At 69.9% G+C, this 220,733-nt stretch carries 214 protein-coding genes, 1 tRNA gene and 1 pseudogene (1 of these 216 running past the window's edge); 118 read left to right on the forward strand and 98 right to left on the reverse strand.

Annotated features, from left to right (window positions below; all coding sequences use genetic code 11):
* Window positions 1-533: 533 nt before the first annotated feature.
* Complete coding sequence (gene hglS, locus EAT51_RS03315; protein ID WP_130520231.1) at window positions 534-1,889, forward strand: 2-oxoadipate dioxygenase/decarboxylase HglS; 1,356 nt, start codon at window positions 534-536, stop codon at window positions 1,887-1,889.
* Between the two features lie 196 nt (window positions 1,890-2,085).
* Window positions 2,086-3,171 carry a PA0069 family radical SAM protein gene (locus tag EAT51_RS03320; protein ID WP_130520233.1) on the forward strand — a complete coding sequence of 362 codons (1,086 nt, stop codon included), beginning with the start codon at window positions 2,086-2,088 and terminating at the stop codon, window positions 3,169-3,171.
* Window positions 3,172-3,267: 96 nt separating this feature from the next.
* Here EAT51_RS03320 and EAT51_RS03325 read toward each other — a convergent pair whose 3' ends face one another.
* On the reverse strand, window positions 3,268-4,185 hold the full coding sequence (locus EAT51_RS03325) for a LysR family transcriptional regulator (RefSeq protein ID WP_130520235.1): 918 nt from the start codon (window positions 4,183-4,185) through the stop codon (window positions 3,268-3,270).
* A 102-nt stretch (window positions 4,186-4,287) separates the two neighbouring features.
* On the opposite strand from EAT51_RS03325, the gene EAT51_RS03330 reads away from it, so the two are divergent.
* The 5 genes from EAT51_RS03330 (at window position 4,288) to acpA (ending at window position 9,727) form a co-directional block, all read left to right on the forward strand.
* Window positions 4,288-5,511: an MFS transporter gene (locus EAT51_RS03330; protein ID WP_130520236.1), complete on the forward strand. Its 1,224-nt coding sequence runs from the start codon at window positions 4,288-4,290 to the stop codon at window positions 5,509-5,511.
* A gap of 49 nt (window positions 5,512-5,560) precedes the next feature.
* Complete coding sequence (locus tag EAT51_RS03335) at window positions 5,561-6,616, forward strand: aldo/keto reductase (RefSeq protein WP_130520584.1); 1,056 nt, start codon at window positions 5,561-5,563, stop codon at window positions 6,614-6,616.
* Between the two features lie 110 nt (window positions 6,617-6,726).
* The gene (locus EAT51_RS03340) at window positions 6,727-7,260 is read left to right on the forward strand and encodes a hypothetical protein (RefSeq protein ID WP_130520238.1); all 534 of its coding nucleotides are present in this window, start codon (window positions 6,727-6,729) and stop codon (window positions 7,258-7,260) included.
* Between the two features lie 332 nt (window positions 7,261-7,592).
* Window positions 7,593-7,904 carry a hypothetical protein gene (locus tag EAT51_RS03345; RefSeq protein WP_130520240.1) on the forward strand — a complete coding sequence of 104 codons (312 nt, stop codon included), beginning with the start codon at window positions 7,593-7,595 and terminating at the stop codon, window positions 7,902-7,904.
* Window positions 7,905-8,020: 116 nt separating this feature from the next.
* A complete protein-coding gene (gene acpA / locus EAT51_RS03350) occupies window positions 8,021-9,727 on the forward strand; it encodes an acid phosphatase (protein WP_130561314.1) in 1,707 nt (568 codons plus the stop codon).
* A gap of 1 nt (window position 9,728) precedes the next feature.
* Here acpA and EAT51_RS03355 read toward each other — a convergent pair whose 3' ends face one another.
* Window positions 9,729-10,130 carry a winged helix-turn-helix transcriptional regulator gene (locus tag EAT51_RS03355; RefSeq protein ID WP_130520245.1) on the reverse strand — a complete coding sequence of 134 codons (402 nt, stop codon included), beginning with the start codon at window positions 10,128-10,130 and terminating at the stop codon, window positions 9,729-9,731.
* Window positions 10,131-10,230: 100 nt separating this feature from the next.
* Between EAT51_RS03355 and EAT51_RS03360 the strand changes: the two genes are divergently transcribed.
* Window positions 10,231-11,349 carry an NADH:flavin oxidoreductase gene (locus EAT51_RS03360; protein WP_130520247.1) on the forward strand — a complete coding sequence of 373 codons (1,119 nt, stop codon included), beginning with the start codon at window positions 10,231-10,233 and terminating at the stop codon, window positions 11,347-11,349.
* 4 nt (window positions 11,350-11,353) lie between these two features.
* On the opposite strand, the gene EAT51_RS03365 is transcribed toward EAT51_RS03360, so the two are convergent.
* Complete coding sequence (locus EAT51_RS03365) at window positions 11,354-12,265, reverse strand: LysR family transcriptional regulator (protein ID WP_130520249.1); 912 nt, start codon at window positions 12,263-12,265, stop codon at window positions 11,354-11,356.
* 104 nt (window positions 12,266-12,369) lie between these two features.
* Between EAT51_RS03365 and EAT51_RS03370 the strand changes: the two genes are divergently transcribed.
* Both EAT51_RS03370 and EAT51_RS03375 read left to right on the forward strand, forming a co-directional pair.
* Window positions 12,370-13,641, forward strand: a complete 1,272-nt coding sequence (locus EAT51_RS03370; protein WP_130520251.1) for an MFS transporter — start codon at window positions 12,370-12,372, stop codon at window positions 13,639-13,641.
* 3 nt (window positions 13,642-13,644) lie between these two features.
* A complete protein-coding gene (locus EAT51_RS03375) occupies window positions 13,645-14,025 on the forward strand; it encodes a VOC family protein (protein ID WP_130520254.1) in 381 nt (126 codons plus the stop codon).
* Between the two features lie 14 nt (window positions 14,026-14,039).
* Here EAT51_RS03375 and EAT51_RS03380 read toward each other — a convergent pair whose 3' ends face one another.
* Together EAT51_RS03380 and EAT51_RS03385 are read right to left on the reverse strand one after the other, a co-directional pair.
* Window positions 14,040-16,007 carry a S8 family peptidase gene (locus EAT51_RS03380; RefSeq protein WP_130520256.1) on the reverse strand — a complete coding sequence of 656 codons (1,968 nt, stop codon included), beginning with the start codon at window positions 16,005-16,007 and terminating at the stop codon, window positions 14,040-14,042.
* A gap of 110 nt (window positions 16,008-16,117) precedes the next feature.
* Window positions 16,118-18,583 carry a YadA-like family protein gene (locus EAT51_RS03385; RefSeq protein WP_130520258.1) on the reverse strand — a complete coding sequence of 822 codons (2,466 nt, stop codon included), beginning with the start codon at window positions 18,581-18,583 and terminating at the stop codon, window positions 16,118-16,120.
* 129 nt (window positions 18,584-18,712) lie between these two features.
* On the opposite strand from EAT51_RS03385, the gene EAT51_RS03390 reads away from it, so the two are divergent.
* Window positions 18,713-20,125 carry a sensor histidine kinase gene (locus tag EAT51_RS03390; protein ID WP_130520260.1) on the forward strand — a complete coding sequence of 471 codons (1,413 nt, stop codon included), beginning with the start codon at window positions 18,713-18,715 and terminating at the stop codon, window positions 20,123-20,125.
* Here the strand turns inward: EAT51_RS03390 and EAT51_RS20530 are convergent.
* Both EAT51_RS20530 and EAT51_RS20535 read right to left on the reverse strand, forming a co-directional pair.
* The gene (locus EAT51_RS20530; protein WP_228257801.1) at window positions 20,106-20,348 is read right to left on the reverse strand and encodes a helix-turn-helix domain-containing protein; all 243 of its coding nucleotides are present in this window, start codon (window positions 20,346-20,348) and stop codon (window positions 20,106-20,108) included. The genes EAT51_RS03390 and EAT51_RS20530 overlap by 20 nt on opposite strands.
* Window positions 20,339-20,806 (reverse strand): response regulator transcription factor, encoded by a 468-nt coding sequence (locus EAT51_RS20535; RefSeq protein ID WP_228257802.1) that lies wholly within the window; start codon window positions 20,804-20,806, stop codon window positions 20,339-20,341. The genes EAT51_RS20530 and EAT51_RS20535 overlap by 10 nt, the downstream gene beginning before the upstream one ends.
* A gap of 363 nt (window positions 20,807-21,169) precedes the next feature.
* Between EAT51_RS20535 and EAT51_RS03400 the strand changes: the two genes are divergently transcribed.
* Complete coding sequence (locus EAT51_RS03400; protein ID WP_130520262.1) at window positions 21,170-21,994, forward strand: NAD-dependent protein deacetylase; 825 nt, start codon at window positions 21,170-21,172, stop codon at window positions 21,992-21,994.
* Between the two features lie 99 nt (window positions 21,995-22,093).
* Window positions 22,094-23,206 carry an NADH:flavin oxidoreductase/NADH oxidase gene (locus tag EAT51_RS03405; RefSeq protein ID WP_130520264.1) on the forward strand — a complete coding sequence of 371 codons (1,113 nt, stop codon included), beginning with the start codon at window positions 22,094-22,096 and terminating at the stop codon, window positions 23,204-23,206.
* Between the two features lie 23 nt (window positions 23,207-23,229).
* On the opposite strand, the gene EAT51_RS03410 is transcribed toward EAT51_RS03405, so the two are convergent.
* The 6 genes from EAT51_RS03410 to EAT51_RS03435 are packed head-to-tail and all read right to left on the reverse strand — an operon-like array spanning window position 23,230 to window position 30,577.
* Window positions 23,230-24,996 carry a GMC family oxidoreductase gene (locus EAT51_RS03410; RefSeq protein ID WP_228257803.1) on the reverse strand — a complete coding sequence of 589 codons (1,767 nt, stop codon included), beginning with the start codon at window positions 24,994-24,996 and terminating at the stop codon, window positions 23,230-23,232.
* Between the two features lie 15 nt (window positions 24,997-25,011).
* On the reverse strand, window positions 25,012-25,758 hold the full coding sequence (locus tag EAT51_RS03415) for a gluconate 2-dehydrogenase subunit 3 family protein (protein ID WP_130520268.1): 747 nt from the start codon (window positions 25,756-25,758) through the stop codon (window positions 25,012-25,014).
* A gap of 28 nt (window positions 25,759-25,786) precedes the next feature.
* Window positions 25,787-27,157, reverse strand: a complete 1,371-nt coding sequence (locus EAT51_RS03420; protein ID WP_130520586.1) for a cytochrome c — start codon at window positions 27,155-27,157, stop codon at window positions 25,787-25,789.
* The gene (locus EAT51_RS03425) at window positions 27,157-28,311 is read right to left on the reverse strand and encodes an aldo/keto reductase (RefSeq protein WP_165421972.1); all 1,155 of its coding nucleotides are present in this window, start codon (window positions 28,309-28,311) and stop codon (window positions 27,157-27,159) included. Before EAT51_RS03425 ends, EAT51_RS03420 begins: the two co-directional genes overlap by 1 nt.
* Window positions 28,312-28,355: 44 nt before the next feature.
* Window positions 28,356-29,522 (reverse strand): L-dopachrome tautomerase-related protein, encoded by a 1,167-nt coding sequence (locus tag EAT51_RS03430; protein ID WP_130520270.1) that lies wholly within the window; start codon window positions 29,520-29,522, stop codon window positions 28,356-28,358.
* Window positions 29,519-30,577 (reverse strand): LacI family DNA-binding transcriptional regulator, encoded by a 1,059-nt coding sequence (locus tag EAT51_RS03435; protein WP_205953594.1) that lies wholly within the window; start codon window positions 30,575-30,577, stop codon window positions 29,519-29,521. The genes EAT51_RS03430 and EAT51_RS03435 overlap by 4 nt, the downstream gene beginning before the upstream one ends.
* Before the next feature lie 241 nt (window positions 30,578-30,818).
* On the opposite strand from EAT51_RS03435, the gene EAT51_RS03440 reads away from it, so the two are divergent.
* The 4 genes from EAT51_RS03440 (at window position 30,819) to EAT51_RS03455 (ending at window position 34,226) form a co-directional block, all read left to right on the forward strand.
* Window positions 30,819-31,691: an NAD(P)-dependent oxidoreductase gene (locus EAT51_RS03440; protein ID WP_130520274.1), complete on the forward strand. Its 873-nt coding sequence runs from the start codon at window positions 30,819-30,821 to the stop codon at window positions 31,689-31,691.
* Between the two features lie 161 nt (window positions 31,692-31,852).
* Window positions 31,853-32,278 carry an XVIPCD domain-containing protein gene (locus tag EAT51_RS03445; RefSeq protein ID WP_130520590.1) on the forward strand — a complete coding sequence of 142 codons (426 nt, stop codon included), beginning with the start codon at window positions 31,853-31,855 and terminating at the stop codon, window positions 32,276-32,278.
* A 44-nt stretch (window positions 32,279-32,322) separates the two neighbouring features.
* On the forward strand, window positions 32,323-33,174 hold the full coding sequence (gene purU, locus EAT51_RS03450; RefSeq protein ID WP_130520276.1) for a formyltetrahydrofolate deformylase: 852 nt from the start codon (window positions 32,323-32,325) through the stop codon (window positions 33,172-33,174).
* Window positions 33,175-33,470: 296 nt separating this feature from the next.
* A complete protein-coding gene (locus EAT51_RS03455) occupies window positions 33,471-34,226 on the forward strand; it encodes a glutathione S-transferase family protein (RefSeq protein ID WP_130520278.1) in 756 nt (251 codons plus the stop codon).
* 27 nt (window positions 34,227-34,253) lie between these two features.
* Here EAT51_RS03455 and EAT51_RS03460 read toward each other — a convergent pair whose 3' ends face one another.
* Entirely contained in the window at window positions 34,254-35,594 is a 1,341-nt protein-coding gene (locus EAT51_RS03460) for a S41 family peptidase (protein WP_130561315.1), read from the reverse strand.
* 38 nt (window positions 35,595-35,632) lie between these two features.
* On the reverse strand, window positions 35,633-36,967 hold the full coding sequence (locus EAT51_RS03465) for an APC family permease (protein WP_130520282.1): 1,335 nt from the start codon (window positions 36,965-36,967) through the stop codon (window positions 35,633-35,635).
* Window positions 36,968-37,131: 164 nt separating this feature from the next.
* Between EAT51_RS03465 and EAT51_RS03470 the strand changes: the two genes are divergently transcribed.
* Entirely contained in the window at window positions 37,132-38,352 is a 1,221-nt protein-coding gene (locus EAT51_RS03470; RefSeq protein WP_165421974.1) for a serine hydrolase domain-containing protein, read from the forward strand.
* A gap of 55 nt (window positions 38,353-38,407) precedes the next feature.
* Here EAT51_RS03470 and EAT51_RS03475 read toward each other — a convergent pair whose 3' ends face one another.
* On the reverse strand, window positions 38,408-39,316 hold the full coding sequence (locus tag EAT51_RS03475) for a LysR family transcriptional regulator (protein WP_130520284.1): 909 nt from the start codon (window positions 39,314-39,316) through the stop codon (window positions 38,408-38,410).
* 96 nt (window positions 39,317-39,412) lie between these two features.
* Between EAT51_RS03475 and EAT51_RS03480 the strand changes: the two genes are divergently transcribed.
* The 5 genes from EAT51_RS03480 to queF all read left to right on the forward strand — a co-directional run bounded on the left by EAT51_RS03480 (window position 39,413) and on the right by queF (window position 44,714).
* On the forward strand, window positions 39,413-40,492 hold the full coding sequence (locus EAT51_RS03480) for an aldo/keto reductase (RefSeq protein ID WP_130520286.1): 1,080 nt from the start codon (window positions 39,413-39,415) through the stop codon (window positions 40,490-40,492).
* Window positions 40,493-40,525: 33 nt separating this feature from the next.
* Window positions 40,526-41,563 (forward strand): aldo/keto reductase, encoded by a 1,038-nt coding sequence (locus EAT51_RS03485; protein ID WP_130520288.1) that lies wholly within the window; start codon window positions 40,526-40,528, stop codon window positions 41,561-41,563.
* A 175-nt stretch (window positions 41,564-41,738) separates the two neighbouring features.
* Complete coding sequence (locus tag EAT51_RS03490) at window positions 41,739-42,731, forward strand: aldo/keto reductase (protein ID WP_130561316.1); 993 nt, start codon at window positions 41,739-41,741, stop codon at window positions 42,729-42,731.
* Window positions 42,732-43,037: 306 nt separating this feature from the next.
* Window positions 43,038-43,805, forward strand: a complete 768-nt coding sequence (locus tag EAT51_RS03495) for a DUF6624 domain-containing protein (protein ID WP_130520292.1) — start codon at window positions 43,038-43,040, stop codon at window positions 43,803-43,805.
* 90 nt (window positions 43,806-43,895) lie between these two features.
* Window positions 43,896-44,714 (forward strand): NADPH-dependent 7-cyano-7-deazaguanine reductase QueF, encoded by an 819-nt coding sequence (queF, locus tag EAT51_RS03500; RefSeq protein WP_130520293.1) that lies wholly within the window; start codon window positions 43,896-43,898, stop codon window positions 44,712-44,714.
* Window positions 44,715-44,920: 206 nt separating this feature from the next.
* Here queF and EAT51_RS03505 read toward each other — a convergent pair whose 3' ends face one another.
* Complete coding sequence (locus tag EAT51_RS03505) at window positions 44,921-45,457, reverse strand: cytochrome b (protein WP_130520295.1); 537 nt, start codon at window positions 45,455-45,457, stop codon at window positions 44,921-44,923.
* Window positions 45,454-46,542, reverse strand: coding sequence for a catalase family peroxidase (locus EAT51_RS03510; RefSeq protein ID WP_130520297.1), 1,089 nt, complete (start codon window positions 46,540-46,542; stop codon window positions 45,454-45,456). Before EAT51_RS03510 ends, EAT51_RS03505 begins: the two co-directional genes overlap by 4 nt.
* 244 nt (window positions 46,543-46,786) lie before the next feature.
* Between EAT51_RS03510 and EAT51_RS03515 the strand changes: the two genes are divergently transcribed.
* Together EAT51_RS03515 and EAT51_RS03520 are read left to right on the forward strand one after the other, a co-directional pair.
* Entirely contained in the window at window positions 46,787-47,314 is a 528-nt protein-coding gene (locus EAT51_RS03515; protein ID WP_130520299.1) for an RNA polymerase sigma factor, read from the forward strand.
* On the forward strand, window positions 47,311-48,057 hold the full coding sequence (locus EAT51_RS03520; protein WP_130520301.1) for an anti-sigma factor family protein: 747 nt from the start codon (window positions 47,311-47,313) through the stop codon (window positions 48,055-48,057). Before EAT51_RS03515 ends, EAT51_RS03520 begins: the two co-directional genes overlap by 4 nt.
* A 233-nt stretch (window positions 48,058-48,290) precedes the next feature.
* Here EAT51_RS03520 and dmeF read toward each other — a convergent pair whose 3' ends face one another.
* Complete coding sequence (gene dmeF, locus EAT51_RS03525) at window positions 48,291-49,274, reverse strand: CDF family Co(II)/Ni(II) efflux transporter DmeF (protein WP_323052882.1); 984 nt, start codon at window positions 49,272-49,274, stop codon at window positions 48,291-48,293.
* 54 nt (window positions 49,275-49,328) lie between these two features.
* Between dmeF and EAT51_RS03530 the strand changes: the two genes are divergently transcribed.
* From EAT51_RS03530 to EAT51_RS03545, 4 genes are all read left to right on the forward strand, one after another.
* Entirely contained in the window at window positions 49,329-49,601 is a 273-nt protein-coding gene (locus tag EAT51_RS03530) for a metal/formaldehyde-sensitive transcriptional repressor (RefSeq protein WP_130520305.1), read from the forward strand.
* A gap of 78 nt (window positions 49,602-49,679) precedes the next feature.
* A complete protein-coding gene (locus EAT51_RS03535) occupies window positions 49,680-50,309 on the forward strand; it encodes a flavin reductase family protein (protein WP_205953612.1) in 630 nt (209 codons plus the stop codon).
* Window positions 50,306-51,001, forward strand: coding sequence for an alpha/beta fold hydrolase (locus tag EAT51_RS03540; protein WP_130520309.1), 696 nt, complete (start codon window positions 50,306-50,308; stop codon window positions 50,999-51,001). The genes EAT51_RS03535 and EAT51_RS03540 overlap by 4 nt, the downstream gene beginning before the upstream one ends.
* A 77-nt stretch (window positions 51,002-51,078) precedes the next feature.
* Window positions 51,079-51,813, forward strand: coding sequence for a DUF4850 domain-containing protein (locus tag EAT51_RS03545; RefSeq protein WP_165421975.1), 735 nt, complete (start codon window positions 51,079-51,081; stop codon window positions 51,811-51,813).
* 103 nt (window positions 51,814-51,916) lie between these two features.
* Here EAT51_RS03545 and EAT51_RS03550 read toward each other — a convergent pair whose 3' ends face one another.
* The 6 genes from EAT51_RS03550 to EAT51_RS03575 form a co-directional block, all read right to left on the reverse strand.
* A complete protein-coding gene (locus EAT51_RS03550; protein WP_165421976.1) occupies window positions 51,917-53,131 on the reverse strand; it encodes an RtcB family protein in 1,215 nt (404 codons plus the stop codon).
* A 66-nt stretch (window positions 53,132-53,197) separates the two neighbouring features.
* Window positions 53,198-54,319, reverse strand: coding sequence for a slipin family protein (locus tag EAT51_RS03555; RefSeq protein WP_130520315.1), 1,122 nt, complete (start codon window positions 54,317-54,319; stop codon window positions 53,198-53,200).
* 438 nt (window positions 54,320-54,757) lie between these two features.
* Window positions 54,758-54,828 (reverse strand) — tRNA-OTHER (locus EAT51_RS03565).
* Between the two features lie 759 nt (window positions 54,829-55,587).
* Window positions 55,588-57,774, reverse strand: coding sequence for a glycoside hydrolase family 3 N-terminal domain-containing protein (locus EAT51_RS03570; protein WP_130520317.1), 2,187 nt, complete (start codon window positions 57,772-57,774; stop codon window positions 55,588-55,590).
* Between the two features lie 328 nt (window positions 57,775-58,102).
* Complete coding sequence (locus EAT51_RS20210) at window positions 58,103-58,261, reverse strand: hypothetical protein (RefSeq protein ID WP_165421977.1); 159 nt, start codon at window positions 58,259-58,261, stop codon at window positions 58,103-58,105.
* A 117-nt stretch (window positions 58,262-58,378) separates the two neighbouring features.
* Window positions 58,379-59,335 carry an aldo/keto reductase gene (locus EAT51_RS03575; protein WP_130561317.1) on the reverse strand — a complete coding sequence of 319 codons (957 nt, stop codon included), beginning with the start codon at window positions 59,333-59,335 and terminating at the stop codon, window positions 58,379-58,381.
* Between the two features lie 139 nt (window positions 59,336-59,474).
* Here EAT51_RS03575 and EAT51_RS03580 point away from each other — a divergent pair, with 139 nt between their 5' ends.
* The 4 genes from EAT51_RS03580 to EAT51_RS03595 all read left to right on the forward strand — a co-directional run bounded on the left by EAT51_RS03580 (window position 59,475) and on the right by EAT51_RS03595 (window position 61,579).
* A complete protein-coding gene (locus EAT51_RS03580; protein WP_130561318.1) occupies window positions 59,475-60,302 on the forward strand; it encodes a class I SAM-dependent methyltransferase in 828 nt (275 codons plus the stop codon).
* Between the two features lie 16 nt (window positions 60,303-60,318).
* Window positions 60,319-60,708, forward strand: coding sequence for a hypothetical protein (locus EAT51_RS03585; protein ID WP_130520323.1), 390 nt, complete (start codon window positions 60,319-60,321; stop codon window positions 60,706-60,708).
* The gene (locus EAT51_RS03590; protein WP_130520325.1) at window positions 60,705-60,953 is read left to right on the forward strand and encodes a DUF2164 domain-containing protein; all 249 of its coding nucleotides are present in this window, start codon (window positions 60,705-60,707) and stop codon (window positions 60,951-60,953) included. The genes EAT51_RS03585 and EAT51_RS03590 overlap by 4 nt, the downstream gene beginning before the upstream one ends.
* A gap of 83 nt (window positions 60,954-61,036) precedes the next feature.
* The gene (locus tag EAT51_RS03595) at window positions 61,037-61,579 is read left to right on the forward strand and encodes a pseudouridine synthase (protein WP_130520594.1); all 543 of its coding nucleotides are present in this window, start codon (window positions 61,037-61,039) and stop codon (window positions 61,577-61,579) included.
* A gap of 114 nt (window positions 61,580-61,693) precedes the next feature.
* On the opposite strand, the gene EAT51_RS03600 is transcribed toward EAT51_RS03595, so the two are convergent.
* Entirely contained in the window at window positions 61,694-62,113 is a 420-nt protein-coding gene (locus EAT51_RS03600; protein ID WP_130520327.1) for a hypothetical protein, read from the reverse strand.
* Window positions 62,114-62,380: 267 nt separating this feature from the next.
* A complete protein-coding gene (gene hrpB, locus EAT51_RS03605) occupies window positions 62,381-64,885 on the reverse strand; it encodes an ATP-dependent helicase HrpB (RefSeq protein WP_165421978.1) in 2,505 nt (834 codons plus the stop codon).
* Window positions 64,886-64,955: 70 nt separating this feature from the next.
* Between hrpB and EAT51_RS03610 the strand changes: the two genes are divergently transcribed.
* Complete coding sequence (locus EAT51_RS03610) at window positions 64,956-65,756, forward strand: TatD family hydrolase (protein WP_130520329.1); 801 nt, start codon at window positions 64,956-64,958, stop codon at window positions 65,754-65,756.
* On the opposite strand, the gene EAT51_RS03615 is transcribed toward EAT51_RS03610, so the two are convergent.
* From EAT51_RS03615 to EAT51_RS03635, 5 genes are all read right to left on the reverse strand, one after another.
* Window positions 65,753-66,271: a hypothetical protein gene (locus EAT51_RS03615; RefSeq protein ID WP_130520331.1), complete on the reverse strand. Its 519-nt coding sequence runs from the start codon at window positions 66,269-66,271 to the stop codon at window positions 65,753-65,755. The genes EAT51_RS03610 and EAT51_RS03615 overlap by 4 nt on opposite strands.
* A gap of 69 nt (window positions 66,272-66,340) precedes the next feature.
* Window positions 66,341-67,276 carry a 2-dehydropantoate 2-reductase gene (panE, locus tag EAT51_RS03620; protein ID WP_130520333.1) on the reverse strand — a complete coding sequence of 312 codons (936 nt, stop codon included), beginning with the start codon at window positions 67,274-67,276 and terminating at the stop codon, window positions 66,341-66,343.
* Window positions 67,277-67,378: 102 nt separating this feature from the next.
* A complete protein-coding gene (locus EAT51_RS03625; protein WP_228257804.1) occupies window positions 67,379-68,383 on the reverse strand; it encodes an OmpA family protein in 1,005 nt (334 codons plus the stop codon).
* Between the two features lie 102 nt (window positions 68,384-68,485).
* Window positions 68,486-69,292: an ABC transporter permease gene (locus tag EAT51_RS03630; RefSeq protein WP_130520335.1), complete on the reverse strand. Its 807-nt coding sequence runs from the start codon at window positions 69,290-69,292 to the stop codon at window positions 68,486-68,488.
* Entirely contained in the window at window positions 69,289-70,257 is a 969-nt protein-coding gene (locus EAT51_RS03635) for an ABC transporter ATP-binding protein (protein ID WP_130520337.1), read from the reverse strand. The genes EAT51_RS03630 and EAT51_RS03635 overlap by 4 nt, the downstream gene beginning before the upstream one ends.
* A 139-nt stretch (window positions 70,258-70,396) precedes the next feature.
* On the opposite strand from EAT51_RS03635, the gene EAT51_RS03640 reads away from it, so the two are divergent.
* From EAT51_RS03640 to EAT51_RS03665, 6 genes are all read left to right on the forward strand, one after another.
* Complete coding sequence (locus tag EAT51_RS03640; RefSeq protein WP_130520339.1) at window positions 70,397-71,095, forward strand: FAD-binding oxidoreductase; 699 nt, start codon at window positions 70,397-70,399, stop codon at window positions 71,093-71,095.
* Window positions 71,096-71,249: 154 nt separating this feature from the next.
* Window positions 71,250-71,891: a hypothetical protein gene (locus tag EAT51_RS03645; protein WP_130520341.1), complete on the forward strand. Its 642-nt coding sequence runs from the start codon at window positions 71,250-71,252 to the stop codon at window positions 71,889-71,891.
* Window positions 71,888-72,082: a helix-turn-helix transcriptional regulator gene (locus EAT51_RS03650; RefSeq protein ID WP_130520344.1), complete on the forward strand. Its 195-nt coding sequence runs from the start codon at window positions 71,888-71,890 to the stop codon at window positions 72,080-72,082. The genes EAT51_RS03645 and EAT51_RS03650 overlap by 4 nt, the downstream gene beginning before the upstream one ends.
* 88 nt (window positions 72,083-72,170) lie before the next feature.
* Window positions 72,171-73,631 (forward strand): alpha/beta hydrolase, encoded by a 1,461-nt coding sequence (locus EAT51_RS03655; RefSeq protein ID WP_130520346.1) that lies wholly within the window; start codon window positions 72,171-72,173, stop codon window positions 73,629-73,631.
* On the forward strand, window positions 73,628-74,374 hold the full coding sequence (locus tag EAT51_RS03660; protein ID WP_130520347.1) for an ABC transporter ATP-binding protein: 747 nt from the start codon (window positions 73,628-73,630) through the stop codon (window positions 74,372-74,374). The genes EAT51_RS03655 and EAT51_RS03660 overlap by 4 nt, the downstream gene beginning before the upstream one ends.
* A complete protein-coding gene (locus EAT51_RS03665) occupies window positions 74,371-75,552 on the forward strand; it encodes an ABC transporter permease (RefSeq protein WP_130561319.1) in 1,182 nt (393 codons plus the stop codon). Before EAT51_RS03660 ends, EAT51_RS03665 begins: the two co-directional genes overlap by 4 nt.
* Window positions 75,553-75,619: 67 nt before the next feature.
* Here EAT51_RS03665 and EAT51_RS03670 read toward each other — a convergent pair whose 3' ends face one another.
* The 5 genes from EAT51_RS03670 to rpmH form a co-directional block, all read right to left on the reverse strand.
* Complete coding sequence (locus tag EAT51_RS03670; RefSeq protein WP_130520351.1) at window positions 75,620-76,657, reverse strand: energy transducer TonB; 1,038 nt, start codon at window positions 76,655-76,657, stop codon at window positions 75,620-75,622.
* An 86-nt stretch (window positions 76,658-76,743) separates the two neighbouring features.
* Entirely contained in the window at window positions 76,744-78,093 is a 1,350-nt protein-coding gene (mnmE, locus tag EAT51_RS03675; protein ID WP_130520353.1) for a tRNA uridine-5-carboxymethylaminomethyl(34) synthesis GTPase MnmE, read from the reverse strand.
* A gap of 622 nt (window positions 78,094-78,715) precedes the next feature.
* A complete protein-coding gene (yidC, locus tag EAT51_RS03680; protein ID WP_130520355.1) occupies window positions 78,716-80,473 on the reverse strand; it encodes a membrane protein insertase YidC in 1,758 nt (585 codons plus the stop codon).
* 14 nt (window positions 80,474-80,487) lie between these two features.
* Window positions 80,488-80,928: a ribonuclease P protein component gene (rnpA, locus tag EAT51_RS03685; protein ID WP_130520356.1), complete on the reverse strand. Its 441-nt coding sequence runs from the start codon at window positions 80,926-80,928 to the stop codon at window positions 80,488-80,490.
* A 93-nt stretch (window positions 80,929-81,021) separates the two neighbouring features.
* Window positions 81,022-81,162, reverse strand: coding sequence for a 50S ribosomal protein L34 (rpmH, locus tag EAT51_RS03690; RefSeq protein ID WP_014162171.1), 141 nt, complete (start codon window positions 81,160-81,162; stop codon window positions 81,022-81,024).
* A gap of 222 nt (window positions 81,163-81,384) precedes the next feature.
* Between rpmH and dnaA the strand changes: the two genes are divergently transcribed.
* The 15 genes from dnaA (at window position 81,385) to EAT51_RS20735 (ending at window position 96,396) form a co-directional block, all read left to right on the forward strand.
* Window positions 81,385-82,725 (forward strand): chromosomal replication initiator protein DnaA, encoded by a 1,341-nt coding sequence (gene dnaA, locus EAT51_RS03695; RefSeq protein ID WP_130520358.1) that lies wholly within the window; start codon window positions 81,385-81,387, stop codon window positions 82,723-82,725.
* A gap of 288 nt (window positions 82,726-83,013) precedes the next feature.
* Window positions 83,014-84,117, forward strand: coding sequence for a DNA polymerase III subunit beta (gene dnaN / locus EAT51_RS03700; RefSeq protein WP_130520359.1), 1,104 nt, complete (start codon window positions 83,014-83,016; stop codon window positions 84,115-84,117).
* A 75-nt stretch (window positions 84,118-84,192) separates the two neighbouring features.
* A complete protein-coding gene (gene recF / locus EAT51_RS03705; protein WP_130561320.1) occupies window positions 84,193-85,275 on the forward strand; it encodes a DNA replication/repair protein RecF in 1,083 nt (360 codons plus the stop codon).
* Between the two features lie 118 nt (window positions 85,276-85,393).
* A complete protein-coding gene (gyrB, locus tag EAT51_RS03710) occupies window positions 85,394-87,862 on the forward strand; it encodes a DNA topoisomerase (ATP-hydrolyzing) subunit B (RefSeq protein WP_130561321.1) in 2,469 nt (822 codons plus the stop codon).
* Between the two features lie 4 nt (window positions 87,863-87,866).
* Complete coding sequence (locus EAT51_RS03715; RefSeq protein ID WP_228257805.1) at window positions 87,867-88,724, forward strand: CPBP family intramembrane glutamic endopeptidase; 858 nt, start codon at window positions 87,867-87,869, stop codon at window positions 88,722-88,724.
* Between the two features lie 73 nt (window positions 88,725-88,797).
* On the forward strand, window positions 88,798-89,589 hold the full coding sequence (locus tag EAT51_RS03720; protein ID WP_205954243.1) for a M48 family metallopeptidase: 792 nt from the start codon (window positions 88,798-88,800) through the stop codon (window positions 89,587-89,589).
* A gap of 148 nt (window positions 89,590-89,737) precedes the next feature.
* Window positions 89,738-90,931 (forward strand): heme biosynthesis protein HemY, encoded by a 1,194-nt coding sequence (locus EAT51_RS03725; RefSeq protein WP_130520367.1) that lies wholly within the window; start codon window positions 89,738-89,740, stop codon window positions 90,929-90,931.
* 161 nt (window positions 90,932-91,092) lie between these two features.
* Window positions 91,093-91,767, forward strand: a complete 675-nt coding sequence (locus EAT51_RS03730; RefSeq protein ID WP_130520369.1) for an energy transducer TonB — start codon at window positions 91,093-91,095, stop codon at window positions 91,765-91,767.
* Between the two features lie 69 nt (window positions 91,768-91,836).
* Complete coding sequence (gene exbB, locus EAT51_RS03735; RefSeq protein WP_130524139.1) at window positions 91,837-92,592, forward strand: TonB-system energizer ExbB; 756 nt, start codon at window positions 91,837-91,839, stop codon at window positions 92,590-92,592.
* 43 nt (window positions 92,593-92,635) lie between these two features.
* Window positions 92,636-93,067, forward strand: a complete 432-nt coding sequence (locus EAT51_RS03740; RefSeq protein WP_130520374.1) for an ExbD/TolR family protein — start codon at window positions 92,636-92,638, stop codon at window positions 93,065-93,067.
* A 3-nt stretch (window positions 93,068-93,070) separates the two neighbouring features.
* Window positions 93,071-93,481 carry an ExbD/TolR family protein gene (locus EAT51_RS03745; RefSeq protein WP_130520376.1) on the forward strand — a complete coding sequence of 137 codons (411 nt, stop codon included), beginning with the start codon at window positions 93,071-93,073 and terminating at the stop codon, window positions 93,479-93,481.
* Between the two features lie 242 nt (window positions 93,482-93,723).
* Window positions 93,724-94,719 carry a methionine ABC transporter ATP-binding protein gene (locus EAT51_RS03750; protein WP_130561322.1) on the forward strand — a complete coding sequence of 332 codons (996 nt, stop codon included), beginning with the start codon at window positions 93,724-93,726 and terminating at the stop codon, window positions 94,717-94,719.
* Window positions 94,719-95,405: a methionine ABC transporter permease gene (locus EAT51_RS03755; RefSeq protein ID WP_425599564.1), complete on the forward strand. Its 687-nt coding sequence runs from the start codon at window positions 94,719-94,721 to the stop codon at window positions 95,403-95,405. The genes EAT51_RS03750 and EAT51_RS03755 overlap by 1 nt, the downstream gene beginning before the upstream one ends.
* Window positions 95,406-95,433: 28 nt before the next feature.
* Window positions 95,434-96,240: a MetQ/NlpA family ABC transporter substrate-binding protein gene (locus tag EAT51_RS03760; RefSeq protein ID WP_130561323.1), complete on the forward strand. Its 807-nt coding sequence runs from the start codon at window positions 95,434-95,436 to the stop codon at window positions 96,238-96,240.
* A 33-nt stretch (window positions 96,241-96,273) separates the two neighbouring features.
* Window positions 96,274-96,396 (forward strand): hypothetical protein, encoded by a 123-nt coding sequence (locus EAT51_RS20735; RefSeq protein WP_265937021.1) that lies wholly within the window; start codon window positions 96,274-96,276, stop codon window positions 96,394-96,396.
* A gap of 563 nt (window positions 96,397-96,959) precedes the next feature.
* Here EAT51_RS20735 and EAT51_RS03765 read toward each other — a convergent pair.
* The 3 genes from EAT51_RS03765 to cls form a co-directional block, all read right to left on the reverse strand.
* Window positions 96,960-97,736, reverse strand: a complete 777-nt coding sequence (locus tag EAT51_RS03765; RefSeq protein WP_130561324.1) for a pyridoxine 5'-phosphate synthase — start codon at window positions 97,734-97,736, stop codon at window positions 96,960-96,962.
* Window positions 97,726-97,995, reverse strand: coding sequence for a hypothetical protein (locus EAT51_RS03770; RefSeq protein ID WP_130561325.1), 270 nt, complete (start codon window positions 97,993-97,995; stop codon window positions 97,726-97,728). The genes EAT51_RS03765 and EAT51_RS03770 overlap by 11 nt, the downstream gene beginning before the upstream one ends.
* A gap of 72 nt (window positions 97,996-98,067) precedes the next feature.
* Window positions 98,068-99,522, reverse strand: a complete 1,455-nt coding sequence (gene cls / locus EAT51_RS03775) for a cardiolipin synthase (protein WP_130561326.1) — start codon at window positions 99,520-99,522, stop codon at window positions 98,068-98,070.
* A 188-nt stretch (window positions 99,523-99,710) separates the two neighbouring features.
* On the opposite strand from cls, the gene EAT51_RS03780 reads away from it, so the two are divergent.
* The 8 genes and pseudogenes from EAT51_RS03780 to EAT51_RS03815 form a co-directional block, all read left to right on the forward strand.
* Window positions 99,711-100,823, forward strand: a complete 1,113-nt coding sequence (locus tag EAT51_RS03780; RefSeq protein WP_130532236.1) for an NAD(P)-dependent alcohol dehydrogenase — start codon at window positions 99,711-99,713, stop codon at window positions 100,821-100,823.
* A 5-nt stretch (window positions 100,824-100,828) separates the two neighbouring features.
* On the forward strand, window positions 100,829-102,328 hold the full coding sequence (locus tag EAT51_RS03785; protein WP_130561327.1) for an AMP-binding protein: 1,500 nt from the start codon (window positions 100,829-100,831) through the stop codon (window positions 102,326-102,328).
* Between the two features lie 48 nt (window positions 102,329-102,376).
* Window positions 102,377-103,831 (forward strand): aldehyde dehydrogenase family protein, encoded by a 1,455-nt coding sequence (locus EAT51_RS03790; RefSeq protein ID WP_205965156.1) that lies wholly within the window; start codon window positions 102,377-102,379, stop codon window positions 103,829-103,831.
* Between the two features lie 125 nt (window positions 103,832-103,956).
* Window positions 103,957-105,552, forward strand: a complete 1,596-nt coding sequence (locus EAT51_RS03795; protein WP_205953600.1) for a carboxyl transferase domain-containing protein — start codon at window positions 103,957-103,959, stop codon at window positions 105,550-105,552.
* A 16-nt stretch (window positions 105,553-105,568) separates the two neighbouring features.
* Window positions 105,569-107,440 carry an acetyl/propionyl/methylcrotonyl-CoA carboxylase subunit alpha gene (locus EAT51_RS03800; protein WP_130561329.1) on the forward strand — a complete coding sequence of 624 codons (1,872 nt, stop codon included), beginning with the start codon at window positions 105,569-105,571 and terminating at the stop codon, window positions 107,438-107,440.
* Entirely contained in the window at window positions 107,437-107,901 is a 465-nt protein-coding gene (locus EAT51_RS03805) for a MaoC family dehydratase (protein ID WP_205953602.1), read from the forward strand. Before EAT51_RS03800 ends, EAT51_RS03805 begins: the two co-directional genes overlap by 4 nt.
* On the forward strand, window positions 107,898-108,740 hold the full coding sequence (locus EAT51_RS03810; protein WP_130520391.1) for an HpcH/HpaI aldolase/citrate lyase family protein: 843 nt from the start codon (window positions 107,898-107,900) through the stop codon (window positions 108,738-108,740). Before EAT51_RS03805 ends, EAT51_RS03810 begins: the two co-directional genes overlap by 4 nt.
* A pseudogene (locus EAT51_RS03815) lies at window positions 108,740-108,928 on the forward strand (CoA-transferase); the annotation flags it as partial. The gene EAT51_RS03810 and the pseudogene EAT51_RS03815, both read left to right, overlap by 1 nt.
* Window positions 108,929-109,002: 74 nt before the next feature.
* Here the strand turns inward: EAT51_RS03815 and EAT51_RS03820 are convergent.
* Complete coding sequence (locus EAT51_RS03820; protein WP_130520395.1) at window positions 109,003-109,929, reverse strand: LysR family transcriptional regulator; 927 nt, start codon at window positions 109,927-109,929, stop codon at window positions 109,003-109,005.
* A gap of 65 nt (window positions 109,930-109,994) precedes the next feature.
* Between EAT51_RS03820 and EAT51_RS03825 the strand changes: the two genes are divergently transcribed.
* Window positions 109,995-110,915 (forward strand): DMT family transporter, encoded by a 921-nt coding sequence (locus EAT51_RS03825; RefSeq protein ID WP_130520398.1) that lies wholly within the window; start codon window positions 109,995-109,997, stop codon window positions 110,913-110,915.
* A 90-nt stretch (window positions 110,916-111,005) separates the two neighbouring features.
* On the opposite strand, the gene EAT51_RS03830 is transcribed toward EAT51_RS03825, so the two are convergent.
* Together EAT51_RS03830 and EAT51_RS03835 are read right to left on the reverse strand one after the other, a co-directional pair.
* Entirely contained in the window at window positions 111,006-111,392 is a 387-nt protein-coding gene (locus EAT51_RS03830; RefSeq protein ID WP_130520400.1) for a BON domain-containing protein, read from the reverse strand.
* Between the two features lie 115 nt (window positions 111,393-111,507).
* Window positions 111,508-112,338 (reverse strand): dimethylarginine dimethylaminohydrolase family protein, encoded by an 831-nt coding sequence (locus tag EAT51_RS03835; RefSeq protein WP_130520402.1) that lies wholly within the window; start codon window positions 112,336-112,338, stop codon window positions 111,508-111,510.
* A gap of 153 nt (window positions 112,339-112,491) precedes the next feature.
* Between EAT51_RS03835 and EAT51_RS03840 the strand changes: the two genes are divergently transcribed.
* A complete protein-coding gene (locus EAT51_RS03840; protein WP_130520404.1) occupies window positions 112,492-112,923 on the forward strand; it encodes an Lrp/AsnC family transcriptional regulator in 432 nt (143 codons plus the stop codon).
* Between the two features lie 3 nt (window positions 112,924-112,926).
* Here EAT51_RS03840 and EAT51_RS03845 read toward each other — a convergent pair whose 3' ends face one another.
* From EAT51_RS03845 to EAT51_RS03870, 6 genes are all read right to left on the reverse strand, one after another.
* Window positions 112,927-113,178, reverse strand: coding sequence for a hypothetical protein (locus EAT51_RS03845; protein ID WP_130554040.1), 252 nt, complete (start codon window positions 113,176-113,178; stop codon window positions 112,927-112,929).
* 185 nt (window positions 113,179-113,363) lie between these two features.
* Window positions 113,364-114,062, reverse strand: coding sequence for a 2OG-Fe(II) oxygenase (locus EAT51_RS03850; protein ID WP_130520408.1), 699 nt, complete (start codon window positions 114,060-114,062; stop codon window positions 113,364-113,366).
* A gap of 20 nt (window positions 114,063-114,082) precedes the next feature.
* Window positions 114,083-115,675 carry an APC family permease gene (locus EAT51_RS03855; protein WP_130520410.1) on the reverse strand — a complete coding sequence of 531 codons (1,593 nt, stop codon included), beginning with the start codon at window positions 115,673-115,675 and terminating at the stop codon, window positions 114,083-114,085.
* Window positions 115,676-115,787: 112 nt separating this feature from the next.
* Window positions 115,788-116,789 carry a class 1 fructose-bisphosphatase gene (locus tag EAT51_RS03860; protein ID WP_130520413.1) on the reverse strand — a complete coding sequence of 334 codons (1,002 nt, stop codon included), beginning with the start codon at window positions 116,787-116,789 and terminating at the stop codon, window positions 115,788-115,790.
* A gap of 359 nt (window positions 116,790-117,148) precedes the next feature.
* Window positions 117,149-117,790: a response regulator transcription factor gene (locus tag EAT51_RS03865; protein ID WP_130520415.1), complete on the reverse strand. Its 642-nt coding sequence runs from the start codon at window positions 117,788-117,790 to the stop codon at window positions 117,149-117,151.
* Window positions 117,787-118,887: a sensor histidine kinase gene (locus EAT51_RS03870; RefSeq protein ID WP_165421979.1), complete on the reverse strand. Its 1,101-nt coding sequence runs from the start codon at window positions 118,885-118,887 to the stop codon at window positions 117,787-117,789. Before EAT51_RS03870 ends, EAT51_RS03865 begins: the two co-directional genes overlap by 4 nt.
* A gap of 160 nt (window positions 118,888-119,047) precedes the next feature.
* Here EAT51_RS03870 and EAT51_RS03875 point away from each other — a divergent pair, with 160 nt between their 5' ends.
* From EAT51_RS03875 to dld, 4 genes are all read left to right on the forward strand, one after another.
* Window positions 119,048-119,623, forward strand: a complete 576-nt coding sequence (locus EAT51_RS03875; protein ID WP_130520416.1) for a methyltransferase family protein — start codon at window positions 119,048-119,050, stop codon at window positions 119,621-119,623.
* A 182-nt stretch (window positions 119,624-119,805) separates the two neighbouring features.
* A complete protein-coding gene (gene lldR, locus EAT51_RS03880; protein WP_130520418.1) occupies window positions 119,806-120,621 on the forward strand; it encodes a transcriptional regulator LldR in 816 nt (271 codons plus the stop codon).
* On the forward strand, window positions 120,618-121,781 hold the full coding sequence (gene lldD, locus EAT51_RS03885; RefSeq protein WP_130520420.1) for an FMN-dependent L-lactate dehydrogenase LldD: 1,164 nt from the start codon (window positions 120,618-120,620) through the stop codon (window positions 121,779-121,781). Before lldR ends, lldD begins: the two co-directional genes overlap by 4 nt.
* On the forward strand, window positions 121,778-123,469 hold the full coding sequence (dld, locus tag EAT51_RS03890; protein ID WP_130520422.1) for a D-lactate dehydrogenase: 1,692 nt from the start codon (window positions 121,778-121,780) through the stop codon (window positions 123,467-123,469). Before lldD ends, dld begins: the two co-directional genes overlap by 4 nt.
* A gap of 510 nt (window positions 123,470-123,979) precedes the next feature.
* On the opposite strand, the gene EAT51_RS03895 is transcribed toward dld, so the two are convergent.
* Window positions 123,980-125,182, reverse strand: coding sequence for an amino acid aminotransferase (locus tag EAT51_RS03895; protein ID WP_130561330.1), 1,203 nt, complete (start codon window positions 125,180-125,182; stop codon window positions 123,980-123,982).
* A gap of 243 nt (window positions 125,183-125,425) precedes the next feature.
* On the opposite strand from EAT51_RS03895, the gene EAT51_RS03900 reads away from it, so the two are divergent.
* Together EAT51_RS03900 and EAT51_RS03905 are read left to right on the forward strand one after the other, a co-directional pair.
* Window positions 125,426-125,728, forward strand: a complete 303-nt coding sequence (locus tag EAT51_RS03900; protein ID WP_130520427.1) for a YciI-like protein — start codon at window positions 125,426-125,428, stop codon at window positions 125,726-125,728.
* A 13-nt stretch (window positions 125,729-125,741) separates the two neighbouring features.
* Window positions 125,742-125,945, forward strand: a complete 204-nt coding sequence (locus EAT51_RS03905; protein WP_130520428.1) for a hypothetical protein — start codon at window positions 125,742-125,744, stop codon at window positions 125,943-125,945.
* A gap of 483 nt (window positions 125,946-126,428) precedes the next feature.
* Here the strand turns inward: EAT51_RS03905 and EAT51_RS03915 are convergent, their stop codons facing one another.
* The 9 genes from EAT51_RS03915 to adh form a co-directional block, all read right to left on the reverse strand.
* Window positions 126,429-126,800 (reverse strand): DUF779 domain-containing protein, encoded by a 372-nt coding sequence (locus tag EAT51_RS03915; protein WP_130520430.1) that lies wholly within the window; start codon window positions 126,798-126,800, stop codon window positions 126,429-126,431.
* A 32-nt stretch (window positions 126,801-126,832) separates the two neighbouring features.
* Entirely contained in the window at window positions 126,833-128,971 is a 2,139-nt protein-coding gene (locus EAT51_RS03920; protein ID WP_130561331.1) for a TonB-dependent receptor family protein, read from the reverse strand.
* 185 nt (window positions 128,972-129,156) lie between these two features.
* Entirely contained in the window at window positions 129,157-130,185 is a 1,029-nt protein-coding gene (adhP, locus tag EAT51_RS03925; RefSeq protein WP_130520434.1) for an alcohol dehydrogenase AdhP, read from the reverse strand.
* A gap of 123 nt (window positions 130,186-130,308) precedes the next feature.
* Complete coding sequence (azu, locus tag EAT51_RS03930) at window positions 130,309-130,761, reverse strand: azurin (protein ID WP_130520436.1); 453 nt, start codon at window positions 130,759-130,761, stop codon at window positions 130,309-130,311.
* A gap of 110 nt (window positions 130,762-130,871) precedes the next feature.
* On the reverse strand, window positions 130,872-132,050 hold the full coding sequence (locus tag EAT51_RS03935; protein ID WP_228257807.1) for a porin family protein: 1,179 nt from the start codon (window positions 132,048-132,050) through the stop codon (window positions 130,872-130,874).
* Between the two features lie 294 nt (window positions 132,051-132,344).
* Window positions 132,345-133,577 (reverse strand): c-type cytochrome, encoded by a 1,233-nt coding sequence (locus tag EAT51_RS03940; RefSeq protein ID WP_130520438.1) that lies wholly within the window; start codon window positions 133,575-133,577, stop codon window positions 132,345-132,347.
* Between the two features lie 24 nt (window positions 133,578-133,601).
* Window positions 133,602-135,314, reverse strand: coding sequence for a methanol/ethanol family PQQ-dependent dehydrogenase (locus tag EAT51_RS03945; RefSeq protein ID WP_130520440.1), 1,713 nt, complete (start codon window positions 135,312-135,314; stop codon window positions 133,602-133,604).
* Between the two features lie 44 nt (window positions 135,315-135,358).
* A complete protein-coding gene (locus EAT51_RS03950) occupies window positions 135,359-137,611 on the reverse strand; it encodes a TonB-dependent receptor family protein (protein WP_205965157.1) in 2,253 nt (750 codons plus the stop codon).
* Between the two features lie 285 nt (window positions 137,612-137,896).
* The gene (gene adh / locus EAT51_RS03955; protein ID WP_130520444.1) at window positions 137,897-139,426 is read right to left on the reverse strand and encodes an aldehyde dehydrogenase; all 1,530 of its coding nucleotides are present in this window, start codon (window positions 139,424-139,426) and stop codon (window positions 137,897-137,899) included.
* Window positions 139,427-139,666: 240 nt separating this feature from the next.
* Here adh and EAT51_RS03960 point away from each other — a divergent pair, with 240 nt between their 5' ends.
* The gene (locus tag EAT51_RS03960) at window positions 139,667-141,571 is read left to right on the forward strand and encodes a sigma-54-dependent Fis family transcriptional regulator (RefSeq protein ID WP_130520446.1); all 1,905 of its coding nucleotides are present in this window, start codon (window positions 139,667-139,669) and stop codon (window positions 141,569-141,571) included.
* Between the two features lie 232 nt (window positions 141,572-141,803).
* Here EAT51_RS03960 and EAT51_RS03965 read toward each other — a convergent pair whose 3' ends face one another.
* From EAT51_RS03965 to phhA, 5 genes are all read right to left on the reverse strand, one after another.
* Window positions 141,804-142,115, reverse strand: a complete 312-nt coding sequence (locus EAT51_RS03965; protein WP_130520448.1) for a hypothetical protein — start codon at window positions 142,113-142,115, stop codon at window positions 141,804-141,806.
* A 108-nt stretch (window positions 142,116-142,223) separates the two neighbouring features.
* Window positions 142,224-142,877: an HAD-IA family hydrolase gene (locus EAT51_RS03970; protein WP_205953606.1), complete on the reverse strand. Its 654-nt coding sequence runs from the start codon at window positions 142,875-142,877 to the stop codon at window positions 142,224-142,226.
* 369 nt (window positions 142,878-143,246) lie between these two features.
* On the reverse strand, window positions 143,247-144,227 hold the full coding sequence (locus EAT51_RS03975) for an alpha/beta hydrolase (RefSeq protein ID WP_425478237.1): 981 nt from the start codon (window positions 144,225-144,227) through the stop codon (window positions 143,247-143,249).
* Window positions 144,228-144,316: 89 nt separating this feature from the next.
* Window positions 144,317-144,748 carry a hypothetical protein gene (locus EAT51_RS03980; RefSeq protein WP_130520450.1) on the reverse strand — a complete coding sequence of 144 codons (432 nt, stop codon included), beginning with the start codon at window positions 144,746-144,748 and terminating at the stop codon, window positions 144,317-144,319.
* 79 nt (window positions 144,749-144,827) lie between these two features.
* Entirely contained in the window at window positions 144,828-145,718 is an 891-nt protein-coding gene (gene phhA, locus EAT51_RS03985; protein WP_130520452.1) for a phenylalanine 4-monooxygenase, read from the reverse strand.
* Between the two features lie 132 nt (window positions 145,719-145,850).
* Between phhA and EAT51_RS03990 the strand changes: the two genes are divergently transcribed.
* The 5 genes from EAT51_RS03990 to EAT51_RS04010 all read left to right on the forward strand — a co-directional run bounded on the left by EAT51_RS03990 (window position 145,851) and on the right by EAT51_RS04010 (window position 148,441).
* The gene (locus EAT51_RS03990) at window positions 145,851-146,330 is read left to right on the forward strand and encodes an Lrp/AsnC family transcriptional regulator (protein WP_130520454.1); all 480 of its coding nucleotides are present in this window, start codon (window positions 145,851-145,853) and stop codon (window positions 146,328-146,330) included.
* A 12-nt stretch (window positions 146,331-146,342) separates the two neighbouring features.
* The gene (locus EAT51_RS03995) at window positions 146,343-146,708 is read left to right on the forward strand and encodes a VOC family protein (protein WP_130520456.1); all 366 of its coding nucleotides are present in this window, start codon (window positions 146,343-146,345) and stop codon (window positions 146,706-146,708) included.
* A 9-nt stretch (window positions 146,709-146,717) separates the two neighbouring features.
* Complete coding sequence (locus EAT51_RS04000; RefSeq protein WP_130520458.1) at window positions 146,718-147,332, forward strand: glutathione S-transferase family protein; 615 nt, start codon at window positions 146,718-146,720, stop codon at window positions 147,330-147,332.
* A gap of 18 nt (window positions 147,333-147,350) precedes the next feature.
* Window positions 147,351-147,734, forward strand: a complete 384-nt coding sequence (locus tag EAT51_RS04005) for a TfoX/Sxy family protein (RefSeq protein ID WP_130520460.1) — start codon at window positions 147,351-147,353, stop codon at window positions 147,732-147,734.
* A gap of 62 nt (window positions 147,735-147,796) precedes the next feature.
* On the forward strand, window positions 147,797-148,441 hold the full coding sequence (locus EAT51_RS04010) for a Vat family streptogramin A O-acetyltransferase (protein ID WP_130520462.1): 645 nt from the start codon (window positions 147,797-147,799) through the stop codon (window positions 148,439-148,441).
* 27 nt (window positions 148,442-148,468) lie between these two features.
* On the opposite strand, the gene EAT51_RS04015 is transcribed toward EAT51_RS04010, so the two are convergent.
* The gene (locus EAT51_RS04015; protein ID WP_130520464.1) at window positions 148,469-149,407 is read right to left on the reverse strand and encodes a LysR substrate-binding domain-containing protein; all 939 of its coding nucleotides are present in this window, start codon (window positions 149,405-149,407) and stop codon (window positions 148,469-148,471) included.
* A 103-nt stretch (window positions 149,408-149,510) separates the two neighbouring features.
* Between EAT51_RS04015 and EAT51_RS04020 the strand changes: the two genes are divergently transcribed.
* Window positions 149,511-149,705 carry a hypothetical protein gene (locus EAT51_RS04020; protein ID WP_130520466.1) on the forward strand — a complete coding sequence of 65 codons (195 nt, stop codon included), beginning with the start codon at window positions 149,511-149,513 and terminating at the stop codon, window positions 149,703-149,705.
* 72 nt (window positions 149,706-149,777) lie between these two features.
* Here EAT51_RS04020 and EAT51_RS04025 read toward each other — a convergent pair whose 3' ends face one another.
* Entirely contained in the window at window positions 149,778-152,009 is a 2,232-nt protein-coding gene (locus tag EAT51_RS04025) for an NADP-dependent isocitrate dehydrogenase (RefSeq protein ID WP_130561332.1), read from the reverse strand.
* A gap of 359 nt (window positions 152,010-152,368) precedes the next feature.
* On the opposite strand from EAT51_RS04025, the gene EAT51_RS04030 reads away from it, so the two are divergent.
* On the forward strand, window positions 152,369-153,535 hold the full coding sequence (locus tag EAT51_RS04030) for a class I SAM-dependent rRNA methyltransferase (RefSeq protein ID WP_130520469.1): 1,167 nt from the start codon (window positions 152,369-152,371) through the stop codon (window positions 153,533-153,535).
* A 19-nt stretch (window positions 153,536-153,554) separates the two neighbouring features.
* On the opposite strand, the gene EAT51_RS04035 is transcribed toward EAT51_RS04030, so the two are convergent.
* Window positions 153,555-153,917: a VOC family protein gene (locus tag EAT51_RS04035; protein WP_130520471.1), complete on the reverse strand. Its 363-nt coding sequence runs from the start codon at window positions 153,915-153,917 to the stop codon at window positions 153,555-153,557.
* Between the two features lie 186 nt (window positions 153,918-154,103).
* Window positions 154,104-154,601 carry a hypothetical protein gene (locus EAT51_RS04040; RefSeq protein ID WP_130520473.1) on the reverse strand — a complete coding sequence of 166 codons (498 nt, stop codon included), beginning with the start codon at window positions 154,599-154,601 and terminating at the stop codon, window positions 154,104-154,106.
* A gap of 296 nt (window positions 154,602-154,897) precedes the next feature.
* On the opposite strand from EAT51_RS04040, the gene EAT51_RS04045 reads away from it, so the two are divergent.
* From EAT51_RS04045 to EAT51_RS04095, 11 genes are all read left to right on the forward strand, one after another.
* Window positions 154,898-156,136, forward strand: coding sequence for a dipeptidase (locus EAT51_RS04045; protein WP_130520475.1), 1,239 nt, complete (start codon window positions 154,898-154,900; stop codon window positions 156,134-156,136).
* Between the two features lie 50 nt (window positions 156,137-156,186).
* Window positions 156,187-156,594, forward strand: coding sequence for an MAPEG family protein (locus EAT51_RS04050; RefSeq protein ID WP_130520477.1), 408 nt, complete (start codon window positions 156,187-156,189; stop codon window positions 156,592-156,594).
* Window positions 156,595-156,610: 16 nt separating this feature from the next.
* On the forward strand, window positions 156,611-156,862 hold the full coding sequence (locus EAT51_RS04055) for a hypothetical protein (protein WP_130520479.1): 252 nt from the start codon (window positions 156,611-156,613) through the stop codon (window positions 156,860-156,862).
* A 23-nt stretch (window positions 156,863-156,885) separates the two neighbouring features.
* Window positions 156,886-157,719 carry a S1 family peptidase gene (locus tag EAT51_RS04060; protein ID WP_130561333.1) on the forward strand — a complete coding sequence of 278 codons (834 nt, stop codon included), beginning with the start codon at window positions 156,886-156,888 and terminating at the stop codon, window positions 157,717-157,719.
* 252 nt (window positions 157,720-157,971) lie between these two features.
* A complete protein-coding gene (locus tag EAT51_RS04065) occupies window positions 157,972-158,307 on the forward strand; it encodes a hypothetical protein (protein ID WP_130520483.1) in 336 nt (111 codons plus the stop codon).
* A gap of 177 nt (window positions 158,308-158,484) precedes the next feature.
* On the forward strand, window positions 158,485-158,976 hold the full coding sequence (locus EAT51_RS20540) for a P-loop NTPase family protein (RefSeq protein WP_228257808.1): 492 nt from the start codon (window positions 158,485-158,487) through the stop codon (window positions 158,974-158,976).
* A gap of 235 nt (window positions 158,977-159,211) precedes the next feature.
* The gene (locus EAT51_RS04075; RefSeq protein ID WP_130520487.1) at window positions 159,212-159,727 is read left to right on the forward strand and encodes a DUF2199 domain-containing protein; all 516 of its coding nucleotides are present in this window, start codon (window positions 159,212-159,214) and stop codon (window positions 159,725-159,727) included.
* 218 nt (window positions 159,728-159,945) lie between these two features.
* On the forward strand, window positions 159,946-160,389 hold the full coding sequence (locus EAT51_RS04080; RefSeq protein WP_130520489.1) for a hypothetical protein: 444 nt from the start codon (window positions 159,946-159,948) through the stop codon (window positions 160,387-160,389).
* 199 nt (window positions 160,390-160,588) lie between these two features.
* Window positions 160,589-161,200, forward strand: coding sequence for a nucleoside deaminase (locus tag EAT51_RS04085; protein ID WP_130520491.1), 612 nt, complete (start codon window positions 160,589-160,591; stop codon window positions 161,198-161,200).
* 69 nt (window positions 161,201-161,269) lie between these two features.
* Window positions 161,270-161,695, forward strand: coding sequence for a VOC family protein (locus tag EAT51_RS04090; RefSeq protein WP_130520493.1), 426 nt, complete (start codon window positions 161,270-161,272; stop codon window positions 161,693-161,695).
* A gap of 80 nt (window positions 161,696-161,775) precedes the next feature.
* On the forward strand, window positions 161,776-161,985 hold the full coding sequence (locus tag EAT51_RS04095) for a hypothetical protein (protein ID WP_130520495.1): 210 nt from the start codon (window positions 161,776-161,778) through the stop codon (window positions 161,983-161,985).
* A 10-nt stretch (window positions 161,986-161,995) separates the two neighbouring features.
* Here EAT51_RS04095 and EAT51_RS04100 read toward each other — a convergent pair whose 3' ends face one another.
* On the reverse strand, window positions 161,996-162,484 hold the full coding sequence (locus tag EAT51_RS04100; protein WP_130520497.1) for an Lrp/AsnC family transcriptional regulator: 489 nt from the start codon (window positions 162,482-162,484) through the stop codon (window positions 161,996-161,998).
* A 317-nt stretch (window positions 162,485-162,801) separates the two neighbouring features.
* Here EAT51_RS04100 and EAT51_RS04105 point away from each other — a divergent pair, with 317 nt between their 5' ends.
* From EAT51_RS04105 to EAT51_RS04130, 6 genes are all read left to right on the forward strand, one after another.
* On the forward strand, window positions 162,802-165,051 hold the full coding sequence (locus tag EAT51_RS04105; protein ID WP_130520499.1) for a TonB-dependent receptor: 2,250 nt from the start codon (window positions 162,802-162,804) through the stop codon (window positions 165,049-165,051).
* Between the two features lie 150 nt (window positions 165,052-165,201).
* Window positions 165,202-166,755, forward strand: a complete 1,554-nt coding sequence (locus EAT51_RS04110) for an APC family permease (protein WP_130520501.1) — start codon at window positions 165,202-165,204, stop codon at window positions 166,753-166,755.
* Window positions 166,755-168,206, forward strand: coding sequence for an amidase family protein (locus tag EAT51_RS04115; protein WP_130520503.1), 1,452 nt, complete (start codon window positions 166,755-166,757; stop codon window positions 168,204-168,206). Before EAT51_RS04110 ends, EAT51_RS04115 begins: the two co-directional genes overlap by 1 nt.
* The gene (locus EAT51_RS04120; RefSeq protein ID WP_130520505.1) at window positions 168,206-168,847 is read left to right on the forward strand and encodes an FMN-binding negative transcriptional regulator; all 642 of its coding nucleotides are present in this window, start codon (window positions 168,206-168,208) and stop codon (window positions 168,845-168,847) included. The genes EAT51_RS04115 and EAT51_RS04120 overlap by 1 nt, the downstream gene beginning before the upstream one ends.
* Window positions 168,844-169,827 (forward strand): alpha/beta hydrolase, encoded by a 984-nt coding sequence (locus EAT51_RS04125; RefSeq protein WP_130520507.1) that lies wholly within the window; start codon window positions 168,844-168,846, stop codon window positions 169,825-169,827. The genes EAT51_RS04120 and EAT51_RS04125 overlap by 4 nt, the downstream gene beginning before the upstream one ends.
* Entirely contained in the window at window positions 169,824-171,812 is a 1,989-nt protein-coding gene (locus tag EAT51_RS04130) for an alpha/beta hydrolase family protein (RefSeq protein WP_228257809.1), read from the forward strand. Before EAT51_RS04125 ends, EAT51_RS04130 begins: the two co-directional genes overlap by 4 nt.
* Window positions 171,813-171,827: 15 nt before the next feature.
* Here the strand turns inward: EAT51_RS04130 and EAT51_RS04135 are convergent, their stop codons facing one another.
* Window positions 171,828-173,261: a glycoside hydrolase family 30 protein gene (locus EAT51_RS04135; protein ID WP_130520509.1), complete on the reverse strand. Its 1,434-nt coding sequence runs from the start codon at window positions 173,259-173,261 to the stop codon at window positions 171,828-171,830.
* Between the two features lie 257 nt (window positions 173,262-173,518).
* Here EAT51_RS04135 and EAT51_RS04140 point away from each other — a divergent pair, with 257 nt between their 5' ends.
* The 4 genes from EAT51_RS04140 to EAT51_RS04155 all read left to right on the forward strand — a co-directional run bounded on the left by EAT51_RS04140 (window position 173,519) and on the right by EAT51_RS04155 (window position 179,237).
* Window positions 173,519-176,266: a TonB-dependent receptor gene (locus EAT51_RS04140; protein WP_165421980.1), complete on the forward strand. Its 2,748-nt coding sequence runs from the start codon at window positions 173,519-173,521 to the stop codon at window positions 176,264-176,266.
* Window positions 176,267-176,538: 272 nt separating this feature from the next.
* Window positions 176,539-177,222, forward strand: a complete 684-nt coding sequence (locus tag EAT51_RS04145) for a heavy metal response regulator transcription factor (protein WP_130520616.1) — start codon at window positions 176,539-176,541, stop codon at window positions 177,220-177,222.
* Entirely contained in the window at window positions 177,219-178,664 is a 1,446-nt protein-coding gene (locus tag EAT51_RS04150; protein ID WP_130520513.1) for a heavy metal sensor histidine kinase, read from the forward strand. Before EAT51_RS04145 ends, EAT51_RS04150 begins: the two co-directional genes overlap by 4 nt.
* Before the next feature lie 66 nt (window positions 178,665-178,730).
* On the forward strand, window positions 178,731-179,237 hold the full coding sequence (locus tag EAT51_RS04155) for a hypothetical protein (protein ID WP_130520515.1): 507 nt from the start codon (window positions 178,731-178,733) through the stop codon (window positions 179,235-179,237).
* Between the two features lie 230 nt (window positions 179,238-179,467).
* Here EAT51_RS04155 and EAT51_RS04160 read toward each other — a convergent pair whose 3' ends face one another.
* Window positions 179,468-180,382, reverse strand: coding sequence for a LysR family transcriptional regulator (locus EAT51_RS04160; RefSeq protein ID WP_130520517.1), 915 nt, complete (start codon window positions 180,380-180,382; stop codon window positions 179,468-179,470).
* Window positions 180,383-180,482: 100 nt separating this feature from the next.
* Between EAT51_RS04160 and EAT51_RS04165 the strand changes: the two genes are divergently transcribed.
* The 6 genes from EAT51_RS04165 (at window position 180,483) to EAT51_RS04190 (ending at window position 185,417) form a co-directional block, all read left to right on the forward strand.
* Window positions 180,483-181,493 carry a zinc-binding alcohol dehydrogenase family protein gene (locus EAT51_RS04165; RefSeq protein WP_130520519.1) on the forward strand — a complete coding sequence of 337 codons (1,011 nt, stop codon included), beginning with the start codon at window positions 180,483-180,485 and terminating at the stop codon, window positions 181,491-181,493.
* Between the two features lie 100 nt (window positions 181,494-181,593).
* A complete protein-coding gene (locus EAT51_RS04170) occupies window positions 181,594-182,091 on the forward strand; it encodes a hypothetical protein (protein WP_130520521.1) in 498 nt (165 codons plus the stop codon).
* 52 nt (window positions 182,092-182,143) lie between these two features.
* Window positions 182,144-183,730, forward strand: coding sequence for a DNA recombination protein RmuC (locus tag EAT51_RS04175; protein ID WP_130520523.1), 1,587 nt, complete (start codon window positions 182,144-182,146; stop codon window positions 183,728-183,730).
* A 435-nt stretch (window positions 183,731-184,165) separates the two neighbouring features.
* Window positions 184,166-184,447: a hypothetical protein gene (locus EAT51_RS04180; RefSeq protein ID WP_130520525.1), complete on the forward strand. Its 282-nt coding sequence runs from the start codon at window positions 184,166-184,168 to the stop codon at window positions 184,445-184,447.
* A 61-nt stretch (window positions 184,448-184,508) separates the two neighbouring features.
* Window positions 184,509-184,772, forward strand: a complete 264-nt coding sequence (locus tag EAT51_RS04185) for a hypothetical protein (RefSeq protein ID WP_130520527.1) — start codon at window positions 184,509-184,511, stop codon at window positions 184,770-184,772.
* A 102-nt stretch (window positions 184,773-184,874) separates the two neighbouring features.
* Window positions 184,875-185,417, forward strand: coding sequence for a glutathione peroxidase (locus EAT51_RS04190; RefSeq protein WP_130520528.1), 543 nt, complete (start codon window positions 184,875-184,877; stop codon window positions 185,415-185,417).
* A gap of 72 nt (window positions 185,418-185,489) precedes the next feature.
* Here the strand turns inward: EAT51_RS04190 and EAT51_RS04195 are convergent, their stop codons facing one another.
* The 22 genes from EAT51_RS04195 to EAT51_RS04300 all read right to left on the reverse strand — a co-directional run bounded on the left by EAT51_RS04195 (window position 185,490) and on the right by EAT51_RS04300 (window position 197,991).
* On the reverse strand, window positions 185,490-186,512 hold the full coding sequence (locus tag EAT51_RS04195; RefSeq protein WP_130520530.1) for an MlaA family lipoprotein: 1,023 nt from the start codon (window positions 186,510-186,512) through the stop codon (window positions 185,490-185,492).
* 51 nt (window positions 186,513-186,563) lie between these two features.
* Window positions 186,564-186,863 (reverse strand): STAS domain-containing protein, encoded by a 300-nt coding sequence (locus tag EAT51_RS04200; protein WP_130520532.1) that lies wholly within the window; start codon window positions 186,861-186,863, stop codon window positions 186,564-186,566.
* Window positions 186,864-186,870: 7 nt separating this feature from the next.
* Window positions 186,871-187,536: an MlaC/ttg2D family ABC transporter substrate-binding protein gene (locus EAT51_RS04205; RefSeq protein WP_130520533.1), complete on the reverse strand. Its 666-nt coding sequence runs from the start codon at window positions 187,534-187,536 to the stop codon at window positions 186,871-186,873.
* Window positions 187,533-188,069 carry an outer membrane lipid asymmetry maintenance protein MlaD gene (gene mlaD / locus EAT51_RS04210; RefSeq protein ID WP_130520535.1) on the reverse strand — a complete coding sequence of 179 codons (537 nt, stop codon included), beginning with the start codon at window positions 188,067-188,069 and terminating at the stop codon, window positions 187,533-187,535. The genes EAT51_RS04205 and mlaD overlap by 4 nt, the downstream gene beginning before the upstream one ends.
* A 10-nt stretch (window positions 188,070-188,079) precedes the next feature.
* Window positions 188,080-188,829: an MlaE family lipid ABC transporter permease subunit gene (locus tag EAT51_RS04215; protein ID WP_130520537.1), complete on the reverse strand. Its 750-nt coding sequence runs from the start codon at window positions 188,827-188,829 to the stop codon at window positions 188,080-188,082.
* A gap of 11 nt (window positions 188,830-188,840) precedes the next feature.
* Window positions 188,841-189,629, reverse strand: a complete 789-nt coding sequence (locus EAT51_RS04220) for an ABC transporter ATP-binding protein (protein WP_130520539.1) — start codon at window positions 189,627-189,629, stop codon at window positions 188,841-188,843.
* Window positions 189,630-190,150: 521 nt separating this feature from the next.
* The gene (locus EAT51_RS04225) at window positions 190,151-190,498 is read right to left on the reverse strand and encodes a Mor transcription activator family protein (protein ID WP_165422685.1); all 348 of its coding nucleotides are present in this window, start codon (window positions 190,496-190,498) and stop codon (window positions 190,151-190,153) included.
* Between the two features lie 5 nt (window positions 190,499-190,503).
* The gene (locus EAT51_RS04230) at window positions 190,504-190,986 is read right to left on the reverse strand and encodes a phage protein GemA/Gp16 family protein (RefSeq protein ID WP_130561335.1); all 483 of its coding nucleotides are present in this window, start codon (window positions 190,984-190,986) and stop codon (window positions 190,504-190,506) included.
* Window positions 190,986-191,336: a hypothetical protein gene (locus tag EAT51_RS20385; protein ID WP_205965158.1), complete on the reverse strand. Its 351-nt coding sequence runs from the start codon at window positions 191,334-191,336 to the stop codon at window positions 190,986-190,988. Before EAT51_RS20385 ends, EAT51_RS04230 begins: the two co-directional genes overlap by 1 nt.
* Window positions 191,329-192,042, reverse strand: coding sequence for an HNH endonuclease family protein (locus tag EAT51_RS04240; protein ID WP_130561336.1), 714 nt, complete (start codon window positions 192,040-192,042; stop codon window positions 191,329-191,331). Before EAT51_RS04240 ends, EAT51_RS20385 begins: the two co-directional genes overlap by 8 nt.
* Entirely contained in the window at window positions 192,039-192,311 is a 273-nt protein-coding gene (locus tag EAT51_RS04245; RefSeq protein WP_130561337.1) for a hypothetical protein, read from the reverse strand. The genes EAT51_RS04240 and EAT51_RS04245 overlap by 4 nt, the downstream gene beginning before the upstream one ends.
* Window positions 192,308-193,210 (reverse strand): recombination-associated protein RdgC, encoded by a 903-nt coding sequence (locus EAT51_RS04250; RefSeq protein WP_130561338.1) that lies wholly within the window; start codon window positions 193,208-193,210, stop codon window positions 192,308-192,310. Before EAT51_RS04250 ends, EAT51_RS04245 begins: the two co-directional genes overlap by 4 nt.
* A 2-nt stretch (window positions 193,211-193,212) precedes the next feature.
* Window positions 193,213-193,521, reverse strand: a complete 309-nt coding sequence (locus tag EAT51_RS04255; RefSeq protein ID WP_130561339.1) for a hypothetical protein — start codon at window positions 193,519-193,521, stop codon at window positions 193,213-193,215.
* Window positions 193,514-194,203, reverse strand: coding sequence for a DUF2786 domain-containing protein (locus EAT51_RS04260; RefSeq protein ID WP_130561340.1), 690 nt, complete (start codon window positions 194,201-194,203; stop codon window positions 193,514-193,516). The genes EAT51_RS04255 and EAT51_RS04260 overlap by 8 nt, the downstream gene beginning before the upstream one ends.
* 245 nt (window positions 194,204-194,448) lie before the next feature.
* Entirely contained in the window at window positions 194,449-195,063 is a 615-nt protein-coding gene (locus EAT51_RS04265) for a DUF3164 family protein (RefSeq protein WP_130561341.1), read from the reverse strand.
* Entirely contained in the window at window positions 195,060-195,284 is a 225-nt protein-coding gene (locus EAT51_RS04270; RefSeq protein WP_130561342.1) for a hypothetical protein, read from the reverse strand. Before EAT51_RS04270 ends, EAT51_RS04265 begins: the two co-directional genes overlap by 4 nt.
* 112 nt (window positions 195,285-195,396) lie before the next feature.
* Complete coding sequence (locus EAT51_RS04275) at window positions 195,397-195,909, reverse strand: hypothetical protein (protein WP_130561343.1); 513 nt, start codon at window positions 195,907-195,909, stop codon at window positions 195,397-195,399.
* A complete protein-coding gene (locus EAT51_RS04280) occupies window positions 195,902-196,249 on the reverse strand; it encodes a hypothetical protein (protein WP_130561344.1) in 348 nt (115 codons plus the stop codon). The genes EAT51_RS04275 and EAT51_RS04280 overlap by 8 nt, the downstream gene beginning before the upstream one ends.
* Window positions 196,242-196,625 (reverse strand): hypothetical protein, encoded by a 384-nt coding sequence (locus EAT51_RS04285; protein WP_130561345.1) that lies wholly within the window; start codon window positions 196,623-196,625, stop codon window positions 196,242-196,244. The genes EAT51_RS04280 and EAT51_RS04285 overlap by 8 nt, the downstream gene beginning before the upstream one ends.
* Window positions 196,625-196,864 (reverse strand): hypothetical protein, encoded by a 240-nt coding sequence (locus tag EAT51_RS04290; protein ID WP_130561346.1) that lies wholly within the window; start codon window positions 196,862-196,864, stop codon window positions 196,625-196,627. The genes EAT51_RS04285 and EAT51_RS04290 overlap by 1 nt, the downstream gene beginning before the upstream one ends.
* Before the next feature lies 1 nt (window position 196,865).
* A complete protein-coding gene (locus tag EAT51_RS04295; protein ID WP_130561347.1) occupies window positions 196,866-197,111 on the reverse strand; it encodes a hypothetical protein in 246 nt (81 codons plus the stop codon).
* Between the two features lies 1 nt (window position 197,112).
* On the reverse strand, window positions 197,113-197,991 hold the full coding sequence (locus tag EAT51_RS04300; protein ID WP_228257810.1) for an ExeA family protein: 879 nt from the start codon (window positions 197,989-197,991) through the stop codon (window positions 197,113-197,115).
* On the opposite strand from EAT51_RS04300, the gene EAT51_RS04305 reads away from it, so the two are divergent.
* From EAT51_RS04305 to recD, 12 genes are all read left to right on the forward strand, one after another.
* The gene (locus tag EAT51_RS04305) at window positions 197,990-198,433 is read left to right on the forward strand and encodes a hypothetical protein (RefSeq protein ID WP_130561348.1); all 444 of its coding nucleotides are present in this window, start codon (window positions 197,990-197,992) and stop codon (window positions 198,431-198,433) included. The two genes, EAT51_RS04300 and EAT51_RS04305, sit on opposite strands and share 2 nt — an antisense overlap.
* Window positions 198,433-200,136: a hypothetical protein gene (locus EAT51_RS04310; RefSeq protein WP_130561349.1), complete on the forward strand. Its 1,704-nt coding sequence runs from the start codon at window positions 198,433-198,435 to the stop codon at window positions 200,134-200,136. Before EAT51_RS04305 ends, EAT51_RS04310 begins: the two co-directional genes overlap by 1 nt.
* Complete coding sequence (locus EAT51_RS04315; protein WP_130561350.1) at window positions 200,133-200,960, forward strand: phage BR0599 family protein; 828 nt, start codon at window positions 200,133-200,135, stop codon at window positions 200,958-200,960. The genes EAT51_RS04310 and EAT51_RS04315 overlap by 4 nt, the downstream gene beginning before the upstream one ends.
* A gap of 2 nt (window positions 200,961-200,962) precedes the next feature.
* Complete coding sequence (locus EAT51_RS04320; protein ID WP_130561351.1) at window positions 200,963-203,452, forward strand: hypothetical protein; 2,490 nt, start codon at window positions 200,963-200,965, stop codon at window positions 203,450-203,452.
* Window positions 203,449-204,282, forward strand: a complete 834-nt coding sequence (locus EAT51_RS20390; RefSeq protein ID WP_130561352.1) for a hyaluronate lyase N-terminal domain-containing protein — start codon at window positions 203,449-203,451, stop codon at window positions 204,280-204,282. The genes EAT51_RS04320 and EAT51_RS20390 overlap by 4 nt, the downstream gene beginning before the upstream one ends.
* Before the next feature lies 1 nt (window position 204,283).
* Entirely contained in the window at window positions 204,284-205,219 is a 936-nt protein-coding gene (locus EAT51_RS04330; RefSeq protein WP_130561353.1) for a hypothetical protein, read from the forward strand.
* 336 nt (window positions 205,220-205,555) lie between these two features.
* Complete coding sequence (locus EAT51_RS04335) at window positions 205,556-206,332, forward strand: DNA adenine methylase (protein WP_130561354.1); 777 nt, start codon at window positions 205,556-205,558, stop codon at window positions 206,330-206,332.
* A 71-nt stretch (window positions 206,333-206,403) separates the two neighbouring features.
* Window positions 206,404-206,742: a hypothetical protein gene (locus EAT51_RS04340; RefSeq protein ID WP_130561355.1), complete on the forward strand. Its 339-nt coding sequence runs from the start codon at window positions 206,404-206,406 to the stop codon at window positions 206,740-206,742.
* A gap of 401 nt (window positions 206,743-207,143) precedes the next feature.
* A complete protein-coding gene (locus EAT51_RS04345; protein WP_130520618.1) occupies window positions 207,144-207,566 on the forward strand; it encodes a DUF4440 domain-containing protein in 423 nt (140 codons plus the stop codon).
* A 274-nt stretch (window positions 207,567-207,840) separates the two neighbouring features.
* Window positions 207,841-211,245, forward strand: a complete 3,405-nt coding sequence (recC, locus tag EAT51_RS04350) for an exodeoxyribonuclease V subunit gamma (RefSeq protein WP_130520541.1) — start codon at window positions 207,841-207,843, stop codon at window positions 211,243-211,245.
* Between the two features lie 292 nt (window positions 211,246-211,537).
* Window positions 211,538-215,296: a UvrD-helicase domain-containing protein gene (locus tag EAT51_RS04355; RefSeq protein ID WP_130520543.1), complete on the forward strand. Its 3,759-nt coding sequence runs from the start codon at window positions 211,538-211,540 to the stop codon at window positions 215,294-215,296.
* Between the two features lie 250 nt (window positions 215,297-215,546).
* On the forward strand, window positions 215,547-217,598 hold the full coding sequence (recD, locus tag EAT51_RS04360; protein WP_130520545.1) for an exodeoxyribonuclease V subunit alpha: 2,052 nt from the start codon (window positions 215,547-215,549) through the stop codon (window positions 217,596-217,598).
* Window positions 217,599-217,603: 5 nt separating this feature from the next.
* On the opposite strand, the gene EAT51_RS04365 is transcribed toward recD, so the two are convergent.
* The 5 genes from EAT51_RS04365 to EAT51_RS04385 all read right to left on the reverse strand — a co-directional run.
* The gene (locus tag EAT51_RS04365) at window positions 217,604-218,530 is read right to left on the reverse strand and encodes an XVIPCD domain-containing protein (RefSeq protein ID WP_130520547.1); all 927 of its coding nucleotides are present in this window, start codon (window positions 218,528-218,530) and stop codon (window positions 217,604-217,606) included.
* 17 nt (window positions 218,531-218,547) lie between these two features.
* Window positions 218,548-218,985 carry a DUF6393 family protein gene (locus tag EAT51_RS04370; protein WP_228257811.1) on the reverse strand — a complete coding sequence of 146 codons (438 nt, stop codon included), beginning with the start codon at window positions 218,983-218,985 and terminating at the stop codon, window positions 218,548-218,550.
* A 161-nt stretch (window positions 218,986-219,146) separates the two neighbouring features.
* Window positions 219,147-219,479 carry a hypothetical protein gene (locus tag EAT51_RS04375; RefSeq protein WP_130520549.1) on the reverse strand — a complete coding sequence of 111 codons (333 nt, stop codon included), beginning with the start codon at window positions 219,477-219,479 and terminating at the stop codon, window positions 219,147-219,149.
* Window positions 219,480-219,662: 183 nt separating this feature from the next.
* On the reverse strand, window positions 219,663-219,947 hold the full coding sequence (locus EAT51_RS04380) for a hypothetical protein (protein WP_205953608.1): 285 nt from the start codon (window positions 219,945-219,947) through the stop codon (window positions 219,663-219,665).
* Window positions 219,948-220,069: 122 nt separating this feature from the next.
* Window positions 220,070-220,733, reverse strand: partial view of a hypothetical protein gene (locus EAT51_RS04385; RefSeq protein WP_130561356.1) — the 3' portion only. It continues 635 nt past the right edge of the window; the window shows 664 of its 1,299 coding nt (coding positions 636-1,299); its start codon lies beyond the right edge, outside the window — the gene reads right to left on this strand; it ends in the stop codon at window positions 220,070-220,072.

Raw genomic sequence — 220,733 nt, forward strand, 5'->3', positions numbered from 1 at the left:
CGCATACTGTCAAAGAGCTCGAAGTCGGCCTCAGCGCCTTCCTTCGTATCCTTCAGCGTTTCGCCGAAGTGAGCCGCCCATTATAGGGCGCTTTCGAAGTTCGTCAACACCTCGTGAGGAGGTCTTTTCGAACTTCGCTCCACCAGATCCGAAACCCTACCGCTGTTTCGTTTCCGCCGAAGCGAGCCGCCCATTATGAGGCAGTTCCCGCATCCGTCAAGTGCTTCGTGTGAGGCCCTTGGTGGACCCCGTCTCGTCGTGTGCCGGCTGGGCCGGAACCGTCGAAGCGGGCCGCGAATCATAGGCGCTTCCAGGAATTGGTCAAGCGCTTTTTTCATGCCGGTGTCATCGGCGTTGCATTGCTGTTGCAGCGCGGGATCGGCAAGCCCAGGCGGGCGTTGCCCATGTCGCTCAGGCGCGCAATGGAAGCGGCACGTTGTGGCGCTGCAGATGGCGCGCAGCCGGGCGGCCATCGACAATGCGCGTCCCAGCCGGGCGTGCGGCCCAGGCCTTTCCCGCAGGAGCGCTCCACGATGTCGCAAGGGTTCGTGTCGTCCGACCACATCCGCAGTCTGTTCGCGCAGGCGATGTCGGACATGTATCGCACCGAGGTGCCGCTGTACGGCACGCTGATGGAGCTGGTGGCGCAGGTCAACGCGCAGACGCTCCGCGCCGATCCCGCCCTGGAGGACCGGCTGACGCGCAACGACGAGCGGGCGCGACTGGATCAGGAGCGTCATGGCGCGATCCGGGTCGGCACGGCCGAGGAGCTGTTGATGCTGCGCCGGCTGTTCGCGGTGATGGGCATGGCGCCGGTGGGTTACTACGATCTGTCCGTCGCCGGGGTCCCGGTGCATTCGACCGCCTTCCGCCCGACCACGGCGCAGGCGCTGGCGGCCAATCCCTTCCGCGTGTTCACCTCGCTGCTGCGGCTGGAGCTGATCGACGACGCCGCGCTGCGCGCGCAGGCCGCGGACATCCTGGCCAGGCGCGACATCTTCACCGCTGGCGTGCGGGCGCTGATCGCCCAGTACGAACGCGACGGCGGGCTGGGCGAGGAGGATGGCAGGCGCTTTGTCGCCGAAGCGCTGGAGACCTTCCGCTGGCATGGCGATGCGACGGTCTCGCGCGCCACCTATCAGGCCTTGAGCGAGGCGCATCGGCTGATCGCCGACGTGGTGTGCTTCCACGGCCCGCATATCAACCATCTCACGCCGCGCACGCTGGACATCGACGCTGCCCAGGCGCAGATGCTGGCGCGCGGGATCGAGGCCAAGGCGGTGATCGAGGGCCCGCCGCCGCGCGCGGTGCCGATCCTGCTGCGCCAGACCAGCTTCAAGGCGCTGGAGGAGGCGGTGTCCTTCCCGAACGGCGAGGCGGCCGAGGCCGGCACGCATACCGCGCGCTTCGGCGAGATCGAGCAGCGCGGCCTGGCGCTGACGCCGAAGGGCCGGGCGCTGTACGACGCGCTGCTGGACCAGGCGCGCGATGCGGGTGCAGGCAGCACCGGTGCGGACTATCCGGCGCGGCTGGCGGCGGCGTTTGCGCAGTTCCCCGATGATCTGGACACGCTGCGGCGCGAGGGCCTGGGCTACTTCCGCTACGCGCTGACCGGGCGCGGACGCGCGGCGCCGGTGGCCGAGCGCGATGCGCCGGCCGAGGTGCTGATCGCGCGCGGCCTGGCCACGGCCGACCCGATCGTCTACGAGGATTTCCTGCCGGTCAGCGCGGCCGGCATCTTCCAGTCGAACCTGGGCGGCGCCGAGCAGCATGCCTATGCGGCCAATGCGCGTCGGGCCGAGTTCGAGGCAGCGCTGGGGGCGCCGGTGGCCGATGAGTTCGCGATCTACGCAGGGCTGCAGGAGGCCTCGCTGCAAAGCCTGCGCTGAAGGGGCTGACCGCCCTTCCACGGCGACGATCGAGATTCGTCAGGTCTCGCGTCGCCGCGATCACCGCAATCTCCACCGCGATGCTCTGGTCTGCGGCGTTCAGGACTTGGCTCCGGAACACCGCCACGATGGGGCTCGCCTGTCGCCGCCGGGCCGCGTCGCATCCGTCGAGATGGCGGGCGCGTAGCCTGCGCACATGAGCAACTTCATCAAGGGCCGCGGCGCCGGCAGTCACCTGCCCGGCCGCTTCGAACGGACCGTCAACCAGGCCGAGGATGACGGCTGGCATGCCGAGGACAGCGAGGAATTCGCCGCGCCGCGCTTGCGCACGCAGGTCAGCGAGGAGACCGCGCGCAGCATCATCAGTCGTAACCAGTCGCCGGACGTGGGCTTCACCCAGTCGGTCAACCCTTACCGCGGCTGCGAGCACGGCTGCAGCTACTGCTTCGCCCGCCCCAGCCACGCCTATCTGAACCTGTCGCCGGGGTTGGATTTCGAGACGCGGCTGTTCGCCAAGACCAATGCGCCGGAGTTGCTGCGTCGCGAACTGGCCAGGCCCGGCTACGTGCCCAGCCCCATCGCGCTGGGGATCAACACCGACGCCTATCAGCCGATCGAGCGCAGGCTGCGGCTGACCCGGCGGCTGATCGAGGTGTTCGCCGAGACCCGCCACCCGTTCTCGCTGATCACCAAGAACGCGCTGGTCGAGCGCGACCTGGATCTGCTGGTGCCGCTGGCGCGCGACAATCTGGTCAGCGTGCACTTCTCGGTGACTTCGCTGGACCCGCGTCTGTCGGCGAGGCTGGAGCCACGCGCATCGGCGCCGCATGCGCGGCTGCGCGCGATGCGCACCCTGCACGAGGCCGGAGTGCCCGTCGGGGTGATGGTGGCGCCGGTGATCCCGTGGATCAACGACCAGGCGCTGGAAGCGGTGATGGAGGCAGCACGCGACGCCGGCGCCGAGTCCGCCGGCTACGTGCTGCTCCGCCTGCCGCACGAAGTGGCGCCGCTGTTCCGCGACTGGCTGCAGGCGCACCATCCCGACCGCGCCGCGCACGTGATGAGCACGGTGCGTCAGGCGCGCGGTGGCAAGGACTTCGACAGCGCCTTCGGCAAGCGCATGCGGGGCCAAGGGGTGTATGCCGACCTGCTGGCGCGACGCTTCGCGGTGGCGCACAGGCGCTTGGGTTATGCCGATACTCCCCGCCGAAGTCTGGACTGCAGCCGCTTCGTCAGGCCGTTGCCGCCGCGGCCGGCATCGCCGCAGGGCGTGTTGTTCTGAGCGCTTGCGTTCGCGAACCGCAGCGCTGTCGAGCTCGCCTCGCCATAGCCTTGCCGCGGCGCGGGAAGCCTCACTGCAGAGCCTGCGCTGAGGGCCTCACGGCGCTTCCAGCCGCTCCCACGGCGGCGGGTCGCCCAGCCGGGCGGTCAGGAATTCGACGAACCGCCGCACCCGCGGCGGCTGCAGCCGCGTCGGGGTGACGGCGCTGATGGACGTGACCGGCGGGCGCCAGTCGGGCAGCACCGCAACCAGCCGCCCGGCGCGCAGGTCGGCGGCGACATGCCAGAGCGAGTGCACGGCGATGCCCTGCCCGGCAAGCACGGCCTCGCGCAGGACCTCGCCGAAATTGCTCTCGAAGCGACTGGCCATGCGCACCCGCACGCTCTGCCGGTCCGGGCCGACCAGGGTCCAGACATCCTGGCGGCCGTCGCGCCCCATCAGCAGCACGCCATCGTGGGTGGCCAGGTCGGCCGGCGTCCCGGGCGTGCCCATCCGGCGCAGGTAATCGGGTGAGGCACACAAGACACGCGCATTGGAGGCCAGACTGCGCGCGTAAAGGCCCGAGTCGGCCAGCGGGCCGATGCGGATGGCCAGGTCGAAGCCTTCCTTCACCAGGTCCACCAGGTGATCGCTCAGATGCGCGCTGACGCGCAGCCGGGGATGCAGACGCTGGAATTCCGGCAGCAGCGGCGCGACGTAGAGCATGCCGAACGACGCCGACAGGGTGACGCGCAAGGTCCCCGAGACCTGCTGGGCGCTTTCGCGCAGGTCCTCGCCCAGGGCCTCCAGATCGCGGACCAGCACGCGGCCGCGCTCGGCCAGGGCCTGGCCCTCCGGCGTGGGATGCAGGCGGCGCGTGGTCCGGTGCAGCAGGCGCACGCCCAGCTCGCGCTCCAGGCGCTTGAGCCGCTGGCTGGCCACGGCGGCCGACAGGTCCAGCTGGCGGGCGGCGGCGCTGATCGAGCCCAGGTCCAGCACCCGCAGGAACAAGGCGATGTCGCCGACGCGGTCCATGGCCATTCTCAATGAAATATTGAAAGCGATTCAGCATAGCAGCGGTTTTTCTTGCGCGGTCTCAGGCGCAGGCTGTGGAGCTCCCCTCCCCAAGGCGCCCCCATGCCTGCCTCCTCGACTCCTTCGCGCATGCCGCTGGCGGTGTATGCGCTGACCGCCGGCGCCTTCGGCATCGGGACGACCGAATTCGTGATCATGGGCCTGCTGATGCAGGTCGCGACCGATCTGCACGTCGACCTCGCCAGCGCCGGGCTGCTGATCTCCGGCTACGCCCTGGGCGTGTTCGTCGGCGCGCCGGTGCTGACCGCCGCGACCGCACGCATGCCGCGCAAGGCGGTGCTGGTGGCGCTGATGGTGGTGTTCACCGTGGGCAACCTGGCCTGTGCGCTCGCTCCGAACTACGCCTTGCTGATGGCCGCGCGCGTGGTCACCTCGCTGGCGCACGGCACGTTCTTCGGCGTGGGCGCGGTGGTGGCGACCTCGCTGGTGCCGGAGGCGCGCAAGGCCTCGGCGATCTCGATCATGTTCACTGGCCTGACGGTGGCCACGCTACTGGGCGTGCCGGCCGGCGCATGGCTGGGGCTGCACCACGGCTGGCGGGCGACGTTCTGGGCGGTGACGGCGATCGGCGTGGTGGCCACGCTGGTGATCGCGACCCTGGTGCCCCACGACCGCAATGCGCCGGCGCCGGGTTCGCTGCGCGAGGAAGCGGCGGCCGTGCTGCGCGCGCCCGTGCTGCTGGGCCTGCTGATGACCGTGCTGGGATTCGGCGGGATGTTCACGGTCTACACCTACATCCAGCCCTTGCTGACCCAGGTGACCGGCTTCGCCGAGGCGGCGGTGTCGCCGATCCTGCTGGTGTTCGGGGTCGGCATGATCCTGGGCAACCTGCTGGGCGGTCGGCTGGCCGACCGCAGCCTGCGTCCGGCGCTGCTAGGGACGCTGCTGGCGCTGGCCGTGGCGATGGGGCTGATCGGCCTGGCGCTGCACAGCCGCTGGGCGATGGTGGTGTTGACCGGACTGCTGGGCGCGGCGGCGTTCGCCACGGTCTCGCCCTTGCAGCTGTGGGTGCTGCAGAAGGCGCGCGGCGCGCAGAGCCTGGCCTCGAGCCTGAACATCGGCGCGTTCAACCTGGGCAACGCCCTGGGCGCTTGGCTCGGCGGCGTGGTGCTGGCGCGTGGCGCCGGCCTGACCGCGCTGCCGTGGATCGGCGCGCTGGTGCCGCTGTCCGCGCTGGTCGTGGCGGCCTGGGCGCTGCGCCTGGAGGCGCGCTCGGCCGCTGGCACTGCCTGCCCTCAACGCCTCGAAAGCGAACAGGCTCGCTGAGCCTGGTCACCACACTCCCTCTTCTCGATACAGGATCACGCGCATGTCGATGGAAACCCGACTGCTTGGCCGCTCCGGCCTCAAGGTGCCCGTGCTGGGCTTCGGTGCCGGCACCTTCGGCGGCAAGGGGCCGCTGTTCTCGGCCTGGGGCGACACCGGCGTCGAACAGGCCAGGCGGCTGGTCGATCTGTGCCTGGAAGCCGGCGCCAATCTGTTCGATACGGCCGACGTGTACTCGGACGGTGCGTCGGAGGAGATCCTGGGCGCGGCGCTGGCCGGGCGCCGCGAGCGGGCGCTGATCTCGACCAAGACCGGGCTGCGCCTGGGCGAGGGGCCCAACGACGCCGGCGCCTCGCGCCTGCGCCTGCTGCGCGCGGTCGACGACTCGCTTCGACGCCTGCGCACCGACTACATCGATCTGCTGCAGCTGCACGCCTTCGACGCGATGACGCCGGTGGAAGAGACCCTGTCCACACTCGACGGCCTGGTCAGGGCCGGCAAGGTGCGTTACCTGGGCGCGTCGAACTACGCCGGCTGGCAGCTGATGAAGTCGCTGGCGGTGGCCGACGCGCATGGCTGGAGCCGCTTCGTCGCCAATCAGACCTACTACTCGCTGGCCGGGCGCGACTACGAGTGGGAGCTGATGCCGCTGGGCCTGGACCAGGGCCTGGGTGCGGTGGTGTGGAGCCCGCTGGGCTGGGGCCGCCTGACCGGCCGGCTGCGCCGCGGTCAGCCGTTGCCCGCGCAGAGCCGGCTGCACGACACGGCCGCCTTCGCTCCGGCGATCGGCGATGAACGCCTGTTCGCGATCGTCGATGTGCTCGACGCGATCGCCGCCGAGACCGGCCGCACAGTGCCGCAGGTGGCGATCAACTGGCTGCTGCAGCGTCCGACCGTGAGCACCGTGCTGATCGGGGCGCGCACCGAGGCCCAGCTGCGCGACAACCTCGGCGCGGTCGGCTGGTCGCTGAAGGCCGAGCAGCTCGCCCGCCTGGACGCCGCCAGCGCGGTGGAGCCGCCCTATCCGTACTACCCGTACTGGCGTGGACAGTTCGCCGAGCGCAGTCCGGTGGCGGTTCCTGCTCCTGTGCCGACCCTGATTTGACAAACGAAGCGCTTGGCGTAGATTCGGAAAAACGCGACGCTTCGCGCGATCGAAGCCTGGCGGCTGATGGATCCAACGCTCGTTTCCTCGTTTAGAGAAGGAGTTCGAAGATGGAACGCTGTCTAGTAGGGTTGTGTGCGGGCGCGCTGGCGCTCGCCAGCTTCGGTTGCGCGGCCACAGAGCTCACCGTGGCCAGGTATGAACAGGGCGTCGTGCCGGTGCTTGTGTCGGTCAACCGCCATGGCAAGGTGACGCTGGTCCGGGCGTCGCAAGCCCTGCGGCCCTCGATGGATAGGCTGCTTCGCAAGAATCTTAACGAAGCCATCGCCGGGCCGGCGCTGCGTGGCGACAAGCCGATCAACAGCCAGATCGTGATCCGCATGAAGCTGGATGTCACGCCGACACAGGACGGTCGTTACGCCGCCCAGTTCGTGCCAGTGGACAGCAAAGTGGTGCCGTACGGCGCATGGTCCTGGCGACTCGATGGCGACCGCTATGCCTTGGTGGACGAGTTCCTCGGATCTCCGCTGCCGAACCAGGCCATGCCCCCGCAATTCAGGCAGGCACCATCGAGCCCGACGCCACCGCCTTCGCAACCCCCGACTCCGCCGCCGTCGAATTCATCCGGTTCGAAACGCGTCTGACCTGACACGGCCGCGGGTGACCTCGGCAAAGGCCTGGGGGACAGCACGGGCAGCAGTCCCGGCTCAGGCCTTTGTCGGACCGCGTCGTCTCCTTCACTGAAGTCCACTGAAGCAGTTTGCATGTGATCTCGCAGGTATGCGCTGACCGCTGGTCTTCTGCTGACGGCGGCAGTTCCCGTCCCCGGCCAAGGAATTGGCCATTGCGACTTATAAGAAGGCGTCATCCCCGTGCTGATCACCCTCAACAAGGAGGGCGAGGTCACCAGCATGGTGCCCCCCAGCGCCTGAAGCCCTCGGTCAACCGCCTGCTTCGCGAGACCATCGACCAGCTGGTGATCGATCCTGCCCAGCGCAACGGGGAAGCCTCCAGCTCCCAGGCGGTCATCCGCATGAAGCTGGAATCGGTCGCACGCGATGACGGGCAGTACGATGCGCGCTTCGTCCCGATCGAGATCAAGTCCGTGCCCACGAGCGCCTGGGGCTGGAAGATCAACGGTCAGAGCTACGCGCTGGTCAACGGGAGCGACAATGCCCGCAACTACAACGATGGCGTGCGGGAGAAGCCGTCTGCAAGGCAGTCCGAAGTCGGCGCGCCGCCCTCCAGCGGCACCCCCAACACGCCGCCGTCGGGCAAGAGCATCTGAAACGTGACTGGCCGCCCACGGCATGACCTTCGTGCCTGACGGCGGTCATCAAGACTCTGCACACTAGGGGGCGCTCCGAGAGGGGCGCCTTCTTCGTTTTCAGCACAGAGTCCACGATGAGCCAGCACGACGACGATTTGCCCGAGTCCTCTCCCTCCGATCCGCAGCGCCGCCGGTTGCTGGGCGGGCTTGCCGCCGCGGGCGCCGCGCTGGGGCTGGGCGGCGAGGCCGCCGCCAAGACCGCCGGCGTCGGAGCCGCGGCTTCGGCCAAGGCCGGCAACCGCGCGGCCACGCCGGTCACCGATGCCCAGCTGCGCGAGCAGGTGCAGACCATCGTGGTGCTCTATGCGGAGAACCGCAGCTTCAACAACCTGTTCGCCGACTTCCCGGGACTGCAGCAGCCGTTGAATGCGCTCGACCCGGCCAAGGCGGTGCAGAAGGACCGCGACGGCACGCCGCTCAAGACCCTGCCGCCGATCTGGGACGGCATGGTGCCCGATGCCCAGGTGGTCAATCACCGCAGCTATCAGATCAAGCAGGAGGACATCACCGGCCTGCCCAACGCGCCGTTCGCGCTGCGCACGCCGGCCGGCGAGCCGCTGCCGCATGGCGTGGTCACGCGCGACCTAGTGCACGAGTTCTACCGCAACCAGATGCAGATCAACGGCGGCAAGAACGATGGCTTCGTCGCCTGGGGCGACACCGGCGCGCTGCTGATGGGGCACTACGCCGACACGGCGGTTAACCTGCGCCTGTGGCGGCTGGCCCAGCAGTACACGCTGTGCGACAACTTCTTCATGGGCGCCTTCGGCGGCTCGTTCCTCAACCACCAGTACCTAGTCGCCGCGCAGCCGCCGTTCTATCCGAACGCCGACAAGAGTCCGGCCAAGCTGCACATCGCCAAGACCGCCGACGGCAAGCCCGACGGCAAGGCGCTGATCCCGGCCGAGAACAGCCCGGCCAGCGCGATGGACGGCGTGGCCAAGTTCACCTCGCGCCCGACGCTGACGCCGGACTACTGGGCAGTCAACACGATCGGGCCGCCGTACTCGCCGGGCTTCAACGTGGACAAGGCCAACCCCGCGCTGGCCGATGCCAGCAGCGCCAACACCTGCCCGCCGCAGTCGCACAAGCACATCGGCGACATGCTGAGCGCCAAGGGCGTGGACTGGGCCTGGTACGCCGGTGCGTTTCAGGCGGCGCTGGACGGCATGGGCGACAGCAACGACGGCAGCTTCCCCAGCCATCCCAACTTCCAGGCGCATCACCAGCCGCTGAACTACTTCGCCTCGCTGGCGCCGGGCAGCGCGGCGCGCAAGCAGCACCTGCGCGATGGCGGCCTGGGCGAGACCGCGGCGACCAACAAGTTCATCGCCGACGCGCAGGCCGGCAAGCTGCCGCCAGTGGCGTTCTACAAGCCGCAGGGCAATCTCAACATGCATGCCGGCTACTCGGACATCGAGGCCGGCGACCGGCACCTGGCGGCGATCGTGCACGCCCTGCAGAACAGCCCGCAGTGGAAGCAGATGGTCGTGGTGATCACCTTCGACGAGAACGGCGGCTGGTGGGACCACGTGGCGCCGCCCAAGGGCGATCGCTGGGGGCCGGGCACGCGCATCCCGGCGCTGGTGATCTCGCCCTTCGCCAAGCGCGGGCATGTGGACCACACGATCTACGACACCGGCTCGATCGCGCGCCTGATCACGCGCCGCTTCGGCCTGGAGAAGCTGCCGGGCCTGAAGCTGCGCGAGGACGCGATGGTCGCCGCCGGCGGCCCGCCGCCGGGCGATCTGACCGGCGCGCTGGATTTCAACCAGGCTTGAATCAGTCGTTGGCGGCCGCGGGCAGCGTTTGCGCCTGCTCGCGGGCGTCGAAGGCCTCGCGCGCCCGCTCGACATCGGGCAGGTGCTCGCGGGTCCAGGCGTGCAGCGCCTCGAACGGCGCCTTGAGCGTGCGGCCCAGCGCGGTGATGCGGTACTCCACCGCGATCGGCGAGGCGGTGACCACGCGACGCTCGATGATGCCGTTGCGCTCCAGCCGGCGCAGGGTCTGGGTGAGCGCCTTCTGGGTGATGCCTTCCAGCGTGCGCTTGAGCATGTTGAAGCGCAGCGGCTGGCGGCAGAGGGCGGCCAGCACCAGCACCGACCACTTGTCGGCGATCTGGTCCAGCAGCAGGCGGCTGGGGCAATCGGCGGCGGAGAGCACCTGGGGCTGCGGTGCGTGCATGGTGGTTTCCTCGGGGATACCTGGTCGCTTGAGGGTGCCTGATTGACACCTGGTATACGAAATATACCCTCTTGCGCCTTCCTTCCCCACGGAGTCGTCCATGTCCTCTGCTGCTGCGCAGGTGCTGTTCCGCCCTTTCCAGGTCAAGTCGCTGGCGCTGAAGAACCGCATCGTGATGGCGCCGATGACGCGCGCGTTCTCGCCTGAGGGCGTACCTGGCCCCGACGTGGCGGCCTATTACCGGCGTCGCGCCGAACACGAGGTCGGCCTGATCCTGTCCGAGGGCACGGTCGTGGACCGGCCGGGCGCGCGCAACGACCCGGGCATCCCGGTCTTCCACGGGCAGGCGGCGCTGGCCGGCTGGCGTGCGGTGATCGACGGGGTGCACCAGGCCGGTGGCCGGATGGGCCCGCAGCTGTGGCACGTCGGCGCGGTGCAGAGCTTCCAGACGGCGTGGGAGCAGGACGGCGTCGAGAGCCCGTCGGGCCTTGAGGCGCCGGGCAAGCAGCGCGGCCGGGCGATGACCGAGGAGGACATCGCCGACACCATCGCCGCCTATGCGCGCGCGGCGGCCGACGCCCAGGCCCTGGGCTTCGACACGCTGGAGATCCACGGCGCGCACGGCTATCTGCTCGACCAGTTCTTCTGGGCGCCGACCAATACGCGCGGCGATCGCTACGGCGGCGCGACGCTGGCCGAGCGTTCGCGGTTCGCCGTCGAGGTGGTGCAGGCCATGCGCGCGGCCGTGGGGCCCGACTTCCCGATCATCCTGCGCCTGAGCCAATGGAAGCAGCAGGACTACAGCGCGCGCCTGGCCGACACGCCCGAGGCGATGGCCGCCTGGCTGGTGCCGCTGGTGGAGGCCGGCGTGGACGTGCTGCATTGCTCGCAGCGGCGCTTCTGGGAGGCCGAATTCCCGGAGATCGACGGGGCCGAGGGGCTCAACTTCGCCGGCTGGGCGAAGAAGCTCACCGGCGCGGCGACGATCAGCGTGGGCTCGGTCGGCCTGTCGGGCGACTTCATGGGCGCCTTCGGCGGCGAGGGCTCCAGCGCGGTCGGCCTGGACCGGCTGGTGGCCCGCATGGAGCGCGAGGAGTTCGATCTGATCGCCGTCGGCCGTGCGCTGCTCAGCGATGCGCGCTGGGCGGAGAAGATCCACCGGGGCGCCACCGACGAACTGCGCGACTTCGACGCCGCGGCGCTGGGCCGGCTGGACTGATCGCTCAGGCGGCGCCGGCCTGCATCGGGTCGGCGCCGCGCGCCAGCGCCAGCAGATGGCGCAAGGGCGGCGGGGTATGGGCCTGCGTCGGCATGGCCGCCAGCGCCAGCCGCGCCATCGGCACCGGGCCCTCGATGTCCAGGTAGCGCACGCCGGGCAGCTGCAGCTGGGCGGTGGATTCGGGCACCACCGACACGCCCAGCTCGGCCGCGACCAGGTTGACGATCGAGGACATCTGCGGCGCCTCCTGGGTGATGGCCACGCTGAAGCCGGCCTGGCGGCAGGCGGACAGGATCTCGTCGTACAGGCTGGTGCCGAAGCTGCGCGGGAACAGGATGAAGGGCTCGCCGGCCAGCACCGACAGCGGCGCGCTGCGCCGGGCCGCCAGCGGATGCGCGGCCGGCACGGCGATCTTCATCGGCTCGTCCGGGAAGCGGATCAGCGCCAGCTCCGGCGGGGTGGCCACGCTGTAGCGGATGAAGGCCGCATCCAGCCGGCCCTGGGCCAGGCCGTCGAGCAGGCCGGCGGTGTTGGTCTCCTCCAGCGCCAGTTCGACCGCGGGCCAGGCGCGACGGTAGTCGCGGATCAGCTGCGGCACCACCGGATTGAACGCGGCCGAGGCGGTGAAGCCCAGCCGCAGGCGGCCGCTCTCGCCGCGGGCGGCCCGGCGTGCGCTGTCGGCGGCGCGCTCGACATCGACCAGCACGCGCCGCACCTCCAGCAGGAAGGCCTGCCCGGCATCGGTCAGCTGGGCGCCGTGCGGGGTGCGCACGAACAGCGGCGTGCCCAGCTCCTTCTCCAGCGCCTGGATCTGCTGGCTCAAAGGCGGTTGGCCGATACCGACGCGCGCGGCGGCGCGGGTGAAGTTGGCCTCCTCGGCCACGGCCAGGAAGTAGCGCAGGTGTCGCAGCTCCATGGGACTCCATATGCGAGACGTATGGCGACTGCCTGCATCATATATTGGACGCATGGTCGGGGCGGTCAGATACTGCCCTCCCCCACGCGCCAGCCTCGTTCGCCATGCCCCGCGCTTCCGCCTCCGCTCTGGACGCAGGTCCAGCGCCCGCCGACCTCGACACGCCCCTGCCGCTGGGGCGCATCCGCCTGGCGCTGTTTCTGGCCGGGTTCGCCACCTTCTCGCTGCTCTACAGCGTGCAGCCGCTGCTGCCGGAGTTCGCCAGGAGCTTCGGGGTGAGCGCGGCCGCCAGCTCGCTGCCGCTGTCGCTGGCCACCGGTGGGTTGGCCGTGGCGATCTTCTGCGCCGGCGCGGTGTCGGAGAACCTGGGCCGGCGCGGGCTGATGTTCGCCTCCATCGCGCTGGCCGCGGTGCTCAACGGCGTGGCCGCCTTCCTGCCGCACTGGGAGTCGCTGGTGGTGGTGCGCATGCTCTCGGGCATCGCGCTGGGCGGCGTGCCGGCGGTGGCCATGGTCTACCTGGCCGAGGAGCTGCCGGGCCACAAGCTGGGGGCGGCCACCGGCCTGTACGTGGCCGGCAACGCCTTCGGCGGGATGATGGGCCGGATCGGCATGAGCGTGCTGACCGACCACCTGGGCTGGCGCACGGCGCTGGCCACGCTCAGCGCGGTCGACCTGCTGGTGGCGATCGGCTTCGTGCTGCTGTTGCCGCCCTCGCGCAACTTCGTGCGCAAGACCGGGGTGCGGCTGGGCTACCACGTGCAGGCCTGGGGCGGGCATCTGCGCGACCGCTATCTGCCGTGGCTGTTCGCGATCCCGTTCCTGCTGATGGGCACCTTCGCCAGCGTCTACAACTATGCGGGCTTCCGCCTGGGCGGGCCGGAGTTCGGCCTGAGCCAGAGCCAGATCGGCCTGATCTTCTCGGCCTATGTGTTCGGCATCGTCTCGTCCTCGGTGGCCGGATCGGCCTCGGATCGCTTCGGCCGCGGGCCGGTGGTGCTGGCCGGCACGGTCTGCGCGATCGTCGGGGTGGCGATGACGCTGTCGCATGTCCTGTGGCTGGTGATCTTCGGCATCGTGCTGCTGACTATCGGCTTCTTCATCGCCCACTCGGCCGCCAGCGCCTGGGTCGGCCGGCTGGGCAAGGCCAGCAAGAGCCACGCGGCCTCGCTGTATCTGCTGGCCTACTACATCGGCTCCAGCGTGATCGGCTCGGTCAGCGGCTGGTTCTGGCAGCACGGCGGCTGGAGCGCGCTGGTGATCTTCTGCCTGGCGCTGCAGGCGCTGGCGCTGCTGGCCGCGCAGGTGCTGCGCAAGGGCGCCGACGACAGCAGACCCTACGGACGCTTCGGGCCGCATCCGCCCAGAGGAGAATGAGCGATGAAAGTCGAACGCCTGGACCACCTGGTCCTGACCGTCGCCGACGTCGAGGCCAGCTGCGCCTTCTATGCGCGCGTGCTGGGCATGGAGGTGATCACCTTCGGCCAGAGCCGCAAGGCGCTGGCCTTCGGTCAGCAGAAGATCAACCTGCACCGGCATGGGCATGAGTTCGAACCCAAGGCGCGCAGGCCCACCCCGGGCTCGGGCGACCTGTGCCTGCTGATCGACACGCCGATCGAGCAGGCCCAGGCGCAGCTGCAGGCGCTGGGCGTGGTCATCGAGCAAGGCCCGGTCGCGCGCACGGGCGCCACCGGGCCGATCACCTCGCTGTACTTCCGCGACCCGGACGACAACCTGATCGAGATCAGCCGCCCGGCCTGACGCGCGCCGCCGCTTCAGTACGTCGAGTAGGTCGTGGTCAGGCTGATGTTCCGGTAGCCCCCGGTGCCGCCGACCAGGCGGATGAAGTAGCTGTCGGACACCGGCAGGGCGGTCTGCATGTTCTGCGTGGTGCCGGCGCGCACCGAACTGGCGTCGGCATCGCTGCCATCGGCGCTGGGCGCCCGCGTCGCGCGCACGTACATCTTCACCTGGCCGCTGCCGCCGAGCGTGCGGATCTGCAGGTTGCGCGCATTGACGGGCACGTCGATGCGGAACAGCTGCGTGCCGCCCTGCGCCGCGCTCAGGCCGCCGAGCACCTGTCCCTTGCCCAGCATCACTGCATTGGCTTCATCGCCACCGCCGGCCGCGCCCGAGGCGCGTGCGACGGCCCTGCTGGCGTCCAGGATGCCCGCGCCGATGCGCAGGGTCGGCTTGATCGGGAACACGTTGGAGGTCTGCGTCAGGATTTCCCGGATCTGCTGGGGCGTGGGGATGGGCTTGCCGGCGCTGTAGGCGGCACTGATGACCAGCGCGACGACGCCGGCGGTGTGCGGCGAGGCCATCGACGTGCCGGTGTAGCCCGCGTAGGCCGGCTCGCCCGGCTCATGCGCGCCGCGGTTCAGGGTGGACCAGACGAAGCCGGCGCGGGGCTTGGTGCCGGTGTTCGGGTCGTCGTTGGTGTAACCGCCGCCGCCCGGCGCGGACAGGGTGATGCTGCTGCCGTAGTTGGAGTAGTACGCGCGCTTGCCGGTGATGCCGGTGGCGGCCACGTTGATCACGCCGGGGCAGCTGGCCGGGGTATAGGCGCTGGCATCGCTGTTGTCGTTGCCGGCCGCCACGACCACCGTGGTGCCGCGCGCGATCGCCCCGCTGATCGCCGCGGCGGTGACGCCGTCGCTGGCGCAGCTGCCGTACCCGCCCAGGCTCATGTTGATCACCTCGGCCGGGTGCTGGTTGTCCGGCACGCCCTCGACATGACCGCCCGAGGCCCAGGTGATCGCATCGGCGATATCGGCGGTGGTGCCGCCGCAATGGCCCAGCGCGCGCACCGGCAGCACCTTGGCCTTGGGCGCCACGCCGATCATGCCCACGCCGTTGTTGGTCAGCTCGGCGACGGTGCCGGCCACATGGGTGCCGTGCCAGGAGCTGTCGGACTGCTCGTAGCTCTGCGCGCAGCCGCCGTTCTCGACCAGGTACTTGTCTTCGCTGGTCCAGTCGCCCAGGTCCCAGCCGCCCGGGGCGCGACCGTCGGTGGCGCGGCCGGACATGTAGCCGCTGCTGATGAAGTCGTAGCCGGCGTCGGCAAGTGAGGTGTCCAGGTCGGGATGGGCGGTGATGCCGGTATCGATGACCGCCACCACCACACCCTCGCCGTCGCCGTACTGCCAGGCCGGGATCGCGTTGATGCCGCCCCAGTTGGGGAAGTTGACCGTGCTGCCGTCCGCTTCGGTGTACTCGGCGTGGCCGTCGGCCGCGCGCATGTGCCATTGCACGACCGCGCCGGGGTCGTTCGGCGTCTGTCCCGGCGGCAGGATCGCCTGGGCGGTCGCGCGGATCGGCTTCATCAGCAGGTTGGGCTCGACATGGGCGACCGAAGGATCGGCGCGCAGGGTCTGCATCAGGCTGTTGAGCTGTTCCTGGCTGAGCGCGCGGGCCGGGCGCACCAGATCGGCGCCGGTGGCGATGCGGCGCACGCGGTTCAGCGCCGGCGGTGCCTGGCGGAACTGGGCACTCCACTGGCTGCGCACGGCGGTGGTGGCCATCGCCGATTTCAGCTTGGTGGCCGCGGCCGCGCCGCTGATGCGCTCGCTGCTGCCGCTGCGGTAGGTGATCAGCAGGCCATCGTAGACCGCCAGAGGCTCGCTGGCGACGCCGGTCTGCAGCGAGCCGAAGCGCGAGACCTGCGCCAGGGCGGGACACACCGCCGCGGCCAGCGAAATCGCCAGCACGCTGCGGCGGAAGGGAATGGACGTCGAATTCATCGTGGGACCTCGGGCAAGGAGCGGCCGCTGCGTCGGCGACCGATTCGGGGCGAAAGGAGACAAGCGAAGGACTGCACCGCCCGGCGCGAGGCCAAGCGGAAGCAGGGGCGTTACAGGTCGATGCCGAAGCCGACGCCGGCGGAGGCGTCCTCGCCACTGAAGGCGCCGCCGATGCTGAAGGAGGCGCGCTCGCCGATCTGCCTGGCGTAGCCCACCGACAGCGCGGCCTGGCCGTTCTGCCAGCCGGCGCCGGCGGCGAGGCGGCCATTGGCGGTCCTGGCATTGGCCGCGTTGATGGCCATGTTCATCATCGCCGAGCCCATCGCCCCCATCCGGTCGATGCGCTTGTCCTGCGCGGCCAGCCGGTGGCCGAGATCGTTGGAGAGCTGGCTGAAGCGGTCATCGAGCGCGGTCAGCTTCTGATCGGTATAGGCATTGGCCGAGCTCAGCGTCCTGGTCGCGGTGGTGTCGGTGTAGGCGTGCGCGGTGGCCACGGCCTGCGCATCGCCCGCCTGCACCTGGCCGACATTGGCCGCATCGGTGGCGGCGGTGCCGGCCGCAACGTTGGTCACGCGGCGCTCCTGGCCGGCGCTGCCCACCGAGACGGTGTTGGCCTGGTCGGCGAGCGAACCCTGGCCCAGCGCCACCGCGCCGGTGGCGGTGGCCGAGGCGCCCTGGCCGATCGCCGTGCCGGACGCCGCGCCGACCGTGGCACTCTCGCCGACCGCCACCGCATTGGTGGCGGCGGCCGCGATGACGGTATTGGCACCCACCGCGGTACTGCCATCGGCATTGACCTTGGCATTGCCGCCGATCGCGGTGTCGTTGGGCCCCGCCGCGTAGGCGCCGCCGCCGACGGCGGTGCCGTTCTGGCCGCCGCTGGCCGCACCCGCGCCGATGGCCACGCCGTTGCTGCCGTCGGCCACGCTGGCGCCGTTCGCGCTGCCGCCGCCGACCGCCACCCCGCCGGCGCCGCTGCCGGCCGCCGGTGCGGCCTCCAGCGAGGCCAGGCGCGTGGAGAGGCCGGAGAACGCGCCATCCAGCGCGGTCAACGCGTCGCCGACGTTGGTGAAGCTGGCGCCCTGCAGGCTGTAGCGCGGCAGCACGAAGCCGCCGGCCGCCGAATACCCCGCGCCGCCGCCCAGCGCCGCGGCCATCTGGCCCAGGCCGTCGACGGTCGCGCCGCCGGCCAGGGTCAGCGTGTCGGCCAGCGCGTGCAGCTGCGAGAGGTTCACCGCATCGGTGTCCTCGGTGCCGGCGGCCACGTTGGCGAGCTGGCGCTCCGCGCCGGCCACGCCGATCGAGACGCTGTTGGCGCGATCGGCGAAGCTGCCGGCGCCCAGCGCGACGCTGTTCGCCCCGGTCACCGCGCTGTTGGTGCCCAGCGCCAGCGCGCCGTCGCCCAGTGCACTGGCGCCCGAGCCGAACGCCGCGGCGCCCAGGCCGGACGCGCTGGCGATGTAGCCCACCGCGGTGGCCTCATCGCCGTCGGCGAAGGTCTGCGCGCCGAGCGCGGTGGCGCTGGCGCTGGTGGAGATCGCCTGCGCGCCCAGGGCGGTGGCGTACATCGCATCGGCGTGGCTGTCGAAGCCCAGCGCCACGCCGTAGTCCGACAGCGCCCACGAGCCCGCGCCCACCGTCACCGCACCCAGCCCGTTGGCCTGCGCGGACACGCTGGCGTTGCTGGCGCCGATGGCCACGCTCTGCTGACCCTGCGCCATCGCGCCTTCGCCCAGCGCCGTGCCGCCATCGCCCGCGGCGGTGGTGCCGTAGCCGATGGCCACACCGGCGAACCCTTCGGCCAGGCCGTAGGTGCCGATGGCCACGGCCGCGTCATTGGTGGCCCGGCTCGCATAGCCCAGCGCCATGGACGCCGCCCCGGACGCGGCGCTCGAGCTGCCGAATGCCGTGGCGTACTGCGCCTGCGCGCTGGCCGAACTGCCCACGGCCACCGCCCCCGCTTCGGCCGCCGTCGACGACCAGCCCAGGGCCGTGGCGTTGTCGCCGATCGCCTCCGCATAGGCGCCCAGCGAGACCGCGCCGAAGCCGGTGGCGCGCGCGCCGTCCGAATCGCCAAAGGCGCTGCCGAAGAAGCTGCCGCCGATGGCCACCGCCGACTGCCCGGTGGCCTGCGCCCCGTCGCCCATCGCGATGGCGGTGTTGCCGGCGGTGACGTTGTGGCCGATGGCGATGCCGTAGGCGTCGCTCACCGTGGCCCGGGCCCCGATCGCCACGCCGAAGTTCCCCGCGGCGTCGGCGCCGGCGCCGATGCCTACGGCGCTGGTGCCGCCGGCGGCCGCGTTGTCGCTGCCGTCGCCGGCGCCGCTGGCGGCGAAGTAGCTGGGATCCACCGCCGCCGCCACGACGGCCGTGTCATCGGCCTGCGGCGCGACGGTCTGGCTCGCCTGGGCGGTCGCCCCTGCGGGCGGGTCCACGGCCGCCGCCGGCATGGCGCCGGCCGGCAGCGCCAGCGCGAGCAGCAACGCGACGGTCAACGGACTGCAAGACAGGGCAGGCAGGATGCGATGGGAGGACGTGCGCCCACTGCGCACGGACGACATGGCAAGGCTGGGCATGGCGATAGGTCCGGAAAAGGGAAGTCGCACCGGCTCCCCGCACGGCACGCGTGGAAGGATTTACCGACAGCCGCCGCGCGCGCTCAATGCCCGCAATCTCATGGCCGGCTCACGCTAGACTCACGGCCCATGGGGAGATCTGATCGCAGTCGGTTCTGGCGCCTGCCTTGGCGCCCGCCGCTGTGGCGTCAGGCGGTCGCCTGGCTGCGCAGGGTGCCGGCCTCAGATCCGATCGACCGCCGCAATGCGCCAGCGCTGCAGGTGCTGCTGCTGTTCCTCGGCACCGAGATTCCGCTCAACAAGGCCTACCACCTGCTGACCGCGGCGCGGATCCAGATGGACGCCACGCAGCTGGCCGTGGACATCGGCACCGACGCGGCGATGACGCTGGCCGCGTGGATCGGCGTGTGGCTGATCCGGCGCGGCCAGGTCAAGCCGGCCACGGCGCTGTTCATCGGCGTGACCCTGTGTTCGGGCATCGCGGCCAACATCGCCTTCGGCTACCAGCTGCAGGCCTTCGATCCCTATCCGATGATGCTGCTGACGCTGGCGGCCCTGGTGATCGGGCGCTGGGCGCTGTGGGCGGTGTATGCGTGCATCCCGCTGATGTTCTGGCTGGGCATGGAGAGCCCGGAAGGCCAAGCGCCGAACGCCTCCGGCAACCCCTTCCAGAACCTGCCGTCGCTGGCGATGAGCTATTTCATGATCACCCTGGTGCTGGACCGCACCGTGGAGGCGCTGCGCGAAGGGTTGTTCAGCGCCCGGCGTTCGGCCGAGCGCCTGCGCGTGGAGATGCGCGAGCGCGAGCGCGTGCAGGCACGGCTGCTGCACCTGCAGAAGATCGAGTCGGTCGGCCAGCTGGCCAGCGGCGTGTCGCACGATTTCAACAACATCCTCGGCGCGATCATCGGCTACACCGCCCAGCGCCATCGCCTGCACGAGCTGGACTACGACCCGGTCGTCGACGCGCAGGCGATGGGCGATGCGCTGGAGGGCGTGGAGCTGGCCGCGCAGCGCGGGGTGGCGATCAGCCGCAAGCTGCTGAGCTTCAGCCGGCGCGAGCTGGCCGTGCCGCGCGACTTCGACGTGGCCGATGCGCTGGGCGAGCTGCAGCCGATGCTGCGGCAGCTGTTCGGCGCGTCCGTGCAGGTGCGGCTGCGCACGCCGGACCTGCCCTGCGTGGTGCATCTGGATCGCGCGCAGTTCGACCTGGTGATGCTCAACTTCGCCGCCAATGCGCGCGATGCGATGCCCGAGGGCGGCACGTTCTCGATCGAGGTGAGCCTGGAGGAGGTGCAGGTGGTGCTGCGACTGTCCGATACCGGCATCGGCATGAGCGCCGAGGTGATGCAGCAGGCCTTCGAGCCGTTCTTCACCACCAAGCCGGCGGGCCAGGGCACGGGCCTGGGCCTGGCGGTGGCGCAGGAGCTGACCCAGCAGGGCGGCGGCAGCCTGTGGGTGGACAGCGCGCCCGGCCAGGGCACGCGCTTCACGCTGCGCCTGCCGCAGGTCGCCGCGCCGCTCAGTCCGCCTGCGGATTGAACAGGTAGCCGGCGCCGCGCACGGCGGTCAGCGGCAGCGCCAGGCCGGCGCGGTCCTGCACCTTCTGGCGCAGGCGATGCAGCAGCGCATCGAGACGATGCGGATCGATCTCCAGCCCCAGCTCGCCGCCGAGCGTGGCCAGCAGCGACGCACGCGAGACCAGCTTGCCGCGCGTGCGCCACAGGCACAGCAGCACGCGGCGCTCGGACTGGGTCAGCGCCACGGCCTTGCCCTGCGGCGAGAACAGGCACCAGCCATCGTCCTGCAGCTGCCACGCCGGCGCCTCGTGCGCCGCCGCGCGACGCTGAACAAGGTCGCGGCCAGCATCTCGATCTCCACCGGCTTGGTCAGGTAGGCATCGGCGCCCTGGCTGAGGCCACGCACCATGTCCGGCGAGGTATCGCGCCCGCTGAGGATCACGATGCCCATGCCCGGACGCCCGGCCTGCAGCTGGCGCGTGAGGGTGAAGCCATCGCCATCGGGCAGGCCGATGTCGAGCACGATCAGGTCGAAGCTGGCCTGCGCCAGCGCCGCCTCCAGCTGCGCCACCGTGCGCATCGGCGCCACGTCGAAGCCATGGCGCGCCAGCCCCGGCAGCAGCACGCGCTCGCGCAGCACGTCGTCGTCCTCGAGCAGCGCCAGGCGCAGCGGGGCGGGCACAGGACCGGGGGACGATGGCACGGGCGAACTCACGTGGAAGGCGCGGACTCGATGCAGGGACGGTGATCGGATGGCACAAGGCCCAAGGCGCCGTGCGCCCCGCATCCTGCGGGTCGGCCGAAGTATCCCGGATGGACCGGGCGGCGGCAATTCGCCGCATCGCGGTCGCGACAGGATGCTGCCATGCGCCGGACGTCCTTGCGTTGTCTTCCGGGACACCCAAGATAGGACGCATGTCCTCGCCTGCGCATCCGCCGTCATGAGCGCCCTGCCCGACACCCTGCACCGCCGCGCATGGCGGGCCTGGTCGCGTGCGAAGGCCACGACGGCGCGCCTGCGCGCGCGTGTCGGGAAGTCGATCGCCAACGGGTGCCAGGAACGCGCATGAGCACGCCACAGGACCTGCAGCAGTTCATCGCGCGTCACGAGCGTCTGTTCGTGCTGACCGGCGCGGGCTGCAGCACCGATTCGGGCATTCCCGATTACCGCGACCGCGACGGCGCGTGGAAGCGGCCGCAGCCGGTGACCTATCAGGCCTTCATGGGCGAACTGGCCACGCGCCAGCGCTACTGGGCGCGCAGCCTGGTCGGCTGGCCGCGCTTCGGCGCCGCGCGGCCCAACGGCGTGCACCGTGCGCTGGCGACGCTGGAGGCGCGCGGGCAGCTCTCGCTGCTGCTGACCCAGAACGTGGACCGCCTGCATCAGGCCGCCGGCAGCCGCCAGGTGATCGATCTGCATGGCCGGCTCGATGTGGTGCGCTGCATGGGCTGCGAGCGACGCACGCCGCGCGAGGACTTCCAGGCCGAGCTGGTCGCGCGCAATCCAGGCTGGGACCGGCATCACGCCGGTATCGCGCCCGATGGCGATGCGGATCTGGAGGGCGTGGACTTCGCGGCGTTCGACATCCCGGCCTGCGCGCACTGCGGTGGGGTGCTGAAGCCGGACGTGGTGTTCTTCGGCGAGAACGTGCCGCGCGAGCGCGTGGCCGCCGCGCGCGAGGCGCTGGAACGCAGCGATGCGCTGCTGGTGGTGGGCTCTTCGCTGATGGTGTATTCGGGCCTGCGCTTCGTGCAGTGGGCGCATGCGGCCGGCCTGCCGGTGGCCGCGCTCAACCACGGCCGCACGCGCGCCGACGCGTTGCTCACGCTGAAGGTGCAGCACGACTGCGCGCAGGCGCTGGCCTTTCTCGAGGACGGTGTGACGGCGTGAGCGTCGTGCGCGCGACAGGCTGATCCAGCGGTGCGCTTGCGGGGTGCTAACGCCGCGCGTTGCAATGTGGGCTCTCCCCCCGTTGTAAGGCCACACTTCGTGAGCACGCTGTTTTCGCCCCTGTCCCTGGGGCCGCTGTCGTTGGACAACCGCATCGTCATCGCGCCGATGTGCCAGTACTCCTGTGATGATGACAATGGACAGGCCAATGCCTGGCACGCCATGCATCTGGGTCATCTGGCGCAGTCCGGCGCCGGCCTGCTGATTCTGGAAGCCACCGCGGTCGAGGCGCGCGGGCGCATTTCCTGGGCCGATCTGGGCCTGTGGGACGACGCCACCGAGCAGGCCCTGCGTCCCGTAATCGAAGGCATCCGGCGCTGGTCGCCGATCCGGCTCGGCATCCAGCTGGCCCACGCCGGGCGCAAGGGCTCCACCCACAAGCCGTGGGAGCATGATGGCGCGGCCATCGCGCCGGATGCGCCGCACGGCTGGCAGACCGTCTCCTCCACCGATCGTCCGTACGCGGAAGGCGATCCGGCGCCGCAGCGCCTGGACGGGGCCGGCATCGAGGCGATCGTGCAGGCCTTCGTCGACAGCGCGCAGCGCGCGCACCGGCTGGGCTTCGACCTGATCGAGCTGCACGGCGCGCACGGCTATCTGCTGCACCAGTTCCTCTCGCCGCTGAGCAACGATCGCACCGATGCCTATGGCGGCTCGCTGGAGAACCGCCTGCGCCTGCCGCTGCAGGTGTTCGACGCGGTGCGCGCCGCGGTGCCGGACAGCATGGCGGTCGGCATGCGCATCTCGGCCAGCGACTGGGTCGAAGGCGGCTGGGACGTGGCGCAGAGCATCGCCCTGGCGCAGGCGCTGGAAGCGCGCGGCTGCAGCTATCTTCACGTGTCCAGCGGTGGCTTGGATCCGCGCCAGCAGATCCCGGTGGAACCCGGCTATCAGGTGCCGTTCGCCCGCGACATCAAGGCGGCGCTGTCGACCATGCCGGTGGTCGCGGTCGGCCTGATCACCGAGCCGGCGCACGCCGAGCGCATCGTGGCCGAAGGCAAGGCCGACGCGGTGGCCATCGCCCGCGCCGCGCTGTACGACCCGCGCTGGCCCTGGCACGCGGCGGTGGCGCTGGGCGCGACCCTGCCGATCGCCTCGCAGTACCTGCGCAGCGAACCGCGCGAGGCGCGCGGCGTGTTCAAGCCGCGCTGAGGCAATGCCGAGACGCGCGTTGGTTAGGCCAACGCGCGTGGCGAGGACAGGTACTGATCGCGAATGGCCGTCGCCGACCAATAGGTCAGCGCGGCCACCAGCCCGGTGGGGTTGTAGCCCAGCCCCTGCGGGAAGGCCGACGCGCCGGGGACGAAGACGTTGTGCACGTCCCAGCTCTGCAGATACCGGTTGAGCACGCTGGTGCCCGGGTCGGTGCCCATGATCGCGCCGCCGTTCAGATGCGTGGTCTGGTAGCTGGTGGTATCGAAGTGATCGCCGAAGTCGCGCACCAGCTTGCGGGTGGAGGCCGGGCCCATCGCCTTGGCGATGCCGTCGAGCTTGTCGGCCATGAAGCGCGCCATGCGCGTGTCGTTCTCCTGCCAGTCGAAGGTCATGCGCAGCAGCGGCAGGCCGTGGACGTCGGTATAGGTCGGGTCCAGGCTGAGGTAGTTGCTGCGATAGCTCATGTGCGCGCCGTGCGCGTCCATCGACACGGTGTGGGTGTAGTGCTCGGCCACCGCGCGCTTCCACGCCTGGCCCCAGCCCGGCGTGCCCGCCGGCAGCGCGATGCCGCTGATCGGCTTGACCCCGGCCTGGTTGACCCACATCGGTGAGCCGCCGACGAAGCCGGCCGCCGCATGATCGAAGTGATCGGCGTTGAAGTCGTCGATCGCCACGCCGTTGCCGCCGGCGCCGATGAATTCATTGCTGTGCACGTCCCGGCCGAAGAACGCCTTGACCGTGGCCATGTTCTGGTAGGCGAAGTTGCGGCCGACCACGCCGGTGTTGCTGGCCGGGTCGTAGGGCGTGCCGATGCCCGAGAGCAGCAGCAGGCGCACGTTGTGGAACTGGAAGGCCGAGACGATCACCAGATCGGCGGGCTGGAACACCTCGCGCCCCTGCGCGTCGACGTAGGTCACCCCGGTGGCGCTCTTGCGATCGGGCGCCAGCTCCACCCGGGTCACCTCGCAATGCGTGCGCAGCTCGAACAGCGGCTGCTGGCGCAGCGCCGGCCACACGTTGACGTTGGGCGAGGCCTTGGAATAGTTGTAGCAGGCATAACCGCTGCAATAGCCGCAGAAATTGCACGTGCCCATCTGGCAACCGTAGGGGTTGGTGTAAGGGCCGGAGGCGTTGGCCGAGGGCGTGTCGTAGGGGTGATAGCCCAGCCCGGCGGCGGCCGAGAAGAAGCGCTGCGCCGAGACGGTGCGCTTCTGCGCCGGCAGCGGGAACGGCGCCGAGCGGTCCGGCGCCAGCGGGTTGCCGCCCTTGTCCCGCCCCACCACTTCGCCCTGCACGCTCCAGGCGCTGCCGGAGGTGCCGAACACCTTCTCGGCGAAGTCGAAGTGCGGCTCCAGCTCCTCGTAGCTCACGCCGAAGTCCTGGATGGTCATGCCCTCGGGGATGAAGCGCTTGCCGTAGCGCTGCTCGTAATGACTGCGCAGCTTCAGCTCCACCGGGTCGACGCGGAAGTGCACGCCGGACCAGTGCAGGCCGGCGCCACCGACGCCATCGCCGGGCAGAAAAGCGCCGAGCTGCCGGTACGGCAGCGCGGTATCCGCCTCGGTATGGCGGATCGTGACGGTGCTGCGCGAGAGATCCTGGAACAGCTTCTTGCGCACGCTATAGGTTAGCTCGTCCAGCGTGCCCGGGTAGGCGCCGTCGGGCTGGGTGTCGCGCGCGGCGCCGCGTTCCAGCGCGACCACGCGCAGGCCCGCCTCGGTCAGCTCACGCGCCATGATCGACCCGGCCCAGCCGAAGCCCACCACCACCACATCGGTCTTCTTCATCGTGGTCGCCATGGCTCAGCCCCGCACCCCGTCGATGGACACCGGCGGCAGCGGATAGGCCACGTCGCGCTCGACCCAGTCCATGAAGTCCGCGCGCGCGCCGGGGAAGCCGATCAGCTTCCAGCCCACCAGGTCGCGGTTGCCGCCGTGGCGCGGATCGCAGAAGAAGCCCTCGCGCGCGTTGGCCAGCAGCAGGCCGAACAGCGCCTTGGGCGGCACCTGCGCCAGCGCCAGCGCGCCGGCTTCCAGCTGCTGCAGCACGCCGTCTTGAGCCGCGGCGTCGAGTTCGGCGAAAGCCTTGCCGTGCGCGGCGCGGCAGGCTTGGTCCAGATCTGCCAGGCCCAGCCGGTAGAGCTCGCGCGGCGCCAGCCGGAGCTGATACCCCAGCGTGGCCGGCGCATCGGGCTGAAACGGCCCCTGCATGAACCACAGCCGCCCCGCCGCCCAGGGCGTGCCCATCTGGCGGTCGATGTATTCGGGCACGCCGGCCTCCAGCGCGCCCGGGTCATGGGCGTCGCCGGGGATCAGCCGGGCCACGACGGCCTGCAGGCAGGCCCATTCGGCCGCGCTGAAATACGTGGGCTGATAAGGCGCGGGATCCGCGGCGCTGGCGCCTTCGCGCCGGCCGGCCTCGCCCTGCTGGCCGTCGCACGCGCCAAGGGCGACCGCGGCCGGGGCCACGGCCAGCGACAGGCGCAGGAAGGCGCGGCGGGTCGTCGCGGTCGGCGCATCGGCCTGGGGCGTCTGGGGAGGCTTGCTCATGCGGGTCACCAAGGGGCAGCGGCGCGCATCAATCGCGCGTGGAAGTCGGGTCGTGGGGTTTGGCGCGCTCGGCGCGCTCGCGCTCGAGCTGGGCGCGGACCTTGCGCACCTGGGCGGCGCTGACCGGGTCGGCGCGATTGCCCCAGCCCGCGCGCACGAAGCTGGCCAGCTGCGCGATCTGCGCATCGTCCAGCCGCCAGGCGAAACCGGGCATGCCCAGGTCCGAAGGCGCCGCCGGCGTGGCCGGCATCCTGCTGCCGTCCAGGATCAGGCGCAGCAGCGAGGTCGGCGCGGGCGCCAGCACGGTGGGGTTGCCGGCGATCGATGGGAAGGTGCGCGTATCGCCGGCGCCGTCGCTGCGGTGGCAGCCGGCGCAGTTGTCCAGGTACAGCGCCGCGCCGGGCGTGGCGTCCTGGCCCTGCGCCAGGGCCGCGGCGGTAGACGGGTCGGCACGGAAGCCGGGATGCGCCGGGTCCTGCGCCGGCAGGCTCTTGAGGTAGGCCGCGATGGCGTGCAGATCGTCCGCGCGCAGGTACTGCATGCTGTGGACGGTGACATCGCCCATCGGGCTGCCGACGGTGCCCGCGTGCGGATTGCGGCCGGTGCGCAGCGAATCGACGATGTCCTGCTCGGACCAGCCGCCCAGCCCGCCGCCCACATCGCCGCGCAGGTTGATGGCGGTCCAGCCATCGATCACCTGGCCGCCGCTCAGGTAGGCCTTGTTTGAGGCGTCCAGCGCTTCCTCCTGCATGGTCAGCGCGCGCGGGGTGTGGCAGCTGCCGCAGTGGCCCAGGCCTTCGACCAGGTAGGCGCCCCGGGCGAGCCGGGCGTCGGCCAGCGCAGGCCTGGCCGCCAGCGCGTCGGGCGAGGGCGCGAACATGCGCCGCCACAGCGCCAGCGGCCAGCGCAGACTGAGCGGCCAGGCGATGCCGGTGGGCTGGTTGTGGTGTTCGACCGGCTTTACGCCCTGCATGAAATAGACATACAGCGCGCGCACGTCGTCGTCGCTGATGCGCGCATAGGACGGATACGGCATGGCCGGATAGAGCGTGCCGCCGTCGGCGCGGATGCCGTGCCGCAGCGCGCGGTCGAACTGGTCCAGCGAATAGCGGCCGATGCCGGTGTCCGGGTCCGGTGTGATGTTGGTGCTGTAGATGGTGCCGATCGGCGAGGCGATCGGCAGACCGCCGGCGAACGGTGCGTCGCCCTGTGCCGTATGGCAAGCGGTGCAGTCGCCGGCCGCGGCCAGATAGCGGCCCTGCTCCAGCAGCGCGGCGGCCTGCCCTTGCGCGACCGGGGCGATGGCGCGGGTCCGCGTGGGCAGCAGCGCGATGGCGAACGCCGACAGGAACAGGATCGCCGCCACCAGCGCGGCGATGAACAGACGCTTCTTCCGCATCATGCCGCCGCCGGCACCGGCGCGTCGGCGTCGATCAGGCCCTCGTGCCTGAGCTCATCCCACAGCGCCTGCGGCACCGCGACCGCCATCGAGGCGACGTTGGCCTGCACCTGCGCCGGCGTGCGCGCGCCCGGGATCACCGCCGACACCACCGCCGGCGCGTTGGCGAACTGCAGCGCCACCGTGCGCAGGTCCACGCCGTGGCGATCGCACACCGCCTGCACCCTGGCGCGCTTGGCCGGTGCCCAGTCCGGCACCTTGCCGTCGTAGAGATAGCGCTCGCGCCCGGCCAGATAGCCGGCCAGCAGCGGCGCGCCGACCACCACCGACGCGCCGTGCGCGGCGATCTTCGGAAAGGTCTCGTGCAGGGTCTTGGCGTGATCCAGCAGCGAGTACTGGCAGGCCAGCAGGAAGATGTCCGGGTCGGCCTGCTCGATCGCGCGCAGCGCCGGCTCGGGCCGGTTGACGCCGAAGCCCCAGGCCTTGATCAGGCCTTCCTCGCGCATGCGGGTCAGCTCGGGCATCGCGCCCTTGGCGGCCTCGGCGAAGCGCTGCTCCCAGGGCATGCCCAGATCTTCCTCGTTGTCCGGCGACAGGTCATGGATGAACACCACGTCCAGCTGCGCCACGCCCAGCCGGTTGAGGCTGTCCTCCACCGAGCGCCGCGTACCGGCGGCCGAGTAGTCGTAGCGGTAGCGGAAGGGCGAAGGCGATTGCCACATCGTCTCCTGCAGCGGCCCGGCGGTGGCGGTGAGCAGCCGCCCGACCTTGGTGGAGAGCACGTACTGATCGGCCGGATGGGTGTGCAGATGGTGGCCGAAGCGGCGCTCGCTCAGCCCCAGCCCATACCAGGGCGAGGTGTCGAAGTAACGCACGCCCGCCGCCCAGGCCGCGGCCAGGGTCTGTTCGCTCTGCGCGTCGGTGGCCGGGGCGAAGCCGTTGCCGATCGCCACGCCGCCCAGGCCCAGGCGCGAGCTGGGCCGGAACCGTCCGCTGCGCGGCGCATTGGACGGCAGCGGGGCGCCGGTGCCGCGCCCCTTGGTCGGCAGCACGCTGCCCGGCCCCGGCGCGGTCGACTGGGCCAGCAGCGGGCTGGCCGCCAGGGCGGCGGTCCCGGCAGCGGCGGCGGTCAGGAAACGGCGGCGATGCAGCATGGTGTGCTCCAGTGGCGAAAGGGGAACATCGGCGGCGCAGGCCCTCATGGCGCACCCGCCGCGCTGAGCGGACCGGCCGGATCGGTCGGCAGGCGCACCAGCAGGTACGGCGGCTGACGCAGGTCCTTGCCGCCGTTGAAGCTGGGCAGGCGGTCCCACTGGCCCAGGGTCACATACACGTAGCGATCGGTGGCCGCGATGCCGTCGGGCCAGACGATGCGCGGATCGCGGCCGACCACGTCGAAGTGCCCGTCCGGCCAGCGCCGCACGATCGCGTCGTGCTCGCTGTCGGTGATGTACAGCCGGCCCTGCGCATCGCTGTCCATGCCATCGGCGAAGCCCTTCTCGCCCAGGTCGCGCACCGCGGCGGCGAGCGTGGCCTCGTCGTTGTCGAAGTTGGCCAGCACGTCGGTGGAGATGCTGTAGAGGCGCCGGCTGCTCAGCGGCGCGAAGTAGAGCGTGCCGTTGTCGGGGCTCAGCGCGACGGCATCCACGCCGCCCACCGGGAAGGTCGGTGACCTGGCGCTGTAGCGCATGGGCTTGCCGTCGAGGGTGGCGACGAAGCCCGGGTCGGGCTGCGTGGAGGGGTGATGGGCCAGCACGCGGCGCTGGCGCCCGCTGGCCAGGTCCACCACCACCAGTGCCGGCGAGGTGCCGAAGGAGGAATCGCTGATATAGGCCGTGCCCTTGGCACCGTGGCTGAGGTCCACCCGCAGGTCGTTCATGTGGCTGTCCTGCAGCAGCGTCGGCGCCTTGAGCACCACCGAGGCGAGCACCCGCCCGCTGGCCGGGTCGAACCCCACCACCTTGGCCGCGCCGTCCGGGATGCCCGGCACGCCGGCGCGCTTGCCGTCGTCGATCACCCACAGATTGCCCTTGGCATCGGTGGTCATGCCGTGCACCGAGACCAGCCGCTGCGCGTCCGGCACCTGCGAGGGCAGGCTCATGGCCGCATTGGGAAACGGCACCAGCCGCCCCTGCACCAGCTCGCCCAGCGTCATGCCGGCGTGGTTCTCGGCGTGGCGCGGGAAGCCGACGAACACCCGTCCTGAGGGCGTCACCGCGATGCCCGAGGGGCCGGGCCCATCGAAGCGGGCCACCACCTCCAGCTGGCCGACCGGCAGGGCGGCCGGGTCGTGCGCCTCGCCGGCCCGGGCCAGCAGCGGGGACAGCAGGCAGGCCAGCGCAAGCGCGGCGCGCAAGGGGGTCATGTCAGGTCTCCGGTCGGGCGCGGCGGCGCGTCGGTGCTGGCGCGCGCGACGATGGAAAAGCCGGTGTCGATCACGCGCGCCTGCGGCGTGGCGCCGGCCAGGCGCTCGAGCAGCAGCGTGGCCACGGTGTGGCCCATGCCGCGCCGGTCCACGGCCACCGAGGACAGCGCAGGCACCACGGCCGCGGCGATCGGCGCATCGTTGAAGCCCATCAGCGCCAGGTCCTGCGGCACGCGCAGGCCCCGGCGCTGGGCCTCGAACAGGGCGCCGGCGGCCAGGTCGTCGTTGGCCAGGAACACCGCCTGGACCTGCGGATGGCGCCGCAGCAGCTCGGCCAGCAGCCGGCCGCCGCCGGCGATGGACGAGGGGCCCTGGCCATCGAGGATGTAGTCGTCGCGCAGCCCGCGCGCCGCCAGCGCCTCGGCGAAGGCCTGCGCGCGGCGCGCGGCGCGCAGGTCGTGCTCGGCGCCGGTGCTGACGATGGCGATGTGGCGGAAGCCGCGGTCGGCGAACCAGTCGGCCACCGCCCGGCCCACCGCCCGATGCGAGAAGCCCACCATCAGGTCGATCGGCTCGCCGTCCAGGTCCATGAATTCCACCAGCGGCCGGGTACGCGCCAGCGCCTGCAGCCGCGCGCGCAGGACCGGCGTGTGGTCGACGCCGGCCAGCAGCAGCCCGGCCGGCGCCCAGCCCAGCAGGCCCTCGACCAGGCGCGCCTCGCGGTCCTGACGGTACTCGGTGGTGCCCAGCAGGACCTGGTAGCCCTGCTCGTCCAGGACGGCGTTGACCCCGTCCAGGAACGGCACGTACACCGGATGGGCCAGTGTGGGCACCACCACCGGCACGATCCGGCTGTGGCCGGCGGCCATGCTGCTGGCGGCGTGGTTGGCGACGTAGCCCAGTTCGGCCACGGCCTGTTTGATGCGGGCGCGCAGGGCGGCAGAAACCGCGGCCGGCTCGCGCAGCGCGCGCGAGACCGTGATCGCCCCCACGCCGGCCCGCGCGGCGACGTCCTTGAGCGTGACCGGCCGCTTGCCGACGCGTCCGCCGCTCACGCGGCCCCCCGCGAAGCGAGCGCGCAGCGCGGGCCGAAGCCGGGACAGCCTGGGGTAAACCGGGGGGCGGACATGACGATCAAAGCGCGGATGGTTGCGCAACCATACCAGCCCGGGACGCGATCACCGCATGAAAACGCGCACAAGCCCGACAGGCGGTGCCGCACCCGGGCGCGCTTCGCGCCTCCCATACCCGCGTGGGCCGACACTGGTCCCCCATTCCCCCGAAGCGACCTTCACGATGGACATCGGATTCCTAGGCCTGGGCACGATGGGCGCGCCGATGGCGCGCAATCTGCTCAAGGCCGGCCACAGCCTGCGCGTCTGGAACCGCGGCGCGGCGCCGCGCGAGGCCCTGGCCCGCGAAGGCGCCCACGCCTGCGACACGCCGCGCCAGGCCGCCGCACCGGTGCTGATCTCGATGCTGGCCCACGACCAGGCGGTGCGCGAGAGCGTGCTGGACAGCGGCCTGCTCGACGCCCTGCCCGAGGGCGCGATCCACGTGAACATGGCCACCGTCTCGGTCGCCTTCGCACGCGAACTGGCCGATGCGCACGCCGCGCGCGGAGTGGCCTACGTGGCCGCGCCGGTGCTGGGCCGCGTGGACGTGGCACAGGCCGGCAAGCTCAACATCCTGGCCGGCGGCGAGCCCGCGGACATCGCCCGGGTGCAGCCGCTGCTGGACGTGCTAGGCGCGAAGACCTGGCACTTCGGCGCCCGGCCCGAGCAGGCCAATGCGGTCAAGCTGGCGGCCAACTTCTGCCTGGCCAGCGCCATCGGCACCATGGCCGAGGCCGGCGCGCTGGTGCGCGGGCACGACGTGGCGCCGGCCGATTTCCTGACCATGCTCACCTCCACGGTGTTCGCCGCGCCCGCCTACCAGGGCTATGGCGGGCTGATCGCCCGCGAGGAGTACTCGCCGGCCGGCTTCAAGATGACCCTGGGCCTGAAGGACGTGCGCCTGGCCCTGGCCGCCGGCGAGGCGAAGCATGTGCCCATGCCCATCGCCAGCACCCTGCGCGACGGCCTGCTCGAAGGCATCGCCCAGGGCGACGGCGAATTGGACTGGTCGGCGCTGGCCAAGGTCTCGGCTCGCCGTGCCGGGCAGGCCTAGGCGCGAGCGGCGGACCTGCGTCGCGGATCGCCGCGGCGCGGCTTGAGCCGCGCGGCGCGCTGCGACTAAGGTGCGCAGGCGCTCGGCACGACGGCGCGTTCAACGGAAGGACACATGCACGCATCCAGGGACATCCACCACCGGCACGGCCCATGGCCGCGATGAGGGCCTCGGCACCGGAGCAGGCGCAGTCCTCCGAGGTGATCGGCCCGGAGCATCCCGAGCACCCCGAACACCGCCTCTACACCCAGATCGCGCGCGGTGTGCACCGGCTCGATGCCGAGGCCGGGCGCACGCCGGACGCGGCCAGCGCGCGCATGATCGCCCGGCTGATGCCGCTGGCGCGCGAGCAGGGCTTCAGGCGCGTGGACCACGTGGTGCTGAGCCGCCACATCGGCCTGGTCGAACAGGGCGAGCACGTGTTCCTGGTGCAGGGCCGGCTGGACGATCCCAGCCACAAGCGCGCCTTCATCACCACCGACGAGGCCACCGCCACGCCCGTGGCCGATTCGCTGCGCCGGCTGGACGAGGCCAACGCGCGCCGGCGGCGCCAGCGCCGCGGCCGCGGCGAAGACGGCACCGACTGAAACCGTCGCCGCCGCGGTGGGCCTGTGCGTAAGATGCGCGCCCTATGCCCCGCGACCACATCCTCACCCTCTCCTGCCCGGACCGCACCGGCATCGTCTACCGCGTGAGCGGCCTGCTGTTCGACGCCGGCTGCAACATCCTCGATGCGCAGCAGTTCGGCGATGCCGACAGCGGACGCTTCTTCCTGCGCGTGCACTTCGACCGGCCCGAGGCGCTGGAGCCAGAGGCGCTGCGCGGGCGGCTGGCCGAACTGGGCGCGGCCTTCGACATGGACTGGCAACTGCACGACGCGCAGGCCCGCGCGCGCTTGCTGGTGCTGGTGAGCAAGCACGGCCACTGCCTCAACGACCTGCTGTTCCGCGCGCACAGCCGCCAGCTGAAGGTGGACATCGCCGCGGTGGCCTCCAACCACGAGGACTTCGCCCCGCTGGCGGCGTCCTATGACGTGCCGTTCCACTACCTGCCGGTCGATGCGGCCACGCGCGCGACACAGGAGCGCGCGATCCTGGACCTGGTCGAACGCGAGCGCATCGACCTGGTGGTGCTGGCGCGCTACATGCAGATCCTCTCGCCGGCGCTGTGCGCGGCGCTGGCCGGACGCGCGATCAACATCCACCACAGCTTCCTGCCCAGCTTCAAGGGCGCCCAGCCGTATCACCAGGCGCACGCGCGCGGGGTCAAGATCATCGGCGCCACCGCGCACTACGTCACCCCGGACCTGGACGAGGGCCCGATCATCGAGCAGGACGTGGCACGCGTGGACCATGCCATGACGCCGCGCGAGCTGGTGCGCCTGGGCAGCGATACCGAATCGCTGGTGCTGGCGCGCGCGGTGCGCCGCCATGTCGAGCACCGCATCCTGCTCAACGGCCACCGCACCGTGGTGTTCCGCTGATGGGCGCGTGGCTGCTGCTGATCCTGATCGCGCTGGCGGCGGGCTTCGTGATCGCGCTGGTCGCGGTGGGCATCAAGCTGCTGCTGGAGAAGCGCAAGCGCTGAGGCTTCCAGCTTTCTGGAACAACCTTCTCTCCCGCTCACCTCGCGCCCTCCTTGTAGAGCGGAGCTTGCTCCGCTGCCCTTCGTTCGGTTCGTAGAGAAGGCCCCAGCGGAGCAAGCTCCGCTCTACAGGTGGCAACCACCACCACCACAAGCCGGTAGGCTTGCGCTTCTGCTTCGATCCGGGAGGGTGCGATGAGCGATCCGATCTATCACGTGGTGGGCAGCTATGTGTCGCCCTACGTGCGCAAGGTGCTGGTGGTGATGGCGCTCAAGGGCCTGCGCTACACCATCGACCCGATCGCCCCGTTCGTCGGCGGCGACGCCTTCCAGCGCATCAGCCCGCTGCGCCGCATCCCGGTGCTGATCGACGGCGCGCGCGTGATCAACGACTCCAGCGTGATCTGCCAGTACCTGGAGGATCGCCACCCCAGCCCCTCGGTGTACCCGGCCGACATCGGCGAACGCGCGCAGGCGCGCTGGCTGGAGGAGTACGCCGACGCCCGCCTGGGCGAGGTGATCGTCGCCGACCTGTTCTATCAGCGCGGGCCCAAGCGCTTCCTGTTCAAGGAGCCGGTGGACGAGGCGCGCTTCAACCACGCCCGCGACGTGGCCCTGCCCGCCAGCCTGGACTGGCTGGAGGCGCAGATGCCGCAGGAGGGCTTCCTGCTCGGCGCGCTGTCGATCGCCGACATCGCCATCGCCGCGTTCTTCCGCAACGCGGCGATGGTGCGCGTGGAAGTGGATGCCGCGCGCTGGCCGCTCACCGCGGCCTGGCTGCGGCGCGTGCTGACGCTGCCGGAGTTCGCGCGTCTGGCCGGCATCGAGGACACCATCGCCCGCACGCCGTTGAGCGAACAGCGCGCGCTGCTGCGTTCGCTCGGCGAACCGCTCAGCGAGGCCACGCTGGGCACCGAGGTGGCGCGCAAGGGCGTGATGCGGCTGGACTAGCGCCGCGCTCGTGAATCACGCGCGATGTCAACTGTCCGCATTGCCCTCATGGCCACGCTGCGTTGCGAGCGCCTGCTGGAATGCCTGCACGGCGTTCTGCAGGCAAACGTCGACCGAACCTTGTCGAGGCGGGCAGGAAGGCCCGTCGTGCGAACCGGGTGTATCCACTTTTGCGTCCTTCCTCCGGGCCAGCCCTGGCCAAGGCGAAATCGTCTCCAGGCGACTTGTCTCGCTGGGCTTGGCCTCCACAGGACCGAGCCGGATGTCGGGCTCTACACCAGCGCCATCGATGGGCATGCCATCGAGCCTAAATAATTCCGCGACGACGACCGTTACTTCCACCTGGTCATTTGCGGATTTTTCAGCCGGATCGCTCATCAGGATATTGCTTCTGATCCTCATGTCGCCTGCTGTGCGTCGACCGATGATCAGCGCACGACTTCTATCCTGCAGAACAGCCGCGAATGCCTCGGCGCCGCTCCCGGTATCTTGATCGACCAAAACCGCGACGGGTCGATGCCAGACCTGTTTTCCTGTTGAATTCACACGATCAACCGCGCCGTTCGCTGCTTTGATCTGCATCGCGGGCCCTTCTCCAGCGAATAGTCCCACGAGCGCAAGCAGATCCTTCAGGCCGAATCCCGGATGCGACCGCAGATCGACGATCATGCCATCGGCATCGTGCCGACCGAGTGCCTTGAGCTCGGCGCCCAAATCGGCAGTATTCGGCAAGAGGACGGCTGTCGTAATGCTTTTGTTTCCAGGCCGGACGATGGCGATGTTCCCCATCATGCTGGAAGTCGTGGGTATCGTGTCATTTCGGGCGGCCTTATCGGATACCGAGTAAGTTTTTCCGCCGACCGAGAAAACATTATTCCGGTACTGAAGCCCCGCGATCGCGGATATCAGGATGGAGATGGCCTCATCTTTATCCGCCTCACTGATGACGGCGCCACTCTGCTCTTGATCCGCATAGAGCGTATAAACAGGACTTAGGTCGCTCCTCCACGCTCCACTGGAGAATTCGCCCCGGAATTTCTGTGTATCTCCGGCGATCGCCATCTTTATCTTGCCGCGCTTGGAGAGCTCCCGCAGGTAAATTTCGAAGAGCCGCTCCGAATCCAGGCTTTGCCAAGGATGTGCGCCGTAAACTTGAGGATGACTTACCAGTCCGATCGCCAGATTGACCAGATGTAGTCTCTCCTTTTCGGTCCAACGCTGCGGTTCGACTGCGTTTGCGGCGGAGACATGAATGCATACCGCGCACAGGAGCCAGAGAGTAAGTCGCTTGATAGGCATCATTTTCATTCCTTGGAAGAAAAGTTCATCTTCCAGGCCCCGCCGGAACGCACGAACCTTTTTTATCACCGCCCTACCAGTGCTGGAGAATGCTTGCTTTTACGTGTTTACTCCGGCGCGCGCACCTTGCGCCCCATCGCGCGCAGCACGGCATAGATCAGCACCAGGATCATCAGCGCCACGCCGATGGCCTGCCATTCCTTGCGCGTCAGCGTGGTGACGATGGCCGCCATCGATCCGACCGCCAGCACCGGCACCAGCGGGCCGCCCCACAGCACGAAGGGTTCGCCGCGCTCGCGCAGGTCCAGGCGCTGGGCCTGCCAGGCGGCGATGGAGACCAGCAGGTAGACCAGGCAGTTGGCGCCGCCGGAGACCAGCACCAGCGCATCGAAGCTGCCGCCCAGGGCCAGCGCCAGCGCGATCGCCGCGTGCACCGCCAGCGCCAGCAGCGGCACGCGGTGGCGCGCGCTGACCCGGGCGAAGGCCGACGGCAGGAAGCCGTCGCGCCCCAGCGCGAACAGCGAGCGCGAGGACGCCAGCAGATTGCCCAGCACGAAGCCGGCCATCGACACGCAGGCGGTGATCAGCAGCAGCGCGCGCGCCGGCGCCCACAGCGCGGCTGCGGTGTCGGCCAGCGGCACGCCGCTGTGCGCCAGCGCGGGCCCGAGCAGGCCCTGGCTGACGATCTGCAGCCCCAGGTACAGCACGACCACCAGAAGAATGGCCGCCAGCGTGGCGCGCGGCACGTTGCGCGACGGGTCGCGCACCTCGCCCGAGGGGATCAGCGCGGTCTCCACGCCCGAGTAGGCGAAGATCACCAGCACCATCGACATGCCCAGCGCGCTCCACGACGGCACCTCGCCCGGCAGGAAGCTGACCTGGCTCCAGTCCACGAACCAGATCCCGCACGCCACCAGCGCGAACAAGGGCGTCAGCTTGACCGTGGCCAGCACCGCGATCGCGCGCGCGCCGAGCTTGACGCCGAAGGCGTTGAGCGCGAACAACACCGCATACAGCGCCGCGATCAGCCCCATGCGCGCGCCCGGGCCGGCGAGCGCCGGCACCATGTTGGCGACCTGGGTGGCGAAGGCCGCGGCCACGCCCGCGCTGGAGGCCACGTTGCCGATCCACATCAGCGCGCCGGTGATGAAGCCGGCGAACGGGCCGAACGCAGTGCCCACATAGGTATACGGCCCACCGGTGGCGCTGGCGCGGCTGCCGATGGCGGCGAAGCACAGCGTCACCGGGATCACCGCCAGCGCGCCGACCAGCAGCGCCAGCGGCGCGGTCGGCCCCATCTGCAGCGACAGCGCGGCCGGCATGCGGAAGATGCCGCCGCCGACGATGATGTTGATCACCGCCGCGGTCAGGGCGAAGGCGCCCACGGCGCGGATCAGGGCGGCGTCGCCCTGCAGGGGTTTGGTCGGGGTGGGGGCGGACATGGGCGCGGCGCTGGGAAGACGCGGCAGCGTCGCATGCCCGCCCGTGCCGCGCCATGGTTGGCGTGCTTCGCATGGAATACCGCGTTGCCGCGGCGTCGTTGAGCGGGCCCGAATGCCGCGCGCATGATCGCCCCCGCTTCCGTTGCGAGTCGAGAGGTGCCCCGATGCTTGCGCTGACAGGACTGCTACTGGGCGGGATGCTGGCCATCCCGACGCCCACCTCGCCCGATCCCGCGCTGGCCAAGCGCCTGGACGCCGTGCTCGACACGGCCGTGGCCGAACAGCGCATCGTCGGCGCGGTGGTGCTGGTGGCCCGCGACGGGCAGGTGGTGTATCGACGCGCGGTGGGCCAGGCCGACCGCGAGGCGGGCACGCCGATGACGCCGGACACGCCGTTCCGGCTGGCGTCGATGACCAAGCCGGTGGTGACGCTGGCCGCGCTGCGCCTGGCCGAACAAGGCAAGCTGGAGTTGCAGGCGCCGGTGACGCGCTACCTGCCGTGGTTCCGGCCGCGGCTGGCCGATGGCACCGCGCCGGCCATCACCCTGGCCCAGCTGCTCACCCACTCCGCCGGGCTGGGCTATCGCTTCGAGGAACCGGCCGATGGCGTCTACGCGCGGCTGGGCATATCCGACGGCTTGGACGATGCGGGCCTGGGCCTGGAGGACAACCTCAAGCGCCTGGCGCAGGCGCCGCTGTACTTCCCGCCGGGCCAGGGCTGGCGCTATTCGCTGGGCATCGACGTGATCGGCGCGGTGATCGAACAGGCCACCGGAAAGCCGTTGCCGGAGGCCGTGCACGCCCTGGTGACCGGGCCGCTGCGGCTGGACTACCTCGCCTTCGTCGCCGCGCCCGGCACACCGCTGGCCGTGCCCTATGCCGACGGCCACCCGCCGCTGCGGGTGACCGAGAACATGGACGTGCCCCTGCCCGAAGGCCTGGGCTCGGCGGTGCGCTTCTCGCCCAGGCGCGCCTTCGACGCCAAGGCCTTCCCGTCCGGCGGCGCCGGCATGATCGGCACCGCCGACGACTATCTGCGCCTGCTGGAGTTCGTGCGCACCGGCGGCGGCGGCCTGCTCAAGCCCGCCACGCTGGCCGACGCGCGCCGCGACCAGGTCGGCGCCCAGGCGCAGACGCAGGGCCCCGGCTGGGGCTTCGGCTACGGCTGGGCGGTGCTGGACGATCCGGCCGCCGCGCACAGCCCGCAGGGCGAGGGCACGCTGCAGTGGGGCGGCGCCTACGGGCACAACTGGTTCGTCGACCCGGCCAACAGGCTCAGCGTGATCCTGCTGACCGACACCGCCTTCGAAGGCATGTACGGCCCGCTGGTCGGCCAGGTGCGCGATGCGGTGTACGGCCGCACGGTGCCCTCTTCCCAGCCCTAAGGGCGGCGGCGCGCCCTGCGCGAAGGTCTGCGGCGCGCGAGCGCGGCCGTCGCGGCTACGGGCACGGCGCGCCAGCCAGCCGCTCGCGCAGGAAGTCGATGAACACCCGCAGCTTGGGCGCTAGGTGTTCGCGCTGCGGGTAATAGACGTACCAGCCCGGAAACGGCGCCTGCCAGTCGTCCAGCACGCTGCGCAGGCGGCCGGCGGCGATGTCCTCGCGCACCTGCCAGGCGAACACCTGCCCCAGCCCCAGCCCGCGCCGCAGCGCGTCCAGGCCGAGCACGGTGTCGTTGACCACCAGCGGGCCATCGACCTCCATCTCGAAATCGCGGCCGTCGCGGGTGAACTCCCAGGGCTGCATCCGGCCGTCGCTGCGGCGCCAGCGCAGGCAGGCGTGCCCCGCCAGGTCATCGGGCGTGGCCGGCACGCCATGCCGGTCCAGATAGGCCGGCGTGCCCACGATGGTCTGCCGCTGCAGCGGGCCCAGCGGCAGGGCCACCATGTCGCGCTGCAGGCATTCGCCCAGGCGGATGCCGGCGTCGAAGTGGCCCTCGACGATGTCGGCCAGGCGGCGGTCGACGAACAGCTCCACCGTCACCTCCGGGTAGCGCGCCAGGAACTCGGGCAGATACGGACACACCAGCTGTTCGGCCGCCACCGCGGCCAGGTTGATGCGCAGCGTCCCGGCGGGCCGGTCGCGCAGGAAGTCCAGGTCGGCGAAGGCGGCATCGATCTGCTGCAGGCCGGGCGCGACCCGCTGCAGGAAGCGCTCGCCATGTTCGGTCAGGCCCACCCGGCGCGTGGTGCGGGCCAGCAGGCGCACGCCCAGCTGGCCCTCCAGCGCGCGCACGCTCTGCGACAGCGCCGAGGTGGACACGCCCAGCTCGGCGGCGGCGCGGGTGAAGTTGCCGTGCCGGGCCACGCAGGCGAAGGCGACGACGGCGGGCAGCGGATAGGCGGCCATTGTGAAGCCTTGCTTCAAGGACGATCCGGATCATCCCGGTTTATCCGCAGGTCCGCCAGTTCCAGACTGTCGCCCTCCCCCCAACGAGGCCCTGCCATGTCCCTGGACCACTACCGTCTGCTCGGCCGCTCCGGCCTGCGCGTCAGCCCGCTGTGCCTGGGCACCATGACCTTCGGCGCCGACTGGGGCTGGGGCGCCGACGAAGCCGACGCCCGCCGTCTGTTCGACACCTATGTCGATGCCGGCGGCAACTTCCTCGACACCGCCAACATCTACACCGACGGCAGCTCGGAGACCCTGCTGGGCCGTTTCGCCGCCGGCCGGCGCGACCGGCTGGTGATCGCCAGCAAGTACACGCTCAACCCCTTCCCCGGCGATCCCAACGGCGGCGGCAACCACCGCAAGGCGCTGAGGCAGTCGGTGGAGGCCAGCCTCAAGCGGCTGGGCACCGACTATCTGGACCTGCTCTACCTGCACATCTGGGACGGCACCACGCCGGTGGAAGAAGTGATGCGCGGCTTCGACGATCTGGTGCGCGCCGGCAAGCTGCTCTACGCCGGCATCTCCGACACGCCGGCCTGGCAGGTGGCGCGCATGCAGACCCTGGCCGAGCTGCGCGGCTGGGCGCCGCTGGTGGCCCTGCAGATCGAATACTCGCTGGCCCAGCGCACGGTCGAACGCGAGCTGGTGCCGATGGCCGCCGGCCTGGGCCTGTCGGTGCTGGCCTGGTCGCCGCTGGCCATGGGCATCCTCACCGGCAAGTACACCCACGCCGACCTGGCGCGCGCCCGCGCCCAGGGCAGCGGCAGCACGCCCGGCGGCGAGGGCGGCCGCGGCGCGGTGGCCTATTCCCATGCGATGTTCGACGAGCGCACCCTGGCCATCGCCGAGGTGGTCAAGGCCGTGGCCGGCGAGACCGGGCATTCGGCCGCGCAGGTGGCGCTGGCCTGGCTGCTGCAGCGCCCGGACGCGCCGATCCCGATCATCGGCGCGCGCACACAGCAGCAGCTGCAGGACAACCTGGGCGCGCTCGACGTGCGCCTGGACGCGTCCCAGCTGCAGCGCCTGGACGAGGTCAGCGCGGTGGCGCTGGGCTTCCCGCACGACTTCGCGCGCAGCCCGATCCCGCAGCAGCTGGTGTTCGGCGGTACGCGGGTGCAGCCGCGCGCTGCCTGAGTCCCTTCCCTACAAGACGACAGGAGTTCCCCCATGAAGACCCGCACCCTCGGCCGCAATGGCCCCACCGTCTCCGCCCTCGGCCTGGGCTGCATGGGCATGAGCCACGCCTACGGCACCGGCGACGACGCCGAATCGCTGGCCACGCTCGATCGTGCGCTGGAGCTCGGCATCGACTTCTGGGACACCGCCGACATCTACGGCCCGCACACCAACGAGACCCTGCTCGGCCGCGCGCTCAAGGGCCGACGCGATCGGGTGTTCCTGGCCACCAAGTTCGGCTTCATCGCGGGCAGCGGCCAGTTCGGCGCCGGGCAGGGCCCGCGGGTGGACGGCTCGCCGGCCTATGTGCGCCAGGCGGTCGAGGCCAGCCTGGCGCGCCTGGGCACCGACCACATCGACCTGTACTACCTGCACCGGCTCGACCCGGCCACGCCGATCGAGGACACCGTGGGCGCCATGGCGCGCCTGGTGGAGGAAGGCAAGGTGCGCCATCTGGGGCTGTCGGAAGTCTCCGCGCATACCTTGCGCCGGGCGCAGGCCGTGCATCCGATCACCGCGCTGCAGAGCGAGTACTCGTTGTGGACGCGCGAGCTGGAAGGCAACGGCGTGCTCGGGGCCGTGCGCGAGCTGGGCATCGGCCTGGTGCCGTTCTCGCCGCTGGGGCGCGGCTTCCTCACCGGCGCCATCGCCACGCCGGACCAGCTGCACGAGGACGACTTCCGCCGCAAGAACCCGCGCTTCCAGGCCGAAGCGCTGGCCGCCAACCTGCGCCTGGCCGACACGGTCAAGGCGGTGGCCGCCGACGTCGGCGCCACCCCCGCCCAGGTCGCGCTGGCCTGGGTGCTGGCACAGGGTGAGCCCGCGCGCGCCACGGATGGTCGCAACGAACTCCACATCGTCCCCATCCCCGGCACCAAGCGCCGCAAGTACCTGGAGGACAACGCCGGCGCGGTGGACGTGAAGCTGGACGCCAATGCGCTGGCCAGGCTGGAGGCGGTGTTCGTGCCCGACGTGGCCGGCCCGCGCTACGGCGCGACCGAGGCGGCGATGGTGGACCGGTCCCCTTGATCGCCTTTCGCGGGCCCTGTTCCCAGGCCGCGTCCCGCAGAGCGGGGCATCGGCGCGCAGGAAACAGTGCGGCGCATCCATGTGCACCGTCGCCTACGCATCCGCACCAGACAATGACGACAGATCGCCGCGCGCGCGCGGCCGCTGCACCGATTTCCCTCCACAGGAGCACGCAATGAAAACCCGCACCCTCGGCCGCAATGGCCCCACCGTCTCCGCCCTCGGCCTGGGCTGCATGGGCATGAGCGATTTCTACGGCGCGCGCGACGACGCGACCTCGATCGCCACCATCCACCGCGCCCTGGACCTGGGCGTGACCCTGCTGGACACCGCCGACATGTACGGCCCGCACACCAACGAAGAACTGGTGGGCAAGGCGATCCAGGGGCGCCGCGAGGCCGTGTTCGTCGCCACCAAGTTCGGCATCGTGCGCGACCCGGCCAACCCGCAGGCGCGCGGCATCAACGGCCGTCCCGAGTACGTGCGCGCCTCCATCGAAGGCAGCCTGCGCCGCCTGGGTACCGACCACGTGGATCTGTACTACCAGCACCGCGTGGACCCGACCGTGCCGATCGAGGACACCGTGGGCGCGATGGCGCGCCTGGTGGAGGAAGGCAAGGTGCGCTACCTCGGCCTGTCCGAGGCCGCGCCGGACACCCTGCGCCGCGCGCACGCCGTGCACCCGATCACCGCGCTGCAGACCGAGTACTCGCTGTGGACCCGCGACCCGGAAGAAAACGGCGTGCTGTCCACCGTGCGCGAACTGGGCATCGGCTTCGTACCGTACTCGCCGCTGGGACGCGGCTTCCTGAGCGGCGCGATCAAGCGGCCGGAGGACTTCGACGCCGACGATTTCCGCCGCCACAACCCGCGCTTCCAGGGCGAGAACTTCGCCAGGAACCTGGCGCTGGTGGACAAGGTGCGCGCGCTGGCCGAGGCCAAGGGCGTCACCGCCAGCCAGCTGGCGCTGGCCTGGGTGCTGGCCCAGGGCGAGGACCTGGTGCCGATCCCCGGCACCCGCCGCATCGCCAACCTGGAGGAGAACCTGGGCGCGATCGATCTGGTGCTGGATGCGGCCGACCTGGCCGCGATCGACGCGGTGTTCCCCGTCGGTGCCGCGGCGGGCACGCGCTATCCGGAGCAGAGCATGGCGGCCGTGCATCGCTGAGGGACTCGGGCGGGCGCCTCTGCCTTTGCGCAGGGGCGCCTGGCCGAAGCGAGCGGCGTAGAGACGACCACTCGCGACTCCACTGTCACGCACGAGAGCGGCCCTGTGTGCCGACCATCGCCATGACGCGGCGCCTCAGGCACGACTAGACTCAGGCTTTGACCGGATAAGGAACATCCCATGTCGCATCGCCCGCTCGCTTGGCTGGCGGCCCTCTCGCTCGCCGCGCTGTCGCCCGGCCTGCAGGCCGCTGGCGTTACGGCCCAGTCCGCCTACGACGCCAAGGACTGGAAGACGTGCGCGGCCTTGAACGCGCAGGCGGCGGACCGGCCGGTGCCTGTCTCCGGCGCGGCCTACAACGCCGCTTGCTGCCTGGCTTTATCGGGCGACACGGACGGCGCATTCGCACGTCTGATGAAGACGCCTTCGGACAGGTTGCCGGGCGTGGACAAGCTCAAGGCCGACGCCGATCTTGTCTCCTTACACGGCGATCCGCGCTGGAGCGTCCTGCTGGACAAACTGGCGCACGACCAGACCCAGCGCGAGCTGCACTACGACCAGGCCTTGCGCAAGGAACTCGCGCAGCGTGTCGCCAAGGACCAGGCGCTGCGGGACCGCTGGATCCAGGACGACAAGAACGAAGCGCTGCAGGCGCAGGTCGAGGCCACCGATCGCGAGAACACCGCCTGGCTCAAGCAGATCGTCACAACGCAGGGCTGGCCGCCGATCAGCAAGGTCGGCCGTGATGGCGCGCAGAACGCATGGCTGCTGGTCCAGCACGCCGACCTCGACCCGGCCTTCCAGGAACAGGTGCTCTCGCTGATGCAGGCCGCGGTCGCCAAGGGCGAGGCTTCCGGCATCCAGTTGGCGTATCTGACCGATCGCGTTCGCCGCGCGCAGGGCAAGCCGCAGGTCTATGGCACCCAATTCGGTCCCATCGTCGACGGAAAGCTGGAGCCGGAGCCGATCGAGGATCCCGAGCATGTGGATGCGCGGCGCGCCGCCGTCGGTCTGGGCACGATGGCCGAGTATCGCGAACAGCTGGCTGCCATCTATCTGCACAAGGGGTCATAACGGACCTGCGCGGGCGCCTGAAACGCTGACCGACGCCTCGGAATTTCCGGCTCCGGCGGTCCGGCATCGCACGGGCCGTAAAATGCCCGCATGAACACCCCACAAGAGTCCCTGCTCGGTCGCGAGGTCGCCTATCCCTCGCACTACGACCCGGCCCTGCTGTTCCCGATCCCGCGCGCGGCCGCCCGCGCCGAGATCGGCCTGGACGCGGCCGCCCTGCCCTTCACCGGCCACGACCGCTGGCACGCCTACGAACTGGCGTGGCTGGACACGCGCGGCAAGCCGCAGGTCGCCACCGCCACGCTGACCGTGCCGGCCGATGCGCCGAACCTGATCGAGTCCAAGTCGCTCAAGCTCTACCTCAACTCGCTCAATGCCGAGCGCTTCGAGACCCTCGATGCGGTCTGCGAACGCGTGGCGGCCGACCTGTCCGCGCGCGCCGGCGGCGCGGTGACGGTGCAGGCCGGCCTGCCGCCCTTCGGCGAGCAGCCGGGCACGCTGCTGGATGCGCTGGAGCTGGACATCGACGACTACGGCCCGCCCAACCCCGCGCACCTGGCGGCCGACGCGGACGACCCGGCCAGCGAGACGCTCGTCTCGCACCTGCTCAAGTCCAACTGCCCGGTCACCGGCCAGCCGGACTGGGGCACGGTGGTGCTGCGCTACGACGGCCCGCGCATCGACCACGCCGGCCTGCTGCGCTACCTGGTGAGCTTCCGCGATCACGCCGGCTTCCACGAGCAGTGCGTGGAGCGCATCTTCGCCGACGTGTCCGCGCGCTGCGCCCCGCAGCGCCTGTCGGTGGAGGCGCGCTACACCCGCCGCGGCGGCCTGGACATCAATCCCTGGCGCATCACGCCCGGCTGGGACGCCGGCATCACCGCGCCGATCCGCGAACTGCGGCAGTGACTCGCTGGGTGGGAGCCGCCAAGATCGGCCCCTCCCCTTTCGCGTAGCGAAGGGGGAGGCTGGGAGGGGGTGCTTTTCAGCTTTCCCGCGAAGAGCAACCCCTCCCCAGCCCTCCCCTTGGCCTGCGGCCAAAGGGAGGGGGCCAAGCTCGCATCTCCGACGCATGCGGAGACAGTTGCTCCACCACACCATTCACCGCTTACCGCTTACCGCTTACCGCTGCGCGCCATGCTGGCGAACACGCCATCGCGGCGCACCCAGGCGTGGAACAGCGCGGCGGCCAGGTGGCCCAGCACGGTGGCGAACAGCACATAGGCCAGCACCGTATGGGCCGGGCGCAGCAGCGCGTACAGGTCGGCGCTGTGCGGGGCGATCGGCGGCAGATGCACGCCGCCGAACAGCACGATCGGATAGCCGCCGGCCGACAGCATCCCCCAGCCGATCAGCGGCATGGCGAACATCAGCCCGTACAGCAGCCAGTGCGAGGCGTGCGCGGCCAGCCTCTGGATCGCCGGCAGGTCGGCCGGCAGCGGCGGCGGCGGGCTGCGCAGCCGGTTGATCAGCCGCACGATCACCAGCAGCAGGATCGCGATGCCCAGCGGCCGGTGCAGGTCCAGCAGCGTCGGCCGCCAGGCCAGCGAGACCACCATACCGGCGCCGATGAACAGCATCGCCAGGATCATCGCGGCCATCAGCCAGTGCAGCGCGCGCGCCAGCGCGTCGAAGTGCCCATAGCGGTTCATTTCGCGTCTCCTTTCGTGGCGCCGGTGGCTTCGGGCGCCTGGCCCGTGCCGATTTCGTGCTCGCGGCGGTTGAAGGAGACCGAATACACCGCCGAGCGCGCCGCCAGGATCGGATCCTTCGACGGCGCCATGCCATCGGGCAGCACCGTCGGGTCGTAATTGATGTCGCGGCAGGCGCCGGTGTCCTGCGGCGAGATGGCGGTGAAGGTCACCGTGCCGGCCACGACCTGGGTGCGGTCGTCGGGCCAGGGCTGTGAGGGATCGTCGATCGGATCGCCGTCGCCGGCCTCGGTGACGACCAGATCCCACTTCACCGGGCCCTTGGCCAGACGCGTATCGAACTCCTCGCTGAGGAAGTCCGCGTCGGACTGCGCGCGCTGCGCTTCGCTGAGCGCCTCGAACGGCGCCTGCGGCCGCAACGACCAGCGCACGGCATGGCGCTCGCCTTGCGCATTGGTGAACCAAAAGCTGTTGACGCCGTTGAACTGGGTATTGGCCCAGCTGTTGGACCACGGCGCCGACTTGGCCCAGGCCAGGAACTTCTTGGCTTCCGGATACCGCGCCAGGAACGCGGCCATCTTGGCCGGATCCGGCTTGCCGGTGGCCGGATCGGGCGCCGAGGCGAGGTTCTGCGCCTGGAAGCCTTCCGGCGTGGCGACCACGAAGAACGGAAAGCTGTTCATCGCCGTGCGCCATTCCTGACCGTCATCGGTCTTGAGCAGCAGCGCGACGCTGCGCACGCGCGCTTTGCTGTCGGCGCCATGCGGATCGCCGCCGCCGATCGATAGCCGCCCCAGGATCGGCGTGCTGGGCTGGGTGAACACCCGCGCCTTGGACAGCTGCGGCGCCTGCGCGCTGGGCGTGAACGCGCCGGCCACGCACACGCCCTTGGTGTGGGCACGGCGGAAGCCTGGATGCGGCTTGCCGGCCTCGATGGTGTCGGTCATCTGCTGCGGCGTCAGGCCGCGGCCGAACCAGCCGCCGACCCAGGCGAAGGCCACGGCCAGGACGGCGACGATGGCGGCGATCCCGGCCAGCGCGGGCACGGCGCTGCGCTTGGGCGGGGGAGCAGGGGGCTGGGACATGGGCGGACCTGGCGATGGCTGGGGAGTGCAGGTAGGACGTCGCGGCGGGGGATTTATTCCCGCATCGCGCCGCAGCGCTTTTTTGCCCCCTCCCTTTCGCGCGCAGCGTGAAGGGGAGGGAGCAGTCGGCAGCAGCTTCGATGGTCCATGCGCCTGCAGACCCGCCGCTCACGCAAAGCCTGCCATTCGGGAATACCCTGCGCCCTGGTTCGTCCTACCCAGATCCCCGCGACGCCTGGCCGCCATGCCCACCCCCACCGATCTCGACGACGCCACACTGCGCACGCTGATCCCGCGTCTGCGTCGGTTCGCGCGCTCGCTGGTGCACGAGCCCGCCGCGGCCGACGACCTGGTCCAGGCCACGCTGGAACGCGCACTGCTCCACGCCCGCCACCGGCACACGCCCGATGCGCTGCAGGCCTGGCTGTTCTCGATCCTCTATCGGCAGTTCATCGACGAACACCGCCGCGGCCAGCGCTGGCGGCGGCTGGCGCAGCTGTTCGGCGGTGACGATGCCGAGACCGCGCCCTCGGCCGAACGCGTGGCCGCCTCGCACGCCACGCTGGCGGCATTCGACACCCTGCCGGCCGAACAGCGCGCGCTGTTGCTGCTGGTCAGCGTGGAGGGCTTCAGCTATCGCGATGTCGCCGACACGCTGGGCGTGCCGATCGGCACGGTCATGTCGCGCCTGGCCCGCGCGCGCCAGGCGCTGCGCGCGGCCAGCGATGCCGAACCCAAGCCGGCGCGGCCGGCGCTGAAGGTGCTGCGATGATCCATCTGGCGCCCAGCGAAGCGGACCTGCACGCCTATGTCGACGGCCAGCTCGACGCGAGCGCGCGCGCCGAGATCGAGCGCTGGCTGGCCGCCCACCCCGAGCGTGCGGCGGTGGTGGCCGACTGGAAGCGCGACGCCGAACGCCTGCGCGTGCAGCAGGCGCTGCCCGAGCACTGGCCGGCCAATCCGCTGTTGGACCCGGCCCGCTTGCGCCGCCAGGTCCGCGCGCGGCGCCGCACCCGATTGGGCATGGCCGCGGCGATGGCGCTGTCGCTGTGCGTCGGCGTCGGCCTGGGCTGGCAGGCGAAGCAGGCGCAGAACCCGGTCGCGCGCCTGCCGATGGCCGATGCGGTGGCCGCCTACCGGCTGTTCGCCACCAGCGACACGCTGGCCTCGCTGGACAGCGCCTCGCCCACGCAGCTGCGCGACTGGCTGGCCCTGCACTTCGGCGCGCTCGACCGGGTGCCCGACCTCTCGGCCCAGGGCTTCCACCTGGTCGGCGGCCAGCGCCTGTCCACCGAACAGGGCGCGGCGGCCATGCTGGTCTACGCCGACGCGCAGGGCACGCGGCTGGGCCTGTACGTGCGCCCGGGCGGCTGGTTCCGCCGGCCCGGACAGCGCCGCGACGGCGACCTGCTCGCCCAGTACTGGTCGCGCGGCGATGCCAGCTTCGCGGTGGTCAGCCCGTTCGACGATCCGCGCGCCCGCAGCGTCGCCTCGGCACTGGCCCCGCGCGGCTGAGGCGCTGTTGACCTGGTAGGGCTGTTGGCTTGGTGGGAGCACCTGTCTCCTCAAATCTCGCGGCGACCGGCCTGTAGAGCGGAGCTTGCTCCGCTGGGGCCTTCCCTACGAACCGAACGAAGAGCAGCGGAGCAAGCTCCGCTCTACAGGTAGGAGCCACCATGGTGACGATAGGGCTTTCCTGGTAGAGCCCATCGCCACTGCAGTGTCTCCCACAAAGCAAAGCCCGCGGATCAGGCCGCCTGCAAGGCATTGATCTCCACCGTGACGTGCACCAGCTCCTCATGCACGGCCAGCGCCGCGCGCACCGCCTGCGGCGACAGCCCGGCGGCGCTGACCAGGGAGACGATCGCCGCATACTGGCCGCGGCCGACACGCCACACATGCAGGTCGCTGATCGCCGTCGGCTGCGGCAGCGCGGCGACCACCTCGCGCACTTCCTCCACCACCGGCGCATCCATCTCCGCATCCAGCAGCACCCGGCCGGTGGCGCGCAGCAGGCCCACGGCCCACACCGTGACCAGGACCGCGCCGGCGATGCCCATCACCGGGTCCAGCCAGGCCGCGCCGAAGAAGCGCCCGGCCAGCAGCGCGGCGATCGCCAGCACCGAGGTGGCCGCGTCGGCCAGCACATGCAGGTAGGCGGCGCGCAGGTTGAGGTCGGCGTGATGGTCGTGGTCGCCGTGGGCGTGCGCATGCCCATGGTGATCGTCGTGGTGGTGCGCGTGGCCGTGGTCGTGCCCGTGGTGGTGATGGGTGTGGTCGTCCTTCAGCCACCACGCGCAGACCAGGTTGACCGCCAGGCCCAGCACCGCCAGCACGATGGCCTGGTCGTAGCGGATCGGCAGCGGATCGACCAGGCGCTGCACCGACTGCCAGGCCATCAGCAGCGCCACGCACAGCAGCAGCACCGCGCTGGTGTAGCCGCCCAGGATCTCGATCTTCCAGGTGCCGAAGGCGAAGCGCGCGTCGCGCGCATAGCGCCGCGCCGCCGCGTAGGCCAGCAGCGACAGGCCCAGCGCCAGCGCGTGCGAACTCATGTGCCAGCCATCGGCCAGCAGCGCCATCGAGTTGAAGAGCCAGCCGCCGGCGATCTCGGCCACCATCATCAGCGCGGTCAGCACCACGGCGCGGCGGGTGTTGCGCTCGCCGGCCGCATTGCCGGTGACGAACTGGTGGTCGTGGCGATGCGCATGCAGCGCGTGGTCGAGGGACATGGGCCGGGTCCGGGGTGTAGGATACCCCCCCATGGTATACACGAGCCCGGCCCCATGTCGCATGTGATCCACGACGCCCCGCGCCTGACCCCGCGCGTGAAGCGCCTCAAGGGCCAGGTCGCCGCCCTGGAAAAGGCGCTGGCCGGCGAACCGGAATGCCTGGCCGTGCTGACCCAGATCGCCGCCATCCGCGGCGCGGCGCAGAGCCTGCTGCTGGAGGTGCTGGAAGGCCATATGCAGTCGCACGTGGCCGAGGAGAAGAATCCCGCCGCGCGCCGCGCCGAGGTCGCCGCCGTGAACAAGATCCTGCGCTCGTATCTCAAATAGCGGGACGCCGGGCGCGGGCGTTGCCGGCGTCGGCACGCGCGCGCAGGCATGCTGTGCGCCCCTGGTGTCGCCCTGGACCTGCGCGTGCCCGATCTGCATTTCTATCGCCCCGCCGACGGCCACGGCCTGGCGCACGATCCCTTCAAGGCCATCGTCGCGCCGCGGCCGATCGGCTGGATCGGCTCGGTCTCGCCCGAAGGCGTGCGCAACCTGGCGCCCTACAGCTTCTTCAACGCCTTCGGCGACACGCCGCCGCTCATCGGCTTCAGCAGCTCGGGCTGGAAGGACAGCGTGCGCAACATCCAGGCCACCGGGGTGTTCACCTGGAACCTGACCACCGCCGCGCAGGCTACGCAGATGAACCAGAGCTCGGCGCCGTTCCCGGCCGAGGTCGACGAGTTCGAACGCAGCGGCTTGGAGGCCCTGCCCGGGCGCGTGGTCGATGCGCCGTTCGTGGCCGGCACGCCGGCCGCCTTCGAGTGCCGGCTGACCCAGCTGATCCAGCTCAACGACGCGCAAGGCCGCGCGCTGCCGCAGTGGCTGGTGCTCGGCGAGGTGGTCGGCGTGCACATCGACCGGCGCTTCCTGGTCGATGGCGTGTACGACACCGCCGCGGCCGCGCCGATCCTGCGTGCCGGCGGACCCGGCGCGTATGTGCGCGTGGGCCCGGAGGCGATGTTCGACATGCGCCGTCCGACCAAGGCATGAGCGCACGCGAGTCGCTGCTGCTGTTGCCCGGCCTGCTCAACGACGCCGAGCTGTGGCATGCGCAGCTGGAGGCGCTGGCCGACCTGGCCGACTGCCAGGTCGGCGACCTGACCCAGGGCGAGAGCCTGCACGCGGTGGCGCGGCAGGTGCTGGCGGCCGCGCCGCCGGCGTTCGCGCTGGCCGGCTTCTCGCTGGGCGGTTACGTGGCGCAGGAGATCCTGCGCATCGCCCCGCAGCGGGTCACGCGGCTGGCGCTGCTGGACACCTCCTACCTGCCCGACACGCCGGCCCGCGCCGAACAGCGCCGCGCGCAGCAGGCCGCGGTCCGGCGCGGCGCCTTCCATGGCTTCGGCGAGGCGCTGATGCGGGCCTATACCGATCCCTCGCACCACGGCGATGCCGCGCTGCTGGCGCGCATCCGAAGCATGACCCAGCGCCTGGGCGCCGAGGTCTTCCTGCGCCAGAGCGCGTTCGCGCGCGTCGATGGCAGCGCGGTGCTGCGCGCCTTCTCCGGGCCGGCGCTGGTGCTGGTCGGCGAGCACGACGCGATCACCCCGCCGGCCGTGCACGAACAGATGGCCGCCCTGCTGCCCGACGCCACCCTGGTGCGGGTGGCGCAGTGCGGGCACCTGAGCCCGCTGGAGCAGCCCGACGCGGCCAGCCGCGCCCTGCGCGACTGGCTGTTGCGCTAGCAGCCACCGGGCGCGACACACGCCCGCCAAACCGGCTGCCTATGCTCCGCGCACGCCGCCCCTGTGAGTCGATGCCGATGTCGCTCCCGTCCTTCCTGCGCCCCTGCAGCGGGCTGCTGTTGCTGCTCCTGGCCAGCCTGGCCCAGGCCGAGGTCTATCGCCTCGACGCCCCGCCCGAACGCGCGTCCGCCGACGCCACGCCGCGCAGCCGCGCGTTGGGCGAGCTGACGCTGAACAACGGCGTGCGCCTGCCGGCGATGCAGCTCATCGCGGTCGATCCGATGGAAGACAGCGGCTGGAGCACCGCGGACGCGCCGCCGCTGACCCTGGACGCCACGCTGGCTCCCGCCCTGGCCGCCCGGCTCACCGCCTGGTCCACTCCGCGCGGCTGGCTGCTGGTGCCACGCGGCTGGCAGCCGGTACGCGGCGCGCTGGGCGTGGATGGCTCGGCTTCGATCGCCTTCCTTGCCGAGGACGGCCAGGGCGAGGTCTCGCTGTACGACGCCGGCGCCTGCGTGGGCTGTGCGGTCGGCGCGGCCAGCGCCTTCTTCGCCCAGGCCCGCGAGCAGGGGCGCAAGGAAGACTTCTTCGTCTACGAAGGCGCCGGCCCGGACCTGAAGACCACCGCGCTGGGCCCGCACACATTGGGCTACCACAGCCAGGCCGGCGCTCTGTCGGTGGACGGGCTGGCCTGGTTCGACGGCAAGGCCGACCTGCCCTACCACGACCTGCGCGTGCGCCTGCCGCCGGACCAGCACGCCCTGGCCCGCGCCATCCTCGACTGGCGCCTGCCGGAGAAGGACGCGCGCTGAGCGCGGACCACGGGCCGCACTGGCAGCGGCGAGCGCGGCAACATGAAGGCGCAAAAAAGAACGGCCGCCTCGCGGCAGCCGTCCAGTGGGCCAACGATACGCGTCAGCCCTTGATGCACAACACCTGACGCAGCGTGTGGACCACCTCCACCAGATCCGCCTGGGCCGCCATCACCGCGTCGATGTCCTTGTAGGCGGCGGGTGATTCGTCGATCACGCCCTGGTCCTTGCGGCATTCGACGTGGGCGGTGGCCTGGCGGTGCTCGGCCAGGGTGATGCTGGCGCGTGCCTGGGTGCGGCTCATGACGCGGCCGGCGCCGTGGCTGCAGCTGTGGAAGCTCTCGCCATTGCCGCGGCCACGCACGATGTAGCTGCGCGTGCCCATGCTGCCCGGGATGATGCCCAGCTCGCCCGCCCTGGCGCTGACCGCGCCCTTGCGGGTCACCAGCAGGTCCTGCCCTGCGTGCGTCTCCTTCTGCACGTAGTTGTGGTGACAGTTCACCGCCTGTGCCTGCAGCTGGAACTTCGGCAGACGGTGACGCATCTCGGCCAGCACCCGCGCCATCATCGCCTCGCGGTTCTCGCGGGCGTAGTCCTGCGCCCACGACACCGCCTCCACATAGTCGTCGAACAGCGGCTCGCCTTCCATGAAGAAGGCCAGGTCCTTGTCCGGGACGTGATAGCCCAGCACGCGATGCGCCAGCTGCTCGCGCGCACGTTCGATGAAGTACGTGCCGATGAGGTTGCCGGTGCCGCGCGAACCGCTGTGCAGCATCACCCACACCGCGCCGGTCTCGTCCAGGCACAGCTCGATGAAGTGATTGCCGCCGCCCAGCGTGCCCAGCTGACCGTCCAGCTTGTCGGTGCGGATCTTGCGGTGCCTGGCCTTGATCGCATCCAGGCGCGCGGCCAGGCCCGACTGCGCCACACGCGTGCCGATGCTGTCGGGCAACCTGTGGTGTTCGCCGCCGCGGCCGTTGCCGACCGGCACGCTGCGCTCGATGCTGTTGCGCAGCTGGGCCAGGCTGTCGGGCAGGTGCTCGGCGCGCAGCGTGGTGCGCACGGCCGCCATGCCGCAGCCGATGTCCACGCCGACCGCCGCCGGGATGATCGCGCCCTGCGTGGGAATGACCGAGCCGACCGTGGCGCCCTTGCCCAGGTGCACGTCCGGCATCACCGCCACCCATGGCCCAACGAAGGGCATGGCGGCGATGTTGCGCAGCTGCGCGTGGGCCTGTTCCTCCAGCGGCACACCGCGCACCCAGCCCTTGATCGGCGTGGCGCTGCCCTCGGCGTGCAGCAATTCGAATGTATTCATCTGTTTCACCTCGATCCTTGGTTGAACCGGCACGCGCCGCGTCCTTGCGGCGCGCCCGGGGTGTTGCTACTTCAGCGTGACCAGCTGCTTGAGCACGCCATCCAGGCCGCCGAACACGGTCAGGCGATCGATCTTCTCGGTCACCTTCTCCAATGCCTCCAGCTCCTTCAGGCGCATCAGCACCGGGCTTTCGTCCACCAGCCTGGCGGTGTTGAGCAGCGAACGCGTCGCGTTGGCCTCCTCGCGGCGGCGGATGAGGTTGGCCTGGGCCTGCTTCTCCGCCTGCACGACCCCGTTGAGGATCTGACGCATTTCGCCGGGCAGGATCACGTCCTTGATACCCACGCCCAGCACCTCCACGCCGAACGCGTCGAGCTTGCCGCGCACGGCGGCGAAGATCTCCGCATCCAGCCCGGCCTTGTCGCCCAGCAGTTCGTCCAGGGTCCTGGACGAGACCACCTTGCGCAGCCCGTGCTGCAGCTCGCGGTACAGCTGGTCGACGTACTTGGCCACCTTGGTGCGCGCGGCGACCGGGTCGGTCACGCGCACACTGGCGGCCAGGTTGACGCGCAGCGAGACCTTGTCGCGGGTCAGCAGCTCCTGGCCCTGCACCTCGATCGCCTGCACGCGCAGGTCGATCAGGTCCACGACCACGTTCTTCTGGAAGTTCCAGAAGGCCGTGCTGCCCGGCGCCAGCGTGCGCGCCAGCTTGCCGTCGATGAACACCAGGCCGGCGAACTCGGCCGGCACATCGGCCACCACCGCCTGCCTGGACAGCGCGCCGAGCTGGCGCAGGCGCCGCATGACCTCGGCCGGGACTTCCAGGCCGGCGGTCAGCGGCAGCGCGCGCACTTCGACGTCGACCGGGCCGCGCCAGTACAGCTTGCGCGTGCCGGGCGGCAGCACGTCTTCGAGCTTGCCGTTCTTCATGACCAGGCCGACCTCATCGGCGCCCAGGTCGGCCAGCACGAAGCTCGCGTCCAGGCGCGCACCCAGCGCGGCGCTCAGCACCTCGCTGTCCTTGCCGGCGTACTCGGCCGGCACGGTGGGATGCACGCGCACCTCGATCTTGTTGAAGGCGTCGAACAGGCGGTACACGCCCGGGCCGAGCACCCGCTGGAACTGACGATCCGCAAACACCAGGCCGCGCTCGCCGTCACCGATCACGACCCGCTTGGTCCAGAACATGGCACTTTCTCCTTGTGGTCTGGTGTCGTCGATCGAAAGAGACAAGCCCGCGCGCAGATCGACGAAGACGCGCGGACGGCGCCTGCGGCACCGCGCCGCAGGCAGGAGGAAGAAGGTGGAAACACCCCTGGACGTCGACCGCACGGAGCGTGAGGCGCGCGGGGTGCCGGGGCCGACGGCGCCGCAGCGCGCGCACCGCGATGCATTGCGATGCGCACGTTCCGACCTCCGTCGCCGCGACCCACGCGGGCCTCGGCCCGGTGCGAACGCCGCTGCGCCGCGCCTGTCGCCCGGCGGTCCTTCGCCGGGGCGACCCCGCTTGCGCACGGAGTGTTTCCTGATGGGCTTGCGCCCGGTGCTCTTGCGAGCGTGGAGCGGGATTCGAACCCGCGACTGACGGATTACAAGTCCGTTGCTCTACCCAACTGAGCTATCCAGTGGTGGGCGTCCAGGTGTCGAACCTGACCCTCCGGGTCGCCCCGGCGCTCTCTCCAGGTGAGCTACCGCCCGCATCGTCGTGGCCGCATTTCTGCGTGCTTCCGGCATACGCCACTGCAGCGCCGCGCGCACCGGCCGGAATCAAAATCCGGGCCGCTGGAAACATCAGACAATACGTCCCCGATTACCCGCGCAGATCCGCGCGGATAATGTGGTGCGTCCGATTTTGTTAATCGGACGAGTTAATGATGGGTTCCCGCCCCGCGCCACCCGCGCTGGAGCATCACCACGCGGCGCACATGCGCCGGTTGCAGCCGCGCCCTTGCCTCAGGGCGTGCGCCAGCACGCCTGGATGCTCCAGGGCAGAACCTGTCGGTTCCGGATCGGAAAGCCATATTGGTGGGTTGTGCGTGGTCGCACGCAAAAGCCTTTGCGAATGCCTGGAAAGAAAAAACCCCCGGGTTTTCAAGACCCGAGGGCATTCGCAGTGCCTCGGGAGATCGCCGGTGGCCGATCTCCCATGGAGTCGACCGGCGTCAGCGGTTGTCCGCCTTGTGCGCGCCGTGCGCCGCTTCCAGCGCACGCAGGCCCGCGACGCGCAGCAGCTGCGTCATGCGGATGATCTGATGGCGGGGCTGGAAGTTCATGAGCTTGGATTGGCTGGATTAAAACGCAGGAGCGTCCTGCGATGGGCGCGCACGATACACCGCACATAATCGGTGCGCAAGCACTTTTTCTAAAAATAATCGGCCCGCCGAGATAATCGGCGCGACCCGCACATATCGCCGCATCATCGCCGGGCGCCGCGGTGACGGCGCCCGGCGGATCGATCAGCCTTTCGGCGGCAGCAGTTCGAACTGCACCGCGCTGCCGTTGGCCGACGAGTCGGTGACCCACAGGTCGAACAGGCCGGGCTCGGCGCCGAACACCAGGTCGGTGCCGGTGAAGGCCAGCAGATGGCGGTCCAGCTGGAACTGCACCTGCGCCGATTCGCCGGCCAGCAGCGCGATCTTGTTGAAGCCCTTGAGCTCGCGCACGGGGCGCACGCGGCTGGCGACGCGGTCGTGCACGTACAGCTGCACCACGGTCTCGCCCGCCACCGCACCGGTGTTGGTGACGGTGGTGGTGATCACCAGCGTCTCGTCCCAGCCCAGCTGCGCCGTGGACAGCTGCGGCGTGCCGTAGGCGAAGGACGTGTAGGACAGGCCATGGCCGAAGGGATACAGCGCGTCGGCGGTGAACTCGCGCCAGCGCGACTTGTACTCGTGCACGTCGGGCAGCTCGGGACGGCCGGTGCGCGGGTGGTTGTAGAACAGCGGCTGCTGGCCCGAGTCCTGCGGGAAGCTCACCGGCAGGCAGGCCGAGGGGTTGTAGTCGCCGAACAGCACGTCGGCCACGCCATGCCCGGTCTGGCTGCCCAGGAACCAGGTCACCGCGATGGCCTGCGCGTCGCGCACGGCGCCCTGCAGCGCCAGCGCGCGGCCGTTTCGCAGGAGCACCACCAGCGGCTTGCCGGTCGCCGCCAGCGCTTCGGCCAGGGCCTGCTGCGCGGCCGGTACGACGATCTGCGTGCGCGACTGCGCCTCGCCGCTGTAGCGCTGCGGCTCGCCGATGGCCAGCACCACCACGTCGCTGGCCTGCGCCGCGGCGACGGCGGCCTCGATGCCGCCCTCGATCGCCGCTTCCAGCCCGCAGCCGTCTTCGACGATCAGCTGCGCCTGCTCACCCAGCGCGGCGCGCACGCCGGCCTCGAGGGTGACGTAGCGCGACTTGTCGCCGAACAGCGTCCAGCAACCCTCGATGTTGTCGTGGTCGCGCACGAACGGGCCGATCAGCGCGATCTTCTGGCCCTGCTTGCGCAGCGGCAGCACCGCATCGTCGTTCTTCAGCAGCACGATGGAACGCCGCGCCGCGTCGCGCGCCAGCGCTTCGTGCTCGGCCAGGTGCGTGGTCTCGGCCTCGCGCGCGGCGTCGAGCGAGCGGTAGGGATTGTCGAACAGGCCGATCTGCTCCTTCACCCACAGCACGCGGCGCACGCCCTCGTCCAGCTGCGCCATCGACACCTCGCCGCTCTCCACCAGCGCGCCCAGGTGGCGTTGGTAGAAGCCGCTCTGCATGCTCACGTCCAGGCCGGCGGTGAACGCGCGGCGCGTGGCGTCGCGTTCGTCGGCGGCATAGCCGTGCGCGATCAGTTCCATGTCGGCGGTGTAGTCGGACACCACCAGGCCGGGGAACTGCCAGGCGCCGCGCAGCAGGTCGGTCATCAGCCAGCGGTTGGCGCTGGCCGGCACGCCGTTGATGTCGTTGAAGGCGCTCATCACCGTGATCGCGCCGGCATCGAAGGCGGCCTTGAACGGCGGCAGGTGCACATCGCGCAGGGTCTGCTCGGAGATGTCCACGCTGGCGTATTCCAGGCCGCCTGCCACGGCGCCGTAGGCGGCGAAGTGCTTGGGTGTGGCCAGCAGGCAGTCCTCGGCCTGCAGCCCGGCCTGGCCCTGGAAGCCCTGCACGCGCGCGGCGGCGAAGGCGCAGCCCAGCACCACGTCCTCGCCGGCGCCCTCGGCGCCGCGGCCCCAGCGCTGGTCGCGGGCGATGTCCACGGCCGGGGCGAAGGTCCAATGGATGCCGGCGGCGGTGGCTTCCACGGCGGTGGCGCGCGCGGTGCGCCGGGCCAGGTCGGGCTCGAAGCTGGCCGCCTCGCCCAGCGGGATCGGGAACACCGTGCGCATGCCGTGGATCACGTCCGAGCCGAACAGCAGCGGGATGCCCAGGCGCGACTCCTCCAGCGCGATGCGCTGGGCCTCGCGCCCCTGCGCCGCGCCGACGCCGTTGAACAGCGCGCCGATGCGCCCGGCGCGGATGCCTTCGCGCACCTGCGCGGCGTCCAGCGCGTTGGCCTCCGGGTTCACATCCGGGGCGAACGGCCGCAGCGCGTCGGCAAAGATTCCCAGCTGGCCCACTTTCTCTTCGACCGTCATCTGCGCGATGAGGGCTTCAATCCGTTCGGAATTTGACATCCGGTCTCGCCATGAAAACGTTTACAGCCATTCTAGGCCATGCCCCGGGGATGCCAAGCCCTCGGGGGCTCCAAACAGCCAAGGCTGCACCCGGTCGGTGCCTTCTGTCGAGCCACGAGTGAGCGCGCGGTCACGGGCGGCGGACGGCAGTGGTTCGGGAGAGCGCGCCTGAACCCGGGAAGCGCGCTGCAACCGCCCCCAAAGGCCCCCCTGTAGAGCGGAGCTTGCTCCGCTGAGGCTTTCCCAATGATCCAACCGAAATGCAGCGGAGCAAGCTCCGCTCTACAAAAAGGCGGCGACGCGATCGAAAGCGACGATGGCGCCCACGCTAATGCAGCTGCGGCGAACCTTCGTCTTCGCGGCGCTCGGGCGGATCACCGGCCTGGACCGGACACGGCGGTTCGCCGCTGCCCGGCGGCAGCGGCAGGAAATCCTCGGACTCGTGGGACGGTCCGGGCTGGATGAACCAGCGATGCGCAACGCTCACGACGGCCTCCTCGCGCCGCGATGCTAAGGCGGCGGCGCGCTGCGGAATGTCCATCCGGCCTCGTCATGCGCGGGTGGACGCCGTGCCGGCAATCCTTCACGCCGCGCAACGGTTTCGTCAGGGCGCGCTGGCCTGGTCCAGCGCCTGGATCTGCTCTGGGGTCAACGTCAGCTGCGCCGCGCGCAGGATCTCCTGCAGCTGCTCGACGCTGCTGGCGCTGGCGATCGGCGCGGTGATCGAGTCGCGCGCCATCAGCCAGGCCAGCGCGATCTGCGCGGGCTTGGCGCGCTGCTGGGCGGCCACTTCGTCCAGCGCCGCCAGGATCCGGCGGCCGCGCTCGTTGAGATATTTCCTGACCGCGGCTTCGCCACGCGGGCTCTTGGACGCATCCGCCGGGTCGCGGTACTTGCCGGTCAGGAAGCCCGATGCCAGCGCGTAGTAGTTGATCACGCCCAGCCCATGCGCCTTGGCCAGCGGCTCCAGCGTCTGCTCGTAGTCGGCCCGGTCGTAGAGGTTGTACTCCGGCTGCAGCGTCTCGTAGCGCGGCAGACCCTGGGCCTGCGCCACCTCCAGCGCCTCGGCCAGGCGCTCGCCGCTGTAGTTGGAGGCGCCGATCGCGCGCACCTTGCCCTTCTCGATCAGCCGCGCGAAGGCGCCCAGCGTGGCCTCCAGCGGGATCGAGGGGTCGTCGGCATGCGCCTGGTACAGGTCGATGGTGTCCACGCCCAGGCGCTTGAGCGACTGGTCCACCGCGGTCTTGATATTGTCCGGCGACAGGCCGGGCAGCTCGTCCCACTTGCCGACCTTGGTGGCGATCACCACCTCGTCGCGCTTGCCGCTGGACCTGAGCCACTGGCCGATCAGCGTCTCCGATTCGCCGCCCCGGTTGCCCGGCACCCAGGCCGGATACACATCGGCGGTGTCGATGAGGTTGAAGCCGCCGTCGACGAAGGCATCGAGCAGCTTCGCCGTCCCGGCCGCGTCCTTGACGCTCCAGCCGAACACGTTGCCGCCGAAGGCCAGCGGCGCGACGGTGAGGCCGCTCCTGCCGAGCGGACGTTGCGAAATGGTCATGTGGCACTCCTGTCCTGAACGTGGGGAAACAACAAGGACGTCCCACGGTAGGCCGCGGGCGTTTAACGCCGCGTCCACGCCTGGTGACGTCCACACGACATGCTAGGCTCGCGCGCACCTTCGCTGATGGGATGTGCTCATGCGCAGATCGCTTGCCGTTCTCACCCTGTGCGCCGCGCTGGCGCCGGTGGCCCTCGCACAGCAGGCGAGCCCGCCCTCTCCTGTGGCGCCCGCGCTGAAGGCCAGCGTCGATGGCAGTTGGCGCAAGCCGGACAATGTCGAACGCGACAAGTACCGCCATCCGGGCCAGACGCTGACCTTCTTCGGCGTGCAGCCGCACGATACGGTGATCGAGATCACCCCGGGCAACGGCTGGTACTCGGAAATCCTGGCGCCCTACCTGCAGGCCGAAGGCCAGTACATCGCCGCGGTGGTCGACCCGGCGGCGGTGGCCGAATCCTCGCGCGCCTACCAGCAGAAGGCCGCCGACAGCCTGCAGGCGCTGTTCGACGCCGATCCGGCGCATTACGGCAAGGCCAGGCTGGTGCGCTACTCGCCGGCCGCCCCGGTGTTCGGCCCGCCCGGCTCGGCCGATGTGGTGCTCACCTTCCGCAACGTGCACAACTGGCGCATGGCCGACAACGCCGAGGCGATGTTCAAGGGCTTCTATGCCGTACTCAAGCCCGGCGGCACGCTGGGCGTGGTCGAGCATCGCGCCAAGGGCGACGTGGCCGACGACGACAAGAGCGGCTATGTCGGCCAGGCGCAGGTGATCGCGCTGGCCACCGCGGCCGGCTTCCGGCTGGAGGGGCAGAGCGAGATCAACGCCAACCCGCGCGACACCAAGGACTATCCCGGTGGCGTGTGGACGCTGCCGCCGACCAACAAGCACCCGCCGGCCGACGACGCCAAGTACCGCGCCATCGGCGAAAGCGACCGCATGACGCTGCGCTTCATCAAGCCCTGAGCGAAGAGGACCCGGCATGCGCGGGCGAGCCCTGCTGACCGGCGCGGTCGCGCTGCTGGGCGCGGTTCTGGCCGCGATGGCCGTGCTGATGCTGGCGACTGCGGTCGCAGGCAATGTCGCGCAGGGACAGATCGGATGGGTCATGCAGGCGATCGGCCTGCTGCTGTTTTCCGCCCCGGCGCTCGCATGGCCCTTCTCGTCGCGCGTGGCGCGCGCCCTGCTCTTCCTGGCGCTGTCCGCGCTGGCGTTGCTTTCGCTCTGGCTCGTGTTCTGGCCGCAGGGCGTAACGCAGGTGCCGGTACTGACACGGATCGCAGTGATCGCGTTCGTCGTGCTGTTGGTCTTCCGCATGTGGATCTCGGCAAGGCGGAACAGGGCGGCAACGGGAACGGAGGTGCGGGAATGATCCGGTTCGAGGCCGAGGAGAAGGCGGCGATCGTGCGCCGGATCCAGCTGTATTTCGATCAGGAGCTTCGGCAGGAGATCGGCCGCTTCGATGCGGAGTTCCTGCTGGACTTCTTCGCCGAGGAGATCGGCGATTACTTCTACAACCGCGGCCTGTACGACGCGCAGGCTGTGTTGGCTGCGCGCGTGGACGATCTCAACGAGGCCATCGTGCAGCTCGAGAAGCCGACCGAGTTCCGCAGGTAGCGGCACCCGCGCTGCGATCCTCGTGATGGGGTCGCTGCGCACGGGGGATAATGCGCGGCCCCTGCATCCCGCGCCGCTTCGCCGTGCTGATCGCCTTCAACAAGCCGTTCAACGTGCTGTGCCAGTTCACCGACCGCAGCGTTACGCCGCGGCCGACGCTGGCCGACTTCGGACTGCCCAAAGACGTCTATGCCGCCGGCCGGCTGGACTACGACAGCGAAGGCCTGCTGCTGCTCACCGACGAGGGCGCGCTGGCGCATCGGCTGACCGATCCGCGCCACAAGCAGGACAAGACCTATTGGGTGCAGGTTGAAGGCACGCCGCAGCCTGCGGAGCTGCAGGCGCTGAGCACGGGCGTGGTGTTGAACGATGGCGCCACCCTGCCCGCACGCGCCGCCCTGCTCGATCCGCCGCCGGCGCTGTGGCCGCGCGATCCGCCGGTGCGGGTGCGCAAGACCGTGCCCGATGCCTGGCTGGCGCTGACCCTGCGCGAGGGCCGCAACCGGCAGGTACGGCGCATGACCGCGGCGGTGGGGCTGCCCACCTTGCGGCTGGTGCGCGTGGCGATGGGCGGCATCGCGCTGGATGGCCTGCAGCCGGGGCAATGGCGCGTCGTGCAGGGCTGAAGCAGCCAACGCCCAAAACGCGAACACCCGGCGAAGGGCCGGGTGTCGGTGAAGCTGGCTCGGCCGCCGCTACCGCCGTTGCGGCGCGAAGGCCGAGGACTCAGCGTGAAACCTTTAGTCCTTGGCCGGGGTCGCCTTCGGTGCCACGCGGCTGTAGCGGGTCGAGCGCGAACGCACGCCGGCATTGCCGCGGGTGGTCGCCGGCTCCAGACGCCGGGCGCTGCCGTTGAGCGGCTGGCCCTGCTTTTCCTTGTACTTGCGATAGACGGCATAGCCGATCAGGCCCACGCCCACCGCGGCGGCGGCGCCCACGGCCACCGGATTGCGCTTGACGAAGTTGCCGGCGACCTTGCCGCCGGTGCGCACCGCACCCAGCGCGGCGCTGCTCTTGAACAGCTTGGCGGCCTTGGAGCTGCGCGAGGGCAACAGGTCGCGCGCGCTGCTGCCGGCATGACGCAGGCCGTCGCCTGCCTGGTGGACCAGATCCAGGGCGGTTTCCAGGGCGCGATCGCTGATGTCGGAGAACTTGCTCATGGGGGACCCCCTTGGGTGATGACAGGCGGCCAGTGTCCCGGCCGCAGTGTGGAAGGCTTGTGTGCGCCACGCCGCGAGGCCTGCCGCAGGCTGAATGCCGGGATTCGCTTGGGATTGGCTCTTGGGTAGGAGCAACCGTCTCGACAAATCTCGCAGCGGCCTGCCTGTAGAGCGGAGCTTGCTCCGCTGGGGCTTTCCCACGAACCGGACGAAGAGCAGCGGAGCAAGCTCCGCTCTACAGGTAGGCGCGAAAGCGAGAAAAAGGGCTCAGGTGCCGCGCGGCTTGGCGCGGTGGGTGGCGGTGGCGCTCCAGGGGTCGTCGGGCCAGGGATGGCGGGGATAGCGGCCCTTCATTTCCTTGCGCACCTCGGCATAGGTGTTGGCCCAGAAGCTGCGCAGGTCCTGGGTGACCTGCAGCGGCTTGCCGCCCGGCGAGAGCAGGTGCAGGGTCAGCGGCACGCGCCCGTCGGCGATGCGCGGGGTATCGCCCAGGCCGAACAGCTCCTGCAGCTTGACCGCAAGCACCGGCGCGCGCGGGCTGCCGTCGTGCTCCAGGCCGTAGTCGATGGGCCGCTCCAGGCCGGAGGGCACGGCGATGCGGGTGGGCGCCAGGGCGTCGATGCGCTGGCGCAGGGACCAGTCCAGGCCGGACTTGAGCGCCTCGCCCAGCGTGGCCTCGTCCAGCGCGTCCAGGCGCGTCTTGCCGGCGAAGGCGGGCTTGAGCCAGTGGTCCAGCGTGGCCAGCAGCGCCGCATCGGAGCGGTCGGGCAGCGCCAGCTCGGGCATCCAGGCGCGCAGGCTCTGCACGCGCGCCTGCCATTGGCGCAGGCCCGGCGTCCACGGCAGCGCGTCCAGGCCGAGCTCGCGCACCGCCTCGGTCAGCGCGCCGGCGGCCTGCGCCGGGTCGACGCGGCCGGCCGGGCGCGCGTCCAGCACGATGGCGTCGAAGCGCGTCTCGCGCTGGGCCACCAGCGCGCGCCGGTCCGCGTCCCAGCGCACGTGGTCGCCGGTGGAGAAGCGCCCGGCGAAGGCCTGGCGCAGCGCGGCCTCGTCCACCGGCGCGCCGCGCAGGATCAGGCCGTCGCGCGCCTCGAAGCGCAGCTCGCTGGCCACGATCCACGGCTCGCCGCGCAGGCTGCTGTCGTCGAACAGGCGCGCGGTGCGGCCGTTGCTCAGCGCGTAGCGCAGCGGATCGGTCGCGTGGCGGAAGCCAATACGGTCAGGAAAGGCGTGGATGAGCAGATCGCCGAGCACGTGCGCGTCCAGTTCGGCCGGGGCGCTGGCGTCCTCGCGCACGCGGCGGCGCCACTGGCGCGCGGCGGCGTCGATGGCCGCCAGGCCGCCGCGATGCGCATCGCCCGGCACGCGCCCGTTGCGGAACGCCGCGAGCGCGCGCCAGCGCGCGGCCAAGCCATCGCCGGCGTGGCGCAGCGGATCGCGCGCCTCGATCAGGGCGGCCAGGTCGCAGGCCACGGCGCGCAGCGGTCCGGCCGGCGCGGCCAGCAGCATCGCGGCCAGGCGCGGATGCGTGCCCAGGCGCAGCATCCGCCGCCCGGTCTCGGTGATGGTGCCGGCCTGGCTGAGCGCGCCGAGCTTGCGCAGCAGGTCGCGCGCGGCGGCCAGCGCGCCGGCCGGCGGTGGATCGGGGAAGCGCAGCGCGTCGCTGCCCCAGGCGGCCAGCTCCAGCGCCAGCGCGGCCAGTTCGACCTGGGTCAGCTCGGGGCGGCGCTGCGGTTCGAGCCGCTGCGAGGCCGGCCACAGCCGCCAGGCGACGCCCTCGGCGACGCGCCCGGCGCGGCCGGCGCGCTGATCGGCCGAGGCCTGGGCGATGCTCACCACATCCAGCCGCGAGAAGCCGCTGTTGGGGTCGAAGCGCGGCTCGCGCGCCAGGCCGCTGTCGATCACCACGCGCACGCCAGGCAGGGTCACCGACGACTCGGCCACGTTGGTGGCCAGCACGACGCGGCGGCGGCCGTCGGGATCGGGCTGCAGCACCTCGGACTGGCGCTCGACTGGCAGCTCGCCGTGCAGGGCCAGCACGCGCGCCTGGCCCAGCGCCGGGCTGTGGCCCAGCGCGGCTTCGACCTTGCCGATCTCGCGCTGCCCGGGCAGGAACACCAGCAGGTCGCCGGGCTGCTCGGCCAGCGCCTGCTCGATCGCGCGGCGCACCTGCGATTCCAGCGCCTCGTCGCGGCGCGCGGGGAAATGCGACACCGCCACCGGGAAGCTGCGGCCGGCGCTGGTCAGGCGCGGCGCGTCCAGCCATTGCGACAGGCGCTCGCCATCCAGCGTCGCCGACATCACCACGATGCGCAGGTCTTCACGCAGGCCGGCCTGCACGTCCAGCGCCAGGGCCAGACCGAGGTCGCCGGCCAGGTGGCGTTCGTGGAATTCATCGAACAGCAGCGCGCCGACGCCTTCCAGCAGCGGGTCGTCCTGCAGCATGCGGGTGAGGATGCCTTCGGTCACGACCTCGATCCGCGTGCGCGGGCCGACCTTGTTCTCGAAGCGGATGCGGTAGCCGACGGTCTCGCCCACCGCCTCGCCCAGCTGCCGGGCCATGAAGCCGGCGGCGGCGCGCGCGGCCACGCGGCGCGGTTCGAGCATCACGATCCTGCCGCCTTCCAGCCACGGCGCGTCGAGCAGGGCCAGCGGCACCTGGGTGGTCTTGCCGGCGCCGGGCGGGGCCTCGAGCACCAGGCGCGGATGGTCGGCCAGCGAGGCGGTGATCTGCGGCAGCAGCGAAGCGATGGGGAAGGAAGGTGCGGACATCGCGCACAGGATAAGGCGCGCGTCGGCCACGCCCTACAATGGCTGCCCCCACGTTCGTGCGCCACGCTCCATGCAGCTGATCGACATCGGTGCCAACCTCACCCACGAGTCCTTCGACCGCGACCGCGACGCTGTGCTGCAGCGCGCGCGCGCCGCCGGCGTGGCCCAGCTGGTGATCACCGGCGCCAGCCGCGAGCATTCGCCCAAGGCGCTGGACCTGGCGCGCGCGTATCCGGGCGTGCTGTTCGCCACCGCCGGCGTGCATCCGCACCACGCGGTCGAATACACCGAGGAATGCGATGCCGAGATGCGCGCCCTGCTCGCGCAGCCGGAAGTGGTGGCCGTGGGCGAATGCGGGCTGGACTACAACCGCGACTTCTCGCCGCGCCCGGCGCAGCGGCGTGCCTTCGAGCGGCAGCTGCAGACCGCGGTGGACACCGGCAAGCCGCTGTTCCTGCACCAGCGCGATGCGCATGCGGACTTCATGGCGATCATGAAGCAGTTCGACGGCCGGCTGCCGGCGGCGGTGGTGCACTGCTTCACCGGCACGCGCGAGGAGCTGTTCGACTACCTCGACCAGGACTGGCATATCGGCATCACCGGCTGGCTGTGCGACGAGCGCCGCGGCGCGCACCTGCGCGCGCTGGTCCCCAGCATCCCGGCGCAGCGGCTGATGATCGAGACCGACGCGCCCTACCTGCTGCCGCGCACGCTCAGGCCGCTGCCGAAGGACCGGCGCAACGAGCCGGCCTTCCTGCCGCACATCGCCGAGGAACTGGCGCGCGACCGCGGCGAGGACGCGGACCGCATCGCCCAGGCCACCACCGCGACCGCGCGCGCGTTCTTCGGCCTGCCTGGCCAAGCGGCCTAGGACTCGACCTTGTCGTCTTCGCGCTTGGCATCGGCCATCGCCTCGGGCTCCAGTTCCTCGGCGGCGCGGTTGAAGCGCACGAACACGCCCCAGGACACCAGCAGCAGCGCGGCGGTGGCGCCGATGGACGCCGCATAGGGCAGCTGGCTGGGCGCCTCGTGCGCCATCTCGAACACCGACACCAGCGTCTCGATCGACAGCGCGATCACCACCACCACCAGGAAGCGCGACAGGTAGCGGCGCACGCGCGTGGGCCCGCTGACCTTGACGTCGCGCAGCACCTCTTCCTCGAAGATCGTCTGGCCCAGCTCGATCGACACCAGCGCGATGGTCAGCAGGCCCACGCACTCGAGCACGGTGTTGAAGCGCGCGCGCATGTCCGCCCCGGCCGGCGCCTGGACCAGGCCGTGCCACAGCTCCTGCGCGGCCAGCCACAGCAGGGCCACGCCGCACAGCATGAACATGAAGATCACCAGCACGTGGCCGGCCTTGAACAACCCGGACAAGCCCTTCATCGACACCGCTCCCCTAGAACGCAACGCCGCGCAGCATCGGCAGCGGCGCGTGGCGGCGGCGCGAAGGAGTCAGCCGAGCTGCGCGGCGTAGACCTGCAGGTGGATCCAGGCCGTGTCCAGGCGCGGCACGCGCAGGCCGAAGTGGGCGGCGCGATGGGCCATGTCGCCGACGATGTGCGCGGCTTCCACGCGCTGGCCGGCCTGCAGGTCGCGCAGCATCGAGGCGGTCAGCGACGAGCCGGGCTGGGTGAGCACCTCCAGCATTGAGGCCTGCGCGGTCTCGGGCACCTTGGCGCCCGCCGCGGCGGCCACGTCCAGGCACTCGCGGTACAGGCCGGTCATGAAGTCGCGCCCACCCTCGCAGGCCACGATCGCACCGACGCTGCCGCGCATCAGGCAGGTCGCCCCCGCCAGCGCGGTGAGGAAGCTGTACTTGGTCCACTGCGCCACGGCGATGTCGCTGCGCGCCTCGTACTGCACCCCGGCCTGCGCCAGCACCGCGGCCAGGGCCTGCACGCGCGGTGTGTCGCCGCTGCCGTCGTGCTCGCCGAAGGTGATCGAGGCCGCCTTGCCCAGGTGCACGATCTGGCCCCGCTCGCCCTTCATCGCGCTGATGAAGCACAGCCCGCCCAGCACCCTGTCCGCGCCGAAGCGCGCATCCAGGGCCGCGTAGTGCAGCAGGCCGTTGAGGATCGGCAGCACGGTCGTGTCCGGGCCGACCGCCGGGGCGATGGCATCGAGCGAGCTGTCCAGGTCGTAGGCCTTGCAGCTCAGCAGGACCAAGTCGAAGGGCCGCTGCGCCGCCAGCGCCGGCAGCGCCTCGGCGGTGACGCAGGCCACGGCCAGGTGCGCGTCGCCCAGCGGGCTCTCGATCACCAGCCCGTCGCGGGCCAGCTGCTCGGCGCGCGCCGGGCGCACCAGGAAGGTCACATCGACCCCGGCCTGCGCCAGGCGACCGCCGAAATAGCCGCCGGTGCCGCCGGCCCCCAATACTAGGATGCGCATGCCTTGCCTCTTACTCGGTCAACGGCAGGCATGTAAGCACGCAGGCGCGTGCTGCGCCATCGCGCGCATCTGCGCCGAAGGCGACGCAGGCGGACGTTGCGGTCATTGCTTGACCAGTTCGACCCGGCGGTTGCTGGCCTTGCCGTCCTCGCTGCTGTTGTCGGCCACCGGGTCGGCCTGGCCGAAGCCGGCGGCGGACAGGCGCGCGGCCTCCACGCCCTGCGCGGTCAGCGCCGCCACCACCGCCTTGGCCCGGCCTTCGGACAGCGCCTTGTTGTGCGCCGGATCGCCGGTGTTGTCGGTGTAGCCGTTGACGGCCAGCTTCAGCGCCGGATCGTCCTTGAGCAGCTGCACGACCTGGGCGATCTGCGGCTGCGAGTCGGGCAGGATCTCGGTCTTGTCGGTGGCGAAGTTGACGTGCAGCGCGACCTTGCCGGCCTTGTCGATCTGCGCCTTCAGCGCGCTGGCCGGCAGCAGGCCGGCGGTGATCTGCAGCGGCTTGGTCTCGGCGATCAGCAGCCCGGCGCCGAACTGATAGCTGCACAGGTGGATCCAGATGTCGCGGTCGGCGCGATGGACCACGAACACCTGCACGGGGTTGTTGTAGAAATCGCCCAGGCCATCGACGAAGCGGGTGGTCGGATCGCCGCGCCAGCTCTTGAGCTGGTCGCGCGCCTCGGCGGGGATCTGCCCGTCGAAGATCTTGCGCCCGCCCATGGCCGCCACCGCGGCCTCGATGTTGCGGGTCAGCTCCAGCTGCGAGAACGTCCTGCCCTGCGCCGCGCTGACATTGGTCCACCAGATCCGGCCTTCCACCGGCTCGAGCCGGTCGCCGGTCCACAGCGGCACCTGGTCGAACTCGGCCAGCTCCGCCTTGTTGGTCGGCACGTAGCCATCGGGCAGCTTGAGGTAAGGGAAGTCGCCCAGCGCCACGCTCGACACCGGCAGGCTGGCCGGATCGAAGCCCTTGACCGCGGCCGGCGCGGTGTCCTTGGCCGCCGCGGGCGCGGCGGCGTCCTGCGCCGAGGGCGGCTGCGGCTGCGGCTTGCATGCCACCAGCGCCAACGCGCCGCTCAGCACCGCCACGGTCATGACCACCTGCCTCATGTCGCACTCCTTTGCCTGGGATGGCCGGCAAGTGTAGTGCGCGGCGGTGGACCGCCGCACCGGCCGGGCCGTGCGTCGCTGACGCAGGGCCCGATGCGGCCGTCAGCTGCGCAGCCCCACGCCGCGCTTGAGCAGGTAGAGGCCCAGCGCGGCCAGGGCGACGACGAAGCCCAGCATCAGCGCATAGGCCACCCACAGCGGCACGTCCGAACTGCCCAGCAGGCCGTAGCGGAAGGCGTTGACCATGTAGAAGATCGGGTTGAGGTGCGTGGCGCCTTCCGCCCAGCCCGGCAGCAGCTTGACCGAATAGAACACGCCGCCCAGATAGGTCAGCGGGGTCAGGATGAAGGTCGGCACGATGGCGATGTCGTCGAACTTCTTGGCATAGGCCGCGTTGACGAAGCCGGCCAGCGAGAAGATGGTCGCGCCCAGCAGCACGGTGCTCAGCGTCACCAGCGGGTGCGGCACGCGCACCGGGGTGAAGAACATCGCGATCGCCAGCACGATGGCGCCGACCATCAGACCGCGCAGCACCGCGCCGGCCACGTAGCCCAGCAGGATCACCCAGTTGGGCATCGGGCTGACCAGCAGCTCCTCGACATGGCGCCCGAACTTGGCGCCGAAGAAGCTGGAGGAGATGTTGCCGTAGCTGTTCTGGATCACGCTCATCATCACCAGGCCCGGCACGATGAACTGCATGTAGGAGAAGCCGCCCATGTCGCCGATCTTCGAGCCGATCAGGCCGCCGAAGATCAGGAAGTACAGCGTCATCGTGATCGCCGGCGGCACCAGGGTCTGGCCCCAGATGCGCAGGATGCGGGCGATCTCGCGCCGGGTGATGGTCCACAGCGCGGTCAGGTTGCGGCGGGCGTTGCTGGTGGTCGGCACCAGGGTCGGGGTGCTGCTCATGCGGAGGTCTCCTGCGCGGCGGCGGGCGCAGCGGTCATGCGGACGAACAGCTCTTCGAGCCGGTTGGACTTGGTGCGCATCGAGCGCACGCGGATGCCGGCCTCATCGAGCGCGTCGAACACGCGGTTGAGTTCCATCTGCCGCGGCATGTCCAGGTCCAGCGTATGCGGGTCGGCGGCCAGCAGCGTGGCGCCCTCGATCACCGGCAGCTGCGCGGGCAGCTCGCCGTCGATGTCCAGCAGGAAGCCCTCCACGTCCAGCTGCGCCAGCAGCGCGCGCATCGGGCCCTGCTGGACGATGCGGCCGTGGTTGATGATCGCCAGGTTGCGGCACAGGCTCTCGGCTTCCTCCAGGTAATGGGTGGTGAGGATGATCGTGGTGCCGGCGGCGTTGATCTCGCGCAGCGTCTTCCACATGCCGCGGCGGATCTCGATGTCCACCCCGGCGGTGGGTTCGTCCAGGATCAGCAGGCGCGGGCGGGTCATCATGGCGCGGGCGATCATCAGCCGCCGCTTCATGCCGCCGGAGAGCGTGCGGCTCATCAGGAAGGCCTTGTCCCACAGCTGCGCGCGCTTGAGCTCCTCTTCCGCGCGCGGAACGGCCTCATCGCGTGGGATGCCGTAGAAGCCGGCGTAGTTGACCAGGATGTCGAAGGGCTTCTCGAACAGGTTGAAGTTGATCTCCTGCGGCACCAGGCCGATCAGGCGCATGGCCGCGTCGCGGTGCGCGACCAGGTCGGTGCCGAACACCTGCACCTGCCCGGAGGTCTTGTTGACCAGCGAGGAGATGATGCCGATCAGCGTGGACTTGCCGGCGCCGTTGGGCCCGAGCAGGGCGAAGAAGTCGCCGGGCTCCACGCTCAGCGACACGCCCTTGAGCGCTTCGACGCCGTTGTCGTAGCGCTTTTTCAGATCGACGATGGACAGCGCCGGCACGGGACCGGCGACAGGGGAGAGCGAGGTCATGGAAGGCCTTGGCGCGGGCGTTGAGCCCGCATGACAGACAGAGCCCTATTATAGGTGCCCCGCCCCGGCAGCCCGGGCATCACACCGTTCCAACGCCTTGGCCATCGCGCAGTTTCCGCTGGAATTCATCGCTCGCCGCATGCTGGCCCCGAGCGTGGGCCATTACGTGTTCCGCCGCGCCGACCAGGCCGCGCTGGATTTCATCCCCGGGCAGTTCGTCCAGGTGCACTTCACCATGGCCGACGGCAGCGCGGCGCGGCGCAGCTATTCGCTGGCCAACGTGCGCACGCCCGGCGCGGCGGCCGACGGCACGGTGGAGATGGCGGTGAGCTATGTGCCGGGCGGAGCGGCCACGGCGCTGTTCGAGGCGCTGACGCCGGGCCAGGTGGTGCAGGCCAGCGGGCCGTTCGGCCGCTTCACCCTGCAGCCGGGCGATGCCAATGCGCGCTATGTGCTGATCGCCACCGGCACCGGCGTGACGCCGTACCGGGCCATGCTGCCGGCGCTGGCCGCGGCCATGGCCGGGCGCGGCGTCGAGGTGGTGCTGCTGCAGGGCGCGCGCACCCTGGGCGAGCTGCTCTACCACGACGAGTTCGCCGCCTTCGGCGCCGCACACCCGGGCTTCTCCTACCTGCCCTGCCTCTCGCGCGAGCAGCAGGCCGGCGCGCACCACGGCTACGTGCAGCAGGCCCTGCCGGGCATCGCGCCCGACCCGGCCCGCGACATCGCCTACCTGTGCGGCAACCCGGACATGGTCGACGCCTGCTTCGAGGCGCTGAAGGGCGAAGGCCTGCCGATCCCGCAGATCCGTCGCGAGAAATACGTCAGCTCGAAATAGCGCCTGGCCGCGATGTAAAGCGTGCTTGACACGCCGCCGCTGCCGCGCGCAGGATGGTGTCAACCTTCCTTGACATCGCGCTTCGCATGGACACCGCTTCCGTTGCACGACCGCGCCCAGGCGCGCCGCCTTTCGCCACAGGCGGGGCACGCCGATGAATGACCAGACCACGCCGCCGCCGCGCTCGCTGCGCTGGCGCCTGCCGCTGATCGCGGCCCTGGCCGCCGCGGTGGCGGTGCTGGCGCTGGTGCCGGGCCTGCTGCCCACGCTCAGCGCCGAGGGGCGGCAGACGCTGCTGGGCATGGCGGCGGGCATGGGCACCGCGCTGGCCGTGCTGCTGCTGGTGCTGCTGATCCCCGGTGCCCGCCGCACCTATTTCCTGCTGCTGGAGGCCCGCGAACAGGGCGCCTGCGCCGACCGGCGCGTGCGCTGGTTCAGCGGCATCGCCCTGGCGCTGTACGTGCTGCTGGTGCTGCTGGCGCGCTGGGGCGTGCCGCAGACCGCCTCGCCGCTGCAGGTGCTGGTCCTGGGCGCGCTGCCGCTGCTGGCGATGGGGCTGTTCGTGGCGGCCACCGTGCTGCGCCTGCGCCAGCTGGACGAGCTGATGCGCAAGCTGGAGGTGGAAAGCTGGGCGCTGGCGGCGCTGCTGGTCTCGCAGGGCTATTTCGCCGTCTGGCTGCTGCTGCGCCTGGGGCTGGTGCGGATCGACGCCGGCAACGCCCTGCTGTGGGTGGGCGTGTGGCTGATGGTGGTGCAGCTGGTGGTCTACACCTGGCAGCTGCGCAAGTACCTGTGAACAGCCGCGTGCGCGAACTGCGCGAGGCGCGCGGCTGGTCGCAGGCGGCGCTGGGCCAGCGCCTGGGCGTGTCGCGCCAGACCGTCAACTCGATCGAGACCGGCAAGTACGACCCCAGCCTGCCGCTGGCCTTCCAGATCGCCCGGCTGTTCGGCGAGCCGATCGAGGCGATCTTCCTGTTCGAACCGTAAGCGGCGCCGCACCCGGTCACATCGGCCGGCGCCGCGCGTCATGTCAGCATCCACATCCGGACCACGGATGCCTTCCAAGGAGAGTCCCATGCAACAACGATGGTGGTGGCCAGCCCTGCTGCTGGCGGCCAGTGTCCCGGCGGCGCAGGCGCGCACGCTGGGCACGCTGGAGTTCAAGCCCTGCACGCTCAGCGCGCCGCTGATGCCCGCCTCGGTGGAGGCCCAGTGCGCCACGCTGCAGGTGCCGGAGAACCGCGCCGCCCCGGGCGGACGCAAGATCGCCCTGCGCATCGGCTGGGTGCCGGCGCAGAACGACACCTCCGCCGAGCCCGATCCGGTGTTCATGCTGGCCGGCGGCCCGGGCCAGTCGGCGCTGGATACCTATCCGCAGCTGCAGACCGCCTTCGCCAAGGTCAACGCCAAGCGCCACGTGATCCTGGTCGACCAGCGCGGCACCGGCGGCTCCAATCCGCTGCAATGCCCGCAGCCGGACAAGGCGCAGGACATCGACACGCCCGATGGCGCCGGCGCCTATGCGCGCAGCTGCCTGGCGCAGCTGGAGAAGAAGGCCGACCCACGCTTCTACACCACCGGCGATGCGATCGCCGACCTGGATGCGGTGCGCCAGGCCATCGGCGCGGCCAAGATCGATCTGGTCGGCGTGTCCTACGGCACGCGCGTGGCCCAGCAGTACGCGGCCACCTATCCGCAGCACACGCGCGCCATCGTGCTCGACGGCGTGGCGCCCAATTCGCTGGTGCTGGGCAACGAGTTCGCGCAGAACCTGGAAAGCGCGCTGGACCTGCAGTTCGGCCGCTGCGCCAACGACAAGGCCTGCGCCGACAAGCTGGGCAACCCGCGCCAGCGCCTCAACGCGCTGATGCAGACCCTGCGCACGCAGCCGCCGACGGTGAACTTCCGCGACCCGGTCACCGGCGCGGCGCGCCAGGAAACCCTGCACGCCGGTGATGTGGCCGGGCTGGTGCGCATGTCCGCCTACATGCCGCTGATGACCGCCACCCTGCCCCTGCAGTTCGCCGAAGCCGCGCAGGGCCGCTACGACACGCTGGCCGCCACGGCCAGCCTGATCGGCGGCTCGCTCTCCGATTCGATGGCCATGGGCATGCAGCTGTCGGTGATCTGCGCCGAGGACGGTAGCGAGCTCGCACCCGATCCCAGGCAGGACGGCTCGCTGCTGGGCAACGCCATCGTCGAGGGGCTCAAGGCGCAGTGCGCGGTATGGCCCAAGGGCACGCGCGCGGCGAACTTCCGCAAGCCGTTGTCCACCGATGTGCCGGCGCTGCTGCTGAGCGGTCAGTTCGATCCGGTGACCCCGCCGCGCTACGGCGCGGAGGTGGCCAAGTCGCTGCCCAACGCGCGCCACCTGGTGCTCAAGGGCCAGGGCCACAACGTCATCGCCGTGGGCTGCGCGCCGCAGCTGCTGGGCCAGTTCCTGGACAAGGCCGACGCCAAGTCGCTCGACGCCACGTGCCTGGACCGCCTCACCGACACCCCGCCTTTCACCGGCTTCTACGGATGGGACCCATGATCGCCCTGCAGAATCTCCACAAGACCTTCCAATCGAAGAAGACCGTGGTCAAGGCCGTGAGCGGGGTGGACTTCACCGCCGCCGACGGCCAGATCACCGGCCTGCTCGGTCCCAACGGCGCCGGCAAGACCACCACCCTGCGCATGCTCTACACGCTGATGCAGCCCGACCAGGGGCAGGTGCTGATCGACGGGCTGGACGTGGCCGCAGATCCGCAGGCCGCGCGGCGCGCACTGGGCGTGCTGCCCGACGCGCGCGGCGTGTACAAGCGCCTGACCGCTCGCGAGAACATCGCCTACTTCGGCGCGCTGCACGGCCTGGACAAGGCCACCATCGCCGCGCGCACCGAGCGCCTGGCGCACGCGCTGAACATGACCGACTTCCTGGACCGGCGCACCGAGGGCTTCAGCCAGGGCCAGCGCACCAAGACCGCCATCGCCCGCGCGCTGGTGCACGACCCGCGCAACGTCGTACTGGACGAACCGACCAACGGCCTGGATGTGATGACCACCCGCGGCCTGCGCGAATTTCTCAAGCAGCTGCGCGGCGAAGGCCGCTGCGTGGTGTTCTCCAGCCACATCATGCAGGAGGTGGCCGCACTGTGCGATCGCATCGTGATCATCGCCAAGGGCACGGTGGTGGCCGCCGGCACGCCCGATGAACTGCGCGCGCTGTACGGCCGGGACAACCTGGAGGACGCCTTCGTCGAAGCGATCGGTTCGGAGGAGGGCCTGCTCGCATGAACAGTCTCAAGACCCTGTGGGTGGTGATGCGCAAGGAGTTGCTCGACTTCTTCCGCGATCGCCGCACCGTGGCGCTCTCGCTGCTGCTGAGTCCGGTGCTGGTGCCGGTACTGCTGATCGGCCTGTTCACCCTGACCGAGAACCGCATCCGCGACCTGACCGACAAGCCGCTGGAGTTGCCGGTGATCGGCAAGCAGCACGCGCCCAACCTGATCGCCTGGCTGGAAGGCCAGAACGTCACCATCGTCGATCCCCCGGCCGATGTCGCCGCGGCCATCGCCGAGCAGAAGGCCGACGTGATCCTGCGCATCGGCGATGACTACGGTGAGAAGTGGCGCAAGAGCGAACCGGCGCCGGTGGAGATCCTGAGCGATTCGACCCGGCAGAACGCCGAGGTGCCGGTCAAGCGCGTGCAGGCCTTGCTGCGCGCCTACAACAGCCAGGTCGGCGCGCTGCGCCTGCTCGCGCGCGGTGTCAGCCCTGCCGCAGCCGCGCCGCTGCAGATCAGCGACACCGACATGGCCTCCGAGGAGGCCAAGCGCGGCCGGCTGGTGGGCGTGCTGCTGCCGTACCTGCTGATCCTCAGCGCCTTCATCGGCGGCGCCTACCTGATCATGGACGGCACCGCCGGCGAGCGCGAACGCCAGTCGCTGGAGCCGCTGCTGGCCACGCCCGCCCCGCGCGGCGCGGTGGTCAGCGGCAAGGTCGCCGCGGCCTGCGCGGTGGCACTGCTGTCGCTGGCGCTGACCCTGCTGATGTTCAAGCTCACCGCGGTGATCTCGCCCACGGTCGGGCGGCAGATGGCGGTGAGCTTTTCCACCATCGCGCTGCTGCTGCTGATCCTGATGCCGATGGTGTTCATCGGCACCACGCTGCTGACCTACCTGTCGGCCACGGCCAAGAGCATGAAGGAAGCGCAGAGCCACATGAGCTGGCTGATGCTGCTGCCGATGCTGCCCTCGATCGTGCTGATGGTGAACCCGGTCAAGACCCAGCTGTGGCAGTTCGCCGTGCCGTTCCTGGCGCAGAACCAGCTGATCCTGAAGGTCGTGCGTGGCGAGGTCGTCTCGCCGGCGCAGTGGGGCATCTATCTGGGCGCCAGCTTCGCCCTGGCCGGGCTGATGTGGTTCCTGGCGGTGCGCCGCTACCGCGGCGAGCAGCTGGCGATCTCCGGCTGAGCCTGCATCGCCCGCAACGAACAAGGGCCGGCAATGCCGGCCTTTTTTTTTGCGTTGCCGGGCGCGCTCAGCCCGGGTTGAAGGCGATCGTGCGGCGCGTGGTGCTGGTGGCGCCGGTGGGCTCGAACTTCCAGCGCTTGACCGCGGTCAGCGCGGCGCGATCGAACACGCGCGGCGGCGTGGCCTGGACCACGCGCACGTTGCTGACATCGCCATCGCCGCCGATGGTGATCTCCACCACCACCTGGCCACTGGTGCCGGCGCGCAGCGCATCCATCGGATAACGCGGCGGCGGCGCACTGAGCAGGCGCCGCTCGCCGCTGGAGGCGGCCGGCGCGGACGAGGGCGATCCCGATGACTCGGCGGGCGCTGCCGCAACCGGCGCCGGACGTTCGGCGGCCGCCTGCGGGCGCGGCGCCGGCGCGGACGCCGGTGCTGCCGGCGCATCGCGGGTGTTGTCCTCGCGCGCGGCGCGCGGCTGGGCGGCCGGCGCCTGCGCTGCCTGCTTCTGCTGGGCGGCCTGTTCGGCCAGGCGCTGGGCCTCCCTGGTCTTGGCCTCGGCGGCGGCCTTGGCCTTGGCCACCTCGTCGCTGCTCTGCTGGGCCAGCAGCTTCTCGCCGGCCTCGGTGGCCGCCGCTAGCCGTGGCAGGGACGGCGCGTTCGGATCGGCCTTGCGGATCAGCGCCTGCAGGCGCCGGGCCTCGTCGAAGTCCTTGCGGCCGATGCTCTGCTCGGCGGCGATCACCGTGTAGGGCATGAAGTCGGTCAGCGCACTGGTCACCGCCGGATCGTCGGGCTGCTTGTCGCGCAGGGCCAGGTAGTACTCCACCGCATTGTCGCCAGCCGGTGCGTACAGACGGTTCTGGCCGATCGCACGCGTGGCGGCGGCGCGTAGATCGTCGGTGCTCATGGCCTGCACGCTGGCCGCCACCGCGCCCTTGGGCGCGGCATCGGCGGCGATGGCCTGGGCGGCGCTCTGCGGGTCGGCCGGCGGCGGCGTGCTGGCGGCCGGCGTGGAAGCAGGCTGCTGCGAGCAGGCGGCGAGCAGTCCCAGCAGCGCAAAGGCGGCCACGGGCCGCAGGGCGGTCGGTGTGAGCTTGGACATCGATGGTTCCCCTGAAGGGTCCGCATGGCGCAGACCAAGTGGCGAAACTCGCGTCAAGCGCCGCGGTTGTCAACTGCCCGGGCGGGTCACTTGCCGATGCAGAACGTGGAAAAGATCCGGCCCAGCAAGGCGTCGGGCGAGATCCTGCCGGTGATCTCGCCCAGCGCGTCGTGGGCCAGGCGCAGTTCTTCGGCGGCCAGCGCCAGGGATTCGTGATCGAGCTCGCGTTTTGCCAGTGCCGCGTGCTCGCGTGCGTCTTCCAGCGCCTGTACGTGGCGGGCGCGCGCCGAGAATTCTCCCTCCACCGCGGCGCCGGCCTGGCCCAGCGCCAGGGCCTGCAGGCGCGCCACCAGCGCATCGAGGCCGGCGCCGGTGCGCGTGGACAGCGCCAGCGCGGCCTGGTCCAGGCGCGGCGCGTCGGGCAACAGGTCGAGCTTGTTGTGCAGCCACAGCTTGGGCGTGGCCGGATCCAGCACATCGGCCACCGCGGCGCGGCCGGCCTGCGGGTCGCGCGCGTCGAGCATCACCAGCGCCACATCGGCGCGGCGCAGTTCGTCGCCGGCGCGGCGCATGCCCTCGCGTTCGATCGCATCGCCGCCCTCGCGCAGACCGGCGGTGTCGACCAGGGTCAGTTCGACGCCGTCGATGCGGATCACTTCGTGCAGCGTGTCGCGCGTGGTGCCGGCGGTGTCGGTGACGATGGCGCGTTCGCGCCCGGCCAGGGCGTTGAGCAGCGAGCTCTTGCCGGCGTTGGGCGGCCCGACGATCACCACGTGCAGGCCATCGCGCAGCCGGCGACCGCGCTGGGCTTCGTCCAGCAGCTGTTCGAGATCGGCCAGCAGCGCCTGCACGCCGGCATGCACCGCCGCGCCGCCCAAGGTCTCCAGCGGCTCGTCGGCGAAGTCGATCGCCGCCTCCACGTGGACCCGCAGCCGCAGCAGCTGCTCGGCCAGGGCTTCGACGCGGCGCGAGAACACGCCATCGAGCGAACGCCGCGCCGCACGCGCCGCGCGCGCGTCGCCGGCGGCGATCAGGTCGGCCACCGCCTCGGCCTGGGCCAGGTCGAGCTTGCCGTTGAGGAAGGCGCGTTCGGAGAACTCGCCCGGCCGCGCCTGGCGCGCACCCAGCGCGCAGGCGCGCGCCACCAGCGCACGCAGCACCACCGGGCTGCCGTGCGCCTGCAGTTCGACCACGTCCTCGCCGGTGAAGCTGGCCGGCGCGACGAAGGCCAGCGCGATGCCGTCGTCGATCACCTCGCCCGCGCCATCGACGAAGCGCGCGTAGCGCGCCTGCCGCGGCGCCAACTCGCCCGCGCCCATCGCCTGGGCGATCTGCCTCGCACGCGGGCCCGACAGGCGCACGATGCCCACCCCGCCCGCGCCGGCGGCAGTGGCCACGGCGGCGATGGTGTCGGTGTGCGAGGGCGATGCGTGCATGGCGTGCGGATTCGATAAGGACAGTGCGGCGGACGGCATCGTGCCCGTGCCGCCGCCCAAAAACAAAAGAGGCTTCGCCGGCGTGCGGGGGACACGCCGGCTGATGACATGAGCGCGGTCATGGAGAGCGGACTTCGCCGAGCAGCCTCGACCCGGCCGGGCGCGACTCCTCGGCTCGGTCCGCCATCCCTGGCCCGCTCTCCGCGCGTCCGCCAGGGTCGAGGCTTTCGCGGCGGATAGACCACGGCTCCTTCCGACCCGAAGGCATCGAGCAAGCGCTCTGCCCCTTCTCTTTCGCCGCAGGCGAAGTGGGGGGCCGGGGTGGGGTGCTTTTGCTCTTCGCTTCTGTGGCTTGCCCGGTAAAGCCCCGACCCCTCCCCATCCCTCCCCTGCGCTGCGCGCAAGGGAGGGGGCCTCAAGTCGATGCCTTCCCGTCGCTGATCGCGTTGGTCGGGAGGGAGAGGCTTGAACGACCGCGCAAACCGAAGCGTTGTGACTTGACGCGAGCCGCCCCTGCCCATCCGAAGCCACAACGCCCACACGCCGCGATCCATCAACGTGAAAGAGACAAAAGAAAAGCCCGCCGATGACGGTGGGCTTTTGCGGTGAAGCGTGGAGCGACTTACTTGCGGACCGTCTTGTCCGGCTTGTCGCTTTCCGGCTTGCCCAGCGAGGGCTGGCCGTGGACGCGGCCCATCCACCACTGCTGCAGCAGGCCCAGGCTGCCGTTGGTCACCCAGTACAGCACCAGGCCAGAGGGGAAGAAGGCCATGGTCGCGCCGAAGATCAGCGGCATGAACTGCATCATCTTGGCCTGGGTCGGGTCCATGCCCGTGGTCGGCGAGAGCTTCTGCGTCAGCCACATCACCAGCACGTTGAGCACCGGCAGGATGAAGTAGGGATCGCGCGCGGTGAGGTCGTGGATCCACAGGATCCACGGCGCCTGGCGCAGCTCGACCGACTCGTTGAGCACCCAGTACAGGCACAGGAAGATCGGCATCTGCACCAGGATCGGCAGACAGCCGCCCATCGGGTTGATCTTCTCCTTCTTGTACAGCTCCATCATGGCCTGCTGCAGCTTGGCCCGATCCTCGCCGTAGCGCTCCTTGAGCTGCTGCATGCGCGGCTGGAACTTGCGCATCTTAGCCATCGACTTGTACTGGGCCGAAGACAGCGGGAACAGCACCAGCTTGACCACCACCACCAGGCCGATGATCGACCAGCCCCAGTTGCCGAGCAGATCGTGCAGATGGCTCAGGATCCAGAACAGGCCCGAGCCGATCACCGCCAGCGGCGCGAAGCGGCTGTAGTCCACCGCGCTGTCCAGGCCGGGAATGCCGGAGGCCTTGATTGCCTTAACCAGCTTCGGGCCGACCCACAGCCGAGCATCGGTGGTGCCGGTCTGGCCCGGCGCCACGGTCAGGCTGGGTCCGGTCTCGCTGACCAGGTAGCGGCGCACGCCGCCGACGGTGCGCTCATCCAGCGACACCAGCGCCGGCTGCTGCGGATCGGGCACCCAGGCGCTGAGGAAGTGATGCTCCAGCATCGCGATCCAGCCGCCCTTCATGTCCTGATTGAGCTTGCCGTCTTCCAGGTAGTCGTCGCCGAACTTGCGGCGCTCGTAGGCCCCGCTGGCGGTGCGCCAGGCCGCGCCGACCAGGCTGAAGGCATGCGGATTGGTGATGCCGCCCTTGACCGGCGGCGGCGGCGTGCGCTCGAGCTGGCGATAGATCACCGCCGTCCACGGCGCGCTGCCGGTGTTGGTGACCTGGTCGGAGACGCCGACCAGATAGGCGCCGCGGGTGATGGTGAAGGTGCGCACGATGCGCACGCCATTCCCTTCCCAGACGAAGGGAATGCGCAAGCTGTCCTGGCCGCTGGCCAGCATGTAATCGCGCTGCGGCTGCTCGGGGCGGAACACCGCGCCCGGGCCCGGCGCGGCGCTGCCCTGGCTGGTCCAGGCCAGGCCGGCGGTGTAGAGCTGGGCGGGGTTCTGGTTGAACAGTTCCACCGGCGGCGCGCCGGGATCACGGCTCTGCGGGTATTGCAGCAGCTGCGCGCGCAGCACCTTGCTGCCGTCGATGACCAGCTTGAGCGTGTCGGTGGTGACGGTGACCTGGGTCGAAGCCGCGGCCGGCGCGGCGGCGGCGGAATTGGCCGGCGCGGTCGTGGACGCGGCGGTGCCGGGCGACGGCGTGGTCGCCAGCCCCTCGGTGCTGGGCACGCCGCTGCCGCCGGCATCGGCCGCGGGCGTCGTCGTGGCCGCCGCCACCGGGGTGGCCGGATGGTCCTGGGCGGTCTTCCACTTGCCCCACTCCATCCACAACAGGGTCGCCACCATCAGCCAGGCGAAGATCAGGAAAACACGGGTCTGGTTCATGGAAGCAGGCAGTCTCAGCCGGTTGCAGCGTCCGGCGTGGAAAGGGAAGAGGAGGGGCGCGCTGGCGCGGGGCGCATTGTGCCGCCCGCATCCGGGGCGGGCAACGCGCCGGCGCGCTGCAGCAGCTGATCGAAGGCCGCGCGCAGCTGCGCGGCCGAGGCCTGCGCGGCCGCCGGGCGTGCCACCAGCACGTAGTCGCCGGCCGGCAGCGCCAGGCGCAGCGCACGGAAGTGGTCGCGCAGCACGCGCTTGATGCGGTTGCGTCCGACCGCGCGCTTGTCGACCTTGCGCGAGACCGCCAGGCCCAGGCGCGCCTGTTCGCCACCGGCCGCCAGGTGCAGGGCGATCAGCGGCGTGGCGTGGCGGCGGGCGAGGCCGAAGACCCGGGTGTACTCGGCCGAGGTGCGCACGCGCGCCCGGCGGGGAAAGGTCTTGGACGAAACGTCAGGACTCATGGCACGACAAAGCCCGCGCCGTTGCGCGGCGCGGGCTTGGTGTGCAAACGCATGCTGTGATGACCGGCCGCGCACAAGGCGCGGCGCGAGACATCAGGCGCAGAGCGTCTTGCGGCCCTTCGCGCGGCGACGGGCGAGGATCTTGCGACCGTCAGCGGTCTTCATGCGGGCACGGAAACCGTGGTCGCGCTTGCGCTTGAGGTTGCTGGGCTGGTAGGTGCGCTTGGTGGCCATGGGGCACTCTCAGGCGATAAGGGGTGGAAAGAACCGGAAATTCTACGGGGCGGCCAAAGCGCACGTCAAGCTTGCGTGTGCCCGGCCTGTGGATGGAACTGTGGATGAGCGGTGGTCGGACGGTGGGCAAAGCGGACGACGTGGTACCCTGCCCGACCCTCTTTTCCACGTGCCGTCGGGCTGCGCGAGCTGGCCCGGCGCTGGATGACCGATCTCTCAAAGATGGATGCCTGGCCCCGCTGCCTAGAACGCCTGGAAGCCGAATTACCGGCCGAAGATGTCCACACCTGGCTCAAGCCGCTGCAGGCCGAACAGCGTCCCGACGCGGTCGTGCTCTATGCGCCCAATGCCTTCATCGTCGACCAGGTGCGCGAGCGCTACCTGCCGCGCATCCGTGAGCTGATCGACCATTACGCCGGCTTCGACCAGGTCTCGCTGGCGGTCGGCTCGCGGGCCAAGGCGGCCGAGCCGGCCGCCGCCTCGGGCAACGGCGCGAGCGCCTCGCTGACCACCGCGGCCACCGCGCCGGTCGAGCCCTTCGCCGGCAACCTCGATACCCACTACACCTTCGACAACTTCGTCGAAGGGCGCAGCAACCAGCTCGGCCGCGCCGCCGCCTGGCAGGCCGCGCAGAAGCCTGGCGATCGCGCCCACAACCCGCTGCTGCTGTACGGCGGCACCGGGCTTGGCAAGACGCACCTGATGTTCGCGGCCGGCAACGAGATGCGCCGGCAGAACCCGGCCGCGCGCGTGCTGTACCTGCGCTCGGAGCAGTTCTTCAGCGCCATGACCAAGGCGCTGATCGAGCGGACCATGGATCAGTTCAAGCGCCGTTTCCAGCAGGTCGACGCGCTGCTGATCGACGACATCCAGTTCTTCGCCGGCAAGGACCGCACCCAGGAAGAGTTCTTCCACACCTTCAACGCGCTGTTCGACGGTCGCCAGCAGATCATCCTGACCTGCGACCGCTACCCGCGCGAGGTGGAGGGCCTGGAGCCGCGGCTGAAGTCGCGCCTGGCCTGGGGCCTGTCGGTGGCCATCGACCCGCCTGACTTCGAGACCCGCGCGGCCATCGTGCTGTCCAAGGCGGCCGAGCGCGGCACCCACATCCCCGACGATGTGGCCTTCCTGCTGGCCAAGAAGATGCGCTCCAACGTGCGCGACCTGGAAGGGGCGCTCAACACGCTGGCCGCGCGCGCCAACTTCCTGGGCCGGGCGATCACGCCGGAGTTCGCCCAGGAGACCCTGCGCGACCTGCTGCGCGCCCAGCAGCAGGCCATCGGCATCCCCAACATCCAGAAGACCGTGGCCGACTACTACGGCCTGCAGATCAAGGATCTGCTGTCCAAGCGCCGCACCCGCTCGCTGGCGCGCCCGCGCCAGGTGGCCATGGCCCTGACCAAGGAGCTGACCGAACACAGCCTGCCCGAGATCGGCGACGCCTTCGCCGGGCGCGACCACACCACCGTGCTGCACGCCTGCCGGCAGATCCGCACGCTGATGGAGTCCGACGGCAAGCTCAAGGAAGACTGGGACAAGTTGATCCGCAAGCTCAGCGAGTGAGCGGGCGGGCCCCGCGGTGGCTATGCTGTGCGGGTCGCCGCATTCATGGAACATCCGGTGGGCGGTAGGGGGTCGAAGCTGTGGATAAGGCGTGGATCGATTTGTCGATGAAAGTTGTCCACAGTTTTTCCCGCAGCAAACCGACACGCCATCCACCGGGTTTCAAGCGAATAAAAACGAGGCTGATCAATAGGTTAGATCGGTTTTCCCGGAAATCCGCGGCAACCATCACCATCAGCTTTTAAGATTTATACACTTCTAAAAACCTAGAGCACCGGGACACCCACGATGCGTTTCAGCCTGCAGCGAGAAGCTTTCCTCAAACCCCTGGCGCAAGTGGTCAATGTGGTGGAGCGTCGTCAGACCCTGCCCGTGCTGGCCAATTTCCTGGTGCAGGTGAACAACGGCCAGCTCTCGCTGACCGGCACCGACCTCGAAGTCGAAATGATTGCGCGCAGCGCGGTCGAGGACGCCCAGGACGGTGAGACCACGATTCCGGCACGCAAGCTGTTCGAAATCGTGCGCGCCCTGCCCGATGGCAGCCGCATCACCGTCAGCCAGACCGGCGACAAGGTCAGCGTCGCCGCAGGGCGCAGCCGCTTCACCCTGGCCACGCTGCCGGCCAACGATTTCCCGTCGGTCGACGAGGTCGAGGCCACCGAGCGCGTCACCGTGCCGGAAGCGGCGCTGAAGGAGCTGATCGAGCGCACCGCGTTCGCCATGGCGCAGCAGGATGTGCGCTACTACCTCAATGGCCTGCTGTTCGACCTGCGCGATACCTCGCTGCGCTGCGTGGCCACCGACGGCCACCGCCTGGCGCTGTGCGAATCGGGCCTGGAGACCGGCGGCAGCCTGACCAAGCGTCAGATCATCGTCCCGCGCAAGGGCGTGACCGAGCTGCAGCGCCTGCTGGAAGGCGGCGACCGCGTGCTGGAGCTGGAAGTCGGCCGCAGCCACATCCGCGTCAAGCGCGACGATGTCACCTTCACTTCCAAGCTGATCGACGGCCGCTTCCCCGACTACGAGGCGGTGATCCCGATCGGCGCCGATATCGAGGTCAAGCTGGACCGCGAGGTTCTGCGCGCCGCCTTGCAGCGCGCCGCGATCCTGTCTAACGAGAAGTACCGCGGTGTGCGCGTGGAGCTCTCGCCCGGCCAGCTCAAGGTCAGCGCGCACAACCCCGAGCAGGAAGAGGCGCAGGAAGAGATCGAGGCCGACACCAAGGTCGAATCGCTGGCGATCGGCTTCAACGTCAACTACCTGCTCGATGCCCTGTCCGCCCTGCGCGACGAGCACATCGTGATCCAGCTGCGCGATGCGAATTCCTCGGCGCTGGTGCGCGAGGCCGGCAGCCAGCGTTCGCGCCACGTCGTCATGCCACTGCGCCTCTGACGCGGTGCTGTTCCACGTGAAACACGACGCGACGCCCGGAGTTTTCCGGGCGTCGCCGTTTGGGAGCGTTCGACCTTGGACGTGACGCGGCTGGTCGTGGGCGGGCTGCGCAGGTTCGAACGGGTCGAGCTGGCGCCTGCCCAAGGCCTGAACCTCATCACCGGCGACAACGGCGCCGGCAAGACCAGCCTGCTTGAGGCCTTGCACCTGATGGCCTGGGGGCGCAGCTTTCGTGGCCGCGTCCGCGACGGGCTGATCCGGACCGGCACCGACGCGGTCGAGGTCTTCGTCGAATGGACCGAAGCCGGCCACGAGCGGCTGCGCAAGGCCGGCCTGCGCCACAGCGGTCAGGAGTGGCAGGGGCGCCTGGACGGCAACAACGTGGCCCAGCTCGGTGATCTGTGCGCTGCGCTGGCCGTCGTGAGCTTCGAACCGGGCAGCCATGCCCTGGTGACCGGGAGCGGCGAGCCACGCCGGCGTTTCCTGGATTGGGGCCTGTTCCACGTGGAACAGGACTTCCTGCCGACCTGGCGGCGCTACAACCGCGCCCTCAAGCAGCGCAACGCCCTGCTGAAGGCCGGCGGCAGCCTGGCCCAGTTGGACGCCTGGGATGCGGAGCTGGCCGATGCCGGGGAAGCGGTCACCGCGCACCGCCTGGCCTACCTCGACCGTCTGCAGACGCAGCTCTCGGAGGCCGCGGAGGCGCTGGTGCCCATGCTGGGGCGTGCACAGCTGGCTTTTGCGCCCGGCTGGAAGCGCCAGGAGCTGTCGTTGGCCGACGCGCTGCTGGTGACGCGGGATCGCGACCGGCAGTTCGGCCATACCGGCGTGGGGCCGCATCGCGCGGACTGGCGCGTCGATTACGCCGCCCTGCCCCAGCGCGAAACCCTGTCCCGCGGCCAGGCCAAGCTCACCGCCCTGTCCTGCTTGCTTGCCCAGGCACAGGACTACGCGGTGCAGCGCGGGGAATGGCCGGTGATCGCGCTGGACGACCTCGCCTCGGAGCTGGACCGCCGCCATCAGCAGCGCGTGCTGGACCGCCTGCTCGGCAGCGGCGCCCAGATCTTCCTGACCGGGACCGAGCCGCCTGCCGGGCTCGGAGACCGCACGCCCGGCGCCTGGTTCCACGTGGAACACGGCGCGGTCGCGCCTCGCTAGGACAGGGGCCATCAGGGGGCCAACCCCGGCCAATGCTATAATTCGCGTCCTTTCCCAGTGCCGGTCGCGCCTGCGCATGCTGCGTGGCGGACCGGCCGTGCAGGCAATCGATACGCGAATGACCGAGCAGAACCCGCCGACCACTCCCGGCCAGAACGGCAACTACGACGCCAACAGCATCACGGCCCTGGAAGGCCTGGAGGCGGTGCGCAAGCGCCCCGGCATGTACATCGGCGACGTGCACGACGGCACCGGCCTGCACCACATGGTCTTCGAGGTCGTCGACAACTCCATCGACGAGGCCCTGGCCGGCCATGCTGACCATGTCGCCGTGACCATCCACGCCGACGGTTCGGTGTCGGTGTCCGACAACGGCCGTGGCATCCCGGTCGGCAAGCATGCGCAGATGAGCGCCAAGCTGGGCCGCGAGGTCTCCGCCGCCGAGGTGGTGATGACCGTGCTGCATGCCGGCGGCAAGTTCGACGACAACAGTTACAAGGTCTCCGGCGGCCTGCACGGCGTGGGCGTCAGCGTGGTCAACGCGCTGTCGGAAAAGCTGCTGCTGGACGTGTTCCAGAATGGCGCCCACTACCAGCAGGAATTCAGCAACGGCGCGGCGGTGGCCCCGCTGCAGCAGCTGGGCGAGACCACCAAGCGCGGCACCACCGTGCGCTTCTGGCCCTCGGTCGTGGCCTTCCACAACAACGTGGAATTCCACTACGACATCCTGGCCCGGCGCCTGCGCGAGCTGTCCTTCCTCAATTCCGGCGTCAAGATCGTCCTCGCCGACGAGCGCGGCGAGGGCCGCCGCGACGATTTCCACTACGAGGGCGGCATCCGCAGCTTCGTCGAGCACCTGGCCCAGCTGAAGACCCCGCTGCACCCCAACGTGATCTCGGTGACCGGCGAGCACAACGGCATCACCGTGGAGGTAGCGCTGCAGTGGACCGACTCCTACCAGGAGACGATGTACTGCTTCACCAACAACATCCCGCAGAAGGACGGCGGCACCCACCTGGCCGGCTTCCGCGGCGCGCTGACCCGCGTGCTCAACACCTACATCGAGCAGAACGGCATCGCCAAGCAGGCCAAGATCAACCTGACCGGCGACGACATGCGCGAAGGCATGATCGCGGTGCTGTCGGTGAAGGTGCCCGACCCCAGCTTCTCCAGCCAGACCAAGGAAAAGCTGGTCAGCTCCGACGTGCGCCCGGCGGTCGAGAACGCCTTCGGCGCGCGCCTAGAGGAGTTCCTGCAGGAGAACCCGAACGAGGCCAAGGCCATCGCCGGCAAGATCGTCGATGCCGCCCGCGCCCGCGAGGCCGCGCGCAAGGCGCGCGACCTGACCCGCCGCAAGGGCGCGCTGGACATCGCCGGCCTGCCCGGCAAGCTGGCCGACTGCCAGGAGAAGGATCCGGCGCTGTCCGAGCTGTTTATCGTCGAGGGCGACTCGGCCGGCGGCTCGGCCAAGCAGGGCCGCAATCGCAAGAACCAGGCGGTGCTGCCGCTGCGCGGCAAGATCCTCAACGTCGAGCGCGCGCGCTTCGACCGCATGCTCTCCTCCGATCAGGTCGGCACGCTGATCACCGCGCTGGGCACCGGCATCGGCAAGGACGAGTACAACCCGGACAAGCTGCGCTACCACCGCATCATCATCATGACCGACGCGGACGTGGACGGCGCGCACATCCGCACCCTGCTGCTGACCTTCTTCTACCGGCAGATGCCCGAGCTGATCGAGCGCGGCCACGTCTACATCGGCCTGCCGCCGCTGTACAAGCTCAAGCAGGGCAAGCAGGAGCTGTACCTGAAGGACGACGCGGCGCTCAACGCGTACCTGGCCAACAGCGCGGTCGAAGGCGCCTCGTTGATTCCGGCCACCGGCGAGCCGCCGATCTCCGGCGAAGTGCTGGAGCGGCTGCTGATCCTCTATGCCAACGCGCGTGAGGCGATCGGCCGCAACGCCCATCGCTTCGACACCACGCTGCTTGAGGCGCTGATCGACGCCGCGCCGGTCGATGCGCTGGTCGGCCTGGCCGACGATGCCCTGCGCAGCGAACTGGGCAAGCTGGAAGCGGCCCTCAACAGCAGCAGCATCGGTAGTCCTCGTTACACTCTGGAACTGCAGCCGGCCAACGACCAGCGTCCTGCAGCCCTGCTCTCGCATCGCCGCCACATGGGCGAAGAGCTGACCCAGGTGCTGCCGCTGTCCTCGTTCGAGACCGGTGAACTGCGCGCGGTGCGCGATGTCGCCGCCCAGCTGTACGGCCTGGTGCGCGAAGGCGCGCAGATCCAGCGCGGCACCCGCAGCCAGGAAGTCTCCAGCTTCGCCCAGGCCCAGGCCTGGCTGCTGGAGGAAGCCAAGAAGGGCCGCCAGATCCAGCGCTTCAAGGGCCTGGGCGAAATGAACCCCGAGCAGCTGTGGGATACCACGGTGAACCCGGACACGCGCCGCATGCTGCAGGTGCGGATCGAGGACGCGGTCGCCGCCGACGAGATCTTCAGCACGCTGATGGGCGATGTGGTCGAGCCGCGGCGCGAGTTCATCGACGCCAACGCCCTCAAGGTCACCAACCTCGACATCTGACGCCGTGACGAACGCGCGCACGGAGGCGCCCGCCCTGCCCGGCGCCCCCCCGCCGCTGCCCGCGGCGGCGGTCCCGGCTCCCCTGCCCCTGGCGTCCGCGCTGCGCCGGTTCGGGCTGGAAGTGCTGATCATGGGCGTGCTGTTCGCCCTGCTCTCGCTGGTCGGCGCGGTCGCCTGGGGCTTCTGGCGCGGGCTGATGCTGGCCATCCACGGCACGGCGCCGGCCGATGCGGCGGCGATGATGCAGGCCATCGGCCGGCCTGGCCCGCTGGCGGTGATGGCCATGAGCGTGCTGTCCGTCGGCGGCACGGCGCTGCTGGCGATGGCCTGGCGCGCCCCGGCGCGCAAGGGCGAGCGTCAGGCCGCCGCCGCCGCCCTGCGTCGGGTCCCGACCTGGCTGCTGGTGCTGTTCACCGCCGCGGCCACGATCACCTGCAGCATCGTCGGCGCCCAGCTCGCCGCCGCCTTCCAGGAGACCCTGCAGCCGAGCAATCTGGAGCTGGTGCGCGGCACCGTGGGCCGCCATCCGCTGCTGCTGGTGCTGTTCGCGGTGGTGCTGGCGCCGCTGTACGAGGAAGTGCTGTTCCGGCGGGTGCTGTTCCGGCGCCTGTGGCGCGATGGCTGGCCGCGCCTGGGCATGGTGCTCAGCGGCGTGCTGTTCGCCCTGATGCATGAGCCGCCGATCCTGGGCGGCAAGCCGCTGATCGCCGCCGCGCCGCTGTGGCTGGTCTACACCGGCATGGGCATCGCGTTCGCCTGGGTCTACCGGCGCACCGGCTCGCTCTGGGCGGCGGTGCTGGCGCATGCGCTCAACAACGCCTTCGCCATCGGCATGCTGCTGCTGTTCGGGATCGATGCCTGAGTCTGCCGCGCTTGACAAGGGCGTCACCCGACCCCGGCAAGACTCCCGCCCCATGACCCGCCGTCCCCGCGCCCTGCTCGCCCCGCTCTGTGCCGGCCTGATGGCCGCGCTGCTGGCGGCCTGCGCCACCACGACCTCCTCGACCGGCCGCCGGCAGAACGTCGGCGCCGTCTCCCAGGCCGAGCTGGACCAACTCGGCGCCCAAGCCTTCGCCGAGGCCAAGCAGAAGCAGCCGCTGAGCAAGGACCCCAAGCAGATCGCCTACGTGCGCTGCGTGGTCAATGCCCTGGTCGCCCAGCTTCCGGCCAGCGAGCGCGGCATCGCCTGGGAAACGGCGGTGTTCGAGGACAAGGAGCCCAACGCCTTCGCCCTGCCCGGCGGCAAGGTCGGCGTCAACACCGGCATCTTCACCGTGGCCAAGAACCAGGACCAGCTGGCGGCGGTGATCGGCCACGAGATCGGCCACGTCGTGGAACATCACTTCGACGAGCGCATCACCAATCAGGTCCGCACCTCGCAGGCGCTGGCTATCCTCGGCGCGCTGGCCGGCGACTACGGCCAGCTGGTGACCGAAGGCGGCGGCATGGCGGCCAATGCTGGCTTCCTGCTGCCCAACTCGCGCCGCCAGGAGAGCGAGGCCGACGTGGTCGGCCAGCGGCTGATGGCGCAGGCCGGCTTCGACCCGCGCCAGGCGGTGAACCTGTGGCAGAACATGCTCTCCGCCGGCGGCGCCCGCCCGCCGCAGTGGCTCTCCACCCATCCCGATCCGCAGTCGCGCATCCGCGAACTGTCCACGCGCGCCGACACGCTGGTGCCCGATTACGAGGCCGCGCGCGCCGCCGGCCGCAAGCCCCGCTGCGGTTGAATAGCGAAACCGGCCATTTGTAGGCCCGGGACAACGAAATCCGCACACATTGCGCTGGCGATTCTGCTAGTTTCGCCGACCCGGTCACTTGTTGGCCTGCTGTTCAGCCCCCCGCACTCACGCAAGACCGATCCACACGAGGTGATCCATGTTGTTGCGCACCCCCAAGCGTGCCCTGCTGTCCCTGGCCGTCATCGGCCTGTTGGCCGGCACGGTGTCCGTCGAAGCCTCGGCCCAGCAGACGCGTGAGCGCGCCGGCCGCAACAAGGGCGACGACGCCAAGCAGCAGGTGCTCTATCCGGATGCGACCCGCGTCGCGCCGGAAGGCAAGAATTCGCGCAAGGGCGGCCCGATGGCCGAGAAGATGATCAAGGCCTACAACGATCAGGACTGGGCCAAGGCGCGCGCCGACGCCGATGCGCTGATCGCCAGCCCCGATTCGAACGACTACGACAAGGCCCTGGCCGCGCAGATCGCCTCGCAGGCCGCCTACAGCACCGACGACGAGGCCGCCGCCAAGGCCTATCTCAAGCAGGCCATCGACCTCAACGCGCTGGACAACAACGGCCACTACCAGGCCATGTTCATGCTGGCCCAGCTGCAGCTGCAGGACGAGCAGTACGCCGACGGCCTGGCCACGCTGGACAAGTACCTGGCCGAGACCAAGTCCAAGAAGCCCGAGGACCTGGCGCTCAAGGGCCAGGCCCTGTACCAGGCCGAGCGCTACGCCGAGGCGATCGAGCCGCTCAAGCAGGCCATCGCCACCTCGTCGGATCCCAAGCCGCAGTGGAGCCAGGTGCTGATGGCCAGCTACGAGGCCAGCAACCAGTCCGGCGAGGCGCTCAAGCTCGCCCAGGACATGGCCGCCAAGGCGCCCAACGACAAGACCGCGCAGATGAACCTGGCGGTGGTCTACTCGCAGAACGACCAGCCGGAAAAGGCCGCCGAGATCCTCAACAAGCTGCGCGCCTCCGGCCAGTTGACCACGGACAAGGAATACCGCCAGCTGTACGCGACCTTCTCCAACATGGACAAGCACGAGAAGGACACCATCGAGGTCATCAACGACGGCCTGGCCAAGGGCATCCTCAAGCCGAACCTCGAGGTGTATCAGATCCTGGCCCAGTCGTACTACTATTCGGAACCGCCCCAGATCGCTCAGGCTATCGACGCCTGGCAGAAGGCGGCACCTCTGGACACCACCGGCGAGACGTATCTCAATCTCGCGCGTGTCCTGATGCAGGAGAATCGTCCCGCCGAGGCCAAGAAGGCCGCTCAGTCGGCGCTGGACAAGGGGGTCAAAAAACCGCAGGACGCGAAGGCGATCATCGGCTCCAAGTGATCGCTTGGAAGCGCTTACAAAGCAGTGGATAACTGCTATGAAAGCGGTGAAGGATTGGGTTAAGCTCACGATTCCCCTGCGTTTTCTCGCGGTGGAATCCTACGAACCGACATCGGTGTGCGTCGCGGCGCACACCCCGTTTCCATCGAGTCCACTGGCGCATGGCTGAACAACTTGTCATCAACCGTTACAAGGATCAGGAAGAAGACTCCGGTCTGAACTGGTCGCGCATCATCGGCTATGCCTTCGTCATCGCCCTGCATGTCGCGGTCTTCCTGCTGCTGCTGATTCCCGCCGTCGCACCGCCGGCCCAGAAGGAGGAGGAGCAGAAGATGCTGGTGCAGATCGTCGATCCGCCGCCGCCGCCGCCCCCTCCGCCGCCGCCGCCGCCGAAGCAGGACACCCCGCCGCCGCCGGTCAAGGAGCTGTCCCCGCCCAAGCCGACGCCGGTCCCGCCGCCGCCGGAAGCCCCGCCCGTGGAAGTGCCCGATCCGCGTCCGGTGGATACCTACACCCCGCCTGCCCCGCCCGCTCCGCCGGCCCCGTCGCCTGACATCGGCGCCAGCGTGGACATCTCGTCCAAGAACATGAATCCGCCGCGCTATCCGCCGTCGGCCGCACGTTCGGGCATCGAGGGCACCGTGGTGCTGATCATTGATGTCGATGCCAGTGGCAACGTCACCAACGTCTCGGTCGAGAAGTCCAGTCGCAACCGCGATCTCGACCGCGCCGCGATGGAAGCAGCACGCAAGTGGCGCTTCAACGCCGGCCAGTCCAATGGCCAGAAGGTGGCCGGTCGCGTCCGCGTCCCGGTCGACTTCAGCATGGGCGGCTGAGCCGGACCCGTTTCACCCATTTAGCGTCACCACCACCTCTCCATTCAATTTTCAACAAAGGTAAGCGTCATGCTGCAGGAAACTCTGATCGCCGCCGCTTCGGGGGGCAACAACGCCGCTGCTGCCCTGAACCAGATGGGCTTCTCCCACCTGATCCACGAAATGACCTCCAACCCGGGCGCCTTCGTGGTGTCGTGGGTGGTGCTGCTGACGCTGGTCTTCATGTCGGCCGGTTCCTGGTACTGGACCATCGTCAACATCATCAAGGCCGTGCGTCTGCGTTCGCAGGCCGACCGCGTGACCACCGCGTTCTGGGAAACCCCCAACGCGCAGGACGCGATCCGCGTGATGGAAGAGCAGCCGCGTAACGAGCCGTTCTCCAAGATCGCCCTGGACGCCGCCCAGGCCGCCGCGCACCACCAGCGCGCCGAGTCCACCGGTGCCGGTGAGACGCTGAGCCGTTCGGAATTCGTCGACCGCGCCCTGCGCCAGGCCGTCACCCGCGAGAGCACCAAGATCCAGAGCGGCATGATCTGGCTGGCGACCGTCGGCGCGACCGCCCCGTTCGTGGGTCTGCTGGGTACGGTGTGGGGCATCTACGGCGCCCTGATCCGCATCGGTGCCACCGGCAACGCCGGCATCGACGCGGTGGCCGGCCCGGTGGGTGAGGCGCTGATCATGACCGCCATCGGTCTGTTCGTCGCGATCCCGGCCGTGTTCGCCTACAACTTCTTCAGCAAGCTCAACGCGACCACCATCGCCAAGTTCGACACGTTCGCGCACGACCTGCACGACTTCTTCGCCACCGGCGCCCGCGTGCGCTGATCCGGCCTAGACACGAACTTACCGACAGGTATCCGGAGGCCACATGGCATTCAGTAGCGGGGGCGGCAGTGGCGGCCCCATGGTAGACATCAACGTGACGCCCCTGGTGGACGTCATGCTGGTGCTGCTGATCATCTTCATCATCACCACGCCGCTGATGCAGCAGAAGGTCAAGGTGCAGTTGCCCGAGACCACCTTCCTGCCGAACCCGGACGAACTGGCCAAGCGTGCGCCGCCAGTGAACATCGCGGTCACCGAGGACGGCTCGATCTACTGGAACGACGAGCCGGTCACCAAGGACGTGCTCGAGTCGCGCTTCTCCTCGGCGGCCCAGCAGACGCCGCAGCCGTCGATCAACCTGCGTGGCGACAAGACCACCAAGATGTCCACGATCAACGAGATCACCCGCATCGCGCAGGGTCAGGGCATGTTGGACGTCGGGTTCGTTTCCACGAAGCCGAAGAAGGGGGGCTGATCCATGGCCTTTAGCAGTGGAAGTGGCAAGGGCGCCATGGCCGAGATCAACGTGACGCCGTTGATCGACGTCATGCTGGTGCTGTTGATCATCTTCATCGTGACCGCGCCGATCATGACCTACCCGATCGACGTCGCCCTGCCGCAGCGGTCGCAGACGCCGCCGCCGACGACAGAGCCGCCGCCGCCGATCGATCTGCGGATCGACGCGTCCAACACGATCTACTGGAACAACAATCCGGTGGCCGTGAGCGCGTTGCAGAGCATGATGGAGAACGAGGTCCAGAAGGATCCGACCAACCAGCCGCAGCTGCGCATCGACGCCAATCCGGACTCCCAGTACGAGACGATGGCCCAGGTGCTCGCCGCCGCCAAGAACGCGCAGATGATGAAGATCGGTTTCATGCAGCAGTAATCGATCGGCTTCGTTCGCCAGTTCGCTTCGACGCCGCTCCGCAAGGGGCGGCGTCGTCGTTTGTGCGGCGCGCGGCTGCAAGTTGCGTCCGGTCGGATCTGTTCCCGCCGGGTGTGCTGCAAGAGACGCAACGCGATGCATGGGGCGTCGAGCCCCGCCGGGATATCAGCACATCACCACGGACCATTTGCCAGAATGAAATTTCGCCCTTCTACTTTCCGGCCCTTACGCCTGCGCAGCCCGTGATTTCCTTCCAGCACGTCAGCAAGTCCTACCGCAGCGGCGGCCGCGAGATCCACGCCCTGCGCGGCATCGATCTGGAAGTCCACCGCGGCGAGGTGCTGGGCGTGATCGGCCACTCGGGCGCGGGCAAGTCGTCTCTGCTGCGCCTGATCAACGGCCTGGAAACGCCGACCTCGGGCGCGGTGCTGGTCGAAGGGCAGGCCGTGGACCCGAAGGCCAAGGCCGCGCTGATCGCGCTGCGGCGCCGGATCGGGATGATCTTCCAGCACTTCAACCTGCTCAGCGCGCAGACCGCCGCGGGCAATGTCGCGTTTCCGCTGCGCCTGGCGGGCCTGCCGCAGGCCCAGGTCGAGGCGCGGGTGCGCGAACTGCTGGCGCGGGTCGGGCTGGAGCAGCAGGCCACGGCGTATCCGGCGCAGCTGTCCGGCGGGCAGAAGCAGCGGGTCGGCATCGCGCGTGCGCTGGCGACCGGGCCTTCGATCCTGCTGTGCGACGAGGCGACCAGTGCGCTGGATCCGCAGACCACCGCCTCGGTGCTGGACCTGCTGTCCGACCTCAATCGCGAGCTCGGGCTCACCATCGTGCTGATCACCCACGAGATGGAAGTGGTGCGCCGCATCTGCGACCGCGTCGTCGTGCTGGATGGCGGCCGCGTGGTGGAGCAGGGAGCGGTCAGCGAGGTGTTCCTGCATCCGCGGCATCCGACGACGCGGACTTTCCTGCACGAGGATGCGGCCGGGGTCGAGCGCATCCGCGCTGGCGAGGGGCAGCAGTTGCTGCGGGTGACCCTGGTGGGCGAGCAGGTCCATTCCCCGGTGCTGGGCGCGACCCTGCGCGCGCTGGGCGCCGAGTACTTCATCACCTCCGGCCGCGTCGATACGCTCAAGCACCTGCCGTATGGCCAGGTCACGCTGTCGGTGGACGCGCAGCTGAGCGACGCGGTCGTGCAGCGGCTGGCCGAGCAGGGCGTCCACGCCCAGGCGGTGACGCCGTGATCGGACTGCTGCCGGCCGGCTGGTTCTCGCATTTGGATGCGCAGAAGTGGGGCGAGATCGCCATTGCGCTGAAGGACACGCTGGTGATGCTCGGGCTCGCGTTCCCGCTGACGCTGGCTGTGGGCATCCCGCTGGGGCTGGTGCTGTTCCTGACCGGGCGCCAGCAGCCAGGCGCCCGGCCCGTGCTCAACGCCATCGTCGCCTTCGTGGTCAACGTGCTGCGCTCGGTGCCCTTCATCCTGCTGATGATCTGCCTGATCCCCATCACGCTGTGGGTGGCCGGCACGTCGCTGGGCGTCAAGGGCGCCATCCTGCCGCTGGTGGTGGGCGCCGCGCCGTTCTACGCGCGCCTGGTGGAATCGGCCCTGAGCGAAGTGGACCGCGGCGTGCTGGAGGCCAGCCAGGCCATGGGCGCGACCACGCACCAGCTGATCCTGCGCGTGCTGCTGCCCGAGGCGCTGCCGGGCCTGATCGCCGGCGCCACCGTCACCGCGATCGCGCTGATCGGCTTCACCGCGATGGGCGGTGCGATCGGCTCGGGTGGTCTGGGCGACCTGGCTTATCGCGAGGGCTATCTGCGCTCGCACACCGACGTGGCCGTGGTCACCGTCGTGCTGCTGGTGGCGATGGTGCAGCTGGTCCAGGTCGCCGGTGAGCGCCTGGCCGCGCGTTTCAACCATCGCTGAGATCTTCTCCCTCAACCCTGGAATCTCCATGAACCTCCTGCGACTTCTTGGCGTGCTGACCACCCTGGCGCTGGCCGGCTGCGGCAACGGCACGCCCTCCACCGGTGATGCGCACAGCGCGCCGCTCACTGTCGCCGCCACGGCGGTGCCGCACGCGGAGATCCTGGAGGTCGTCAAGCCGATCCTGGCCAAGGAAGGCGTGGCGCTGGACATCAAGGTCTTCAACGACTATGTCCAGCCCAACGATCAGGTCGTGCAGGGGCACATCGACGTGAACTACTTCCAGACCGAGCCGTATCTGGCGGCCTACAACAAGGATCGGGGCACCGATCTGCAGACCATTGTCGGTGTGCACATCGAGCCGTTCGGCGCCTATTCGCGCCGCTTCAAGTCGCTCGATGCGCTTCCCAACGGCGCCGATGTGGTGATCCCCAACGACCCCAGCAACAACAGCCGGGCGCTGATCCTGCTGGACAAGTTCGGCGTGATCAAACTCAAGGATCCGGGCAATCCGCTGTCCACGCTGCGCGACATCGTGGCCAACCCCAAGCAGCTCAAGTTCCGCGAGCTGGACTCGGCGATGCTGCCGCGCGTGCTGGACCAGGTGGACCTGGCGCTGATCAACACCAACTACGCGCTGGACGCGGGCCTGGATCCCACCCGCGACGCGCTGGCCATCGAAAGCCGCGACTCGCCCTACGTCAATTTCCTGGTCGGCCTGCCCGCCGCCAAGGACGACCCGCGCGTGCAGAAGCTCGCCAAGGCGCTGACCGGGCCCGAGGTGCGCGCCTTCATCGAGTCCAAGTACAAGGGCGCGGTGCTGCCGGCGTTCTGAAGGGCGCCGGCCCATCGAGGTGATGGAATCAGCGTGCAGCAAAACCCGCGGCAGCGGATCGAAAGCGCGGATCTTGCGCCCGATCGCATGAGTCTGGCGCTGGCGGATGTGCTGGACGGGAAGAACTTCGGCAGGCGGATGGTCAGGCTCGACTGAGTCGCGCGGTTTGCCATGAGCTCATGCGTGCTCGGAATTTGTCGCGGCGCATGCCTCAGGGTTTACTGGAGCTGCGATCCACGTGACGCGCCCCTTGGGTTGGGGGAAGGGCTGCACCAGTCGTCGCCTTGTGGGAGGCGGCGGCTGGTGCAGCAGGCTGTCGCGCTGCTGAGCTCCGTGGATTTCTCTTTCGCCTGTTCGACATCGTGCGCCGACTACGCTGCGCTGATTGGTGTGCTTGATCGGTTCGGCTTCGGTTCTTCTCGCGGTTGACGATTGCGGCGTGTGCGCTTGCTGGCTTCGGTGGGGGCAGCGGGCCGGCGGGCGGCGTCCGCTTATCCCTCAATCAGGGCATCCTGCCCTGATTGGGGCGCTCGGCATCCTGCCTCGCTCGTCGCGGCCACCGCCCGCCGGCCCGCTGCGGCGCGTCATGTCAGGGGCTTCGACGCGAAGAAGCCTCGATCCATCCGCCGCGCCACGCTGCCGGCATCAAAGCCGCTTGGTTACCGATTCACGGCTGTGTGCAGGTCGCGCTCGGATCGTGGCGTGCGTGCTTGGCGGTGTCAGGGCTGCGGGGCGGCGCCGGTGATGGCGAGGTAGCGGCGCACGGTGGTGTCCAGGCCGTCGTAGAGGGCTTCGGAGATCAGGGCGTGGCCGATGGAGACTTCCTGCACGTGGGGCACGGTGTCTAGGAACAGGCCCAGGTTGTCCTGGCTCAGGTCGTGGCCGGCATTGACGCCCAGGCCGAGCGCCTGGGCGGCGCGGGCGGTGGCGGCGAAGGCGTCGAGCGCCGGTTGCGGCGTGCCTGCGGCGCAGGCCTCGGCGTAGGGGCCGGTGTAGAGCTCGATGCGGTCGGCGCCCATCGCGGCGGCCTGCGCCAGTTCGCGGCAGCCGGCGTCGACGAACAGGCTGACGCGGCAGCCCAGCGCCTTGAACTGGGCCACCAGCGGTGCCAGGCGCGCGCCGTCCCGGGCGAAATCGAAGCCGTGGTCGGAGGTGAGCTGGCCGTCGGCATCGGGCACCAGGGTGACCTGGGCCGGGCGGACCTGTTCGCACAGCGCGACCAGGCCGGGATAGCCGGGCCTGGGGGGTGCGAAGGGATTGCCCTCGACGTTGAACTCGACCTGGAACTGCGCGGTCAGCGCGGCCAGGGCGATGACGTCCTCGGCGGTGATGTGGCGCCGGTCGGGGCGCGGATGCACGGTGATGCCCTGGGCGCCGGCCGACAGGCAGGTGCGCGCGGCGTGCAGCACGTCGGGCTCCTCGCCGCCGCGCGAGTTGCGCAGCACGGCGATCTTGTTGACGTTGACGCTCAGGGCGGTGCGCGGCTCAGGGGCCATTGCGCGGGTCCACGGTGGGGGCCTGTTCGGCGGCCTTGCGCGCCTTGGCCTGTTCGCGCAGGCGGTGCAGTTCGACCGGGTCGATCATGCCGCGGCCATCGGCGCTGCCGTTGCCGGCGCGGGCGGCGTACCAGCCCAGTGCCCAGGCCACCAGCAGGCCGAGCGCGGCCAGCAGCATCACCACCATCAGCGCCATCGACGTGGTGCGCAGGGCCACGCCCATCGCGCCCAGCGAAAGCAGCAGAAAGAGCCAGTACATGGGATACCGCGCAGGCCGGGAGGACGGCCTGGATTCTACCGTCCCGTGCGCGCGGCGGGCGCTGCCGCCGCGCTAGAGCAGGGGCGAGGCCAGGCGGGCCAGGGCCTCGGGCAGGCGGTTGCGCCACAGCGAGCGGTTGCGGGCGTTGTGTACGGGCGTGGCGCTGGCGAACTCGCCTTCCAGCAGCGTGGCCAGGCGGCGGCCGAAGCCCTCGTCGCGGAACAGCAGGCCGACCTCGAAGTTCAGCCGGAAGCTGCGGTGGTCGAAGTTGGCGCTGCCCAGCACGGCCAGGCGCTCGTCGCACAGCAGGGCCTTGGTATGCAGCATGCGCGGGCCGTATTCGTAGACCTTGACCCCGGCGGCCAGCAGCTCGTCGAAGTAGGAGCGTGCGGCGTAGGTGACGAAGCGCGAGTCGCTGAGCTTGGGCACCAGCAGGCGCACGTCCAGGCCGGCCAGCGCGGCCGAGGTCAGCGCCATCATCGCCGCCTCGCCAGGCACGAAGTAGGGCGTCACCAGCCAGACGCGCTCGTCGGCGTCGTGGATCGCGCCGACCTGCAGGCGGTGGATGGCCTCCCAGTCCGAGTCCGGCCCGGAGGTCAGCACCTGCACGGGAATCTCGCCCGGTGGCGCGTCTTCCTTCGGCGCCCATAGCACGGTGCCGGCGAAGTCGGCGCGGCCCTGGCCGCTGGCGTAGATCCAGTCCTCGACGAACACCTGCTGCAGGCCGCGCACGACTTCGCCCTCCACGCGCAGGTGCAGGTCACGGTAGGCGTCGGCGCGCAGGGCGTCGTTCTCCTCGTCGGTGATGTTGATGCCACCGGCGAAGCCGACCGTGCCGTCGATCACCACGATCTTGCGGTGCGTGCGCAGGTTGACCCAGGGCCGGCTGAAGGGCTTGAACTGGGTCGGGTGGAACCAGCACTGCTCGCCGCCGGCGTCCAGCAGCGGCTTGAGGAAGCGCCGGTTGGCCTTGCCGGCGCCGACCGCGTCGAGCAGCAGGCGCACGCGCACGCCGGCGCGGGCGCGCTCGATCAGCGCATCGCGCACGCGCGTGCCGGTGCGGTCGCGCTCGAAGATGTAGTACTCCAGGTGCACGTGGTTGGTGGCGGCGGCGATGGCCGCCAGCAGCGCCTCGTAGGTGGCCGCGCCATCGACCAGCAGGTCCGCGCGCGTGGCCCAGGAGGGCGGCAGGCCGGTCACCGCCTGGCCGAGCAGGGCCAGCTCGGTGCACAGCTGGTCGGGCGGGCAGATCGCCTCGTGCGCGTCCATGCCGTCGCGCGAGCGGTGGCGGCGCAGGCGCTGGCGCTTGATCTTCTGCGGGCCCAGCGCGAAGTAGATCAGGAAGCCGATGTAGGGCAGGGCGGCCAGCGACAGCAGCCAGCTGAGCGTGGCCGCCGGCTCGCGCTTCTGCAGGATGATCCAGCCGGCCAGCACCAGCAGGTACACCACCCAGGCGGTGGTGAGGTAGGTCTTCAGGTGCGGGATGTCCGCGATGTCGTGCCACAGCGTGGCGAGTGCGTCGAGCATCGGGCGATTGTAGAAGGCGCGTGCGACGCGCAGGCGACCGAGCGCGGATCTTTGTTGCGCCGCGCCAGCACGGCGGATAGGCCGGCCGCGGTTCTTTGTCCCCGCCGGCCGTGTCGGGCCGCAGGCCTTCTTTGTAGCGTGCCTGCCACGGTCGGGCGCTGCCCGGCCATCTCGACGGAGCTTGATCGATGGTCACGATGAAGGCGGCAGTGGTGCGGGAGCAGGGCGGCAGCTTCGCCATCGAGCAGATCCAGCTGGAGGCGCCGCGCGACAACGAGGTGTTGGTGCGGATCCTGGGCGTGGGCATGTGCCACACCGATCTGGTGGTGCGCGACCAGTACTTCCCCACGCCGCTGCCGGCCGTGCTCGGGCACGAGGGTGCGGGCGTGGTCGAACAGGTCGGCGCGGGGGTGACCAAGGTCAAGCCGGGCGACCACGTGGTGCTCAGCTACGCCAGCTGCGGGGTCTGCGCGAACTGCCAGAAGGGCCTGTACGGCTACTGCCCGGACCTGTACGGGCGCAACTTCAGCGGCGGCCGTCCGGACGGCTCCAGCCCGTGCTGCGATGCGCACGGCCAGCGCGTGAGCGCCTACTTCTTCGCCCAGTCCTCCTTCGGCGAATACGCCCTGGCGACAGAACGCAACGTGGTGAAGATCCCCGACGATGTGCCGGTGGAGATCATGGGCCCGCTGGGTTGCGGCATCCAGACCGGCGCTGGCGCGGTGATCAACGCGCTCAAGCCCGGCGCGGGCACTTCGATCGCGATCTTCGGCGCCGGCTCGGTCGGCCTGGCCGCGGTGATGGCGGCCAAGGTGGTGGGTTGCACCACGATCATCGCGGTGGACCTCAACGAAGGCCGCCTGGCCCTGGCCAGGGAACTGGGCGCCACGCATGCGATCAACGGCCGCGAGGACGCGGTCGCCGCGATCCAGGCCATCACCGGCGAGGGCGTGCAGTACTCGCTCGAATGCACCGGCCTGCCCAAGGTGCTGCGCCAGGCGGTGGACAGCCTGCGCCTGACCGGCGTGTGCGGGATCATCGGCGTGGCGCCGCTGGGCACCGAGGTGTCGCTGGACATCAACGGCCTGCTATTCGGCCGCACGGTGCGCGGCATCATCGAGGGCGACAGCGTGCCGGACGTGTTCATCCCGCAGCTGGTGGACCTGTGGAAGCAGGGCCGCTTCCCGTTCGACCGGCTGATCCGCAAGTACCCGCTGTCGCAGATCGACGCGGCCGCGCACGCCTCCGAATCCGGCGAGGTGCTCAAGGCGGTGCTGATCCCCGAGGGGGCGGGAGCCTGAAGGCCATGCTGCGGCCGACCATGACCCATCTGGTGCGCGCGGCGGCCGAACGTTTCGGCCAGCGCGTGGCCCTGACCCTGCCCGGCGAGGGCCAGTACACCTACGGTCAGCTCGACGACCTGGCCGGGCGCTTCGCCGGGGGGCTGGCGGCGCTGGGCGTCGGCGCCGGCGATCGGGTGGTGCTGTATCTGCCCAATGGCTGGCAGTGGATCGCCGCCTACCACGCCATCGCGCGGCTCGGCGCGGTGGTGGTGCCGGCCAACATCCTGCTCAGCGCGCAGGAGGTGTCCTACATGGCCAGCGATGCGCAGGCGGTGGCGGTGATCCTGCCGGCCGAGCGCAACGCGGCGGTGAGCCTGGACGCGGCGGTGCTCCGCATCGCGCTGGGCCGGGCCGAGGGCGCGCATTCCTTCGACGAGGTCCTGGATGGCGTCTACCGGTTGCCGGTGGAACGCGACCCCGAGGATCTGTTCACCATCGGCTACACCTCCGGCACCACCGGCAAGCCCAAGGGCGCGATGTTGACCCATCGCTGCCTGTTCGCCAGCCTGTCCGGCACGGCCACCGTGCATGTGCGCCACGAGCACGATGTGGTGCTGTCCTGCCTGCCGTTCCCGCACGTGTACGGCAACATCGTGATGAACGCGATGTTCCTGGCCGGCACGCGGCTGGTGGCCACGCCGAAGTTCGACCCGGGCACGGCGCTGGCGCTGATCGCCAGCGAGCGGGTGACGCTGTTCGAAGGCGTGCCGACCATGTACTACCAGCTGCTGGCGCACGCCGACATCGGCCGCGCCGACCTGTCCAGCCTGACCCGTTGCACGGTGGGCGGGCAGACCATGCCGGTGGCCAAGCTCGAGGCGGTGGTGCGCAGGTTCGGCTGCCCGCTGCTGGAGCTGTGGGGCATGACCGAGCTGGCCGGGCCGGCCACCAGCCATTCGCCGTACTGGGCGCCGCGGCCCGGCTCGATCGGGCTGCCGTTTCCCGGCATGCAGGCGCGCATCGCCGACCTGGACGAACCCGGCCGCGATGCCGCGCCCGGCACGCCCGGCGAGCTGCTGGTGCGCGGCCCGTTGGTCACCACCGGCTACTACAACAACCCGGCCGCCACCGCGCAGGCGCTGGACGCGCAGGGCTGGCTGGCCACCGGCGACATCGCCTACGCCGACGCGGACGGTTATCTGTTCGTGGTCGACCGCAAGAAGGACATGATCATCACCGCCTGCTACAACGTGTACCCGGCCGAGCTGGAGCAGGTGGTGGCCATGCACCCGGACGTGGTGATGACCGCCGTGGCCGGCTTTCCCGACGAGGAGAAGGGCGAGATCGCCGTGGCCTTCGTCGTGCGCCGTCAGGGCGCGGCCCTGGACGAGGCCACGCTGCTGCGCCACTGCCGCCGCCACCTGGCCGCCTACAAGGTGCCGCGCTCGGTGCGCTTCGTCCAAGACCTGCCCAAGACCAGCACCGGCAAGCTGATGCGCCGTGCGCTGGCCGACATCGCCTGACGGCGCTCCTTCCCGTTCCGCACACATCCCCGCACGAGGTGACCTGACATGCCCATCGACTTCTTCAAGGACTACACCCTGACCATCGACGGCCAGGCCGCGACCTCGGCCGTGACGCTAGAGGTGATCAACCCGGCCAACGAGCAGGTGATCGCACGCGTGCCCGACGCCAGCCGCGACCAGCTCGACGCCGCGGTGGCCGCGGCCAAGCGCGCCTTCCCGGCGTGGAGCGCGCTGCCGCTGGCCGAGCGCCAGCGCTATGTCGCGCGCATCGGCGATGCGATCGAGCGCCAGGCCGAGGACTTCATGAAGCTGCTCACCCTGGAGCAGGGCAAGGCGCGCCAGGGCGCCGAATGGGAGATCGGCGGCGCGGCGATCTGGTGCCACGAGATCGCCAAGCAGGAGCTGCCGCTGCACGTGGTCGAGGACACCGGCACGCGCCGGGTGGAGACACGCCGCGTGCCGCTGGGCGTGGTCGGCGGCATCACCCCGTGGAACTTCCCGGTGCTGCTGGCGATCTGGAAGATCGCCCCGGCGCTGGTGGCCGGCAACACCATGGTGCTCAAGCCCTCGCCCTACACCCCGCTGACCACGCTCAAGCTGGGCGAGCTGCTGCGCGGCGTGCTGCCCGACGGCGTGCTCAACATCGTCTCCGGCGGCAACGAACTGGGCGCCTGGATTACCGCGCACCCGGACATCGCCAAGGTCAGCTTCACCGGCTCGACCGCGACCGGGCGCAAGATCATGGAATCGGCCTCGGGCAACCTCAAGCGCATCACCCTGGAACTGGGCGGCAACAACCCGGCCATCGTGCTGCCGGACGTGGACGTGGAGGAGGTGGCCGAGAAGCTGTTCTGGGCGAGCTTCCAGAACAGCGCGCAGTTCTGCGTGGCGGCCAAGCGCCTGTACGTGCACGAGGACATCTACGACGACCTGGCCAAGGCGCTGGTGGCCTACGCCAAGACCGTGCAGGTTGGCGACGGCGCGCTGCCGCAGACCCAGCTGGGCCCGATCCAGAACCGCATGCAGTTCGAGAAGCTCAAGAACCTGCTGGCCGACGCCAAGGCCAACAAGCTGCGCTTCCTGCTCGGCGGGGAAATCCCCGACCAGCCCGGCTACCTGGTGCCGATCACCCTGATCGACAACCCGCCCGACGACAGCCGCGTGGTGCGCGAGGAGGCCTTCGGCCCGGTGCTGCCGCTGCTGAAGTTCAAGGACGTGGACGAGGTGGTCGCGCGCGCCAACGACACCGAATACGGCCTGGCCGCCTCGGTCTGGTCGCGCGACGTGGAGGCCGCGCGCCAGGTGGCCGAGCGCATCGACGCCGGCACGGTGTGGATCAACGAGATCCACACCTTCTCCCCGCACGTGGCCTTCGGCGGGCGCAAGCAGTCCGGCATCGGCATCGAGAACGCGCTGGAAGGCCTGGCCGAATACACTGCGGTGCAGACCCTGGCCATCAATCGCGCGCAGGCCAGCGGCGCGGGACGCAAGGCCGCCTGAGGGCGGCCACGCCCGGCGCCGCCAGGCCGGGCATCGATGCGTTCGTTGTGCAGTGCGCGATGCGTCTTGCCTCGCGCCGCTGCCACCCTGCGCGTGCCCGCACGTTTCGCAACACGAGACCCGATGTGACTGTCCTCACCAGCCTGATCGACCTGGACGCCGCCTCCAGCCAAGCCAATGCCCAGCACAACCGCGCCCTGGCCCAGCAGCTGCGGGAGCGCGTGGCCAGCGCCGCCCTGGGCGGCTCGGCGCAGGCGCGCGAGCGCCATCTGGCCCGCGGCAAGCTGCTGCCGCGCGAACGGGTCAACCGCCTGCTCGACCCGGGCTCGCCTTTCCTGGAGATCGGCGCGCTGGCGGCCAACGGCATGTACGAGGATAGCGCGCCCGGCGCCGGGGTGATCGGCGGCATCGGCCGGGTCAGCGGGCGCGAGGTGATGATCCTGGCCAACGATTCGACGGTGAAGGGCGGCGCCTACTTCCCGATGACGGTCAAGAAGCACCTGCGCGCGCAGGAGATCGCGCTTGAGAACCACCTGCCGTGCATCTACCTGGTCGATTCGGGCGGCGCCAACCTGCCGCACCAGTCCGAGGTGTTCCCCGACCGCGAGCACTTCGGCCGCATCTTCTACAACCAGGCGCAGATGTCGTCCAAGGGCATCGCCCAGATCGCCTGCGTGATGGGCAGCTGCACCGCCGGCGGCGCCTATGTGCCGGCGATGAGCGACGAGACCATCATCGTGCGCGGCCAGGGCACGATCTTCCTGGCCGGCCCGCCGCTGGTGAAGGCGGCCACCGGCGAGGAGATCTCGGCCGAGGAGCTGGGCGGCGCCGACACCCACGGCCGGCGCTCGGGCGTGGTCGACCACGTCGCCGAGGACGACGAACACGCGCTGCTGCTGGTGCGCCAGATCGTGGCCACGCTCAACCATCCCAAGACGGTGGACATCGACCTGCAGCCGCCGCGGCCGCCGCGCCTGCCGGCCGAGGACCTGTACTCGATCATTCCGCAGGACGTGCGCGCGCCCTACGACGTGCACGAGGTGATCGCACGCCTGGTCGATGGCTCGGAGCTGCACGAGTTCAAGCCGCTGTACGGCACCACGCTGGTGTGCGGCTTCGCGCGCATCTGGGGCATCCCGGTGGCGATCCTGGCCAACAACGGCGTGCTGTTCTCCGAAAGCGCGCTCAAGGGCGCGCACTTCATCGAACTGGCCTGCCAGCGCCGGGTGCCGCTGCTGTTCCTGCAGAACATCTCCGGCTTCATGGTCGGCGGCAAGTACGAGGCCGAGGGCATCGCCAAGCACGGCGCCAAGCTGGTCACCGCGGTGGCCACCGCCAGCGTGCCCAAGATCACCGTGCTGATCGGCGGCAGCTTCGGCGCGGGCAACTACGGCATGTGCGGGCGCGCCTACAGCCCGCGCTTTTTGTTCACCTGGCCCAATGCGCGCATCTCGGTGATGGGCGGCGAGCAGGCCGCCTCGGTGCTGGCCACCGTGCACCGCGACGCGGCCAGCTGGACGCCCGAGCAGCTGGAGGCCTTCAAGACGCCCATCCGCGAGGTCTACGAGCGCGAGGGCAATCCCTACTTCGCCACCGCGCGCCTGTGGGACGACGGCATCATCGACCCGGCGCAGACCCGCGACGTGCTGGGGCTGGCGTTCTCGGCCACCTTGAACGCCCCGATTCCGCAGGCCGCACGCTTCGGCGTGTTCCGCATGTGATCGCCAGGAGAGTCCCATGATCGAGAGCCTGCTGATCGCCAACCGCGGCGAGATCGCCCGCCGCATCCTGCGCACCGCCCAGCGCCTGGGCGTGCGCACCATCGCCGTGTATTCCGAGGCCGATGCCGGCCTGCCGTTCGTGCGCGAGGCCGACCAGGCCGTGTGCATCGGCCCGGCGCCGGCGCGCGAGAGCTATCTGTCCGCCGACAAGCTGCTCGCCGCGGCGCGCCAGACCGGCGCGGCCGCGATCCATCCCGGCTACGGCTTCCTGTCGGAGAACGCCGAATTCGCCGACGCGGTGATCGCCGCCGGGCTGGTCTGGGTGGGCGCGCCGCCGGCGTCGATCCGCGCGATGGGGCGCAAGGACGCGGCCAAGGCGCGCATGCAGGCGGCCGGCGTGCCGGTCACGCCGGGTTATCTGGGCGAGGACCAGTCGACGCCGCGCCTGGAGCGCGAGGCCGATGCCATCGGCTACCCGGTGCTGATCAAGGCCGTGTCCGGCGGCGGCGGCAAGGGCATGCGCAAGGTCGACGCCGCGGCCGACTTCGCCGCCGCGCTGGACAGCTGCCGGCGCGAGGCCGCCGCGGCCTTCGGCGACGACCGCGTGCTGCTGGAGAAGTACGTCAGCAACCCGCGCCACATCGAGGTGCAGGTGTTCGGCGACACGCACGGCAACGTGGTGCACCTGTTCGAACGCGACTGCTCGCTGCAGCGCCGCCACCAGAAGGTGATCGAGGAAGCGCCCGCGCCGGGCATGGACGCGGCCACGCGCCAGGCGCTGTGCGCGGCGGCGGTGAAGGCCGCGCGCGCGGTGGATTACGTGGGCGCCGGCACCATCGAGTTCATCGCCGACGGCTCGCAGGGGCTGCGCGCCGACGCGATCTGGTTCATGGAAATGAACACCCGGCTGCAGGTCGAGCACCCGGTGACCGAGTCGATCACCGGCCAGGACCTGGTGGAATGGCAGCTGCGCGTGGCCTCGGGCGAGGCGCTGCCGCTGGCGCAGGACCAGCTGGCGATCCATGGCTGGGCGATGGAGGCGCGGCTGTACGCGGAGAACCCGTCCAACGGCTTCCTGCCGTCGATCGGTCCGCTCGAGCGCCTGCGTCTGCCGGAGGACATCCGTATGGACAGCGGCGTGGAGGAAGGTGGCGAGGTCAGCCCGTTCTACGACCCGATGATCGCCAAGCTCATCGCCGATGCGCCCACGCGCGCGCAGGCCGCGCGCCGCCTGGCGCAGGCCTGCGCCCAGGTGCAGGTGTGGCCGGTGCGCACCAATGCGGCGTTCCTGGCGCGTACGGCGGCGCATCCGCAGTTCGTGGCGGGGCAGGTCGATACCGGCTTCATCGCGCGGCATCTGGACGCGCTGCTGCCGCCGGCCGTGCCGCCGCCGGCGCTGCTGGACCAGGCCGCCAGTGCGCTGCTGCCGGCGCAGGACGGCAGCCCGTGGACGGCGCTGCGCGGCTTCCGCGCCAATGCGCCGCGCGAGCATCGCGCCGCGGTGCGCGTGGGCGAGGCGATCCACCTGGCGCAGTGGCACGCCGGTCCCGCGCCTGCGCTGGTGACGGTAGAGGGCACGCAGCTGCTGTTCGACGCCGGCCAGGCCTGGCCGGTGGCGGTGCCGACGCTGGGCGAGGCCAGCGCGGCGGGCGAGACCGGCGACGGCGCGCTGCTGGCGCCGATGCCCGGGCGCATCGTCGCGGTGCAGGTGGCGCAGGGCGAGCAGGTGACGCGCGGACAGGCGTTGGTGGTGCTGGAGGCGATGAAGATGGAGCAGACCCTGCAGGCGCCCTTCGCCGGCACGGTGCGCGAGCTGAGCGTGCAGGTCGGCGCGCAGGTGAGCGAAGGCAAGGTGTTGCTGGTGATCGAACAGGAGCAGGCGGCGTGAGCGGCGGACGGCACTTTGAGCAGTGGGCGATCGGCGATCGCATCGACCACGTGATGCGCAGGACGGTCACCGAGACCGACAACCTGCTGTTCTCCACCATGACCCACAACCCGCAGCCGCTGCACCTGGACGCCGAGGCGGCGCGCGCCAGCGAGTTCGGACAGATTCTGGTCAATGGCACCTTCACCTTCGCGCTGATGATCGGGCTGTCGGTGGGCGACACCACGCTCGGCACGCTGGTGGCCAACCTGGGCTACGACAAGGTGGTGATGCCCAAGCCGGTGTTCATCGGCGACACGCTGCGCGCGCAGACCGAAGTGGTGGACCTGCGGCCCAGCCGCTCGCGGCCCGAGGCGGGGCTGGTGACCTTCCGCCACCGCATGCTCAACCAGCGCGACGAGGTGGTGTGCGAATGCCTGCGCACCGCGCTGCTGACGCGCTCGGGCCAGGCGCCGGCATGAGGCTGCGCTCGCTGCTGTTCGTGCCCGGCGACCGGCCGGAGCGCTTCGCCAAGGCGCAGGCCAGCGGCGCCGACGCGATCATCCTGGACCTGGAAGACGCCGTCGCGCCGGAGAGCAAGGACGCCGCGCGCGCGGCGGTGGCCGCGTTCCTGCAGGCGCGCGCGACCGCGCAGGGCGGCACGGTGCTGGTGCGGATCAATCCCATCGACGGTGACGCCCTGGCGCGCGATCTGGCCGCCGCGCACGGCGCCGATGCGCTGGTGCTGCCCAAGGCCGAAGGCGCGGCCACGGTGCACGCGCTGGCCGCGCATCTGGGCGATGCGCCCGTGCCGATCCTGCCCATCGCCACCGAGACGCCGGCCGCCATCTTCCAGCTGGGCAGCTATGCGCAGGTCGCCGAGCGCCTGTTCGGGCTGACCTGGGGCGCCGAGGACCTGCCGGCGGCCATCGGTGCGGCCACCAGCCGCGAGGCCGATGGCCAGTACACGCCGCCCTACCAGACCGTGCGCGCGCTGGCGCTGTTCGCCGCGCATGCCGCCGGCGTGCCGGCCATCGACACGGTGTATCCGGCGCTGCAGGACGAGGCCGGCCTGACCGCCTACGCCGCGCGCGCGGCGCGCGACGGCTTCACCGGCATGCTGGCCCTGCATCCGGCGCAGGTGCCGATCGTCAACCGCGCCTTCACTCCAGATGCCGAGTCGGTGGCACATGCGCGCAGGATCGTCGCCGCGTTCGCCGCCGCGCCCGGCGCCGGCGCATTGCAGGTCGATGGGCGCATGGTCGATGCGCCGCATCTCAAGCAGGCCCGGCGCCTCCTCGCGCAGACAGGAGAGGGTTGATGGGCAAGGTCTACGACAGCGCCGCGGCGGCGCTGCAGGGCCTGGTGTTCGACGGCATGACCGTCGCGGCCGGTGGCTTCGGCCTGTGCGGCATCCCCGAGCGCCTGATCGACGCGCTGCGCGACACCGGCGTGCAGGGCCTGACCTGCGTGTCCAACAATGCCGGCATCGACGGCCAAGGCCTGGGCACGCAGCGCGGCACGTAGAGACCCCGCGCCTGGCAGCAGGCGCAGGCGGTTGTGAAGTCAAGGTGGCGCATGCCTCAGGACGCGGCCAGGCCGGCGGCCAGGTGGTCGATCCAGGCGCGTGCGCGCGCCGGCAGGAAACGGTTGGGCGGGTACAGCAGCCAGGCCGTGCCGGAGTAGGCCGTAATGTGGCGCCAGCCGGTCAGCACCGGCACCAGCGTGCCGGCCTCCAGCGCGGGGCGGGCGGTAAAGCCGGGCAGGGAGGCGATGCCCAGATCCGCCAGGGCCGCCTCGCGCCGCATCTCGCTGTGGTTGGCCTGGTAGCGGCCGCGCACCGCCACGCTGGCGCTGGCCGCCTCGCCGCCGCCGGCGCGCTCGAAGCGCCAGTGCCGGTCGCGCTCGTCCTCGCCCAGCACGATGCAGTCGTGCTGGGCCAACTCGCGCGGGTGCTCCGGCAGGCCGCGCCGCGCCAGGTAGGCCGGGCTGGCGCAGACCAGGTGCTCCACCGTCTCCAGCGGCCGGCCCGCCAACCCCGGCGGCGGGGTGTCGGTGATGCGCACGGCCAGGTCGATGTCCTCGGCGAACAGGTCCACCGTGCGGTCGGTCACCACCAGCTGCAGGTCCACCTGCGGGTGCGCGGCCAGGAAGGCCGGCACCAGCGGATGGATGCGCAGCCGGCCATAGGCCTTGGGCGCGCTCATGCGCACCAGCCCGCGCGGCGCGCCGTCGGCATCGCCGGCCAGCGAGAACACCTCGCGCGCGGCGCTCTCCAGCTGCTGGCAGCGGGCATGGGCTGCGCGCCCGGCCTCGGTCAGGCGCAGCTGGCGCGTGGAGCGCTCCAGCAGGCGCACGCGCAGCGCGCGTTCCAGCCGTGCCACCTGCCGGCTCACGGCCGAGGGCGTCAGCCCCAGCCCACGCGCCGCGGCGGAGAAACTGCCGGCCGCCACCACGCGTGCGAACACCGCCATGTCGGACAGGCTGTCGAGGGCCTCATTCGTGCGCATGGGGAACAGAACCTGTGCTGGAGAGGCGGATTATCGCGGCGGGATCGCGAATATACGCTGCGCCCATGTCCACTTCCGCTCCCACCCTCGCATCCTCGCCCTCGCCAGCCGCGCCCAGGCTGCTGCGTGCCGCCGACGCCGCCCTGCTGCTGGTCGCCATCGTCTGGGGCACCAGCTACGGCGTGGCCAAGGGCGCGCTGGCGTTCTACCCCGTGCTGGGCTTTTTGGCCGTGCGCTTCCTGCTGACCACCGCGCTGCTGGCGCCGGCGTGTCTGCGCGCCACCCGGGCGCAGTGGCGCGGCGCCGTGCGCGCCGGTCTGCCGCTGGGCGGGCTGCTGCTGGCGATCTTCCTGTGCGAGACCTACGGCGTGGCGCACACCCAGGCCAGCCACGCGGCCTTCCTCATCAGCCTGTGCGTGGTGTTCACGCCGTTCGCCGAATGGGCATTGCTGGGCCGGAGGCCGGCCGCGGTGGTGGTGGCCTGTGCGGCGGTCTCCCTGGCCGGGGCGGCCCTGCTCGCCGGCGGCCCGCGGATGCACTGGGGCTGGGGCGATGCGCTGATGCTGGCTGCGGCCGTGCTGCGGGCGATCACGGGCTGTGCCACCAGCGGGCTCGCGCGCCGGCATGCGCAGGCACCGATGCTGCTGCTGACCGCCGTGCAATCCGCCGTGGTCGGCACCGGGTGCCTGGCGCTGGCGTGGGTCCTGCTGCCCGCCGGCCTGCCCGCGCTGCCGCAGGCCGGCGCCTTCTGGTGGGCCTGTCTCTACCTGGTGCTGGGCTGCACGGTGTTCGCCCTGGTGGCGCAGAACTGGGCGCTGCGCCGCGGCACGCCCAGCCGCGTGGGCCTGCTGATGGGCACCGAGCCGGTGTGGGGCGCGCTGTTCGCGGTGGTGTGGCTGGGCGAACGGCTCACCGTGGCCGGCTGGCTGGGCGGCGCGCTGATCGTGGGCGCGGCGCTCTGGACGCTGCGCAGCGGGAAAGTTTGAACCGTTCGAACCACGCGCTTTGCCGTGCAACTGCACAAAAAAGACGGCGCCGAAAGGCGCCGTCCTTTGTCTGAAGCCGATGGACGCGGCTTACTTCTTGGTCGCCGCGACGACCTTCAGCTTGGTCGCATTGACGCTCTTCACGCCTTCGATGGCCTTGGCCTTGGCAACGGTGCGGTCCTTCTCGGCCTTGGTGGCGGTGGTACCGCTCAGCCAGACCACGCCGTCCTTGGTCTCCACCGACACGTCGGTGCCCGAAACGCCCTTGCTGGCCAGCAGATCGGCCTTGACCTTGGTGGTGATCCAGGTGTCGGTGCCCGGCTGGTCGGACTTGTCCGGCGGCATGGCGTCGCTGTGCTGCATGCCGGCGTGGTCCATCGGCTTGTCGGTCTGCGCGCTCTGCGCCCAGACCGGAGCCGACAGGCTCACGGTGAGCAGGGTGGCGATAGCGAGCGAAGTACGGTTGCGGAGTTTCATGGCGCGCTCCTTAGTTGGCGCTTTGGTGTGGCGCCACGGTGCACGCCCCCGCATTCAACGCCAGTGACTGAAAGCGCTTGCGCTTCGTCGCGCCGCCTGAACGCGCCGGGCAGGTCTAGTTCAGCCCCGGCTCGTCCAGTCGCAGCGTCAGGCACTTGGCCGAGCCGCCGGCCTTGAGGAACTCATCCAGCGGTGTCTCCCGCACGCGATAGCCGTGCGCGGCCAGCGCCTGGCGCAGCGCTGCACTGGCGCGGTTGAGGATCACCACGTTGTCCAGGTTGACCGCGTTGCAGGCGAAGGCCAGCGCGTCTTCCTCGGACACCGCGATGCGCTTGTCTTCCGGCACGCGTGCGGCGATGGCCGCCTGCGCGGTCTCGTCGAAGGCCGCGGGGAAGTACAGCAGCTCGCCGCCGGACAGCGGGCACAGGCAGGTGTCCAGGTGATAGAAGCGCGGATCGACCAGCCGCAGCGGCACCACCTCGAGGCCCAGCCGTTCCTGCAGCGCGGCGGCGGCGCGCGCATCGCTGCGGTGGCCATAGCCGAACCACAGCCGCGGCGCGGCGCGATCGAGCAGCGCATCGCCAGCGCCTTCGAACTCGATCCCGTCCAGCAGGTCCACCGCGAAGCGCGCCCCGGCGAACCACTGGGTGAAATGCGGCTCCTCGCCGGCGCGCTCGGCATGGCGGAAGCGGCTGGGCACGGCCAGGTCGCGATAGACCAGCCCGGCGTTGGCGGTGAACACCATGTCCGGCAGGCCCGGCACGTGCGGGATCAGTTCCACGTCGGCCGCATCGGCCACCATGGCGTGCAGGTTCTCCCACTGGCGCTGCGCGCGGCCGCGGTCGGCCTGGTCGCGGTTGCCGGTCATCCAGGGGTTGATGTCGTAGTCCACCGAGAAGTGCGTGGGCGGGCACATCAGCACGCGCGGGCGGGGCGAGGTCGACATGGGCAAGCGTCTCGTGATTGGCGTTGTGGCATCCTAGGCCGCGCGCAAACCAGCAAGAAGCGCGCAGATCGCCAGTGTTTGCCGGATTTCTGTCAAATCGATGACAGGCGCTGGCGAATCGCCAGACTTCCATTCGCCCTCCGGAGGCCCGCCATGGCCGAAGCCCTCGACGTCCTGGATCAGGATCTCATCGCCTTGTTACGGGCCGACAGTCGAACGCCCGCCGCGCTGCTGGCCAAGCAGCTCAAGGTCTCGCGCAGCACCGTGCAGAACCGCATCACCCGCCTGCAGCGCAGCGGCCTGCTGCTGGGCTTCACCATCCGCCTGGCCAACGAGGACGGCCTGCACGGCGTGCGCGCCATCACCCAGATCGAGGTCCGCGGCGGCGCCACCGACAAGGTCGTGGCCGCCCTGCGCCGCCTGCCGGAGGTGGTGAGCGTGTATTCCACCAACGGCCGCTGGGACCTGGTGGCCGAGGTGCGCACCGACGACCTGGCCGGCTTCGACCAGGCCCTGCGCCGCCTGCGCGACATCGAAGGCATCGCCGCCTCCGAGACCAGCCTGCTGCTGGCCGAACAGCGCTGAGGCTCAGCCGGCCTTGCGGCGCCGCAAACGCGCCAGCTGGCGGGCTTTGCGCCCCGCGGCACGCAACAGCGCGCGACGCGCCCGGATCCGGCCCACGAGTTGCCAGACGAGCAGACCGACGAACAGCACGACCAGCGCCGCTTCGCCGCTGTGAGCCAAGGTCTGCAGCAGCACCGTCGCCGACACCACGGCGCCCAGGCCGATCCACGACCAGCGCGCGCCACGCAGCTCCTGCTGCAAGGCCTCAGCGGCCATCTCGCGCACAGCGGCGCCGGCAGCTGCAGGCGCGCGACGAGCTGTGCGATCGGCCCGCGTCGCCAGCGCGGCAGGTCGGTTGCGCGGAGGTGAGGGGTCGGGAAGGGTGAGGCGTCCATGTCCGACTCGTGCGTCAGGCAGGCCCTCAGGATAGCGGCGTGATGCGCCTTTGGCGCCCGCCGGCCCTAGCCGCCGTAGAGCTTGGTCGCGGGCTGGAACAGCACCCAGCTGGTGGCGATGTACTTGTCGCCGCCCTGCGGACGGTTGCCGCGGTGGGTGTGGGTGAAGGCGGCCGGGGCGATCAGCAGGCTGCCGGTGCGCGGGGCGATCTTGCGCTGCTGGTGGAAGAACTCGGTCTCCCCGGCCTGGAAGCCATCGTTGAGGTACAGCGTCCACAGCAGGTGGCGGTGCAGGGTCTCGGCCTGCTTGTCCTTCGGGTACAGCTCGCAGTGCCAGTAGGGGTAGCCGCCCTCGCCGGCGCGGTAGCGCTGCAGGTTGATCCGCCCGGGGCGGAACACCGCCGTCATCAGGTCGGACAGGGTGGCGTCGTCGATCGTCTCCAGGTCTTCGTAGCCGATGCGCCGCGCGCTGCCGCCCTGCGGGGTGTACTGCAGCATCACCGGCGCGATCAGCGCGAAGGGATAGGTACGCAGGTATTCCTTGAGCCCGGCGAACACCGCCTGGTTGAGCGCCTGCTCCACGTCGGCCCAGCCGTGCTGGCCGCTGATGGCGATGTCGCTGGAGCGCTTGAGCTCAGGGAAGTGGCCGCCGCCGATCCGGCCCGGCGCTTCCTGACCGCTGGCTTCGAAGCGGGCGACGATGGCGGCGCAGGTGTCGGCGGGGACGGCCCCGTCGATCACCGCGATGAGATCCTGTTCGTGCATGGCCTGCACGATAGCAGCGCTCAGCGATTCGTGGCCTCGCCCAGCGCCGGCGTGCGCCAGCCGGCGCGCACGCCCCACAGGTAGAACACCACGCCCACCACCGCCACCACGGCCAGGTCCATGCCGTAGCTCAGGTAGCCGTGGCCGCCGAAGGTGGTGCTGCCGCCCCAGGACAGCAGTGCCACCGCCGGCAGGTAGGTCAGCAGCCAGGCCGCGCCGCGCAGCTGGCGGCGCAGGTCCGGCCAGCCGCGGCGGTGCTGCGACCAGGCGTAGACCGGCAGGGCCACGGCCATCAGCAGGATGATCTCCCCGGTCAGCGGCCAGCGCGCCCAGTACAGCAGTTCGGTGGCCATGACGAAGGCCACGCCGGCCAGCAGCGGCAGGCCGGGCAGGCGCAGCGGACGCGGCAGGTCCGGCGCGCTGCGGCGCAGCGCCATCGCGCTGACCGGACCGGTGAGGTAGGAGATGATCGTCGCCACCGAGATCACCGCCGCCAGCGTGCCCCAGCCGCGGAAGAAGAACAGGAACAGGTAGGACACCACCAGGTTCAGCCACATCGCCGGGCGCGGCACGCCCCAGCGCGGATGCAGCCGGCCCAGCAGCGCCGGCAGGGTGCCGTTGCGCTCCATGCCGTAGATCATGCGCGAGGTGGTGGCGGTGTAGGTGATGCCGGTGCCCGAGGGGCTGATGAAGGCATCGGCGTAGAGCAGCATCGCCAGCCAGTGCAGGTTGACGATGATCGCCAGCTCGGCGAACGGCGAGCGGAAGTCGATGCCGTGCCAGCCGGCCTTGGCCAGCAGGTCCGGCGGCACCGCGCCCAGGTAGGCCACCTGCAGGATCAGGTAGATCACCGTGGCCAGCGCGATCGAGCCGAGCACGGCGAAGGGGATGCTGCGGCCCGGGTTGCGCGCCTCGCCGGCCAGGTTCACCGGGCTCTGGAAGCCGTTGAAGCTGAACACGATGCCGGCCGTAGCCACCGCGGTCAGCACCGCGGCCAGGTCCAGCGTGTCGCGCCCGCCGTGCACGCCGACCGAGAAGTTCTCCTGGTGGAAGCCGCTGGCGATCAGCGCCACGCCGGTGGCCGCCGGCACCACCAGCTTGAACACGGTGATGGCCGTGTTGGAGTGGGCGAAGAGCTTGACGCTCCAGAAGTTGAGGAAGAAGTACACCAGCACCAGCGCGGCGGCGATCAGCAGCCCGGGCTCGGCCAGCTCGCCCTGGCCACCCGGCAGATGCATGTACAGCGCCTGCGCCCAGGGATAGGGCCAGGACGCCATGTACTGGACCGAGGCCTCGGCCTCGACCGGGATCACCGAGACGATGGCGATCCAGTTGGCCCAGCCGGCGATGAAGCCCACCAGGGCGCCGTGCGAATAGTGGCTGTAGCGCACCATGCCGCCGGATTCGGGGAACATCGCGCCCAGCTCGGCATAGGTCAGGGCGATGGTGGTGATGATGGCCGCGCCGAACACCCAGGCCCAGATCGCGCCTGGACCGGCCAGGCCCGCCGCGCGCCAGGCGCCGAACAGCCAGCCCGAGCCGATGATCGAGCCCAGGCCGGTGAGCATGAGCGCGAAGGGGCCGACATCGCGGCGCGGGGAAGCTGAAGCCATGGGACCAACACCTGTTCGGACGCCGCCTGGACGCGGCCGGAAGCCCGGGATTGTCTCAGGAAGCTGACGCCGACGTCAGGTGGCGGTCATCCGCGGCCCGCGGCGCAAGGCCTCAATCGGCGTGATAGCGCTCGGCCGCCTCGACTTCCTCGCGCGAGCCGATGAACACCGGCACGCGCTGGTGCAGCTGTTCGGGCTGCAGGTCCAGGATGCGCGCCCGGCCAGTGCTGGCCAGGCCGCCGGCCTGCTCGATCAGCAGGCCCATCGGGTTGGCCTCGTACATCAGGCGCAGCTTGCCGGCCTTGGACGGGTCCTTGAGGTCGCGCGGATAGATGAAGATTCCGCCGCGCGTCAGGATGCGATGCACGTCGGCCACCATCGAGGCGATCCAGCGCATGTTGAAGTCCTTGCCACGCGGGCCGTCCCGGCCGGCCAGCAGGTCGGCCACGTAGGCGTGCATCTGCGGCTCCCAGTGGCGCTGGTTGGACATGTTGACGGCGAACTCGGCGGTCTGCGCCGGCACCTGCATGCGCGGCTGGGTCAGCACGAACAGGCCCTGCTCGCGGTCCAGGGTGAAGCCGTGGGTGCCGTGGCCAGTGGTCAGCACCAGCATGGTCTGCGGCCCGTAGATGCAGTAGCCGGCGGCGACCTGGTCGCGGCCCGGCTGCAGGAAGTCGGCGTCGGTGGGCGATTCGACATGGTCCTTCGGGCAGCGCAGCACCGAGAAGATCGTGCCCACCGAGACGTTGACGTCGATGTTGGAGCTGCCGTCCAGCGGGTCGAACAGCAGCAGGAACTCGCCGTGCGGATACTCGTCCGGCACCGGCATGGCGTGGTCCATCTCCTCCGAGGCGCAGGCGGCCAGGTGGCCGCCCCAGGCGTTGGCTTCCAGCAGGATGTCGTTGCTGATCACGTCCAGCTTCTTCTGCGCCTCGCCCTGCACGTTGCCGGTGCCGGCCTCGCCCAGCACCCCGCCCAGCGCGCCCTTGCTCACCGCCACCGAGATGCTGGTGCAGGCGCGCACGACGACGGAAATCAGCTGGCGCAGTTCGGCGCTGATACGGCCGGCGCGCTGTTCTTCGACCAGGTAGCGGGTCAGGGTGACGGGCTGCATCGTGGTGGGGACCTTCGGGCGACGTGGGGGCCGGCATTGTCGCCGCAATCGTGTGACCGCGGATATGTCGGCGACGGATCTCGTCGTCCGGCGACGCGCCCGCCGTCGCCTTTGCCCCTGCTTCCGCTCCTGCCCCCTCCCTTTCGCGAAGCGAAGGGGAGGGCTGGGGAGGGGTTGGCTTTTGTTCTTGCCTTTGCTTTTGCTGTTACCTGCGGCAAGAAGCAACCGCAACCCCAACAGCAAAAGCCAACCCCTCCCCCTCAGTCGCTAGCCGCGACTTCGAGCTCCCCTGCTTCGCAAGGGAGGGGGCAGAAGCGCGTCGCCGGTTGTGGACGCGCGATGCTCCGCCCGATGCAGCCTCAAATCACCCGCAGCGTGATCGCCTTGAGCACCGCCCGGGTGCGGTCGCGGGTGCCGAGCTTGTCCAGGATCACCGACACGTAGTTCTTCACCGTGCCTTCGGCCAGGAACAGCGTGCGCGCGATCTCCTTGTTGGAATACCCGCCGGCCAGCAGCCGCAGGATCGCCACCTCGCGCTCGTTGAACGGCTCGCGCGGGGCGTCCTGCTCGCGGTAGGCGTAGCGCGCGCGCACCGGCTCGGTGCTGACCGGCTGCAGCAGCGTGTCGCCGCCGGCCACGCGCACAATGGCATCGCGCAGATCCTCCGGCGCGGCGTCCTTGAGCAGGAAGCCCTGCGCACCGGCTTCGGTCGCACGCAGCAGCAGGTCGGCATCGTCGAAGGTGGTCAGCAGCAACAGCGGGGTGGCATCGCCGGCCGCGCGCAGCCGGGTCAGCGCCTCGATGCCGTCCACGCCGGGCATGCGGATGTCGCTGAGCACCACGTCCACCGGCTGGGCGGCCAGGCGCTCGATCAGCTCGGCTCCATCGCTGACCTCGAACGCCACCGCGATGCCCTGCTGCAGCAGCAGCGCGCGCAGGCCGGCGCGCACCAGCGCCTGATCGTCGGCCAAAGCGACGGTGATGGAAGCGGAGGGGCTCATGCGGGGATCCTGGCGGTCAGGCGCAGCGCGCCGTGGGGGGTGAGATCGATGTCCAGGCGGCCGTGAGCGGCGGCGATGCGCTCGCGCATGCCGGACAGGCCGTTGCCTTCGCGCAGGCGCGCGGCGCGCTGGCCGTTGTCCTCGATACGCAGCAGCAGCGCCTCGCCTTCGCGCGCCAGGCGCACGTGCAGCGTGTCGGCATCGGTATGGCGGGCGGTGTTGGTCAGGGCCTCCTGCACCACGCGCAGCAGGGTCTCGGCCAGCGCAGGGTCGGTGACGGTGGCGTCGGCGGCGATGTCCAGCGCCAGCGCCGGGCGCGGCAGCGGCGCGGCCAGCGCGCGCAGCGCGGTGTGCAGGTCCAGCCCGCGCGTGTCGCGCAGGGCCTGGACCACGCTGCGGATGTCGTCGAGCAGCTCGCTGGACAGCTGCTGGGCGATGCGCACCTCGCTGCGTTCGGCCAAGGCGGGGTCGCCGGCCAGCGCACGCAGGTTGAGCTTCATCGCGGTGAGCTTGTGCCCGGCCACGTCGTGCAGCTCGCGCGCCACGCGCAGGCGCTCGGCGTCGCGCGCACTGTCGGCCAGCAGCGCGCGCGTGGCCAGCAGGTCGGCATTGACCAGGGCCAGCGCGTCGCGCGTGCGTTCGGCGTTGCGCGCGTAATAGGCCACCAGCGCCGAGAACGCCTGGAAGCTGGCGTAGATGACCACCATCAGCCACTGCCGCCTGACGCCCACGGCATCCAGCGTCAGGTACAGGCCCACATTGATCGCCACGCCGAAGGCCAGCACCACGGCCGGCCGCCAGCACATGGCCGCATGCGCCACCAGCATCACCAGCAGCACCGGCGCGGTGCCGGCGCGCGGTTCCAGGTACACCAGCCACAGCGCCAGCGCTGCCTGCACGCACAGCGCCGCATCGCGCAGGACCGCGTGGCCCTTGATCCAGTCGTAGGTGATGAACAGCCCGGCGAAGCCGCCCAGCAGCCACCAGCGCAGGACGCCGCCGTCGGCCTCGAAGCCGAACGACAGCGTCACCGCGGCGATGGTGATCAGGCCGGCGATATTGAGGGGCTCGAAGAACTCGCGCAGGGTCGGTCGCATGGACCGATGCTCGCCCGCCCCCGCGCAGCCGGCAATGGGCGGGCGGCAAGTCGTGACTTCCGGCAGGTCGTGTCGATGACGCTCGGCACCGGCCTGTGACGCAGGCCCGGCGCACACTGATCCCACTGCGCGACAACGCGCCCAGCCGGAAGCCATCGCCATGACCGTCGACCTGCCGCAACTGCTGTTCTGGATCGCCTGCGCCGCGTGGTGGGCGGTGGAAGTGTTCATCAGCCACCGGCGCCGCAGTCAGGACGATCCGGCGCGCGACGGCGGCACGCTGCGCATGCTGTGGACGGTGCTGTACGCGGCGATCGTCGTCGGCGTGGTGCTGAGCGTGCTGGGCATCGGCCGCTGGCCGCCGGGATGGCGCCTGCCGCTGCTGTGGACCGGCACGGCGATGGTGGTCGGCGGGCTGGCGTTCCGGCTGTGGGCGATCGCGGTGCTGGGGCGGCAGTTCACGGTGGATGTGGGCATCCAGCCCGGCCATGCGCTGATCACCGCCGGGCCGTATCGCTGGTTGCGCCATCCTTCCTACACCGGCGCGCTGGCGTGCTTCTACGGCCTGGGCGTGGGCCTGGGCAGCTGGGCCTCGCTGGCGGTGATCGCGCTGGCGGCCACGGCGGCCTTCGCCCGCCGCATGCGGGTGGAGGAAGCGGTGCTGGCCCAGGCCTTCGGCGCGGCCTGGGACGCGCACGCTCGCCGGACGTGGAAGGCGTGGCCTGGCGTGTGGTGATTGGTCAGACCTCTTGAGGCGATAATCGTCGCGATTGACATTGCGCGAGTAGGGGGCGCCTAATTTAGGCCAGGCCGGGCGTTATTTGGTATGACCAATTGAGTGGCGATCGCACGCAGGTGCGGCGCGCCCCCGGCCGATGGGACGGGCGAGGGCGCCCGGCCACCGCCGCGAGTCCTGCCATGCCCCGATCCCACCCCGTGTCCGCCGATGCCACGCCCGGTGCCACGCGCCCGGCCGAGCGCGTCCCCGACCGCGTGGCGGCCCAGCTGCGCGCGCTGATCGACCGCCGCGGGCTCAAGCCCGGCGAGCGCCTGCCGGCCGAACGCGCCCTGGCCCTCGAACTGGCGGTCTCGCGTTCGGCCCTGCGCGAGGGCATCGCCCAGCTGGCCAGCCAGGGCCTGCTGGTCAGCCGGATCGGCGGCGGCACCTATGTGCGCGCGCCGGCGCCGCTGGACGCGGCCCTGGATGCGCAGCTGGCGCCGTACCTGCCGCTGTTCCAGGGCGACCCGGAATACCGCTTCGACGTGCTGGAGATCCGCCACGCGCTGGAAGGCGCCACCGCCTGGCACGCGGCCCAGCGCGCGACCGAGGCCGACCGCGCGCGCATCGCCGCCGCCTTCGAGGCGCTGCTGGCCGCGCACGAGCAGGGCGACGCGGCCCGCCAGGCCCAGGCCGATGCGGACTTCCACCTGGCCATCGCCGAGGCCTCGCACAACCTGGTACTGCTGCAGGTCATGCGCGCGCTGTTCCGGCTGCTGCAGTCCAACATCTCGCAGAACCGCGAGAAGCTCTATACCTCGCCGCAGACCTTCGCACCGCTGCTGGCCCAGCACCGCGCGCTTAAGGACGCGGTACTGGCCGGCGATGCCGACCGCGCGCGCCATGCCGCGCACGAGCACCTGGCCTTCGTGCACGGCTCGCTCAAGACCCTCGACGAGGACGAGGCGCGTCGCGCCCGCGCCTCGCGCCTCCCGCCGGACCGCCCGCTGCCATGATCATCGCCTCCTCTACCGATTACCGCGCCGCCGCGCAGCGCCGGCTGCCGCCGTTCCTGTTCCACTACGCCGACGGCGGCGCCTACGCCGAGCGCACGCTGGCGCGCAACGTGACCGACCTGGGCGAGATCGCGCTGCGCCAGCGCGTGCTCAAGGACATGTCGCGGCTGGACCTGTCCACCACGCTGTTCGGCGAGACCCTGGCCATGCCGGTGGTGCTGGGGCCGGTGGGCCTGACCGGCATGTTCGCCCGCCGCGGCGAGGTCCAGGCCGCGCAGGCCGCCGCGCGCAAGGGCATCCCCTTCACCCTGTCCACCGTGTCGGTGTGTCCCATCGAGGAGGTCGCGCCGACGCTGATGCGGCCGATGTGGTTCCAGCTGTACGTGCTCAAGGACCGCGGTTTCATGCGCCACGCGCTGGAGCGCGCGCAGGCCGCCGGCGTCAGGACGCTGGTGTTCACCGTGGACATGCCGGTGCCCGGCGCGCGCTATCGCGACCTGCACTCGGGCATGAGCGGGCCGAACGCGGCACTGCGCCGCTACTGGCAGTCGCTGACCCATCCGCGCTGGGCGTGGGACGTGGGCCTGCACGGCCGCCCGCACGACCTGGGCAATGTCTCGCGCTACCTCGGCAAGCCGACCGGGCTGGAGGACTACATCGGCTGGCTGGCGGCCAACTTCGATCCGTCGATCTCGTGGAAGGACCTGGAGTGGATCCGCGAGTTCTGGAAGGGCCCGATGCTGATCAAGGGCATCCTCGATGCGGACGACGCGCGCGATGCGGTGCGCTTCGGCGCCGACGGCATCGTGGTGTCCAACCATGGCGGGCGCCAGCTCGACGGCGTGCTGTCCAGCGCACGCGCGCTGCCGGCCATCGCCGATGCGGTCAAGGGCGACATCAAGCTGCTGGCCGACTCCGGCATCCGCACCGGCCTGGACGTGGTGCGCATGCTCGCCCTGGGCGCCGATGCGGTGCTGCTGGGCCGGGCCTGGCTGTACGCGCTGGCCGCGGCCGGCGGCGCAGGCGTGGAGCATCTGCTGGGCCTGATCGAGAAGGAGATGCGCGTGGCCATGACGCTCACCAGCACGTGCAGCATCGCCGACATGGGCCCGCACATGCTGGTGCCCGCCGACGCGCTGCCGGCCGACCGCCTGCCGTGAGCGCGCGCGGCGACGCGGCCCTGCTCGACACGCTGCGCGGCATCGTCGGCCGCCGCCACGTGCTGACCGACGACAAGCGCACGCGCCGCTTCCGCAAGGGCCAGCGCTTCGGCGAAGGGCCGGTGCTGGCGGTGGTCCAGCCGGGCACGCTGGTCGAGCAGTGGCGCGTGCTGCAGGCCGCCGTGGCCGCCGATGTGATCGTGATCCTGCAGGCCGCCAATACTGGCCTGACCGGCGGCTCGACGCCCGATGGCCAGGACTACGAGCGACCGGTCCTGCTGCTCAGCACGCTGCGCCTGACCGGGGTGCAGCTGATCAACGACGGCGCCCAGGTGGTGTGCCTGCCCGGGGCCACGCTGGATGCGCTGGAGCGCGCGCTGGCGCCGCTGGGGCGCGAACCGCATTCGGTGATCGGCTCGTCCTGCATCGGTGCCTCGGTGCTGGGCGGGGTATGCAACAACTCCGGCGGTGCGCTGGTGCGGCGCGGCCCGGCCTATACCGAGCTGGCCCTGTACGCGCAGCTGGGCGCCGACGGCGTGCTGCGCCTGGTCAACCACTTAGGCATCGCGCTGGGCGAGGACCCGGAGGACATGCTCATGCGGCTGCAGGCCGGGCGCTACACCGCGGCCGATATCGTCAACGATCCGACCAGGGCCGCCTCGGACCACACCTATGCCGCGCATGTGCGCCAGGTCGATGCCGCCACGCCGGCGCGCTTCAACGCCGACCCGACGCGGCTGCACGAGGCCTCGGGCTCGGCCGGCAAGCTGGCGCTGTTCGCCGTGCGCCTGGATACCTTCCCGATGGAGGACACGGTGGTGTTCTACGTCGGCAGCAACGCGCCGGACGACCTCACCGCCGTGCGCCGCCATCTGCTGACCGCGCTGCCGTCGCTGCCGGTGGCCGGCGAGTACATCCATCGCGACGCCTACGACATCGGCGAGCGCTACGGCAAGGACGCCTTCCTGCTGATCGACCGCCTCGGCACCGCGCGCGTGCCCAGGGCGTTCGCGCTGAAGAGCCGCGTCGATGCGTTCTTCGAGCGGCTGGGGCTGCACGGAGTCAGCGACCGCGCGCTGCAGTGCCTGGCCGGCCTGCTGCCGCCTCACCTGCCGCGGCGCATGAGCGAGTTCCGCGCGCGTTTCGAGCACCACCTGCTGATCCGCGTGGCCCAGGACAGCGCCCAGGCGACCGCCGCCTTCCTGCGCGCCTACTTCGCCGGGCGCGAGGGCGACTGGTTCCAGTGCGATGCGGAGGAGGGGCGCAAGGCCTTCCTGCACCGCTTCGCCATCGCCGGCGCGGCGATCCGCTACCGCCAGGTGCACCGCGACCGCGTCGAGGACATCGTCGCGCTCGATATCGCCCTGCGCCGCGACGACCGCGACTGGGTCGAAACCCTGCCCGCGGACCTGGACGACCAGCTGATCGCCAAGCTCTACTACGGCCACTTCTTCTGCCACGTGTTCCACCAGGACTACATCGCGCGCAAGGGCAGCGACCCGCTGGCGATCGAGCATGCGATGTGGAAGCGCCTGGACGCGCGCGGCGCCGAATACCCGGCCGAGCACAACGTCGGCCACCTCTACCGCGCCAAGCCGGCGCTGGCCGCCTTTTACCGCCAGCTCGACCCGACGAACCGCTTCAACCCCGGCATCGGCCAGACGCCGCGAGGGCGCGGGTGGGTGTAGGGGGCGGAGATGGGGGGATGAAGGGAGGAGTGAGCGGAAAGGAGTGAGGAGTGAGCAGGAGCCGCGTGTGGGCGGATCTGCGTGGCCTTGCGCCTCCCGGCTCTTGCTCCCGACATCCAAGCGCGACACCCAACGCCGTCATTCCCGCGAAAGCGGGAATCCATGGACGTTGACGCTTCGGCGCGAAAGTCGCTGGATTCCCGCTTTCGCGGGAATGACGATGGTGAGCTCCGAGGCGGTACTGAGCAGGTGGCGCTGAGATTGCAAAAAAGAGCGAGCAAGCGCCCCGCGTGCGCGCACCTTCCCACTCGGCGCCCGCTTCCTGACTGAGCTCGCTTCCGACGTCCAAGCGCGATGTTCAACGACGTCATTCCCGCGAACGCGGGAATCCAGTGCCTTTCAAGCGGCAGCTAACGTCCATGGATTCCCGCTGTCGCGGGAATGACGGTGAGTGAGAGGTGATAAGTAAGACATCCGCTCACTCCTCACCCTCGCCTCACCCACGCACGGCTAGCCCTTGACCACCTGGGCGATGGCCTGGGCGACGCGCTCCAGGTTGCCGGCGTTGAGCGCGGCCACGCAGATGCGGCCGGAGCCGATGGCGTAGATGGCGTGTTCCTCGCGCAGGCGGTCCACCTGGTCCCGGGTCAGGCCCGAGTAGCTGAACATGCCGGCCTGCTTGGAGATGAAGCCGAAGTCGCCGGCACCGGCGTCGGCCAGCTTCTGCACCAGGCCCGCGCGCAGCGAGTGGATGCGCTCGCGCATGGCGGTCAGCTCGTCTTCCCACTCCGCGCGCAGCTCGGGGTTGTTCAGCACACCGGCCACCAGGGCGGCGCCGTGCGTGGACGGGCTGGAGTAGATGGTGCGGATGATGCGCTTGACGTGCGACTGCACGGCCTTGGCCTGCTCGGCGGTGGCCGCCACGATCGACAGCGCGCCCACGCGCTCGCCGTACAGCGAGAACGACTTGGAGTACGAGCTGGCGACGATGAAATCGCTGATGCCGGCGTCGACGATCACCTGCAGCGCGGCCGAGTCCTCGCGGATGCCCTTGTCGAAGCCCTGGTAGGCCAGGTCGATGAAGGGGAACAGGTCGCCGTCCTTCAACACCTGCGCCACCTGCTTCCACTGCTCGACGGTGAGGTCGGCGCCGGTGGGGTTGTGGCAGCACGCGTGCAGCAGCACGGTGGTCTTGGGCTTGAGCGCCTTCAGGTCGGCCAGCATGCCGGCGAAGTCCACCCCTTGGGTGGCCGCGTCGAAATAGGTGTACTCGCCGACCTCGAAGCCGGCGGCCTCGAACACGGCGCGGTGGTTCTCCCACGAGGGCTTGCTCAGCGCTAGGGTGGCGTGCGGCAGCAGTTTGCGCAGGGTCTCGGCGCCCACGCGCAGCGCACCGCTGCCGCCGACGGTTTGGGTGGTGGCCACGCGGCCGGCGGCCAGCAGCGGCGAATCCTTGCCGAACAGCAGCTCGCGGGTGGCCTGGGTGTAGGCCGGCAGGCCGTCGATCGGCAGGTAGCCGCGCGGCTTGGCCTCCAGCGCCAGGGCTTCCTCGACCTTGGCCACGGCCTTGAGCAGCGGGATGCGGCCGGTTTCGTCGTAGTAGATGCCCACGCCCAGATTGACCTTGCCCGGGCGGGGATCGTGGTTGTAGGCCTCGGTCAGGCCCAGGATGGGATCGCCCGGGACCTGTTCAACGGATGCAAAAGAAGACACGGCGTGACTCGACATGGCGGGAGGAAGGGGGCGCGACGCGGCGCGTTCCGCGTGCCGGCGGCGATGGCCCCCGGCGCGCGAAAGGGCGCCAATCGTAGCAGGCGCGGGCAAGCGCAGAGCGCGCAACGGCGCGGGTTTGTCCCATCCTGCGGTGGTTGCGGGCGACACCATTCAGCCGTGCGACGCGATTGAAGCCGGCCTGGCCGGGGACCACACTGGGGGCCCGCCCCGCCGGAGCCGCCCATGCACTTCCTGCTGTTCTACCAGACCGCCCCGGACTACCTGCAGCGCCGCCCGCTGCATCGGGCCGCCCATCTGGCCTATGCGCGCCAGGCGGTGGCGCGCGGCGAGCTGGTGCTGGGCGGTGCGGTCGGCGATCCGCCCGAGTCGGCGCTGCTGCTGTTCCAGGGCGAGGACGACAGTGCTGCGCGGCGTTTCGCCGAAGGCGATCCCTACGTGGTCGAGGGCATCGTCGCCAGCTGGACGGTGAGGCCGTGGACCACGGTGGTTGGCGCCGACGCGGCGCATCGTGTGCCGCTCGGCTAGCGGCGCGCGCGCGATGGACACCGCGAATCTGGTGTGGGGGTTGCTGTTCGGCGCGATCGGAAGCGGCTATCTGGTGTATGGGGTGCGGCAGCGGGCGCTGGTGCCGGCGTTGTGTGGCTTGGCGTTGGGGGTGTTCACTTGGTTTGTGGATAGCGCTTGGGTGACGGTAGTGATGGGATTGGGGTTGATGGCCGTGCCGTACTTCGTGCGGTTCTGATGGCGTGCTTCGGTGCACCCGCGTCGGCGCTTTGAGTAAGGCGCGCGCCTGCGGCGCGCAAAGTGCAAAGCTTTCGCGCCTGCGGCGCGACTTCCTTTTGTCTTGTCAAAAGGAAGCAAAACCGCTTCTCGCCGGGACGCACGCCGACGCTGCGCGTCGGTCCCCTGCGCTCCTCGCAAAGCAGGGCATTTATCCCCTTTTGGGGACGGCGCCCAAACTCGCTTCGCTCAGACAGGGCGCCTCTTCGGCCCTGCTTCGCTGCGGTGCTCGGCGTGCTTTACGGCTCAGACAGGTAAAGCAACAGCAAAAGCAGAAGCTCTCGAGCAACAGCAACAGCAACAGCAACAGCAACAGCAACAGCAACAGCAACAGCAGAAGCAGCCCATTCAGATCGTCATTCCCGCGAACGCGGGAATCCAGGGACTTTGCTCTTGCGCACTTGCCTCCGAGCGACGCCAACAGGGCAAGCGGCGAAGGCAGAACCTAAACCTTCCCCTCCGCCTGCAACGCTTCGAACTCCTCATCCGCGAACAGCCGCGAGCGCACCAGGAAGCGCACCCCTTCGCCGTTGTCCAGCGAGAACATGCCGCCGCGCCCGGGCACCACATCGATGATCAGCTGGGTGTGCTTCCAGTATTCGAACTGCGAGGGGCTGATATAGAAATCCGCCCCGCCGATCTCGCCCAGGCGCACATCGCGGTCGCCGACGATGAAGTCGCCGACCGGGTAGCACATGGGCGAGGAGCCGTCGCAGCAGCCGCCGGACTGGTGGAACAGCACCGGGCCGTGGCGGCCCCGCAGCCGCTCGATCAGCTGCAGGGCGGGCAGGGTGGCGATGACCTGGCGGGTGTCCATGACGGGCTCCTGATGGGTTGGGTGGGGGGCGATCAGCCGTCGCCGCCCCAGGTCCAGCGTGCGCCGACCATGACGCCGCGGCCCGGGCCGGGTTCGTAGTAGCGGCCATTGCCTTCGTTGACGATGACCGAGCCGATGTAGCGCTGGTCCAGCGCATTGTCCACGCGCACGAAGCCCTTCAGCGCGCCGCTGGCGTAGCGACAGCGGTAACCGGCCTCAAGCCCGACCAGGAAGTACCCTGGCGCGCGCGCGGTGCCGGCGTCGTTGACGGTGACATCGCCCACGCCTTCGCCGTCCAGCTGTGCGCTCCAGTCGCCGTGGCGCCAGCCCAACGTCGCGTTGAGCTGGTTGCGCGCGGTGCCGGGGATGCGCGTGCCGGCGGCCACCAGGGTGGTGGGGTTGTTGCAGCCGGCGGCGGTGCAGATCGGGAAGCTGTCGCGGAAGGTGGCGTCCAGATAGGTATAGGCCAGGTCAAGCGACCAGTCCTGCGCTAGCGGCAGGCCGGCGCTCAGCTCCACGCCCTGGCGGCGCGCGCTGCCGACGTTGCGATAGCTGCTGCGGCCGCCGACGTTGCGCGCCACGGCCAGCTCGTCGTCGGTGTTGGCGCGGAACAGCGCCAGCTCGGCATGCGCGCCGGACTGGGCATGCCACTTGGCGCCCAGCTCGACATCGCGGCTGATCGAGGGCTGCAAGTCGAAGGCCAGCCCCGCGCCGCCATCGGCGCGGTAGCCGATCTCGTTGAAGGTCGGCGTCTCGAAGCCGCGCCCGGCCGACACGTACAGGCTCAGATCCTCGCGCGCGGCGAAGCTCAGGCCGGCCACCGGCGTGGTCTCCGAATAGGTGCGCCGGCCGCTGTCGTCCGGGTTGCCGGCGGTGATGTAGAAGTCGCGCGAGGAGAAGCGCACCTGGCTATGGCGCAGGCCGGCCAGCAGCGACAGGCGCGGCACGAATTCCCAGTAGGCCTGCGCGTACTGGTCGAAGTTCTCGACCACATCGCGCTCGTTGCGGCGCAGCCGGCCGCGCACGCCCAGCGTGCTGCCGACGAAGTTCTCGTAGCCGCGCCGCTGCTGGCGCTGCTTCTCGAAATTGGTGCCGGCGGTGAACTCGAGCGGCCGCCCGGCCGCCTCGCCCTGCCACGACCAGCGCCCGTCGGCGCCGCCGTAGTCGCTGTCCAGGTCGATCACGCCGCCGGCCTGCAGCGGATTGGCCTGGGTCGCGGCGGGAATGGACTGGTACTGCACCACTTTGCGGTTGCCGCCCCAGGCGGACACGCGCACGGTCTGCTGCGCGCTCAGCGGCAGGGTGTAGAGCGCGCCCAGCTGGTTCTGCTGCACCGACTTGCGGGTGTTGTACTGATCGGCCTGCGGCGTGGCCTGGGTGCGGTCGGCGTCGACCTGCGCCTTGGTCAGGCCCAGCGGATCCTGCGCATCGCTGCGGAAGGCGTTGCCGACCAGGTCCAGCGTGCCGGCGCTCCCCAAGTCGAAGGTGAACTTGGCATTGCCCGAATCGCGGTCGGCCGCGCTGTGCTGGCGATAGCCGTCGGTCATGAAGCGCTGCACCGCCACGTTGTAGCCCACCGCGCCGGCGGTGCCACGCACGCGGGCGCCGGCGGTCCAGCTGTCGTCGCGGCCGTAGGTGGTCTGCACCGTGAGCTCGGGCGCCTGGGTCGGCGCGGCGCTCCACAGCTGGATCACCCCGCCGGAGGAATTGCCGTACAGCGCCGAGAACGGCCCGCGCAGCACGTCCACGCGGCCGCCGCCGAGCAGGTTGAAGTGCGAGACCTGGCCCTGGCCGTCGGGCATCGCCGCCGGGATACCGTCGGCATACAGGCGGATGCCGCGCACGCCGAAGGTGGTGCGCGCGCCGAAGCCGCGCACCGACAGCTGCGTGTCCTGGGCGTAGTTCTGCCGGTCGCGCGCCAGGATGCCGGGCACGCCCTGCAGCTCGTCGGACAGGTTGACGTCGTTGTGGCCGCCTTCGCCCAGGTCGATGCTCGACACCGACGCGGGCACGCGGAAGGCCGGGACGCGCTCCAGGCGCGTGGTCACCACGATGCGATCCAGGGTGAGCGCATCGGTCGGCGCGGCGGGCTCGTCGGCCAGGGCAGGGGCGGAGGCGGACAGCGCGGCCAGGCAGGCCGCGTGCAGCGAAGTCGGGCGAAAACGGGTCATCAACGTCAAGGCATCATGGGGAAGGAAAGAAGGCGCACCGCGCAGCCTCGGGCTGCGCGGGTGGCGCGTGCGTCGGCAGGCCGGGCGCACGCGACAAGGAGAACACGCCGGTCCACCGCAAGGGTGAAGATCCACGTGCGCGACGCGGATCCCGGCAGGCGCGCGCGGTGCGCAAGCATGGCCTGTTATGCCGCCATGTCCAGCACTACGCGGCCTTCGATCTGGCCGGCGTGCATCCTGGCGAACACCGCGTTGATGTTGTCCAGCGTGTCGGTGGTCACCGTCGCGGCGACCTTGCCGGCCTGGGCGAACTCCAGCGACTCCTGCAGGTCCAGGCGCGTGCCGACGATGGAGCCGCGCACGGTCACCCCGTTGAGCACCATGCCGAAGATGTCCAGCGGGAACTGGCCCGGCGGCAGGCCGTTGAGCGAGACCGTGCCGCCGCGGCGGACCATGCCGATGGCCTGCTCGAAGGCCTTGGGCGAGACCGCGGTGACCAGCGCGCCGTGCGCGCCGCCGATCTCTTTCTTGAGAAAGGCCACCGGATCGGTGCTGCGCGCGTTGACCGTCACCGTCGCGCCCAGGCGCGTGGCCAGCGCCAGCTTGGCGTCGTCCACGTCCACCGCGGCCACGTTCAGCCCCATCGCCTTGGCGTACTGCACCGCCATGTGACCCAGGCCGCCGATGCCGGAGATCACCACCCAGTTGCCGGGCCGGGTGTCGGTGACCTTCAGCCCCTTGTACACGGTGACGCCGGCGCACAGGATCGGCGCGACCTCGACGAAGCCGACGTTCTTCGGCAGATGGCCGACATAGCCGGCGTTGGCCAGCGCGTACTCGGCGAAGCCGCCGTTGACCGAGTAGCCGGTGTTCTGCTGCGCCTCGCACAGCGTCTCCCAGCCGCCCAGGCAGTGCTCGCAGTGGCCGCAGGCCGAGTACAGCCACGGGATGCCGACGCGGTCGCCTTCCTTGACGTGGGTGACGCCTTCGCCGACGGCCACGACATGGCCGACGCCCTCGTGGCCGGGGATGAAGGGCGGGTTGGGCTTGACCGGCCAGTCGCCCTCGGCCGCGTGCAGGTCGGTGTGGCATACGCCGCAGGCTTCGATCTTGACCAGCAGATCGCCGGCCCTGGGCCGCGGCACGGCCACCTCCTCGATCGTCAGCGGCTGGCCGAAGGCGCGGACCACGGCGGCTTTCATCGTCTTGTTCATGGGATTCACAGCTCCTGTGGGGGTGTCTCCAGCCGCAGGCTAGGCCGACGCATCGGCCCCCGCCTTGATCCCGGTCAATTCGCCGACCGGACAATTCCCGACCCTGGGTGCATGCAACGCGGCTCAGCCGAAGACGAACTTGCCCTTCATCAGCGTGGAGTGGCCCGGGAAGGAGCAGAAGAAGCTGTAGTCGCCGCCCTTGGTCAGCTTGGACGTGGAGAAGGTCACCATGTCGCGCTGACCGCCGCCGATCACCTTGGTGTGGGCGATCACGCGCTCGTCGCCGGCCTTGAGGAACCCGGCGGCCATGCCGGCCTTCATGCCATCGGCATCGATGCCGGCCATGTCGGCCGTCTTGGCCAGCACCCAGTCGTGGCCCATCACATTGGCGGCCAGCTTGCCGGTATGGGTCAGGGTCACGCTCACCTGGGTGCAGGCCGCGTCGATCCGGATCTCGGTCTTGTCGAACTTCATCGCATCGTCCCCGCTGATGGCGACGTTGCAGGTCTTGGCGAACGCGGCGGGGGCCATCAGGCCCAAGCACAGCAACAGCAGGGTGGGGATCAGCTTGCGCATCGGGTTGGGTCCTCGTGTCGTGCGGGGGAAGCGGGGATGGAGCGGCTTGCGCTCGGTAGGACCCACGCCGCACGCACCCCCCGCGGATGCGCACGGCGTGGGGTGGAACGCTAGAAGAAGATGATGCCGCCGACCGAACCGCCGTTCATGTCCACGGTGGTGCCGTCGAAGGCTTCCGAACGGGTGCGCCCGCCCTCCAGGGCCAGCGTCACCGCCTTGGTGAGCTGCCAGTACACGCCCAGCGTCGCATTGGCGTTGGACTTCAGCCCGCCGGTGCCGGGCGTCTGGTCGCGGTTGCGGCTGATGCCGTAGTTGGCGCCCAGCTTGACCTTGTCGGTCAGGCCGAAGGTGCCCTGCGCCAGCCAGTTGGTGGACTTGGTGTCCTGCTGGTCGCCATCGGCCAGGATGCCCAGGCCGGTGCCGGTCTGGACGTTGACCAGCCCGCCGAAGCGCCCGGCCGTCACCGCGGCGCCGGCCTCGAAGCCGCGCATGGTGAACTGATCGTCCTCGTCGAGGCGGTTGTAGAAGCGCTGGGTCTTGGCGCCGACCCAGGCCCTGAAGTTGTCGTTCTTCCACAGCAGCTGCGCCTGCACCTGCGGCACCGACTTGGCCTCGTAGGCGCCGTTGTTGCCGACCGGGCTCACCACCGCGACGGTGGCGCTGAAGCCGCCGGCCGCCGGCGAGGTCCAGGCGATCTGGCCGTAGTTGCCCAGGTAGGTGTAGCCGGCGCCGATATGGCCCAGCGAGACGCGGCCGCGCTGGGTCGCCTGCACCGGCGCGCCCACGCCCATCAGCGTCATGTCGCTCAGGATCGCGTTGGAGCCGAACACGCCGTAGTCGCGGCCCAGCTTGAAGCTGCCGATCCGGTCGTTGCCGATGGTGAAGAAGGCCTGGCGCACGTCCACGCCGCTGTTGGCGTCGATGGCGCTGTCGGTGGCGGTGTGGGCCATGATCCCGATCGTGCCGCCGAGCTGGTAGCCCTCCTGCTCGGTGGAGAACTTGGTCACCAGCGCGTTGGGCAGCAAGCCGTTGCCGATCGTGGTGCGGCTGGATTCGCCGCCGCAGCCCAGCGCGCGGCCGGCCAGGGCCAGGCCGCCGACGGTCTGGCTGCCGCAGCTGACCGAGGTGTAGTACGCGTTGATGTAACCGCCCACATCGATCTTCCAGTCGCCGGCGGTCATCTCCACCGCTTGGGCGGCCGGCAGCGCGGCCACCAGCAGGCCGGCCGACAGCAGGCGCAGCGGCAGGTGGCGATGGCGGTGTTGGCGGGCGTGTGCTTGCTTGCTCATGTCAGTTCCCTCCCCGGGATGCACGTCGTTGGGCCGGTCGATACCGCGGCCGGCGTCGGTTGGACCTGGCGCACGGCCGCAGGGCGAGCGGGCGTCAGGCAAAGCGGCGGCTGGCGCACGTCGCCGGTGGCGTCGTGCGGGCTGCCTGGGTGCTGCGTGGCGTGCGTCCGTCGGGATCGGACGTTGCCCGGCTCGCCCGGCGCAGGGCCGAGGATCGACGCTGCGCGGGGAGCGCCGTCGACGGGGCGGTGAGGCGAGCGCCGCGACGGGATGGCCGTCGCGGCGGCGTTGCGCTTACGGCTCGTTGCCGCGGTAGACCAGCGGCTCCTTGGAAGCCTTGGCCTCGTCGAAGGTCAGCGGCTTGTCGCCGGCCGGGTAGCCGTTCTCCTGCAGGAGGAAGGCCATGATGTTGGCGTAGGTGTCGTGGTCCAGGCTGGCCGGCTGGGTGGCGGGCATGTTCTGCGAGACGATGGTGAAGATGTCGCCCACGTGGAAGCCCGCCGCCGGGTTGGCGAAGTGCTTGCCCTTCAGTGCCGGGCCGGCGCGGCCGGCCAGCGTGTCGCCGTGGCACAGCGCGCAGTTGTCGGCGTACTCCTGCTTGCCCTTGTCGGCCTGCGCGGCGGTGAACAGCTTGGGCGCATCGCCGGCCGCGGCCGTGGCGGCCGCCGCGGGGCCTGCGCCGGCGCCGTTCCAGGCCAGCTGCGCGCCGCGCCTGAACATCGCCTGCGTGGTCGCGTTGGCCTGCGCCTTGCCGCTGCCTTGCGGCGTGGCCAGCACGGCGTAGGGATCCAGCAGCCTGCCCAGCGTGCCGTCGGCGCCGAGCGTGGCGACGCTGGCCTCGAAGGCCTGCGCGGCCGCGGCGTTGGCCGGGTCGTACAGGGCCACCAGGTTCCAGCGCGCGTGCGGCTCGTCCAGCTCGGCGTAGTCGAACGGCGCGGCGTCCTTGTGCGCGCTCAGCCAGCCGACCACCGCCGGACGCCACAGCATGGCCGCGCCGACCTTGTGCTGCTCCAGCGCCTCGATGGCGTCGTCGTTGGTCAGGTGCACGTCGGCCTGCAGCTTCGGGTAATCGGCGAAGTACAGGTTCGGCGTGGTCTGGTAGGTCACCGCGACCGGGCTGCCCGCCGGCAGCATGGCCAGCGAGCGGGCCTGGCTGCCGTGCGGGGTGACCAGCACGAAGCCGGTGCGCCCGTAGGCGGCGGTGGCCTTGAGGCCCTCGGGCACGCCCGAGGCGCTGGCATCGACCGGGAAGCCGAGCACCAGCTGGCAGTCCTTACTCGCCAGCTTGTTGAACTCCTTCAGGTCGAAGCCTTCGTCGTCATCGCCGGTGCCGTCGAATTCGTGCACCGACAAGGTGGTCTTCTGCTGCTTGGCCACGGCCGCGGCGATGGCCTTGTCCATCGCCGCGGTCGGGCTGGAGCTGTCCACGCAGACCGAGACGGCGGCCTGGGCGGCGCCGATGCCGCCGGCGCACAGCGCCAGCGACAGGACGGAACGGAGGAGGGTGGGGTGCGGGGTGTGTTTCATGGCCTGGCTCCGGGGTGCGAATGCTTACAGCGAGAACACGTACAGGTGGCCGCCGAGCGGGATGTTGCGGACCTTCGGGTCCTTGGCCATCTCGCCGCCCCAGATCGGCACGCCGCCGCCCCAGCCCGCGTACACGCCGACGTACTGCTTGCCGTTGACGGTCCAGGTGGAGGGCACGCCCAGCACGCCGGAGGCCATCTGCGGGCTCTTCCACAGGACCTTGCCGGTCTTGGCGTCGAAGGCGTACAGGTAGCCATCGGCGCTGCCGGAGAACAGCAGGCCGCCAGCGGTGGTCAACATGCCGCCGTTCCACGGCAGCTCGGACGGGAAGTTCCAGACCTGCTTGCCGGTGTTCAGATCGATCGCCTGCACCGCGCCCCAGTGGTTGGGGAAGGCGGGATCACGCTTGACCAGGAAGGTCTCGCCCAGGAACGGCAGGCCGGCCTTGTAGCTGACCGCCGCGCCCTTCATGGTCATGCAGGTGTGCAGGGTCGGCACGTAGGCCATGTGCGTGTCGGGGCTGACCGAGATCGGCCACCAGTTCTTGCCGCCCAGGAAGCTGGGGCAGGTGAACACTTCCTTGTCCACGGTCGGGCGCATCGCCGGATCGGTGACCGGCTTGCCGTCCTTGAAGCCGCTGACCGAGGTGGCCGTGGCGAACTTCTCGGCATAGATCAGCTTGCCGTTGGTGCGGTCGATCGCATAGAACCAGCCGTTGCGGCTGGCGCTGACGATGGCCTTGTACTTCTTGCCCTTGTAGGTGATGTCGGTCAGCACCGTCTCGTTGGTGCCGTCGTAGTCCCAGGTGTCGTTGGGCGTGTACTGGTAGTGCCACTTGATCTTGCCGTCGGCCGGGTTCACCGCGATGACCGAGTCGGTGTACAGGTTGTCGCCCGGGCGCAGCGTGGCCAGCCACGGGCCGGGATTGCCCACGCCCCAGAACAGCGTGTCGGTGTCGGCATCGTAGCTGCCGGTCAGCCAGGCCGCGCCGCCGCCGGTCTCGGCCGCGCCCTTGGGCCAGGTGTCGCCGCCCGGCTCGCCCGGCAGCGGGATGGTGTGCAGCTTCCACACCTGCTTGCCGGTCTTGGCGTCCAGCGCCTCGATGAAGCCGCGCGCGCCGTACTCGCCGCCGGACACGCCGACGATCACCTTGCCCTTGACCACCAGCGGGGCCAGGGTCATCGCATAGCCCACATCGGGCGCGTTGAGCTGCTCGTTCCAGGCCACATCGCCGGTCTGCGCGTTCAGCGCGACCACGTGGTTGTCCAGGGTGGCCATGTAGACCTTGTCCTCGTACAGCGCCACGCCGCGGTTGACCACGTCGCAGCAGATGGTCTTCAGGCCGACGTTGGACAGGTCGTGGGCGTACTCCCACAGCTTCTTGCCGGTGCTGGCCTGGAAGGCGATCAGGTGGTTCTTCGGCGTGGTGATGAACAGATAGTCGCCGTTGACGATCGGCGGGGCCTCATGGCCCATGTCGAACTCGCTCTTCCAGTCCCAGGCCGGCTTGAGGTTGGCCACGTTGCCGGTGTCGATGGTCTTGAACGGCGCATAGCCGCGGCTGGTGTAGTCGCGGCGGTACATCAGCCAGCCGCTGTCGCTGGCGGCGGCCTTCAGGCGCGCGTCGGTCACCGGGGCATACGGGGCATCGGCGGCGCTGGCCGCGCCGCTGCAGGCCAGCACGCTGGCCACGGCCAGCGCCTTGAGCGCCTGGGTGGTGGGACGATGGATGTGCATGTGTCGCTCTCCTGGGTAATGGGTTGCCTTGGGGATGCGGTGGACTAGAAGCGGTAGCGGGCCCCGACCCAGCCACCGCGCGGGGCGCCCGGCCCCAGGAACCGGGGATCGGAATCCCCGGGGAAGACGTCGCCCGGCTCGCCCAACGTGCCGAAGCTGGCGTAGCGCTTGCCGGTGAGGTTCTCGATGCGCGCGCTCAGCTGCAGGCGCGGGGTCACGTCCCAGCGCGCGTGCAGGCCGAACAGCGCATAGCCGCCGAGCGGTGCGAGCTGGTTGGACTCGTCGCCGCGCAGGTACTGGTTGCTGCGGTACTGGCCATCGATGCCGATGCGCAGGGCGTCGCTCAGCGCGAACTCGACCCCGGCCTTGAGCTGGTGCCGCGACAGGCCCGGGATGCGATCGCCGCGCTGCACGGTGATCTGCCCGTCGGCGTCGGCCTGCGGGTTGTGGACCGCGTTCTCGGTGAAGCCGTCCTGGTAGGTCGCATCCAGCCACACATAGCTGGCCGACCACTCCACCCGGTCGCCCGCCAGGCGGCCCTGTGCGGACAGCTCCAGGCCCTGGCGGCGGGTGTCGCCGACATTGGCGAAGAAGCCCTCGTTGGAGGTCGCCCCGCCGACGGCCTGGAACAGGATGTCGTCATGGCTGGTGGTGCGGAACACGCCGGCCTGCCACTGCACGCCAGCGCCGCGGCCGCGCAGGCCGGCCTCCCAGCTCTTGGCCACCACCTGGTCGAGCGGCGGATCGGCGACGAACTGGTTGGGCAGCTTGCACGGCGCGTCCTCGTCCGAGCAGGTCAGTTCCACCGGCGTGGGCGCGCGGGTGGACTCGCTGTAGCTGCCGTAGGCGGTGAGCGAGTTGCTCAACTTCCAGGCCAGCCCCGCGGCCGGATTCAGGCGCGAGAACGTGTGCTCGCCGTTGAGGTCCGGGTTCTCGCCCGAGCGATCGGCGATGCGCGTGCGGGTGTGGTTGTAGCGGGCCGAGACGGTCAGCGCCAGCGCGTCGGTGAGGCTGAAGGTGTCGGTGGCGTACCAGGCGTAGGTGCGCGTGCTGGCGAACACGTCCAGCGCCTGATCGGGAATCTGCAGGCCCGAATCGCGCGAGGTGCTGCGGTCCTCCAGCAGCACCGCCGGCTCGACGATGCTGGAATAGCGTACGTTGCCGCTGAGCCAGTCGCCGCCGAGCACCAGCTGGTTGTCGTGGCCGCCGAGCGGGCGCGAGAACACCAGCTGCACGTTGCCGCCGTGCGCGCGCTGGCGGCGGTGGCCGATGTTGTTCACCGCATCGTAGTCGGAGGAGACCGGATCACCGTTCTGGTCGGTGACGAAGGCCTGCTGGCCCTGGTCGTCCTCGTCCTCGCACAGGAAGGCGGGATCGTCCTCGCAGGCTTCCGCGTCGCTGGTGTCGCCGTTGAACGAGCGCGTCTTGACCGTGCGCTGGTAGGCCATCGCGCTCAGCACCAGGTCGTCGGCGATGTCGTAGCGGCCGTGCAGGCTGGCCTGGGTGAGGTCGTTCTGCGTCTGGTCCGGCGCGGTGAAGATGCTGGCGTAGTCGCGGCGCATGGCCTGGATCGACTGCGCACCGTTGCCGGTGAGGTCGGTCCTGGCCTTGGCCAGGTCCAGATCCAGCGCGGCGCGCTCGCCACGCCAGCCGAAGTTGGCCATGTAATGGCGGGCATGGGTGGGCGAGAGATCGCGCCAGCCCTGTTCGTACAGGTTGTCGGCCAGCACGTAGTAACCCAGCGTGCCGTTGTTGCCGCCGGACTCGACGCTGGCCACCTCGCGGCCGAACGAACCGGCCTCATACGACAGCGCCGTGCCCGGATCGTCGAAGCCGTTCTTGGACCGCAGCACGATCGCCCCGCCCAGCGTGTTCAGGCCGAACACCGGATTGGCGCCGGTGACCACGTCCAGCCGGTCGATGCCCTGCTGCGGCAGCAGGTCCCAGTTGACCGTGTCGCCGAAGACCTCGTTGACGCGCACGCCGTCCTGGTAGACCGCGATGCCCTGGGCGATGCCCAGCAGCGGCGAGCCGGTGAAGCCGCGGAACTGCACATCGGGCTGCAGCGGATTGCCCTGCACGCTGTTGAGGCTGATGCCGGCCACCTGGCGATCCATGGCCTCGGTCAGGTCGACCGAGGTCATGCGGTCCAGCTGGTCCGCATCCAGCCCACGCACCGGATACGGCGACTTGTCCGCCGGCAGCGTGGCATCGCCATTGGGCGTCACGCCGACCACGTCGAGCGTGGGCAGCGTGGTGATGCCGGGTGTTGCGGTGTCGGCGGCCAGCGCGGGCATGAGGGCAGGGCAGGCTCCAAGCAGGGCCAGCGCCAGCGCACGGCTCAGCGCGCGCCGCGACGGCATCCGCTGGGCAGAAGAGGTGGAAGACGGGGTGGGAAGACGGACGGCGGCCGGCACGTGCCGGACACCGCTTCGCCGCTGGTCGTCGTTGTAGACGGCCATAGGGAGCTCCTTGAGCGCGGTTGCAGAGGCTGCGGCGCGCCGGCCTGTGGCCAGGCCGGTGCATCGCGGCGATGGATCGCATCCCGACGCGGGGAGGTGCGATGCGATCCTTCCAACCGGTCAGAAGAAGCCGAGCTTCTTCGGCGAGTAGCTCACCAGCAGGTTCTTGGTCTGCTGGTAGTGGTCGAGCATCATCTTGTGGTTCTCGCGGCCGATCCCCGACTGCTTGTAGCCGCCGAAGGCCGCATGCGCCGGATAGGCGTGATAGCAGTTGGTCCACACGCGGCCGGCCTGGATCGCGCGACCCATGCGGTACAGGCGCGAGGCATCACGGCTCCACACGCCGGCGCCCAGGCCATAGAGCGTGTCGTTGGCGATGGCCAGCGCCTCGGCCTCGTCCTTGAAGGTCGTCACCGACACCACCGGCCCGAAGATCTCCTCCTGGAAGATGCGCATCTTGTTGTGGCCCTTGAACACGGTCGGCTTGACGTAGAAGCCGCCCTCCAGCTCGCCCGGCAGCTTGTTCTGCGCGCCGCCGGTGAGGACCTGCGCGCCTTCCTGCTTGCCGATGTCGATGTAGGACAGGATCTTCTCCAGCTGCTCGCCGGAGGCCTGCGCGCCGACCATGGTGTTGGGATCCAGCGGGTTGCCCTGCTTGATCGCCTCCACGCGGGCGATGACCTTCTCCATGAACTTCTCGTAGATCGATTCCTGGATCAGCGCGCGCGAGGGGCAGGTGCAGACCTCGCCCTGGTTGAAGGCGAACAGCACGAAGCCCTCCACCGCCTTGTCCAGGAAATCGTCGTCCTCGGCCATCACGTCGGCGAAGAAGATGTTGGGCGACTTGCCGCCCAGCTCCAGCGTCACCGGGATCAGGTTCTGCGAGGCGTACTGCATGATCAGCCGGCCGGTGGTGGTCTCGCCGGTGAAGGCGATCTTGGCGATGCGCGGGCTGGAGGCCAGCGGCTTGCCCGCTTCCAGGCCGAAGCCGTTGACCACGTTGAGCACGCCGGCGGGGAGCAGGTCGCCGATGACTTCCAACAGCACCAGGATCGAGGCCGGGGTCTGCTCGGCGGGCTTGAGCACCACGCAGTTGCCGGCGGCCAGCGCCGGGGACAGCTTCCAGCACGCCATCAGCAGCGGGAAGTTCCACGGGATGATCTGGCCGACCACGCCCAGCGGTTCGTGGAAGTGATAGGCGATGGTGTCCTTGTCGATCTCCGAGATGCTGCCTTCCTGCGCGCGCAGCGCGCCGGCGAAGTAGCGGAAGTGATCGGCGCACAGCGGCACGTCGGCGTTGAGCGTCTCGCGGATCGGCTTGCCGTTGTCCCAGGTCTCGGCGTAGGCCAGCAGCTCGAGGTTGGCTTCGATGCGGTCGGCGATCTTGAGCAGGATGTTGGCGCGCTCGGTCGGCGAGGTGGCGCCCCAGGCGTCCTTGGCGGCATGGGCCGCGTCCAGCGCCGCCTCCACGTCCTGCGCGTTGGAGCGCGGAATCTGGGTGAAGGCCTTGCCGGTCACCGGCGTGATGTTGTCGAAGTACTGGCCGCTCTTCGGCTCGACCCACGCGCCGCCGATGAAGTTGGCGTAGCGCTTCTTGAAGATGGACTGCGGGTCGGTGGACATCGGCTTGGTGCTGGTGACGGCGTTCATGCGGGTCTCCTGATGCGGGGTTTGTGTCGCCCAATGGGTGTGCCCAGTAGCGCAAGCCCGATGCCAAAAATCCGGTGCTGCGCCGCGTCACGACCCCGAGCCGCAGCCGGCCAAGGTTCATGACCCGCGGCTGTTGCGGCGCACCACGTCTGCCCGTTGCAAGCGTCGACGCGCTGTGATGTTTATTGGGACATCGCCCCGTTGCGCTGTCGCAAAATGCGACACCTTGAGGAGTTGGGAATGGCACAGCCGCTGACTGCTTCGGATCGCGCCTTGGGCGCCGCACGCCGCGCGTTCTTCGAACACGGCGGCGCGCCGGTGGGCAAGGTGCCCGACACCATCCTGCGCTCCTGGGTGCGCTGCCAGCGCCTGGGCCTGCCGGCGCAGGGCGCGCCGCAGATCGAGCCGGTCAGCGCCGCCCGCCTGAGCGAGATGCGCGAGCGCCACGAGAAGCTCTGGCGCCTGGCGCGCGCCGAGCTGGAGCTGCTGTCCTCCGACGCGGCGGCCACCGGCAGCATCGTCATCCTCACCGACGAGGACGGCTGGATCCTCGATGCCGAGGGCAGCGCCAGCTTCCTCGACCGCGCCGGCCGCGTGGCGCTGATGCCCGGCGCCTGCTGGAACGAGGCCCAGGTCGGCACCAACGCCATCGGCACGGCCATCGTCGAAGGCCGCCCGGTGGTCGTCCACGGCGGCGAGCACTACCTGGCACCGCACGGCATCCTCAGCTGCTCGGCCACGCCGATCTTCGACCCCTACGGCACGCGCATCGGCGTGCTGGACATCTCCGGCGATGCGCGCGTCTCGCACATGCACGCCCTGGGGCTGGCGCGGATGGCGGTGGCCAGCATCGAGCATCGCTACTTCGACGACGGCATTCCCGATGCCGAGCTGCTGCGCCTGCACCGCGACCCGGCGCTGCTGGGCACCGCGCGCGAGGGCCTGCTGGCCTTCCGCAATGGCAAGCTGGTGGCCGCCAACCAGGCCGGCCTGCAGCTGTTCGGCCTGGAGCGCGGCGAACTGGGCCGCGCCTCGTACACCGGCCTGTTCGCCGACGCGCCCGGCCGGCTGCGCGACGACGGCGTGCTGCTCGACCGCCAGGGCCGCGCGCTGCACGGCCGCGTCGAGGACGGCCAGGCCCGTGCCCGGCGCCCGGCCGCGCGGCCGCCGATCACCGTCTCGGCCGCCGTCGACCCGCAGGCCAGCGACGCGCCGCTGTTCGACGCCGAGCAGGACGCCGCACTGGCGCGCGCCCGGCGCGTGCTCGATGCCGGCCTGCCGGTGCTGGTGCAGGGCCAGACCGGCACCGGCAAGGAAGTCTTCGCACGCGAACTGCATCGCCGCTGCGCGCGCGCCGGCCGGCCGTTCGTCGCGGTCAACTGCGCCGCCCTGCCCGAAGGCCTGATCGAGGCCGAACTGTTCGGCTACGAGGACGGCGCCTTCACCGGCGCGCGCAAGCACGGCAACCCCGGCCTGCTGCGCCAGGCCGACGGCGGCGTGCTGTTCCTGGACGAGATCGGCGACATGCCGCTGGCGCTGCAGCCGCGGCTGCTGCGCGTCCTGCAGGAGCGCGAGCTGCTGCCGCTGGGCGGCGGCAAGCCGGTCAAGCTGGACTTCGCCCTGATCTGCGCCACCCACCGCGAGCTGGACCAGGCCATCGCCGAGGGCCGCTTCCGCCCCGACCTGTACTACCGCATCGCCCACCACACCGTGCGCATCCCCGCGCTGGCCGAGCACGGCGATCGCGCCGGGCTGGTGCACGCGCTCTGGCAGCGCCTGGGCCAGGGCCGGCGCCTGACCGACGACGCCCACGCCCTGCTGGCCAGCTACGACTGGCCCGGCAATCTGCGCCAGCTCAGCGCCTGCCTGCGCACCCTGGTGGCGCTCAGCGAGCCGGGCGAGACCATCGGCGCGGACATGCTGCCGTCCTACCTGCACATCCAGCGCCCGGCGCTGCCCGTCGCCCCGGCCGCGCTCGCCGCCCCGGCCAGCGCGCAGGACCTGGACGCCCTGGCCGAAGCCGCGATGCGCCAGGCCCTGGCCGACTGCGACGGCAACGTCACCCGCGCCGCGCGCAAGCTCGGCATCAGCCGCAGCACCCTCTATCGCCGCCTGGGTCAGGACCTGCGCGATACCACGCACTAGCTATCGTGGACGTGGCGCAACGGACTCCTCGAATCTCCCAGCGGCCTGCCTGTAGAGCGGAGCTTGCTCCGCTGGGGCTTTTCCCACGAACCGAATGAAGAGCAGCGGAGCAAGCTCCGCTCTACAGGTGGGAGCCGCCCTTGCGGGCTTTCGGAGAGCGGCCGGCGATGAGGCTTTCCCGATGAGCCAAACGCGTTTATCGCCCGAAAGGCCGTACGGCGGCTGCTACGCGTCAGGCGGCTGTCGCCTGCGCTGCCTGCCGACGCAGCATCGCGTCCATCAGCGCGCGCATGCGGGCGAGATCGCGCTGGGCGGTTTCCAGCACGCGGGGTTCGTTCGCTTCGAGCAGACGCTGGGCGGCCTCGGCAACGTCATGCAGCACCGCCGCCGCGTCCATGTCCAGGAAGATGCGCAGGCTGCGCACGTGGCGCTGGAGCGCCTGCTGCAAGGCCAGGTTGGCGCCGCCGGCGCAGGCCGCGATCGCGTCCAGGGTCAGGTCAAGCTGGGCCAGTTCGTCGAACAGCTCATCGGCATTGGGGCGCATCGGTCGTATCCGGCAGATCCCCTGTTCAGAACAGGAACGGGGTTCGCAGGATCCTCCGGTCAGCACCGTGAACGCCGGGTTAGGGCGGCCGGCTGGCGGTGCTGCGCGTCAGCCGGCGTCCAGCAACTGCAGGCCATCGGGCGTCACGCGCGCCTGGAGCGCCAGGTAGTCGCGCACCTGCCGGTGCGGCGTCTCCAACGGGTGCGCATGCGCGGCCTGGATCACCAGCACGTCCGCGCCGGCGGCCTCGGCCGCGGCGATGCCGGCCGGCGCGTCCTCGAACACCAGGCAGTCCTCGGCGGGCACGCCCAGCCGCGCGGCGGCCAGGCGATAGCCGGCCGGATCGGGCTTGCCGTGGACCACGTCCTCGGCGGTGACCAGCACCGCCGGCAGCGCCAGGCCGGCGGCCTGCATGCGGCGCAGCGCCAACGCCCGCGGCGCCGAAGTCACCACCGCCCAGCGCGTGGCCGGCAGGCCCGCGATGAACGCCGCCGCGCCGGCGATGGGCGCGACGCCCTCGACGTCGGCGATCTCATCGCGGGTGATGCCTTCCGCCTCGGCCTGCGCATCCACGCCCGGCAGGCCGAGGCCGGCGATGGTGTCGATGGCCCGCGCGCCGTGGATGGTCGGCACGAACGTGGCCGGGTCCAGGCCATGCCGCAGCGCCCAGCGCGTCCACACGCGCTCGGCGGCGGCGATCGAAGTCAGCAGCGTGCCATCCATATCGAACAGGAAGGCGGGGTAAAGCGCAGAGGGATTCAAGAAGCACAACCGAAGCGACGCAGGGGCCCACCAGCCTACCGCCTCACCCGCAGGCCACGCGCGAAGGCGCGCGCGACCCGACACGTTGTTCGCACCTCTCCCCACCAGCGCGAGGCGCGCCAGTCCCAGCCCGCGCAGGAAAGGGAGGAGGCAAAAAGCGCGCGCGGTGCGAGAGGTGGACGGCGCCTGCAACATGCGAGGTGCGCCAGCGCCCAAGATCCGCCCCTCCCCTTTGCGCGCAGCGCAAGGGGGAGGCTGGGAGGGGGTGCTCTTCGCGGTGAATCTCCGGCGCCCGAGGCTTCGCGCGAAAAGCACCCCACCCCGTCCCTCCCCTTCGCCTCCGGCGAAAGGGAGGGGGCAAAAGCGCGCTCAGCGCGCTGGTGCCTGCGCCGTCTGCCAGGCCATCCAGTCCACCGCCAGCCGCGGCCAGGCCGCCAGGGTCAGGCCCTGGATGCGGCGCACGCCGAAGCCGTGGCCGCCCTTGGGGAAGATGTGCAGTTCGCTCGACACGCTGGCACCGAGCAGCGCCTGTTCGTACACCAGCGTGTTCTGCACCGGCACCACGTCGTCGTCCTGTGCGGCCAGCAGAAAGGTCGGCGGCGTGCGCGCGCTCACGCGGTTCTGCATGGAGTAGTCGTGCACCAGCTGCGCATCCGGATGCGGCCCCAGCAGGCGCTTGCGCGAGCCGGTATGGCCGATGGCATTGCCCATGTCGATCACCGGATAGATCAGCAGCGAAAAATCCGGCCGCGCGCTGAGGCGGTCGACGGCATCCACCGGCGCGTACACCGCATCGTCGAAGCGCGTGGACAGACTGGCCGCGACATGGCCACCGGCCGAGAAGCCCATCACGCCCACGCGCGCCGGGTCCAGGCCGTCCTCCTTCGCATGCGCCCGGATCAGGCGCAGCGCGCGCTGCGCATCGGCGAGCGGCGCGTCGCGGCCATCGGCATGACCCTCGTCCGGCAGCCGGTAGCGCAGCACGAACAGGGTGATGCCGGCCCGGTCGGCGAAGGCCGGCACCAGCGAGCTGCCCTCGTTGTCGATCACGATGTGCGCATAGCCGCCGCCGGGCACCACCAGCAGCGCGCTGCCGTTCGGATGCGCCGGCCGGTAGACGACCATGTACGGCGCGCGGATGCCGCGGATGGAGCGGTCCGGCACCGCCGGATCCTCGCTGTGGTCGACGATGGTCGGCTGCGCCGGCGCGCCTTCCGAGCCCGGCCCGGTGCCGCCCGGCCACAGCAGGATCCGGTGTCTGAGCTCCTCGGGGGTTTCGGCCGAAGGCCGCTCGGCGGCCTGCGCCGAGACCGCCACGACCAGCAACAGCAGGACCTGCATCCAACGCATCGCCGTTTCCCTTGCCCAATGGAACAGGCCCGAATGCTAACCCCCGCGGATGGCGCGCCGTCGCGCGGACGCGACACGCGCCGCGAAGCTCAAGGCGATGGGCTCAGGTCCTTCCACTCCTGCGAATCCAGCCGATAGCGGAACTGCGCCGCATTGGTCGGATGGAAATCGGCGCCGCTGAGCAGGAACACGAACTGCTTCCCGGTGACCGATGCCTTCATGCCGCCGAGCGTCATGATCCAGCCAGGCCATTCTTGGATCACCAGCACCGCCGGCACGCGCGCCGCATTGGTCTGCATGACGTCCTCGACGTGCACGCGATAGCGGATGAGATTCGTGAATCCCGGCCCCGTGCGCGCCTCCAGATCGATGACCGGCCGTCCCTGCGCATCGACCATGTCCACCTCGACGACGCGGCCGACGAGGACGTGATCGGACTTGGCCAGGATCTCGGACAACGGTGTGGGCACAATCGAGGTCGCATCGGCCGCGCCACCGCAGCACAACGCCAGCAGCAGCATCCATCGCTTCATCGCCACGCCCTCCGGGACCGATGCGGCGAGCTTAAGCGCGGCGACATCTCCTCCGCGTCGCCGCGCCTCACACGTCCCCGCCGTCGGCCCAGCCCTCACCGGCGCCGCGCTGGAACACGCGATCCCGGTCCAGCACGCGCCCGGCGGGCAGCGCCTCGGCATGCTCGAGCTCGGCGTAGAGCGGGGTGAAGTCCGGCGCGGTGGCCTGGATCAGCTGTTCAAAGCTGTCGATGACGAAATAGGTCTTCTGGTAGTCGTCGATGCGGTAGCGCGTGCGCATCACCCGCGTCAGGTCGAAGCCGATCCGGTTGGGCGCGGCCGACTCCAGGCAGTACAGCGACTCGCCCTTCGACGAGACGATGCCGGCGCCGTAGATGCGCAGGCCCTGCGGCGTGTCGATCAGGCCGAACTCCACCGTGTACCAGTACAGCCGGGTCAGGTTGACCAGCGCCTGCGGGCCGATGCCGTGCGCCTTGACCCCGCCGCGCCCGTAGGCCTGCATGTAGTCGGCGAACAGCGCGTTCATCAGCAGCGGCACATGGCCGAACAGGTCGTGGAACAGGTCCGGCTCGGCGATGTAGTCGATCTGCTCGGGCCGCCGGATCCACCAGGTCACCGGGAAGCGCCGGTGCGCCAGGTGTTCGAAGAAGTCCAGCTCCGGCAGCAGGCCTTCCACGCCCACCAGCTGCCAGCCGGTGGCCGCGCCCAGCACCACGTTGAGATCGTCGAAGCGCGGGATCTCGTCCGCGCTCAGGCCCATCGCATCCTGCGCGGCGAGGAACTCGTCGCAGGCCCGGCCCACCAGCAGCGCGCGCTGGCGTTCGAACAGCTGGCCCCAAGTCCGGTGATCGGCGGCGCTGTAGCTGGCCCAGGGCTGCTCGACCACGGCCGTGGTGTAGACCGGCACATAGCCCTTGTCGGTGAGCTGGTTCTCGACGCGGCGCGGCGTGGTGTCCATGGCGGTCTCCTGCGGGCAGCAAAGGCAGGCTCTCACGCTACCGGCAAGCGCGCGCAACGGGCTTGCGAAAGTTGCAGGATCTGGCCCTCATGGCGCAATCTTGTTGCGTCATTGCATGTTGCGACGCGACAAATGGACGTACCAAGCCCGCTCGATCGCACGGATCTTCGTCTGCTTGCCCTGCTGCAGACCGACGGCCGCGCCAGCAATGCCGAGCTGGCCGCGCGCATCAACCTGTCGCCCTCGGCCTGCCTGCGCCGCATCCAGCGCCTGGAGGCGGCCGGCATCATCGCCGGCTACGGCGCCCGGCTGGAGGCGCGCGCGCTGGGCCTGGGCCTGCAGGCCTTCGTGCGCGTCCAGCTGGCCCAGCACGACCAGCCGGCGATCGAGCGCTTCGCCACCGCCGTGACCAGCTGGGACGAGGTCGTCGCCTGCCATGCGCTGACCGGCGACATGGACTATCTGCTGCACATCCTGGTGCGCGACCTGGACCACTTCTCGCGCTTCCTGCTGGACCGGCTGCTGGCCCAGGCCGGCGTGGCCGACGTCAACTCCAGCTTCGTCCTGCGCACCGTCAAGGATGCCGCGGGGATCCCCCTACCCACGACCTGACCGGAGCCGAACATGCAGGCCACCACCTTGACCGCCTTGCAGCCCTTCGTGCCGGGCGGCGCGGATTTCGCCGCCAGCCGGCGCCTGTTCGCCGCGCTGGACTTCGTCGAGGACTGGGAGGCCGGCGATGTGTGCGGATTCCGCAGCGGCCCGGTGTCCTTCATCCTGCAGGACTTCCACGACGACCATGTCGCCCACCACCTGATGCTGCGCGTGGTCGTGCCCGACGTGGACGCGTGGTGGACCGAAATGGCGGGGCGCGGGCTGGAGCAGCGCTTTCCCGGCTTCCGCCTCGGCACGCCGACCGACTTCCCCTGGGGCCGCGAAGTGCACATGATCGACCTGGCCGGCGTGTGCTGGCATATCGCCAGCGACTGAAGCGACGCCATGTTGAAACTGCTCGGCAAGCCCACCTCGATCAACGTGCGCAAGGTGCTGTGGCTGGCGGCCGAGCTGGACCTGCCGCTGGCGCATGACGCGATGGACGGCCCCGGCGATGCGGACGCGCTGCGTGCGCTCAATCCCAACGGCCTGGTGCCGGTGCTGATCGACGGCACCGCGGTGCTGTGGGAATCCAACACCGTCTGCCGCTACCTGGCCGCGCGCCAGCGGCGTCACGACCTGCTGCCCGCCGAACCCCTGGCGCGGGCGCGGGTGGAACAGTGGATGGACTGGCAGGCCACCGAGCTCAACGGCGCGTGGCGTCCGGCCTTCATGGCGCTGGTGCGGCGCGCGCCGCTCAGCCAGGACGCCGGCGCGGTGGAGGCCAGCATCGCGGCCTGGAACCGGCTGATGGGCCTGCTGGACGCGCAGCTGGCCACGACCGGCGCCTTCGTCGCCGGCGCGGACTTCACCCTGGCCGACATCGTGCTGGGGCTGTCGGCCAACCGCTGGCGGATGACGCCGATGGTGCGACCGGTACTGCCGGCCGTCGATGCCTGGATCGCACGCCTGGAGACGCGGGCCGGCTATCGTGCCCACGGCGGCAACGGCATTCCCTGAAGAAGCTTGAGGACACCCATGGCAACCGACGCGGACTTCATCGACTACGTGCACGCCCAGGCCGGGCTGGGCGCGGCGCTGGAATCGAAGAAGATGTTCGGCGAGTACGCGCTGTACCTGGACGGCAAGGTGGTCGCGCTGGTGTGCGACAACCAGGTCTTCCTCAAGCCGACCGCGCCCGGGCGGGGCCTGCTGCACGAGGTGATCGAACAGCCGCCGTACCCGGGCGCCAAGCCGCACTACCTGCTGGCCGATGCGCTGGAGGACACCGACGCGCTGCAGCGCCTGCTGCGCGCCACCGCCGACGCCTTGCCCCTGCCCAAGCCGAAGGCGGCCAAACAGGCGCCGGCAAAGAAGGCCGCAACCAAGAAAGCGCCCGCCAGGAAGCCTCCGCGCGGCTGACCGCCTCGCCTCCCGCCACTGGTTACCATCGGCGCCCATCCTTCGATGACGAGGCATGCCGCATGCACGGCCCCAGTCCCGAGACCCCGCATCCGATGCAGGGCTTTCCCCAGGTGTGCTTCATCCGCAACACCGTGCGCAACCCGCTGATCGAGGTCGGCGAGTACACCTACTACGACGACCCGGAAGACTCCGAAGACTTCGAGCGCAACGTGCTCTACCACTTTCCCTTCATCGGCGACCGGCTGGTGATCGGCAGGTTCTGCGCGATCGCGCGCGGCGCGAAGTTCATCATGAACGGCGCCAACCACAAGCTGTCCGGCATCTCGACCTATCCCTTCCAGATCTTCGGCCACGGCTGGGAGGCGGTGATGCCGCAACCGGGCGAGCTGCCGTACAAGGGCGATACGGTGATCGGCCACGACGTGTGGATCGGCTACGAGGCCCTGATCATGCCGGGCGTGCGCATCGGCAACGGCGCGATCGTCTCGGCGCGCGCGGTGGTCACCGCCGACGTGCCGGCCTACACCATCGTCGGCGGCAACCCCGCGCGGCCGATCAAGGCGCGCTTCGCGCCTGAGCAGGTCGCCCGGCTGGAGGCCATCGCCTGGTGGGACTGGCCGGTCGCGCACATCACCGCGCACCTGGACCGGATCGTCGCCGGCGACATCGACGCGCTGGAACGCGTCGCGCCCGCGCGCGACTGAGCACGCTGCTGCACGCGCATGCCGGCTTCAGCGGCGGCGTCGCTGGCGCGCGGCGCTCGCCGTCGTCGTTCTGCCCGGCATCGTCTGCGTCTGTTGCGCGTGCTCCTGCGCCTGGCCGCGCAGCCAGTCGCGGAAGGCGAGGAAACCGCGGTGGTGGGCGGAACGTTCCGGATAGACGAGATAATGCGACCAGGCGGTCTTCAGCCGCCGCGTCGACAGCGGTACCAGATCGCCCGACTCCAGCAGCAGCCGCGCACGCGTGATCCGGCCCAGGGCCACGCCCACGCCGTCCATGGCGGCGCGATGGTGCGATTCGGAGCTGTTGAGCACGGCCACGTAGCGCGCAGGCGGTGTCAGGCCCTCCCGCGCGAACCAGCGCTCCCACTCGCCGTCCGGGTCGCCGAGCAGCGGCCATTCGACCAGCGGCCGGCGCTTGCCGCCCATGCGCCGGATCAGCGCGGGGCTGGCCATGGGCGTGAGCCATTCCTCGAACAGGGGTTCAGCCATCACTTCGGGCCAGACGCCGTGGCCGATGCGCAGCGCCGCGTCGATCTGCGGCTCGCGGGCGAAGTCCACCAGCGCCTCGCTCGACAGCAGGTTGACCTCGATCTTGGGATGCAGTGCCAGGAACCCGCTCAGCCGCGGCACCAGCCAGGCCGACGCCATGGAGGGCGTGATGCTCAGTGTCAGCACTTCCTCGCGCCGCGCCGCGTAGGGCGTGAAGGCCTGGGCAATGGCGTCCAGGTGCGGGCCGATGCGATCGAGCAGGCGCTGGCCGTCCCCGGTCACGCGCACGCCGCGCGCGTGCCGTTCCAGCAGGCGGTAGCCCAGGCGCTGCTCGAGGCCGCGCATCTGATGACTGAGCGCGCTGACCGTCAGATGCATCGCGTCGGCGGCACGCGAGAGGTTGCCCAGGCGCGCGGCGACGACGAAGCCCTGCAGGGCGTGCAGCGGGGGACGCGACATGGGACTTCCCTTGAGCTGGATTCAAGACTCGCTTGCGAAAGCCTCGCTTCTCGCGGCCTGAGCCTGCGCCTATTGTCGATTTCACTCAAGTGGAGATGCCGATATGAACCTGTTCAAGGCCCTGCTGTTCCACCACGGGCATATCGTCGATGTGGAGCTGGCCCGCTCCCTGGCGGGCGTCGAGCCCGCGCAGGACGCCGCCGCGCAGCGCGCCCGCAGGATCAAGCGCGCGCGGCGCCTGGCGCGCAAGCAGGCCCAGTCGGCGCGCGCGAACGCACCGCTCACCGGGTTCCGCTGAGGACGGCCGCAAACGCAGACGGGCCGCCTGATTTGCGGCAGGCGGCCCGTCGGGGTCACGCGTCGAGGCGGCTTACTTGCCCAGCTTGGCCAGCGCGTCGTTGAAGGTCTTGCTCGGGCGCATGGCGGCGGCGCACTTGGTGAGGTCCGGGTGGTAGTAGCCGCCGATGTCCTGCGGGCGGCCCTGGGCACCGTTGAGCTCGGCCACGATGGTGGCCTCCTGCTCGGCCAGCGCCTTGGCCAGCGGGGCGAACTTGGCCTTCAGCTCGGCGTGCTCGTCCTGCGCGGCCAGGGCCTGGGCCCAGTACAGGGCCAAGTAGAAGTGGCTGCCGCGGTTGTCGATCTCGCCGACCTTGCGCGCCGGCGACTTGTTGCTGTCCAGGAACTGGCCGTTGGCCACGTCCAGCGCCTTGGCCAGGGTCAGCGCCGCGGGGTTGTCGTAGGTCTGGCCCAGGTGCTCCAGCGAGGCGGCCAGCGCCAGGAACTCGCCCAGCGAATCCCAGCGCAGGTAGCCCTCTTCGACGAACTGCTGCACGTGCTTGGGCGCGCTGCCGCCGGCGCCGGTCTCAAAGAGCCCGCCGCCGGCCATCAGCGGCACGATGGAGAGCATCTTGGCGCTGGTGCCCAGCTCCATGATCGGGAACAGGTCGGTGAGGTAGTCGCGCAGCACGTTGCCGGTGACCGAGATGGTGTCCTCGCCCTTGCGGATGCGTTCCAGCGACAGCGCGGTGGCCTCCACCGGCGAGAGGATGCGGATGTCCAGGCCGGTGGTGTCGTGGTCCTTGAGGTACCGCTCGACCTTGGCGATCAGCTGCGCGTCGTGCGCGCGCTGCGGATCCAGCCAGAACACCGCCGGCGTGCCGCTCAGGCGCGCGCGGGTGACGGCCAGCTTGACCCAGTCCTGGATCGGCGCGTCCTTGGTCTGGCACATGCGCCACACATCGCCGGCTTCCACCGCGTGCTCGAACACCGTCGCGCCGGCCTCGTCGGTCACCACCACCTTGCCGTCGCCGGGGATGACGAAGGTCTTGTCGTGGCTACCGTATTCCTCGGCCTTCTGCGCCATCAGGCCGACGTTGGGCACGCTGCCCATGGTGGCCGGGTCGAACGCGCCGTGCGCCTTGCAGTCCTCGATCACCACCTGGTACACGCCGGCATAGCTGCGGTCGGGGATCACGGCCTTGGTGTCCTGCAGCTCGCCCTTGGCGTTCCACATCTTGCCGCTGTCGCGGATCATCGCCGGCATCGAGGCGTCGATGATGACGTCGCTGGGCACGTGCAGGTTGGTGATGCCCTTGTCGGAGTTGACCATCGCCAGCGCCGGGCGCTTGGCGTACTCGGCCTCCACGTCGGCCTTGATCGCCTCGGCCTGCTCGGCCGGCAGCTTGCCGATCACCGCGTACAGGTCGCCGATGCCGTTGTTGGGGTCGAAGCCCACCGACTTGAGCGCCTCGCCGTGCTTGGCCAGCACGTCCTTGTAGAACTCGCCCACCACGATGCCGAACAGCACCGGGTCGGAGACCTTCATCATCGTGGCCTTCAGATGCACCGAGAACAGCACGCCCTTGGCCTTGGCGTCCTCGATCTGCGCATCGATGAAGCTGGCCAGCGCCTTGCGGCTGAGCACCGAGGCATCGACCACCTCGCCTTGCTTCACCGCCACCTTGTCCTTGAGCACGGTGCTGCCGCCATCGGCGCCGACGAAGGTGATCTTCAGCGCGCCGGCCGCGCCCAGCGTGGCCGAACGCTCGCTGCCGTAGAAGTCGCCGGACTCCATGTGCGCCACATGGGTCTTCGAATCGGAAGACCACTTGCCCATGCGGTGCGGGTGCTTGCGGGCGTAGTTCTTCACCGACAGCGGCGCGCGGCGGTCGGAGTTGCCCTCGCGCAGCACCGGGTTGACCGCGCTGCCCTTGACCCGGTCGTAGCGCGCCTTGGCGTCCTTCTCTGCGTCGGTCTTGGGCTCGTCGGGGTAGGCCGGCAGCGGATAGCCCTGGTCCTGCAGCTCCTTGATCGCGGCCTTGAGCTGCGGCACCGAGGCGGAGATGTTGGGCAGCTTGATGATGTTGGCTTCGGGCGTGGTGGCCAGCGCGCCCAGTTCGGTCAGGTCGTCGGAGACCTTCTGCGCATCGCTCAGCAGGTCGGGGAACTGCGCCAGGATCCGCCCGGCCAGCGAGATGTCGCGGGTCTCGACCACGATGCCGGCGGTGTCGGTATAGGCGTCGACGATGGGCAGGAACGACTGCGTGGCCAGGAACGGGGCTTCGTCGGTCAGCGTGTACAGGATCTTGGGCGTGCTGGACATTGCGGGCGTTGTCTCTCTTGCAGTGACAGGGGCAGCAGGCGCGGGGGCGACTGCACGGGTGACGCCGCCGGTGGCGAAGGCGGCCCGGACATCGAGGCGGGGGCAGCGGCTGGCGGCGACCAAGCACACCATTGTGGCCCCCCGGGCAGGGCGGGGCAAAGCGCCACAGCCGGCATGCGGGGACCGCAGTGTTCCGGCAGCCGGGACGAGTGCGCTGCCGTAGGCGCCGCCGCCTCTCCCAATCAGCCCGCGACCCCTTGTAGAGCGGAGCTCGCTCCGCTGCTTTTGAACCGGATCATCGGGAAGGCCCAGCGGAGCAAGCTCTGCTCTACAGGTGCCCGGCCTTCTACAATAGGCCGATGAACATGCCTAATCCTGCCGTCCGCCTGAAGAACGCCTGGCGTTCCAGCCATCCGTGGATCTTCCAGAAACTGGTGGACAAGCCGCCGCAGAAGCCCAAGCCGGGCACCATCGTCGATGTGTTCGGCGTGGACGGCGATTGGGTGGGGCGCGGCTTCTACAACGGCCATTCGCGCATCGCCGTGCGCATCCTGGAGACCGATCCGGACGTGCAGGTCGATGCGGCCTGGTTCCACGACAGGATCGCCCAGGCCGTGTCCCTGCGCCGCGAGGTGCTCAGGCTGGACGAGACCACCGACGCCTGGCGCGTGGTGCATGCCGAGGGCGATGGTCTGTCCGGCCTGGTGGTGGACCGCTATGGCGACCTGATCGTGGTGGAGTTCTTCGCCGCCGGCATGTTCCGCCATCGCGAGTGGATCTTCGACGCGCTGCGCGCGCAGTTCCCGGGCTGCCGCTTCCACAGCTTCGCCGACGAGCACGTGCAGAAGCAGGAGAGCTTCGACTTCCACAGCACCTCGGGCACCGAGAGCGAGGTCATCACCGAGTACGGCGTGAAGTTCCGCGCCGACCCGGCCGGCGCGCACAAGACCGGCTTCTTCGCCGACCAGCGCGAGAACCGCCAGTGGCTGAGCCAGCACGTGGCAGGCAAGACCGTGCTCGACCTGTGCTGCAACACCGGCGGCTTCGCCGTGTACGCCGCCGCGCGTGGGGCCAGCGAGGTGCTGGGCGTGGACATCGACCAGGACGTGATCGCCATCGCCAAGGGCAATGCGCGCCTGAACAACGTCAAGCCCAAGTTCGTGCAGGCCGACATCTTCCCTTACCTGCGTGATGCGGCCGCGCGCGGCGACGCCTATGACGTGGTGATCCTGGACCCGGCCAAGATGACGCGCGACCGCGAGCAGGTCATCGCCGCGCTGAAGAAGTACCTGGACATGAACAAGCTCGCGTTGGGCGTGGTCAAGCCCGGCGGGCTGTTCGCCACGTTCTCGTGCACCGGGCTGGTGAGCGAGGAGCAGTTCCTGGACATGCTGCGCCGCGCTGCCTACTTCTCCGGCCGCACCATCCAGATCCTCAAGGTGGCCGGCGCGGGCCCGGACCATCCCTTCATGGCCCACGTGCAGGAATCGCGCTACCTCAAGGCGGTGTTCTGCCGGGTGTTCTAGCGGCGCGGGCCCAAGCGCTTCAGGCCTTGGGCCACTGACGGAAGACCACGCACACCGTGCTTGGGTCGAGCATCGCGAATTCCCGCGCGCCCCACGGCTGCAGTCGCACCGTGGGCAGGTTGGGGTGCAGCCGCTGCGGCGCGCGCGCGGCCAGCTCGGCGTGCACCGCCTCGATGTCGTCGACCTCGATGCCCAGTTCGGGCCGGTCCTTGGCCGCCCACTCGGCGTTCTCCACCAGGTAGGCCTTGGCCCCGTCGCGCGCGACCACCGCCATGTCCGCGTCCTGGTACAGCACCGCAAAGCCCAGCGCATCGACGAAGAAGGCCAGCCCGTCCTCCAGCCGGTCGTAGAAGATCTTGGGGATCAGGTTGTGGAATCGCATGGCGACGCAGCTCCTAGTTGATGGGGCTCAAAGTGCCGGTCGCGTCGGCTGCACTCGGGTACCTCGGCGAGCCCAATCCCGGCCGAACGCACTGCCGGCCCAACCACAGGCATATCAGGCGACCTGGAGAGTGCGTTGACAGGGTCGGTCTGCCTTTGTCCGAGGCGCGTCGGCACGCTCGGGTCCTTATTGGATGGTCACCGTGCGTACGCAGCGATGCTCGGCGGCGCCGTCCGACTCACCCTGCGGATAGACGCTCACCCGCAGGCCCGGCTTGTCGAACCATTCCTTGACCAGGCGCCCGTGCTCGGCGTTGTACGGCGTGCGGGTGAAGCCCAGCGCCTCGAGCCGCTGGCCGAAGGCGTCGTAGTCCAGCTGGCAGACCGGGGTCATCGCCGCGTCCGCCGAGGCCGGCGTGAAGTTGAACGCGAACTTGGCCGCATCCGGGGCCGTGGCGTCCAGTTCGATCGTGTAGGACCACGGCGGGTCCAGCGCGGCACCGACGCCGTAGCGGGCGCTGCCGTCGCGCGCGCGCTCCAGGCGGATGCCCATCGTCTGCTCGACCCGTGCCGGGGTCAGATCCGCCAGCGCATGGCTGCCCTGGATCAGGTCGAGCACGCGCCGCAGGACGGCACCCGCCTGCGGGGGCTGCGTGGCGGTGGCGGAAGGGGGGGCGGTGGTCACGGCGGGTTCCTCCTTGGAAGGCGCGGACAGCGGGGCCCGCGAACAGGCCGGCAATGCCACGCAGGCCGCCAGCAGGGGAAGGATCGAAGCGGCAAGGCGCATGGGGGCGGGCAATCCTCACACAGCGGTAGGTCGCTGCTGGCCCCAGGGTGGCATCCAGCCAGGCGAGGGGCCGAGTGAACCACCTGGGCCCGTGCCGTGCAACCTGGGGCAGGCGTCGTGCGGCCGCGTTGTGGGCAAGGCATTCCGGATTGACGGCTATGATCGCGGTCATCCATCTGGCTACCCGAGCCTCCATGAAAACGACGGCGCTTTGCTTGTCCCTGGCCTTGGCCCTTCTCGCCGGGCGTGCAGGTGCGGTCGAGTTCACCCAGGCGGAGCTGGCGCGCGCGAAGGCGCTGCAGAGCAGGCTGCTGACGCTGGATTCGCACCTGGACACGCCGGCCAACTTCCCGCGGGCGGACTTCGACCTCCTGGCCGCGCATCCGGGCAACGCGCTGTCGCAGGTGGACTTGCCGCGCATGCAGGCCGGCGCGCTGGATGGCGGCTTCTGGGCCATCTACACCGACCAGGGCGATCGCAGCGCCAAGGCGCACCTGGAGGATCGCGACGCCGGCCTCAAGCGCCTGTCGCAGATCCGCGAGATGCTGGCCGCGCACCCGCAGCAGTTCGCCGAAGCGACCAGCCCGGCCGACGCGGCGCGCATCAAGGCGCAGGGCAAGCGCGTGGTCTACATCAGCATGGAGAACGCCAGCCCGCTGGCGGCCGACCCCACGCTGCTGTCGTTCTATTACGGACAGGGCCTGCGCCTGATGAGCACGGTGCACTTCATCAACAACGAGTTCGCCGACTCGGCCACCGACCCCAAGGGGCCCGAGTGGCATGGCCTGAGCCCGGCGGGCCGACAGCTGGTGCAGGCCGCGCAGAGGCTCGGCATCGTCATCGACCAGTCGCATGCCTCGGACGAGGTGTTCGACCAGCTGATCGCGCTCTCGCCGGTGCCGATCCTGCTCTCGCACAGCGGCGCGCGCGCCGTGCACGACCATCCGCGCAACATCGACGATGCGCGCCTGAAGGTGCTGGCCGCGCACGGTGGCGTGATCCAGATGAACTCCTACCAGGGCTATCTGATCGACGCCGGCGCCACGCCCGAGCGCAAGGCCGCCGAGCAGGCGCTGCAGGACAAGTACGGCGGCGAGGCGGGCATGAAGACGGCCGACGGCGTGCGCCTGGCCGCCGACCTGAAGGCGCTGGATGCCAAGTACCCGGTCAGGCACGCCACGCTGGACGACTTCTTCGCCCATCTGGAGCACGTGCTCAAGCTGATCGGCCCCGAACACGTGGGTATCGGCATGGACTGGGACGGCGGCGGCGGGCTGCCCGGCATGGAGGATGTCGCCGACCTGCCGAAGATCACCGCCTGGCTGCTGCGCAAGGGCTATAGCGAACAGCAGATCGCCGATATCTGGAGTGGTAACGTCCTGCGCGTGATGCAGCAGGCGCAGGATTGGGCGGCGGCGCAGCCGAAGTCCTAGCGCAAACCGGCCGCGCCGCACGACCGCCCCAGGACAAGGACGCATCGCCAATGACATCCACGCTGATCCCGCCGATGGCCGCGCATGTCGCGCTGGCCGCCCTGCTCTACGTCGCCCTGACCGTGGCGCGCGCACCGGCCGTGTGGGGCATCGGCCGCGCGCGCGACGGCGGCAACCCCTTCGCGCAGCTGGAGCCGCGCATCAGCGCCAACCTCTCCAACCAGTTCGAATGGCCGCTGTTCTTCCACGTGGCCTGTGTGCTGCTGCTGATGCAGGGCACGACGGGGCCGTTGGTGGTCGGCCTGGCCTGGCTGTTCGTCGCCGGGCGCGTGCTGCACAGCCTCGTGCAGATCTTCATCCCCAACCTGCGCCTGCGCGGGCTGGTGTTCACCGTGAACTTCCTGGCGGTGTTGGCGCTGTGGGCGGTCCTGGTGGCACCGGTCGTGCGGCTTCACTGAGTCCGCTGCCTTGGTCATGAGGGAGCGCGCGTATCGCTGGCGCTTGCTGCGCCGGGCGCTGTTCTGGACGCTGACCGCAATCGCTGCGTCGGTCGTCGCCCTGTTCCTGTGGGCCGCCGCGCCGCTGGCCCTCACGCTTGCCCGCGGCGGGCGGGGCGAGCTGTGGTTTCTCGGAGAAGGCGCCATGGTGCTGGCAGCGGCCCTCGCGTATCTGGTCGCCGCGGCGCTCGTTGTCGCCCGGCAAAAGGCCAGGGAAAGAAACGGATGAGACCACCAACAAGGACCTGCACCATGCTCCGCACCCTGCTGCTAGCACTGCTTGCCGTGCCCTTCGGCGCCGGCGCGATCGTCATACGAGACGATGTGGACGATGCGAAGTATCGCGTCGCGTCGTCGGAGTTCCCGGCCCTGGTCGACCTGCCTGGCGAAGGACATGGTGTCCTGATCGCGCCGCAATGGGTGGTGACCGCCGCCCATGCGGTCATGTGGCAGACCGAGATCAAGCAGGTGACCTTGAACGGGACGCCCAGGGAGGTCGAACGCCTCGTGGTCCATCCTGGTTACAGGAAGCCGTCGCAGGCGTTGCTCGACCAGGCGCTGGCGACCTGGGACTGGACCCTGTTCCGCGTGGTGCTCTCCTCCTCCGATGACATCGCACTGATCAAGCTGGCGCGCCCCGTTACCGACGTCACGCCCGTCGCGCTCAACGTAGGCGAGGACGAGTTGGGCCAGACCATCAAGATCCTGGGCGCCGGCGCCACGGGCAACGGGATCAAGGGCTACGCATTCAGCAGCCCGCATCGCACCGAACTTCGTCGCGCCTACAACAAGGTCACCAGCGCCGACGGCCGCTGGCTCTGCTACATGTTCGATCCGCCATCGGCAGCGCTGCCGCTCGAGGGCGGCTCGGGAAGCGGGGACAGCGGCGGTCCGGTCCTGATCCAGGCCGGGAACGACTGGCGACTGGCCGGACTGACCTCATGGTCGGACCCGCAGAGCGGCATCAGGACGCCAGGGCGGTATGGCCAGATCACCTGCAACGTGCGCCTGAGCCATTACCAGGATTGGATCAAAAGTGTCACCGCCGGAGCGGCGCAGGCCGGTCCTCGCCCAGGCGCAGCTTGATCCGCACGCCGGTCGTCGGGCCGACCGGCGCGCCTTGACGAGCGATGGCTGTCTTTGTCCCGCGATGCCTGCGCTTTGTTGCATAAGCCATATGCGGACGCGGCAGGCATATTCGCGACGACGCGAATTTTCTAAAGCCGACGAGGCGAGAAAAATCATGCTTGCAGGGCGGAAATGATCTTGACGGCTCGATCTTCCCAGCCGAACAATCGCCACGATGCTCCGGACGGAGTCCACGCGGTGCCGGCCCTCATGAAAGCCCGTCAAGTCTTCATCGCAGGCCTGCTGGCTTGCGCCGCGTTCTCGAGCGCAGCAAGCGGCGCCGATCTCACCCAGGACGACGCGGCCCTCATACGCCACATCAAGGCCACCAACGCAGTGTTCGTCAAAGTGCTCGGGCCTTGCACCGCGGAAACGCTGTCGCGCGGTGAGACGAGCAAGTTCACTTACAGCGGCACCTGCGAGCTCAATCCGCTGCCCGACAACAGCGATTGCGGAAGCTACAAGGTCACGGCGACTGATACCGTGGATACCAAGACCTGGGCCACCGTCAGGGATTTGCGCCTCGCGCTGCAGTGCTCGGCGTAAGGGCTGGCAACGCATTCAACGCGAGACCGTTTCTCGAAACGGGTTGGGTATAAACGAGATGCTGGTCTTTAGGCAGCTTCACGCGCCGAAATCTAACGGGTCTGCCGAGGCGAATGGCTCACTCGCGCTTGTTCCCGCGCCATGATGCTGGATGCGTTGGGGCCACGGATCTGCATCATGGGACCCTCCAACAGCGGCAAGTCCACGCTGGCGGAGGCGATAGGCCGTGCGCGGAGCCTGAAGGTCGTCCACCTCGATCAGCTCCATCACCTTCCCGACACGAACTGGGTGCCCAGGCCCTTCGAGGAGTTCGCCGCACTCCACGATGCGGCGATCTCCGACTCGCGCTGGGTGGTGGACGGCAATTATTCCCGGTTGCTTCCGCAACGGTTGGAGAGGGCTACTGGGCTCATCCTGCTGGACGTTCCCACGGTGACAAGCCTTTACCGCTACTTTCGCCGTTGCTGGTTCGAGCGCGATCGTCGCGGCGCCTTGGCGGGCGGGCAGGACAGCGTGAAGTGGGACATGATTCGTCACATCGTCGGCGCGACAAGAGTTAACCGCAGCCGCTACCGGAGCATGTTCGCCGGCATCGGCCTAGCGAAGGTACTGATCGATTCGCCCAAGGCCCTGGATGATTTCTATCGTTCGAACAGCTTGAAACGTTGAGTCGGTGGCCCTGGCCTTTCTTTCTGGGAAGTGACTGGTTCGCCAGCCATCGAGTCGCATATGCTTCAGACTTATGGGGCGGGGGTAGCGCATAGAAAATCTTCCAAACCATGGAGTAGTGGGCAGGGCCCAAGCACTCTTCGTCGCTATCTTTGGCGGTGTAGTGCCGGAAAATGCATCTGAGCCAAGACCGCTCAGCGGTTAGGCCTAACCTAGGTATTGGCTAACTACAAACATGGTCGCCATCTTCGAATTCACCTGCTCCTGTTGCGGAAAACGGCATGAGGGATCACCGAGTTTCGGGTACAAGGCTCCGATGTACTACGACGTTCTCTCGGAGCAAGACAAGGAGTCGCTCGCCACACTCACCGATGACCTGTGCGAGATAGACAGCCCTGAAGGAACCGACTACTTCGCCCGCGTTGTCCTGGAGTTGCCGATTCATGGCGTGGAAGAACCCTTTCTCTGGGGTGTGTGGGTTTCACTCAGCGAAGAGAGTTTTGAAAGATACACGTCCACGTGGGGAGAACACGACGAGTCTGACAGCTACTTCGGCTGGTTCAGCAACCGCCTTCCCTACTATCCGGACACGATCAACCTCAAGACGAACGTTCGACCTCGGAATGGTGGATTGAGGCCCTACCTTGAGTTGGAGCCAAGCGCTCACCCGCTCGCCACGCACTACTTCGAAGGTCTTTCCATCCAGGAGGCGCAAAGGATCGCGGAAGAGGTCATGCATGGAGGCAGCTAAGACTTCTTGGAACCGAATCCGTTCTTGATAGATCTGAAACCAGCGAGACTCACGCTCGTTTCAGTCTGGATGGATTGTCCATTCCTATCTGGACCTTTTGCTGTTGTTCTGCTAATCGCGGTCAAGGGGATTCGCTGCTCTTTACTCGAAAAATTTGTCCAAATGGCCAAATTCTGTGAGACAGCCAACTTTATTGTTGTCACGCACATGGGGAAATCATGGTAACTATTGCTCTTGGCCTTCTCTGTACGACGTTTGGCCTGATATTTCTAACGGGGTGTTTCCTCAGAGTCGACTCTCCTGCTTTTATCGAGCGAGCAGCGGGCGACCAGAACAAGATCACCAAGCTGAGAACCATGCAGGACGCATGGACGAGGTTGGGCAAACCCAGGCAGTTCATCGCCTCTACTTCTGCATACCTCATTATGGGGGTCGGCTTGCTGCTTTTGAGATACCTCCCAAAATTCGCTGAATTTTGGTGGATCGTGCCGGCACTGCTCGCCGTCAATGCGCTCATCCTCCTGCGTGTGAGGAAATATGCGCACTCCAGCCTTGATGATCAGCTCCCAGGGCACGCAGAGGTACTTAAGGTCATCGATCGTCACGTAAGAATGTGCATAACATTCGGCGTGGTCTTCGGCATCTTGGCGCTGGGCTTCTAGCTGCGTTCAACCAGACGATTTCTCTAGGCGGTTGATTGGCTTGGCCCTCCATGCCCTTAGTGGTCTTCGACTACGCGATTTCTTTGTCGGCCCTTCTTATTGGGGACATTCGCCGGCCAGCGTTTGCGTCAAACGTCCAGGACTTCGGTGGAGCAGCATCCGGTGCGCGAGTCGCCTTATCTGCAAGAGTGGGAGGCACATGAAATCAAGCTGGTCATCGCTGCCCACCGCCTGGCAAGACGCATTCGGCCTTGCCGTGGACTCGTACCTCAGGCGGGACGCTGCGCCGATTGGCGCGGTGGTCACGGATGGGGCAGGCGCGATCGTTTCCAGGGGTGGGAACGCGATCTCGAGCCACCGTTTGGCGCATGCCGAGATGGAGGCTTTCGCCGGTGTCCCGGCGACGCTGGATCGGCGCGCGGCCCGGCTCTTCGTGACGGTGGAGCCGTGTCCGATGTGCGCAGGGGCGCTGCGCATGATGCAGCTCGGCAACGTCCACTTCGCGGCGAGGGATTCGGCGGCTGGCGCCACCCGACTGCTGCAGGACGACGGCTTCATGCGTGAGATCCCCTGCGCGGTGCATGCGCCGCGGATTCCCGCGCTCGAACAGGTTGTCGTTGCGCTGGTGACCGAGCATCGGATGCGGACGGGTCACACGCGCTGGCAGTCCGCGTGGGAGGCCTATCAGCCCGTGGCTTTCGCCGTCGGAAGGCGTCTGGCCGCCGAGGGCGCTCACGCGCAGTGGCGGCATGCGTCGGTCGGCCCTGCGGCGCTCTACGAATCCGTCGTTTCGTTCTGCGTCGGGACCTGACGCGTCGCCAAGCCGACGCGCTATGGTCGGCTGCCCGGCCAATCCGTTCCGGGACCCGTGGAGCTACGTGTGACCAAGACCATCACCATCAGCCTGCCCGTCGCCGATCTGGAGGCGTCCAGGGCGTTCTACACGGCCGTCGGTTTCACGCCCAGCGCGAAGTTCGCCGACCCCACGGCGGCGCTGATGGAGTGGAGCGAGACCATCAGCGTGATGCTGCTGACCCATGCGCGCTGGGCGACGTTCACCACGCGGCCGATCCCGCCGAGCACCTCGAGCGAGGTGGCGTTGAACATCTCCTGCGCCTCGCGCCAGGAGGTGGATGCGATGGCCGAGGCGGCCGGCCGTCATGGCGGCACGACCGACATCAATCCGGTCGAGGACCACGGCACCATGTACGGCCGCGATTTCTGCGACCCGGATGGCCACGTCTGGGGCGCGATGTGGATGGATGCGGGCGATGCGCAGGACGAAGACGCGCCTACCGCTGATTGATTGCCGGCGAGGTGTCGGCGAATCCTGTGGCAGGATGCCGCAGGGGCGATGCCCCATTACGCACAGGGACTCGCGACGCTATGGCCATCCTCTTTTTTGCGCTCTATTCGGTCTTCTGCTTCTGGGTCGTGTTCCTGGACGGCGCGGACACGCTGGAGGGATCGCGAGCTCTGGTGACGCTGGACTGGTTCGCCTGGACGCTCACGGCGAGGGAGCTGCGGTTCTACGTGGGCATCTCATGGCTCGCCTCGCTGGCAGGGCTGCTTTTCAGCCTGTTCGGCGGCACCTGATCGGTGTGAGTCAGCCGCGCGGTGCGTCGCGCGTGAGCGGGTAGCCGGAGAACGGCTTGACCTCGTCCATCAGGAAGTGGGAGACGATCTTCTCCACGCCGTAGTCGCCGCCCAGCAGGCCGCGCGCGATGTCCTTCCAGTGGTGCACGTCGTGCACGATCACGCGCAGCAGGTAGTCGTACGAGCCGGAGACGCGGCTGGCCTCGACCACCTCGGGCATGTCCAGGATGCGGCGGTCGAACTCGGTGAACTCGTCCAGGGCGTGCTGCTTGAAGGTGACCTGCGCCAGCACGATGGTCGCCGAGCGGATCCGGTCCACCGCCACGTGGGCGCGGTAGCTGCGGATCAGGCCGCGCTGCTCCAGCGCCCGCACCCGCGCCAGGCAGGCGCTGGGCGACAGCGCCACCCGGTCGGCCAGGGCCTGGTTGGTGATCCGTGCATCCTGCTGCAGTACGTCGAGGATCTTCAGGTCGGTGCGATCGGGCGCTTTGGCTGACATGGCGGGCTTCTTGAGGCGTTTGGGCTACCCGCCGCGCTGCACGATGTGCGCAATTGGCGGGCCGGGACTGCAGATCCTGCGTTATTGCCGATGGTAACCCGCCGTTCCTGCGGCGTGTGCGGAATAAATTCCTTTTCAGATCAATCGATTGAGGGCGTGAGTCGCCCCGTGGTTTCTGCTGGACGCGGTTCGGGATTTCACCTACTACTGATCCCGAGCAGGAGTTCGCTGCCAGGCGATGGGGAGGTCGCGCTGGCCATCAGGGGGACATCGGAGGTTCCGCCAACCCGCCAACCGTCCAAAGGGGACCGTCCGCCATGAAGTCGTTGCCGATCACCGCTCTCTCCCGCGCCGTGCGCGCCGCCTGTCTGCTCGGCATCGCCGCCTCCGGCGCCGCGCCGGCCTTCGCCCAGGACGGCGACAGCGCCGCCGCGCCGCAGACCAAGGACCTCAACACCGTCGTCGTCACCGCCGGCAAGCGCAACGAGTCGGTGCGCGAGATCGCCGGCTCGGTCAGCGCCGTCACCGCCGCCGAACTGGACGCGCTGGGCGCGCAGAGCCTGTCCGACTACATCCAGCGCACGCCCGGCGTGGTGTTCAACAGCTATCAGCCGGGCGTGTCGCAGGTGGTGATGCGCGGCATCGCCACCAGCGCGGGCAATGTGCAGGGCCAGGCCACCACCGGCTTCTTCCTCAACGAGGTGCCGCTGACCGAGCCGGGCTGGACCATCGTGGTGCCCGACATCGACACCTTCGACCTCAACCGCGTCGAGGTGCTGCGCGGCCCGCAGGGCACGCTGTTCGGCTCGGCCTCGATGGGCGGCGCGATCAACTACATCGCCAACGTGGCCGACACGAGCGGCTTCGACGCGGCGGCCGAGGCCACCGTCAGCCAGACCAGGAACGCCGATGTCGGCTTCGGCGCCAAGGCGATGGTCAACGTGCCGGTCAAGCAGGACCTGCTGGCGTTTCGCGCCGTGGCCCAGTATCGCGACGACCCGGGTTATCTGGACAACATCGGCACGGGCAAGAAGGGCGCCAACACCACCACGCTGGCCGGCGGGCGCTTCTCCGCGGTGCTGACCCCGGCGCAGGGCACCACGCTGTCGTGGCTGAGCCTGCTGCAGAACACCGACTCGGACGACAACGCCTACCAGATCAAGGGCCTGGCCGACCTGACCCGCAAGACCGCGGTGCCCGAATACACCAACACCAGGGTCGCCGTGCACAGCCTGCGCCTGGACCAGGACCTGGACGGCATGACCCTGACCGCGCTGCTGGCCTACCAGAAGAAGAAGCAGGACTGGCGCTTCGACTACACGCCCATCCGCGGCGCCTACAACGCCGATCTGGATCTGGACCTGACCAGCCCGCTGTCGATCTATTCGGGCGGCGAGAGCACCGGCAAGAGCCTCGAGGTGCGCCTGGCCTCGGACAAGGGCAGCCGCTTCGAATGGCTGGTCGGCGGCATGTACTTCGACACCAGCAAGGATCTGTACGAAACCATCGGCGCCGACGGCGCCGCCGCGGCCTTCGACCAGTCCTCGCTGTACGGCCCGGGCGCCGGTGCGGTGATCGCGCCGGACGGCCGCATCTTCAATGCGTACTACACCCACCTGTCGGGCTCGGAGGCGGCGCTGTTCGGCGAAGGGTCGTTCTCCTTCACCCCGGAGTGGAAGCTCACCCTCGGCGGCCGCCTGTTCCGCACCAAGGTCGATTCACGCTCGACCCAGGTCGGCTTCTCCACCTATCCGGGCAATCCGATCGTCACCCCGTCGCAGACCAAGGAGGACGGCTTCAACCCCAAGGTCGCGCTGTCCTACACGCCCAATGAGACGGTCATGTTCTACGGCCTGGTCTCGGAGGGCTTCCGCTTCGGCACGCCCAACACCAGCGGGCTGAGCGCCTATCCGATTCCGTCCGGCTCCAAGTCCGACAGCCTGGTCAACTACGAGCTGGGCACGCGCACCAGCTGGGCCGGCGGCCGCTTCCTGCTCGACGCCACCGCCTTCTACGTGGACTGGAAGGACATCCAGCTGCGCCTGCAGACGCCGGACTTCTACAACTACGCGGCCAACGGCGGCAAGGCGTACAGCCGCGGCATCGAGCTGTCCACCCAGTGGCGCCCGACCGACCAGTTCGAATGGGCCGGCAGCGTGACCTGGCAGCACGCGCGTCTGGACCAGGATCTGTTCATCCTCTACTACGGCACCGCGCCGGCCGGCTCGCAGCTGCCGGGCTCGGCCGACTGGTCGATCAACAACACGCTGCGCTACCACTTCGATGCGGCCTACGACCCGACCCTGTCGCTGTCGCACCAGTACCTGTCCAAGGGCATCAGCGATCTCAACTCGGCCGTGCCGGGGATGACGCCCAACGTGCAGGGCAACTACAACCTGTTCGATCTGCGCTACAGCATGACCTTCGGCAGCACCGAGGTCAGCCTGTGGAGCACCAACCTGACCGACAAGCGCGGCATCACCCGCGAGGTGGCCGAGGTCAACGGCATCGGCCAGGGCATCGTGCGGCCGCGCACCGTCGGCATGACGGTGCACTGGAAGTACTGAGCCGCCGGCGGGTCGATGCGTCGCCGCGTTGCGGCGCTTCGGCCCGGATCGCATCGATGCGCCGCCTGAGCCTCCACGCCATGTCCGCCTCCTTCGCCATCGATTCGCGCGCCGGTGCACGCACGTCCCATGACCCCCAGGATCCCCACCATGGCTGATGCCTCCCGCCCGCTGGACCGCTGGCGCCAAGCCCTGCACCGCAAATCGATCGACGTGGTGGTGGCCGACACCGAACGCGCCGGCCTGCAGCGCAAGCTCGGCGCCGGCAGTCTGCTGATCCTCGGCATCGCCAACATCCTCGGCGCCGGCATCTATGTGATGACCGGCGAGGCCGCGGCCAGCTTCGCCGGGCCGGCGGTGCTGCTGTCCTTCGTGCTGGCCGCGCTGGCCTGCGGCTTCACCGGGCTGTGCTACGCCGAGCTGTCCTCGGTGATCCCGGTGTCCGGCTCGGCCTACAGCTATTGCTACGTGACCCTGGGCGAGGGCTGCGCCTGGGCGCTGGGCTGGATGGTGATCCTGGAATACGTGCTGTCGGCCTCGGCGGTGGCGGCGGGCTTTGCGGGGTATCTCACCAGCCTGCTCGGCGACATCGGCGTGCACGTGCCGGCGTGGCTGGCCACCTCCACCATCACCGCGCTGCAGCAGGACGGCCATACCGTGCTGGCGAACAGCGGCGGCCTCAATCTGGTGGCCGCGCTGGCGGTGCTGGCGGCGGCCTGCGTGCTGATCGCCGGGGTCAGCCAGTCGGCGCTGGTCAATGCGGTGCTGGTGGTCATCAAGGTGGGCGTGCTGGTGTCCTTCATCGCGGTCGGGGCGCGCTATGTGGACAGCGCGCACTGGCAGCCGTTCCTGCCGGCCAACGAAGGCGGCTTCGCCTACGGCTGGCCGGGCGTGCTGCGCGCGGCGGCGATGCTGTTCTTCGCCTATCTGGGCTTCGAGACCGTGTCGATGGCGGCCTCGGAGACGCGCAACCCGCGCCGCGATGTGCCCTTCGGCATCCTCGGCTCGCTGGTGGTGTGCACGCTGCTGTACGTCGCCGCCGGCGCGGTGCTGACCGGGATCGTGCCGTTCCGTGAGCTGGGCGTGCCCGATCCGGTCGCGCTGGCGGTGGATCGCATGGGCTGGCCGTGGTTCGCGGTGCTGATCAAGATCGGCGCGCTCACCGGCCTGGGCTCGGTGCTGCTGGCCAATGGCTATGGCGTGTCGCGCGTGGCGGTGAACATCGGTCGCGACGGGCTGCTGCCGGGGCTGTTCGCGCGCGTGCACCGCACCCGGCGCACGCCGTGGCTGGGCAATCTGACCTTCGGCGTGATCGCCGCGGTGCTGGCGGCGCTGCTGCCGATCGGCGTGCTCGGCGACCTGATCTGCTTAGGCATCGCCTCGGCCTTCATCGTGGTGTGCATCGCGGTGATGTGGCTGCGTTCGGCCCGGCCGGAGCTGCGTGGCGGCTTCCGCGTGCCGCTGGGCGGGGTGTGGATCGGCAAGGCCTGGATCGGCACCGTGCCGGTGCTGGGCATCGTGCTGTGCCTGACCATGATGGCGCCGGTGCTGGGCGACATGGTCCAGCAGGTGCGTCGCGGCGATCCGCTGGCCGCGCTGATCCTGGCCGGCTACGTCCTGGCCGGCGCGCTCGTCTACGTCTTCTATGGCCAGCGCCGCGGGCGGCGCCTGGCGTATGCCGCCGCGCAGCCAACGGAATCCTGATGTCCTTGCCCTCTGTATCGCTGTCCCAGGCCTTGTCGCTGGGACGCCTCGACGCGCACGACCAGGCCGCGCTGCTGGCGCGCGGCGAGCTGTCGCCGGCCGAACTGACCGCCGCCGCGATCGCCCGCGCGCGGCACTTCGAGCCGGCGCTGGGCGCGCTGAGCCACACCGACTTCGCACGCGCGCTGGCGCAGGCCGCCGCGCTATCGCGGCCCGACGCCGACGCGCCGATGCGCGGCGTGCCGTGGCTGCCGAAGGACTCGCTGCGCGTGATCGGCATGCCGACCCGCGGCGGTTCGCGCAGCCGCACCGGCGTGCCGGCCAGCGACCAGCACGCGTTCGCGCAACGCTGCGCCGACGCGGGCCTGGTCGCGCTGGGCAAGAGCGCGATGCCGGAGTTCGGCCTGATGGGCGTGACCGAATCGCTGCTCGGTCCGGTCACGCGCAACCCGTGGTCGCTGGCTTATTCGCCCGGCGGCTCCAGCGGCGGCGCCGGCGCGGCGCTGGCCGCGGGCGTGGTGCCGCTGGCGCACGGCAGCGACGGCGCCGGTTCGATCCGCATCCCCGCCTCGGCCTGCGGGGTGGTGGGCCTCAAGCCCGGCCGCGGCACCACGGTGCGCGTGCGGGCGCGCCATCCGATCGAGGACCTGATCGTCACCGACAGCCTGATGTCGCGCAGCGTGCGCGACAGCGCCTGGGCCTTCGCCGCGCTGCATCCGGATCGCCCGGCGCCGGTCACCGCGCCGCTGACGCGTCCGCTGCGCATCGCGCTGGTGGCCGAGACGCTGCAGGGCGTGGCGCCCGATGCGCAGGTCGCCGCGGCGCTGGCGCAGGCGGCGGCGCTGTGCGAATCGCTGGGACATCGCGTCGAGCTCGCCTCGCTGCCGCTGTGCGGTGCGCAGGTGTTCGAGGCGGCGATGACGCTGTGGTCGCATCTGGGCGCCGATGCGCTGGACCTGGCCGAGATCGCCTTCGGCGCGGCCGGCGCGCGCGCGGCGCTGGAGCCGTTCACCGTCGGTCTGTCGGACTGGAACCGCGCTCACTGCGGCGTGGCCGAGCTGGAGCGCGCCTATGCGGTGCTGGCCGCGCTGCCGGCCGCGTTCAAGGCCTTCCATGCGCGCTATGACGTGCTGCTGACGCCGACCCTGCGCGCGCCGCCGCCGCTGATCGGCACCTTCGCGCCGGACGGCGATTTCGCCGCGGTGTTCGGCGGCATGTTCGACTGGATGGGCTACACGCCGCTGCAGAACCTGGCCGGCACGCCGGCCATCAGCCTGCCGCTGGCCCACGGCGAGGACGGCCTGCCGATCGGCGTGCAGTTCGCCGCCGATCGCGGCCAGGAACCGCTGCTGCTGGCCCTGGCCCTGCAGCTCGAATCGGCCGCGCCCTGGCGCGACCGCTGGCCGCCGGTGTCGGTGGCCGCCTCTGAATCCGGCAAGGACACACACTGATGGGACATGCCCGCGACAGCCGCTTCGCCGCGCGCGACACCGACGACCTGCTGCGCCTGCTCGCCACCCAGCCGCTGGCCTGGCTGGTGTCGGCCGGCGGCGAGGATGCCTGCTTCAGCCCGCTGCCGCTGCGCGCGCAGCTGGACGAGGCGGGCGAACTGATCGGCCTGATGGGCCACCTGGCCAGGCGCAATCCGCACGTGGCGCGCCTGGCGCGCGATCCGCAGGCCACCGCGCTGGTGCTGGGCCCGCAGGCCTATGTCTCGCCGAGCTGGCTGGACGATCGCACCCAGGCGCCGACCTGGAACTACGCCGCGGCGGTGTTCCAGTTGGAGGTCACCTTAAGCGAGGCGCCGCAGGACATCGCGGCCGAACTCGATGCCCTGGTCACGCAGATGGAGGCCGGGCGCGCGCGCGCCTGGGCGCTGGAGGAGATGGGCGAGCGCTATGCGCGCCTGGCGCTCGGGGTGACCGCGCTGCGCGGCCGCATCGTGGCCCGGCATTCGACCTTCAAGCTCGGCCAGGACGAGGCCCGCCACGACTTCGCCCAGATCCTGGCGGGGCTGAGCGCCGGCGGCGAGGACACGCTGGTGGCGTGGATGCGCGACTTCGCCGAGCGCGAACACGGAGGCGCCGCATGAGTGCCTCGCTGGATGCGCTGGACCCGCAGCTGCGCCGTTTCGTCGAGGGTGTATGCGAGGAAGGCACGCGCCTGCGCGCAGGCCGCGCGCTGGACTGGCCACAGCGGCGCGAGATCGCCGCGCAGGTGCGTGCGCCCTGGTGCGCGGGCGGCCCGGCGATGCAGCATGTCGAAGACCATAGGCTGGAAGCCGAAGGCCAGGCCTTCCGCGTGCGCGTGCTGCGCCCGTCCACCGCACCGAAGAACGCACCGGCCCTGTTCTACCTCCACGGCGGCGGCTGGTGCATGTTCAGCATCGACACGCACGACCGGCTGCTGCGCACCTACGCGCACGAGGCAGGCGTGGTGGTGGTGGCGATCGATTACGCGCTCTCGCCCGAGCATCGCTATCCGCTGGCGCTGCAGCAGTGCGAGGCCGCGCTGGCCTGGCTGCGCGCGCAGGCAGGGACGCTGGGTATCGACGCCGGGCAGCTGGCGCTGGGCGGCGACTCGGCCGGCGGCAATCTGGCCGTCGCCACCGCGCTGCGGCTGCGCCAGGCGCAGGCCTTGTCCGGCGTGCGGGCCCTGCTGCTCAATTACGGGGCCTTCGATACGCGGATCTCCGCCGCCGCGGCGCGCCTGGGCACACCGGAGGATCTGCTGACCGTGGCGGAGATGGAAGAATTCTGGACCAGCTACCTCGGCCCCGACGCGATGAGCAACGACGATCCCCTGGCGCAGCCGCTGCGCGCCGACCTGCACGGCCTGCCGCCGGCCCTGCTGCTCTATGGCGATCGCGACGTGCTGGGCGAACAGAGCGTCCTCATGGCCCAGCGCCTGCGCGAGGCCGGTGGTCAGGTCGAGCTGCGCCGCTACCTGGGCGCGCCGCATAGTTTCGTCGAGGCCATGGCCGTGTCCGAGCAGGCACGCGCGGCGGTGGCCACGGGCGCGGCCTGGCTGCGCCGCCATCTGGTTTCTTCCTCGCAGGAGAGCGCCGCATGAAGCGGATCGTGTTGAGCTGCCTGTTCGCCGTGTGCTGCGGCATGGGCGCGATGTCGGCGGGGGCGCAGACGCCCGCGTCCCCGCATCTGCCGACGCCGGCCGACTTCGTCGCGCTGGCGCAGGTGGGCGATCCGCAGATCAGCCCGGACGGCGCGCGCATCGCCTACGGGGTGGCTACGCCGCAGGACGATGGCAAGCCCGCGCGCCGCCAGCTGCAGCTGATCGCCGCGACCGGCACGGCCGCGCCGCGGCCGCTGGACGGCGCCGGCAAGGCCGACGACAGCGCGCCGCAGTGGTCGGCCGACGGGCGCCAGCTCCTGTTCCTGTCCGATCGTGCCTTGCCCGGCGCCGAGGCGGCGCCGAAGCCCGCGGCGACGCAGGTCTGGCGCGTGGACGCCGAAGGCCGCCAGGCCAGGGCGCTGACCCGCGCGGCCAGCGACGTCGCCAGCTTCGCGCTGTCGGCCGATGGCACGCGACTGGCGTATCTGGCGATCGATCCGCCCTCGCCGGCGATGCAGGCGCGCATCGCCGCCAAGGACGATGCGGTCGAGGTCGATCATCCGCGCCTGTTCAAGCGCCTGTGGGTGCAGGACCTGGCCGGCGGTGAGGCCCGCGTGCTGAGCCCGCCCGGCCTGCAGGTGCAGGACGTGGCCTGGGCGCCGGACGGCCGGACGCTGGCGCTGCGCGTGTCCGACGACACCACGCTGAACGGCTACTGGTACCGGTCGCGCGTGGTGCTGCTGTCGCTGGCCGATGGCACGCTCAGCCCGCCGCTGGAGCCGATGGCCTCGGCGTTCCCGCTGCAGTTCTCGCCCGACGGGACCCGGCTGCTGTACGGCCGCATCGCGCCCTACGGCATGGTCGCCACCGTGTACGCGCACGACCTGGCCAGCGGCAAGCGCGTGGCGCTGGCCGAGGACTGGCCCGGCACGCTGTGGCTGGCGCGCTGGCAGGACAGCCGCACGCTGATCGCGCAGGGGCTGCGCGGCGTGCGCGGCGAATTCCTGCGCGTCGATGCCGACACCGGCGCATGGCGCACCCTGGCCACGCCGCAGATCGCCTATCCCAGCTTCAGCACCGCGCGCACCGGCCGCACCGCCTTCATCGGCCTGCGCGATGCCCAGCCGGCCGAGGTGTGGACCCTGGACGGCGGCAAGCTCACCGCGCGCACCGACACCAATCCGCAGGTCGCCGGCTGGGCGCATGGCCAGGTGCGCGAGCTGGCGTGGACGTCCTCGAAGGACGGCCGCCGCATCACCGGCGTGCTGCTCACCCCGCCCGGCTGGAAGGCCGGCACGCCGCTGCCCACGCTGGTCCAGGTGCATGGCGGCCCGGCCGAGGCCTGGTGGTCGGGCTGGATGGGCTCCTGGCACGACTGGGCGCAGTTGCTGTCCACGCGCGGCTATGCCGTGTTCCTGCCCAACCCGCGCGGCTCGGAAGGGCAGGGCCGCGCCTTCACCGAGCTGGCCCGCCACGACTGGGGCGGCGCCGACTTCCAGGACCTGCTCGACGGCGTGTACATGCTCGAACGCGAAGGCGTGATCGACCCGCAGCGCCTAGGCATCGGCGGCTGGAGCTACGGCGGCTACATGTCGGCCTGGGCGGTGACCCAGTCCAGGCGCTTCAAGACCGCGATCGTCGGCGCGGGCGTGATCGATATCGGCGCGGCGGCGCTGACCACCGACGTGCCGACCTACGCGCCGGGCTACTTCGGCGACCCGGTGACCCACCGCGCCGAGTACGACGCGCATTCGCCGATCCGCTACGTGGACCGGGTGAGCGCGCCGGTGCTGATCCTGCACGGCGAGGCCGACGCACGCGTGCCGCTGAGCCAGGGACAGATGTTCTATCGCGCGCTCAAGTTCCATGGCACGCCGGTGGAGATGGTGACCTATCCGCGCGGGCCGCACTGGTTCACCGAGCAGGCCGCCGGCCGCGACGTCCAGCAGCGCGTGCTGGACTGGCTCGACACGCACCTGCGCTGAGGCTCCGGACAGGCCCTAGCGCGCCGGCGCCCAGGTGAAGGTCGCCAGGGTGCGCGCGGGCAGGGTGGCGTGGAAGCCGACCGCGCCCTCGCGCACCGAGAACGTGCGCGGCGCCTGCGCACTGTTGGTGACCACCAGCACGCGCCCACCGTCGGCGTTGACGAAGGCCACATTGTCCACGCCGTCCACCTCGCCGCTGGACTCGACGCGCCGCGCGCCGGGCCGCACGAAGCGGCTGGCATGGGCCAGCGCGTAGTACTCGTCGGTGCGGGTGACCGCGCCGCTGCGGGTGTCGACGTCGACCACGCCGCGGCAGGTGTCGCAGCCGCCCGCGTGCGGGCCGCCGTCCTGGTCCAGCACCAGGTTCCAGAACAGCACGCCGCGCGCGCCGTGGCGCACCGATTCGATGATCAGGCGGCGCGCCTGCAGGGTCAGGCCGCCGCTGCGCAGCGGTTCCCAGTCGCCGCCCGAACACTCGGTCAGGTAGACGTCCTTGTCGGGAAAAGCCTGCTGCACCCTGGACTGCGCGTCCGGCGTGCCACCGTAGCAATGCCAGGCTACCGCGGCAATGTAGCGGTTGGCCTTGGTATCGCGCAGCACGGCCAGCGGTTCCTCGGGCTTGTCCCAGTTGTGGTCCCAGTCGAACAGCAGCGGCGCCGCCCGGCCGCGCGCCGCCAGCAGCGGGCCGAGGTGCTCGCCGATGAAGCGGGCCCGCGCCGGCGCGTTGAGGCGCATGCCGGGATAGTCCTTGGGCTCGAAATCCGGCTCGTTCTGCACGGTCAGCGCCCAGATCGGGATGCCTTGCTGTGCGTAGGCGTCGACATAGCGCAGCAGATAGCGGGCGAACGCGTCGTAGGCCGCCGGGTCGAGCGTGCCGCGCACCAGGCTGCGGTTGGACTTCATCCACGCCGGCGCGCTCCACGGCGAGGCCATGACCTTGAGCTGCGGATTGATCGCCAGCGCCGCGCGCGTCACCGGCACCACGTCGCCCAGGTTGGGCGCGATGGAGAAGTGCGCCAGCTGCGGATCGGGCGCATCGCCCGGCGTGTCGTCCAGCGAATAGTGATGGCGCGAGAAATCCGAGGCGCCGATGGTCAGCCGGGTGAAGCCCAGGCCCAGCCCGCCGTCCTGGCGGCCGAACAGCTCGCGCAGCAGCGCCTCGCGCGCGGGCGCCGGCAGCTGCTGCAGCACCTGCGCGGAGGCATCGGTGATCGAGGCACCGAAGCCGACCATCGTTTGGCGCGGCGCCTCGGCCTGGACCTCGATCGCGATCGGCAGCGCCGCCGGCGCGCCCAGCGCGATGGGCGCCATCGGCGCCAGCGCCTGGCGATGATCGTGCGTGGTCAGCCACGCCTGCACCTGCGGCGGCGCCGGCTCGGACGCAGTGGCGGACAGGGCGAAGGCGAGGAACAGGCCGGGCAGACCTGTGCGAAACGACTGCCGGTTCATGCTGCGCGGCCTCATCGACGGCCCCACAACCTGCCTCAAGCCTGCGCCAATGACATGCTGCGCCGCGCAAGATCCGCATCGCGCGGCGTGTGTCGGCGGCGCTCTGGCGTGGCGCACGTGCAATCGATTGCTTCAAGGCGTGCAATCGATTGACACGCTTTGGCAGATGGCCGTATCACGGCGCCTGTCAGACGCCTGGGAGGGCAATGAAGATGACGTCCACTCCATCACGGGGGCCGTGCGCCTCCGCCCGTCGCATGCCGGTCGTTCGCCGTCTGGCCAGCGCCTGTTGCCTGGCGCTGCTGGCGCTGCAGGCGCAGGCCCAGCAGACCGATCCGGCCTCTGCAAGCCAGACGCAGGATGCCAAGACCTTGGACAGCGTCAAGGTCACCGGCATCCGCGCGGCCATCGCCAACGCGGTGGAGAAGAAGGCCGAGGCGACCTCGATCGTGGAGACCATCTCGGCCGAGGACCTGGGCAAGCTGCCCGATGTGTCCATCGCCGATTCGCTCTCGCGCCTGCCCGGCCTGGCCACCCAGCGCGTGGACGGCCGCGCCCAGGTGATCAACATCCGCGGCATGTCCGAGCAGTTCGCCGGCACCCTGCTCAACGGGCGCGAACAGGTCAGCACCGGCGACAGCCGCGGCGTGGAATTCGACCAGTACCCGTCCGAGCTGATCAACGCGGTCACCGTCTACAAGACCCCGGACGCGGCGCTGATCGGCCAGGGCCTGTCCGGCACGGTCGACCTGCAGACCATCCGCCCGCTGGACCTGTCCGAGCGCCGCATCGTGTTCGGCGGGCAGGGCGAGTACAACTCGCTGGGCAAGCTCAGCGACGATGGCAAGGAGCGCGGCTATCGCGCCAGCGCCTCGTACGTGGACCAGTTTGCGGGCGACACCATCGGCGTGGCCCTGGGCGTGGCGCGGCTCAACTCACCCTTTCAGGAGCAGCACTACAAGTCGTGGTGGTGGGCGGACCTGGACGGCGTGGACTGGGGCGATCCGCCGCAGGCCGGGCGCCCGGCCAACGCGATCACGCTCGAAGGCGCCGAGGGCTGGATCAAGTCGCGCGACCTGCAGCGCGATGGCGTGATGGGCGTGTTCGAGTTCAAACCCAACGACCGCTTCCACTCGATCCTGGACCTGTACTACTCCAAGTTCGACCAGGACGAGGTGATGCACGGGACGATGTGGAACAACGACCCGTGGTTCGTCGGCGAGAACGGGCAGGGCGTGAGCTTCTCCAACGCCGCCACCACCGACAAGGACGGCCGTCCGGTGGTGACCAGCGGCACCTTGAACAACGTGCAGCCGCTGGTGCGTAACGACAGCAACCGGCGCCAGGACAAGCTGTTCTCGGTCGGCTGGAACAACGTCTTCAAGCTCGGCCAGGCCAGCACGCTCACCGCCGACCTGAGCTATTCGCGCGCCAAGCGCGACCAGTCCGCGCTGGAGCTGTACGCCGGGCGCCTGGACGGCCAGTCGATCGACTTCGACCTGAAGACCTCGCCGGGCTATTCGCAGTTCGCCCTGCCGGACATGGCCGATCCCAATGCCGTCTATCTGTGGGATCCCCAGCACTACAACCACGACGGGCGCCTGGAGAACTCGCGGCAGAAAGACACCATCAAGGCCGGCCGCTTCAACTTCAACCATGAGCTGGACAACGCCGTGGTGCGCAGCGTCGATGTCGGCGTCAACCTCAACAAGCGCACCAAGGAGAAGTCGGCCGAGGTGTATTTCGCCTTCCTGCCGGGCGAGGTGCCGCAGCGGGTCGATCCTTCGCTGCTGGACGCGCCGGTGTCGCTGGACTTCACCGGCGTGGGCGATGTCATGGCGTTCAACCCGTGGGCGCTGATGGACCGCTACTACGACGTGGTGCTGAGCGAATCCAACGACGATCAGCGCAAGGACTTCACCGTCGAGGAGAAGGTCAACACCTACTACGTGCGCGCCAACCTCGACATGGACCTGACCGACCGCATCCGCGTGCGCGGCAACGCGGGCATGCAGTACATCACCACCGACCAGTCCTCCACCGGCTTCAACGCCTCCAACACCTCGCAGATCACGCCGCTGACGCTGGGCACGCAGTACAGCGACTTCCTGCCCAGCGTGAACCTGATCTTCGACTTCGGCGAAGGCTGGCTGATCCGCGCCTCGGCGGCCAAGGTGATGATGCGCCCGCCGATCAACTACCTCAGCGCCGATGCCGGCGCCGGCGTGATCGACAGCGGCGCCGAGGCCGGCCGCTGGTCGGGCAGCGGCGGCAACCCGCGGCTGGAGCCGTACCGGGCGATGGCCTTCGACCTGTCCTTCGAGAAGTACTTCGGCGAGGGCAGTTACGTGGGCCTGGCGCTGTTCCGCAAGAACCTGCAGACCTACATCTACCGGCAGAACCTGACCTGGGACTTCAGCGGCTACACGCCCGATCCGGACGGCACCCAGCCGATCTCCAACATCGGCAACTTCAACACCTGGGCCAACGGCAAGGGCGGCTACATGCGCGGCGCCGAGCTGTCCACCGCGCTGTCGGGCGGCCTGATCAGCGATGCGCTGTCCGGCTTCGGCACCCAGCTCAACATCAGCTACACCGCCTCCTCGATCGATCCGGACCCCAACGACAACACGCCCGGCACCGACACCATCCCGGGCCTGTCCAAGATCGTGGCCAACGCCACGGTGTACTACGAGCAGCATGGCTTCTCGGCGCGCCTGAGCCAGCGCTATCGCGACGGCTACCGCGGCGAGTACAGCGCCCTGTTCGGCCAGCGCCAGTACCGCAACACGCTCAGCGAGCGCACGCTGGACTTCCAGCTCAGCTACGCCTTCCCCAAGGGCAGCGCGCTGGAGGGCCTGACCCTGATCGGGCAGGTCAACAACCTCACCGACGAGCCGTTCCGCACCGAGGTCAGCGAGAGCACCGGCACCGGGCTGTTCTTCCCCGAGGAGTACACCAAGTACGGCCGCCAGTACCTGCTCGGCTTCCGCTACGAGCTGTAGAGCGGAGCTTGCTCCGCTGCGGCTTCCCCAATGATCCAGCTGCCATAGAGCGGAGCTTGCTCCGCCGGGCCTTCCCAACGATCCGGCCGAAGTGCAGCGGAGCAAGCTCCGCTCTACCGGGCGGCGGGGCGGTTCATGCAACACTGCTTGAATCGCTGACAGAATCGTCAGCGTGCTGTCAGGAAGGCGTTGGGACCCGGTGGACACACTGGGTCCGTACTTTTCGACAGGACCGCCGCATGAGCATCGCTCCCGCCACCTACCACGACGCCATGAAACTGCTGATCATCGAGGACGAGCCCAAGACCGCCGGCTACCTGACCCGGGGCCTGGGCGAGCAGGGCTACAGCGTCGATCACGCCGCCAACGGCGTGGACGGCCTGCACCTGGCCCTGACCGGCGACTACGACGCCATCGTGCTGGACGTGATGCTGCCGGGCATGGATGGGCTGCAGGTGATGCAGTCCCTGCGCGCCCAGCGCGACACGCCGGTGATCATGCTCACCGCGCGCGATCAGGTCGACGACCGCCTGCGCGGCCTGGGCGCGGGCGCCGACGACTACCTGATCAAGCCGTTCTCCTTCCTCGAACTGCTCGCCCGGGTACAGGCCATCACCCGCCGCGGCCGCGCCCACGAGTCCACCCAGATCCAGGTCGGCGACCTGCACATCGATCTGCTCGCCCGTCGCGCCACCCGCCGCGGCCGCCGCCTGAACCTGTCGGCCAAGGAGTTCGCGCTGCTGGCCGCGCTGGCGCGCCGCCGCTCGCAGATCCTGTCCAAGACCGTGATCACCGAAACGGTGTGGGACATCAACTTCGACACCAACACCAATGTGGTGGAAGTGGCGATCAAGCGCCTGCGCGCCAAGCTGGAGTATCCGGGCGAGACCAAGCTGCTGCACACCGTGCGCGGCATGGGCTACGTGCTGGAGCAGCGCGAGGGCGAAGTGGCATGACCACCCGCTCCATCGCGGCGCGGCTGGCCCTGATGTTCGGGCTGGCGGCCACGGTGGTGCTGGCGGTGCTGGCCGTCTCGCTGTTCCTGTTCCAGTCCTACGAGCTGCAGCGCAACCAGCGCGAGCAGCTCAGCGCGCGGCTGATGCTGGTCGAGCGGCTGGCCCAGCGCGCCAACGACGCCGAGCACTGGTCGTACTTCCGCGAGAAGCTGGCCGATTTCACGCCCGAGGACGGCAGCCTGTACTTCCTGGCCGACAGCGCGGACACGCGCTTCCGCGTAGGCAACGGCTTCCTGGACCGGGCCAGCTTCGATGCGCATGGCGAGGGCTTCGGCAGCGCCTCGCTGCCCAACGGCCAGCGCTACATCACCCTGACCCACGCCCTGCCGGCGATGGGCGAGCGCCCGGCGGTGCAGCTGATGGTCGCCGCCGGCCGGCGCGACGTGGAGGCGGCCGAGTGGCTGCAGGCCGTGGGCATCGTCGTGCTGTGCGTGGTCGCCATCGGCGCGGTGTCCGGGCTGGGCTGGTGGATCGCCCGGCGCGGCCTGGCGCCGGTGGACCGGCTGAGTGAACACGCCCGCCGCCTCGACGTGCGCGACGTCACCCTGCGCCTGCCCGCCAATGATCTGCCGACCGAGCTGGACGGGCTGGTGGTCTCGCTCAACGAGGCCCTGACCCGGCTGCAGCGCGCCTACGAACAGCTCAACGCGTTCAACGCCGACGTGGCCCACGAGCTGCGCACGCCGCTGGGCAACCTGATCGGCGAGACCCAGGTGACGCTCTCGCGCGCCCGTACGACCGAGGAGATGGAGGCCACGCTGCAGTCCAACCTGGAAGAGCTCGAGCGCCTGCGCAACATCGTCAACTCGATGCTGTTCCTGGCCCGCGCCGACCGCGGCGAGACCGCGCGCGACCTGGTCGAGGTCTCGCTCAACGAGGCCACCACGCACGCGGCCGAATTCATGGAAATGCTGATGGAGGACGCCGGCCTGGAGCTGCGCATCCGGGGCGATGCGCGCGCCTGCGTGGAGCAGTCGCTGTACGCGCGCGCCATCACCAACCTGCTGGACAACGCGCTGCGCCATGGCGCGGCCGGCAGCGCGGTGGCCGTGGATATCGCCGAGGGGCCGGACGCGGTGACGGTGACCGTGCGCAACCAGGCCGCGCCGATCCCGCCGGAGAAGCTGGCGCACCTGTTCGACCGCTTCTATCGCGCCGACCCCTCGCGCACCGGCAGCGACCAGAGCCACGGCCTGGGCCTGGCCATCGTCAAGGCGGTGGCCCAGCTGCATGGCGGCAGCGTGTTCGCGCAGTCGCGCGGGGGCGAGGTCGCCATCGGCCTGCGCCTGCCGCGGGTCACCCCGGCCCAGTCGCTGGCCCGCGTCGACAAGCCCGGCCGCGCCGGGCGCGAACCCGCGCAGCTGCCGCAGCCCTCGCACTGACCGACGCGTTTACAGTGCACGGGTCGGCCCCCAGGGCCGCCGTGCCGAAGGACCGCGTCGCCCGCCATGCTCGTCCCCCTGCTGTCCACCCTCCTGGCCGCCGCCGCGGCCACCGCGCCGCCCGCGCGCGCCGTCACCGTGCAGACGCAGGTGCCGGCCCACTGCCTGGCCCTGTACCAGGACGCGCCGCACGGCAGCCATCTGCTGGTCTCGGCCGACACCTTGCAGGCGCTGGCCGAAGAGCGCAGCGACGGCCTGCCGCTGGATGCGCGCATGGTGCGGATCATGGGCAAGCGCGCCAAGGCGGTGCTGGCCGCGGCCAAGGACCAGCCGGCCGATGCGCAGGGCTGCCAGCCGGTGTCGCTGGCGCCGCTGCACGATGCCGGCTACGTGGCGATCCCGCTGATCGAGGCCGGCCGCGTGGCGGTGTGGTCGGCGCAGTCGAATGCGCTGGCGGCCACGCTGCGCATCCGCCAGGACAGCTGCGGCCTGGACGCCCCGGCCGGCGGCTTCAGCGCCACCATCGACGGCGAGGCCACCGCCTTCTTCGCGATGATCACCTGCGTGACCTGACCGCCAGCCGCGGGTGATCTGTGGGAGCAGCTGTCTCTTCCAATCGCCTCGCGCCCACCTTGTAGAGCGGAGCTTGCTCCGCTGCTTTTCGTTCGGTCCGTGGGGAAAGCCCCAGCGGAGCAAGCTCCGCTCTACAGGTGGGGGCGCTTTGGGCCGATGGCGGCGAGGGAATTGAACGGCGAAGCCTCATCGACGGCGTGCCGGCTCCCACGGAGCGCTTCTTCAACCTCCTAAGGTTGCAATCGGTCCGTTCCGGCCAGCGCCTGCAGGCGCTGCGCCAGCAGCGCGTGCAGCTGGCGCACGGCGGGCGAGAACTGGCGCCGGTGCGGGCACACCAGCAGGATCGGGAAGGGTTCGCCGAACTGCGGCAGCAGCCACTCCAGCCGGCCGGCGGCGATGTCGCGATGCACGTCCAGCCACGACTTGTAGGCGATGCCGTGCCCGGCCAGCGCCCACTGCCGGGTCACATCGGCATTGTTGCTGAGCAGCTGGCCGCGCACCTGCACCACCTGGCGCTGGCCGTCCACCTCGAAGTTCCAGCGGTCGTAGGCGCGGCCGCTGAGCATGTACAGCACCGCCTCGTGCTCGCGCAGGTCCTCCAGGCGTTCGGGCCGCCCGCGCTGGGCGAGGTAGCGCGGTGAGGCGACCAGCACGTGGCGGTTGTCGGGCAGCAGCGGCAGGGTCACGTAGCGCGCGTCGTCGAAGCGCCCCTGCCGCACCGCCGCGTCCACCGGCTCGCGGAACACGTCGGTGACCTGGTCGGACAGCAGCAGCTGCACGCTCAGCCTGGGGTGGGCGGCGTGGAAGTCGTCCAGCCACGGCAGCAGGATGTTGCGGCCCAGGTCGGAGGGCGCGGCCAGGCGCAGGGTGCCGGACAGCGGCGCATCGTCGCCGCGCAGGCGTTCGCGGCCCTGGCGCAGGGTGTCGAGCACCTCGCGCGCGGTCTCCAGGTACTGCTCGCCCTCTGCCGTCAGGCGCAGGGCGCGGGTGGTGCGCACGAACAGGCGCAGGTCCAGCTCGCGCTCCAGCCGCTTGATCGCCGCGCTGGCCTGGCCGGGCAGCAGGCCGGCCTCGCGCGCGGCCGCCGAAAAGCTGCCCAGCGCCGCGGTGCGCACGAACAGGGCCAGGTCCTCAAGCCGGATCATTTGCGTTCCTGGAGTGAAAGTGATGCTCGATTCTGCCGGTTAACATGGCAAAACGCGCGGAGGAAGATGGGCGCCTGTCCCCACCTCACGGAGCTTCCCCATGAAAGCCGTCGCCTATCTCCAGGCTGGCCTGCCCATCGACGACCCGGCCGCACTGGTCGATGTCGACCTGCCCCAGCCCGTGCCGGGCCCGCGCGACCTGCTGGTCAAGGTCCACGCCGTGTCGGTCAACCCGGTCGACACCAAGGTGCGCCATCGCGCACAGGTGACCGAGCCGCGCGTGCTCGGCTGGGATGCGGTAGGCACGGTCGAGGCGGTGGGCGAGGCGGTGACCCTGTTCAAGCCGGGCGAGGTCGTCTACTACGCCGGGTCGATCAACCGCCCGGGCAGCAATGCGCAATACCAGCTGGTGGACGAGCGCATCGTCGCGCGCAAGCCGGCCAGCCTGGACGACGCCCAGGCCGCGGCGCTGCCGCTGACCGCCATCACCGCCTGGGAGCTGCTGTTCGACCGCCTGCGCGTCCCCGAGGGCCAGGGCGAGGGCCAGGTGCTGCTGGTCACCGGCGCGGCCGGCGGCGTGGGCTCGATCCTGGTGCAGCTGGCGCGCAAGCTGACCGCGCTGACCGTGGTCGGCACCGCCTCGCGCCCCGAGACCCAGGCCTGGGTACGCGAACTGGGCGCGCATCACGTGATCGACCACAGCCAGCCGCTGGCTCCGCAGCTGCAGGCGCTGGGCATCGAACAGGTCCAGCACGTGGCCAGCCTCACCCACACCGGCAGCTACTACAGCCAGTTCATCGAGCTGCTGGCGCCGCAGGGCCAGCTGGCGCTGATCGACGACCTGCCCTCGCTGGACGCGATGCCGCTCAAGCCCAAGAGCATCTCGCTGCACTGGGAATCGATGTTCACCCGCTCGGTGTTCCAGACCCCGGACATGCAGGCCCAGCACGACCTGCTCACCCGCGTGGCCGCGCTGATCGACGCCGGCACCCTGCGCACCACCTTCGGCGAGCACTACGGGACGATCAACGCCGCCAACCTGCGCCGCGCCCACGCGCTGATCGAGAGCGGCAAGGCCAAGGGCAAGCTGGTGTTGGAAGGCTTCGACTGAGCTCGGCCGCGTCCAAGCCCGGCGCGGCGCTTCGGCCCGCGCCTGCCGTGCGCGGTGCGCGCGCGGCATACTCGCGGCCCACACAGGGAGCGAGTCGCCATTGGACGCGCCAGCGCCACACCCCGCACAGCACTACCGCGCCACGCCGGCCGCACGCATCGGCGCGGGCGTGCTGGCGGCGCTGCTGCTGGCGCTGAGCGCGGCCGGGCTGCGCGGCGGCAGCCTCGGGCTGGCGCTCTTCGCGTTGGTGCCGGCAGCGCTACTGGTCGCCGGGGTGTGGCGGTTGCGGCTCACGCTCGAGGCCGGCTCGCTAGAGGTCCGCACTCTGTTCGGCGTGCGTCGCATCGCGCTGGCGCAGGTCGCGCGCGCCTGGCTGTCGGCGCCGCGCGGTCTGTGGTCCTACGGCCGCGCCGTGCCCATGCTCGGGCTCGCGCCGCGCCAGGGGCCGCCGCTGGTGATCGGCCTGCAGGCCTTGCCGGCGGCGGCGCTGGTCGAGCTGGGCCGCCGCCTGGCGCCCTACGGCGTGCGCATCGAAGTGGCCGACACACCCGCCGCGCGCCGCCTGGCGCGCCGCATCTGGCAGTTGCCCAGGCGCTGAAGCCGGCACCCAGGCGCAATGCCTGAGACCCGCGGCCGATACACTGCGCGCCATGCAAGTCGACACTCTGATCCTGGGCGCGCTGATCGCCCTCGTCCTGCTCCTGCAGCTGGTCCTGCTGCTGCGCCGCGGCCAGCACGCCGCGCTCGAACAGGCCCTGCGCGAGGAACAGCGCAACGGCCGCAGCGAACTGCGCGAACAGCTCGACGGCCTGGCCCGCCAGCAGGACGCGCGGCTGGATCTGTTCGCCCGCAACCTCACCGACCTGTCCACCCGCACCGACACGCGCCTGGACCAGCTGCGCGAGGCGCTGGGCGAGGACGCGCGCAAGGCCCGCGCCGAGGGCAGCGAGGCCCAGCAGCGCACCGCCGAACTGCTCGGCGCGCGCCTGCAGGACATGCGCACCCAGCTGGACGCCTTCGGCCATCAGCAGGAGGCGCGCATCGTCGCCTTCGGCCAGCAGCTGGCCGAACTGATCGCGCGCAGCGACACGCACATGGCGACGCTGCGCGAGCAGCTGGCCGAGGACAGCCGCAAGGCGCGCAGCGAAAGCGGCGAATCGCTGGGTCGCTTCAACGAGCAGCTCGGCCTGCGCCTGACCGAGCTGACCCAGCGCAACGAGACCCGCATCAGCGAGATGCGCGCCACGCTCGACCAACAGCTGCAGCGCCTGCAGGCCGATAACGCCGCCAGGCTCGAGCAGATGCGCGTGACCGTGGACGAGAAGCTGCAGGGCACGCTCAACGAACGCCTGGATGCGTCCTTCAAGCTGGTCTCCGAGCGGCTGGAGCAGGTGCAGCGCGGCCTGGGCGAGATGCAGCAGCTGGCCACCGGCGTGGGCGACCTCAAGCGCGTGCTGACCAACGTCAAGTCGCGCGGCGGCTGGGGCGAGGTGCAGCTGGAGAGCATCCTCGAACAGACCCTCACCGCCGAGCAGTACCAGCGCGGGGTCAAGCTGCGCGAGGACGGCAACGAGATGGTCGACTTCGCCGTGCGCCTGCCTGGGCGCGGCGCGCAGGATGCGCCGGTGTGGCTGCCGCTGGATTCCAAGTTCCCGCACGAGGACTACGAGAAGTTGCTCAACGCGCAGGAGGCCGGCGACGCCGAGGCCGTGCGCGCCACCGGCGTGCAGCTGGAACGCGCCATCCGCGTGCAGGCCCGGTCCATCTGCGAGAAGTACATCGTGCCGCCGCGCACGACCGATTTCGCGGTGATGTTCCTGCCTACCGAAGGCCTGTACGCCGAAGTGATCCGCCGCCCCGGCCTGGTCGATCTGCTGCAGCGCGAGCATCGCGTGGTGATCGCCGGCCCGACCACGGTGACCGCGCTGCTCAACAGCCTGCAGATGGGCTTCCGCACCCTGGCCATCGAGCAGCGCTCCAGCGAGGTGTGGGCGCTGCTGGGCGCGGTGAAGGGCGAGTTCGGCAAGTTCGCCGGCATCCTGGAAAAGGCCGAGAAGCAGATCCACACCGTCGGCAAGAGCCTGGGCGATGCCAGCCGCAAGACCCGCACCATCGAGCGCAAGCTGCGCGGCGTGGAAACGCTGGTCGGCGCGCAATCGCAGGCGCTGCTCGGCGAGGACCTGATCGGCGACGCCGACGAGGGCGCCGCTGCGGGCGGCGAGGACGAGGAAGCTTGATCGCGCGGCTGGGTGTCTGGCGACGCGTTCGCCGACGCCCGCAGCCGTGCGATCCTGCGTCTGCAGCGACAGACGCGCTGGAGTGCTGCCGTGCAGGCTCCCTCGCGTAAGACCTCACTATCGTCGTTCCCGCGAAAGCGGGAATCCAGTGACTTCCTCCGCAAACAGCAAAGACGCTGAATCGTCAGACATGCGTCTGCCGAAAAGCACCTCCCGCGTTCGCGGGAATGACCGACGCTTTGTGAGTGTCCAGTCTTGGAAGCGAAGTTCAAAGTTCATAGCGAGTGCGCGTCCATCGCGCGGAGCGTGGCATCCGCGCCGCCATGAAGCACTGCGTCTGTGCGGCCCCTCACGTTTCCGGAACGGCCGCGCGCGTAGGTTCCAGATCTGCGACTGGGTGCGACCGGCATGTGGCGCATACCAGGAGCTGGATCCATGGCGCAGTCGCAGGTGGCGATGTTCTCGTTCACCCTTGGCGGGAACAACAGCATCGGTCCCGCCGAACTGCGTGAGCTCTGGGCCCGCGCCAGCGGGGTCAACGCGGTCCATGTCGGCCGGCGCCTTCAGCCCTACGGCGATGACCGTCCCACCTACACCTTGTATGGCCCGCAGAACCTGTGCGGCGTGCGCGAAGTCAGTCAGCGCCTGTGCGCCCTGCTCGAGGCCCGGCATCTGAATGCCAGGGTCGTCACGCTCTGCGGCATCGCCGGTGTGTGATCCCGCGCAAGGAGACCGCCACGAAGGTCCGGCCGTCCCACGTGCGTCGCAGGAGTCTTCGATGAACGACCAGGTCCGCCGCTACTACCGCTTCGTCCGCGCCAATACCAGCACGGAGCGGATGATGCGCGAGGTCGTCGGCTCGCTCGAGGAGCTGGGCCTGCTCGGCCATACCGTGTCCATCGGCGCCATCCACGGCCCGCCCTGCGTCGATGCGGCGGGCACCTGCACGCTGGTCGTCAGCGTGCGCGCCTACCCGGACTGGCTGCTGGCCGCCGCGCCGGTGCTCGACCGGCGTGGCCTGGTCGCCCGCGCGCGGGACTGACGATACGGGCGTTCACGTGCCTGCAGGGTTGGCGGAAGCGGGCGTCAACATTTCCAGCCTAGACTAGCGGCCCGTTCTCCCATCCAGCCCGAGTCCGCGCCGATGACCAGCCTGTACGACATTCCCCTCACCACCATCGATGGCCAGCCGGCCAAGCTCGGCGATTACCGCGGCAAGGTGCTGCTGGTGGTCAACGTCGCGTCCAAGTGCGGCCTGACGCCGCAGTACGCCGGCCTGGAAGCGCTATACCGCGACAAGCACGACGCCGGCCTGGAAGTGCTCGGCTTCCCTGCCAACAACTTCAAGGAGCAGGAGCCGGGCAGCGATGCGGAGATCGCCAGCTTCTGCAGCACCGAGTACGACGTGACCTTCCCGCTGTTCTCCAAGATCTCGGTGGCCGGCAACAGCGTGCATCCGCTGTACCAGGCGTTGGTCAACGCCCAGCCGGTGGCCATCGGCGAAGGCCCGCTGCGCGAGAAGCTCAAGGGCCTGGACATCAAGGTCAATCCGGCGCCGGGCGTGCTGTGGAACTTCGAGAAGTTCCTGATCGGTCGCGACGGCCGCGTCGTGGCGCGCTTCTCGCCGGACGTGGCGGCCGACGACGCGCGCCTGCGCGAGGCCGTGGACGCCGTGCTGGCCGCCTGATCGCCGACGCCCTGGCGCAAACGAAGAAGGCCGCCTGCGAGGGCGGCCTTCTTCGTCGAGGCGCACCTGGAATCAGCGCGCGTTGGGCATGATGGTGGGAATGGCGTCCATCGGCACGGTCGGATTGTCGTCGTCGTCGCGCAGATAGGCCGGCAGGTCGTCGTTGGCGTGACCCTTGCGGCGGCTGCGCTCGCCTTCGTCGCTGATCTGGTAGTTGCGGCGCTGCAGCCAACCGTCGCGGAACAGCGCGTACTCGTCCACCGCGCCTTCGCGGATCGAGTCCAGCGACATCAGCTGGGTGCGCACGTCGACCAGCTGCAGGCCCTGCAGGAAGATGCGCGCCTTGTCGTTCTCCACGCGCTGCACCGGCGAGAGCGGCGCATCGCCGATCAGGCCGAAGGTGTCGCGCACGGTGCGCGGCCCGAACAGCGGCAGCTCAAGATAGCGCGACTGGCGCCAGCCCCACACGCCCAGGGTCTGACCGAAGTCCTCGCTGGTGTTGGGCACCTGATCGCGCGTGGCCACATCGACCACGCCGCCGACGCCGGCGGTGGTGTTGATCAGGAACCGACCCAGCGCGTCCCAGGCCTCGCCCGGCTTGCCCTGCAGCAGGCTGTTGACCACCGTCAGCGGCTGACCCAGGTTGTCGAAGAAGTTGTGCACGCCGTTGCGCACCGGGCGCGGCACCACCTTGATGTAGGCGGTGGCCAGCGGCTTGGCGACCGTGCGATCGACCACGTTGTTGAAGGCGTGGACCTTGCGGTTCCACTTCTCCCACGGGTCGTAGCTGGGCGGCGCGCCCTCGGCCGGCGGCGGCAGGGTGGGATCGGCGACCGGGTCGTAGATCGCGCTGTAGTCGTTCTCGGCGCTGGTCGGCGGCGCGCTCGTCGCCGTGCTGGGCGCGGCCGCGGTCGGCGCGGTCGCCTGGGCGGTCGGAGCGGCTGGCGGCGGTTCGACCGCGGGCGCGGCGGCGGCAGGAGGGGGGGGCGGCACGGTGGCGCCGGCCGACGGCGCCGCCGGCTTGGTGGCGTTGGAGGCGCAGCCGACCAGCAGCAGGCCGGTCAGCAGCGGGGACAACAGATGCAAGGTCTTCATTCCTAAGATCCCTCTGGGGGGCGGACCGACGCTAATGTCGGTGCCGGGCAATCAAGCCGGCTGATAATCCAGCGCCGGTGTCAGGCGATACGCAGCGCACAGCTCGGCCAGGCCGGGCGCGGCGCCTTCCACGGTGACCGGGCCGCTGCCCGCGGCGCGCAAGCGCGCGGCCAGCGCGACCAGCAGCGCCAGGCCGGCGCTGTCCAGTGCCGACACGGCCGACACGTCCAGCCGCTGCGCGCCGTCCAGCGCGCGCTGCGCGGACGGCCACAGGGCCTGCGCGGCGGCCCGGTCCAGCGCCCCGCTGAAGACCAGGGCCGTGCCCTCGCGCCGGAGTGTCGCGGTGCTCATCGGCGGCTCAACGCTGGCCGGTGTCGCCGGAGGCCTGCATGCGGCCAGCGCGCAGGTCGGCGGTGACCTGGGCGATGGACTTCTGCCGCAGCGGACCGTCGAACTGGTTCTTGAAGGTCTGCACGTAGGAGATGCCTTCGATCATCACGTCGAAGATCTTCCACTGGCCGCCGACGTTGCGCATCAGGTAGTCCACCGGCACCGGGTCGCCGCTCTCGCGCAGCATCTCGCTGGACACGCGCACGCCCTTGCCGTTGGGCAGCGGGGTCTCGGACTTGATCCGCACGCGCAGGCGCGAGTTGAAGTCCAGCAGCGACTGGCCGTAGCGCGCGGTCAGGTTGTCGGCCAGCGCATCGGCGAAGCCGCTCACCTCGGCATCGGACGCACCGCGGCCGTGCACGCCCAGCACCAGGCGCGCGGCGTAGTTGCCGTCGAAGGCGGTGTTGAACTCGGTCTTGATGAACGCCTTCAGCGCAGCCGGATTGGCCTTGAACTCGGCGCGGCGCTGCTCCAGCGTGGTCAGCACGCGGGTGGACTGGCTCAGCACCACCGCGCTGGCCGAGCCCTGCGCCGGCGCGGCGGCCGAAGCGGCCGAGGCCTGCGCCAGGACGGCGGTCGGTGCGGCGGCGGCCAGGACGGCGGCCAGGGCGAGAGTGATCGTGGAACGCTTCATGGGGTATCTCCCTTGGGGGCGGTCGCCGCCGGCGCAGGCGCCGGGCTGGCGGTGGAATCGTCGCCAGCCGGCTTGCCACCGCCGCTGAACATGTACTTGCCGACCAGCTGCAGCAGGTCCACTGCGGGCTGGGTGTAGGTGATCTCGTCGCCGGCCTTGAGCACGTCCGGGTCGCCGCCGGGCGACAGGCCGACATAGTTCTCGCCCAGCAGGCCGCTGGTGAAGATGCCGGCCGCGGTGTCGGCCGGCAGGCCCTTGTACTGGCCGTCGATGCGCAGGGTCACCACCGAGTCGAAGGACTTGGGATCCAGCGCGATGCTGGCGACCTGGCCGACCACCACCCCGCCGATCTTCACCGGCGCCTGGACGCGCAGCTGGCCCAGGTTGGTGAAGCGGGCCTTGAGGTCGTAGCCGCCTCCGCCGAAGCCGAAGGAACGGTTGGTCGAGGCCAGCGCCAGCACCAGCAGCGAGGCCAGCGCCAGCAGCAGGAAGGCGCCGACGGCAAATTCGAGTCGTGGTCCGCGTGCGGCCATTAGAGGTCTCTCACTGAAACAACAGGGCGGAAAGGATGAAGTTGAGCATCAGCACCAGCAGCGAGCCGTTGACCACCGCGCGGGTGGTGGCCACCGAGGTGCCCTCGATGGTCGGCTCGGCGTTGAAGCCCACGTAGGCCGCGACCAGCGCCGCCACGCCGCCGAACACCGCCGACTTGAGCAGGGCCACGCCGAAGTCGTCCCAGAGATCCACGCTGCCCTGCAGCGCCGACCAGAACGTGCCGTTGTCCAGGCCCAGCACCTTGACCGCCTCGAACCAGCTGGCGCTGATCGCCAGCGAGCAGAAGAAGCCGGTCAGCAGCGGCACGGTCAGCACCGCCGCCCAGAAGCGCGGCGCCACCGCCTTGGCCACCGGATCGATGGCCATCAGCTCCAGCGCCTTGATCTGATCGGTGGCGCGCATCAGGCCCAGCTCGGCGGCGATCGAGCTGCCGGCGCGGCCGATGAACAGCAGCGCGGTCAGCACCGGGCCCAGTTCGCGGTACAGCGACAGGCCCAGCAGCGTGGACAGCGCGTCGGAGGCGCCGAAGGTGGTCAGCGTGCGATAGCCCTGCAGGGTCAGCACGAGGCCCACGAACGCACCCCCCACCGCGATGATCGGCAGCGAACGCGCGCCGATCTTGTAGATCTCTTTGGTCAGCTCGGCCCAGAAGTCGCGCGTCGGCACCGAGGCGCGCAGCACCGAGAGCGAGAACAGCCCGGCGGCGCCCAGCGAGCGGATGGAAGCGGCGAAGGCCATCGGCACGGGTCCTATGCGGCGCGCGCCGAGGCGGCGCTGTCGAAGGGGATGGGGCCATCGGGCGCGCCGCGCAGGAACTGGAGCACCAGCGGGTCCTCGCTGGCCTCCAGCTGCGCCGGCGTGCCGGAGAACACCAGCTCGCCGTTGGCGATCACCAGCGCCTGGTCGCACACCGGCAGGGTCTCGTGCACGTGGTGGCTGACGATGACGCTGGTCAGCCCCAGCGAATGATTGAGCCGGCCGATCAGCGACATGATCACGCCCGAGGCGATCGGGTCCAGCCCGGTCAGCGGCTCGTCGTAGATCATCAGCGGCGGATCCAGCGCCAGCGCGCGAGCCAGCGCCACGCGCCGGGCCATGCCGCCGGACAGCTCGCGCGGATACAGCCCACCGGTGGCGCGCAGGCCGACCGCGTTGAGCTTCAGATCGACCAGCTGGTCGATCAGCTCGCCCGGCAGCGCGGTGTGCGTGCGCAGCGGCAGCGCCACGTTCTCGGCCACGGTCAGGTCGGTCAGCAGGCCATTGCCCTGCAGCAGCACGCCGAGGTTCTTGCGCAGCTCCAGCAAGGCGCGCGCATTGCGCGGGATCGGCTGGCCGAACAGCTCCACCGTGCCGGCCGCCGGTACCAGCTCGCCGGTCAGCGCCGCCAGCAGCGTGGACTTGCCGCTGCCCGACGGTCCCAGCACGGCCGTGATGCTGCCCTGGGGCACCACCAGGTCCAGCCCGGACAGGATCGCGCGCCCGCCGCGATCCAGGCGGACCGCCTCGAACTTCGCAGCAGGGGAATTGGAATGCGGCATGCGTGGGCAGGCGAGGCGGGAGGAGGGCGGAATGCGAAAAATCGGTTAAGCATGGCCTGCATGGACTGAATGCCACCATGACTGGACTGGCCAGTTTAGAAATTGTAGCCCGTCGGCGTCGATGCTTGCACGCCGGTCCGTTCCCGCTGTCGCAACGCTGCGTGACAGGAGCGGTGTGATGGTGGTGCTTTCGCGTGGCGGATCGCGGAGCGTTGAGCGAAGTAAAAGAGGCCGCGGGCCATGCCTGGCCCGCTCTGCGAACGTCAGATCGGGTTGAGGCTCTGCGGCGACTGGATCAGTACTTCTTCCAACTCGAAGACATCGAGCAGCGCTCTGCCCCCTCCCTTTCGCCGCAGGCGAAGGGGAGGGCCGGGGTGGGGTGCTGTTGCTCTTGCTTCTGTGCAGGGGTGAGATAAATCAGGGGGGAGCAGCGCGATAAATGACCGGAAGAGCTCGGAAGAGAGCGGTGAATTCCGGATGACCTGTGCAATCGCGTTGCATCTGGCGCAATAGCCAGGAAGTCAGCCGCCCTGGTCGAACAATCCCATCTGATCGAGGGTCGAGTCGCGCTGGGCGGCGCGGCGCAGGAGCTGGCGGATGCCTTGCTCGGACATTGAGTACTCCTTGGCCAGGCTGGCGACCGAAGTGCCGCTGCGGTGGGCGTCAAGGATAGCCCGGTCCCTGGGCGAGAGGCGGAAACCGGCCCGGTTGGGCACGTAGATGTTCTGGCCGCCCCAATCTTCGGCCAGGGCGTCGGCGACGGACGCGCCCAGCTGCTCGGCCTGATCGGCGGCCATGCCGAAAGACCGCGCCTGCTCGGCGGCGGTCGTCGCCACGCTGGCCAACAGCTCGTTGCGGCGGGCTTCCATCGGCTTCATCGGGGTGCCTGCGCGCTCCGGCTGGCCCGGCGGTCGGCGTCGATCTGCAGGGCGGCGATGACCTTGGCCAGCTGGTCCGGCGAGCACCACTCCAGGCGCACCACGCCCTTGCACAAGCGCCGGGCCAGGGCGTGGGCGTACTCCCACTCGCGCCCCGCATCGGCGAGCAGGGCCTCGATCTTGCCCAGCTGCGGGTTGAGGTCGCCCCTGGGCTTGCCCACGCGCTGGCGGGCCGCCTGGGCCGCCCTGGCGGGCTTGCCGGTCTGCTTGCGCAGCTCGTTGGCGATGGCGTTGAGCTGGCGCTGGTCGCACTTGCCGGCGCTGCGCTGCTCCAGGCCGTGCTCGCGGCTCACACGGGCCACCAGGTCGCGGTACACGTCCTCATCCAGGCCCAAGGCCTTCGCCTGGGCATGGATGGCCGCCAGCGTGCGCCTGCGCAGCTTCGCCGGGTCCTCGGTACGGCGGGTCAGCCTGGCCATTACCAGCTCCCGCCGCGCGGCGCGGAGCCCATCGGATTGCGGACATGGGGCCTGTTGCGGCGGCCCTCGTGGTCCTGGGGCGCAGGCAGCGCCGGGTTGTCGCCAGCACCTTCCTGGCCATCCAGGGCGTCGCCCTCGTGGCTCAGGGCCACGAAGCCGGTGGGCTTCATCCGGCCGCGGCCGACGGTGCGGAGCATGTCCACCTCGACCTTGGCGCTGTTGATCATGGTCTGCGCCAGATCGCCGATGGCCTTGGCCTTCGCTACGTCCATCTTCGGATCGCCCTCTCGCAGGGCCTTGATGGTCGCGGCCAGGTCGCCGCGCAAATCGTTGATCGTGTAGTCAGTCATGGGGGCTGTCCTCGCGGTTACGGCGGTTGATGACACGGCTCAGCACGCTGCGCAGGTGTACGGCGTGCGCCACCTCTTTGGGGTAGTTGTGGAAGCTGTTACGGAGCATGTTCTCGCGCAGGCTCACCAGCTCCAGGCGGTCGAGCGTGATTTCGGCCGACACGAGCGTCTTCATGCCCTCGCGGAAGCGGACGACATGCCCCTCGGGCACCGGGCCGTGTGTGGCTTCCCACACGATCTTCGCGACGGGCTGCCAGCGGTTCGCCGGGAAGATCGACGGGTCGTCGGTGACCTTGCGGACCAGCGCGTTGCGCTTGGGATCGATCTTCTCGGTCCCGATCGGCACGTAGTTGCGGGACTCGCACGCCGGGCGTCCCTTCCGGAACTGTGTCTCCGCCATGCGTCCGGGCGCGAATCCAGGCCGGCGCACGCCCTTGTTTGCCGGAACCCGGCCGGGCTTGAACCGCGCGGCGATCGTCGCCGGGTTGTTGACGCTGTTCCACAGGTGCGCCATCGGATTGCGCCAGTGGTCCGGATGCTTCTCGACGCCCAACCGTGCGGCTCTCTGGTAGACCGAAGTGACGCTGTGCCCCACCAGGTACGCGATCAGGAACGCCGGCCACATCGGGAAATTGATGCGCACGGTCTCGTCCTCATCGGCGCTCCAGCGCCTGCGTGTCCTCGTTGAGATCAGGTCGCGGCTCATCGGATCACCGCCAGCGTGTGGATGGTGAAGTCGCTTCCGTAGTAGGCCCACTCACGACCCGCAGGATGGCGGCTCATCCAGGCCTCGTTGAGCTCCCACCAGCTCTCGGCGACCGCGGTATCCCCGGTGTCAGTGGGGCATTCTGGCCTGCGTGCGACGTGCCGTCGCACGCGCTCCATGAAAGCCTCAGCGCGATCGCGCGACGCGTATGCCCTGATCGGCGTGTTGCACTCGTGGTCCGCGTCTGCGGTGATCACGTAAATCTTCATACGGCCTCCGAGAGCTTGAACGCCTGCTCCAGCACCGCGAACAGCCTGGCCAGCTCGCCGGCCATCAGCGCGAAGCGGGCGTGCAGCTCGGCCAGCGCGTTTTCCGCATCGGCGCTCTCCAACGACTCCAGGGCGCCATCAAGAAACCGCAGCTTGCGCACCACCATCGTCTCGTCGAGGTCGAACGAAACGTGGTCGTCCAGCACCAGGGCCAGGCGCGTGCATTGGCGCCCTGCCTCCAGGTGCTCGGCGACCTCCTCTCCACGCAGTTCGAGGCGGTAGCACTTCACGGTGCCGCCGCCCTCAATGGGATCTTCGAGCGTGCAGTCTTCACCCAAGGCCAAGCCTGCGGGCATCTGGTCGCCGGCGAGCCAGCCGGTCAGCACGGAGCGCGGTGAGATTTCGCAGTTCAGCGGCAGCGCGGGTAAGCTGCCCAGCGCGTTGCGGATCTCGCTCACCATGCCCTCCGCCGCGCGGCGGCTGGTGGTGTCCACCGCGATGTAGGCCTGGCGCCGGTCCAGCAGCGCATCAAGGCGAGAAGGCTTCACGAACGCGCCGGGCAACAGCTCGGCGACGACGTCATCGCGCAGGCGCTTGCGTGCTCGGCCCCCAGGACGTCGCCCCTCGCGGCGATAGATCGCTTCCAGGCGCTCGTTGAGCACCTTGTCGATCACCGCCGGTGGCAGCAGCTTGTCCTCGCCGGACAGGGTCAGCCAGATCGCATCGCCGCACTGATGCGTCGGCGCCTCCTGGTCGCGGCCGAGGGGCGACGTAAACCCGCGCGAGCTGAACTCCAACGCACCCACCGGCTTGAGCCAGTTGGCGCGCACGCCGTCGTCCAGCTGGTCAAGCACCAGGCTGTGCGGATAACGATAGAAGGTCAGGGCGCGGAAGAACATGGTCAGGGGCTCCCGGGCGACTTCTTCTTGGCGGGCTGCACCAAGGGGATGCGCAGGACCCGTTCAATGGCGTCCCAGGACAACCCGAGCAGGCGCAGCACATGCAGGAACGCAAGCCACGTGTTGACGACCGGCACCAGCGGGGCGATCAGCAGCAGCTGCACGGCTCGGCCTAGCGTGGCCGTCGGGAGGTAGAACGTACCCTCGCGCGCGCGCCTGTCGGCCTGGATCAACCCGTGCAGCACACAGGCGCCGCGCCCCAGCGCCAGCGCCGCGCTGACGACGTAGATGATCAGGAGGATGTCACGCATGTCCGCTCTCCAGTTTCTTCTGGCCCTCGCTCAGGCCTTGGTTGAGCTCGGCCCGCTTGCCGGCCCAGTAGCCAGCTGACTTATCACCCGGGTCACGCTGGCCTGACTTGGCGAGCTTGCGTCCCTCCGCGGCTTCCACCGGACCGAGGCGCGTGCTGATAGCCGCATCGAGCGCTTTCGCGCGACCCTCTGGCAGCGCATCAGCCGGGAACAACCGTGCCACCGCATGCACCCACCCCTGCGCAAATTCTTCGCCGCGGACTTGGCGGTTCGCCGCCTTACGTACGCGTGCGATGTGCCTGCGGCGGTCGGTGTCCAACTGGCGCCGCAGCACGGTGAATGCGTAGACCGCAATCTGCGCGTCGGCGCCGGCGCCGAAGAACCGCAGTGCGGTCTTGCCGCCCTGCCAGTGCCGCTCCCGCACCACGACAACACTGCAGCGGTAGCCGGAAGCCACCATATTGGCCAGCCATAGCAGTGACTTCGGGAGATCGCCGCCACGGAAACCCGTCTTCGCATCCAGGTCGTGGATCTCGGCCGCCAGCGCGTCGTCCTCCGTCAGCCCGTACTTGTCCATCAGCGCCCGCGCTTGCCGCAACGCCGTCGCCGCCTCAGTGGGGTTGCTACTGCTGGCCAGCCGCAGACAGGCCAGCACCTTGCGGATCGCCTGCTCACGCGTCATGGCGCACCTCCGGGTCCACGATCTTCCAGCGACTACGGCCGCCGCCCAGATCCTCCAGCCGTACTACGTCAGCGCTGGGCCCATAGCCCAGCTGCGTGGCGAGGCGGCGAACGGCTTCGGCGGCTGACCACGCGCAACTGGCAACGCGGCCAGCCGCTCGGGCTATGTGTTCGGCGCCGGTGGAGCGCACGCGCACTTCGCGCTCGCTCAGGGTTGACGGGATCGGCGCACGCTTTGCGGCCATGTCACACCCCCGCCACGTCGAGGCTGATCGGCTGGTACTGGCCGCGCTCGTCGCGCTCGTAGAAGCGCACGTAGGTCTTGCTGCCGACCACGGTCACCGCATCGCTGATCGCCGCCATCGCCTGCTGCCAGCGCGTGTCCTCGAACTGCAGGCGGCGTAGCGACAGCACCTCGCCGGTCTTGATGTTGCCGTCCTGATCGACCCGGAACGCGTTGTTCACCAGGGTCCGCAGCTCGGCGCGCGCGCCCTCGGTCCAGTCGTTGAGGCACTCGTCGATCAGCGCCTTGGCCGCCTGCAGGCGCTCGTCGAAGGTGATGCTGTCCTGGATCGCGCGCACCACCTTGTACCGCCCGTCGAAGGACAGCAGGGTCACGTTCCCCTTGTCGCCGCCGATGCGTGCGCCGTACTGCTCGGCCGACAGCTGGACGAAAGCGGCGATGTCGTCGAACACGCCGCGCTTGAACGCGCGCAGCTGATCGCGCAGCGCGAGGGCGAGCTGGATCTTCTCCTGCACCAGGGTGTCGCGCGCCAGGTCGATCGCTTTGATCTGCGACTCGGGCACCATGTGGCCGGCGCGGTTCTCGCGGTAGCCGTCGGGGATGGGGTGAGCGTTCATCGGACTGTTCCTTGGTTGACGCCTGGCCGGTTGCCGCCGGTGTTGGCAGGAGGGAGCTCTCGCGGTTCGGGCTTGATGCGCGGATCGGGCGTGATGAAGCTCGGCACGCCGTCGATCTCCACCGGGCTCAGCGCCTGCAGCAGATCGCGGCGCCACTTCGCGGCGGCCGACTTGTTGAGATCCAGCAGGCCGCCGATCTGCTTGACGGTCAGCAGCTGCACGGGCACGTGCTGGGCCCACAGCGCGAAGCGCATCGCCCGGATGCGGTCATGCTTGGGGCGGCCCCGCGGCCGGGGGTTGCGCTGTGCGGAGGTACGGTGGACGCCCATCGCGCTACTCCACGCCGAAAATGTCGTAGAACCGGCGGTGGAGCGAGTCCACGATGCGACCACCCACGCAGGGCGGGAGTTCATCATCGGGTGATTCGCTGCGCTCGCTGCAGACCACGCCCACTGAGGGAGCCAGCGGGCCGAATGTGAAGGCCGGCCCGCGATATGCCAGAGGCTCGCCGGCAGGGGCTGACACGCGGGCCCGTGGGCTGGGGGAGGCAGATGCAGGCTCCGCTGGCCGCTTGGCGAACACGGAGGCGTCGAGATCGCCCTCCCAGCTGGCGGACAGCCGGTAGGTGTAGGGCTTCTCTGCGCTGACGCGCTCGATCATCCCGCTGAGGTGGGCCTTGGCGACGATGCCCGCGACGTACGGCCGGTAGCGGTATCCCAGCGCCATCACACGCTCGATCAGCTCGAATGCGGTGAGGACGGTGCCACCGGCCAGGACCTGCGCGATGGAAGCCTGCGCGCTGCGGTTGAGCTGGGCGACGCTGATGGTCTTGGCGGTGTCAGCCACGGAGCACCCCCGTCGATTTGAACCGATCGGTGGCGATGCTGACCGTTCCAACAACGCCGTCGAGTTTCTGCGAGTCCGCCATCGGCGCCCCGCCCTCGTGTTCGCTCCACTCCAGCTGCAGGCCCTGGTACTCGGCTGCGAGCACGCGCTCGATGCCTCCACGGCCGTTGGGCTGACGGCGGCGCACGTGGCCCCGCATCAGCGGTGGCGGCCGGTCGATGATCAGCACGAGGCGCCGGCCGTTGCTGTAGTGGGCCAGCACCTGGATGCCGCCGTTCTCCAGCTCGCGCGCGGTGTTCGCTGCGGAGAACAGGACGTCTGACTTGCGATCGTTACTCATGGGAATCCTCGTTGTCGTTGGGCTGTGGCAGCCCGAGTTGTCCGTACAGGTCCGGCAGCGCCACGCGCTTCATCGCGCTGATCTGCTGCAGGGAGGTCATGGCGCGGCCGAGCAGGAAGCTGCAGGCCCGATCCAGCTCGGTGGCGTCGGCCGCGAAGTGGTAGCCGAGCGCGGGGTGGGCGCAGATCGGATGCCCATCGCGGCGCAGCTTCTCGATGATCTGGCGCAGGCGGCGCTCGTCGGCGGCGCTGACGCGCTGGCTGATCAGGTAGACCAGGTCGCGCGCCGTGATGCCGTTGACGGCGCCGCGCCGACCCTGCAGCTGCGTGAGCACCGCCTCTGGCGTGAGCTCCTGCGGCAGCAGGGTCAGCTGCATCAGTGCCGGGCCTCCGAGCCGGTGTGGCGATCGAGGTGATCGGCGGCATCTCGCAGTAGCAATGCGACTTGCCCGCGGACGTGGGATGGGACGTTGCAGCTCACCGCGATGATGACGAGCCCACGCATGCAGCCGCTCAGAACGGCCAGCTGCGCGCTCAGGTCTAGACCTAGGTGCATGGTCAATGCCTTACTGATGGCGACCGTTGCGCGATCCGCTGGGGTAAGAGAGTCGTCCATGTCAGCCCTCCTCCTGCTCGTCATCGCGCAGCTGGTCGATGAGCCGGCTCATGCCGGCGCCCGTGAGCGAGCCGAGCAGTTCGCCCATGTGCTGGCCGTCCTTCCACGGGATGCCGGCGCGCTGGAAGATCAGGCGGTGCATGACGGTCACTTCGCGGGTCGGCAGCTCGGCCTCGCGCAGCAGACGCAGCGCATAGGAGATCTGCACGGCAGTGGCGCCGGTCTGCGGTGCGGTTTGGGCGCGCATGTCAGCCCCCCCTCACGACGTCGGCGGTGACCAGCGGCACGCCCAGGTCCGCCGCGCGATTCATTGCCGAGGCCAGGGCGTTGTGCAGCGCCAGCGGGTACAGCAGCGAGCCCTCGCTGCGCGTGGGCGTCAGCTTCTCTCTCAAGGCCGGGATGGCGTCGCGTTCGAGCACCTTGTCCAGCGTCAGCCCGACACGCTTGAAGCGGTGGGTCAGGTACTCATCCAGGTGCGGGCCCAGCGGCGCGAGCGTGACGATCTCGATGCGCTGTACGACCTCGCGCACTTCGGGGTTGTGCTCGGACAGCTTCACCGACAGCTCGGGCTGGCCGATCAGGATCACAGACAGCAGCGGCCGCAGGCCGTCCTTGAGCTCGCGGAACCGCTTGAGGTGCTTGAGCGTGGCCAGCGGCAGGCTGTGCGCCTCCTCGATGATCAGCACGTGGCTGTGGCCGGCGCGCGAGCTGTCGCGCAGCGCCTCATGCAGCTGGCGGAAGCGCGCCTCCGGGCTTGACTTGGTCTTGGCCAGCGGCGCGACCGAGGCCATGATCGACTCGGAAATGTGCTGGCTACGCAGCGTCTTGCCGACCGCGTCGGTGCCTTCCATCGCCAGCACGTAGGGCTCCACCACGACCACCGCCTGTTCCTCGCGGCGGATGCGGTCGATCAGCTCTTCGCGCAGCGTGCTCTTGCCGGCGCCGCTTTCGCCGATCACGGCGATGAAGCCACCGTGGCGCGCCACCTGGTACATGGTCTCGCGCACATAGCGCGTGTCCGGAGAGAGGAACACGTCCTCGGAGCTCGCCGGATCGGCGAACGGGTCGGCCGTCAGGCCGAAGTGGCGCCGCGCCTGCGGCGTCAGGGATTGCTTGCGGAGTAGCATGTTCGGGTACCTGCTCGACGGCGCGCACGAGCCCTTTGGCAACAACTCGGCCTCGCACGTCCGCTTCGACGTCGATGCCGCGAGCGATCGCTGGATGCCGATCTGCCGGACGTGGGACGGCACGCGCGCGACGGGGTCGATGCGCGGAGGGTTGAATCTGCCGCTCGGCCGCATCGGCTACCAGCGCTACAACAAGCTGGTGCCGCTGTTCCCGCTGTACGTCTTCGGTGACCGGCCCAGCAACATGCGTAGTCCGATCGGTTACGCCCCGCACCTGCGCCAGGTCGACCTACGGCTCAACGCGCCTAAGGAGATCATCTCGATCGGCGGCGAAGACTGGCAGGTGTTCCCGGCCATCCAGCGCACCGACACGCACGACGTCTACGGCAGCGTGGTGCCCAGCTCGGGCTACTACGGCTACGCGATTCGGAAGATCGCTTGATGATCGCGCCTGGGCCCATCGCCGCTGTCGGCACCTACATCAATCCCGCGCTCGGCCAGCGCCGGCCGCTGTGGCCGGCGCCGGTCGGCGAGGATCTGAGCGTAGGCGTCGCCGGCATGCGTGGCGCGCGGCCGGCGCTCGAGGAGCCCGACCTGACAGCCACGGGCGCCTATGGCGACAACTTCAGCATGTTGAGCTGGTACCAGCGCGTCCACCTGTCGATCACCACGCTCGCGCTCGGCAACCTGGTCAGCAGCCAGCTTGTGCAGGTGCGCGTCTGGAATGGCTACCTGGATCGCAGCGTCGTCGTCACTGCCGTGGACGTCGCCGCCGGCGAGGGCATGACGCTGAGCGCGCCGGCGCCGCTGCCGCTGACGCTGGCCACGCTTGAGGCGCAGGCGTGGTCGCTCGCGGTGTCGGTCGACGGCCCGCCCGTCATCGATGCCACCCTGACGTGGACCGTCACCGGCGAACCTGCGCTCAAGCTGCACGTGACAGGCAGCCGCGTGACCGCCTGGGGCTGGACGCCGGACTGGGCGGACGGCATCAAGGAGCGCCTGTCCTGGCTCACGGACGTGCTGGCTAGCCCCTCGGGCGCCGAGCAGCGCCGGAAGCTGCGGCATTGGCCCGTGCGCACCTGGTCGGCCACCGTGCTGGTCGACGGCGATGACCGCGTCAGCATGGACCTGGCGCTCTACGGCTGGGGCGCACGCACGTGGGCGCTGCCGATCTGGACCGACGTGACGTGGCTTGCCGGCGGAGTCGAGGCCGGCGCCCAGGCGATCGCCCTGGACACCACCCACCTGGATTACCGCGCCGGCGGCCTGGTCATGATCCGCGGCGAGACCGCCCAGGATCTCGAAGTCGCGGAGATCCAGGCCGTGCGCGCTGGCGGCCTGGATCTGGTCCGGCCGGTCCAGCTCGACTGGGACCCGGGCTGCCGCGTGTATCCGGTCCGCCTGGCCATGCTCACCGAGCAGCCGCAGCTCACGCGCAAGACCGATGACCTGGTCAGCGCGGACGTCAATTTCCGCTCGATGGAGCCGTGCGACTGGCCCGCCGCGCCGCCGCCGGCGACGTACCGCGGTGCGCCCGTCCTCGAGGAGCGTCCGGAATGGTCCGAGGACCTGTCGGCGCAGTACGAACGCCTGCTCTCGACCCTGGACAACGGCATCAACAACCCGGTCAACACCGACCTGGTGGGAACGGGCATCGCCCTGCAGCAGCACACCTGGTTCCTCGCGGGGCGCGCCGAGCGCGGCAGCTGGCGCGGCCTGGCCTACTACCTCGCCGGCCAGCAGAAGACGCTCTGGCTGCCCACGTTCGCCGATGACTTGCGCATCGTGGCCACCACGGCGGCCACTTCCTCTGCGCTGGACGTGGCCACGGTGGGCTATAGCCGCTTCGGTGTCGGCGGCAAGACCGGCCGGCGGCACATCCGCATCGAGCTGCGCGACGGCACGCGGATTTATCGCCGCATCCTGGGCGCGACGGGAATCGATCGCGCGACCGAGCGCCTGTCCCTCGACAGCGCGGTTGGCGTCGAGCTGACCACGGCCAACGTGCTCCGGATCAGCTGGCTGCAGCTGGTGCGCAGTGCCACCGACGACATCGAGGTCGACCACACCACGGACGTGGATGGTGTCGCCCGCGCCAGCCTGATGCTGCGGGCGGTGCGCGACGATCTGGAGCTGCCGGCATGAGCTTCGACGAGCGCGAGCGCAGCGTCGCCAGCGGCGAGCCAGTGCTGCTGCTGGAGTTCTCGCGGGGGCCGATGGTCTGGCGTTACACCGATGCCGGCCGCGATTACGACCTGGGCGGCATCGTCTACACGGACGTGCCCGGCATGGAGGCTGACTCGATCAACCAGACCGGCGAAGCCCAGCGGGATATCTACAAAGTCACCGTCCCGAAGGGACTGGCGATCGTCCAGAACTACGTGGGCAACAAGCCATCGACCCGCACGCGCGCGGTGGTTCGCACGTGTCACTTCGGCGAGACGGAAGCTCCAGTGCAGTGGATCGGCTACGTTCTCGGCATGCGCCGCAGCAAGGTAGGCGTGCGCGAGATCGCGTGCCAGTCCCTGCAAGCGACCTTCGACAATCCCGGTCTGCGCCTATGCTGGTCGCGCGGCTGCCCCTACGTCGTGTACGACGACCAGTGCGGCGTCAATCCCGACAACTTCAAGGTTGCGGGTCCGCTGACCGTGCTGGATGGCCAGCGCATCACGTCTGCGGCGCTCGCCGGCGCGCCCAGAGCCGACTACTACGTGGGCGGAATGGTCCGCTGGATGAGTGCGGATGGCATCCAAGAGAGCCGCGGCCTCGACGCGTTCGACGCCGCGACCGGGATTGTCTCGGTCTACGGCGGCACGCTGGGCATGGCCACTGGCCAGGCCGCGACCTTCCACCCCGGCTGCCGCTACACCGTGGACGGCTGTGACGAGGACTTCGACAACCTGGTCAACTGCGGCGCGCACCGCGGCATGCCGGGCAAATCCCCCTTCGACGGCACGGACGCGTTCTGACTATGGGCTACGTTGAGATCGCTCTCATCATCATCGCGGTCCTGTACGCGGCCTATGCCGCCCGCCAGATCCGCGCCAAACGCCTGGCGTTCGAGGACTCGGACTTCCCGACGTTCGAGGAGGGCACGCCGCAGTACGTGGTTTTCGGCGACTGCTGGTCCGCGGACTGGTGCGTGATCGCATGGGGCAACACCCGGGCCAAGAAGGTCTACAAGGGTGGCTGGCTCAACAAACATGAGGCGGGCTACCGCTACTACGCGACGATCCAGATGGGCCTGGGACGCGGACCGGTCAATGCGATCACCGTGACGACCGTGGGCGACAAGCTCCTGTGGTGTGGCGCGCAGCTCACGCAGATCAACGTCGGTGCATTCAACCTTTTCGGAGGGGATGAGGGACAAGGCGGCATTGTCGGCACCCTGGAGCACTTCGACGGCAACGCATCCCAGGTCGCGCCACCGCCCCTGGTGAAGCTGCTGGGCAGCAAAGCGACGGGCTGCAGGGGCGTGTCGACCGTCATGTTCGACGGGATGCTGTGCGCGATGAGCAAGTCGCCGCAGCCGTGGAAGTTCCGCCATTGGCGCAACACGGCGGGCTGGCATCGCGATACGCCCTGGTACCCGGCCAAGGCCGAGATCCTGCTGCGCAATGAGCTGGCGGACCTGTCCGACTATCCGGCAGGGCAACGCGATGCCCTGCGCAACATTCACGCGATGAATGGCGCGCACATGCTCTTCGAGATTGCTACGAACGGCGCCTGGGGCCGGCGCATGGACATGAGCGAGCTGGACCTGGCCAGCTTCACCGCGCTGGCTGATCTGCTCTACAACGAGCAGCACGGCATCTGTCTCCGCTACACGCGCGAGAGCAACTTGTCCGAGTTCGTCCAGACGGTGCTCGACCACATTTCGGCGGCGCAGTTCATCTCGCGGCAGACCGGGCTGCTCACGGTCCGCGCGATCCGCGGCGACTACAACGTCGATGACCTGCCGGTCTTCACTTACGACTCCGGCCTGCTGTCGATCGAGGAGCTGGATGGCAGCACCGACGACGCGGTCAACGTGGTCGTGGTGAACTACAAGGACCCGGTGCTCAACGAGTCGCGGCAGGTGCGCGCACGCAACGTCGGCGCTGTGCAGGCGACCGGCGCGATGGTATCGACGACGCGCGACTACCAGGGTATCCCGGTTTGGCCCTTGGCCCAGCGCCTGGCCGAGCGCGATCTGCGCGTGCTGACGGGCGGCACGCGGAACTTCAAAGTGACGCTCGATCGACGTGGGTATGCGATCGAGCCAGCGGGCGTGTTCGTGGTGCGCGCGCCCGAGGATGACCTGCCTCAGCTCGTGCTCCGCGCCGCGAAGCTGGAGATCGGCAGCATCAAGGACGGCAAGATCACGATCACGTGCGCGATCGACGTGTTCGGTCTGAGCGCAACCCGACTGACCACCGAACCGGACAGCGCGTACACCCGCCCCGACAACAGCGCGGTGCCGGCGACCGCGCAGGCGGCTTGGGAGCTGTCCCGGCGTGATCTGGCGATGGCGATGTCAGCGGCAGACCTGGCCTCGCTGCCGGCCGAGGCTGGCCTGGTCGGCGCGGTGGGCAAGCGGCCCTCCGTGGCCACCACGGACTTCGCGCTGGCCACGCGCGTCGGCACAGCTGACTTCGCCTCGGTCGCAGATGCCGAATGCGCGCCCCACGGCCGCCTGAGCGCCGCTGTGGGCCTGAGTGACACCGCTGTGGTGCTGACTGGCGCCACGGACCTGGAGGACGTGCTCGTGGGCTCTGCGGCGCTGCTGGGCGACGAGCTGGTGCGGATCGATAGCATCGACGCGACCACCGGCGCGGTGACGCTCGGCCGTGGCTGCGTGGACACGGCCCCGGTCGCGCATGCCGCGGATACTCCGGTCTGGCTGTACGAGCGGCAGATCGGCATCGACCCGGTGTTCCGGTCAGCCGGGCAAACGGTGAACGCGAAGCTGCTCACGCGCACCAGCGGCGCGCAGCTCGACCTGGCCGATGCGCCGACCAGCAGCGTCACGCTGGCCAGCCGCGCCGCCCGGCCCTACCTGCCTGGCCGTGTGCGCGTCGCCGGCGTCGCCGCGCCTTCGGTCGTCAGCGGTGAGATCGGCATCGTCTGGGCCCATCGCAATGCGCTCACGCAGACCGGTGAGCTGGTCGACCACGAAGCCGCATCGATCGCCGCGCCGGCTGACGTGCGCTACGCCCTGCGCTTCCTCGATGCCAGCGGCTCGCTGCTGGTCGAGAAGCTCGACATCGCCGGCGAGAGCGCCAGCGCGGTGTTGGCCGTCGCAGACAACAGCACGGTGACGATGCAGCTCTACGCGATCAACCCCGCCGGGGAGAGCTGGCAGCGGCACGTGCGCCAGTTCGTGTACACCCCGCCGGCCGGCACCACCGCCAGCGCCATCACGGCCGGCAGCTGGACGCCGGTGGTGACCGTCATCGATGGAGGTCTGGTCAAGCCATGAGCCTTGTCGAGCTGCCCTATCGATTCCGCGTGCGCGGCGGCACCGCGGCAGACCTGGTCACCGTCAACGAGATCCCGCTCGAGCGCGAGCTGGTGGTCGAGGTCGACACGGGCAAGATGAAGCTGGGCGATGGCGTCACCGCGTGGATCGACCTGGACTACATCAGCAGCGGCGGTGCTGACGGATTGGAGATGCGCGTTAACGCCGGCTACGTCCAGTACACGACCGACGGCACGCTGTGGCACGACCTGATCGCCACCGCCGACCTTGCCGGCCCTCCGGGTGACCCCGGTGCCCCTGGCGACGACGGCGCGCCAGGCGCACCAGGTGAGCCTGGTGAGCCAGGCGCTGACGGGCGCGAGATCGAGCTGCAGCGCAGCGGCTCGTACATCCAGTGGCGCTACGTGGGCGCGCCGACCTGGGCCAACCTGGTACCGCTGTCCGACATCACGGGTCCGCCGGGCGCCGATGCTGTGGGCGCGGCTTCCCGCACGACCGTGACGATCAACAGCGGCTCGGGATCGGTCACGCTGAGCAAGTTGGCGCTGCTGCTGCGGCTTGTCACGTCCGCCGAGGCGCGATGCCGGTTCTACTGCAGCGCGGCGGCACGCGACGCCGATGCCTCGCGCGCAGCGACCGTTGCCGCGGCCCAGGGCGCCGGCTTGCTGCTGGAGTTCATCAGCACCTCGACGTTCCTTGGGGCACCCCTGACGCCAGGCGTGATTGCATACAACCTCGATTCCCCGGTGACCGGGAGCATCTACTACAACATCCAGCCGGTCGGCGGCGCGATGACTGTTGACCTTACCTACCTGGCGCTGGAGCACTGACATGGCATGGACCAAGATCTCGTCGACCGATAGCGGCGCGCCTCAGGCTCTGTCCGTCAATGGCTCGCTCAACAGCATCCTCCGGTACGCCCTCAACATCCTTGGCTGGGCCACGGAGTACGGCACCACCGGCAATGCTTCAGTCTTCCGCGCCGCGGCCGGCAACAGGCTTCGGCTGCACGTGCGGCACGACTCTTCCGTGTCCGGCGACCCGGCATTGGCCTACGTTCGAGGCGCGCACACGGCAACAAGCGCCACAGCAATCGGCTCCCCGTTCCCGACCGCCACGCAGGTGCCCAATGCCAACTCTAATTGGCGGTGCGGCGTGCCCGGGGACGCTACGACCGCCGTGCCGTGGGTAATCTACGGCAACGACAGGTTCTTCTACTTGATGATGTGGGACCCGAACTACAAGTGGGACATTTTCTACTTCGGAGATCTGCCTAGCGATTACGCCACTGGCTACGAGACGGTGGTTTGCGTTCGAAATAGCAATTCCCCTTACGGATCTCCATCAATGGGGGCTTCGGGTTATGCCTACCCTGCATATGACTATTGCAACTACTGGGCGCGAGGGATCAACGCAACCTCCATCTCGATGATGGGCTCTCGGCAGTTCAGTTCTGCGGGCTCGGCTATGGGACGAATCCCCAGCACCCCCGTGATGCGCGGCGGCTATCAGAACAGGCTCATGCGGGAAAAGGTTGCCATGAGCGACTTTGGCAGCGGCACTACGACATACGGGGTGCTAAGTATCAATCGGCGAGGCTGGTTGCCCAACCTGTGGAACCCGATCCACAACGATATCGGAGGCAGTGTCGTGGACCAGGACACTTTTACGGACACGGTCTATAACGCTTCGGCGATTTTCAGAATCTACGATTCGAGCGTCGGCTTGCTGATCATGGAAGAGACCGATACCTGGGTGAAGCCGTAATGGCTGCGCGCGGTGACATCTCACGAGCAGAGGTGATGGTTAAAACCCTCTACTCTTCGACGGTGCCCGGTGCTCTGGGCATGGGCAACACCGACTTCGGCCGAGAAGCGCCACCTAAGAGCGGCACCGGTGGAGGTGGCACGGGTCCGACGCTGCCGACTTACGGGCAGATCTTCCCGACCGGACGCTAACAAGACAGGGCGACGGGGCGATGCCGGCAAGCATCGACCCGCCGCCGCAACACACGCGATCAGCCGCGTGGCATTGGCCGAGGACCCTGCGCTCCCGCGAGAGCCAGATCAGTCTGCCGGCCGCCATTCCCACAGGCTGAGACCCTTGAAAACGCAGACCCTGATTCCCTGGCCCGGCGGAAAGAGCCGCCTGGCTGCCCAGCTCCTCCCGCTCTTTGACAGCACGCACAAGACCTACTGCGAGCCCTTCGCCGGCGCGGCCGCCATGCTTTTCCTACGCCCTGAGCCAGCGAAGGCCGAGGTGCTCAACGACATCAACGGCGACCTGGTCAACCTGTACCGCGTGGTGAAGCATCACCTCGACGAGCTGGTGCGCCAGTTCCGCTGGCAGCTCACAGCCCGCGAGGAGTTCCAGCGGCTGCTGGCCACGCCGGCGGAGACCCTCACGGACGTACAGCGCGCTGCGAGGTTCCTCTACTTGCAGAAGCTGGCCTTCGGTGGCCGCGTGGCCGGCCAGACCTTCGGCGTCGATCGCCAGGGGCCGGCGAGAATCAACCTACTGCGGCTGGAGGAGGATTTGAGCGCGGCGCATCTGCGGTTGGCCAGGGTCACGATCGAGCGTCTGCCTTGGCGCGATTGCATGGCACGCTACGACGGGCCCGAGGCCTTCTTCTTCGCAGATCCGCCGTATTGGCAGACCGCCGGCTATGGCGTCGAGTTCGGCCTCGAGCAGTACGCCGCCCTGGCCGACACGATGCGCGGAATGCGGGGACGGTGCCTACTGACCGTCAACGATCATCCCGACATGCGCCAGGCGTTCGCCGGCTTCAGGATCAAGCGGCTGGCCACCCGCTACAGCATCGGCCGCTCCGCAGCCTCCAAGGCCCAGCAGCGCGGCGAGATCGCGGTTCTGAACTGGTAGGCGGGCGGGCCGTCACGGGCCGTGAGACCAGGCCGGGGCAGGCTGGGCAGCCCTCGGCACCGGAACCCGGCGTGGCACTCCCCCGGCTCGATGAACGCTTCTACTGGACCGGGTCGCTGCGGTGCGCGGTGCTGACTTGGGACGGGCTGCCCTGCGGCTGGGTCGACCGGGAGGGCAACTGGCGCGCGGACTGGCGCGGCCATCGCCACGCCGGCTGGCTGCCAAGCCACCGGCTGGCCAGGCGGATGATGGAGCGGTGGTTCGCTGCTCGACAGTACAAGCCGCCGCGGGACAAGCGCTCGCGGCGGACATCGATGGAGCATCTGTGGTGGCCGGTCCAGGACTTCCTTGCCGGCGAGAGGGCAGGCTTTCCCGGCGTGGCGGCGGCCGATGACGAGCTGCTTTTCTGAACGAACCGGGCTGCCTCTTCCCCGCCTGCTAGGCTTGCATCCTCGGCAATTTCGTTACGCCTGGTGCAATTCCCTGTCGCGGCCATTTATCTCACCCCAGGCGCCGATTTATCGCGCGCCGCTACATGCTTCTGTGGCTTGCCCGGTAAAGCCCCAACCCCTCCCCCTCAGTCGCTAGCCGCGACTTCGAGCTCCTCTGCGCTGCGCGCAAGGGAGGAGGCCGCAAGTCGACGACTTCCCGCTCCTGGCCCTGATCTGCCCCCTCCCTTTCGCCGCGGGCGAAGGGGAAGGACCCTCGCCTGGAGTCGCCATGGCGCGTCTGCCCCGACACACCTATGCTTCGACGCAATCCCCGCGAGACGCCCCCGATCGTCTCTCCCAAAGAACGCGATTGGCACGACATGACAGGCGCTGACGACGCGCAGGACCACGCGGAGATCGATGCGCTGATCGCCGCCTTCTATGGCGCGTTCGACAATCGCGGCGGACGGGCGATTCCGGTCGAGGCGCTGCGTGACATGTTCGTGCCCGAGGCCATCGTCACGCGGGCAGCAGGAAGCGGAACGGACACGATGACGGTCGACAGCTTCATCGCGCCCCGGGCGCGGATGCTGTCCGACGGCACGCTCACCGACTTCCACGAATGGGAGACGCACGCGCGGACACAGGTGCTGCGCGACATCGCCTGCCGCCATTCGACCTACGAGAAACGCGGCCTCTACCAGGGCGCGCCCTACGACGGCGGGGGCGCCAAACTGTTCCAACTCGTGCGAACGCTCCGCGGCTGGCGGATCGCTTCCATCGCCTGGGAAGACGACCCATGAGCTGCCGGCCGGGCTCAGGACCGACTTGAGGCAACCGATGCGCGCGATCTCCGCCTGGATCCAGCGCTGAAACGCACATGTCGCTCCTCTTGCGACGGCGACGTTCGCCGATCAGCTCGCTCAGCCTTTGAGGGCCAAGGTTCCTGCAGGCATCCAGACACGTTCCGAGCCACCTCAAGCGAGGAAGCATCTTGGAAGAACCGCTGCTGCCAGCAGTTGCAGCCCCTGACCCGATCTCAACCCCGGCGACCTGTCTGCGGCACAATCCCGCACGATGCCCGCGCCGCCGCCCGCCGACTTCCGGCTCTATCCCTCCAATGCCCTGGACCTGCTGGCGCAGCTGCTGGCGGCCGAGCTGCGCACGCCCGTGCCCGGCCAGTCGATCCTCACGCCCGAGGTGATCCTGATCCCGCAGGTGGCGATGCGGCGCTGGCTGCAGGCCACGCTGGCGGCCGAACACGGCGTGGCGGCCAACCTGGAGTTCCTCACCCCGGGCGAATTCGTCGCCCGCGCGCTGGCGGCCAATCCCGCGCCCGGCCAGGCAGCGGACGCGGCCCGCGATGAACTCGACGCGGCCACGCTGCACTGGCGCCTGTATGCGGCGCTGACCGACCAGGCGCTGCTGGCCAACCCGGCGCTGGCGCAGCCGGCCGGCTATCTGCGCGGCGACGACGCGCTCAAGCCGTGGGCGCTGGCCGGCGAACTGGCCGGCGTGTTCGAGAAGTACCAGGCCTGGCGTCGCGACTGGCTGCTGCGCTGGGAAGCCGGCGCCGATCCGCGCGATCCGCAGGCCCTGCTGTGGCGCCATGTCGCCGCCGGCACCACGCACCGTGCGCGGCGCATCCAGGACTACCTGGACCGGTTCGAAACCGGGGCGCTGCCGCAGGGCCTGCCGCGGCGCGTGTTCGCCTTCGCCACGCTCAATGTCTCGCCCGACGTGCTGCGCGTGCTGGCCACGCAGGCGCGCGTGGGCACGCTGCACTTCTACCTGCCCACGCCCGCGCAGGGCTACTGGGGCGATCTGCAGGCGCTGGGTCCGCGCGCGCGCGCGGCGGCTTCGGCCGATGCGGACCTGTTCGAGGGCACCGCCGGCGACAACCGCCTGCTGCAGGCCTGGGGCGCGGCCGGGCGCGACTTCATGGCGATGCTGGGCAGCTACGAAGTGGTGCACCCGAGCGCGGAGATCGAGGTCTATGCCGACCCGCTCGACACCGGCCAGCGCACGCTGGCCGAGGGCGGCCTGGGCGATACCTTGCTGCGCCGGCTGCAGCACGACCTGCTGCGCCGCGCCGCGCCGTCCGAGCCCGCACCGCTCACCAAGCTGGACCCGACCGACCCCAGCCTGCAGGTGCACGCCTGCCATACCCGCCTGCGCGAGCTGCAGGTGCTGCACGACCAGCTGCGTGGCCTGCTGGAAGATCCGCGCTTCGATCCGCCGCTGCAGCCGCGCCAGATCGCGGTGCTGGCGCCGGACATCGATCCCTACCTGCCGTATCTGGAAGCCGTGTTCGGCGGCGACACGGCCGGCGCGCGCATTCCCTATGCGCTGGCCGACACCAGCCCGCTGGCCGGCGAGCCGCTGGCCGAGGTGTTCGTGCGCCTGCTGGACCTGCCGGTCTCGCGCTTCGGCCTGCACGAGATCCTGGACCTGCTCGCCAGCCCGCCGCTGGCGGACGCGGCCGGGCTGGACGCGGCCGCCTTCGAACGCCTGTACGGCTGGCTGGCCGCCGCCGGCGCGCGCTGGGGCGTGGACGCGGCCCACCGCGTGCGCCACGGCGCGCCGTCAGACGACGCCTACACCTGGGCCTTCGCGCTGGACCGGCTGCTGCTGGGCCACGCCAGCGGCAGCAGCGACGAGATCGCCGGCGTCGCGCCCTATCCGGCGCTGGAGGGCAGCGCGCTGGATGCGCTCGACGCGCTGCTGCGCCTGCTGCGGGTGCTGGCCCGCACCCAGCGCAGCCTGGACGAGGCGCTCTCGCCCACCCAGTGGCGCGAGCGCCTGCTGGCCCTGCTCGACGCCCTGCTGCCGCAGCCACCGGCGGCGGCGAACACCCAGCGCGCGCTGGACCGTCTGCGCACGCTGATCGATGCCTTCGCCCAGGACGCGGCGCGCGCCGGCTTCGCCGCCGCCGTGCCGGCCGAGGTGGTGCGCGCGCACTTCGCCGCGGTGCTGGGCCAGGCCGACACGCGCGCGCCGCTGCTGACCGGCGGCGTCAGCATCGGGCGCATGGTGCCGATGCGGCTGTTGCCGTTCCGCGTGATCTGCCTGCTGGGCATGAACGATGGCGAGTTCCCGCGCCGCGACCCGGCCGCCGGCCTCAACCGCCTCACCGCCGAACTGGGCAGCGAGCGGCGCCGCCACGGCGATCGCTCCACGCGCGAGGACGATCGCTTCCTGTTCCTGCAGCTGTTCGCCGCCGCGCAGGACGTGTTCTACGTCAGCTACCTGGGCGCCGATGCGCGCGATGGCAGCGTGCGCGAGCCCTCGGCGCTGGTCAGCGAGCTGATCGCCGAGGCCGCGCGCTACCACGCCGATCCGGTCGCGGCGGCCAAGGGGCTGACGGTGCGCCACGCGCTGCAGCCGTTCGCGCCAGCCGCGTTCGGCGCGAACGGCGATCCGCGCCGCTTCAGCTATCGCACCCAGTGGCAGCCGGCCTCGGCCCGCATCGGCGGCGCACGCACCGCGCTGGCGCCGTGGTACCAGGCGGGGCTGCCCGCGTCGGGCGGCGAGCCGGACAGCGTGCTGCCGCTCGAAGCGCTGCGCCGCTTCCTCACCGCGCCGGCCGAGCAGTTCCTGCGCCAGCGCCTGGGCCTGCGCCTGGCCGAGGACCACGACGTCGGCCAGGACGTCGAGCCGCTGCTCGCGCCCGCCGCCGGGCTGGAGAAGGCGCTGTTGCAGCAGCAGGTGTTCGACGCGCTGCTCGAAGGCAAGGACGAGGGGCTGTACGAGACGCTGCGCGCGCGCGCGCTGCTGCCGTCCGGGCCGCTGGGGCGCCAGCAGCTGACGGCACTGGTCGCGCGGCTGCAGCCGTATGCCGAGGCCTTCATCGCCTGGCGCGGCGCCGCGCCGCGCGGCAGCGTGCGGGTGGAGGTCGAGCTCGATGCGCTGCGCCTGCAGGGCCGCCTCGAGGGCGTCTACGAGCACGGCCTGGCCCATGTGCGCCTGGGCGCGATGAACGGCCCGGCCGCGATCCGCCAGGGACTGGACTGGCTGCTCGCCAGTGCGGCCGGGCTGGCGCTGCCGCTGGTGCGCTTCTTCGATCCGGGCAATCGCGACCTGCCTGGCGTCGGGCCGTTCGTGCGGGCGCCGCTGGCCCCGGACCAGGCCCGCGCCGCCCTGCAGCGCCTGCTCGAGGTGCGCGCCCGCGGCCTGCAGGCGCCGCTGCCCTTCGGCCCCTACAGCGGCTGGGAATACTTCAACGCCGAGGACCCCGACAAGGCGCTGAAGGCGGCCGCTGCCCGCTGGCGCGGCAGCGAGCGCTCCTGGGGCGAAGGCAACGGCGAGGCCTACCAGCTCGCCCTGCGCGGCCGCGACCCCTTCACCGACTCGGCCCTGCTGCGCGACTTCGCGCAGACCAGCTTCGACATCTTCGGCGCGGTCGAACACGGCACCCTGCACGCCGGCTTCGACGACGCGCACGCCTTTGTCGCCGAAGCCGAAAGCGAGGGAGAACCATGACCGGGCAAGGCGGCTCACGCGGGCACTGCACGCAAGGTGCGCACGTCGGACACCGCGAACATGGCGCGCCCGGCGGACGCGCCCGGCGGCCCTTCGGTGTGTTCGCGAGCGGCTCAACGACACAGCCGTCCTCCAGTCGCGATGCACGCGAACCTCGCCCCAAACCTAAATTCCGTCATTCCCGCGAAAGCGGGAACCCATGGACGTCCGGCCCGTCCACGCAAACGCGCGGCACATCACCGCAGCCGCTCCCCGCCCCATGCGCCCGCCGCACAGCGCAGCACGCCCGCGCATGACCCCGCCCACCGACCCCTTCCTCCACCTGCCCCTGACCGGCACGCGCCTGATCGAGGCCAGCGCCGGCACCGGCAAGACCTTCACCCTGGCCACGCTGGTCACGCGGCTGGTGGTGGAGCGACGCCTGCGCATCGGCCAGATCCTGGCGGTGACCTTCACCGACGCGGCCACGCAGGAACTGCGCAAGCGCATCCGCGAACGCCTGGCCCTGGCCGCCTCCCTGGTCCCCGACCCGGTGGGAGCTGCCATGGCAGCGAGTGGACCCACCGACCAAACCGCCGAGTCCTCCGATTTCCAACAAGGGCAGGGCGGCGCAGACGCAGTAACCGGGGAAAGCCCCTCGCCGCCATGGCGGCTCCCACCGGGGCAACAGGACCCAGCACAGGACGCAGCCGAAGCGCCCGACATCGCCCTCAGCCGCGCCATCATCGCCGCGCACCTGCAGACCGGCGACGAGACGCCCGCGCAGCTGCGCTGCCGCCTGCGCCAGGCCGCCGACGAGATCGACCTGGCCGCCATCTTCACCATCCACGGCTTCTGCGCGCGCGTGCTGCGCGAGCATGCGCTGGAAAGCGACCAGACCTTCGCCGCGCCCGACCTGCTGGCCAACGACCGCGCGCTGCGCGACGAGCTGGCCGCCGACCTGTGGCGCACCACCGCCGCCGACGCGACGCAGGCGCCGCTGCTGATGACGCTGTGGCCCGCCGGCCCCGAGGCCCTGGCGCGCGACCTGGACGCCTTGATCCGCCAGCCCGTACTGCTGCCGCCGCTGCCCGCGCAGGCCGACGACCCCGAGCGCAGCGCGGCCGAACTGTACCGCGCCTCGCAGGCGCTGGCCGACGCCTTCGCCACGCATGGCGATGCCTTGCGCGCCGCGCTGCTGGAGGCGGTCGAAGCCAAGATCCTCAACGGCCAGAGCTACAAGGCCGCCTGGATCCACGAACTCTGGGACGACCTGGCCCAGCGCTGCGCGCGCGGCGACTGGGCCATCCCGCCGCACCCCAAGCTGGCGATGCTGGCGCCCGAGGCGCTGGAGACCAGGACGAACAAGGGCAAGGCCGCATCCACGCCGACCTCGCCGCTGTGCGCGCTGATCCCGCCGTACCTGGCCGCGCTCGCCGAGCTCACCGACGCACAGGAACGCGCCAGCGTGCGCCTGCTCCACGCCCTGCGCGACACCGCCCGCACGCGCCTGGCCCAGCGCAAGCGCCAGCTGCGCGTGCAGACCTACGACGACCTGATCGACGGCGTGGCCGGCGCATTGGCTGGGCCGCACGGCGCCGCGCTCGCCCAGCGCCTGCGCGCGCAGTACGCGGTGGCGCTGGTGGACGAATTCCAGGACACCGACGCGCGCCAGTGGGCGATCTTCGACACGGTGTTCGGCGAAGGCGCGGGCGAGGGCGCGGACGGCCGCTTCCTCGCCCTGATCGGCGACCCCAAGCAGGCCATCTACGGCTTCCGCGGCGGCGATGTGCAGACCTATCTGCGCGCCGCGGCCACCGCGCAGGCCGCGCCGCCGCTGGCGCGCAACTTCCGCTCGCGCCCGGCCGTGCTGCGCGCCATCCAGGCGCTGTACGCACAGGCCGGCGCGCAGGCCTTCCTCGACGAGAACATCGCCTTCCACCCGGTGCTGCCCGGCACCCAGCGCCGCGATGCCGACTACCGGCGCGCCGGGCGCGACGCGCCCGCACTGACGCTGTGGCAAGCCCCGCCGCCGCCCAGCGACGAGGCCGGCAAGCAGAAGCCCTACAGCGCGCAACGCTCGCGCGAGCTGGCCACCCAGGCCTGCGTGGCGGCCATCCACGCGGTGCTGAGCGAGGCCCGCGCCGGCAGCGCCACGCTCAACGGCGCGCCCGTGCAGCCCGGCGACATCGCCGTGCTGGTGCGCACGCACCGCGAGGCCACGCGCATCCAGCAGGCGCTGGCCGCGGTGGGCATCCCGGCGGTGGCGGCGGGCAAGCAGAGCCTGTTCGCCACACCTGAAGCACGCGACCTGCTGACCCTGTTGCTGGCGCTGCTGCACACCGCCGACGACGGCCGCCTGCGCGCGGCGCTGGCCACCGTGCTGCTGGGCGTGGACGCGGCCGGCATCGCCGCGCTGGAAGAGGACGGTGCCGCGCTCGGCGTATGGCAGCAGCGCGCCGTGGCCTGGCGCGAGCGCTGGCAGCGCGGCGGCCCGCTGGCCCTGGTCTCGGACCTGTGCGCCGACAACGCCGAACGCCTGCTCGGCCTGTTCGATGGCGAACGCCGCCTCACCAACTACCTGCAGCTGGGCGAACTGCTGCAGCAGGCCGATGCGCGCGCGCTGGGCCTGGCCGGGCTGGTGGACTGGCTGGGCCAGCGCATCGCCCAGGCCGACCCGGACGACGAGACCCAGCTGCTGCGGCTGGAATCGGACGCGCGCCGCGTGCAGATCGTCACCCTGCACAAGTCCAAGGGCCTGGAGTACCCGCTGGTGTTCCTGCCCTTCGCCGGCATCGGCGGCAAGCCGCCCGACCCGGGCCGCGCCTGCGTGGTGGCGGGCGAAGACGGCATGCGCGCGCTGCACTGGAGACTGCAGGTCGAGACCTCCGGCTGGGGCACCGCCAGGCAGCGCTGGATCGACGCCCAGCGCGCCGAGGACGCGCGCCTGCTCTATGTCGGCCTGACCCGCGCCGAGCACGCGCTGTGGATCGCCACCGGCGCCTTCTACGAGCACCGCAGGACCCCGCTGTGGCCGATGCTCTACGGTCTGCCCGAGCTTGCCGACATCGTCCGCGACGACGCCCAGCCCGCCGCGCTGTCGTGGCTGCCGCCGCCGCATGCCGGCGACACGCCGCCCGCACGCCAGGCCACGCGCCACCTGGCGCCGGACTGGTGGGTCTACAGCTTCACCCAGCTGGCCAACGCCGAGGGCGGCAGCGTCGACACCTCCACGCGCGCCACGGTGGCCACCGCCGGCGGCCGCGACGAACCCGAGGCCGACCCCGCGCCGGACGCGACCCAGCCGGCCGAGGCCTTCGACGCGCGCTTCTCCGGCAACCGTTTCGGCGTGGTGCTGCACGCGGCGCTGGAGGAGGCCGACTTCGGCGCCTGGCGCGACTGGCAGGCCGGCGACCCCGCGCCGGCCGACGAGCGCAGCACGATCGAGACCGCGCTCAAGGCCGGCGGCTATCCGCTCGACGCCCTCGACGACGGCGTGGCCGCGCTGACCGAACTGATCGGCCAGACGCTGACCGTCGCCCTGCCCGAAGGCCTGCGCCTGTGCGAACTGCCGCCCGAGGCGCGCCGCGCCGAGATCGAATTCCAGTTCGCCCTGCAGCCCACCCAGGTGGACGCGCTGCTGCAGCTGCTGCACGCCCATGGCGTGATCCGCGAGCGCCACGGCTTCGGCCTGCGCCGCGTGCTGGAAGGCCTGATGACCGGCCTGATCGATCTCACCTACACCCATGACGGGCGCTGGTACGTGCTGGACTACAAGTCCAACCGCCTGCCCCAGTACGACGCCGCGGCCATGGCTCAGGCGATGGCGCACAGCGAGTACGACCTGCAGGCGCTGATCTACACCCTGGCCCTGCACCGCTGGCTGCGCTTCCGCCTGGGCGCGGCCTACGACTACGCCCTCGACTTCGGCGGCCTGCGCTACCTGTTCTGCCGCGGCCTGGACGCCACCCGCGCCGACTCCCCTGGCGTGCATGCCCAACGCTTCGCGCCGGAACTGATTCACGCGCTGGACGCCCTGTTCGCCGGCAACGTCGCCGAGGCCGCAGCATGAGCGCTCACTCGCACGCTTCGGTTCACCCTCACGCGCACCTTACTGCTCCCTCTCCCCCGCTCGCGGGGGAGAGGGCTGGGGTGAGGGGGCGCCTCCGAAGTCACAAACAAAACGCGCGCAGCACCCAACCCGAAGAAGCAACGCTGCCGCTCCGCGGCGCTCAACAGAACACGCCTTTCTTCTCCCCCCCCACCCACAATCCCAAGCACGCTCGCAATCACGGTGCCGAAGCACCAAGCGAGCGCACACCATGAGTTCCACCCCCTCCCTCCTCACCGCCCTCCACACCCAAGGCCACCTGCGCACGCTCGACCACGCGTTCGCACAGAGCCTGCGCCGCCTGCGCCCCGACACACCGGACGCGGTGCTGGCCGCCGCCGCCCTGGCCTCGCTGGCCGTGGCCAACGGCCACGCCGGCTTCGACCCCGCGCGCCCGCGCCTGCTGATCGACGCCGGCCCCGCCGCCAGCGCCGACCCGCCGCTGCCCTGGCCCGATCCAACCGACTGGATCGAACAGCTGCGCGCCTCGCCCTGGATCGCGCAACCCGACGGTCTGCTCGCCACCTCGGCCACCGACGCGCCGCTGGTGTTCGAACACACCGGCGAGGGCACCGGCCTGCTCTACCTGCGCCGCTACCGCGAGTACGAAGCGCGCCTGGCCGCCGGCCTGCGCCGCATCGCCGCGCAGCCACCGCTCACCGACGATCCCGGCCGCGTGCGCGAGGTGTTCGCCGCGCTGTTCCCGCACGCCGCCCAGGGCGAGGACCGCCAGGCCTGCGCCGCCGCGTTGGCGCTGCGCCGCGCCCTGCTGCTGGTCACCGGCGGCCCCGGCACCGGCAAGACCACCACCATCGCCCGCCTGCTGGTACTGCGCATCGCCCTGGCCGCCGCCTCGGGCGCGCCGCCGCCGCGCATCGCTCTGGCCGCGCCCACCGGCCGCGCCGCCGAGCGCATGGCCGAAAGCCTGCGCCGCGCGGTGGCCGCGATGCTGGCCGCCGGCATCGACCCGGCCCTGTGCGCCGCGCTGCCCGACACCGCCAGCACCCTGCACCGCCTGCTCGGCGTCATCCCGGATAGCCCCGACTTCCGCCACACGCCCGACAACCCGCTGCCGCTGGACGTGCTGGTGGTGGACGAGGCCTCCATGGTCGACCTGCCGCTGATGTGCAAGCTGGTCGAAGCCGTGGCCGACGGCACCCAGCTCATCGCGCTGGGCGATGCCGACCAGCTGCCCTCGGTCGAGGCCGGCGACGTGCTGGCCGCCATCCTCGCCGCCGCCGGCCCGGGCGATGCCCTGCGCGAGGACGACGCGCGCGCGCTGCAGCCGCTGCTCGGCCCCGGCACGCCCATCGATGCCGACGCCACCGGCCTGCGCGGCCATCGCGTGCAGCTGCGTCGCGGCTACCGCCAGGACGCGGACTTCGACCTCGCCCCGCTGGCCGAGGCCGCGCGCAGCGGCGAGGCCGACACCGCGCTGGCCCTGCTGCGCGGCGGCGGGCTGCAGGGCGTGCACTTCCACGAAGACGTGCTGGACCCGTTCGACGTGCAGCGCGAGGCCCTGCTGGCGCACTGGCGCAGCCTGGCCGACGCCCCAGACCCGGCCACCGCCCTGGCCCGCGCCCAGCGCCTGCGCCTGCTCACCGCCGTGCGCGAAGGTCCACAGGGCGCGCGCGGCCTCAATGCCCGCATCGAGGAACTGCTCTCCGGCCGCCGCACCGGTCCCACCCCGGCCTGGTTCCACGGCCGCCTGCTGCTGATCACCCAGAACAGCTACCGCCACCGCCTGTTCAATGGCGACATCGGCATCTGCCTGCGAAGCGAAGCGAGTCCCTCTTCGGGACGCAGCGGAGCAAGCCCCTTCTCGGGGCGCAGCGAAGCAAGCGCTCCTGCGGCACAGGACGACAGCGCCACCCTGATGGCCTGGTTCCCCGGCGACGCGCCTGGCGAAGTGCGCGCCTTCCACCCCGCCACGCTGCCCGCCCACGACAGCGCCTTCGCCATGACCGTGCACAAGGCCCAGGGCAGCGAATTCGACGAAGTCTGGCTCCAGCTGCCCCGCAACGACAGCCGCGTCCTCTCGCGCGAACTGATCTACACCGCCATCACCCGCGCCCGCACCCGCCTGCACATCGCCGGCAGCGCCCAGGTCCTGCGCGACGCCCTCGCCCGCCACGCCGAGCGGATGTCGGGATTGGCGTGGCGGTTGGGTGGGGCAGAGGAGCGCGACGTTGCTCCGAAGCCTGCGCAAGCGCAGAAGACCTCATGGTCGGACGCTCCCCCTGAGCAGGGCGCACTCTTCTAAGAAAGTTACCGCGCGAGTGCGCCGTGGTGGGGCTGCTCCATCAAGCGCGAATGGGCTTCTTGAGTGGGCGCCTGCACGGCCTGCTGGTTGGCGATCTCAAGCCTGTGCAGATGGTCGGCCAAGGGCTGCTTGATCGCTTCGCCCTTGTCGATGTGGACGCGCATGACGTCCTGATCGTTTCCCGGATTCTTCCAGACCGCAAACAGGTTGCCGTTGGCCGGATTGGCGACCACTTCCTGGATCCCCGGCAGACGGCCCTGCTTGGCTTCTACCGCAAGCGCACCCGCCATCCGTTCCTTGTCCTGCTGGTTCGTGTAGACGCCTGCCTCGGGACCAAGCCTGTCCAGTCCTGCCAGCGCCTGCCTGAAATACGGGTCGTTGCGCAGCTGGGCTTCGCGATCGGCATCCAGGGCGGGGTGCCCGGCACTGGAGACACGGCCTGAATTGCCGAGCCCAGGCACGACCGGCTTGATCGACTCATCCAGCTGCCGACCCGATGCGGGCGCCCAATGACCAGTGAATCCATCCTGCTTGGGCTCCGGCAGCTTTGCGTCCCGCAGCACGCTGTCTGCGAGCGTGTTGGAGTTCTGCTCCAGCGGGTCGTAAGGGTATCTGTCGTCCTTGCTTCTGGCGTTGGCGATCATCTGCTGCCAGGTCTTGGACAAGTCCGGACCGTGCGCGATGCCCTCCCGATACTGCTTCTGGCCCACCGCGTTGGGGTTGGCGGGATGGTCGGGATTTGTCCTGTCGTAGGGAAGGTCGGTTTCGACGTGCATCCTTCCATAGGGCAGGCCGGGCTGAGGATCCCCCGTCCATCCGCTGATGGTGTGCTGGTGACCCTGCTTGTCCGTATAGAGCAGGAACTTGTGGTGATAGTCCTTGCCCAACTGCGACCCGATGTTGCGGTACCCGACCTCGATCTTCTCGTCCATGAGGCGCTCCAGGATCCCTACTGGTTCTTGAGGTGCAGCGCTTCGATCCCGGACACCTTGCCATCCGCATCCAGATGGAAGGTGATCACGACAGAGCGCGCATCAGGGTCCAGCATGGCCTGACCATGGTTGTCGCGTACCACCAGCTTGTCCGCGGTGTCCTCGACCACCTTCGAGGTGGAGGAGTTTGCGAACGCATCAACGACGGTGGCCTTGTCGGTGCCGACGGGGAAGTGCCTGCGCACGATGTCGCTGACATCCAACTGTTCGAACCGGACAGGTTTCCGGGACGCGTAGATTTCTTCCAGCATGGGACCAACTCCCGATTTCATGGAGGCTTCCTGTGTCGGCGCGCGGTACGCCGTGCCCGTATTGGTGCAGGATGCAAGCGGCAGGGCCGCGGCGGCAATCAAAGCCATCGATGCAGTCCAGCCGCAAGGCGTGAAGCGTGGCATGGCGATCTTCCTTTTCCTGAAGTCCACCGCATGGAGCGAGCGCCATGGCGTCTGACGGTCCCGGACCGCGCCGGTGGAGCGTGTCCGGCTTCCATGCGAGGACCACAGCGTACGCCTGATCCGGTCGGCTGAGCCCGCGTTGGTGGGCTCAGCCTGGCACATCACTTGGTTTCGACGCGCCGGTACTGGTCGCTGCCGGTGTTGAGGTGGCCGTTGGCCTCATCGATGGCGAAGGTGACCGTCTCGCCGTCGTTGTTCACCTGCAGCGCGCCGTCCTTGTAGATGGCCGGGTAGCTGTCGGTCTGGGGTTTGCGGCTGAAGAACTTTGGCGTGGTGCTGCGGACCATGAAGGCCTCGCCGCTGCGCTCGATGTCCATCGTCTCGTCCTGCATCTGCACGTTGACCCAGTGGCCCACGAACTTCTCGCCCTCCACCCTGGCGCAGCCGGACACCAGCAACGCCGTGGCCAGTGCGGCCCCCATCCACTTCATCATCGTGTGTACTCCGTCAGTTGATCTGGTGGCGAGGATGCAGGGCGGGGGATGTAGGGGAGGTCAAGGATGTAGCTCGGGGTAGTGGCAGGGGCCGGTGAGTCTTGCGAAGAAATTGCACCCTGACCACTGTTTTCGGTCGTCTGGCTCGGCTTTGCGCATGAGCCTTAGAGTCCCAATCTTCGATCAGTATTCAACCTCAACATCTACGTCATCGACGCAAGTCTGATTACTAGAGTGATTGTCAGCTGTATGCCAAGGTCCATCTTGAGCAAGTACATCACTCAACTCGTCAATAAATAAGCATCGCCAATTTTCTGGTGATCCTGGCCTTGCGTCTCGTCCGCTGCTGCTTGTGCCACCGAACTGGTAGAAAAGTGCCTTCTCTCTGCCATTTTTGTAGCCAATAACATGGGGGCACATTTCTCGTGGATGGCCGTGGTAGACAGCAAGGATCTGCTGCTTACTCAAGATCGCATTCCGGATAATTTGATAGGCGGGACTTGGCACTTAACACCTCCGTTGTGAGAAGTAGATTTTCTGGACTCAAAGAAATTTGGCCGAAAGCTAGAACTTAACGGCTCAAATTTCTCTCAGATTTTGCTTTTAACAGCCGTCTCAGCAATTTTTACGATTGGGTCTCTAAGCTCTTTGAGAATCTCTAGCACCTCCTTCTTTGATATGGAATTTTCCGCTCTGCTTCTAACTGGATTCATGTGTATTTCTGCAAGAACCTTTTGCATGTAAAGCGAATAATCTTCGCCTCTGCTATCGCTGCTAGATATTTGATCTGAAAATCCAACAATAGATCTAACAAGTACGCTTTTGTATGCGTACTCCTCGGCTAGATTCCGCTGCTTAATATACTGCGAAGCAGAGAACCAAGCACCACCAATTAGGATGGGAATCAATGAGATGCGACCGATAACAAGTTCAATCGTCGTTCCCGAACTCAGAGTCACCCAGATGCCGATGCCTATTGCCCCAGCAATAAATATTGCTGCCGCGATGATCCATGATCGAGTCGTCTTGTCTGACTTCGCTTCATTCTGCTTCTCGGTAAATGCTGCGCTTAGACCCTCTGCTGTTTTATATCCAAGTGCAACCCTGGCGCTTTCTATCAGAGAATTCGCATCTCCAAGAAGCTTGATTCTTTCATTAGAAAATGCGTCTAGAGCTGTCTTATAGTCGTTTGTTCTGACTTCTTGATTCTCAAGCTGCACTTCGCGGCTAGCAATTTTCTTTGCAAATTCTTCG

Source organism: Pseudoxanthomonas winnipegensis (genome assembly GCF_004283755.1).
Lineage (GTDB): Bacteria > Pseudomonadota > Gammaproteobacteria > Xanthomonadales > Xanthomonadaceae > Pseudoxanthomonas_A > Pseudoxanthomonas_A winnipegensis.

What these genes read in the sequence shown, in the direction of transcription:
- hglS (WP_130520231.1), top strand. Translation starts at nt 534, where the DNA reads ATGTCGCAAGGGTTCGTGTCGTCCGACCACATCCGCAGTCTGTTCGCG.
- EAT51_RS03320 (WP_130520233.1), top strand. Translation starts at nt 2,086, where the DNA reads ATGAGCAACTTCATCAAGGGCCGCGGCGCCGGCAGTCACCTGCCCGGC.
- EAT51_RS03325 (WP_130520235.1), bottom strand. Translation starts at nt 4,185, where the DNA reads ATGGACCGCGTCGGCGACATCGCCTTGTTCCTGCGGGTGCTGGACCTG.
- EAT51_RS03330 (WP_130520236.1), top strand. Translation starts at nt 4,288, where the DNA reads ATGCCTGCCTCCTCGACTCCTTCGCGCATGCCGCTGGCGGTGTATGCG.
- EAT51_RS03335 (WP_130520584.1), top strand. Translation starts at nt 5,561, where the DNA reads ATGGAAACCCGACTGCTTGGCCGCTCCGGCCTCAAGGTGCCCGTGCTG.
- EAT51_RS03340 (WP_130520238.1), top strand. Translation starts at nt 6,727, where the DNA reads ATGGAACGCTGTCTAGTAGGGTTGTGTGCGGGCGCGCTGGCGCTCGCC.
- acpA (WP_130561314.1), top strand. Translation starts at nt 8,021, where the DNA reads ATGAGCCAGCACGACGACGATTTGCCCGAGTCCTCTCCCTCCGATCCG.
- EAT51_RS03355 (WP_130520245.1), bottom strand. Translation starts at nt 10,130, where the DNA reads ATGCACGCACCGCAGCCCCAGGTGCTCTCCGCCGCCGATTGCCCCAGC.
- EAT51_RS03360 (WP_130520247.1), top strand. Translation starts at nt 10,231, where the DNA reads ATGTCCTCTGCTGCTGCGCAGGTGCTGTTCCGCCCTTTCCAGGTCAAG.
- EAT51_RS03365 (WP_130520249.1), bottom strand. Translation starts at nt 12,265, where the DNA reads ATGGAGCTGCGACACCTGCGCTACTTCCTGGCCGTGGCCGAGGAGGCC.
- EAT51_RS03370 (WP_130520251.1), top strand. Translation starts at nt 12,370, where the DNA reads ATGCCCCGCGCTTCCGCCTCCGCTCTGGACGCAGGTCCAGCGCCCGCC.
- EAT51_RS03375 (WP_130520254.1), top strand. Translation starts at nt 13,645, where the DNA reads ATGAAAGTCGAACGCCTGGACCACCTGGTCCTGACCGTCGCCGACGTC.
- EAT51_RS03380 (WP_130520256.1), bottom strand. Translation starts at nt 16,007, where the DNA reads ATGAATTCGACGTCCATTCCCTTCCGCCGCAGCGTGCTGGCGATTTCG.
- EAT51_RS03385 (WP_130520258.1), bottom strand. Translation starts at nt 18,583, where the DNA reads ATGCCCAGCCTTGCCATGTCGTCCGTGCGCAGTGGGCGCACGTCCTCC.
- EAT51_RS03390 (WP_130520260.1), top strand. Translation starts at nt 18,713, where the DNA reads ATGGGGAGATCTGATCGCAGTCGGTTCTGGCGCCTGCCTTGGCGCCCG.
- EAT51_RS03400 (WP_130520262.1), top strand. Translation starts at nt 21,170, where the DNA reads ATGAGCACGCCACAGGACCTGCAGCAGTTCATCGCGCGTCACGAGCGT.
- EAT51_RS03410 (WP_228257803.1), bottom strand. Translation starts at nt 24,996, where the DNA reads ATGAAGAAGACCGATGTGGTGGTGGTGGGCTTCGGCTGGGCCGGGTCG.
- EAT51_RS03415 (WP_130520268.1), bottom strand. Translation starts at nt 25,758, where the DNA reads ATGAGCAAGCCTCCCCAGACGCCCCAGGCCGATGCGCCGACCGCGACG.
- EAT51_RS03420 (WP_130520586.1), bottom strand. Translation starts at nt 27,157, where the DNA reads ATGCGGAAGAAGCGTCTGTTCATCGCCGCGCTGGTGGCGGCGATCCTG.
- EAT51_RS03425 (WP_165421972.1), bottom strand. Translation starts at nt 28,311, where the DNA reads ATGCTGCATCGCCGCCGTTTCCTGACCGCCGCCGCTGCCGGGACCGCC.
- EAT51_RS03430 (WP_130520270.1), bottom strand. Translation starts at nt 29,522, where the DNA reads ATGACCCCCTTGCGCGCCGCGCTTGCGCTGGCCTGCCTGCTGTCCCCG.
- EAT51_RS03440 (WP_130520274.1), top strand. Translation starts at nt 30,819, where the DNA reads ATGGACATCGGATTCCTAGGCCTGGGCACGATGGGCGCGCCGATGGCG.
- EAT51_RS03445 (WP_130520590.1), top strand. Translation starts at nt 31,853, where the DNA reads ATGAGGGCCTCGGCACCGGAGCAGGCGCAGTCCTCCGAGGTGATCGGC.
- purU (WP_130520276.1), top strand. Translation starts at nt 32,323, where the DNA reads ATGCCCCGCGACCACATCCTCACCCTCTCCTGCCCGGACCGCACCGGC.
- EAT51_RS03455 (WP_130520278.1), top strand. Translation starts at nt 33,471, where the DNA reads ATGAGCGATCCGATCTATCACGTGGTGGGCAGCTATGTGTCGCCCTAC.
- EAT51_RS03465 (WP_130520282.1), bottom strand. Translation starts at nt 36,967, where the DNA reads ATGTCCGCCCCCACCCCGACCAAACCCCTGCAGGGCGACGCCGCCCTG.
- EAT51_RS03470 (WP_165421974.1), top strand. Translation starts at nt 37,132, where the DNA reads ATGCTTGCGCTGACAGGACTGCTACTGGGCGGGATGCTGGCCATCCCG.
- EAT51_RS03475 (WP_130520284.1), bottom strand. Translation starts at nt 39,316, where the DNA reads ATGGCCGCCTATCCGCTGCCCGCCGTCGTCGCCTTCGCCTGCGTGGCC.
- EAT51_RS03480 (WP_130520286.1), top strand. Translation starts at nt 39,413, where the DNA reads ATGTCCCTGGACCACTACCGTCTGCTCGGCCGCTCCGGCCTGCGCGTC.
- EAT51_RS03485 (WP_130520288.1), top strand. Translation starts at nt 40,526, where the DNA reads ATGAAGACCCGCACCCTCGGCCGCAATGGCCCCACCGTCTCCGCCCTC.
- EAT51_RS03490 (WP_130561316.1), top strand. Translation starts at nt 41,739, where the DNA reads ATGAAAACCCGCACCCTCGGCCGCAATGGCCCCACCGTCTCCGCCCTC.
- queF (WP_130520293.1), top strand. Translation starts at nt 43,896, where the DNA reads ATGAACACCCCACAAGAGTCCCTGCTCGGTCGCGAGGTCGCCTATCCC.
- EAT51_RS03505 (WP_130520295.1), bottom strand. Translation starts at nt 45,457, where the DNA reads ATGAACCGCTATGGGCACTTCGACGCGCTGGCGCGCGCGCTGCACTGG.
- EAT51_RS03510 (WP_130520297.1), bottom strand. Translation starts at nt 46,542, where the DNA reads ATGTCCCAGCCCCCTGCTCCCCCGCCCAAGCGCAGCGCCGTGCCCGCG.
- EAT51_RS03515 (WP_130520299.1), top strand. Translation starts at nt 46,787, where the DNA reads ATGCCCACCCCCACCGATCTCGACGACGCCACACTGCGCACGCTGATC.
- EAT51_RS03520 (WP_130520301.1), top strand. Translation starts at nt 47,311, where the DNA reads ATGATCCATCTGGCGCCCAGCGAAGCGGACCTGCACGCCTATGTCGAC.
- dmeF (WP_323052882.1), bottom strand. Translation starts at nt 49,274, where the DNA reads ATGTCCCTCGACCACGCGCTGCATGCGCATCGCCACGACCACCAGTTC.
- EAT51_RS03530 (WP_130520305.1), top strand. Translation starts at nt 49,329, where the DNA reads ATGTCGCATGTGATCCACGACGCCCCGCGCCTGACCCCGCGCGTGAAG.
- EAT51_RS03540 (WP_130520309.1), top strand. Translation starts at nt 50,306, where the DNA reads ATGAGCGCACGCGAGTCGCTGCTGCTGTTGCCCGGCCTGCTCAACGAC.
- EAT51_RS03545 (WP_165421975.1), top strand. Translation starts at nt 51,079, where the DNA reads ATGTCGCTCCCGTCCTTCCTGCGCCCCTGCAGCGGGCTGCTGTTGCTG.
- EAT51_RS03550 (WP_165421976.1), bottom strand. Translation starts at nt 53,131, where the DNA reads ATGAATACATTCGAATTGCTGCACGCCGAGGGCAGCGCCACGCCGATC.
- EAT51_RS03555 (WP_130520315.1), bottom strand. Translation starts at nt 54,319, where the DNA reads ATGTTCTGGACCAAGCGGGTCGTGATCGGTGACGGCGAGCGCGGCCTG.
- EAT51_RS03570 (WP_130520317.1), bottom strand. Translation starts at nt 57,774, where the DNA reads ATGTCAAATTCCGAACGGATTGAAGCCCTCATCGCGCAGATGACGGTC.
- EAT51_RS03575 (WP_130561317.1), bottom strand. Translation starts at nt 59,335, where the DNA reads ATGACCATTTCGCAACGTCCGCTCGGCAGGAGCGGCCTCACCGTCGCG.
- EAT51_RS03580 (WP_130561318.1), top strand. Translation starts at nt 59,475, where the DNA reads ATGCGCAGATCGCTTGCCGTTCTCACCCTGTGCGCCGCGCTGGCGCCG.
- EAT51_RS03585 (WP_130520323.1), top strand. Translation starts at nt 60,319, where the DNA reads ATGCGCGGGCGAGCCCTGCTGACCGGCGCGGTCGCGCTGCTGGGCGCG.
- EAT51_RS03590 (WP_130520325.1), top strand. Translation starts at nt 60,705, where the DNA reads ATGATCCGGTTCGAGGCCGAGGAGAAGGCGGCGATCGTGCGCCGGATC.
- EAT51_RS03600 (WP_130520327.1), bottom strand. Translation starts at nt 62,113, where the DNA reads ATGAGCAAGTTCTCCGACATCAGCGATCGCGCCCTGGAAACCGCCCTG.
- hrpB (WP_165421978.1), bottom strand. Translation starts at nt 64,885, where the DNA reads ATGTCCGCACCTTCCTTCCCCATCGCTTCGCTGCTGCCGCAGATCACC.
- EAT51_RS03610 (WP_130520329.1), top strand. Translation starts at nt 64,956, where the DNA reads ATGCAGCTGATCGACATCGGTGCCAACCTCACCCACGAGTCCTTCGAC.
- EAT51_RS03615 (WP_130520331.1), bottom strand. Translation starts at nt 66,271, where the DNA reads ATGAAGGGCTTGTCCGGGTTGTTCAAGGCCGGCCACGTGCTGGTGATC.
- panE (WP_130520333.1), bottom strand. Translation starts at nt 67,276, where the DNA reads ATGCGCATCCTAGTATTGGGGGCCGGCGGCACCGGCGGCTATTTCGGC.
- EAT51_RS03625 (WP_228257804.1), bottom strand. Translation starts at nt 68,383, where the DNA reads ATGAGGCAGGTGGTCATGACCGTGGCGGTGCTGAGCGGCGCGTTGGCG.
- EAT51_RS03630 (WP_130520335.1), bottom strand. Translation starts at nt 69,292, where the DNA reads ATGAGCAGCACCCCGACCCTGGTGCCGACCACCAGCAACGCCCGCCGC.
- EAT51_RS03635 (WP_130520337.1), bottom strand. Translation starts at nt 70,257, where the DNA reads ATGACCTCGCTCTCCCCTGTCGCCGGTCCCGTGCCGGCGCTGTCCATC.
- EAT51_RS03640 (WP_130520339.1), top strand. Translation starts at nt 70,397, where the DNA reads ATGCTGGCCCCGAGCGTGGGCCATTACGTGTTCCGCCGCGCCGACCAG.
- EAT51_RS03645 (WP_130520341.1), top strand. Translation starts at nt 71,250, where the DNA reads ATGAATGACCAGACCACGCCGCCGCCGCGCTCGCTGCGCTGGCGCCTG.
- EAT51_RS03655 (WP_130520346.1), top strand. Translation starts at nt 72,171, where the DNA reads ATGCAACAACGATGGTGGTGGCCAGCCCTGCTGCTGGCGGCCAGTGTC.
- EAT51_RS03660 (WP_130520347.1), top strand. Translation starts at nt 73,628, where the DNA reads ATGATCGCCCTGCAGAATCTCCACAAGACCTTCCAATCGAAGAAGACC.
- EAT51_RS03665 (WP_130561319.1), top strand. Translation starts at nt 74,371, where the DNA reads ATGAACAGTCTCAAGACCCTGTGGGTGGTGATGCGCAAGGAGTTGCTC.
- EAT51_RS03670 (WP_130520351.1), bottom strand. Translation starts at nt 76,657, where the DNA reads ATGTCCAAGCTCACACCGACCGCCCTGCGGCCCGTGGCCGCCTTTGCG.
- mnmE (WP_130520353.1), bottom strand. Translation starts at nt 78,093, where the DNA reads ATGCACGCATCGCCCTCGCACACCGACACCATCGCCGCCGTGGCCACT.
- yidC (WP_130520355.1), bottom strand. Translation starts at nt 80,473, where the DNA reads ATGAACCAGACCCGTGTTTTCCTGATCTTCGCCTGGCTGATGGTGGCG.
- rnpA (WP_130520356.1), bottom strand. Translation starts at nt 80,928, where the DNA reads ATGAGTCCTGACGTTTCGTCCAAGACCTTTCCCCGCCGGGCGCGCGTG.
- rpmH (WP_014162171.1), bottom strand. Translation starts at nt 81,162, where the DNA reads ATGGCCACCAAGCGCACCTACCAGCCCAGCAACCTCAAGCGCAAGCGC.
- dnaA (WP_130520358.1), top strand. Translation starts at nt 81,385, where the DNA reads ATGGATGCCTGGCCCCGCTGCCTAGAACGCCTGGAAGCCGAATTACCG.
- dnaN (WP_130520359.1), top strand. Translation starts at nt 83,014, where the DNA reads ATGCGTTTCAGCCTGCAGCGAGAAGCTTTCCTCAAACCCCTGGCGCAA.
- gyrB (WP_130561321.1), top strand. Translation starts at nt 85,394, where the DNA reads ATGACCGAGCAGAACCCGCCGACCACTCCCGGCCAGAACGGCAACTAC.
- EAT51_RS03725 (WP_130520367.1), top strand. Translation starts at nt 89,738, where the DNA reads ATGTTGTTGCGCACCCCCAAGCGTGCCCTGCTGTCCCTGGCCGTCATC.
- EAT51_RS03730 (WP_130520369.1), top strand. Translation starts at nt 91,093, where the DNA reads ATGGCTGAACAACTTGTCATCAACCGTTACAAGGATCAGGAAGAAGAC.
- exbB (WP_130524139.1), top strand. Translation starts at nt 91,837, where the DNA reads ATGCTGCAGGAAACTCTGATCGCCGCCGCTTCGGGGGGCAACAACGCC.
- EAT51_RS03740 (WP_130520374.1), top strand. Translation starts at nt 92,636, where the DNA reads ATGGCATTCAGTAGCGGGGGCGGCAGTGGCGGCCCCATGGTAGACATC.
- EAT51_RS03745 (WP_130520376.1), top strand. Translation starts at nt 93,071, where the DNA reads ATGGCCTTTAGCAGTGGAAGTGGCAAGGGCGCCATGGCCGAGATCAAC.
- EAT51_RS03760 (WP_130561323.1), top strand. Translation starts at nt 95,434, where the DNA reads ATGAACCTCCTGCGACTTCTTGGCGTGCTGACCACCCTGGCGCTGGCC.
- EAT51_RS03765 (WP_130561324.1), bottom strand. Translation starts at nt 97,736, where the DNA reads ATGGCCCCTGAGCCGCGCACCGCCCTGAGCGTCAACGTCAACAAGATC.
- EAT51_RS03770 (WP_130561325.1), bottom strand. Translation starts at nt 97,995, where the DNA reads ATGTACTGGCTCTTTCTGCTGCTTTCGCTGGGCGCGATGGGCGTGGCC.
- cls (WP_130561326.1), bottom strand. Translation starts at nt 99,522, where the DNA reads ATGCTCGACGCACTCGCCACGCTGTGGCACGACATCGCGGACATCCCG.
- EAT51_RS03780 (WP_130532236.1), top strand. Translation starts at nt 99,711, where the DNA reads ATGGTCACGATGAAGGCGGCAGTGGTGCGGGAGCAGGGCGGCAGCTTC.
- EAT51_RS03785 (WP_130561327.1), top strand. Translation starts at nt 100,829, where the DNA reads ATGCTGCGGCCGACCATGACCCATCTGGTGCGCGCGGCGGCCGAACGT.
- EAT51_RS03790 (WP_205965156.1), top strand. Translation starts at nt 102,377, where the DNA reads ATGCCCATCGACTTCTTCAAGGACTACACCCTGACCATCGACGGCCAG.
- EAT51_RS03800 (WP_130561329.1), top strand. Translation starts at nt 105,569, where the DNA reads ATGATCGAGAGCCTGCTGATCGCCAACCGCGGCGAGATCGCCCGCCGC.
- EAT51_RS03810 (WP_130520391.1), top strand. Translation starts at nt 107,898, where the DNA reads ATGAGGCTGCGCTCGCTGCTGTTCGTGCCCGGCGACCGGCCGGAGCGC.
- EAT51_RS03820 (WP_130520395.1), bottom strand. Translation starts at nt 109,929, where the DNA reads ATGCGCACGAATGAGGCCCTCGACAGCCTGTCCGACATGGCGGTGTTC.
- EAT51_RS03825 (WP_130520398.1), top strand. Translation starts at nt 109,995, where the DNA reads ATGTCCACTTCCGCTCCCACCCTCGCATCCTCGCCCTCGCCAGCCGCG.
- EAT51_RS03830 (WP_130520400.1), bottom strand. Translation starts at nt 111,392, where the DNA reads ATGAAACTCCGCAACCGTACTTCGCTCGCTATCGCCACCCTGCTCACC.
- EAT51_RS03835 (WP_130520402.1), bottom strand. Translation starts at nt 112,338, where the DNA reads ATGTCGACCTCGCCCCGCCCGCGCGTGCTGATGTGCCCGCCCACGCAC.
- EAT51_RS03840 (WP_130520404.1), top strand. Translation starts at nt 112,492, where the DNA reads ATGGCCGAAGCCCTCGACGTCCTGGATCAGGATCTCATCGCCTTGTTA.
- EAT51_RS03845 (WP_130554040.1), bottom strand. Translation starts at nt 113,178, where the DNA reads ATGGCCGCTGAGGCCTTGCAGCAGGAGCTGCGTGGCGCGCGCTGGTCG.
- EAT51_RS03850 (WP_130520408.1), bottom strand. Translation starts at nt 114,062, where the DNA reads ATGCACGAACAGGATCTCATCGCGGTGATCGACGGGGCCGTCCCCGCC.
- EAT51_RS03855 (WP_130520410.1), bottom strand. Translation starts at nt 115,675, where the DNA reads ATGGCTTCAGCTTCCCCGCGCCGCGATGTCGGCCCCTTCGCGCTCATG.
- EAT51_RS03860 (WP_130520413.1), bottom strand. Translation starts at nt 116,789, where the DNA reads ATGCAGCCCGTCACCCTGACCCGCTACCTGGTCGAAGAACAGCGCGCC.
- EAT51_RS03865 (WP_130520415.1), bottom strand. Translation starts at nt 117,790, where the DNA reads ATGAGCCCCTCCGCTTCCATCACCGTCGCTTTGGCCGACGATCAGGCG.
- EAT51_RS03870 (WP_165421979.1), bottom strand. Translation starts at nt 118,887, where the DNA reads ATGCGACCGACCCTGCGCGAGTTCTTCGAGCCCCTCAATATCGCCGGC.
- EAT51_RS03875 (WP_130520416.1), top strand. Translation starts at nt 119,048, where the DNA reads ATGACCGTCGACCTGCCGCAACTGCTGTTCTGGATCGCCTGCGCCGCG.
- lldR (WP_130520418.1), top strand. Translation starts at nt 119,806, where the DNA reads ATGCCCCGATCCCACCCCGTGTCCGCCGATGCCACGCCCGGTGCCACG.
- lldD (WP_130520420.1), top strand. Translation starts at nt 120,618, where the DNA reads ATGATCATCGCCTCCTCTACCGATTACCGCGCCGCCGCGCAGCGCCGG.
- EAT51_RS03900 (WP_130520427.1), top strand. Translation starts at nt 125,426, where the DNA reads ATGCACTTCCTGCTGTTCTACCAGACCGCCCCGGACTACCTGCAGCGC.
- EAT51_RS03905 (WP_130520428.1), top strand. Translation starts at nt 125,742, where the DNA reads ATGGACACCGCGAATCTGGTGTGGGGGTTGCTGTTCGGCGCGATCGGA.
- EAT51_RS03915 (WP_130520430.1), bottom strand. Translation starts at nt 126,800, where the DNA reads ATGGACACCCGCCAGGTCATCGCCACCCTGCCCGCCCTGCAGCTGATC.
- EAT51_RS03920 (WP_130561331.1), bottom strand. Translation starts at nt 128,971, where the DNA reads ATGACCCGTTTTCGCCCGACTTCGCTGCACGCGGCCTGCCTGGCCGCG.
- adhP (WP_130520434.1), bottom strand. Translation starts at nt 130,185, where the DNA reads ATGAACAAGACGATGAAAGCCGCCGTGGTCCGCGCCTTCGGCCAGCCG.
- azu (WP_130520436.1), bottom strand. Translation starts at nt 130,761, where the DNA reads ATGCGCAAGCTGATCCCCACCCTGCTGTTGCTGTGCTTGGGCCTGATG.
- EAT51_RS03935 (WP_228257807.1), bottom strand. Translation starts at nt 132,050, where the DNA reads ATGAGCAAGCAAGCACACGCCCGCCAACACCGCCATCGCCACCTGCCG.
- EAT51_RS03940 (WP_130520438.1), bottom strand. Translation starts at nt 133,577, where the DNA reads ATGAAACACACCCCGCACCCCACCCTCCTCCGTTCCGTCCTGTCGCTG.
- EAT51_RS03945 (WP_130520440.1), bottom strand. Translation starts at nt 135,314, where the DNA reads ATGCACATCCATCGTCCCACCACCCAGGCGCTCAAGGCGCTGGCCGTG.
- EAT51_RS03950 (WP_205965157.1), bottom strand. Translation starts at nt 137,611, where the DNA reads ATGCCCGCGCTGGCCGCCGACACCGCAACACCCGGCATCACCACGCTG.
- adh (WP_130520444.1), bottom strand. Translation starts at nt 139,426, where the DNA reads ATGAACGCCGTCACCAGCACCAAGCCGATGTCCACCGACCCGCAGTCC.
- EAT51_RS03960 (WP_130520446.1), top strand. Translation starts at nt 139,667, where the DNA reads ATGGCACAGCCGCTGACTGCTTCGGATCGCGCCTTGGGCGCCGCACGC.
- EAT51_RS03965 (WP_130520448.1), bottom strand. Translation starts at nt 142,115, where the DNA reads ATGCGCCCCAATGCCGATGAGCTGTTCGACGAACTGGCCCAGCTTGAC.
- EAT51_RS03975 (WP_425478237.1), bottom strand. Translation starts at nt 144,227, where the DNA reads ATGCGTTGGATGCAGGTCCTGCTGTTGCTGGTCGTGGCGGTCTCGGCG.
- EAT51_RS03980 (WP_130520450.1), bottom strand. Translation starts at nt 144,748, where the DNA reads ATGCTGCTGCTGGCGTTGTGCTGCGGTGGCGCGGCCGATGCGACCTCG.
- phhA (WP_130520452.1), bottom strand. Translation starts at nt 145,718, where the DNA reads ATGGACACCACGCCGCGCCGCGTCGAGAACCAGCTCACCGACAAGGGC.
- EAT51_RS03990 (WP_130520454.1), top strand. Translation starts at nt 145,851, where the DNA reads ATGGACGTACCAAGCCCGCTCGATCGCACGGATCTTCGTCTGCTTGCC.
- EAT51_RS03995 (WP_130520456.1), top strand. Translation starts at nt 146,343, where the DNA reads ATGCAGGCCACCACCTTGACCGCCTTGCAGCCCTTCGTGCCGGGCGGC.
- EAT51_RS04000 (WP_130520458.1), top strand. Translation starts at nt 146,718, where the DNA reads ATGTTGAAACTGCTCGGCAAGCCCACCTCGATCAACGTGCGCAAGGTG.
- EAT51_RS04005 (WP_130520460.1), top strand. Translation starts at nt 147,351, where the DNA reads ATGGCAACCGACGCGGACTTCATCGACTACGTGCACGCCCAGGCCGGG.
- EAT51_RS04010 (WP_130520462.1), top strand. Translation starts at nt 147,797, where the DNA reads ATGCACGGCCCCAGTCCCGAGACCCCGCATCCGATGCAGGGCTTTCCC.
- EAT51_RS04015 (WP_130520464.1), bottom strand. Translation starts at nt 149,407, where the DNA reads ATGTCGCGTCCCCCGCTGCACGCCCTGCAGGGCTTCGTCGTCGCCGCG.
- EAT51_RS04020 (WP_130520466.1), top strand. Translation starts at nt 149,511, where the DNA reads ATGAACCTGTTCAAGGCCCTGCTGTTCCACCACGGGCATATCGTCGAT.
- EAT51_RS04025 (WP_130561332.1), bottom strand. Translation starts at nt 152,009, where the DNA reads ATGTCCAGCACGCCCAAGATCCTGTACACGCTGACCGACGAAGCCCCG.
- EAT51_RS04030 (WP_130520469.1), top strand. Translation starts at nt 152,369, where the DNA reads ATGAACATGCCTAATCCTGCCGTCCGCCTGAAGAACGCCTGGCGTTCC.
- EAT51_RS04035 (WP_130520471.1), bottom strand. Translation starts at nt 153,917, where the DNA reads ATGCGATTCCACAACCTGATCCCCAAGATCTTCTACGACCGGCTGGAG.
- EAT51_RS04045 (WP_130520475.1), top strand. Translation starts at nt 154,898, where the DNA reads ATGAAAACGACGGCGCTTTGCTTGTCCCTGGCCTTGGCCCTTCTCGCC.
- EAT51_RS04050 (WP_130520477.1), top strand. Translation starts at nt 156,187, where the DNA reads ATGACATCCACGCTGATCCCGCCGATGGCCGCGCATGTCGCGCTGGCC.
- EAT51_RS04055 (WP_130520479.1), top strand. Translation starts at nt 156,611, where the DNA reads ATGAGGGAGCGCGCGTATCGCTGGCGCTTGCTGCGCCGGGCGCTGTTC.
- EAT51_RS04060 (WP_130561333.1), top strand. Translation starts at nt 156,886, where the DNA reads ATGCTCCGCACCCTGCTGCTAGCACTGCTTGCCGTGCCCTTCGGCGCC.
- EAT51_RS04065 (WP_130520483.1), top strand. Translation starts at nt 157,972, where the DNA reads ATGAAAGCCCGTCAAGTCTTCATCGCAGGCCTGCTGGCTTGCGCCGCG.
- EAT51_RS20540 (WP_228257808.1), top strand. Translation starts at nt 158,485, where the DNA reads ATGGGACCCTCCAACAGCGGCAAGTCCACGCTGGCGGAGGCGATAGGC.
- EAT51_RS04075 (WP_130520487.1), top strand. Translation starts at nt 159,212, where the DNA reads ATGGTCGCCATCTTCGAATTCACCTGCTCCTGTTGCGGAAAACGGCAT.
- EAT51_RS04080 (WP_130520489.1), top strand. Translation starts at nt 159,946, where the DNA reads ATGGTAACTATTGCTCTTGGCCTTCTCTGTACGACGTTTGGCCTGATA.
- EAT51_RS04085 (WP_130520491.1), top strand. Translation starts at nt 160,589, where the DNA reads ATGAAATCAAGCTGGTCATCGCTGCCCACCGCCTGGCAAGACGCATTC.
- EAT51_RS04095 (WP_130520495.1), top strand. Translation starts at nt 161,776, where the DNA reads ATGGCCATCCTCTTTTTTGCGCTCTATTCGGTCTTCTGCTTCTGGGTC.
- EAT51_RS04100 (WP_130520497.1), bottom strand. Translation starts at nt 162,484, where the DNA reads ATGTCAGCCAAAGCGCCCGATCGCACCGACCTGAAGATCCTCGACGTA.
- EAT51_RS04105 (WP_130520499.1), top strand. Translation starts at nt 162,802, where the DNA reads ATGAAGTCGTTGCCGATCACCGCTCTCTCCCGCGCCGTGCGCGCCGCC.
- EAT51_RS04110 (WP_130520501.1), top strand. Translation starts at nt 165,202, where the DNA reads ATGGCTGATGCCTCCCGCCCGCTGGACCGCTGGCGCCAAGCCCTGCAC.
- EAT51_RS04115 (WP_130520503.1), top strand. Translation starts at nt 166,755, where the DNA reads ATGTCCTTGCCCTCTGTATCGCTGTCCCAGGCCTTGTCGCTGGGACGC.
- EAT51_RS04120 (WP_130520505.1), top strand. Translation starts at nt 168,206, where the DNA reads ATGGGACATGCCCGCGACAGCCGCTTCGCCGCGCGCGACACCGACGAC.
- EAT51_RS04125 (WP_130520507.1), top strand. Translation starts at nt 168,844, where the DNA reads ATGAGTGCCTCGCTGGATGCGCTGGACCCGCAGCTGCGCCGTTTCGTC.
- EAT51_RS04130 (WP_228257809.1), top strand. Translation starts at nt 169,824, where the DNA reads ATGAAGCGGATCGTGTTGAGCTGCCTGTTCGCCGTGTGCTGCGGCATG.
- EAT51_RS04135 (WP_130520509.1), bottom strand. Translation starts at nt 173,261, where the DNA reads ATGAACCGGCAGTCGTTTCGCACAGGTCTGCCCGGCCTGTTCCTCGCC.
- EAT51_RS04140 (WP_165421980.1), top strand. Translation starts at nt 173,519, where the DNA reads ATGCCGGTCGTTCGCCGTCTGGCCAGCGCCTGTTGCCTGGCGCTGCTG.
- EAT51_RS04145 (WP_130520616.1), top strand. Translation starts at nt 176,539, where the DNA reads ATGAAACTGCTGATCATCGAGGACGAGCCCAAGACCGCCGGCTACCTG.
- EAT51_RS04150 (WP_130520513.1), top strand. Translation starts at nt 177,219, where the DNA reads ATGACCACCCGCTCCATCGCGGCGCGGCTGGCCCTGATGTTCGGGCTG.
- EAT51_RS04155 (WP_130520515.1), top strand. Translation starts at nt 178,731, where the DNA reads ATGCTCGTCCCCCTGCTGTCCACCCTCCTGGCCGCCGCCGCGGCCACC.
- EAT51_RS04160 (WP_130520517.1), bottom strand. Translation starts at nt 180,382, where the DNA reads ATGATCCGGCTTGAGGACCTGGCCCTGTTCGTGCGCACCGCGGCGCTG.
- EAT51_RS04165 (WP_130520519.1), top strand. Translation starts at nt 180,483, where the DNA reads ATGAAAGCCGTCGCCTATCTCCAGGCTGGCCTGCCCATCGACGACCCG.
- EAT51_RS04175 (WP_130520523.1), top strand. Translation starts at nt 182,144, where the DNA reads ATGCAAGTCGACACTCTGATCCTGGGCGCGCTGATCGCCCTCGTCCTG.
- EAT51_RS04180 (WP_130520525.1), top strand. Translation starts at nt 184,166, where the DNA reads ATGGCGCAGTCGCAGGTGGCGATGTTCTCGTTCACCCTTGGCGGGAAC.
- EAT51_RS04185 (WP_130520527.1), top strand. Translation starts at nt 184,509, where the DNA reads ATGAACGACCAGGTCCGCCGCTACTACCGCTTCGTCCGCGCCAATACC.
- EAT51_RS04190 (WP_130520528.1), top strand. Translation starts at nt 184,875, where the DNA reads ATGACCAGCCTGTACGACATTCCCCTCACCACCATCGATGGCCAGCCG.
- EAT51_RS04195 (WP_130520530.1), bottom strand. Translation starts at nt 186,512, where the DNA reads ATGAAGACCTTGCATCTGTTGTCCCCGCTGCTGACCGGCCTGCTGCTG.
- EAT51_RS04200 (WP_130520532.1), bottom strand. Translation starts at nt 186,863, where the DNA reads ATGAGCACCGCGACACTCCGGCGCGAGGGCACGGCCCTGGTCTTCAGC.
- EAT51_RS04205 (WP_130520533.1), bottom strand. Translation starts at nt 187,536, where the DNA reads ATGAAGCGTTCCACGATCACTCTCGCCCTGGCCGCCGTCCTGGCCGCC.
- mlaD (WP_130520535.1), bottom strand. Translation starts at nt 188,069, where the DNA reads ATGGCCGCACGCGGACCACGACTCGAATTTGCCGTCGGCGCCTTCCTG.
- EAT51_RS04215 (WP_130520537.1), bottom strand. Translation starts at nt 188,829, where the DNA reads ATGGCCTTCGCCGCTTCCATCCGCTCGCTGGGCGCCGCCGGGCTGTTC.
- EAT51_RS04220 (WP_130520539.1), bottom strand. Translation starts at nt 189,629, where the DNA reads ATGCCGCATTCCAATTCCCCTGCTGCGAAGTTCGAGGCGGTCCGCCTG.
- EAT51_RS04225 (WP_165422685.1), bottom strand. Translation starts at nt 190,498, where the DNA reads ATGGAAGCCCGCCGCAACGAGCTGTTGGCCAGCGTGGCGACGACCGCC.
- EAT51_RS04230 (WP_130561335.1), bottom strand. Translation starts at nt 190,986, where the DNA reads ATGGCCAGGCTGACCCGCCGTACCGAGGACCCGGCGAAGCTGCGCAGG.
- EAT51_RS20385 (WP_205965158.1), bottom strand. Translation starts at nt 191,336, where the DNA reads ATGACTGACTACACGATCAACGATTTGCGCGGCGACCTGGCCGCGACC.
- EAT51_RS04240 (WP_130561336.1), bottom strand. Translation starts at nt 192,042, where the DNA reads ATGAGCCGCGACCTGATCTCAACGAGGACACGCAGGCGCTGGAGCGCC.
- EAT51_RS04245 (WP_130561337.1), bottom strand. Translation starts at nt 192,311, where the DNA reads ATGAAGATTTACGTGATCACCGCAGACGCGGACCACGAGTGCAACACG.
- EAT51_RS04250 (WP_130561338.1), bottom strand. Translation starts at nt 193,210, where the DNA reads ATGTTCTTCCGCGCCCTGACCTTCTATCGTTATCCGCACAGCCTGGTG.
- EAT51_RS04255 (WP_130561339.1), bottom strand. Translation starts at nt 193,521, where the DNA reads ATGCGTGACATCCTCCTGATCATCTACGTCGTCAGCGCGGCGCTGGCG.
- EAT51_RS04260 (WP_130561340.1), bottom strand. Translation starts at nt 194,203, where the DNA reads ATGACGCGTGAGCAGGCGATCCGCAAGGTGCTGGCCTGTCTGCGGCTG.
- EAT51_RS04265 (WP_130561341.1), bottom strand. Translation starts at nt 195,063, where the DNA reads ATGAACGCTCACCCCATCCCCGACGGCTACCGCGAGAACCGCGCCGGC.
- EAT51_RS04280 (WP_130561344.1), bottom strand. Translation starts at nt 196,249, where the DNA reads ATGAGTAACGATCGCAAGTCAGACGTCCTGTTCTCCGCAGCGAACACC.
- EAT51_RS04285 (WP_130561345.1), bottom strand. Translation starts at nt 196,625, where the DNA reads ATGCAGCTGACCCTGCTGCCGCAGGAGCTCACGCCAGAGGCGGTGCTC.
- EAT51_RS04290 (WP_130561346.1), bottom strand. Translation starts at nt 196,864, where the DNA reads ATGGACGACTCTCTTACCCCAGCGGATCGCGCAACGGTCGCCATCAGT.
- EAT51_RS04295 (WP_130561347.1), bottom strand. Translation starts at nt 197,111, where the DNA reads ATGCGCGCCCAAACCGCACCGCAGACCGGCGCCACTGCCGTGCAGATC.
- EAT51_RS04305 (WP_130561348.1), top strand. Translation starts at nt 197,990, where the DNA reads ATGTTCGGGTACCTGCTCGACGGCGCGCACGAGCCCTTTGGCAACAAC.
- EAT51_RS04300 (WP_228257810.1), bottom strand. Translation starts at nt 197,991, where the DNA reads ATGCTACTCCGCAAGCAATCCCTGACGCCGCAGGCGCGGCGCCACTTC.
- EAT51_RS04310 (WP_130561349.1), top strand. Translation starts at nt 198,433, where the DNA reads ATGATCGCGCCTGGGCCCATCGCCGCTGTCGGCACCTACATCAATCCC.
- EAT51_RS04315 (WP_130561350.1), top strand. Translation starts at nt 200,133, where the DNA reads ATGAGCTTCGACGAGCGCGAGCGCAGCGTCGCCAGCGGCGAGCCAGTG.
- EAT51_RS04320 (WP_130561351.1), top strand. Translation starts at nt 200,963, where the DNA reads ATGGGCTACGTTGAGATCGCTCTCATCATCATCGCGGTCCTGTACGCG.
- EAT51_RS20390 (WP_130561352.1), top strand. Translation starts at nt 203,449, where the DNA reads ATGAGCCTTGTCGAGCTGCCCTATCGATTCCGCGTGCGCGGCGGCACC.
- EAT51_RS04330 (WP_130561353.1), top strand. Translation starts at nt 204,284, where the DNA reads ATGGCATGGACCAAGATCTCGTCGACCGATAGCGGCGCGCCTCAGGCT.
- EAT51_RS04345 (WP_130520618.1), top strand. Translation starts at nt 207,144, where the DNA reads ATGACAGGCGCTGACGACGCGCAGGACCACGCGGAGATCGATGCGCTG.
- recC (WP_130520541.1), top strand. Translation starts at nt 207,841, where the DNA reads ATGCCCGCGCCGCCGCCCGCCGACTTCCGGCTCTATCCCTCCAATGCC.
- EAT51_RS04355 (WP_130520543.1), top strand. Translation starts at nt 211,538, where the DNA reads ATGACCCCGCCCACCGACCCCTTCCTCCACCTGCCCCTGACCGGCACG.
- recD (WP_130520545.1), top strand. Translation starts at nt 215,547, where the DNA reads ATGAGTTCCACCCCCTCCCTCCTCACCGCCCTCCACACCCAAGGCCAC.
- EAT51_RS04365 (WP_130520547.1), bottom strand. Translation starts at nt 218,530, where the DNA reads ATGGACGAGAAGATCGAGGTCGGGTACCGCAACATCGGGTCGCAGTTG.
- EAT51_RS04370 (WP_228257811.1), bottom strand. Translation starts at nt 218,985, where the DNA reads ATGCCACGCTTCACGCCTTGCGGCTGGACTGCATCGATGGCTTTGATT.
- EAT51_RS04375 (WP_130520549.1), bottom strand. Translation starts at nt 219,479, where the DNA reads ATGATGAAGTGGATGGGGGCCGCACTGGCCACGGCGTTGCTGGTGTCC.